The 230,686-nt window shown below is 28.0% G+C and carries 236 protein-coding genes and 12 tRNA genes (1 of these 248 cut by a window edge); 119 read left to right on the top strand and 129 right to left on the bottom strand.

The genetic code is table 11. From position 1 onward, the window contains the following. On the bottom strand, window positions 1-1,018 hold the 5' portion of the coding sequence (locus tag ACRYA_RS08745; protein WP_105916819.1) for a tellurium resistance protein TerC. The gene continues 266 nt to the left of window position 1, outside the view; only the first 1,018 of its 1,284 coding nucleotides appear in the window; its start codon is at window positions 1,016-1,018; the stop codon falls past the left edge of the window. Between the two features lie 68 nt (window positions 1,019-1,086). Here ACRYA_RS08745 and maf point away from each other — a divergent pair, with 68 nt between their 5' ends. Beyond that, window positions 1,087-1,650 (top strand): septum formation inhibitor Maf, encoded by a 564-nt coding sequence (maf, locus tag ACRYA_RS08740; RefSeq protein WP_105916818.1) that lies wholly within the window; start codon window positions 1,087-1,089, stop codon window positions 1,648-1,650. On the opposite strand, the gene ACRYA_RS08735 is transcribed toward maf, so the two are convergent. The 10 genes from ACRYA_RS08735 to gap all read right to left on the bottom strand — a co-directional run bounded on the left by ACRYA_RS08735 (window position 1,633) and on the right by gap (window position 13,096). Beyond that, window positions 1,633-2,775, bottom strand: coding sequence for an MFS transporter (locus ACRYA_RS08735; RefSeq protein WP_228199744.1), 1,143 nt, complete (start codon window positions 2,773-2,775; stop codon window positions 1,633-1,635). The two genes, maf and ACRYA_RS08735, sit on opposite strands and share 18 nt — an antisense overlap. 91 nt (window positions 2,776-2,866) lie before the next feature. After that, window positions 2,867-3,889, bottom strand: a complete 1,023-nt coding sequence (locus ACRYA_RS08730; RefSeq protein WP_105916817.1) for a cytochrome-c peroxidase — start codon at window positions 3,887-3,889, stop codon at window positions 2,867-2,869. A gap of 127 nt (window positions 3,890-4,016) precedes the next feature. Continuing rightward, the gene (dxs, locus tag ACRYA_RS08725; RefSeq protein WP_105916816.1) at window positions 4,017-5,819 is read right to left on the bottom strand and encodes a 1-deoxy-D-xylulose-5-phosphate synthase; all 1,803 of its coding nucleotides are present in this window, start codon (window positions 5,817-5,819) and stop codon (window positions 4,017-4,019) included. Between the two features lie 9 nt (window positions 5,820-5,828). Then, window positions 5,829-6,932: a histidinol-phosphate transaminase gene (gene hisC / locus ACRYA_RS08720; protein ID WP_105916815.1), complete on the bottom strand. Its 1,104-nt coding sequence runs from the start codon at window positions 6,930-6,932 to the stop codon at window positions 5,829-5,831. 12 nt (window positions 6,933-6,944) lie between these two features. Continuing rightward, window positions 6,945-8,024 carry a chorismate mutase gene (gene pheA, locus ACRYA_RS08715; RefSeq protein ID WP_105916814.1) on the bottom strand — a complete coding sequence of 360 codons (1,080 nt, stop codon included), beginning with the start codon at window positions 8,022-8,024 and terminating at the stop codon, window positions 6,945-6,947. 10 nt (window positions 8,025-8,034) lie between these two features. Beyond that, complete coding sequence (gene lysA, locus ACRYA_RS08710) at window positions 8,035-9,243, bottom strand: diaminopimelate decarboxylase (protein ID WP_105916813.1); 1,209 nt, start codon at window positions 9,241-9,243, stop codon at window positions 8,035-8,037. Window positions 9,244-9,345: 102 nt separating this feature from the next. Beyond that, entirely contained in the window at window positions 9,346-10,176 is an 831-nt protein-coding gene (fabI, locus tag ACRYA_RS08705; RefSeq protein ID WP_105916991.1) for an enoyl-ACP reductase FabI, read from the bottom strand. Next, on the bottom strand, window positions 10,173-10,886 hold the full coding sequence (locus tag ACRYA_RS08700; protein WP_105916812.1) for a triose-phosphate isomerase: 714 nt from the start codon (window positions 10,884-10,886) through the stop codon (window positions 10,173-10,175). The genes fabI and ACRYA_RS08700 overlap by 4 nt, the downstream gene beginning before the upstream one ends. Beyond that, window positions 10,887-12,089, bottom strand: a complete 1,203-nt coding sequence (locus tag ACRYA_RS08695) for a phosphoglycerate kinase (RefSeq protein ID WP_105916811.1) — start codon at window positions 12,087-12,089, stop codon at window positions 10,887-10,889. Between the two features lie 8 nt (window positions 12,090-12,097). Beyond that, a complete protein-coding gene (gap, locus tag ACRYA_RS08690; RefSeq protein ID WP_105916810.1) occupies window positions 12,098-13,096 on the bottom strand; it encodes a type I glyceraldehyde-3-phosphate dehydrogenase in 999 nt (332 codons plus the stop codon). Between the two features lie 90 nt (window positions 13,097-13,186). Between gap and nadD the strand changes: the two genes are divergently transcribed. Continuing rightward, on the top strand, window positions 13,187-13,729 hold the full coding sequence (gene nadD / locus ACRYA_RS08685) for a nicotinate (nicotinamide) nucleotide adenylyltransferase (protein ID WP_105916809.1): 543 nt from the start codon (window positions 13,187-13,189) through the stop codon (window positions 13,727-13,729). Continuing rightward, window positions 13,726-14,052, top strand: a complete 327-nt coding sequence (gene rsfS, locus ACRYA_RS08680) for a ribosome silencing factor (RefSeq protein ID WP_105916808.1) — start codon at window positions 13,726-13,728, stop codon at window positions 14,050-14,052. The genes nadD and rsfS overlap by 4 nt, the downstream gene beginning before the upstream one ends. Before the next feature lie 20 nt (window positions 14,053-14,072). Here the strand turns inward: rsfS and argS are convergent, their stop codons facing one another. The 10 genes from argS to ACRYA_RS08630 all read right to left on the bottom strand — a co-directional run bounded on the left by argS (window position 14,073) and on the right by ACRYA_RS08630 (window position 21,616). Beyond that, window positions 14,073-15,662 carry an arginine--tRNA ligase gene (argS, locus tag ACRYA_RS08675; RefSeq protein WP_105916807.1) on the bottom strand — a complete coding sequence of 530 codons (1,590 nt, stop codon included), beginning with the start codon at window positions 15,660-15,662 and terminating at the stop codon, window positions 14,073-14,075. Between the two features lie 35 nt (window positions 15,663-15,697). Then, window positions 15,698-15,922 (bottom strand): twin-arginine translocase TatA/TatE family subunit, encoded by a 225-nt coding sequence (gene tatA, locus ACRYA_RS08670; protein WP_105916806.1) that lies wholly within the window; start codon window positions 15,920-15,922, stop codon window positions 15,698-15,700. Window positions 15,923-15,939: 17 nt separating this feature from the next. After that, entirely contained in the window at window positions 15,940-16,170 is a 231-nt protein-coding gene (gene tatA, locus ACRYA_RS08665) for a twin-arginine translocase TatA/TatE family subunit (protein ID WP_105916805.1), read from the bottom strand. Window positions 16,171-16,235: 65 nt separating this feature from the next. After that, a complete protein-coding gene (crcB, locus tag ACRYA_RS08660) occupies window positions 16,236-16,622 on the bottom strand; it encodes a fluoride efflux transporter CrcB (RefSeq protein ID WP_105916804.1) in 387 nt (128 codons plus the stop codon). Continuing rightward, on the bottom strand, window positions 16,612-17,298 hold the full coding sequence (locus ACRYA_RS08655) for a lysophospholipid acyltransferase family protein (protein ID WP_105916803.1): 687 nt from the start codon (window positions 17,296-17,298) through the stop codon (window positions 16,612-16,614). Before ACRYA_RS08655 ends, crcB begins: the two co-directional genes overlap by 11 nt. Then, window positions 17,285-18,355, bottom strand: coding sequence for a hypothetical protein (locus ACRYA_RS08650; protein WP_105916802.1), 1,071 nt, complete (start codon window positions 18,353-18,355; stop codon window positions 17,285-17,287). Before ACRYA_RS08650 ends, ACRYA_RS08655 begins: the two co-directional genes overlap by 14 nt. Window positions 18,356-18,389: 34 nt before the next feature. After that, the gene (gene purQ / locus ACRYA_RS08645; RefSeq protein ID WP_105916801.1) at window positions 18,390-19,061 is read right to left on the bottom strand and encodes a phosphoribosylformylglycinamidine synthase subunit PurQ; all 672 of its coding nucleotides are present in this window, start codon (window positions 19,059-19,061) and stop codon (window positions 18,390-18,392) included. A 2-nt stretch (window positions 19,062-19,063) separates the two neighbouring features. Continuing rightward, window positions 19,064-19,309 carry a phosphoribosylformylglycinamidine synthase subunit PurS gene (gene purS / locus ACRYA_RS08640; protein ID WP_105908335.1) on the bottom strand — a complete coding sequence of 82 codons (246 nt, stop codon included), beginning with the start codon at window positions 19,307-19,309 and terminating at the stop codon, window positions 19,064-19,066. Window positions 19,310-19,350: 41 nt separating this feature from the next. Beyond that, window positions 19,351-20,304 carry a phosphoribosylaminoimidazolesuccinocarboxamide synthase gene (locus ACRYA_RS08635; RefSeq protein ID WP_105916800.1) on the bottom strand — a complete coding sequence of 318 codons (954 nt, stop codon included), beginning with the start codon at window positions 20,302-20,304 and terminating at the stop codon, window positions 19,351-19,353. A 13-nt stretch (window positions 20,305-20,317) separates the two neighbouring features. Continuing rightward, window positions 20,318-21,616, bottom strand: coding sequence for a S41 family peptidase (locus ACRYA_RS08630; protein ID WP_105916799.1), 1,299 nt, complete (start codon window positions 21,614-21,616; stop codon window positions 20,318-20,320). Between the two features lie 65 nt (window positions 21,617-21,681). Here ACRYA_RS08630 and ACRYA_RS08625 point away from each other — a divergent pair, with 65 nt between their 5' ends. Further along, on the top strand, window positions 21,682-22,308 hold the full coding sequence (locus ACRYA_RS08625; RefSeq protein ID WP_170144480.1) for a hypothetical protein: 627 nt from the start codon (window positions 21,682-21,684) through the stop codon (window positions 22,306-22,308). An 11-nt stretch (window positions 22,309-22,319) separates the two neighbouring features. Then, complete coding sequence (locus ACRYA_RS08620; protein ID WP_105916797.1) at window positions 22,320-23,303, top strand: hypothetical protein; 984 nt, start codon at window positions 22,320-22,322, stop codon at window positions 23,301-23,303. 61 nt (window positions 23,304-23,364) lie between these two features. Here the strand turns inward: ACRYA_RS08620 and ACRYA_RS08615 are convergent, their stop codons facing one another. Beyond that, entirely contained in the window at window positions 23,365-24,363 is a 999-nt protein-coding gene (locus ACRYA_RS08615) for a tRNA pseudouridine(13) synthase TruD (RefSeq protein ID WP_105916796.1), read from the bottom strand. Continuing rightward, complete coding sequence (dksA, locus tag ACRYA_RS08610) at window positions 24,360-24,731, bottom strand: RNA polymerase-binding protein DksA (RefSeq protein ID WP_105916795.1); 372 nt, start codon at window positions 24,729-24,731, stop codon at window positions 24,360-24,362. The genes ACRYA_RS08615 and dksA overlap by 4 nt, the downstream gene beginning before the upstream one ends. Window positions 24,732-24,849: 118 nt before the next feature. Here dksA and ACRYA_RS08605 point away from each other — a divergent pair, with 118 nt between their 5' ends. The 4 genes from ACRYA_RS08605 to ACRYA_RS08590 are packed head-to-tail and all read left to right on the top strand — an operon-like array spanning window position 24,850 to window position 27,847. After that, entirely contained in the window at window positions 24,850-25,074 is a 225-nt protein-coding gene (locus ACRYA_RS08605; RefSeq protein WP_105916794.1) for a hypothetical protein, read from the top strand. Continuing rightward, window positions 25,064-26,221 carry an ABC transporter permease gene (locus ACRYA_RS08600; RefSeq protein WP_105916793.1) on the top strand — a complete coding sequence of 386 codons (1,158 nt, stop codon included), beginning with the start codon at window positions 25,064-25,066 and terminating at the stop codon, window positions 26,219-26,221. The genes ACRYA_RS08605 and ACRYA_RS08600 overlap by 11 nt, the downstream gene beginning before the upstream one ends. After that, window positions 26,218-26,889 carry an ABC transporter ATP-binding protein gene (locus tag ACRYA_RS08595; RefSeq protein WP_105916792.1) on the top strand — a complete coding sequence of 224 codons (672 nt, stop codon included), beginning with the start codon at window positions 26,218-26,220 and terminating at the stop codon, window positions 26,887-26,889. The genes ACRYA_RS08600 and ACRYA_RS08595 overlap by 4 nt, the downstream gene beginning before the upstream one ends. Continuing rightward, window positions 26,882-27,847 carry a hypothetical protein gene (locus ACRYA_RS08590; protein WP_105916791.1) on the top strand — a complete coding sequence of 322 codons (966 nt, stop codon included), beginning with the start codon at window positions 26,882-26,884 and terminating at the stop codon, window positions 27,845-27,847. Before ACRYA_RS08595 ends, ACRYA_RS08590 begins: the two co-directional genes overlap by 8 nt. Before the next feature lie 34 nt (window positions 27,848-27,881). Here the strand turns inward: ACRYA_RS08590 and ACRYA_RS08585 are convergent, their stop codons facing one another. The 4 genes from ACRYA_RS08585 to ACRYA_RS08570 form a co-directional block, all read right to left on the bottom strand. Further along, window positions 27,882-28,163 (bottom strand): hypothetical protein, encoded by a 282-nt coding sequence (locus ACRYA_RS08585; protein WP_105916790.1) that lies wholly within the window; start codon window positions 28,161-28,163, stop codon window positions 27,882-27,884. Between the two features lie 161 nt (window positions 28,164-28,324). Next, window positions 28,325-28,400: transfer RNA gene (locus ACRYA_RS08580), tRNA-Cys, on the bottom strand. A gap of 45 nt (window positions 28,401-28,445) precedes the next feature. After that, window positions 28,446-28,534 (bottom strand) — tRNA-Ser (locus ACRYA_RS08575). A 9-nt stretch (window positions 28,535-28,543) separates the two neighbouring features. Beyond that, window positions 28,544-28,630: transfer RNA gene (locus ACRYA_RS08570), tRNA-Leu, on the bottom strand. A gap of 187 nt (window positions 28,631-28,817) precedes the next feature. Between ACRYA_RS08570 and ilvD the strand changes: the two genes are divergently transcribed. From ilvD to ACRYA_RS08550, 4 genes are all read left to right on the top strand, one after another. Then, window positions 28,818-30,506, top strand: a complete 1,689-nt coding sequence (gene ilvD / locus ACRYA_RS08565; RefSeq protein WP_105916789.1) for a dihydroxy-acid dehydratase — start codon at window positions 28,818-28,820, stop codon at window positions 30,504-30,506. A 106-nt stretch (window positions 30,507-30,612) separates the two neighbouring features. After that, window positions 30,613-32,037: a Do family serine endopeptidase gene (locus ACRYA_RS08560; protein WP_105916788.1), complete on the top strand. Its 1,425-nt coding sequence runs from the start codon at window positions 30,613-30,615 to the stop codon at window positions 32,035-32,037. Window positions 32,038-32,049: 12 nt separating this feature from the next. Then, the gene (locus ACRYA_RS08555; protein WP_228199799.1) at window positions 32,050-32,727 is read left to right on the top strand and encodes a response regulator transcription factor; all 678 of its coding nucleotides are present in this window, start codon (window positions 32,050-32,052) and stop codon (window positions 32,725-32,727) included. After that, window positions 32,724-33,953: an ArsS family sensor histidine kinase gene (locus ACRYA_RS08550; protein WP_105916786.1), complete on the top strand. Its 1,230-nt coding sequence runs from the start codon at window positions 32,724-32,726 to the stop codon at window positions 33,951-33,953. The genes ACRYA_RS08555 and ACRYA_RS08550 overlap by 4 nt, the downstream gene beginning before the upstream one ends. On the opposite strand, the gene ACRYA_RS08545 is transcribed toward ACRYA_RS08550, so the two are convergent. After that, window positions 33,950-34,390 carry a hypothetical protein gene (locus ACRYA_RS08545; RefSeq protein ID WP_105916785.1) on the bottom strand — a complete coding sequence of 147 codons (441 nt, stop codon included), beginning with the start codon at window positions 34,388-34,390 and terminating at the stop codon, window positions 33,950-33,952. The genes ACRYA_RS08550 and ACRYA_RS08545 overlap by 4 nt on opposite strands. Before the next feature lie 79 nt (window positions 34,391-34,469). Here ACRYA_RS08545 and ACRYA_RS08540 point away from each other — a divergent pair, with 79 nt between their 5' ends. Further along, window positions 34,470-35,027, top strand: a complete 558-nt coding sequence (locus ACRYA_RS08540; RefSeq protein WP_105916784.1) for a hypothetical protein — start codon at window positions 34,470-34,472, stop codon at window positions 35,025-35,027. Between the two features lie 2 nt (window positions 35,028-35,029). Next, complete coding sequence (locus ACRYA_RS08535; RefSeq protein WP_105916783.1) at window positions 35,030-35,740, top strand: SIMPL domain-containing protein; 711 nt, start codon at window positions 35,030-35,032, stop codon at window positions 35,738-35,740. A 16-nt stretch (window positions 35,741-35,756) separates the two neighbouring features. Here the strand turns inward: ACRYA_RS08535 and ACRYA_RS08530 are convergent, their stop codons facing one another. Both ACRYA_RS08530 and alaS read right to left on the bottom strand, forming a co-directional pair. Beyond that, window positions 35,757-36,236 carry a hypothetical protein gene (locus ACRYA_RS08530; RefSeq protein ID WP_105916782.1) on the bottom strand — a complete coding sequence of 160 codons (480 nt, stop codon included), beginning with the start codon at window positions 36,234-36,236 and terminating at the stop codon, window positions 35,757-35,759. A 9-nt stretch (window positions 36,237-36,245) separates the two neighbouring features. Next, window positions 36,246-38,924: an alanine--tRNA ligase gene (gene alaS, locus ACRYA_RS08525; RefSeq protein ID WP_105916781.1), complete on the bottom strand. Its 2,679-nt coding sequence runs from the start codon at window positions 38,922-38,924 to the stop codon at window positions 36,246-36,248. 199 nt (window positions 38,925-39,123) lie between these two features. On the opposite strand from alaS, the gene trxA reads away from it, so the two are divergent. The 5 genes from trxA (at window position 39,124) to mnmL (ending at window position 43,688) form a co-directional block, all read left to right on the top strand. After that, entirely contained in the window at window positions 39,124-39,441 is a 318-nt protein-coding gene (trxA, locus tag ACRYA_RS08520) for a thioredoxin (protein ID WP_105916780.1), read from the top strand. A gap of 213 nt (window positions 39,442-39,654) precedes the next feature. Next, complete coding sequence (gene trxB, locus ACRYA_RS08515) at window positions 39,655-40,584, top strand: thioredoxin-disulfide reductase (RefSeq protein WP_105916779.1); 930 nt, start codon at window positions 39,655-39,657, stop codon at window positions 40,582-40,584. Window positions 40,585-40,588: 4 nt separating this feature from the next. Continuing rightward, window positions 40,589-41,362, top strand: coding sequence for a 4-hydroxy-tetrahydrodipicolinate reductase (gene dapB / locus ACRYA_RS08510; RefSeq protein WP_105916778.1), 774 nt, complete (start codon window positions 40,589-40,591; stop codon window positions 41,360-41,362). 14 nt (window positions 41,363-41,376) lie between these two features. After that, entirely contained in the window at window positions 41,377-42,723 is a 1,347-nt protein-coding gene (purF, locus tag ACRYA_RS08505; RefSeq protein WP_105916777.1) for an amidophosphoribosyltransferase, read from the top strand. Beyond that, entirely contained in the window at window positions 42,723-43,688 is a 966-nt protein-coding gene (gene mnmL / locus ACRYA_RS08500; RefSeq protein WP_105916776.1) for a tRNA modification radical SAM protein MnmL/YtqA, read from the top strand. Before purF ends, mnmL begins: the two co-directional genes overlap by 1 nt. A 3-nt stretch (window positions 43,689-43,691) precedes the next feature. On the opposite strand, the gene ACRYA_RS08495 is transcribed toward mnmL, so the two are convergent. Continuing rightward, window positions 43,692-44,588, bottom strand: coding sequence for a LysR substrate-binding domain-containing protein (locus tag ACRYA_RS08495; protein ID WP_105916775.1), 897 nt, complete (start codon window positions 44,586-44,588; stop codon window positions 43,692-43,694). A gap of 115 nt (window positions 44,589-44,703) precedes the next feature. Here ACRYA_RS08495 and ACRYA_RS08490 point away from each other — a divergent pair, with 115 nt between their 5' ends. From ACRYA_RS08490 to ACRYA_RS08435, 12 genes are all read left to right on the top strand, one after another. Beyond that, complete coding sequence (locus ACRYA_RS08490) at window positions 44,704-46,758, top strand: ATP-dependent helicase (protein ID WP_105916774.1); 2,055 nt, start codon at window positions 44,704-44,706, stop codon at window positions 46,756-46,758. 9 nt (window positions 46,759-46,767) lie between these two features. Beyond that, window positions 46,768-47,634: a tRNA pseudouridine(55) synthase TruB gene (gene truB / locus ACRYA_RS08485; protein ID WP_105916773.1), complete on the top strand. Its 867-nt coding sequence runs from the start codon at window positions 46,768-46,770 to the stop codon at window positions 47,632-47,634. Further along, window positions 47,627-48,382 (top strand): 4-(cytidine 5'-diphospho)-2-C-methyl-D-erythritol kinase, encoded by a 756-nt coding sequence (locus ACRYA_RS08480; RefSeq protein WP_105916772.1) that lies wholly within the window; start codon window positions 47,627-47,629, stop codon window positions 48,380-48,382. The genes truB and ACRYA_RS08480 overlap by 8 nt, the downstream gene beginning before the upstream one ends. Window positions 48,383-48,391: 9 nt before the next feature. Continuing rightward, window positions 48,392-48,865, top strand: coding sequence for an SsrA-binding protein SmpB (smpB, locus tag ACRYA_RS08475; RefSeq protein ID WP_105916771.1), 474 nt, complete (start codon window positions 48,392-48,394; stop codon window positions 48,863-48,865). A gap of 152 nt (window positions 48,866-49,017) precedes the next feature. Further along, window positions 49,018-50,484 carry a cytochrome-c oxidase, cbb3-type subunit I gene (ccoN, locus tag ACRYA_RS08470; protein WP_105916770.1) on the top strand — a complete coding sequence of 489 codons (1,467 nt, stop codon included), beginning with the start codon at window positions 49,018-49,020 and terminating at the stop codon, window positions 50,482-50,484. Between the two features lie 13 nt (window positions 50,485-50,497). Beyond that, entirely contained in the window at window positions 50,498-51,163 is a 666-nt protein-coding gene (gene ccoO / locus ACRYA_RS08465; protein ID WP_105916769.1) for a cytochrome-c oxidase, cbb3-type subunit II, read from the top strand. Between the two features lie 9 nt (window positions 51,164-51,172). Continuing rightward, on the top strand, window positions 51,173-51,397 hold the full coding sequence (locus ACRYA_RS08460; RefSeq protein WP_105916768.1) for a CcoQ/FixQ family Cbb3-type cytochrome c oxidase assembly chaperone: 225 nt from the start codon (window positions 51,173-51,175) through the stop codon (window positions 51,395-51,397). 1 nt (window position 51,398) lies between these two features. Next, window positions 51,399-52,292 carry a c-type cytochrome gene (locus ACRYA_RS08455; protein ID WP_105916767.1) on the top strand — a complete coding sequence of 298 codons (894 nt, stop codon included), beginning with the start codon at window positions 51,399-51,401 and terminating at the stop codon, window positions 52,290-52,292. Next, window positions 52,292-52,534 (top strand): DUF4006 family protein, encoded by a 243-nt coding sequence (locus ACRYA_RS08450; RefSeq protein ID WP_105911070.1) that lies wholly within the window; start codon window positions 52,292-52,294, stop codon window positions 52,532-52,534. The genes ACRYA_RS08455 and ACRYA_RS08450 overlap by 1 nt, the downstream gene beginning before the upstream one ends. A 103-nt stretch (window positions 52,535-52,637) precedes the next feature. Beyond that, entirely contained in the window at window positions 52,638-53,264 is a 627-nt protein-coding gene (locus tag ACRYA_RS08445) for a hypothetical protein (RefSeq protein ID WP_105916766.1), read from the top strand. Window position 53,265: 1 nt separating this feature from the next. Next, on the top strand, window positions 53,266-53,826 hold the full coding sequence (locus tag ACRYA_RS08440) for a hypothetical protein (RefSeq protein ID WP_105916765.1): 561 nt from the start codon (window positions 53,266-53,268) through the stop codon (window positions 53,824-53,826). Further along, window positions 53,816-56,161, top strand: coding sequence for a PD-(D/E)XK nuclease family protein (locus ACRYA_RS08435; protein WP_105916764.1), 2,346 nt, complete (start codon window positions 53,816-53,818; stop codon window positions 56,159-56,161). Before ACRYA_RS08440 ends, ACRYA_RS08435 begins: the two co-directional genes overlap by 11 nt. Window positions 56,162-56,194: 33 nt before the next feature. Here ACRYA_RS08435 and ACRYA_RS08430 read toward each other — a convergent pair whose 3' ends face one another. The 8 genes from ACRYA_RS08430 to ACRYA_RS08395 all read right to left on the bottom strand — a co-directional run bounded on the left by ACRYA_RS08430 (window position 56,195) and on the right by ACRYA_RS08395 (window position 64,934). Further along, window positions 56,195-56,737 (bottom strand): hydrolase, encoded by a 543-nt coding sequence (locus ACRYA_RS08430; RefSeq protein ID WP_105916763.1) that lies wholly within the window; start codon window positions 56,735-56,737, stop codon window positions 56,195-56,197. A gap of 67 nt (window positions 56,738-56,804) precedes the next feature. Next, on the bottom strand, window positions 56,805-57,743 hold the full coding sequence (gene hemC / locus ACRYA_RS08425; RefSeq protein ID WP_105916762.1) for a hydroxymethylbilane synthase: 939 nt from the start codon (window positions 57,741-57,743) through the stop codon (window positions 56,805-56,807). Window positions 57,744-57,755: 12 nt separating this feature from the next. Next, on the bottom strand, window positions 57,756-58,589 hold the full coding sequence (locus ACRYA_RS08420; RefSeq protein ID WP_105916761.1) for a DsbA family protein: 834 nt from the start codon (window positions 58,587-58,589) through the stop codon (window positions 57,756-57,758). A 60-nt stretch (window positions 58,590-58,649) separates the two neighbouring features. After that, on the bottom strand, window positions 58,650-60,344 hold the full coding sequence (locus tag ACRYA_RS08415) for a DNA polymerase III subunit gamma/tau (RefSeq protein ID WP_105916760.1): 1,695 nt from the start codon (window positions 60,342-60,344) through the stop codon (window positions 58,650-58,652). Further along, complete coding sequence (gene murI, locus ACRYA_RS08410) at window positions 60,341-61,126, bottom strand: glutamate racemase (protein WP_105916759.1); 786 nt, start codon at window positions 61,124-61,126, stop codon at window positions 60,341-60,343. The genes ACRYA_RS08415 and murI overlap by 4 nt, the downstream gene beginning before the upstream one ends. Before the next feature lie 233 nt (window positions 61,127-61,359). Continuing rightward, complete coding sequence (gdhA, locus tag ACRYA_RS08405; protein ID WP_105916758.1) at window positions 61,360-62,712, bottom strand: NADP-specific glutamate dehydrogenase; 1,353 nt, start codon at window positions 62,710-62,712, stop codon at window positions 61,360-61,362. A gap of 137 nt (window positions 62,713-62,849) precedes the next feature. After that, window positions 62,850-64,172, bottom strand: a complete 1,323-nt coding sequence (gene rho / locus ACRYA_RS08400) for a transcription termination factor Rho (protein WP_105916757.1) — start codon at window positions 64,170-64,172, stop codon at window positions 62,850-62,852. A gap of 165 nt (window positions 64,173-64,337) precedes the next feature. Continuing rightward, window positions 64,338-64,934 carry a peroxiredoxin gene (locus ACRYA_RS08395; RefSeq protein WP_105908378.1) on the bottom strand — a complete coding sequence of 199 codons (597 nt, stop codon included), beginning with the start codon at window positions 64,932-64,934 and terminating at the stop codon, window positions 64,338-64,340. Window positions 64,935-65,100: 166 nt separating this feature from the next. On the opposite strand from ACRYA_RS08395, the gene ACRYA_RS08390 reads away from it, so the two are divergent. The 6 genes from ACRYA_RS08390 (at window position 65,101) to ACRYA_RS08365 (ending at window position 68,444) form a co-directional block, all read left to right on the top strand. Next, window positions 65,101-65,373 (top strand): DUF362 domain-containing protein, encoded by a 273-nt coding sequence (locus tag ACRYA_RS08390; RefSeq protein ID WP_105918229.1) that lies wholly within the window; start codon window positions 65,101-65,103, stop codon window positions 65,371-65,373. 74 nt (window positions 65,374-65,447) lie between these two features. Beyond that, window positions 65,448-65,861 (top strand): nucleoside-diphosphate kinase, encoded by a 414-nt coding sequence (gene ndk / locus ACRYA_RS08385; protein ID WP_105911057.1) that lies wholly within the window; start codon window positions 65,448-65,450, stop codon window positions 65,859-65,861. Between the two features lie 6 nt (window positions 65,862-65,867). After that, window positions 65,868-66,245 (top strand): DUF177 domain-containing protein, encoded by a 378-nt coding sequence (locus tag ACRYA_RS08380; protein WP_105918228.1) that lies wholly within the window; start codon window positions 65,868-65,870, stop codon window positions 66,243-66,245. 15 nt (window positions 66,246-66,260) lie between these two features. Then, on the top strand, window positions 66,261-66,413 hold the full coding sequence (gene rpmF / locus ACRYA_RS08375) for a 50S ribosomal protein L32 (protein ID WP_105911055.1): 153 nt from the start codon (window positions 66,261-66,263) through the stop codon (window positions 66,411-66,413). Continuing rightward, window positions 66,413-67,435, top strand: a complete 1,023-nt coding sequence (gene plsX / locus ACRYA_RS08370; protein WP_105918227.1) for a phosphate acyltransferase PlsX — start codon at window positions 66,413-66,415, stop codon at window positions 67,433-67,435. The genes rpmF and plsX overlap by 1 nt, the downstream gene beginning before the upstream one ends. A gap of 10 nt (window positions 67,436-67,445) precedes the next feature. Continuing rightward, a complete protein-coding gene (locus ACRYA_RS08365; RefSeq protein ID WP_105918226.1) occupies window positions 67,446-68,444 on the top strand; it encodes a beta-ketoacyl-ACP synthase III in 999 nt (332 codons plus the stop codon). 16 nt (window positions 68,445-68,460) lie between these two features. Here the strand turns inward: ACRYA_RS08365 and ACRYA_RS08360 are convergent, their stop codons facing one another. From ACRYA_RS08360 to ACRYA_RS08265, 20 genes are all read right to left on the bottom strand, one after another. Then, window positions 68,461-68,895 (bottom strand): hypothetical protein, encoded by a 435-nt coding sequence (locus tag ACRYA_RS08360; RefSeq protein WP_105918225.1) that lies wholly within the window; start codon window positions 68,893-68,895, stop codon window positions 68,461-68,463. Window positions 68,896-68,906: 11 nt separating this feature from the next. Further along, window positions 68,907-70,931: a dynamin family protein gene (locus ACRYA_RS08355; protein ID WP_105918224.1), complete on the bottom strand. Its 2,025-nt coding sequence runs from the start codon at window positions 70,929-70,931 to the stop codon at window positions 68,907-68,909. Then, on the bottom strand, window positions 70,931-73,273 hold the full coding sequence (locus ACRYA_RS08350; protein WP_105918223.1) for a dynamin family protein: 2,343 nt from the start codon (window positions 73,271-73,273) through the stop codon (window positions 70,931-70,933). The genes ACRYA_RS08355 and ACRYA_RS08350 overlap by 1 nt, the downstream gene beginning before the upstream one ends. Window positions 73,274-73,367: 94 nt before the next feature. After that, on the bottom strand, window positions 73,368-74,099 hold the full coding sequence (locus tag ACRYA_RS08345; protein WP_105918222.1) for a fumarate reductase iron-sulfur subunit: 732 nt from the start codon (window positions 74,097-74,099) through the stop codon (window positions 73,368-73,370). Further along, a complete protein-coding gene (locus tag ACRYA_RS08340; protein WP_105918221.1) occupies window positions 74,099-76,084 on the bottom strand; it encodes a fumarate reductase flavoprotein subunit in 1,986 nt (661 codons plus the stop codon). Before ACRYA_RS08340 ends, ACRYA_RS08345 begins: the two co-directional genes overlap by 1 nt. Continuing rightward, complete coding sequence (locus ACRYA_RS08335; RefSeq protein WP_105918220.1) at window positions 76,084-76,884, bottom strand: fumarate reductase cytochrome b subunit; 801 nt, start codon at window positions 76,882-76,884, stop codon at window positions 76,084-76,086. The genes ACRYA_RS08340 and ACRYA_RS08335 overlap by 1 nt, the downstream gene beginning before the upstream one ends. A 180-nt stretch (window positions 76,885-77,064) precedes the next feature. Then, complete coding sequence (locus ACRYA_RS08330; RefSeq protein ID WP_105918219.1) at window positions 77,065-78,582, bottom strand: NADH-quinone oxidoreductase subunit N; 1,518 nt, start codon at window positions 78,580-78,582, stop codon at window positions 77,065-77,067. Then, window positions 78,579-80,066 carry a complex I subunit 4 family protein gene (locus ACRYA_RS08325; protein WP_105918218.1) on the bottom strand — a complete coding sequence of 496 codons (1,488 nt, stop codon included), beginning with the start codon at window positions 80,064-80,066 and terminating at the stop codon, window positions 78,579-78,581. Before ACRYA_RS08325 ends, ACRYA_RS08330 begins: the two co-directional genes overlap by 4 nt. A 1-nt stretch (window position 80,067) precedes the next feature. After that, on the bottom strand, window positions 80,068-81,954 hold the full coding sequence (nuoL, locus tag ACRYA_RS08320; RefSeq protein ID WP_105918217.1) for an NADH-quinone oxidoreductase subunit L: 1,887 nt from the start codon (window positions 81,952-81,954) through the stop codon (window positions 80,068-80,070). Continuing rightward, the gene (gene nuoK / locus ACRYA_RS08315; protein ID WP_105908392.1) at window positions 81,951-82,265 is read right to left on the bottom strand and encodes an NADH-quinone oxidoreductase subunit NuoK; all 315 of its coding nucleotides are present in this window, start codon (window positions 82,263-82,265) and stop codon (window positions 81,951-81,953) included. Before nuoK ends, nuoL begins: the two co-directional genes overlap by 4 nt. A 4-nt stretch (window positions 82,266-82,269) precedes the next feature. Further along, window positions 82,270-82,791, bottom strand: a complete 522-nt coding sequence (locus tag ACRYA_RS08310) for an NADH-quinone oxidoreductase subunit J family protein (RefSeq protein WP_105914683.1) — start codon at window positions 82,789-82,791, stop codon at window positions 82,270-82,272. Further along, the gene (locus ACRYA_RS08305; protein ID WP_105914682.1) at window positions 82,791-83,291 is read right to left on the bottom strand and encodes a NuoI/complex I 23 kDa subunit family protein; all 501 of its coding nucleotides are present in this window, start codon (window positions 83,289-83,291) and stop codon (window positions 82,791-82,793) included. The genes ACRYA_RS08310 and ACRYA_RS08305 overlap by 1 nt, the downstream gene beginning before the upstream one ends. A 1-nt stretch (window position 83,292) precedes the next feature. Further along, complete coding sequence (locus ACRYA_RS08300; protein ID WP_105918216.1) at window positions 83,293-84,567, bottom strand: complex I subunit 1/NuoH family protein; 1,275 nt, start codon at window positions 84,565-84,567, stop codon at window positions 83,293-83,295. After that, window positions 84,564-86,000: an NADH-quinone oxidoreductase subunit G gene (locus ACRYA_RS08295; protein WP_105918215.1), complete on the bottom strand. Its 1,437-nt coding sequence runs from the start codon at window positions 85,998-86,000 to the stop codon at window positions 84,564-84,566. Before ACRYA_RS08295 ends, ACRYA_RS08300 begins: the two co-directional genes overlap by 4 nt. A gap of 21 nt (window positions 86,001-86,021) precedes the next feature. Beyond that, a complete protein-coding gene (locus ACRYA_RS08290; protein ID WP_105918214.1) occupies window positions 86,022-87,308 on the bottom strand; it encodes a citrate synthase in 1,287 nt (428 codons plus the stop codon). Window positions 87,309-87,340: 32 nt separating this feature from the next. After that, window positions 87,341-88,594, bottom strand: coding sequence for an NADH-quinone oxidoreductase subunit NuoF (gene nuoF, locus ACRYA_RS08285; protein ID WP_105918213.1), 1,254 nt, complete (start codon window positions 88,592-88,594; stop codon window positions 87,341-87,343). Beyond that, window positions 88,584-89,069: an NADH-quinone oxidoreductase subunit NuoE family protein gene (locus ACRYA_RS08280; protein ID WP_105913187.1), complete on the bottom strand. Its 486-nt coding sequence runs from the start codon at window positions 89,067-89,069 to the stop codon at window positions 88,584-88,586. Before ACRYA_RS08280 ends, nuoF begins: the two co-directional genes overlap by 11 nt. Further along, window positions 89,069-90,703 (bottom strand): NADH-quinone oxidoreductase subunit D, encoded by a 1,635-nt coding sequence (locus ACRYA_RS08275; protein ID WP_105918212.1) that lies wholly within the window; start codon window positions 90,701-90,703, stop codon window positions 89,069-89,071. The genes ACRYA_RS08280 and ACRYA_RS08275 overlap by 1 nt, the downstream gene beginning before the upstream one ends. Further along, window positions 90,696-91,211 (bottom strand): NADH-quinone oxidoreductase subunit B, encoded by a 516-nt coding sequence (locus ACRYA_RS08270; protein ID WP_105911034.1) that lies wholly within the window; start codon window positions 91,209-91,211, stop codon window positions 90,696-90,698. The genes ACRYA_RS08275 and ACRYA_RS08270 overlap by 8 nt, the downstream gene beginning before the upstream one ends. Then, a complete protein-coding gene (locus tag ACRYA_RS08265; protein WP_105911033.1) occupies window positions 91,202-91,564 on the bottom strand; it encodes an NADH-quinone oxidoreductase subunit A in 363 nt (120 codons plus the stop codon). The genes ACRYA_RS08270 and ACRYA_RS08265 overlap by 10 nt, the downstream gene beginning before the upstream one ends. A 277-nt stretch (window positions 91,565-91,841) precedes the next feature. Here ACRYA_RS08265 and ACRYA_RS08260 point away from each other — a divergent pair, with 277 nt between their 5' ends. Further along, the gene (locus ACRYA_RS08260) at window positions 91,842-93,656 is read left to right on the top strand and encodes a menaquinone biosynthesis decarboxylase (RefSeq protein ID WP_105918211.1); all 1,815 of its coding nucleotides are present in this window, start codon (window positions 91,842-91,844) and stop codon (window positions 93,654-93,656) included. 62 nt (window positions 93,657-93,718) lie between these two features. On the opposite strand, the gene ACRYA_RS08255 is transcribed toward ACRYA_RS08260, so the two are convergent. From ACRYA_RS08255 to ACRYA_RS08245, 3 genes are all read right to left on the bottom strand, one after another. Continuing rightward, window positions 93,719-95,842 carry a helix-hairpin-helix domain-containing protein gene (locus ACRYA_RS08255; protein ID WP_105918210.1) on the bottom strand — a complete coding sequence of 708 codons (2,124 nt, stop codon included), beginning with the start codon at window positions 95,840-95,842 and terminating at the stop codon, window positions 93,719-93,721. An 88-nt stretch (window positions 95,843-95,930) separates the two neighbouring features. After that, complete coding sequence (locus ACRYA_RS08250; RefSeq protein WP_105918209.1) at window positions 95,931-96,158, bottom strand: hypothetical protein; 228 nt, start codon at window positions 96,156-96,158, stop codon at window positions 95,931-95,933. Window positions 96,159-96,178: 20 nt separating this feature from the next. Beyond that, a complete protein-coding gene (locus ACRYA_RS08245; RefSeq protein WP_105918208.1) occupies window positions 96,179-97,267 on the bottom strand; it encodes a peptidase M42 in 1,089 nt (362 codons plus the stop codon). Between the two features lie 195 nt (window positions 97,268-97,462). On the opposite strand from ACRYA_RS08245, the gene ACRYA_RS08240 reads away from it, so the two are divergent. Next, entirely contained in the window at window positions 97,463-99,046 is a 1,584-nt protein-coding gene (locus ACRYA_RS08240; RefSeq protein ID WP_105918207.1) for a nitrite/sulfite reductase, read from the top strand. 82 nt (window positions 99,047-99,128) lie between these two features. Here ACRYA_RS08240 and ACRYA_RS08235 read toward each other — a convergent pair whose 3' ends face one another. Next, window positions 99,129-100,319, bottom strand: coding sequence for a peptidoglycan DD-metalloendopeptidase family protein (locus ACRYA_RS08235; protein WP_105918206.1), 1,191 nt, complete (start codon window positions 100,317-100,319; stop codon window positions 99,129-99,131). 79 nt (window positions 100,320-100,398) lie between these two features. Between ACRYA_RS08235 and ACRYA_RS08230 the strand changes: the two genes are divergently transcribed. From ACRYA_RS08230 to bioA, 5 genes are all read left to right on the top strand, one after another. Then, on the top strand, window positions 100,399-101,358 hold the full coding sequence (locus tag ACRYA_RS08230) for a L,D-transpeptidase family protein (protein ID WP_228199743.1): 960 nt from the start codon (window positions 100,399-100,401) through the stop codon (window positions 101,356-101,358). A 63-nt stretch (window positions 101,359-101,421) separates the two neighbouring features. Next, a complete protein-coding gene (purL, locus tag ACRYA_RS08225) occupies window positions 101,422-103,635 on the top strand; it encodes a phosphoribosylformylglycinamidine synthase subunit PurL (RefSeq protein WP_105918204.1) in 2,214 nt (737 codons plus the stop codon). A gap of 16 nt (window positions 103,636-103,651) precedes the next feature. Continuing rightward, a complete protein-coding gene (purH, locus tag ACRYA_RS08220) occupies window positions 103,652-105,184 on the top strand; it encodes a bifunctional phosphoribosylaminoimidazolecarboxamide formyltransferase/IMP cyclohydrolase (protein WP_105918203.1) in 1,533 nt (510 codons plus the stop codon). 58 nt (window positions 105,185-105,242) lie between these two features. Continuing rightward, a complete protein-coding gene (locus ACRYA_RS08215) occupies window positions 105,243-107,183 on the top strand; it encodes an ABC transporter substrate-binding protein (protein ID WP_121443302.1) in 1,941 nt (646 codons plus the stop codon). Then, entirely contained in the window at window positions 107,180-108,451 is a 1,272-nt protein-coding gene (bioA, locus tag ACRYA_RS08210; protein ID WP_105916593.1) for an adenosylmethionine--8-amino-7-oxononanoate transaminase, read from the top strand. The genes ACRYA_RS08215 and bioA overlap by 4 nt, the downstream gene beginning before the upstream one ends. Here the strand turns inward: bioA and ACRYA_RS08205 are convergent. Next, the gene (locus ACRYA_RS08205) at window positions 108,448-108,786 is read right to left on the bottom strand and encodes a DsrE family protein (protein ID WP_105916592.1); all 339 of its coding nucleotides are present in this window, start codon (window positions 108,784-108,786) and stop codon (window positions 108,448-108,450) included. The two genes, bioA and ACRYA_RS08205, sit on opposite strands and share 4 nt — an antisense overlap. A gap of 61 nt (window positions 108,787-108,847) precedes the next feature. Between ACRYA_RS08205 and ACRYA_RS08200 the strand changes: the two genes are divergently transcribed. Further along, complete coding sequence (locus tag ACRYA_RS08200; RefSeq protein WP_105916591.1) at window positions 108,848-109,693, top strand: bifunctional methionine sulfoxide reductase B/A protein; 846 nt, start codon at window positions 108,848-108,850, stop codon at window positions 109,691-109,693. 55 nt (window positions 109,694-109,748) lie between these two features. On the opposite strand, the gene ACRYA_RS08195 is transcribed toward ACRYA_RS08200, so the two are convergent. Then, the gene (locus ACRYA_RS08195; protein ID WP_105916590.1) at window positions 109,749-110,090 is read right to left on the bottom strand and encodes a hypothetical protein; all 342 of its coding nucleotides are present in this window, start codon (window positions 110,088-110,090) and stop codon (window positions 109,749-109,751) included. Window positions 110,091-110,162: 72 nt separating this feature from the next. Here ACRYA_RS08195 and ACRYA_RS08190 point away from each other — a divergent pair, with 72 nt between their 5' ends. Together ACRYA_RS08190 and ppk2 are read left to right on the top strand one after the other, a co-directional pair. Beyond that, window positions 110,163-110,477 (top strand): thiamine-binding protein, encoded by a 315-nt coding sequence (locus tag ACRYA_RS08190; RefSeq protein WP_105916589.1) that lies wholly within the window; start codon window positions 110,163-110,165, stop codon window positions 110,475-110,477. A 38-nt stretch (window positions 110,478-110,515) separates the two neighbouring features. Continuing rightward, the gene (gene ppk2 / locus ACRYA_RS08185) at window positions 110,516-111,421 is read left to right on the top strand and encodes a polyphosphate kinase 2 (RefSeq protein ID WP_105916588.1); all 906 of its coding nucleotides are present in this window, start codon (window positions 110,516-110,518) and stop codon (window positions 111,419-111,421) included. Here ppk2 and ACRYA_RS08180 read toward each other — a convergent pair. The 4 genes from ACRYA_RS08180 to ACRYA_RS08165 are packed head-to-tail and all read right to left on the bottom strand — an operon-like array spanning window position 111,413 to window position 115,010. Next, window positions 111,413-112,165, bottom strand: a complete 753-nt coding sequence (locus ACRYA_RS08180) for a M15 family metallopeptidase (RefSeq protein WP_105916587.1) — start codon at window positions 112,163-112,165, stop codon at window positions 111,413-111,415. The genes ppk2 and ACRYA_RS08180 overlap by 9 nt on opposite strands. After that, window positions 112,155-113,231: a chorismate synthase gene (gene aroC, locus ACRYA_RS08175; protein ID WP_105916586.1), complete on the bottom strand. Its 1,077-nt coding sequence runs from the start codon at window positions 113,229-113,231 to the stop codon at window positions 112,155-112,157. The genes ACRYA_RS08180 and aroC overlap by 11 nt, the downstream gene beginning before the upstream one ends. Then, window positions 113,228-113,908: a ribonuclease III gene (gene rnc / locus ACRYA_RS08170; protein WP_105916585.1), complete on the bottom strand. Its 681-nt coding sequence runs from the start codon at window positions 113,906-113,908 to the stop codon at window positions 113,228-113,230. Before rnc ends, aroC begins: the two co-directional genes overlap by 4 nt. Window positions 113,909-113,960: 52 nt before the next feature. Next, a complete protein-coding gene (locus ACRYA_RS08165) occupies window positions 113,961-115,010 on the bottom strand; it encodes a tetratricopeptide repeat protein (protein WP_105916584.1) in 1,050 nt (349 codons plus the stop codon). Between the two features lie 80 nt (window positions 115,011-115,090). Here ACRYA_RS08165 and dnaG point away from each other — a divergent pair, with 80 nt between their 5' ends. From dnaG to ACRYA_RS08130, 7 genes are all read left to right on the top strand, one after another. Then, complete coding sequence (dnaG, locus tag ACRYA_RS08160) at window positions 115,091-116,725, top strand: DNA primase (RefSeq protein WP_105916583.1); 1,635 nt, start codon at window positions 115,091-115,093, stop codon at window positions 116,723-116,725. Between the two features lie 107 nt (window positions 116,726-116,832). Then, window positions 116,833-117,150 (top strand): 50S ribosomal protein L21, encoded by a 318-nt coding sequence (gene rplU / locus ACRYA_RS08155; RefSeq protein ID WP_105916600.1) that lies wholly within the window; start codon window positions 116,833-116,835, stop codon window positions 117,148-117,150. Between the two features lie 28 nt (window positions 117,151-117,178). Further along, window positions 117,179-117,433, top strand: a complete 255-nt coding sequence (rpmA, locus tag ACRYA_RS08150; RefSeq protein ID WP_105910999.1) for a 50S ribosomal protein L27 — start codon at window positions 117,179-117,181, stop codon at window positions 117,431-117,433. A 74-nt stretch (window positions 117,434-117,507) separates the two neighbouring features. Next, window positions 117,508-118,593: a GTPase ObgE gene (gene obgE, locus ACRYA_RS08145; protein ID WP_105916582.1), complete on the top strand. Its 1,086-nt coding sequence runs from the start codon at window positions 117,508-117,510 to the stop codon at window positions 118,591-118,593. Then, window positions 118,594-119,355, top strand: coding sequence for a glutamate 5-kinase (gene proB, locus ACRYA_RS08140; protein ID WP_105916581.1), 762 nt, complete (start codon window positions 118,594-118,596; stop codon window positions 119,353-119,355). Window positions 119,356-119,386: 31 nt separating this feature from the next. Next, on the top strand, window positions 119,387-120,289 hold the full coding sequence (gene fmt, locus ACRYA_RS08135) for a methionyl-tRNA formyltransferase (protein WP_105916599.1): 903 nt from the start codon (window positions 119,387-119,389) through the stop codon (window positions 120,287-120,289). Between the two features lie 138 nt (window positions 120,290-120,427). Continuing rightward, window positions 120,428-120,829, top strand: a complete 402-nt coding sequence (locus ACRYA_RS08130) for a PAS domain-containing protein (protein WP_105916580.1) — start codon at window positions 120,428-120,430, stop codon at window positions 120,827-120,829. A 16-nt stretch (window positions 120,830-120,845) separates the two neighbouring features. Here ACRYA_RS08130 and ACRYA_RS08125 read toward each other — a convergent pair whose 3' ends face one another. Beyond that, complete coding sequence (locus ACRYA_RS08125) at window positions 120,846-121,739, bottom strand: AEC family transporter (protein ID WP_105916579.1); 894 nt, start codon at window positions 121,737-121,739, stop codon at window positions 120,846-120,848. 74 nt (window positions 121,740-121,813) lie between these two features. Between ACRYA_RS08125 and ACRYA_RS08120 the strand changes: the two genes are divergently transcribed. The 21 genes from ACRYA_RS08120 (at window position 121,814) to ACRYA_RS08020 (ending at window position 138,800) form a co-directional block, all read left to right on the top strand. Next, on the top strand, window positions 121,814-122,449 hold the full coding sequence (locus ACRYA_RS08120) for a biotin--[acetyl-CoA-carboxylase] ligase (protein ID WP_105916578.1): 636 nt from the start codon (window positions 121,814-121,816) through the stop codon (window positions 122,447-122,449). Next, entirely contained in the window at window positions 122,446-123,222 is a 777-nt protein-coding gene (locus ACRYA_RS08115) for a ParA family protein (protein WP_105916577.1), read from the top strand. Before ACRYA_RS08120 ends, ACRYA_RS08115 begins: the two co-directional genes overlap by 4 nt. Window positions 123,223-123,243: 21 nt before the next feature. Beyond that, on the top strand, window positions 123,244-124,098 hold the full coding sequence (locus ACRYA_RS08110; protein WP_105916576.1) for a ParB/RepB/Spo0J family partition protein: 855 nt from the start codon (window positions 123,244-123,246) through the stop codon (window positions 124,096-124,098). Between the two features lie 106 nt (window positions 124,099-124,204). Beyond that, window positions 124,205-124,627, top strand: a complete 423-nt coding sequence (locus ACRYA_RS08105) for a F0F1 ATP synthase subunit B family protein (protein ID WP_105916575.1) — start codon at window positions 124,205-124,207, stop codon at window positions 124,625-124,627. A gap of 9 nt (window positions 124,628-124,636) precedes the next feature. Next, a complete protein-coding gene (locus tag ACRYA_RS08100; RefSeq protein ID WP_105916574.1) occupies window positions 124,637-125,155 on the top strand; it encodes a F0F1 ATP synthase subunit B in 519 nt (172 codons plus the stop codon). Then, the gene (locus ACRYA_RS08095; RefSeq protein ID WP_105916573.1) at window positions 125,155-125,685 is read left to right on the top strand and encodes a F0F1 ATP synthase subunit delta; all 531 of its coding nucleotides are present in this window, start codon (window positions 125,155-125,157) and stop codon (window positions 125,683-125,685) included. The genes ACRYA_RS08100 and ACRYA_RS08095 overlap by 1 nt, the downstream gene beginning before the upstream one ends. A 21-nt stretch (window positions 125,686-125,706) precedes the next feature. After that, entirely contained in the window at window positions 125,707-127,224 is a 1,518-nt protein-coding gene (gene atpA, locus ACRYA_RS08090) for a F0F1 ATP synthase subunit alpha (RefSeq protein WP_105916572.1), read from the top strand. A 10-nt stretch (window positions 127,225-127,234) separates the two neighbouring features. Then, window positions 127,235-128,119, top strand: a complete 885-nt coding sequence (gene atpG / locus ACRYA_RS08085) for an ATP synthase F1 subunit gamma (protein WP_105916571.1) — start codon at window positions 127,235-127,237, stop codon at window positions 128,117-128,119. A 21-nt stretch (window positions 128,120-128,140) separates the two neighbouring features. Continuing rightward, window positions 128,141-129,535, top strand: coding sequence for a F0F1 ATP synthase subunit beta (gene atpD / locus ACRYA_RS08080; protein WP_105916570.1), 1,395 nt, complete (start codon window positions 128,141-128,143; stop codon window positions 129,533-129,535). A gap of 18 nt (window positions 129,536-129,553) precedes the next feature. Then, window positions 129,554-129,931, top strand: coding sequence for an ATP synthase F1 subunit epsilon (atpC, locus tag ACRYA_RS08075; protein WP_105914640.1), 378 nt, complete (start codon window positions 129,554-129,556; stop codon window positions 129,929-129,931). Window positions 129,932-129,937: 6 nt separating this feature from the next. Further along, a complete protein-coding gene (locus ACRYA_RS08070) occupies window positions 129,938-130,498 on the top strand; it encodes a MotA/TolQ/ExbB proton channel family protein (protein ID WP_105916569.1) in 561 nt (186 codons plus the stop codon). A gap of 3 nt (window positions 130,499-130,501) precedes the next feature. After that, window positions 130,502-130,891 (top strand): biopolymer transporter ExbD, encoded by a 390-nt coding sequence (locus ACRYA_RS08065; RefSeq protein WP_105914638.1) that lies wholly within the window; start codon window positions 130,502-130,504, stop codon window positions 130,889-130,891. Between the two features lie 2 nt (window positions 130,892-130,893). Then, on the top strand, window positions 130,894-131,622 hold the full coding sequence (locus ACRYA_RS08060; protein WP_105916568.1) for an energy transducer TonB: 729 nt from the start codon (window positions 130,894-130,896) through the stop codon (window positions 131,620-131,622). Between the two features lie 3 nt (window positions 131,623-131,625). Next, entirely contained in the window at window positions 131,626-132,891 is a 1,266-nt protein-coding gene (gene tolB / locus ACRYA_RS08055) for a Tol-Pal system protein TolB (protein ID WP_105916567.1), read from the top strand. A gap of 179 nt (window positions 132,892-133,070) precedes the next feature. Continuing rightward, window positions 133,071-133,592: an OmpA family protein gene (locus ACRYA_RS08050; protein WP_105916566.1), complete on the top strand. Its 522-nt coding sequence runs from the start codon at window positions 133,071-133,073 to the stop codon at window positions 133,590-133,592. 5 nt (window positions 133,593-133,597) lie between these two features. Continuing rightward, window positions 133,598-134,533 carry a tetratricopeptide repeat protein gene (locus ACRYA_RS08045; RefSeq protein WP_105916565.1) on the top strand — a complete coding sequence of 312 codons (936 nt, stop codon included), beginning with the start codon at window positions 133,598-133,600 and terminating at the stop codon, window positions 134,531-134,533. Window positions 134,534-134,544: 11 nt separating this feature from the next. Further along, a complete protein-coding gene (locus tag ACRYA_RS08040) occupies window positions 134,545-135,138 on the top strand; it encodes an FKBP-type peptidyl-prolyl cis-trans isomerase (protein ID WP_105916564.1) in 594 nt (197 codons plus the stop codon). An 86-nt stretch (window positions 135,139-135,224) separates the two neighbouring features. Further along, on the top strand, window positions 135,225-136,154 hold the full coding sequence (gene fabD / locus ACRYA_RS08035) for an ACP S-malonyltransferase (protein ID WP_105916563.1): 930 nt from the start codon (window positions 135,225-135,227) through the stop codon (window positions 136,152-136,154). Then, window positions 136,147-136,845 carry a 5'-methylthioadenosine/adenosylhomocysteine nucleosidase gene (locus ACRYA_RS08030; RefSeq protein ID WP_105916562.1) on the top strand — a complete coding sequence of 233 codons (699 nt, stop codon included), beginning with the start codon at window positions 136,147-136,149 and terminating at the stop codon, window positions 136,843-136,845. The genes fabD and ACRYA_RS08030 overlap by 8 nt, the downstream gene beginning before the upstream one ends. Window positions 136,846-136,906: 61 nt before the next feature. Beyond that, the gene (aspA, locus tag ACRYA_RS08025) at window positions 136,907-138,313 is read left to right on the top strand and encodes an aspartate ammonia-lyase (RefSeq protein ID WP_105916561.1); all 1,407 of its coding nucleotides are present in this window, start codon (window positions 136,907-136,909) and stop codon (window positions 138,311-138,313) included. Beyond that, window positions 138,300-138,800 carry an asparaginase domain-containing protein gene (locus ACRYA_RS08020; protein WP_105916560.1) on the top strand — a complete coding sequence of 167 codons (501 nt, stop codon included), beginning with the start codon at window positions 138,300-138,302 and terminating at the stop codon, window positions 138,798-138,800. The genes aspA and ACRYA_RS08020 overlap by 14 nt, the downstream gene beginning before the upstream one ends. A 16-nt stretch (window positions 138,801-138,816) precedes the next feature. Here ACRYA_RS08020 and ACRYA_RS08015 read toward each other — a convergent pair whose 3' ends face one another. After that, window positions 138,817-139,242, bottom strand: coding sequence for a YchJ family protein (locus ACRYA_RS08015; protein WP_105916559.1), 426 nt, complete (start codon window positions 139,240-139,242; stop codon window positions 138,817-138,819). Between the two features lie 146 nt (window positions 139,243-139,388). Here ACRYA_RS08015 and ACRYA_RS08010 point away from each other — a divergent pair, with 146 nt between their 5' ends. The 3 genes from ACRYA_RS08010 to ACRYA_RS08000 all read left to right on the top strand — a co-directional run bounded on the left by ACRYA_RS08010 (window position 139,389) and on the right by ACRYA_RS08000 (window position 142,224). After that, window positions 139,389-140,309, top strand: a complete 921-nt coding sequence (locus ACRYA_RS08010; RefSeq protein WP_105916558.1) for a manganese-dependent inorganic pyrophosphatase — start codon at window positions 139,389-139,391, stop codon at window positions 140,307-140,309. Between the two features lie 69 nt (window positions 140,310-140,378). Beyond that, on the top strand, window positions 140,379-141,584 hold the full coding sequence (locus ACRYA_RS08005) for a mechanosensitive ion channel family protein (protein WP_105916557.1): 1,206 nt from the start codon (window positions 140,379-140,381) through the stop codon (window positions 141,582-141,584). Between the two features lie 73 nt (window positions 141,585-141,657). Then, on the top strand, window positions 141,658-142,224 hold the full coding sequence (locus ACRYA_RS08000) for a superoxide dismutase (protein WP_105916556.1): 567 nt from the start codon (window positions 141,658-141,660) through the stop codon (window positions 142,222-142,224). A 33-nt stretch (window positions 142,225-142,257) separates the two neighbouring features. On the opposite strand, the gene ACRYA_RS07995 is transcribed toward ACRYA_RS08000, so the two are convergent. The 6 genes from ACRYA_RS07995 to ACRYA_RS07970 all read right to left on the bottom strand — a co-directional run bounded on the left by ACRYA_RS07995 (window position 142,258) and on the right by ACRYA_RS07970 (window position 148,613). Continuing rightward, window positions 142,258-142,695, bottom strand: coding sequence for a DoxX family protein (locus ACRYA_RS07995; protein ID WP_105916555.1), 438 nt, complete (start codon window positions 142,693-142,695; stop codon window positions 142,258-142,260). Window positions 142,696-142,789: 94 nt separating this feature from the next. Further along, window positions 142,790-143,272 (bottom strand): ankyrin repeat domain-containing protein, encoded by a 483-nt coding sequence (locus tag ACRYA_RS07990; protein ID WP_105916554.1) that lies wholly within the window; start codon window positions 143,270-143,272, stop codon window positions 142,790-142,792. Window positions 143,273-143,281: 9 nt separating this feature from the next. After that, the gene (locus ACRYA_RS07985; RefSeq protein WP_105916553.1) at window positions 143,282-144,709 is read right to left on the bottom strand and encodes a catalase; all 1,428 of its coding nucleotides are present in this window, start codon (window positions 144,707-144,709) and stop codon (window positions 143,282-143,284) included. An 84-nt stretch (window positions 144,710-144,793) separates the two neighbouring features. Continuing rightward, a complete protein-coding gene (locus tag ACRYA_RS07980; protein WP_228199742.1) occupies window positions 144,794-147,445 on the bottom strand; it encodes an MlaD family protein in 2,652 nt (883 codons plus the stop codon). Further along, window positions 147,429-148,019 (bottom strand): paraquat-inducible protein A, encoded by a 591-nt coding sequence (locus ACRYA_RS07975; protein WP_105916552.1) that lies wholly within the window; start codon window positions 148,017-148,019, stop codon window positions 147,429-147,431. Before ACRYA_RS07975 ends, ACRYA_RS07980 begins: the two co-directional genes overlap by 17 nt. Next, window positions 148,020-148,613, bottom strand: coding sequence for a paraquat-inducible protein A (locus tag ACRYA_RS07970; protein WP_105916551.1), 594 nt, complete (start codon window positions 148,611-148,613; stop codon window positions 148,020-148,022). Between the two features lie 121 nt (window positions 148,614-148,734). Between ACRYA_RS07970 and ACRYA_RS07965 the strand changes: the two genes are divergently transcribed. From ACRYA_RS07965 to ACRYA_RS07955, 3 genes are all read left to right on the top strand, one after another. Further along, complete coding sequence (locus ACRYA_RS07965; protein WP_105916597.1) at window positions 148,735-149,169, top strand: globin domain-containing protein; 435 nt, start codon at window positions 148,735-148,737, stop codon at window positions 149,167-149,169. Window positions 149,170-149,182: 13 nt separating this feature from the next. After that, on the top strand, window positions 149,183-150,070 hold the full coding sequence (locus tag ACRYA_RS07960) for a DMT family transporter (protein ID WP_105916550.1): 888 nt from the start codon (window positions 149,183-149,185) through the stop codon (window positions 150,068-150,070). Between the two features lie 110 nt (window positions 150,071-150,180). Continuing rightward, complete coding sequence (locus tag ACRYA_RS07955) at window positions 150,181-150,834, top strand: class I SAM-dependent methyltransferase (protein ID WP_105916549.1); 654 nt, start codon at window positions 150,181-150,183, stop codon at window positions 150,832-150,834. Between the two features lie 36 nt (window positions 150,835-150,870). On the opposite strand, the gene ACRYA_RS07950 is transcribed toward ACRYA_RS07955, so the two are convergent. Genes ACRYA_RS07950 through ACRYA_RS07935 form a run of 4 tightly spaced genes read right to left on the bottom strand, consistent with a single transcriptional unit; the run spans window position 150,871 to window position 152,955 of the window. Next, on the bottom strand, window positions 150,871-151,068 hold the full coding sequence (locus tag ACRYA_RS07950; RefSeq protein ID WP_105912449.1) for a hypothetical protein: 198 nt from the start codon (window positions 151,066-151,068) through the stop codon (window positions 150,871-150,873). A gap of 16 nt (window positions 151,069-151,084) precedes the next feature. Further along, window positions 151,085-151,555: a Cys-tRNA(Pro) deacylase gene (gene ybaK / locus ACRYA_RS07945; RefSeq protein ID WP_105916548.1), complete on the bottom strand. Its 471-nt coding sequence runs from the start codon at window positions 151,553-151,555 to the stop codon at window positions 151,085-151,087. After that, entirely contained in the window at window positions 151,552-152,625 is a 1,074-nt protein-coding gene (locus ACRYA_RS07940) for a DNA alkylation repair protein (RefSeq protein ID WP_105916547.1), read from the bottom strand. The genes ybaK and ACRYA_RS07940 overlap by 4 nt, the downstream gene beginning before the upstream one ends. A 9-nt stretch (window positions 152,626-152,634) precedes the next feature. Then, the gene (locus tag ACRYA_RS07935) at window positions 152,635-152,955 is read right to left on the bottom strand and encodes an antibiotic biosynthesis monooxygenase family protein (RefSeq protein ID WP_105916546.1); all 321 of its coding nucleotides are present in this window, start codon (window positions 152,953-152,955) and stop codon (window positions 152,635-152,637) included. Window positions 152,956-153,032: 77 nt separating this feature from the next. Here ACRYA_RS07935 and ACRYA_RS07930 point away from each other — a divergent pair, with 77 nt between their 5' ends. After that, entirely contained in the window at window positions 153,033-154,094 is a 1,062-nt protein-coding gene (locus ACRYA_RS07930; RefSeq protein ID WP_105916545.1) for an agmatinase family protein, read from the top strand. Between the two features lie 92 nt (window positions 154,095-154,186). Here ACRYA_RS07930 and ciaB read toward each other — a convergent pair whose 3' ends face one another. Beyond that, entirely contained in the window at window positions 154,187-156,070 is a 1,884-nt protein-coding gene (gene ciaB / locus ACRYA_RS07925; RefSeq protein ID WP_105916544.1) for an invasion protein CiaB, read from the bottom strand. Window positions 156,071-156,256: 186 nt separating this feature from the next. Here ciaB and htpG point away from each other — a divergent pair, with 186 nt between their 5' ends. Next, window positions 156,257-158,164 (top strand): molecular chaperone HtpG, encoded by a 1,908-nt coding sequence (gene htpG / locus ACRYA_RS07920; protein WP_105916596.1) that lies wholly within the window; start codon window positions 156,257-156,259, stop codon window positions 158,162-158,164. A gap of 111 nt (window positions 158,165-158,275) precedes the next feature. Beyond that, on the top strand, window positions 158,276-158,857 hold the full coding sequence (locus ACRYA_RS07915) for a hypothetical protein (RefSeq protein WP_105916543.1): 582 nt from the start codon (window positions 158,276-158,278) through the stop codon (window positions 158,855-158,857). Between the two features lie 34 nt (window positions 158,858-158,891). On the opposite strand, the gene ACRYA_RS07910 is transcribed toward ACRYA_RS07915, so the two are convergent. After that, entirely contained in the window at window positions 158,892-159,677 is a 786-nt protein-coding gene (locus ACRYA_RS07910) for a DUF4197 domain-containing protein (RefSeq protein ID WP_105916542.1), read from the bottom strand. Window positions 159,678-159,791: 114 nt separating this feature from the next. Here ACRYA_RS07910 and ACRYA_RS07905 point away from each other — a divergent pair, with 114 nt between their 5' ends. From ACRYA_RS07905 to ACRYA_RS07895, 3 genes are read left to right on the top strand one after another with little or no spacing between them, the layout of a single operon-like run. After that, window positions 159,792-160,352: a DedA family protein gene (locus tag ACRYA_RS07905; RefSeq protein ID WP_105916541.1), complete on the top strand. Its 561-nt coding sequence runs from the start codon at window positions 159,792-159,794 to the stop codon at window positions 160,350-160,352. Then, on the top strand, window positions 160,342-161,709 hold the full coding sequence (gene dbpA / locus ACRYA_RS07900; protein WP_105916540.1) for an ATP-dependent RNA helicase DbpA: 1,368 nt from the start codon (window positions 160,342-160,344) through the stop codon (window positions 161,707-161,709). The genes ACRYA_RS07905 and dbpA overlap by 11 nt, the downstream gene beginning before the upstream one ends. Before the next feature lie 52 nt (window positions 161,710-161,761). Next, entirely contained in the window at window positions 161,762-163,897 is a 2,136-nt protein-coding gene (locus ACRYA_RS07895) for a diguanylate cyclase domain-containing protein (RefSeq protein WP_105916539.1), read from the top strand. Window positions 163,898-163,976: 79 nt separating this feature from the next. Here the strand turns inward: ACRYA_RS07895 and ACRYA_RS07890 are convergent, their stop codons facing one another. Together ACRYA_RS07890 and pdxH are read right to left on the bottom strand one after the other, a co-directional pair. Next, complete coding sequence (locus ACRYA_RS07890; RefSeq protein ID WP_105916538.1) at window positions 163,977-164,879, bottom strand: cation diffusion facilitator family transporter; 903 nt, start codon at window positions 164,877-164,879, stop codon at window positions 163,977-163,979. 2 nt (window positions 164,880-164,881) lie between these two features. Beyond that, on the bottom strand, window positions 164,882-165,520 hold the full coding sequence (pdxH, locus tag ACRYA_RS07885) for a pyridoxamine 5'-phosphate oxidase (RefSeq protein ID WP_105916537.1): 639 nt from the start codon (window positions 165,518-165,520) through the stop codon (window positions 164,882-164,884). A 174-nt stretch (window positions 165,521-165,694) separates the two neighbouring features. Here pdxH and ACRYA_RS07880 point away from each other — a divergent pair, with 174 nt between their 5' ends. Next, on the top strand, window positions 165,695-167,401 hold the full coding sequence (locus ACRYA_RS07880) for an EAL domain-containing protein (protein ID WP_105916536.1): 1,707 nt from the start codon (window positions 165,695-165,697) through the stop codon (window positions 167,399-167,401). Window positions 167,402-167,430: 29 nt separating this feature from the next. Here the strand turns inward: ACRYA_RS07880 and ACRYA_RS07875 are convergent, their stop codons facing one another. From ACRYA_RS07875 to folD, 11 genes are all read right to left on the bottom strand, one after another. After that, window positions 167,431-167,940, bottom strand: a complete 510-nt coding sequence (locus tag ACRYA_RS07875) for an NADPH-dependent FMN reductase (protein ID WP_105916535.1) — start codon at window positions 167,938-167,940, stop codon at window positions 167,431-167,433. Window positions 167,941-168,019: 79 nt separating this feature from the next. Beyond that, window positions 168,020-168,095: transfer RNA gene (locus ACRYA_RS07870), tRNA-Phe, on the bottom strand. A gap of 18 nt (window positions 168,096-168,113) precedes the next feature. Continuing rightward, window positions 168,114-168,198 (bottom strand) — tRNA-Tyr (locus ACRYA_RS07865). A gap of 23 nt (window positions 168,199-168,221) precedes the next feature. Continuing rightward, a tRNA-Gln gene (locus ACRYA_RS07860) sits at window positions 168,222-168,296 on the bottom strand. Between the two features lie 71 nt (window positions 168,297-168,367). Then, window positions 168,368-169,117, bottom strand: a complete 750-nt coding sequence (locus tag ACRYA_RS07855; RefSeq protein WP_105916534.1) for a hypothetical protein — start codon at window positions 169,115-169,117, stop codon at window positions 168,368-168,370. Between the two features lie 85 nt (window positions 169,118-169,202). After that, the gene (locus ACRYA_RS07850) at window positions 169,203-170,717 is read right to left on the bottom strand and encodes a UvrD-helicase domain-containing protein (protein WP_105916533.1); all 1,515 of its coding nucleotides are present in this window, start codon (window positions 170,715-170,717) and stop codon (window positions 169,203-169,205) included. A gap of 28 nt (window positions 170,718-170,745) precedes the next feature. Continuing rightward, window positions 170,746-171,975 carry an HD domain-containing protein gene (locus ACRYA_RS07845; protein ID WP_105916532.1) on the bottom strand — a complete coding sequence of 410 codons (1,230 nt, stop codon included), beginning with the start codon at window positions 171,973-171,975 and terminating at the stop codon, window positions 170,746-170,748. Continuing rightward, the gene (locus tag ACRYA_RS10900) at window positions 171,972-172,100 is read right to left on the bottom strand and encodes a hypothetical protein (protein WP_265735130.1); all 129 of its coding nucleotides are present in this window, start codon (window positions 172,098-172,100) and stop codon (window positions 171,972-171,974) included. The genes ACRYA_RS07845 and ACRYA_RS10900 overlap by 4 nt, the downstream gene beginning before the upstream one ends. A 26-nt stretch (window positions 172,101-172,126) precedes the next feature. After that, complete coding sequence (gene rpiB / locus ACRYA_RS07840; protein ID WP_105914596.1) at window positions 172,127-172,582, bottom strand: ribose 5-phosphate isomerase B; 456 nt, start codon at window positions 172,580-172,582, stop codon at window positions 172,127-172,129. Beyond that, on the bottom strand, window positions 172,582-173,364 hold the full coding sequence (gene lepB / locus ACRYA_RS07835; protein ID WP_105916531.1) for a signal peptidase I: 783 nt from the start codon (window positions 173,362-173,364) through the stop codon (window positions 172,582-172,584). The genes rpiB and lepB overlap by 1 nt, the downstream gene beginning before the upstream one ends. After that, window positions 173,365-174,225, bottom strand: coding sequence for a bifunctional methylenetetrahydrofolate dehydrogenase/methenyltetrahydrofolate cyclohydrolase FolD (gene folD, locus ACRYA_RS07830; RefSeq protein ID WP_105916530.1), 861 nt, complete (start codon window positions 174,223-174,225; stop codon window positions 173,365-173,367). A gap of 185 nt (window positions 174,226-174,410) precedes the next feature. Between folD and ACRYA_RS07825 the strand changes: the two genes are divergently transcribed. From ACRYA_RS07825 to ACRYA_RS07810, 4 genes are read left to right on the top strand one after another with little or no spacing between them, the layout of a single operon-like run. Beyond that, window positions 174,411-174,947, top strand: a complete 537-nt coding sequence (locus tag ACRYA_RS07825; protein WP_105916529.1) for a 50S ribosomal protein L25/general stress protein Ctc — start codon at window positions 174,411-174,413, stop codon at window positions 174,945-174,947. Between the two features lie 9 nt (window positions 174,948-174,956). Further along, complete coding sequence (gene pth / locus ACRYA_RS07820; RefSeq protein ID WP_105916528.1) at window positions 174,957-175,520, top strand: aminoacyl-tRNA hydrolase; 564 nt, start codon at window positions 174,957-174,959, stop codon at window positions 175,518-175,520. Next, window positions 175,517-176,584, top strand: a complete 1,068-nt coding sequence (locus ACRYA_RS07815) for an LptF/LptG family permease (RefSeq protein ID WP_105916527.1) — start codon at window positions 175,517-175,519, stop codon at window positions 176,582-176,584. Before pth ends, ACRYA_RS07815 begins: the two co-directional genes overlap by 4 nt. 11 nt (window positions 176,585-176,595) lie before the next feature. Further along, window positions 176,596-177,039: an NUDIX hydrolase gene (locus tag ACRYA_RS07810; RefSeq protein WP_228199741.1), complete on the top strand. Its 444-nt coding sequence runs from the start codon at window positions 176,596-176,598 to the stop codon at window positions 177,037-177,039. Here ACRYA_RS07810 and ACRYA_RS10860 read toward each other — a convergent pair. The 15 genes from ACRYA_RS10860 to ACRYA_RS07735 all read right to left on the bottom strand — a co-directional run bounded on the left by ACRYA_RS10860 (window position 177,002) and on the right by ACRYA_RS07735 (window position 190,459). Next, a complete protein-coding gene (locus ACRYA_RS10860) occupies window positions 177,002-178,744 on the bottom strand; it encodes an N-acetylmuramoyl-L-alanine amidase family protein (protein WP_228199740.1) in 1,743 nt (580 codons plus the stop codon). The genes ACRYA_RS07810 and ACRYA_RS10860 overlap by 38 nt on opposite strands. Before the next feature lie 62 nt (window positions 178,745-178,806). Next, a complete protein-coding gene (locus ACRYA_RS07800) occupies window positions 178,807-179,838 on the bottom strand; it encodes a nitronate monooxygenase (RefSeq protein WP_265936547.1) in 1,032 nt (343 codons plus the stop codon). A 59-nt stretch (window positions 179,839-179,897) separates the two neighbouring features. Further along, the gene (tyrS, locus tag ACRYA_RS07795; RefSeq protein ID WP_105916523.1) at window positions 179,898-181,106 is read right to left on the bottom strand and encodes a tyrosine--tRNA ligase; all 1,209 of its coding nucleotides are present in this window, start codon (window positions 181,104-181,106) and stop codon (window positions 179,898-179,900) included. Between the two features lie 14 nt (window positions 181,107-181,120). Next, window positions 181,121-183,274, bottom strand: coding sequence for a RelA/SpoT family protein (locus ACRYA_RS07790; protein ID WP_105916522.1), 2,154 nt, complete (start codon window positions 183,272-183,274; stop codon window positions 181,121-181,123). 20 nt (window positions 183,275-183,294) lie between these two features. After that, the gene (locus ACRYA_RS07785; RefSeq protein WP_105916521.1) at window positions 183,295-183,513 is read right to left on the bottom strand and encodes a DNA-directed RNA polymerase subunit omega; all 219 of its coding nucleotides are present in this window, start codon (window positions 183,511-183,513) and stop codon (window positions 183,295-183,297) included. Window positions 183,514-183,545: 32 nt separating this feature from the next. Further along, entirely contained in the window at window positions 183,546-184,253 is a 708-nt protein-coding gene (gene pyrH, locus ACRYA_RS07780) for a UMP kinase (protein ID WP_105916520.1), read from the bottom strand. Between the two features lie 60 nt (window positions 184,254-184,313). After that, window positions 184,314-184,583: a hypothetical protein gene (locus tag ACRYA_RS07775; protein ID WP_228199739.1), complete on the bottom strand. Its 270-nt coding sequence runs from the start codon at window positions 184,581-184,583 to the stop codon at window positions 184,314-184,316. A gap of 155 nt (window positions 184,584-184,738) precedes the next feature. Beyond that, on the bottom strand, window positions 184,739-186,856 hold the full coding sequence (locus ACRYA_RS07770; RefSeq protein WP_105916518.1) for a heavy metal translocating P-type ATPase: 2,118 nt from the start codon (window positions 186,854-186,856) through the stop codon (window positions 184,739-184,741). 5 nt (window positions 186,857-186,861) lie between these two features. Beyond that, window positions 186,862-187,230 (bottom strand): hypothetical protein, encoded by a 369-nt coding sequence (locus ACRYA_RS07765; protein WP_105916517.1) that lies wholly within the window; start codon window positions 187,228-187,230, stop codon window positions 186,862-186,864. Continuing rightward, window positions 187,223-187,576, bottom strand: a complete 354-nt coding sequence (locus ACRYA_RS07760) for a magnetosome protein MamC family protein (RefSeq protein WP_105916516.1) — start codon at window positions 187,574-187,576, stop codon at window positions 187,223-187,225. The genes ACRYA_RS07765 and ACRYA_RS07760 overlap by 8 nt, the downstream gene beginning before the upstream one ends. Beyond that, window positions 187,576-187,848, bottom strand: a complete 273-nt coding sequence (locus ACRYA_RS07755; RefSeq protein WP_105916515.1) for a hypothetical protein — start codon at window positions 187,846-187,848, stop codon at window positions 187,576-187,578. Before ACRYA_RS07755 ends, ACRYA_RS07760 begins: the two co-directional genes overlap by 1 nt. Before the next feature lie 3 nt (window positions 187,849-187,851). Beyond that, a complete protein-coding gene (locus tag ACRYA_RS07750; RefSeq protein ID WP_105916514.1) occupies window positions 187,852-188,535 on the bottom strand; it encodes a ferritin-like domain-containing protein in 684 nt (227 codons plus the stop codon). Further along, window positions 188,535-188,849, bottom strand: coding sequence for a hypothetical protein (locus ACRYA_RS07745; protein WP_105916513.1), 315 nt, complete (start codon window positions 188,847-188,849; stop codon window positions 188,535-188,537). Before ACRYA_RS07745 ends, ACRYA_RS07750 begins: the two co-directional genes overlap by 1 nt. Then, window positions 188,839-190,059, bottom strand: a complete 1,221-nt coding sequence (gene nhaA, locus ACRYA_RS07740) for a Na+/H+ antiporter NhaA (protein ID WP_370684711.1) — start codon at window positions 190,057-190,059, stop codon at window positions 188,839-188,841. The genes ACRYA_RS07745 and nhaA overlap by 11 nt, the downstream gene beginning before the upstream one ends. Window positions 190,060-190,096: 37 nt before the next feature. Further along, entirely contained in the window at window positions 190,097-190,459 is a 363-nt protein-coding gene (locus ACRYA_RS07735) for a Fur family transcriptional regulator (protein ID WP_066218868.1), read from the bottom strand. A 120-nt stretch (window positions 190,460-190,579) separates the two neighbouring features. Between ACRYA_RS07735 and ACRYA_RS07730 the strand changes: the two genes are divergently transcribed. Then, window positions 190,580-191,464, top strand: a complete 885-nt coding sequence (locus tag ACRYA_RS07730; protein ID WP_105916511.1) for a metal ABC transporter solute-binding protein, Zn/Mn family — start codon at window positions 190,580-190,582, stop codon at window positions 191,462-191,464. 49 nt (window positions 191,465-191,513) lie between these two features. Here ACRYA_RS07730 and ACRYA_RS07725 read toward each other — a convergent pair whose 3' ends face one another. From ACRYA_RS07725 to ACRYA_RS07710, 4 genes are read right to left on the bottom strand one after another with little or no spacing between them, the layout of a single operon-like run. Then, window positions 191,514-191,834 (bottom strand): putative quinol monooxygenase, encoded by a 321-nt coding sequence (locus ACRYA_RS07725; RefSeq protein ID WP_105914583.1) that lies wholly within the window; start codon window positions 191,832-191,834, stop codon window positions 191,514-191,516. 11 nt (window positions 191,835-191,845) lie between these two features. After that, window positions 191,846-192,406, bottom strand: a complete 561-nt coding sequence (locus tag ACRYA_RS07720; protein ID WP_105916510.1) for a GNAT family N-acetyltransferase — start codon at window positions 192,404-192,406, stop codon at window positions 191,846-191,848. A 14-nt stretch (window positions 192,407-192,420) separates the two neighbouring features. Beyond that, complete coding sequence (locus ACRYA_RS07715; protein ID WP_228199738.1) at window positions 192,421-193,920, bottom strand: PLP-dependent transferase; 1,500 nt, start codon at window positions 193,918-193,920, stop codon at window positions 192,421-192,423. Continuing rightward, entirely contained in the window at window positions 193,917-195,068 is a 1,152-nt protein-coding gene (locus tag ACRYA_RS07710; RefSeq protein ID WP_105916509.1) for a trans-sulfuration enzyme family protein, read from the bottom strand. The genes ACRYA_RS07715 and ACRYA_RS07710 overlap by 4 nt, the downstream gene beginning before the upstream one ends. A gap of 117 nt (window positions 195,069-195,185) precedes the next feature. On the opposite strand from ACRYA_RS07710, the gene ACRYA_RS10775 reads away from it, so the two are divergent. Further along, a complete protein-coding gene (locus ACRYA_RS10775; protein WP_165786071.1) occupies window positions 195,186-195,353 on the top strand; it encodes a hypothetical protein in 168 nt (55 codons plus the stop codon). Between the two features lie 3 nt (window positions 195,354-195,356). On the opposite strand, the gene ACRYA_RS07705 is transcribed toward ACRYA_RS10775, so the two are convergent. Then, on the bottom strand, window positions 195,357-196,196 hold the full coding sequence (locus ACRYA_RS07705) for a DNA ligase (RefSeq protein WP_105916508.1): 840 nt from the start codon (window positions 196,194-196,196) through the stop codon (window positions 195,357-195,359). 50 nt (window positions 196,197-196,246) lie between these two features. Here ACRYA_RS07705 and ACRYA_RS07700 point away from each other — a divergent pair, with 50 nt between their 5' ends. Genes ACRYA_RS07700 through ACRYA_RS07685 form a run of 4 tightly spaced genes read left to right on the top strand, consistent with a single transcriptional unit; the run spans window position 196,247 to window position 200,127 of the window. Next, window positions 196,247-196,801, top strand: coding sequence for an adenine phosphoribosyltransferase (locus ACRYA_RS07700; protein ID WP_176549266.1), 555 nt, complete (start codon window positions 196,247-196,249; stop codon window positions 196,799-196,801). Beyond that, entirely contained in the window at window positions 196,798-198,006 is a 1,209-nt protein-coding gene (gene trpB / locus ACRYA_RS07695) for a tryptophan synthase subunit beta (protein ID WP_105916507.1), read from the top strand. The genes ACRYA_RS07700 and trpB overlap by 4 nt, the downstream gene beginning before the upstream one ends. Window positions 198,007-198,014: 8 nt before the next feature. Then, a complete protein-coding gene (locus ACRYA_RS07690; RefSeq protein ID WP_105916506.1) occupies window positions 198,015-198,716 on the top strand; it encodes a DedA family protein in 702 nt (233 codons plus the stop codon). Then, window positions 198,706-200,127, top strand: a complete 1,422-nt coding sequence (locus ACRYA_RS07685) for a leucyl aminopeptidase (RefSeq protein ID WP_105916505.1) — start codon at window positions 198,706-198,708, stop codon at window positions 200,125-200,127. The genes ACRYA_RS07690 and ACRYA_RS07685 overlap by 11 nt, the downstream gene beginning before the upstream one ends. Before the next feature lie 77 nt (window positions 200,128-200,204). Here the strand turns inward: ACRYA_RS07685 and ACRYA_RS07680 are convergent, their stop codons facing one another. The 7 genes from ACRYA_RS07680 to ACRYA_RS07650 all read right to left on the bottom strand — a co-directional run bounded on the left by ACRYA_RS07680 (window position 200,205) and on the right by ACRYA_RS07650 (window position 201,401). After that, a complete protein-coding gene (locus tag ACRYA_RS07680) occupies window positions 200,205-200,606 on the bottom strand; it encodes a hypothetical protein (protein ID WP_105916504.1) in 402 nt (133 codons plus the stop codon). A gap of 184 nt (window positions 200,607-200,790) precedes the next feature. Next, window positions 200,791-200,867, bottom strand: a tRNA-Met gene (locus ACRYA_RS07675). Between the two features lie 65 nt (window positions 200,868-200,932). After that, window positions 200,933-201,007: transfer RNA gene (locus ACRYA_RS07670), tRNA-Gln, on the bottom strand. Window positions 201,008-201,031: 24 nt separating this feature from the next. Continuing rightward, window positions 201,032-201,108, bottom strand: a tRNA-Thr gene (locus ACRYA_RS07665). A 16-nt stretch (window positions 201,109-201,124) separates the two neighbouring features. Beyond that, window positions 201,125-201,201, bottom strand: a tRNA-Met gene (locus ACRYA_RS07660). Between the two features lie 16 nt (window positions 201,202-201,217). Continuing rightward, window positions 201,218-201,294, bottom strand: a tRNA-Met gene (locus ACRYA_RS07655). Window positions 201,295-201,324: 30 nt separating this feature from the next. Beyond that, window positions 201,325-201,401 (bottom strand) — tRNA-Gly (locus ACRYA_RS07650). Window positions 201,402-201,707: 306 nt separating this feature from the next. On the opposite strand from ACRYA_RS07650, the gene ACRYA_RS10935 reads away from it, so the two are divergent. After that, complete coding sequence (locus ACRYA_RS10935; protein WP_105916503.1) at window positions 201,708-203,636, top strand: methyl-accepting chemotaxis protein; 1,929 nt, start codon at window positions 201,708-201,710, stop codon at window positions 203,634-203,636. 9 nt (window positions 203,637-203,645) lie between these two features. Here the strand turns inward: ACRYA_RS10935 and ACRYA_RS07640 are convergent, their stop codons facing one another. After that, the gene (locus ACRYA_RS07640; protein ID WP_105916502.1) at window positions 203,646-204,209 is read right to left on the bottom strand and encodes a YkgJ family cysteine cluster protein; all 564 of its coding nucleotides are present in this window, start codon (window positions 204,207-204,209) and stop codon (window positions 203,646-203,648) included. 63 nt (window positions 204,210-204,272) lie between these two features. On the opposite strand from ACRYA_RS07640, the gene ACRYA_RS07635 reads away from it, so the two are divergent. The 19 genes from ACRYA_RS07635 to ACRYA_RS07545 all read left to right on the top strand — a co-directional run bounded on the left by ACRYA_RS07635 (window position 204,273) and on the right by ACRYA_RS07545 (window position 224,899). Then, window positions 204,273-205,046: an inositol monophosphatase family protein gene (locus tag ACRYA_RS07635; protein WP_105916501.1), complete on the top strand. Its 774-nt coding sequence runs from the start codon at window positions 204,273-204,275 to the stop codon at window positions 205,044-205,046. 52 nt (window positions 205,047-205,098) lie between these two features. Continuing rightward, window positions 205,099-206,901 carry a glutamine--fructose-6-phosphate transaminase (isomerizing) gene (glmS, locus tag ACRYA_RS07630; RefSeq protein ID WP_105916500.1) on the top strand — a complete coding sequence of 601 codons (1,803 nt, stop codon included), beginning with the start codon at window positions 205,099-205,101 and terminating at the stop codon, window positions 206,899-206,901. A gap of 44 nt (window positions 206,902-206,945) precedes the next feature. Next, the gene (locus ACRYA_RS07625) at window positions 206,946-208,673 is read left to right on the top strand and encodes a Na/Pi cotransporter family protein (protein WP_228199737.1); all 1,728 of its coding nucleotides are present in this window, start codon (window positions 206,946-206,948) and stop codon (window positions 208,671-208,673) included. Further along, window positions 208,651-208,881 carry a hypothetical protein gene (locus ACRYA_RS07620; RefSeq protein ID WP_105916498.1) on the top strand — a complete coding sequence of 77 codons (231 nt, stop codon included), beginning with the start codon at window positions 208,651-208,653 and terminating at the stop codon, window positions 208,879-208,881. Before ACRYA_RS07625 ends, ACRYA_RS07620 begins: the two co-directional genes overlap by 23 nt. Before the next feature lie 159 nt (window positions 208,882-209,040). Then, window positions 209,041-210,249, top strand: a complete 1,209-nt coding sequence (metK, locus tag ACRYA_RS07615) for a methionine adenosyltransferase (protein ID WP_165786072.1) — start codon at window positions 209,041-209,043, stop codon at window positions 210,247-210,249. A 46-nt stretch (window positions 210,250-210,295) separates the two neighbouring features. Beyond that, window positions 210,296-211,162, top strand: coding sequence for an acetyl-CoA carboxylase, carboxyltransferase subunit beta (gene accD / locus ACRYA_RS07610; RefSeq protein WP_105916496.1), 867 nt, complete (start codon window positions 210,296-210,298; stop codon window positions 211,160-211,162). Further along, entirely contained in the window at window positions 211,162-211,773 is a 612-nt protein-coding gene (locus ACRYA_RS07605) for a thiamine phosphate synthase (protein ID WP_105916495.1), read from the top strand. Before accD ends, ACRYA_RS07605 begins: the two co-directional genes overlap by 1 nt. Then, complete coding sequence (locus ACRYA_RS07600; protein ID WP_105916494.1) at window positions 211,763-212,218, top strand: 23S rRNA (pseudouridine(1915)-N(3))-methyltransferase RlmH; 456 nt, start codon at window positions 211,763-211,765, stop codon at window positions 212,216-212,218. Before ACRYA_RS07605 ends, ACRYA_RS07600 begins: the two co-directional genes overlap by 11 nt. Window positions 212,219-212,276: 58 nt before the next feature. Further along, window positions 212,277-213,287 carry a hypothetical protein gene (locus ACRYA_RS07595; protein WP_105916493.1) on the top strand — a complete coding sequence of 337 codons (1,011 nt, stop codon included), beginning with the start codon at window positions 212,277-212,279 and terminating at the stop codon, window positions 213,285-213,287. Window positions 213,288-213,289: 2 nt separating this feature from the next. Beyond that, the gene (locus tag ACRYA_RS07590; RefSeq protein WP_105916492.1) at window positions 213,290-214,222 is read left to right on the top strand and encodes a tRNA dihydrouridine synthase; all 933 of its coding nucleotides are present in this window, start codon (window positions 213,290-213,292) and stop codon (window positions 214,220-214,222) included. 69 nt (window positions 214,223-214,291) lie between these two features. After that, complete coding sequence (locus tag ACRYA_RS07585) at window positions 214,292-215,098, top strand: 50S ribosomal protein L11 methyltransferase (RefSeq protein WP_105916491.1); 807 nt, start codon at window positions 214,292-214,294, stop codon at window positions 215,096-215,098. Between the two features lie 14 nt (window positions 215,099-215,112). Beyond that, window positions 215,113-217,158 (top strand): ATP-dependent zinc metalloprotease FtsH, encoded by a 2,046-nt coding sequence (gene ftsH, locus ACRYA_RS07580; protein WP_105916490.1) that lies wholly within the window; start codon window positions 215,113-215,115, stop codon window positions 217,156-217,158. A 128-nt stretch (window positions 217,159-217,286) separates the two neighbouring features. Next, a complete protein-coding gene (locus ACRYA_RS07575) occupies window positions 217,287-218,033 on the top strand; it encodes a DUF996 domain-containing protein (RefSeq protein ID WP_105916489.1) in 747 nt (248 codons plus the stop codon). Window positions 218,034-218,341: 308 nt separating this feature from the next. Next, window positions 218,342-219,892 carry a 2-isopropylmalate synthase gene (locus ACRYA_RS07570; RefSeq protein WP_105916488.1) on the top strand — a complete coding sequence of 517 codons (1,551 nt, stop codon included), beginning with the start codon at window positions 218,342-218,344 and terminating at the stop codon, window positions 219,890-219,892. Window positions 219,893-219,924: 32 nt separating this feature from the next. Continuing rightward, on the top strand, window positions 219,925-220,251 hold the full coding sequence (locus ACRYA_RS07565; RefSeq protein ID WP_105916487.1) for a thioredoxin family protein: 327 nt from the start codon (window positions 219,925-219,927) through the stop codon (window positions 220,249-220,251). A gap of 2 nt (window positions 220,252-220,253) precedes the next feature. Further along, a complete protein-coding gene (locus tag ACRYA_RS07560; RefSeq protein WP_105916486.1) occupies window positions 220,254-220,673 on the top strand; it encodes a heme-binding domain-containing protein in 420 nt (139 codons plus the stop codon). Next, complete coding sequence (locus ACRYA_RS07555; RefSeq protein WP_105916485.1) at window positions 220,673-223,627, top strand: MutS-related protein; 2,955 nt, start codon at window positions 220,673-220,675, stop codon at window positions 223,625-223,627. Before ACRYA_RS07560 ends, ACRYA_RS07555 begins: the two co-directional genes overlap by 1 nt. A gap of 67 nt (window positions 223,628-223,694) precedes the next feature. Then, complete coding sequence (locus ACRYA_RS07550; RefSeq protein ID WP_105916484.1) at window positions 223,695-224,294, top strand: MarC family protein; 600 nt, start codon at window positions 223,695-223,697, stop codon at window positions 224,292-224,294. Continuing rightward, entirely contained in the window at window positions 224,294-224,899 is a 606-nt protein-coding gene (locus tag ACRYA_RS07545) for a transglutaminase-like domain-containing protein (RefSeq protein WP_105916483.1), read from the top strand. Before ACRYA_RS07550 ends, ACRYA_RS07545 begins: the two co-directional genes overlap by 1 nt. 43 nt (window positions 224,900-224,942) lie before the next feature. Here the strand turns inward: ACRYA_RS07545 and ACRYA_RS07540 are convergent, their stop codons facing one another. Genes ACRYA_RS07540 through lepA form a run of 5 tightly spaced genes read right to left on the bottom strand, consistent with a single transcriptional unit; the run spans window position 224,943 to window position 230,583 of the window. Then, window positions 224,943-226,799 carry a GGDEF domain-containing protein gene (locus ACRYA_RS07540; protein WP_105916482.1) on the bottom strand — a complete coding sequence of 619 codons (1,857 nt, stop codon included), beginning with the start codon at window positions 226,797-226,799 and terminating at the stop codon, window positions 224,943-224,945. Between the two features lie 28 nt (window positions 226,800-226,827). Further along, window positions 226,828-227,535, bottom strand: coding sequence for a 1-(5-phosphoribosyl)-5-[(5-phosphoribosylamino)methylideneamino]imidazole-4-carboxamide isomerase (hisA, locus tag ACRYA_RS07535; RefSeq protein WP_105916481.1), 708 nt, complete (start codon window positions 227,533-227,535; stop codon window positions 226,828-226,830). Between the two features lie 23 nt (window positions 227,536-227,558). Continuing rightward, window positions 227,559-228,164, bottom strand: a complete 606-nt coding sequence (gene hisH / locus ACRYA_RS07530; protein WP_105916480.1) for an imidazole glycerol phosphate synthase subunit HisH — start codon at window positions 228,162-228,164, stop codon at window positions 227,559-227,561. Between the two features lie 47 nt (window positions 228,165-228,211). Then, window positions 228,212-228,784 carry a ComF family protein gene (locus ACRYA_RS07525; RefSeq protein WP_105916479.1) on the bottom strand — a complete coding sequence of 191 codons (573 nt, stop codon included), beginning with the start codon at window positions 228,782-228,784 and terminating at the stop codon, window positions 228,212-228,214. Between the two features lie 11 nt (window positions 228,785-228,795). Then, complete coding sequence (lepA, locus tag ACRYA_RS07520) at window positions 228,796-230,583, bottom strand: translation elongation factor 4 (RefSeq protein WP_105916478.1); 1,788 nt, start codon at window positions 230,581-230,583, stop codon at window positions 228,796-228,798. Window positions 230,584-230,686: the final 103 nt, after the last annotated feature.

Here is a 230,686-nt window from a genome sequence, read left to right as displayed (position 1 = left end):
AAGCTAAGATAATGAATATTAAAAGAGTAATTGATGCAACTTTATAATCAAAAACTTCAAATGGTAGGGTGAACTGAAGTCCTAAAAGTACACTACCTGCCATTATTCCAAATAGTCCTGCAACTAAAAAAAGAGATATTTCGCTTTTCATTTTTGGTAATTCATCTATAATATGAAATTTTAAAATCTTAAGACTATTTTTTAAACCTTTTTTTATTGGTAAAATAAATATTGTAAGTAAAAATGCAAAAGAGGATATTAATAATATTATTTTAAAGTCTTGATAAAAATAGTGAGTTAGTAGAACAAAAAAAGCTAATATAAGAGGTAGATATAATGTTTGTAAAGATAGAGGATAACCATAAAAACTAGCTAAATCAAATTTACTTTTTATTACTTCAAGATATGTAATAAAAAATGCTATTAAAGCTATAATTGTTCCAAAAGAGATTATTGAAAAGGTATTTAGATTTGGAGCATATGTTAAAGCTGCTGCAAAAGCAACAAAAAAAGGTGACCAGTAAGCATCACTTGCAAAAGATCTAGTTAAAACAATAATTTGTAAAGGTGATAAATTTGATTTTTTATACATTTTATCAGCAACTAAAAGTAGTGCAGATAGATTTATAATAGAACCAAATAGATGAACTCCTAAATAAGTCTTAATAAAAGATATTTTACCACTAGGTAACTCTTCTTTGTCTTTTTTAGGGGTAGTTATTAGCTTTAAAAAGCCAACACTAATTAAAAGAGTTAAGAGATACAAATTTACACTAAATGATTTTTCAATGTCTATATAAAAATTATTAAAATAGCTATATAAAAATGAGATAAGTGTAAAAAATAGTAGAGTTAATATAAGTTTTTTTGACTTTATTGTAAAAAATAGTATTAAAGAAGCAAGCCAAATAAAAACAACTGAAATCATTTTTAACTTATTATCAAAAAAATATGAATAAATTGAGAAAATAAAACTCAAGAATATAAAAACTCCACCAAATCTTGAAAAATAAAGCATTTAAAACCTTTTTATTAAAATCGTATTATATAAAAACTTAGTATAATCCAAATAAAAAAGGACTTGCTTTGATACGATTAGGTTCAAACTCTTCTACAAGAGCTAAAATTTTAGAGGCTTTTAATATAGAATTTGTGCAAAATGGTGGAAACTTTGATGAAGATAGCATAAATACTACAAACCCAAAAGAGTTTTGTTTTTTAGCTACAAAAGGTAAATTTGATGAGCTTTATTCTAAATTTGGAGTAGAAGAGATGCCTTTGCTTGTTGCTGATAGTGTTGTAACATGTCAAGAAAAACTTCTTCGAAAACCAAAAGATTATGATGATGCTAAATTAATGTTAGAGCTTCAAAGTGGAAACAAAACAAGTGTAATTTCTTGTATGATTTATAAAAGTAAAAATTTAGAGTTAATTGATATATCTATTACAACTTATGATTTTATGGAATTTAATAAAAAAGATATGGAAGATTATCTAAATAGCAAAGAGTGTTTTGGAAAAGCAGGAGCTATTATGGTTGAAGGCTTTTGTAAACCCTATATAAAAAGTGTAAAAGGTTTGGAAAGTACAGCCATGGGGCTTAGTATAGAAAAATTAATTCCATTTTTAAATTCAAATACTTTTAAATAGTTTTCTATTAAAAAAAACAACTAAAGCTACAATAATAATTAAAAATACAAAAAAAGTAAGCATAATATTCCACCCAAAGGCTTTGTAAATATACGAAGGAATAATTGAACCACTTGCTCCTCCTAAATAGTAAAAAGTAAGATACATTCCAGAAGTTAGTGATTTTTGTGAATTTTTCATTGAATTTGCAAGTTGAGTACTAACAGTATGAGTTGTAAACATTCCTATACAAACTAAAAATAAAAATAAGAATAGATATGAAATATTTTCATTTATTAAAAAAATAATTGAAAAAATATAAAAAATAATAGCAATAAATATTGTATTTATCTCTCCTTTGAAAAATGATACAATTTTTTTTGATGTAAGAGATACCAAAATTCCCATACCATATCCCAAATACAAAAGAGCAATTTGAAACTCCGAAAAGTTGGATGATAATTCTTTTGCACGAAAAGGCAAAACATTTAGAACCCCAGAAAATACAAAAAATACAAAAAACATTACAAAATAAATTACTACAAATCTTTTATCTTTTAATATATTTACAATATCTATAATTTTTGGTTTGATGATTGTTGCTTCACCATTGAAGTTTAATTTTTTAATTAAAATAATAGATAAAAATATAGCAAAAGATAAAGAGTAAAAAACATATTCATATGATAGAGTTGTTGCTATAAATCCAGAAAATAGTCTTCCTATAAGTCCACCAAAAACAGTTCCTGCAACATAAATAGACATATTAAATTTTATATTTTCTTTATCTATATTTGCCAAAATACTCATCAAAGATGTCAAAATAGCTGGAATTACTAAGGCTTCACAAACTCTAAAAAATAAAAAGAGTTCATAATTTTGAGATAATCCTAATAAAATATTTGTAATAAGTAGAACTATTGAAGCATTTATTAACATTTTCTTTGCATTTACTTTTTCTAAAATATATCCATAAATTATTGGTGCAACTGCGAGAAAAAATAGAATAACCGCTGTAAATTGTGAAGCTTCTATAATAGAGATATTAAATTTTGATGCAAGAAGTGGTTGTAGAGGTTGTGTTGCATACATAACAGACATTGTAACAATAAGACCATAAATAATAATTAGCAAATTACTTTTCAAATAAAATCCTTTTAAAAATGGATTTTACTCTTAAAAGTATTTGTTTAGAGTTAAGCAAAAGGTTAAAATTAGGGCTTAAGCCCTAATTTTATTAATCAAATGATGGTTTTGGTGTAGAATTTGTTGATTCTGGAAGTTGTGGATAAGTAATAGTTGGTTTAGTACCTTTTAGTGCTTTTAAAAATGTTACAATTTTAGCCGCATCATTATCTGATATATCAATTCCCAACTGTACAGAACCCATCTCTTTTACTGCATCTGCTAGTGACCAAATTTGTCCATTGTGGAAATATGGAGCAGTTTCAGTAATATTTCTAAGAGTAGGTGTTTTAACCATACCATTTTCATCACCTTTAAAATCACCAACAGTTATAAATTTATATTTGTTAGCAACTTGAAATGGTTGCATTGTACCACCAAGAGCAATTCCTGTGTGACAAGCTGTACAACCTTTGTTTAAAAATGTAGTTAAACCCTCTTGTTCTTCTTTTGTTAAAGCTTTAGTATCACCACTTAAGAATTTATCAAATCTTGATGGAGTAACTAAAGTTCTTTCAAATGTAGCAATTGCACCTGTGATTTTATCAAAATCAACTTTTACATCTTTACCATATGCTTTTTTAAACTCTTCAACATAAGCTGGGATTGAGTTAATTCTTTCAACAACAAGTGCTGGAGGTGCAGCCATTTCTGGACCTGCTTGAATAGGACCAGCAGCTTGATCAGCTAAATGAGGACTTCTTCCATCCCAAAACTGTGCTTTAAAAAATACTGAGTTATAAACTGTTGGAGAGTTTAAATGGTGTGGGTTTGCTGTCCAACCATGACCGATAGCTGCTGGAACTGCATCTGCTCCACCAAGAGCTAAATTATGACAAGTGTTACATGAAATAAGATTACTTCTTGAAAGTCTTGGATCAAAATATAGCTTTTTACCAAGCTCAACTTTTGAATCTGTAATTGGATCTTTTGGATCATTGATTAGTTTCATTAAAACTTGTTTATTTGAAGGAATAGCTTCCAAACCTGAATTTTTTGCTTTTGTAATCAAAGATTCATTTGCAAAAAGTGTACTTGCACCCAAAAGTAGTGCTAAAGAAATTTGTAGTTTCATAATAAAATCCTCCTAAATGATTTAATAAATCATAGGATAAATTTTATTAAATGGAAGTTAAATTTATAGTTTTTTTGAAATATTATTATAAATTTAACTTATAATACAAGATAGATTTTGTCTTGTTTTAAATTAGATTTACGAGTTGTTTTGGTAAAAGTTGCAATGACTCTTCAACTTTTTTTGTGTCACCATGTTCTATAAAATTGTCATCATATTCGAAAGATTTTAAAGATATATTTGTAACACTATTTTCACTTAATGCCTCTAATATAGCACTTAAAACACCGCCTTGTTTGCTTGAGTCACTAAAAATATACCAAGAGTCGTATTTTTTTGATAAATTTATTAAAGTATCAATATCTAGGGGTTTTACAAATCTTAAATCTAAAATAGCAATATCTTCATTATGTAATTTTTCGACTTCAATTGCCTTTCCTACACCACTTCCATATCCAATAAAAAGTTTATTTGAAGTACCATTTTTAAGTAATTCTGACTTTCCTAATTCAAATTTAGAAGATTGAAAATCAAGTTTAGAAAATGCGCCTCTTGGATATCTAATAGCACATGGACTATTTAAAGAGTATGCAAAATCTAAAGAATATTCTAATGTTTCGTTGTCTCTAGGAGCAAATAAAACCATATTTGGAATAAATCTTAAAAAACTAATATCAAAAGCTCCTTGATGAGTTTCACCATCATTTCCAACAATTCCAGCTCTATCCATAGCAAACACAACAGGCAGATTCATAATACAAACATCGTGAATAATTTGATCAAAACCTCTTTGTAAAAATGTAGAGTATATTGTAATAAACGGTTTAAACCCTTCTTTTGCCATAGCAGCCATTGAAGTAATTGCATGTTGTTCAGCAATTGCTACATCCCAAAATCTATTTGGAAATTCTTTTATTAATTTATCCATTCCAGTTCCACTTGGCATTGCAGCAGTTACACCAACAATATTTTCATATTTACAAGCTAGCTTAAGTAGTGCATCTGAAAAAACTGATGTAGCACTTTTTTCTGCACTTTTTTTTATAAATTCACCATCTTCAATATTAAAAGGTCCAACTCCATGCCAATGTTCATGTTGTCCTTCTGCAATTTTATATCCTTTACCTTTTACTGTTCTTGCATGAACAATTACTGGTTTATTCATAGATTTTGCAATTTCTAAAACTTCAATAATTTCCTCAATATCATGTCCATCAATAGGACCAATATAATCGATTCCCATCTCTTCAAATAAAATTCCAGGAGTTATTAATTTAAAAGAGTTTTCAACTCTTTTTGCTAGATATGTTGTTCCTTCTGGCATATTGTTACGTATGAATTTATCAACACTTGTTTTAAAACTTTGATAAAATTTTCCAGCTAAAAGTTTTGATAGATATTTTGATATCGCACCTATTGGTTTTGCTATACTCATTTCGTTGTCATTTAAAATTATTACAACTGGAAGTTTTAAATCTCCTAGCTCATTTAGTGCTTCATATACCATCCCAGCACTCATAGAACCATCACCTATCATAACAACAGGAACTCTATTTTCAGCTTTTAATTTTATAGCTTTAGCAGCTCCAACAGCTAGAGAAATTGAAGTTGAACTATGACCTGCTACGAAATAATCAGCTTTATTTTCATTTGGTTTTGTAAAACCACTTAAACCACCAAATTGTCTAATCGTTTCAAACTCTTCCCATCTTGAAGTAAGAAGTTTATGCGGGTAACATTGATGGGAAACATCAAAAATAAATGGATCATTTTCTACATCAAAAACATAATGCATTGCAATAGTTAATTCAACTGCCCCTAAAGTTGAAGAAAAATGTCCACCTTTTCTTGAAACAACATCAATAATTCGCTCTCGTATTTTAGAAGATAACTCATCTAACTCTTTTAATGATTTTCCTTTTACTTCCATCACTAAACTCTATTTTAACTCTTCTAAAACTTCATCCAAAAGTTTAAATAGTTTTGTATTTTGTTCATTTGTTCCAATAGTTATTCTAATTGCGTTTAATCCATAACCAGTTAAATCTCGAACAATCATACCTTTTTCTAAAAGTTTTTGAGCTACATTTTTTGATATAAAATTTTTCAATAAAATTGTAATAAAATTTGTATATGAAGGAATATATTCAAAACCGTTATCTTGACAATACTTTTCATATCTTTTCATCTCAATAAAGTTTTTTTCTATACAATCTTGTACAAACTCCTCATCTTTTAAAGCTTCAATAGCAGCTGCTAAACTTAAAGTTGTTATATTAAAAGGAGCTCTGATTTTATAAAAAGTTGAAATAATATCCTCTTGCGCCAAACCATAACCAACTCTCATTCCTCCAAGAGCATAAGCTTTTGAAAAAGTTCCTAAATATATTGCATTTGGAAATTTTTCTATTAAATCTTTTGGACAAATTCTTTTTTTCTCATCTTTAAAGCTTGCATACTCTTGATAAGCGCCATCAACTATAACTAAAGTATTTTTATCAATAGTTTCTAAAAATTCATAAATATCTTTTTTATCCAAACACTCTCCAAGTGGATTATTTGGGATACATAAGAAAATAATATCAGCTCCATATTTTTTATAAAGATTACTAAACTCTTTAAGGTTGTGTTGAGATGATTCTGTTTTGATAATTTCAGCTCCAACTTGTTTTGCATAAATTTCATACATAGCAAAAGTTGTTTTTGCCATTAAAACTTTTGACTTTTTTTTGCATTTTGCATGAATTGCAAACTCCAAAATTTGATCACTTCCAGAACCAATAATTACATTTTTACTCTCAAGTTTAAATTTATTTGCTAAAGCTTCTTTTAATTCAAACATAGAGTCATCAGGATATAGGTGCATATTTTTTACTAAATTTTTTATTTTAGTTACAACTTTTGGATTAGTACCATATGGATTCTCATTAGAAGCTAGTTTTACAACCTCTTTTGGGTCTATTCCATACTCTCTTACAACTAATTCTATTGGTTTTCCAGCTTCATAAGTTGATAAATTTTTTAATACTTTATTAAATTTCATTTTATTTTCCTTTTAAATATCTTTTATCTCTTTTACGTAAGAGCCTAAAATTTTAATACTAGATTTATGTTTTTCAAGAACTTTTTTAACATTTGCATCATCTTTGTGTCCATCAAAATCTATAAAAAATATAGAGTTTCCTTCAACTATATGTGATTTTATTTTTGTTAAGTTTATTCCTTCATTATTGAAATCATTTAAAAATCTTACTAATCCACCTTGTTCATCAGGAAGATTTACTAAAATCGAAGTTTTATCATTTCCACTTGGACTATTTTCAAAATCACTTAAGATAAAAAATCTTGTTTTATTGTTGTCTTTATCTTCTATATTTTCAAATAAGATTGGAAGATTATACAATTTTGCAGCAACATGTGCACAAATTGCTGCACTATTTGGTTCATTTGCTGCTAGTTTTGCAGCTTTTGTTGTTGATTCTACAGGAATAAGTTCAACTTCATCAAGTCCAAAATTTGTTAAAAACTTTCTACACTGATCAAATGCTATATCTTTTGAATATATTTTTTTAATATCGGCAATTTTATCACAAGTTGTAGCTAATGTATGATGAATATTTAATATAACTTCAGCAACTATTTTTGAGTTAAAATTTGTAAAACCATTTATTGTATCGTTTACTATACCATTTGAAGAGTTTTCTATTGGAACAACTCCAAATTTTATTTTTTTAGATTGTAACTCTTTGAAAATACCTTTTATAGAACTAATTGAAACATAAGAACTCATAGCTCCAAATCTAGCTTCTGCAGCTTGATGAGTGAAGCTTCCTTGAGGACCTAAATATCCAATATTCTCAGGTAATTCTATATTTCTTGATATTGCAAATATTTCTAAAAAAAGAGCTTCTATAGCACTTCTATTTAAAAGACCATCTTTTTCTTGATTGATTTTTTCAAGTCTATCAATAATAGATTTTTCTCTATCAGGTCGATAAATAGCTCCGCCACTTTTTGCTTTTAAAGTTCCAACTTTATGAACTAATTGCATTCTTTCATTTAAAAGGTCAAGAAGCTTATTGTCTATATTATCCAGTTGTTCTCTTAGCTCTAATAATCCATCTTCATTTGACATAAAATTTACCTTATTTTATAAACTCTTCTTCTAAAGCAATTAAATCTTCAAAAGTTTCTCTTTTTCTAATTAGTCTATCAATTCCATTTTCAACAGCAATTTCTGCTACTCTTCCTCTTGTATTGTAGTTACTTGCCATTGTAAACCCATAAGCTCCAGCGCTATAAATTGCAACTAAGTCATTATGAGCGGTTTTTGGTAATTCTATATTTTTTGCAAAAAAGTCACCACTTTCACATACAGGACCTACTAGATTACAATCACTAAACTCTTTATTGTCATTTAAAACTTCAATTTTATGATAAGCATTGTATAAAGCAGGTCTTATTAAATCATTCATCGCTCCATCAACTATAACAAATCTTTTGTTTCCATTTACTTTTTCATATAAAACTTTTGTTATAAAAACTCCAGAATTTCCAACTATAAATCTTCCTGGTTCACAAATAATTGTCAAATCAAGTCCAAATAGAACATCTAAAATAGATTGAGTATATTCATACGTATCAATTAATACTTCATCTTTGTAAACAATTCCTAATCCTCCACCCACATCCATAAAAGATAGATCTATTTTAATAGCTTTTAAATTTCTAATTAAATCAGCAACTATTTTGATTGCATCTTTAATTGGTTGAAGTTGAGTTAGTTGAGATCCAATATGACAATGAATTCCAGTTGGGTCTAAAGCTTCACTATTTTTACATTGAATATACATTCTTTTTGCTGTATCAATATCTACACCAAATTTATTTTCATGAAGCCCAGTTGATATATATGGATGAGTTTTTGGATCAATATTTGGATTTACTCTTATAGAGATTCTTGCAACTTTATTTAGCTCTTTCGCAATAGTTTCAACTCTATTTAGTTCTTCAGCACTCTCTACATTTATCATTAAAATATCAAGTTCTAAAGCTTCTTTAATTTCATCATCACTTTTTCCAACACCTGAAAATATTATTTTGTATGAAGGAATTCCTACTTTTAAAGCACGTTTAACCTCTCCAATACTAACACAATCTGCACCTGCTCCTAGATTTGCTAAATGTTTTATTACACTTAAATTTGAATTTGCTTTAACTGCATATGCAATTAAAGATTTTCTTGCTCTAAAAGACTCTTTTAATTGTGTATATTGAGCTGTAATATGATCAAAATCATAAACATAATACGGTGTTTGATATTTGTTTGCCAATGCCTTAAAATCTATATTCATATAATAATCCTATTGTTAAAATTTTAAATCTAAACTCTTGAAAGTTTAAATTTAAAATTTTGATATAAAAAAAGATAAGAAAAAATTCTTATCTTTTAAAATTTACTTATCAGTTCCATTCCAAGCAATTTTTGGTTTTCCACCATCTTCATCAAATTCAACTGCTGGCATACCCATTATATTAAATCCACTATCAACATAGTGAATTTCACCAGTTACTGCACTACTTAAATCACTTAATAAGTACATTCCAGAGTTTCCAACTTCATCTATAGATACATTTTTCTTTAAAGGTGAGTGAGCTTCATTCCATTTTAGCATAAATCTAAAATCACCAATTCCAGCAGCTGCCAAAGTTTTAATTGGACCTGCACTAATTGCATTTACTCTAGTCCCATCACGTCCAAGATCTTCAGCTAAATATTTTGTAGTCATCTCTAAAGCAGCTTTTGCTACACCCATTAGATTATAATTTGGAATATATTTTGCTCCACCATAGTAAGTTAGAGTTAAAATTGAAGAGTTATTTGATAAAAGTGGTTTTAATTCACGAGTAACTTCTATTAAAGAGAATACAGAAACATCCATTGCAATATCAAATGCTTCTTTTGTTATATTGTGAAATCTTCCACTAAGACCTTCTTTTGGAGCAAATGCAATCGAGTGAACAATAAAATCAATCTCTCCTAAATCTTTTTTTAAAGACTCTCTTAAAGCAACTATCTCTTCAGGTTTAGATACATCACAAGGATAAACTAGATTAGAACTTCCAAACTCAGCAGCTATTGGTTCAACTCTTTTTTTAAGCGCATCATTTAAATAAGTAAATGCAATTTGTGCACCTTGTGCTGCACATGCTTTTGCAATTCCATAAGCAATTGATTTATCATTTGCAACACCTAAAATAACACCTTTTTTACCCTTCATTATCATCTTATATCCTTTGTATTTTCTAAAATTTTTATAAAATCTTCTATTTTCCATGAAGCTGTTCCAATTAAAGCTCCATCAACATTTTCTATTTCGCAAATCTCTTTTACATTTTCAACTTTTACACTTCCACCATAAAGCAAAGGTTTATTAATTTTAGATTTTATTGCATTATGTACTTGCTTTATATCTTCGTTTGTTGCAGTTACACCTGTTCCAATAGCCCAAACTGGTTCATAAGCAAGAATTAAATTTTCATTATTTGTATCAATTCCAATAAATTGTTCAAAAATATACTCTAAAGTTTTTTCTAAACCATCTTTTTTTACTTCTAAAGGCTCGCCAATACAATAAATAATTTTAAATCCTAAATTTTTATAAAACTCATATTTCTTTGAAATCTCTTCTTGAGTTTCACCTAAAATATGTCTTCTTTCACTGTGACCTATTAAAATAGTTTTTATATCAAACTCTTTAAGTTGCTCAAAACCAATTTCGCCAGTAAAAGATCCATTTTGAGTAGGATATGCATTTTGAGCACCAATAAAAAGTTTAGAATTTAATTCAAATGAATCTAAAGATGTTGAAGTAGGGAATATGTAAACTTCATCTTGAACTTCATTTGATTCTAAATATTCATTTAATTTTTTAACAAATAAACTTGTACTTTTTCTTGTATGATTTGTTTTAAAATTACTTGCAATTATAGGCATTTATTTATCATCCTCAATAACTAATGCTTTAACTCCAGGTAGTATTTTTCCTTCTATTAACTCTAAAGAAGCTCCACCACCAGTAGATATAAATGTCATATCATCTTCATCACCAGTAATTCTTACTAAATCAGCTGTATCCCCACCACCAACAACAGTTGTTGCATATGAACTAGCTACTGCATGAGATATTTTTGTACTTCCTTTTGCAAATTTTTCCATCTCGTAAACACCCATTGGTCCATTCCATAAAATAGTATTTGCATCACTTAAAACTTCACTAAATAAAAGTGCAGTTGCAGGTCCTATATCAAGTCCCATCCAAGCTTTTGGCATCTCTTGAACTGGAACAATTTTTGCTATTGCTTCAGCATCAAAAGCTTCAGCTGCAACAATATCAACTGGTAAATAAAGTTTAACACCTTTTTGTTTTGCTAAATCCATTATTTTTAAAGCTTCAGGAATTAGATCCTCTTCAACAAGTGATTTTCCAATTTCATGACCTTGTGCTTTTAGGAATGTAAATGCCATTCCACCACCAATTACAATTTTGTCAACTTTTGGAACAAGGTTATAAAGAGCTTCAAGTTTTCCAGATACTTTTGAACCACCAACTATTGAAACAAATGGACGTTTAGGATTTTCAACAATATGGTGGAAAAATTTAATCTCTTTTGCTAATAAAAATCCAGCAGCTTTATGATTCATATCAAAATATTTTGCAATTCCTTCAACAGAAGAGTGAGCTCTATGAGAAACTCCAAATGCATCATTTATATAAACATCTGCCATAGAAGCTAATTTTTTACTAAGTTCTTCATCATTTTTTGTCTCACCAGCTTCAAATCTCATATTTTCTAAAAGCATGATTTCGCCAGTTTTTAACTCATTAGCCATTTTTAAAGTTTCACTACAAACTACATTTGGTGCTAGTTTTATCTCTTGTTTTAATAAAATATGTAATCTTTTTGCTATTGGAGAAAGTGAATATTTTTCTTCAAAGCCACCTTTTGGTCTTCCAAAGTGACTAGCTAGTATAACAGAGCAGTCATTATCAATACAATATCTAATTGTGTTTAGAGCACTTCTAATTCTTCTATCATCAGTAATATTATTGTATTCATCAACAGGAACATTAAAATCACATCTTATAAATACTTTTTTACCAGTAATATCTATGTTTTTTATCTCTTGAAGTTTCATATTATTCCTTATTTTTTTGCTACATAAATAGCTAAATCTACAAGTCTAGCAGAATATCCCCACTCATTGTCATACCAGCTCATAATTTTTATCATATTTCCACCAATAACTTGAGTTAGGTCAGAAGCAATAATTGTTGAATTTGTATTTCCTATAAGATCACTTGAAACTAGCATATCATTATCAACTGCTACTATTCCAGAAAGTTCTTTTGATTTTTGAGTAAATAAAGCATTGATTTCTTCTTTTGTAGTATCTTTTTTAATTAAGAAATTTACATCTACCATTGAAACATTTGGAGTTGGGACTCTTACACTTTGACCATGTAATTTACCATCAAGTTGAGGCATTATTAATTTCATAGCTTTTGCAGCACCAGTGCTTGTAGGAATCATGTTAGCAGCACCAGCTCTAGCTCTTCTTTTATCAGATTTATGTTTTACATCTAGGATGTTTTGGTCATTTGTATATGAGTGAATAGTTGTCATTAAACCTTTTTCTATCCCAAAAGCGTCATCAATTATTTTTGCTATTGGTCCAAGACAGTTTGTAGTACAAGAAGCATTTGATACAATTTTTTCTCCATTATAAGTGTGTTCATTTACACCTACAACATAAGTTTTAGTATCATCTTTCGCAGGAGCACTCATAACAACTTTTTTTGCACCATTGTCAATATGAACTTGGCACTTATCTTGAGTTAAATATGCACCAGTACACTCTAAAACAATTTCAGCTCCACAATCTTTTGCAAAAGATAACTCTTTTGCATCTCTTGTTGAATAAAGTTTTGCATTGATTTTCCCCATTTTTAGGTAACCATTATCAACTTTAACATCACCTTCAAAAGTTCCATGAACTGTATCATATTTTGTGATATATTCAAGCATTGAAGCTTCTGCTGTATCATTTATAGCAACTAACTCTATGTCACTTCTTGTAGCAATAATTCTAGCTACACATCTTCCTATTCTCCCAAATCCGTTTATTGCAACTTTAATAGCCATCTAATCCCTTTATTAAAATTCTAAATGGCAAATATTTTATCTAAAAATTGCTATAATATAATTTAATCATAAAACAAAGGTAAGTTTTTTTTGAAAATTGCGATTTTTGGTGGTAGTTTTGACCCAATTCATATTGCTCATAAAAAGATTGTGGAAACAGCTTTAAGAGAACTAGATATTGATAAGTTAATCATCGTTCCCACATATCTTAACCCTTTTAAAAAAGATTTTTTATTTGAACCAAAAGAGAGATTTAAACTCTTGCAAAAAGTTTTTAAAGATGAAAAAAGAGTTGAGATTTGTGATTTTGAGATAAATCAAAAAAAACTAAGCTACACTTATGAAACAATAAGATATATTAAAGCTTCGATAAATCCTAGTAAAATCTACTTTATAATAGGACAAGATAACCTTAAATCTCTTAATAGATGGCACAACATAGATGAGTTAAAAGAGAATTTAGAGTTTGTTGTTGCAAAAAGAGATGGTTATGATTTGGTCTCAAATGAGTTTAAAACTCTTGATATAAGTATAGATATTAGCTCTACAAAGCTAAAAGAAGATCTAGATTTAAACTTTGTGCCACAAGAGATTTGGCAAGATTTAATAAATTTAAAAAAAGGAAAAATTTGAATAGTAGAATAAATAAAATTAGAGATATTTTAGATGATAAAAAAGCCTCTGATATTGAGATTTTTGATTTAACATCAAAAGATTATTTAGTGGATTATGTTGTGATTGCTACAACTTTAAATCCAAAACATGGTTTTGCACTTTTAGACCATTTAAAAACTGAATTAAAACCAAGTGGTGAAGAGTTTTTAAGAGTTGATGAAGATGATAACTGGACTGTTATTGACTTAGGAGATGTTTTTATTCATTTAATGAGCGAAAAATATAGAGAAAAATATAATCTTGAAGATTTTTTAGAGAGTTTTCAAAGACCAAAAGAGTAACATAATAAAAACAAAAGAGATTACATAATCTCTTTTGCTTCAATTCCAAGAAGTTTGAGCCCTGTTTTTAGACTTAATTTTGCCATACTTAAAACTTTTAAGTAACTTCTTTCTTCATTGCTTCCAATAATTTTATGTTCATTATAAAACTTATGTACACTAGAAGCTAAATTGTATAAGTATTCTGTTATTTTTTGCATGTCTCTTTTTGAGAAAGCATCTTCTAAAACAGATTTTAGAAGAAGTGATTCATAAACTAAATTTAAAGCCTCACTATTTAAAGCTTCAAAACTCTCATTTTCAACATCTTCAATATTTAAAGATGATTTTACAAAAACTTGATTTATTCTAGCATGTGCATAGTTTATATAAAAAATTGGATTTGAAGAGTCTTGATTTTTCAACATATCAATATCAAACTCTAAGTGAGTATCACTCTTTTTAGTTAAGAATATAAATCTTAAAGCATCACTTCCAATTTCAGCTGTTATATCAGACATTAAAATCACATTTCCAGCACGTTTACTCATTTTATAAGGTTGCCCACCTTTAAGTAGTTGAACCATTTGAGATAAAATTACTTCTAGCTTAGAAGAGTCATTTCCTAAAAACTCAATAGCAGCTTTTACTCTTGTGATGTATCCGTGATGGTCAGCTCCCCAAATATTTATATATTTATCAAACTCTCTGTCAAATTTATTTTTATGATAGATTATATCACCAGCTAAATATGTTGGAATTCCATTTTCTCTTACAACAACTCTATCGCTATCATCACCAAATTTAGTTGAGTTTAGATAAACTTTTTCATCTTTTGTGTAAAGTGAACCATTTTTTTCTAAAACATTTTTTGTGCTAACCCAAGAGCTATAAAGTGATTTTTCAGATACAAAATTTTGGAAATTTATTCCTAAATCAGCTAAATCTTTTATGATTATTTGCATTACTATATCTTTTGCAAAAATTGCCATCTCTTCAAATCTGCTCTCATCATAGATAATATCTTTTCCGTATTTTTCTATAATTTGTTCAGCAATTTCTACTAGATATTCACCTCTATAGTAACTTTCTGGATATTTTACTTTTTCTTTAAATATAAAATCTCTAGCAGCTAAACTAACACTTATTCCTAAAAGCTGCATTTGAGCACCAGCATCATTTATATAATACTCAGTTGTAATATCATATCCTAAATATTTTCCAACTTTATATAAAGTATCTCCAAAAACAGCACCTCTTGCATGCCCAATATGAAGGGGACCTGTTGGATTTGCACTCACATACTCTAAAAGTATTTTTTCATCTTTTTTGTCACCTTTTGCAAAAGCATCTTTTTTTGATAATGCTTCATTTGCAAGCTTTTCTATAAAACTTTTTGATAAAGTAAAGTTTATAAAACCTTTTACGGCTTCAATTTTTTCAAATAATTCAATATTATGAAGTTTTAAAACCAATTCATCTGCTAAAATCATAGGAGATTTTTTTAGCTCTTTTGCCAAAGAAAAAGCAACAGGAGTTGCAAAATGACCAAGTGAACTATCTTTTGGTTTTTCTAAAACAATACTTTTTTCTAATTTTTTCTCTATAAATTCTTTAACTATATTTTGCAAGTTCTTCTCTTATTATTTATTATAAAATTCATATGTTATGAATTTTTTGTCTCTTCTTTTTGTGTTGGTATTTCAGCTTTTTTATCTGTTTCCGTTGGTTTATTTGCTACTTCTTCATTATCATCTTCTTTGATAGCTTTTTTGAAGTTTCTAATACCACTTCCTAAACCTTTTGCAAGTTCTGGGATTTTTTTCCCACCAAATAAAATCAATATAATTATAACTATAATTACTAGTTCCATTCCGCTTGGCATACTCATAAAAATCCTTTATAAAATTAAGATTGTTTTGTTTCTGTTGAAGAAGTTGATTTTGTATCTGTTTTCTTCTCGTTCTCTTCTATTTTTGAAGCAGTTGCTACTTCTTCATCATCTTCTTTTACAGCTTTTTTGAAGTTTTTAATACCACTTCCTAAACCTTTTGCAAGTTCTGGGATTTTTTTCCCACCAAATAAAATTAACACGATTAAAACAATTACTAATAATTGCATACCACTTGGCATATGCATAGCTATTCCTTTTTTTGATATAAAAAATATTATAACCAAAAAAGCTTAAAGATTTTTAACTATAATCACTTTATTAAAAACATAGCTAGTCTAAAGCCAATTAATACAAAAAATATTGACCCAATAATATTTGACAAAACATTTAATATAGCAAAATTTAGTGAGCTATTAAAAAGTAAATAACTATCTAATGCAAATGTAGAAAATGTTGTAAGACCACCTAAAAATCCAGCTATTAAAAATGCTTTAATTATAGTTGAAACATCATGTGTAGAGAAATAGGCATATAAAATACCTATTATAAAAGAGCCAAAAATATTTACAAGAAGTATTCCATAAGGAAAATTTCCTAACTCCATTTTATGCACATAATCTACAGCATAAAATCTTAAAATAGAACCAAATGCTCCACCAAATCCAACAGCAAGAGTTATTTGCCAATTAAGAGACATAGTTTTTGTACTCTTTTTGAAAAACTTCTTTCATGTTTTTCTCGCAATCTTCATACCAAGATGTATCTTTGCTTGCAATAACAGGATCTAAATATATAACTTTAACAACTCCAGGTGCTGCTTCCATTTTTTGAGAATTCACTATATTTCTAGTATTAAACATAACAACTGGTTGAACTTTTAAGTTAAATTTATTTCCAACCATTTTTGCACCAGCTTTAAAATCACCAATGTAAGTTCCATCACTTCTTGTACCTTCAGGAAACATTGCAATTGGACGACCTTTTGATAATCTATCTTTTGATTCACTTAAAAGATGAATAAGTCCAGCTTTATTCTCTCTATCAATACTTATCATTTTTGGTGCTTTTATAATGTGTCCAAAAAAGAATAGGTCTGTTATCTCTTTTTTTGCAACCCAAGCTATATTTCTATTATGTAGATGCTCCATTACTATAATATCAAGCATAGATTGATGATTTATTAAAATTAAATCACAGTTTTCATCTAATCTTCCTTCAAGTTCAAGCTTTATTCCAAGAAAAAACATCTGGATTTTCATCCATATTTTTATGACTTTATGTGTATGATTTTTAAATAAATACATAAAAAATACAACAATTGCAACACTTATGGAAAACTGTATGAAAACTATTAATCCTCTAATTTTTTTCAAAACTCTCCTCCTTTACCCAACCAATAAAATCACTATCAACTCCTAAAACTTTTACAAAGTTTTCTCTTTTTTCTAAAGCTTCAACTCTTTCATCTTTTTGTGTTTTAAAGAATACCGTTGAGTTTTTTGTTGGTAAAATATATATATATGAGTCTGTTTTTATTACACCTTTTTGATTTGGTAAATTATATAAAATAGCAATAATTAAAGATATAAAAGTTAAAAATAGAACAATTTTCCATCTTTTCCAAATATAAATCAAAAGAAAAATTACAAAAACAACAATAGCAGCTATTTTTTTATATTTTTCAAAAGTTGAATCATTTGGATTTAAATCAGTTTGTGTGCTTACTAACTCATTTTGTAAAATAAGTGGTACTTTTACCTCTTTGAAACTATTTGTCGTAGTGTTAAAATATGTAAATATTAGATTTTTCTGAAAAATTGGAGTCACAAAATAGTAAACTAAATTTTCAATATTCTCCCACTCTTTTATACTTGAAACTCCTTGTTCTTCTATATTTTTTAAAGAAAAATCACTCAAATTTGAGTTTATTGCATCTAAATCAATTATTGTAAGTGCATTGTCATTATTATATTGCTTTGTTTTATATGCTTTTAATATAATATTTTCAGCTACGATATTGGAATATCTATCATCAACTTTTCCAATATTTGAGATTTTTAGCTGTAAAGGTTCTAGTGTACTTTGATCTATTAGTTCATTTGAATTAAAAAGATTAATCTCAAAAAGAGGTAGTGAAAAATTTGTATTTTTTACTTTGAGGTAGTAGCTATTTTCATATTTCTCATTTGATATTTTTTTCCAAGAAGAGTTTGGATTTAAAACTTCAATATTTGAAGAGTTTAAAAATTTTGTACTTATATTTGTAAAATTTGAAGTAGTAATCATAGCTTCAATTTTTATCTCAAATTTTTGATTTTTGTATATATTTGTTGGGGTTTTTGTATATGATAAATATAAGTTTTTTGATGCAAACAAGTTTATTGAGCAAAAAGTTGCAAAAATTAAAAAGAGTATAGATACTTTTTTCATAAATTATTAGCTATATTAAAATAGAAGAACTCTTCTATTTTAATAAACCTTTTAGCATATTTACACCATCAGTTGAACCTAAAATCTCTTCAATAGCTCTTTCTGGATGAGGCATTAGACCAAATACATTTCTCTCTTTATTACAAATTCCAGCAATATTTGAAACACTACCATTCATATTCGTTTCTTCACCATCTTTTGTGCAATATTTTAGAAGTATTTGATTGTTTTTTTCAAGCTCTTTTAATCCAACTTCATCAATAAAATAGTTACCGTCATGATGAGCAACTGGAATATTTACAACATCTCCAACATTTAAAAGTCTTAAAAAATCATTGTTATTATCAATAACTTTAAGAGTATGATATTTTGAAATAAAGTGTAAAGTATCATTTCTTTTCATTGCACCTGGAAGAAGTCCAGCTTCTAAAAGAATTTGAAAACCATTACAAATTCCTAAAACTTTTCCACCATTTGTGGCAAATTTTTTAACATCTTCCATAATATTTGCAAATCTAGCAATTGCACCACTTCTTAAATAGTCACCATAAGAGAAACCACCTGGTACAACAACTAAATCTGTATTTTCTGGAAGTTTACCTTCTTTGTGCCAAATAACTTCAACTTCACAACCAAGTTTACTAAAAGCATATTTTGCATCAAATTCACAGTTTGTTCCTGGAAATTGTAGAACTGCTACTTTCATAATTAACCAACTATATCTATACTATAATCTTCAATTACAGTATTAGCAAGAAGTTTTTCACACATTTTTACAACTTCTTCTTTTGCTTTTTCTTTATCATTTGAGTTTAATTCTATAATAATTTGTTTTCCAACTCTTACATCTGATATTAAATCTTTAAATCCCAAAGTTCCTAAAGCATGGTTTATTGCTTTACCTTGATCATCTAAAACACCTTTTTTTAAACCTACATTTACTATTGCTTTCATCATTTTTCCTCTAAATTTTTTTGCAAATTATATCTAAAGATTTATTTGCTTAGTCTTTCTAAAATTGTTTTATATCCGCTTAATATTTTATCTTCTATCTCTTTTGGAACATTAACTTCTAATTTTTCACCAGATTTTAAAGATTTTGATTGTTCTTTCCAGTTTTCTTTTTTACCAAAATCTCTTAAAATTTGTTTATCCATTGAGATGAAGTTATTATTTTTAAAATCTTCTAAAGCTATAAATCTTGAACTTTCAGGAGTTAAAACTTCATCTCCTAAAACCCATTTCCCATCTTCATCTACAAAAATTTCAAACTTTGTATCAACTACAACTATTCCTCTATCTTCTGCAAAAGTTGTAAAATCTTTAAAAAGTTTTTCTAAATTAGAGATAATTTCAGGGAAAGTATCTCTTACTTTTTTAGAGTTTAGAGGCTCATCTTTTAAGCCTTTTGTTGTTGGTGTAAAAAGTGGAGTTTCAAATTTATGCCACTCTTTTAAATTTGAAGCTAAATCTAATCCATATGGATCTTTTCCATCTTGTAAAGCTTGAAATAAAGAGCCAGTTAAGTAGTTTCTAAAAATTAATTCAAACTGTACGATTTCACCATCAATAGTTGCTTCAAGAGCTTTACATAATTTCATAAGTTGACATCTAGGAGCAACAGATATGTTACTAGATATTTTTTCATCTAAAATTGCAGTTTTTATACCACTATTTGCTGCAAATTTTGCTCCAAAGTTTGATATCTCAGTTTGTATAATTCCTTTTCCTTTAATTTCAAAATTTAAAGGAATATCAAAAACAGATGTTCTATCACTTCTTACAAGTAAAACTTTTGCTTCATCACCTGGACAGCTGTATAAATCTGCATTTTTTCCTATATAAAAAAGATTGTAGCCAATATTTTCTAACTCATCAAAACCTTTTTGTGTAGTTGTTTTTTTATTCTCTGGCCAAAGATTTAAAGATTTTATTTTTTCAATATTCATAAAATTTCCTAAATTATTTATTCATTATAATTAAGCTTTTTAAAACGGCTAAAGATGTATTTAATTGATTATCATTTTGTAAATCATCTTTTGAAATGATTTTTTTACTCTCATCTTTTACTGCTTTTTCTTCAGCTTTTAATTTATCATCAACTTTGTTTAGCTCACCTTCAAGATGTTTTTTAAGGTCAGCTTCTTTTATTTTTAAACCATTATCTTCACTTTGAACAACTTTTCCAGCACTCGCTATAATATCAGGCGTTACACCTTCTGCTTGGATTGTTCTTCCACTTGGTAAATAGTATTTTGCAATAGTTAATTTGATGTTTTCAGTTTTTTCATTGTCTATTGGAAGTACAGCTTGAACTGAACCTTTTCCAAAAGTTTTTTCACCTACTAAAATAGCTCTTTTGTGATCTTGTAAAGAACCACTTACAATTTCAGATGCTGAAGCAGAACCTTCATTTACAAGAACAACCAAAGGTAAATCTGTTTTTGTTCCAAATTTGCTTGCTTCAAATTTTTCTTCATCAGTAACATCTCTTCCTTTTTGTGAAACAATAACTCCATTTTTTACAAATAAATCAACAACACCGATTGCTTGATTTAAAAGACCACCAGGGTTATTTCTTAAATCAAGAACTATTCCTTTTACATCTTTATTCTCTTTGATAGCTTTTTCTAAATCATTTGTAACTTTTGTATCAAAGCTTGAAATTCTAAGGTATAAAAGATTTTCTCCCTCTATTTTTTTTGCAAAAACAGATTGAACTTTTATAATATCTCTTTTCATAGCAATTTCAAGAGGTTTATTATCACCTTTTCTTACAATTGTTAGTTTAATATCTGATTTAGGCTCACCCCTCATCATATTTACAGCTTCATCTAAAGTTATTCCAATAGTTGAAGTATCGTTTATTTTTAGGATTATATCTCCTGATTTTACACCTGCTTTAAATGCAGGAGTATCATCTATTGGAGATATAACAGTTAAAGCACCATCTCTCATACCAACAGTAATTCCTAATCCACCAAATTCTCCAGAAGTTGCAATACTCATCTCTTTACTTGCTTTTTTATCCAAATAGCTTGAATGTGCATCTAATTCTTGCATTAAACCTTTTAATGCTTTGTCAACAATTTGTTGAAGTTTAATATCATCAACATAATACTTTTCAACAGTTCCAATAACTTTTGTAAGCTTTGATAAAGATTCAAATCTTGTTTGTTCGTTTTCAACAGGCGCTTCTTTTGCAAATATATTTTGAGATAATACAAAAGCAATAGATGTTGCTATTAATAGTTTATTCATTTCGCGATAACCTTTAAAATTTATAGGCTAAAATTATACAAAAAAGTTTATAAAAGTAATATTTTATGAAAAATTTTGTAATATATCAACTACTTTTTAAAAAGGCTAGGCATATGAGTATAAAAGATGATGTGAACTACATCAAAAATGAGTTAAGTAGTGAAGAGAAATTCCTTGAAAGTTTTGTAAAAACTGAGAGATTTTTTAAGAAATATAAAAAATTAATATTTGGATTGATTATTTTAGCAATAGTTTTTTCAATAGCGTTTTTAGTTAAAAACAAATTAGATGAAAAAAATCTTTATGAAGCAAATATTGCTCTAAGTAGTTTTCTTGAGAATGGAAATGAAAACTCTTTAAATGAACTTAAAGAGAAAAATAAAGAGTTATATGAAATAGCTTTGTATTTAGATGCTAAAAATGAGTTTAAAAATGCGAATATTGATCTTAAATATTTAAAAGAGTTACTTGATTTTCAGGTTGCACTTTTAAATTCAAACCAATCAGAGCTGGATTTAGTTTCAAAAAAAGCAGATTTTTTACTTAAAGATTATGCTATTTTTAATCAAGCTTTATTACTAGTTAACAGTCAAAAATATGATGAAGCAAGAGAAATTTTAAGTAAAATATCTCAAGATTCAAGAGCTTTTGAACTAGCAACACTTTTAAAACACTATTTAGTTACAAAATAAGGAATAAAAAAATGAAATCTATACTATTGTCAATTGTTGCAATTGCACTTTTTACAGCTTGTTCTGGCAAAAAATATTATGAACCAGAAGAGACAAGTAGTAATATTGAGCTAAACAAAAAGTCTATGTCATCTTCAATAAAATCTATGAATAGAGTTGGTGCAACTTTAAAAGATAATGAAGTTATAACTAAACAAGGAATTTCTAGCTTTAAACTTCCAGAAGGATTTGAGTTTTTAAACTTTACTGATGATGGAAAAGTAATAGCAACAAATTATGTTGATAAAATTTTAATTGGGGAAAGAGAGAGAAGTGTTAAAGATGTAGTTGTTGCTGCTTCAAGAAAAGATGAAAAACTAGCACTGATCTATTCTAACAACAGTATGGAGCTAATAGATATAAATACAGATAAAACTCTTTTTAAAGAGTATTTACCACTATCATTAGCAAATGATACAAGAATTTCAAATCCTTTATTTATGGGAAATTTAATTTTATTTCCTAGCTTAAATGGTAAAGTTCTTATTCTGTCGTCTGCTACAAATGAAGTTGTAAGAAATATATCTGTTGAGACAGATAGTGAATTTAAAAATATTATAAGTCTTGAAATTGAGAAAAAAAGTGAGAGTTTGATTGTTGCAAATCCAAACAAAATTGTATCGATATCTGCTAGAGATGTTATTAGTAAAGATTATGATATTAGAGATATGATTGTAAAAGATGGATATATTTATATTGCAACAGTTGATGGACATATTATAAAACTTACTCCAAACTTAGAAGAAGTTGCAAAAAGAAAATATAAATATGCAAAATTCCATGCTTTGGCATATGGAAGTAGTTTGTATGCTGTTGAATCTCAAGGTTTTCTTATAAATATAAGTGATGATTTTAAAACCGATACTATATATGAATTTAGTTTTGATAATGAGAAAAGATTAATGGCAATAGATAATAAAATCTATTTTAATTCAGATTATATAACTCTTCCATAAAAAAATAGTGGTTAAATCCACTATTTTTTGAACTTACAAAAATATTTTTAAATCTTGTATTTCAGCCAAAGTTTCTATTTGCTAATAGTTCAATTAAGACTGTTGCATATGAACCTTTTGGTAAAATAAAATCTAAACTACAAGATTTATTTGCTTTATCATATTTACAAGATAAAATCTCTGGAAATACAATAGCTTCTCTTCTATACCCTTTTTCATTTATTTCACTATCGTCATACTTTTGTTCAATTTTCAAAGCATCATCTTTGGCTTTAAAAACATCTCTTCCTGGAAGTAAACCAGTTGGAGTTATTAGTTTTTCTTTGAAGTCCTCTATAATTTTTTCATTTATAGATTTTGGAGTAAAAAGTTTTTCATTTTTTATATCATAAAAAATATCTCCATCTAGGAGTTTAAAACCACTATTATCAATTTTTAATCTTTCAACCAACCAAGCATTAAAAAATGTGCTTTGATAAGCACTAAGAAGCATTTTTGCTACTTTTCTATCTTTAATTATTGCATCACCAAATAGTAAATCTTTTGCTTTTTCTAAATTCTCTTTTACATCTTTTCCAAATCTTTGATAACCAAAATAGTTTGGAAAACCATTTTTAGATACAAATTTAAGAAGTTTTTCAATATAAAAAAGTTCTTCTAGTTCAAGGTCATGAAGATTTATTTTAAATCTATTTCCTTTTAAATCACCAATATTTAGTTTTTTATTATGTAAAAAACTATCAAGTATCTCTATTTTTTTTGATTTAAAATTTTTAATCTCTTTTTGATATTTTTTTGGAATAGATATGTATTGAAATGTAGTTGCTCTTTTATCTTTTAGCCCAGCATATCCAATATCACTCGAATAAACACCTAAGAATTTTGATAATCTATCGATTAACTCCCAAGTATCACAGTTTTGTTTTTTTATTTTTAAAATTAAGAAGTTCCCATATGATGAGAATTTTATTGGTTGTTCTTCAACTATAAAATCGACATCGTTTTGGAGAAATTTAAAATTTAGAACTTTATCATTTGCTGGATAAACTCTTTTTATCAATATGCTACTCTTTTTTGTTGTTCTTGCTCATATACTGTTCTGCACTCTGTACAAAATTTTGCAAAAGGTTTTGCTTTTAATCTTCCAATTGGAATATTTATTCCACACATATCACAAATCCCGTAAGTAAGAGCTTTTATCTTTTTTAAAGCTTCTTCAATTTGATTTAACTCATCTAGTTGATGATTTGCAATCATTCCCTCTTTAAATGAGTCACTAACAAAATCAGCATAATCTAAATCATCATTTAAATCTTGATCTTTTAGTTGGTCAATACTATCTCTACTATTTCTAACATTACTTAAAATTGTCTCTCTTCTTTCAAGTAATATTGCTTTTAATTCATCAATTTGATTTTTGTTTGCCATTATCTTCTCCTGTGTAAAGTCGCAATTATATCTATTATTAACAGATATTTAACTTAAAATTGGTAGAATATTCTATCAGCACGAGGAGTAGGGCATTACAACACTAAGCAAAGTCTATTTGATAACTATATTTTTTATAACATTTATTTTATTCTTTTTATTTTTGTATTCAAATACTTTTTATAAAAATAATATAAATTATGATATTTTAGCTATTACAAAATTGTCAAATCTTTCATACTCAAACTATAATTATAGATTTAAAGATTATGAAAATAGTTTTAATAATATGATTTATTTGAACCCAAAAATAAGTAATTTTGGATTTATTTATGAAGATTAGTGTTTTTATAAATCTTATTTTTTTATTGCTTCATAAGCAAAAAATAAAATATATAGCTGTTTTTATATTATCAACTTTAACAATATTTTTACTATCAACAGTTATTTTTATCAAATCTTCTTTGCAAAATGAGATTTTAAAAACTCTAAAAAATCATAATGATTTTATAATCCAAAAAGAGTTTGGAGGAAGAATTTTTGATATAGATAATCAAGTAGAAGATAAAATAAGAACTATTTATGGAGTTCAAAATATCACAAAAAGAGTTTATGGAAGATATAAATTTTTGAGTGAAGATGTTTATTTTACTATTGTTGGAGTTGATTTTTCAAATATAAATAAAGAATTGAAAAATTTGGGTATTGAAAATATATCAAAAGATGAGATGATTATAGGTTTTGAAGTAGCTAATTTACTAAAAAAGTATCAATATAAAGACTATTATGATTTTTTATTTCCAAATAAAGATGTAAAAAGAGTAAAAATATTAAAAGTCTTAGAAAAAGAATCAAACATTATATCAAGTGATATTATTATTTTGGACATAAATCTTGCTAGAGATATTTTGGGTATAAACAAAAATTTTTCTACTAATATTGCTTTTGATGTTCCAAATGAACTTGAAAGAGCAAATATAAAACAAAAACTTCAAAGATTGGATTTAGACTTAAATATTATTCAAAAAGAAGATATTTTAAAGGAATATGAGACAATCTTTAACTATAAAGGTGGAGTTTTTTTGATACTTTATTTGGTGGTTTTATTTGCATTTATAATGATTTTATATCAAAGATATTCTCAAGTAAGTATAAACGAGAGAAAACAAATAGCTATTTTTAAAGCAATTGGATATAGCGTTCAAGATATCATAAAAATAAAAATGAGCGAAAATTTTATTGTAGCTTTTGTATCTTACCTTTTTGGAGTTTTATTGGCATATTTTTTTGTATTTGCTTTGAATGCTCCAATATTAAAAAATATATTTATAGATTTTTCAAATATAAAAAATGATTTTATACTCTATCCATATATTGAATTTTCTACTTTTGTAACACTTTTTTTATTTTTTATAGTTTTATTTTTAAGTTCAGTTTTAATTCCAGTTTGGAAAATTTCAGCAATAAATCCATATGAAAGTTTAAGATGATAGTAGCAAAAAATATAAGTAAAATATATTTTGAAGGTAGTAAAAAAGAGTTTTATGCTCTAAAAAGTATAAATTTTGAGATAAAAAAAGGTTCATTTGTTATATTTAAAGGAGTAAGTGGAAGCGGAAAATCAACACTTCTATCTATAATTGCTACTATTTCAAAACCTAGTTTGGGTGAAATTCTTTTTGAAAATGAATCAGTATCAAAATATCCAGATATTCATGCTAGCAATGTTAGAGCAAAGAATATTGGTTATATATTTCAATCTTTTAATCTTTTTGAAGACTTAACTGTTTTTGAAAATGTTAGTTTTCCTCTTATTCCTTTAGGATTTTCACAAAAAGAGATTAATAAAAAAGTTGAAGAAACACTAATTTTGTCAAATATTTTACATAAAAAAGATGAGATAGTTTCAAATCTTTCAGGAGGAGAAAAACAAAGGTGTGCTATCGCAAGAGCATTGGTAAATAAAGCAGACGCTATCTTATGTGATGAACCAACATCTTCCCTTGATTTTGAAAACTCTTTAAATTTTATAGAAAGTTTAAAAGAGTTAAAAAAAGCTGGAAAAACTATAGTTGTAGCAACTCATGATCCAATATTTTTTGAGCTAGATTTTGTAGATAAATTTTTTGAGTTAAAAAATGGAGTTTTAATTGAGTAGTATTTTTTTATCAAATGAGTTATTAATTTTTCTATTTTTACAAACTACTATTTATATTCTTTTACTAATATCTTTTATATATTCAATAACTATTTTAAAAAATTGGGATTTTAAACAAAGTACAATTTTGCAGTACAAACTTGAAAAAAGATCATATTTAGTGATTTTAATCATTAGTTTTTCTCTTTTTATAAAAATCTTATTATTCTTTTATTTTATATTTTCTATTGATAATTTATCTCATTTTGTAGCAGGTGCAATGTGTGCAGCTGGTATTTTTTCTTTAGAATATGGTGAAATCTCTCTTTTTTTAAAGCTTATAAATCTATTTTTTATTGGTGCTTGGTTTATTTTGAACTCTTTGGATTTAAAGCGAAAAGATTATCAATATACAAAAATAAAATTACTACTTTTTATTTTTATATTTTTTTGTCTTACTTTTGAGTATATTTTGGATTTACAATTTTTATCAAATATTCCATTAAACGAAGCAGTTGAGTGCTGTTCAATTATCTTTGAAACAAGTAGTATATCTAGTAAAATACCTTTTGGATTAGTTAATTCAAGCTTAATACTTATATTTTATATGCTTTTTGTTTTGATTGTTATTTTAAATATTCAAAAAAAATATATTTTACTTCTTTTATTTAATATCTTGTTTGTTTATATATCTTATTTTTGTGTAACTTACTTTTTTTCAACTTATATTTATGAACTTCCAACACATCAATGTCCATTTTGTATGCTTCAATCTGAGTACTATTTTATTGGATATTTTATATGGTCATCACTTTTCTTAGGACTTTTTTTCTCTATTTGTTTAGTAATCTTTTCTAGGATTAATAGTACATATATTTATAAGTTTTATAAGCTATCTTTACTTTTTACAACTATTTTTGTTTTTTTGGTAAGTTTTTTTGTTTTAAAATATTATATAGTAAATGGAGTTTTTTTATAAATCCGTGATTTTACACGGATTTATATGTTTATTATTATTTTTTGTCAGCTTCAGGTGCTGTTTCTTTTGTTTCTTCTTTTACTTCAGCTTCTTCTTTTTTATCTTCTTCTGTAGCTTTTACTTCTTTTTCTCCAGTATTAGCTACTGTTTCTTTTGTTTCTTCTTTTGGTGCAGCTACTTCTTCTTTTTTCTCTTGTGCAGGTGCTATAACTTCAGTTTTAGGAGCTTCAACTTTTGTTTCAGCTGGTTTTTTATCTTCTGTACAACCTACAAATAGTAGAGATGCTGCTGCTAATGATAATAATACTTTTTTCATTTTAAACCTTTTTATGTATATTTTTTGTTTTTAAAAACAAATTGCGGAATGATATCAAAACATTTGTGAAATAATCGTGTAATAAATTAATCTTTTATAATTTTAATCAAATTATAAAATTTACTAACAATATATAAATTATGATATGTGGAAATTGGAAATGGAGGAGCTAGTCGGACTCGAACCAACGCATGTCGGATTTGCAATCCGAGGCATTACCAGCTTTGCTATAGCTCCAAAAAAAATTATAATATTTTTGTGTATTTACTTTTATAAAAAGAGTGGCAGAGGACAAGGGATTCGAACCCTCGGAGGCTTTCACCTCGCCGGTTTTCAAAACCGGTACAATCGACCAACTCTGTCAATCCTCTACAACTTAATGGTGCGAATGGTGAGAATCGAACTCACACTCCGAAACCGGAACGGGATTTTAAGTCCCGCGCGTCTACCTATTCCGCCACACTCGCACAAAATTTAAGAACCTTTTTAAGCTTTCACTTAAAATGGACTGGAATTATAGTAGCTTTTTTTTTATTTGTCAAGGGGTTTTTAAAAAATATTAAAAATTTTAATTTTTATAAGATTTAATACAGATTGAAAATGAATATTTGTATAATCACTAATATTTATTTTTATAAGTTTAAAGGATTAAAATTGAGAAGTGATGAAGTAAAAAAAGGTTATTCAAGAGCACCACATAGATCTCTTTTGAGAGCAACAGGTCTTAAAGATGAGGATTTTAATAAACCATTTATTGGAGTTGCAAACTCTTTTATAGAAATTATACCAGGGCATTTTTTCTTAGATAAAGTTTCAAAAATTATTAAAGATGAGATTAGAAAAAATGGTTGTGTACCTTTTGAATTCAATACTATTGGAGTTGATGATGGAATTGCTATGGGACATGATGGAATGCTTTTTTCACTACCAAGTAGAGAATTAATTGCAAACTCTATTGAAACTGTTATGAATGCACATAAGCTAGATGCTATGATAGCTATTCCAAATTGTGACAAAATTGTACCAGGAATGATTATGGGAGCTTTAAGAGTAAATGTTCCAACTGTTTTTGTAAGTGGTGGAGCTATGCAAAAAGGTTATAAAAAAGATGGAACACCAATAGATTTGGCAACTGCATTCGAAGCTGTTGGAAAGTTTGAAGCTGGAGAAATTACTGAAGAAGAGTTAAAAGATATTGAATGTAATGCATGTCCAGGTGGAGGAAGTTGTTCTGGAATGTTTACAGCAAACTCTATGAATACTCTTATGGAAGCAATGGGAATTGCACTTCCTGGAAATGGAACAATTCTAGCACTTACAAAAGAGAGAGAGGAGTTATATAGAAAAGCAGCTAAAAGAGTTTGTGAATTAGCTCTTGATAAAACAAATAGTGAGAAGTTTAGATTAAAAAATATTTTAAATGAAAAAGCTGTAAGAAATGCTTTTGCTGTTGATATGGCAATGGGTGGAAGTTCAAACACTGTTTTACATATGTTGGCAATTGCAAAAGAGGCAGGAGTAGATTTTGAGCTTGAAGATATCAATGCTATATCAAAAAGAGTTTCACATATTGCAAAAATCTCTCCATCTTTAACAACTGTTCATATGGAAGATATAAACAAAGCTGGTGGAGTAAGTGCTGTTATGCATGAAATGAGTAAAAGAGGAGATGATATTCTTTTAGATAATCTTACAGTTACTGGTGAAACTTTAAAAGAGAGAATAAAAGATTCAAAAATTCTTGATACAACTATTATTCACACTATTGATAATCCTTACTCTGAAGTTGGTGGTCTTGCTATTCTTTATGGAAATTTAGCGGAGCAAGGAGCAGTTATAAAAACAGCTGGAATTACTGGTGCTAGAGCTATGAGTGGAAAAGCTGTTTGTTTTGATGGACAAGCTGAAGCTATAAAAGGAATAGTTGGTGGAAAGGTAAAAGCTGGAGATGTTGTAGTAATTAGATATGAAGGTCCAAAAGGTGGTCCTGGAATGCAAGAGATGCTAGCTCCTACAAGTTTGATTATGGGAATGGGATTGGGTGATAGTGTTGCACTTATTACTGATGGTAGATTTAGTGGAGCTACAAGAGGTGCATCTATTGGACATGTTAGTCCAGAAGCAGCCGAAGGTGGAATGATTGGTTTATTAAAAGATGGAGATATTATAAATATTGACGTTGATAAATATATTTTAAGCGTTGATTTAAGTGCTGATGAAATTGCAAAAAGAAAAGCAGATTTTAAACCAATAAAAAAACCTATTAAATCATCTTGGCTTGGTCAATATAGAGCTTTAGTTACAAATGCAAGTAGTGGAGCTGTATTAAAAACAGATTTATGATCTTTTAGTTATGAAATTTACTCTTGATTAACCTATCATTGTAAAATAGTTTACATTGATAGGTTAAATTTCTAAATATAAATTTTAATTATTAAGGATTTAAAAAGTGAACAAAAAACTTTTCTTTACAACTATACTGTTAGCTAGCTCTTTGCTTGCAAAAAATATTGAATTTGAAGAGATGGAAAAAAATCCTCAAAGAATTAATCCAAATCAGCCTAATCAAATTTTATCTTTTGGAAATAGTATAAAATCTTCTGTTAGTTCTATTGTAAACATTTCTGCAAAAAGAAGTGTAAATCCAAATGTTGATACTTTACCTTTACAGATGTTTGATGACCCATTTTTTAAAAAATTCTTTGGTGAAGAGTTTTCAAATCAGTTTAAACAAAATAGAGTTCAAAGATCTTTGGGTTCTGGAGTTATTATCACAAAAGATGGTTATATTGTAACAAACAACCATGTTATTGAAAATGCTGAAGAGATAAATGTAACTATAGGCGATGACCCAACTGAATATAGTGCGAAACTAATTGGTAAAGATAGTGATATCGATATTGCTGTTGTAAAAATTGAAATAAATAAGCCTTTAGTACCTATTAAATTAGGTGATTCTAGCTCTTTATTAGTTGGTGATGTTACTTTTGCTATTGGAAATCCTTTTGGAGTTGGAAATACTGTAACTATGGGAATTATCTCTGCATTAAATAAAAATAGAGTAGGGATAAATAGATATGAGAATTATATTCAAACAGATGCTTCAATAAATCCTGGAAATAGTGGTGGAGCTTTGGTTGATAGTAGGGGTGCATTAATTGGAATAAATACAGCAATTTTATCAAAAAGCGGTGGAAATGATGGTATTGGATTTGCAATTCCTGTTGAAATGGTAAAAGATGTTGTTGGTAAACTTGTAAGTGATGGAAAAGTTATAAGAGGATATTTAGGTGTTGTAATTGTTGATTTGGATAAAGATAGTCAACAAGTTTATAAAAGAAAAGAGGGAGCTATAATTTTAGATATTTCAAATGATACTCCAGCAGCAAAATATGGTTTAAAACGAGGAGATTTAGTTTACTCGATAAACGGTAAAGAGACTAAAGATAGAAATAGTTTACAAAATGCAATTGCATCTTTTAAGCCAAATGAAAAGGTTAAACTTCAAATAGAAAGAGATAAAAAAGATATAGTTGTTGAGATAGTTTTAGCTGATAGATCAATAATTTCAGGAGTTCAACCAGATAGTGACCACACAATTTTAAGTGGATTAAAAGTAAGTCCAATCAATGCTGAGATTATAAAAAAATATAGATTACCACTTGAGAGTATGGGAATTTTAATTACAGATGTAGAACCAAAATCAAAAGCTGAAAGATCTGGATTTTTAGCAGGAGATATTATTATTCAAATAGAAGATATTGAGATTAAGAATTATTCGAATATAGAAACAGCTTTAAAAAGATATAATAACCAACATAAACGAGTTTACATAAATAGATATGGGCAAACGCTTATGTTTGTAATTCAATAAAAAGGATAAATTATTATTAAAATACTTATGATTGAAGATGATTTAGAGCTAGCTCAAATCATTACAGATTATTTAAAATCATTTGATATAGAAGTAACTACAACAGATAGTCCATATAATGGACTATCTATGTTGAATTTAAGTAAAGAGTATCAACTTTTGATTTTAGATTTGACTTTACCTGAAATTGATGGTTTGGAACTTATTCCAAAAATACGAGAAAAATCTCAAATTCCAATAATAATAAGTTCTGCAAGAGATGATATTTTAGATAAAGTGATGGGATTAGAGCGAGGGGCGGATGATTATTTACCAAAACCATATAATCCAAGAGAGCTACAAGCTAGAATTAAAACAATTTTAAAAAGAGTTGATAATAAACTTGATGAAAAAAAATCACAACAAGATAAAGTTTTTGAACTAAAAGAGAGTGATATGCAAATTCTTTTTAAAGGTGAATCTTTGGTATTGACTCTAGCTGAGTATGATATTTTAAAACTTCTTATCCAAAGAAATCATGGTGTTGTATCAAGAGAAGATTTTATTTATACAAGTGATAATATAGAAGATGAGTCATCTTTAAAAAATATAGATGTAATAATCTCAAGAATAAGAACAAAATTATCAAATATAGATAATACTAAACAGTATATAAAATCAGTAAGAGGTATTGGTTATCAGTTAATATGATAAGAAATATCTCTATATCAACTTTTGTAAATATAATTTTTGCTTTAGCTTTTGTATCTATCTTTTTAACTTTTGTAATGTTTATGAGATATGATAAAGAGAGACATGATTTAAGTTTACAAAATAGATATGAGATGATTGCTGAAAATTTTTTAATACTTTTTCAAGACCATCCAAATGCTCAAAGATTAAATGAACTTTATAAAAAATTTAATGTAAAACCAATAGAAGATAGAGATAGAAAACTAGAGATTATAAATAATGCTCAAGAGCTAAAAATTACACAAAATTATCTTGGAACTTATAGAGTTTATAGGTTTGATGATATGTACTATATATATGTACAAAGATATGGTTACAATATTATTTTAAGAGATACAAAACACAATAACTACAATTTTGCATTTATAATTGCTGGATTTATTCTTTCTTTAATTATATTTATATTTTTGTATGAAATTTTAAATAGAAAATTAAGACCTTTGAAGCTTCTAAACAAACAAATTATTGAATTTTCAAATGGAAATAAAGATATAAAGTTGGAATACAAAAGTAGTGATGAGGTAGGAACAATAGCTAAAAACTTTAATGAAGCTATAAATATTATAAATAATCAATCAAAATCCAAAGATTTATTTATGCGAAATATGATGCATGAGCTTAAAACTCCTATTACAAAAGCTATGTTTATTGCTGAAACACTTGAAGATGATAAAACAAGACAGAACCTTCAAAGAGCATTTAGAAGAATGGATGATATTATAAAAGAGCTAGCAACTGTTGAAAAGCTTACTTCAAAAAATACTATGATTTATAAAGAGAAAATAAATTTTTTAGCAATTTTTAAAAAAACAACTGAGTTAATGCTTATAAATCCAGATAATATTGAGCAAAAAATAGAAGATTTTTGGTTTGAAGCTGATATATATATGATATCAATTGCTTTAAAAAATCTAATAGATAATGCTATTAAATTTTCAACAAATAAAAAAGCAATTATACAAGCCAATAAAAATATTATAAAAGTAATATCACAAGGAGAGCCTTTGAAAAATGAACTCTCTTTTTATACAGATGCTTTTTATCAAGAAGATAAAAGAAGTAGTGGTTTTGGATTAGGACTTTATATTGTTAAAACTATTGTTAATTTACATAAATTTTCTTTAGATTATGAATATATTGATGGTAAAAATTGCTTTATTATAAAGCTATTAAATCATAGTTAATTTAAAGATTTTAAATTAACTACTCTTACATCTTTCATTATTTCCAACCAATCTTTACTGAAATTTTTTTTAATAAATTTTTCTTTGTGAGGAACTGTACAGTTAGAGCAATCATGATGTATAGAGTTCTCAGATACAAATTTAGAACCACTTTTTGAATCAATACTGCAGCAAGAGTACAATATTTTATCATCTACATTTTTTAAGCCTTTGTCATTGAATCTAAAATATGAACAAGCACATAAATAACAGTTTAAATCTTTCATTTCATGGCATTTTTTATTTAGTTTGTATAATGGACAAAAATCTGGCTCATTTTTTTTCATATTCTCATATTTAAAATAGTCAATTATCTGATCTACTGATTTATCTTCAATTTTGCTCATAATAGTTTTGTGTAATTTTGCTTGGTTTAAAAACCACTCTTCATATGTCATAAATACTCTTTTTTATTAGATACTTTATTATATTAAAATCTATTTAAGAGTAAAATTTTAATTGCAAAAGGAGTTTAAAATGTTTAGATTTTTATATATTATTTTGATATCTTTGTTTTTTACATCATGTTCTATTAAATCAAATTTAATTCAAGATGAGTTTACAAATATAAAAAAACAAAATACTTATGATAGATGTGCAAATTTTTCATATATTAGTTTAACTGATGATACAAAATATGGGAAAATATTTACAGAATATATAAGTCTTGATAGCTCTTGTAAGTGGAATGGAATGGCAAGAGGTTATTTTGTATCACTATTTATGGATACAATTAAGGCTAAATCATATAAGATGGTTGAGCAAAAAGAGTTTGAAAATATTGAAATATCTACTTATTTAGTAGATGAGCTATATTATGTAAATATAATAAATAAATATAAGGTTTTTGAAGATAGATTTATGATAGATTATAGTGGAGTTTACTCTACATATTTGATAAAAAATTATGATAAATCTTATGAAAATGTATATTTAAATAAAGCTAGATTAGATACCGATTATTTTAATAGTTTAGTTAGATTCAATTTTTTCTATTCATATTTTTCAAAAGATAGTTCAGATTTCGGGAGGTAAAAATGCAAAGTAGAAGTTCATCATTTATTTTAGGAATATTCCTTTTTTTTGGTTTAATTGGTTTGGGTTCTTTTTTAGCGAATGGAATTGTAAAATTTAAAGAGCTTGATAGAACAGTTACAGTAAAAGGTTTATCAGAAAAAGAAGTTTTAGCAAATGTTGTAATAATGCCAATAAAAATGACACAAACGAGTAATGATTTAGAAGCTTTGATTCAAAAAATTGATTATGATACAAATCAAGTTATAAAATTCTTGAAAGAAAATGGCTTAAAAGATGAAGATATAACTTTAGGTGCGGTTTCAATAGTTGATAAGATGGCAAATGAGTTCTCAAATCAAGATTTTGCTATGAGATATTTGGCTTCAAAGGTTATAAATATTTATAGCACTGAAGTTGATAAAATTAGAGCTTTAAATAGCAATTTATCAGAACTTTCTCAAAGAGGTGTTTTGTTTAAAACAGATGATTATGATAGTAAAATAGAGTATATTTACACAAAATTAAATGAAATAAAACCTAGTATGATTGAAGAAGCAACTTCTAATGCAAGAGCAGTTGCACAAAAATTTGCACAAGATTCAAATAGTAAATTAGGAAAAATTAAAAAGGCTAGTCAAGGGCAGTTTGAAGTTGCAAGTCGTGATAAAAATAGTGATCACATAAAAAATATTAGAATAGTTTCTACTATTGAGTACTATTTAGCAGATTAAAATATTTTTAAGAGGACTAAAACCCTCTTAAAGTAATTCCTAAAATAACAGCAATAATTCCTAAAAAAATATTTATAGGTATAAGGTATTTTGCCAATAGATTTAGTTTATTTTTAGCAGTTGTAAAATCACCAATATCAAAAGCTTTTTGAGCTTTGTTTCTTTTTATATAAATAATCATAAAAATAGCAGTCATAATAAGCCAAATAATCTCTTTAGCAATTACAAATTTATAAAGTGAAGTATCTTTAAAGTTTAAAGCTAAAATCAAAATAATAGCAGTTATTAAAAGAGCAATAATAGAGGGAATAACCATATAAAAAAATCTTTTTAAATTTTCTAAAGTTCTTCCTAATTTTATCTTTGGCTCTTCTATATTTTGCATAGAGTAATGAATTGCAAATCTAATTACAATCATTCCCCCTAGCCAAACTATAGCAGAGATTACATGAAGAAAAATAATTAAAGTTGAAAAATTATTAAATAATTCAATCAATTTTAATCCTTATAAATTCTCTTTTGCATAAGCTAAAGCAGCAATTTTTGCTTCTTCAATTTTTGTTGCATCTTTTCCACCAGCAGTTGCGAAATCGGGTCTTCCACCACCACCACCACCAACGATTGGAGCAATATTTTTAATCCAATCACCAGCTTTAATATTTGTATTTTTACTTCCAGCAACTATTAAAACTTTGTCATCTTTTGCTTGTAAAAGTAAAATTGCTAATTTTTCATTTGCATTTTTAATATCATCAACAATTTTCTTTAAATCACCATTCTCAATAACACAAACTACAACTTTTGTATCACCAATAATCTCTTCGTTTATTGGAGTTTGATTTTGATTTTGAACATTTTGTATTTGATTTTTAAGATCTTTTATCTCTGATTTAAGTTTTTTAACCCCAGCAATTAAATCATTTGATTTTATTTCAGCTTGAAGTTCATTTAGTTTGTTTATCTGCTCTTTTGTATATTTAAATGCACTAGCTCCAACAACAGCCTCTATTCTTCTTATTCCTGCACTTACTCCTGACTCTTTTATGATATAAAAACTTCCAATATCTGCTGTATTTTTTACATGAGTTCCCCCACAAAATTCAACAGAAACATCTCCAAAGCTAATAACTCTTACAACTTCACCATATTTTTCTCCAAACATAGCAATTGCACCCTTTTTCTTTGCTTCTTCAAGTGGTAACTCTTCAATAAAACCAGCTAAAGCTCTATTTATCATAGAGTTTACTAAATCTTCAACTTCATCTATTTGCTCAGTTGTCATAGCTTTTGGATATGTGAAGTCAAATCTTAGTTTATTTGCGTCGTTAAATGATCCAGCTTGAGAAACACTATCTCCTAAAACCATTTTTAAAGCACTTTGTAGCAAGTGAGTTGCACTATGATGTTTTGCTATTTCATATCTATTTACAACAACAGCTTCAACGATTTCATTTTGAGATAGTTTTGTACTCTTTACATCAATTTTTGATAGGTTAAGATTATGGAATTTTGAAGTTTCAATAACCATAATATTATTACCATTTTTCTCTATAGCACCAATATCTCCATTTTGTCCACCGCTTGTTGCATAAAAAGGAGTTTTATCTAAAAGTACCCATCCAATTTGATTTTCTAAAGATTTTACTTCTTTGAAATTCTCATCAAGAAGAGCTAAAACCTTTGAGTTATAAGTAATATTTGTATATCCTACAAACTCATTTAAACCATATTTTTCAAGTAAAGCTTTAAAATCACCATCATTTGAACTATCTCCACTACCTTTCCAAGCAGCTTTTGCCATAGTCTTTTGTTTATTCATAAGCTCTTCAAATTTATCTAAATCTACTTTTAGACCTTTGTCTTTTAGCATATCTTCTGTTAAATCAAGTGGGAATCCATAAGTGTCATATAGTTTAAATGCAACTTCTCCACTAAATAGTGAGTTTGAAAGAAGAGTTAATTTATTTTCATTTAATAAACTTAATTTAACTCCCCATGCAGCAAGTCCATTACCTAAAATTTCACTAATACTTTTAAGTTGAGATAAATTATTATGGTTATTTGAATCAACTAGTTTAAATAACTCTTCATTAAATAGTGTAATTCCAGCTTCAATAGTTTTGAAAAATCTCTCTTCTTCTAATGTCAATTGTTCTTTTATATAGTTTGCATTCTCTTTTAATTCAACATAGTGTCCACCCATAATATCAACCAATGTATTAACAAGTTGTGCCATAAATGGTTTTCTAAGACCTATTAAATATCCATGTCTAATAGCACGTCTTAAAATTCTTCTTAAAACATAAGGTCGTCCTTCATTTCCAAAAAGTATTCCTTGAGATAGCATAAATGATGTTGCTCTTAAGTGGTCTGCAATAACTCTATATGATCCAATATTTTCTTTATTTGCTTTTTTATTTGCAACTTTTTCTAAAGTTTCAATTATTGGTTTAAAGTTTGAAGAGTCAAAATTGTTAAATACTCCCTCTTTTATTGCAATAACTCTTTCTAGTCCCATTCCAGTATCAATAGATGGTTTTGGAAGAGGAATTAACTCACCATTTTTTGTTCTTTCATACTGCATAAATACAAGATTCCAAATCTCTAAGAATCTATCACCATCTCCACCCATTTTATCTTCAGGGCTATTGAAATGTTCTTCTCCTTGGTCATAAAAAATCTCACTACAAGGACCACAAGCGCCTGTATCTCCCATTGACCAGAAATTATCTTTATCACCAAATCTTAAAATTCTTGAAGAATCTATATGTTTTGTCCATATTTCAAATGCTTCATCATCACTTTCATGCACAGTAACCCAAAGTTTATCTTTAGGTAAAGCAATATTTTTAGTAATAAATTCCCAAGCATAAGCAATAGCTTCTTCTTTAAAATAATCACCAAAAGAGAAGTTTCCAAGCATTTCAAAAAGTGTATGATGACGTGCTGTATAACCTACATTTTCTAAATCATTATGCTTTCCACCAGCTCTAACACAAAGTTGACATGATGTTGCTCGAGGGTTTTTTGGAGCTGGTATGCTACCCGTAAAAATATCTTTAAACTGAACCATTCCTGCATTTGTAAACATCAAAGTTGGGTCATCTGGTACTAAAGGCATTGAAGATATTACTTCATGACCTTTACTCTTAAAAAACTCTAAATACTCTTTTCTGATATCCATTATAATATTTTCCATCTATAAAATTTTTCTACATTTTATCAAAAATATTATTTACTCTTGATTAGTAGGATTAGTAAAAAATGTTAATAATAAAACAAAATTTAAGGTTTTTATAGGTAAAATCTTTGAACTTTAATTGTAGATATACAAGAAAAAGTTTATATACGGTTTAAAAAAAATTAATAATAAGGATAAAAAAATGGGTAAATATATTGAATTAACATCAGCAAATTTTGATGCAACAACAAAAGAAGGGGTATCTTTAGTAGATTTTTGGGCTCCTTGGTGTGGTCCTTGTAGAATGATTGCTCCAGTTATTGAAGAGTTAGCAGGAGATTTTGAAGGAAAAGCAAATATTTGTAAAGTAAATACAGATGAGGAGCAAGATTTAGCAGTAAAATATGGAATTAGATCAATTCCTACAATTATTTTTATGAAAAATGGAGAAGTTGTTGATCAGCTAATAGGTGCTACATCAAAACAAGCTTTAACAGATAAAATAAACTCTTTATTATAATTTGAATTAAAATTTCTAAAGAGTTTAAAGGAAGGTGTTTTTCATCTTCCTTTTTTTAATTTTAAACTTATTTAAGATAGATATAAAATATTAAATGATAAAATTTTTCCTTAGTTTTGTTTGCACTTTTATATTAGCTTACAAAATTTTTTAGTACCATTCTATTTTAAAAGAGTTATGGTGAAATATATATTTAGAAAATAAGGACTTAAAATGTTAGATTTAGCAATTATTGGTGGAGGACCAGCTGGACTTACAGCAGGTTTATATGCTACAAGAGGTGGTTTGGCAAATGTTGTAATGTTTGAAATGGGAATGCCAGGTGGTCAAATTACAGGTTCGAGTGAAATAGAAAATTATCCAGGTCAAGGCGAAGTTATGACAGGTATGGATTTAATGGCATCTTGGCCAGAACAGTGTCAAAAATTTGGTTTAAAACATGAAATGGCACAAGTTGAAAATATTACAAAAAATGGCGATACATTTAAAATTTTAACAAACGATAATAGAGAATTTGAAGCAAAAGCTGTTTTAATGGCAACAGGTTCTGTTCCTAGACGTGCTGGATTTAAAGGTGAAGATAAATTTTTTGGTAGAGGAGTTTCTACTTGCGCAACTTGTGATGGATTTTTCTATAGAGGAAAAGAAGTTGCAGTTATTGGTGGTGGAGATTCAGCTTTAGAAGAGGCTTACTATTTATCAAAAATGTGTAAGAAAGTATATTTAGTACATAGAAGAGATACATATAGAGCAGCTCCTAGCACAATTGCTCATATCAAAAATGCTGAAAATATTGAAGAAGTTACAAATGTTTCAGTTGAAGAAGTTTATGGTGATAACAGTGGAGTTTTAGGGCTTAAAGTAAAATGCAATAAATCAGGTGAAATAAGAGATTTACCAACTCCTGGTGTTTTTGTTTTTGTTGGAAGAAATGTATTAAATGCACCACTAAAACAATCTGATGGAACTTTTTTATGTGATGTAATTGAAAGTGGAGAAGTTGTTGTTGATTTAAAAATGAGAACAACTACAAAAGGACTTTGGGCAGCTGGAGATATTAGAATTGATGCAGCAAAACAAGTTGTTTGTGCAGCAGCAGATGGTGCAACAGCAGCAGTTGATATAATTGAATATTTAGGATAAATAGATGATTAAAATAGGTATTTTGGGTAGTTCTGGAAGAGTTGGAAGTTTGCTAATAGATGATTTAAAAAATGACACAGAAGCAAAAGTTTCTTGTGTTCATGTTTTTGATAAAATAGAAAAAGTTTTACCACCAGATACTGTTGTAACAAATGATATAAATGTTTTATTTAATGAAAGTGATGTAATTATTGATTTCTCAAGTCCAGTTGCGACTGAAGAGCTTTTAACTGCAGTTGTTGAAGGTGGAAAAAGAAAAGCACTAGTAATTGCAACTACTGGGTTAAATAAACATCAACAAAACTTACTTCTTGAAGCAAGCAAGCTTGTACCTATTTTATATGCTACAAATATGAGTTTAGGAGTTGCAGTTTTAAATAAACTTGTAGCTCTTGCTTCTAAAGCATTAAGAGATTTTGATATTGAAATTGTTGAACAGCACCATAGACATAAAGTAGATGCACCCTCAGGAACTGCACTAACTTTAGCTGAACATGCTTCTAGTGCTAGAGATTTAGATCTTGATAGCGTAAGAGTTTCAGGTCGTGATGGACAAATTGGAGCTAGAACTAAGGATGAAATTGCAGTTATGGCTTTAAGAGGTGGAGATATAGTTGGAAGACACACAGTTGGTTTATATAACGATGGAGAATTTTTAGAGTTAAATCATACAGCAACTGCTAGAAATACTTTTTCAAAAGGTGCAATAAAAGTTGCAAAATGGATTATAAAAAAAGATGCAAATCTTTATTCAATCAATGATGCTTTAGGGCTATAATAAGGAAATCAACAATGTGTGCAATAGTAGGAATTTATGGAAATGACAATGCAGCAAGATTAGCTTCAATAGCTCTTTTTGCTATGCAACATAGAGGTCAAGAGGCAACTGGAATTTCATCATCATGTGATGGGAAAATATATACAAAAAAAGATAGAGGTTTGGTTTCTGAAGTATTTAATGAAGAGGCGCTAACTTACTTAAAAGGAAATATGGCAATTGGTCATAATCGTTATGCAACAGCTGGAAGTGATTCTGTTTTAGATGCTCAACCTGTTTATGCAAAATATAAATTGGGTCAAATATCAATCGTTCACAATGGTAATCTTATAAACAAAGATGAAGTAAGAAATGATTTGATAGATAAAGGTGCTATTTTCCAAACAGGAATGGATACTGAAAATCTGATTCATCTAATAGCAAAAAATACAAAAGATCATCTAAAAGATAGAATTATTGAAGCTTTAAATAGAACTATTGGAGCATATTGCTTTATTGTTCAAAGTAGAAGTAAACAGTTTGTAATACGAGATAGATATGGAATTAGACCTCTGTCTTTAGGAAAATTAAAAAGTGGTGGATATATAGTTGCTAGTGAAACATGTGCTTTTGATTTAGTTGGAGCAGAGTTTATTAGAGATGTAAGACCTGGTGAGATGTTAATATTTAGTGAAGAAGATGATATTGAATCTGTTCAACTTTTTGAACCAGAATTTAGACCATGTGCTTTTGAATATGTATATTTTGCTAGACCAGATTCTGTAATTGATGGTAAAAATGTATATACAACAAGAGAGAATATGGGTAAAGCTTTGGCTAAAAATGATGCAAATAGCAAAATAAAATATGATATGGTTGTTCCTGTTCCAGATAGTGGAGTTCCAGCAGCTCTTGGTTATGCAGCAGCTAGTGGGATTCCTTTTAAATACGGAATTATTAGAAATCACTATATTGGAAGAACATTTATAGAGCCAACTCAAGAGATGAGAAACTTAAAAGTAAAAATGAAGCTAAGTCCTATGAGTTCAATTATTGCTGGAAAATCTTTACTTGTGATTGATGATTCTATTGTAAGAGGAACAACTTCAAAAAGAATAGTAAAAATGTTAAAAGAAGCAGGTGCAAAAGAGGTTCATTTTAGAGTTGCAAGTCCTGAGATAAAATTCCCTTGTTTTTATGGAATTGATACACCTACAAAAGAGGAATTAATCTCAACTCAAATGACTAAAGATGAAGTTTGTAAATATATTGAAGCTGACAGTTTAGAGTATCTTTCAATAGATGATTTAGTAAGTGCAATAGGAGATGATAGACACTATGCGCTTGAAAGTTTTGATGGAGACTATTTCGTAAAAGCATAATGAATAAAAATTTAAAAGAGGTATTGACTATTGGTCGATACTTCAAAAAAAAGTTTGGTGAAAAAGTTTATAAGATTCCAATATCGATATCAGGTTTTACATGTCCAAATATTGATGGAACAAAAGCAAAAGGAGGTTGTTCTTTTTGTGAAAATGACTCTTTTAGCCCAAATCTACAAGATAAAAAATCTAAGTTCAAATTAAATCCAAATATAGAACATAATCCATTTTTAGAAAACCAGCTAAAACAACTTGAAATGCAGTTTATTGCAACAAAAAAAAGGTTAGAAAATAAATTTAAAGCAAAAAAATTTATAGTATATTTTCAATCTTTTACAAATACTTATGCTCCACTTTCAACTTTAAAATCTTTATATGAAAAAGCTCTTAGTTTTGATGATGTTATAGGACTTAGTATTGGTACAAGAACAGATTGTGTAACAGATGAGATTTTAGATTATTTGTATGAAAAATCTAAAGAAAAAGAGATTTGGATAGAGTATGGAATTCAAAGTTTTTTTCAAACTACATTAGATAAAATAAATCGAGCAGATAATATTGAAAATATGAAATATTGGATAAAAAGAACAAAAGATAAAGGATTAAATGTTTGTGGACATTTAATTTATGGTTTACCAGATGAGAATCAAGAAATGATGTTAGAAACATTTAAACAAACAATTGATTTAAAAGTTGATAGTATTAAATTTCACCCACTTTATGTTGTAAAAAATACACTTCTTACAAATGAGTTTAAAAAGGGAAGGTTTACCCCAATAAGTGAAGAGTTATATATAGATACAGTTGTAAAATCTATTGTTAATTTACCGCAAAATATATCTGTTCAAAGAGTAACAGCAGGAATAGAGGATGACACGCTTTTATCACCTTTTTGGTGTAAAAATAAACACCAACAGATGAAAAGCATAAGAGTTGCACTTGAAGAGAAAGGGTTTATTTATTAATATTTATTTTATTTTTAATAAATAATCCACAACATTTTCTATAAATGCATCATGTTTTCTGTCTTTTCTATAAGCAATGTATAGTTTTCTTATCATTTTTTGATTGCCAATTCTTGATTCAAATAAAGCTCCTGATTTAAGTAGTGATTCAATAGCATTTCTTGATACAATAGAAACAGCTGGAGTTGCATTTTTATCAGAGTGTAAAACAGTTTGAACAATAGTTGTAGCACTTGTAACTTCACTTGTAACTTCAAATGTATCACAATCAGGATAGTTTGCTTTTTCAAGACACTCTTTAAAAATTGACCCTGTATTTGACTCAGGATTTCTACAAATCCATTTATAAGATAACAAATCATCAGGTTTTGCCCTTGCAGGAAGTTTTTGGTTTGAGAATATTACAATCTCATCTTCCATCCATTCTCTATAAATAATCTCATCATTTGAAATATAGTTTTCAACAAGTGCAATATCAATTTTTTTATCTAGTAAGTCTTCTATTGCTTCATGTGAAACAGATACATTTATTGACACATCATTGTGAATATTCTCTTTTAAATTGTTTAAAAATCTAGGAAGAATATAATTTCCTATTATAAAACTAGCACCGAAGATAAAAGTTGTGTTTTTATTCATTATTTTTAAAAGTTCTTTTTCAGCATTGTTAACACACTTTTCGATTTTTAAAGCAATTCCATGAAGAATTTGTCCCTCTTTTGTGAGCTTAATACCATTTTTTTTTCTATCAACAATTTGAACATCTAGGTAATCTTCTATAAACTTCATTTGTTGAGTAACAGCTGGTTGAGAAATACCTAGTTTAGCAGATGCTTTTGAAAAAGACTTCTCTCTTACAACAGTTAAAAAAGTCTCCAGTTTAGCAAAATCATTGAGCATTAAATTCTCCAAAAATAAATTGGCAAAATGATAACATTTATTTATATATAGAATAATTAAGAGATATAATATTTTTATAAATTTTATGATATAATCTAACTTTATTGGAGAAAAAATGTCTGAAAATTTATTAATATCACTAAACGATTCACAAAAAAGTGCTGCTCAACATATAGATGGACCTTTGCTCATTTTAGCAGGTGCTGGAAGCGGAAAAACAAAAACAATTACAACTAGATTAGCATATTTAATTTCTATTGGAATAGATCCGAAAAGTATTTTAACTCTTACATTTACAAATAAAGCTGCAAATGAGATGCGAGATAGAGCTTTTTCTCTTTTAGATACAAATAGTTTAAATACACCTCCACTTTTATGTACATTTCACAAATTTGGACTTCTTTTTTTGAAGTTTTATATAAGTGAATTAAATAGAAAGAATAATTTTATAATAATAGATAGTGATGACAAAAGAAGAGTTTTAAAATCAATAAACAAAGAGATACCAACTGCACTTTTAGGAAGCGAAGTATCAAAATATAAAAACTCTATTATGACTCCAAGTGAGGTAAAATCACAAGCACAAGGAAAGCTTTATAGTGAAATTGCAGATATTTATGAAAAATATGAAGAGCATTTATTAAAAAATAATCTTGTAGATTTTGATGATTTACTTCTTCTGCCTTATAAGATTTTAAAAAATAATCAAAAATTAGCAGAATCTACAAGTCAAAAGTATCAATATATTATGGTAGATGAGTACCAAGATACAAATGAACTTCAATACAGACTTTTAAGGCTTCTTTGCTCAAATCATGATAATCTATGTGTTGTTGGAGATGATGATCAAAGTATTTATGGATGGCGAGGGGCAACAATTAAAAATATTTTGAATTTTAATGAACATTTCAAAAGAGCAACTATTGTTAAACTTGAAGAGAATTATAGATCAACTGATACTATCTTACATCATGCAAATGCTTTAATAGAGCACAACAGAGATAGGTTAGGTAAAAAACTTGTAGGTACAAAAGATAAAGGTAGCTCTATAAAAGTTTATGAGTCTCACGATGAAAATGAAGAGACAAGAAAACTAGTTGATGATATAAAAAGATTGTTACAAACAGATGAAAAAGCTAAAGATATTGCAATTTTATTTAGAGTAAATGCTCTTAGTCGTTCTTTAGAAGAGGGATTTAATAAAGCAGGGCTTAATTATAAACTTGTTGGTGGAATGAAATTTTATGAAAGAACAGAGATAAAAGATTTAATAGCTTATTTTAGAATTTTAACAAATTTAAGTGATAATTTTTCTATAAAAAGAGTTATAAATAAGCCAAAAAGAGGAATAGGGGCAACTACTATTGATAAACTTGAAGAGAAAGCAAATGAGTTAAATAGTTCTATTTTTGATATGATTCAAAAGTTAAATGCTGATGAATTAAGTGCAATTGTTGGTAAGAAAAATGCAAGAACTATAAAAGTTTTTGAAGCATCTATTTTAGATTTGCGAGAACTTATGATTCAGTCAAGAATGAGGCTTTTAGATAGTTTTGAAGAGACTTTTGATTATAGAGCTTCTTATGATAATCTTCCAGATGGTTTTGACAGACAAGCAAATATAGATGAATTTTATGGATATATAAGAGATTTTTTCTTACAAAATCCACACTTAGATTTAAAAGATTTTTTAAATGAAATTGCATTAGAAAATCAAAATGATGAACATAGTAACGATGCTATTTCCATGATGAGTATTCATGCTTCAAAAGGTTTAGAGTTTAAGCATCTTTTTATTATTGGGCTTGAAGAAGGATTTTTCCCAATTATTGGAGATGGTACAGATTTAGAAGAAGAAAGACGATTAGGATATGTTGCATTTACAAGAGCTATGGATAATTTAACTCTATCTTTTGTACATTCAAGATTTTATAAAGGGAAAAGAGCTCAATTAAATAAAAGTAGATTTTTGGTTGAAAGTGGTTTAGTAAAAGGAAGTTTAGTTATTGAAAAAAGCTCTGGATTTAAAAAAGGTGATATGGTAAGTCATAAAATTTTTGGACAAGGAAGAGTTGAAAAAGCTGTAAATGCTGGAAAAGATTATAAGCTTACTATAAATTTTGGTGGACAAAAAAGAGATATTTTGTCATCTTTTGTAGAGAAAAACTAGAGGTAAAATTTGCAAAAAAGAGTTTATGAAAAAGGTGAAATAAATAAGCTTTTTGTGGTAAATAAACCAATGTTTATTAGTTCAAATTTCTATTTAAATAGATTTAAAAGAGCTTATAAAAATAAAAAAGCTGGATTTAGTGGAACTCTTGACCCTTTTGCAAAAGGTTGTTTGATTGTTGCATTTGGACAATATGCAAAGCTTTTTAAATATTTAGAAAAAGCTCCAAAAGTTTATAAAGCTGTTATTTGGCTTGGAGTTAGTTCTGAATCATTAGATATTGAGAGAATCCAAAATATAGGATTTCAAAAAAAACTTGATACTGATTTTATAAAAAAAGAGATTGAAAAATTAAAAGGTGAAATAGAGTATATTCCTCCAAAATTTTCAGCCAAAAGAGTAAATGGACAAAAAGCTTATGAAATTGCTAGAGAAGGATTAGAATTTGAGCTAAAAAGCTCAATTATGAAGGTATTTGATATAAAATTTATTAGATACAATCATCCTTTTATAAGCTTTGAAGTAAAAGTTAGCGAAGGTTCATATATTCGCTCTTTAGCACAAATATTTTTAAAGAATATTGGCTCTATTGGAACTTTGAGTTATCTTGAAAGAGTTAGTGAAGGAAAATTTTATTTCGAAAATCACAAAGAGTTAAATCCACTTGATTTTATAGATTTACCAAAAAATAACTATACTGGAACAAAAGAGTGGTTAGAAGTTGGTAAACGAATTTCAAAAGATTATTTGAGCATAAAAATAGATGGAAAATATATTATAGAGGTTGATACATTTTTTTCTATTATAGAAATAATAGGTGATGAAGTTAAATATTTATTAAATAAAGTTCCAAAAATAGAGGCAAAAAATGACTAAAAAATCATATGCAAAGGTAAATATTTTTTTAAAAATTGTTGGATTAAGAGATAATTATCACCTAATATCTTCAAGATTTGTAAGAGTAAAAAATCTTTTTGATACTATTAGTTTTATAAAAAAAGATGTTGATAATTTTTCGATTGAGGGAAATTTTTCATGTATTTTAGAAAAAAATACAGTTTATAAAGCTTACAAACAACTTGAAAAATTTGATGGTGTAAAAGAGTTTTTTAAACAAAATATTGTGAAAATAGATAAAAATATTCCAGAATTTGCGGGACTTGGTGGTGGAAGTTCAAATTGTGCAACTTTTTTAAACATGGTGAATCAAGCTTGTAATTTGAATTTAACTAAAGAAGAATTAGCAACAATTGGCTCAAATATAGGAGCTGACGTACCATTTTTTGTATATGAATTTGATAGTGCAAATGTTAGTGGAATCGGTGAAATTGTTGAAGAGTTTAAGGAAGAGTCACTTAATATCGAAGTTATTACTCCAAAAATTCCTTGTGATACAACAAAAATATATAAAAATTTTAGGGAAAAGTTTTATAAAGAGTTGAATAAAGATGAAGTTAAAGAGCTTTTTGTTACAAATTCAAAAGATATTTTAAAAAAATTTAGTATAAATGAAGCAAATGATTTGTATTTTTCAGCTTTGGATTTAAACCAAGATTTAAAGAAATTTGAAAAAGATAATTGGTTTTTTAGTGGAAGTGGAAGCTCATTTTTTAAAATTTTATAAGGAAATTATGTGGCAAAAAAAGAATTAAAAAAGAATTTAGTATTTAAAAATAAAAAAGCATTTCATGATTTCACAATTTTAGATAGCCTTGAAGCTGGAATTATGCTTGAAGGAAGTGAAGTAAAAGCTATTCGAGAAGGAAGGGTAAACTTAAAAGATAGTTTTGTGAGAATAATTAAAGGTGAAGTTTTTCTTTTAAATGCACATATATCACATTTAAGCACAACTCATAGTACTTATAGACCGGATGAAAGAAGATCTAGAAAACTACTTTTACACTCAAAACAAATAGCAAAAATGTACTCAAAAGTAACAAAAGATGGGATAACACTTGTTTGTACAAAATTGTATTTTAATGAAAAAAACATGGTAAAAGTTCAAGTTGCAACTGCTGAAGGTAGAAAACTACATGATAAAAGAGAAGTTTTAAAAGAAAAAACTCTAAAAAGAGAGAGTGAACAAGCAGTAAAATCGTATAAATAAGATAATTTTTATCTTGATTTTATTTTAATAAATAGAGCTAATTTGTTAATTTATTGTTAATTTTTTTGTTTAGTTTAAGTTTTTCTTCGATACTATTTTGGCTAATGAGTGACATTTTGTGACTTGTATATAAATTTTGTAGGAGGAAATTGATGCAAAACAGTGCACAAATTGAGTATGACTACTCTGTTGCTAAGTGTTTTACATTTACAACAATCTTGTTTGGTATCATTGGTATGACAATTGGTGTTGTACTTGCTTTTCAATTAGCTTTTCCAGAGCTAAATTACTTAGCAGGAGAGTATGGTACTTTCAGTAGATTAAGACCATTGCACACAAATGGTGTTGCTTTTGGATTTACACTGAGTGGGGTTTTTGCTGGTTGGTATTATATATCGCAAAGGGTTTTAAAAGTTTCATTAAAAGAGTCTCCTTTTTTAATGGTAATTGCAAAACTGCATTTCTGGGTATATTTTATAACAATTCTATTAGCTGTTGTTACTCTTTTTATGGGTATTACAACTTCAAAAGAGTATGCAGAACTTGAGTGGCCACTAGATATTCTAGTTGTTGTTTTCTGGGTTCTATGGGGTATTTCGGTATTTGGTATTATTGGAATTAGAAGAGAAAGAACTTTATATATTTCTATTTGGTATTTTATTGCTACATTTATAGCAGTTGCAATGCTTTATTTATTCAATAATATGGAAGTTCCAACTGCACTTGTAAGTGGGTATGGTTCTTGGATACACTCTGTTTCTATGTATGCTGGTACAAATGATGCTATTATTCAATGGTGGTATGGACACAATGCTGTTGCATTCGTATTTACTACTCCTATTATTGCATTAATTTACTACTTCTTACCAAAAGAATCAGGTCAAAATATTTATTCATATAAACTATCAATCCTAGCATTCTGGGGATTATTATTTGTTTATTTATGGGCTGGTGGACACCACTTGATTTATAGTACTGTTCCAGATTGGATGCAAACTATGGGTTCTGTTATGTCTGTTGTTTTAATTTTACCATCATGGGGATCTGCGATTAATATGCTTTTAACTATGAAAGGTGAGTGGAATCAGTTACAATCTAATACTGTAATTAAATTTATGGTTTTAGCTTCAACATTCTATATGTTAACAACACTTGAAGGACCAATTCAGTCTATTAAATCTGTTAATGCTATTGCACACTTTACAGATTGGATTCCAGGGCATGTTCATGATGCAGTTTTAGGATGGTTAGTATTTATGATTATGGCTGCCTTATTCCATATGGTTCCTAGAATGTTTAAAAGAGAGATATATTCAAAATCATTGATGGAGACACAATTCTGGTTACAAACAGTTGGAATTATTTTGTACTTTACATCTATGTGGATTGCAGGTATTACTCAAGGTATGATGTGGAGAGCTTATGATGAGTATGGTTCATTAGTTTACTCATTTATTGATACAGTTACGGTGTTACATCCATACTATACAATTAGAGCGGTTGGTGGTTTAATGTACTTAATCGGTTTCTTTATGTTTGCTTACAACATCTACAAAACAATTAGATGTGGTAGAGTACTTGATAAAGAACCAGTAAATGCAACTCCAGTAGCTGCTTAAGAAAGGGGAAAAAATGTTTCATTGGTTAGAACAAAGACCGTTTTTCTTTGCGGTAATGGTATTTATATTTGTTTCATTTGCAGGTGTAATTGAAGCAATTCCAGACTTTGCAAAGCAAGCAAGACCAACAGTTGGTACAAAACCATATTCAGTGTTGGAATTAACAGGAAGACATGTTTATATTAAAGATTCTTGTAATGCATGCCACTCTCAGTTGGTAAGACCATTTAAATCAGAGACTGATAGATATGGTATGTACTCTTTAAGTGGTGAGTATGCTTATGATAGACCATTTTTATGGGGATCAAAAAGAACTGGTCCTGATTTAATGAGAGTTGGAAATTATAGAACTACAGATTGGCATGAAAACCATATGAGAGATCCAAAAGCAGTTGTTCCAGGAAGTATTATGCCTGCATATGAGCATCATTTTACTAATATTGCTGATATAGAGACTGCATATGCGGAAGCTTATACTGTAAAAACAGTATTTAATACTCCATATGATCAAGAAGGTATGCCAAAACTAGGAACTTGGGAAGAAGCAAAAGCTGCGGCTCTTTTAGAAGCAAAAGCTATTGCTGCTGACATGAAAGATGAGAAGGTTAAACAAGCTGTTGCAAATGGTGAAGTTCCTGAAATTGTTGCATTAATTGCATATTTAAATTCTTTAAAATAGAGGTTCATTATGGATTATGAAACACTGATGACATTTCAAGGTTATGCAAAGTTCTTTTTAATATTAGTAGTATTTATATTATTCTACTCTTATGCTTTTTCCTTGTATAGAAGGCAGAAAAAAGGTGAAAGAGATTTTGAAAAGTATTCTAAACTTGTACATGATGATTCAAGTGTTTCTGTTCCTCTTGAAGAAAGAGATATTAAAAAAGTTATAGGTAATAAGGAGAAATAAGATGAAATCTATGGTTATAGGTGGAATAATTCTTATCATCGCATTAATGGCAGGAACTTACTTTGTTGCAGGTGATGCTTTTATTAGTGATGATTATATCAATGCATTAACATTTTTGGGAGCAGCTGCTATTATTACTATTAGTACGTTTGTTGTTTTAAAATATATTAATCAGATGAAGAATGATACAGCAAGTGGTGAGCTAGCTGATGAAAAATGGGATGGAATTGGTGAATATAAAAACCCTGTTCCAACAGGTTGGGCTATAGCATTTGTTATTGCAATTGTTTGGATGTTTTGGTATTTCACAGTTGGTTATCCAATTAATGGATTTTCTCAAATTGGTCAATGGAATGAAGAAACAAATGAATATAATGCAAAGTTTGAGCAAAAATGGACAAATCCAAATGAGCAAACTCTAAAAGCAATGGGACAGTCTATATTTTTAGTACAATGTGCTCCTTGTCATGGAGTTGATGCAGAAGGAATTGCAGGAAAAGCTCAAGACTTAACAAAAAGAATGAGTAAAGATCAAGTTGAGTACACAATTAGAAATGGTTCAAATCATTTAACTGAAGCATACCCAGGTGGAATGCCTCCAATGATGCTTAGTGAAGATGCTGATATTAAAGAAGTTTCTGCTTATGTAGCAAATGGATTTAAAGGTGAGCAACCAGTAGCTTATGCAACTTGTGCAGCTTGTCATGGTGATAATGGAGAAGGAATGCCAATGGTAGGTCCAAATATTAAATCTTATGATGATTCTCTTGTAACAGCTGTTTTAAAACAAGGTAAAAAAGGTCTTTTAGGTCATATGCCAAGCTTTAACGAAAGATTAAATGAGACTCAAGAGAAAGCTTTAGCTTCATATATTAGAAGTTTAGGAGATAAGTAATGGCAAATAATACACAAATGAATGAAAATGAAAGAGGAATTTTTAAATTACACGGTATAACAGGAATGTTAATAGCTGTTGTTTTACTTTTAACAATTCTTGCAGTATTAGTTTTTAATGGTGTTTTAGTTCAGCAAAGAGAAGCTTCTAATGCTTATCAAATTAATCAAGACTTAAATGCCTTAAAAGCAAATAGTCCTGATAACCACAAACATTACCAATTAATTGGTAATGGTAAATAAGGAGTGAAGTATGGACAGATTAATTACTATTTTACTTTTGGTTTCGGCTCTTATGACGATTTATTATGCATTTTTTGACCAAGCAAAAGTATTTGTTGGTTAAATGAGAAATTTTAATTCTTTAAAAGTAGGGGTGATTTTTTCACTTCTACTTTTTTTATATACAAACGGTTTTGCACAAAATTTTATATTAAAAGATGATTTAATAGATATAAGAGCAAAAAATAAGATTGTTGAGATTGGTAGTGAAGTTAAAACAAAAACTGGTGTGAATATTTATGTTTATGCAACTTCTAGTTTCAATTTAGATAAAAGTATAACTACAAAAGATAAAATAGATTATATAAAAAATTATGAATTAGATATTTTAAAAAATCTTGAAAACCCTTATGTGATAATAACAATTTCACTTGAAGATACTCATGTGAATTTATACTACAGTGACAGTTTAGAAAAAATAATAGATAAAAACGAAATCCTTGATGATTATGTTGTGCCTTTGTTGGCATCAAAAGATAAAAATACAGTTGGTTCAAAAATAAGTGCTTCTGTATTAAATGGCTATGCAGCAATAGCTGATAAATTGGCAGATTCTAAAAATATTGAACTTGAGAGTAATATTGGGAATCAAGGAAGAGTTGCTAGTACAATCTGGAGAGTTTTTATATATTTTGTATTATTGGCTGCTCTTTTAGCATATATTTATGCAATTTTACGAAAGAGAAAATAGTATGAAAAAAAGAAATTATTGGCCACTATATTTTATAGCAATTTTTGCTTTTACTGTTTATATGATTATTTGGACAATATATAAAGCAATGCAAGCCCCTGTTGTAGAAGATAGAAGTTTTATGCAAAAATACCAATATGTAGATGAAAATTATAACTCTATAATGACATCAAATATAAATTTTTTGGAAAAATATAGTTTAGAATTAGATTTAAATGGAAACATTTTTCCACTTACAACAGAAGATATAAGATATGGTCAAAGAGTTATTGAAAAATATTCAAAACATAAAAATGTTTTAAAAATTGGAGAAAATAGCTTAAAAATTATAGTTTTAAATAAGTTAACAAAAGAGATAGTTCCTTTAAATATTGATTTACTTATTACTAAAACTATGTCAGATGATAGTAATGTGAATCTAAAAGATGAAAACTTTACGAATAATAAAAATATTTATACTACAAATTTTAATCTAAGTGAAGAGACAAATTGGATTATAACAGGAAGTTTTAAAGTAGAAGATGAGTCAGGATTTATCTTTATAAAAACAAATGCTAAGTAAAAAAAAACTCCTAATTTTTCCTACGCAAAGAGCAATTAGAAACTATTTAGAGACAAAAAAGTCTCTAAATACTCTTTTGCCAACTTGCCTTACAATTGATGATTTTTTAAAAAAATCTATATACTTTGAAAATAAAATTTATTGTGATGAAGAGCAAAGAATACTTCTTTTAAGTGAAGCTATAAAAGATATTGACATTAAAAAACTAGGAATTAGTTCTAGTTTTACTAAATTTTTGACTCAAAGCGAATATATATATAGATTTTTTTTAGAAATATCAAGTGAAGGTATTGATATAAATGATATTAAAACAAAAGATACTTATGAGTTTTATAAAGAGCATTTGGAAATATTAGGTGAAATTTTAAAAAATTATAAAGAACTTTTGGATAAGAATTTATTTGTTGATAGATTAAATTTAAAAGATAATTATAAGATAAATCTAGATTATTTAGAACTTTTTGAAGACATTACAATATATTTTGAAGGGTATTTTACAAAACAAGAGTTTGAAATTATTATAAAAATTTCTCAAGCTAAAGATTTAAAAATAAACTTTTTTTCAAATATTTATAATCAAAAATCTCTTCAAGTATTTAAAAATATTGATTTTGAGTTAAAGATTAATCATAAATATATGATTAATCTTTCTCGAAAAGAGATAATAAATGAACTATTATCGGAAGAAGTTAATAGAAACATCGAAATTAAAGGTTTCTCTTCAAGATTAAATCAAATTTCATATATAAAATCATCAATAGCTAATTGTGTTAATTTAGGTATAAATCCAAATAAAATTGCAGTAATATTACCTGATGAGAGTTTTGCTGCAACTTTAGAGCTTTTTGACAAAGAAAACTATTTTAACTTTTCTATGGGAAAGAGTATTTTAAATAAAAATATATATCAAAAAGCAAATGGGATATATAATTTTATATTAGAAAATGAGCAAAAAAATATAGAAAATCTAAAGTTCTTGGATTTGGATTTTGAATTTATAGAAAAAGAGATTAAACATTTTTGGAATAAACCTTGTAAAAAAGAGAAATTTATACAAATAACAGATTTTTTGAAAAATAATGAGCAAAATATTGATCTTTTGGAAAAATATGATGAGATGATATATAAGTTAAATTTTGTACTTTTTTCACAAAATTTTGATTTGAGACTAAAAGATATTTATAAAATTTTTCTTCAAAAATTAGCAAAAATATCTTTAGATGATGCACATTCTGGAAAAATAACAGTTATGGGACTTCTCGAAACAAGACTTATAGATTTTGATGCTATTATTATTTGTGATTTTAATAACTCTTTTATTCCAAAAATTTCATTAAAAGATAAGTTTTTATCTACTAAAGTAAAATATTTAGCAAATTTACCAACAAAAATTGATAGAGAGAATCTTCAAAAATACTATTATAAAAGATTGATTGATTCTTCAAAAAATATATTTATCTCTTATGTTGAATCTAAAGAAGAGGATATTTCTAAGTTTGCTTATGAGTTGTTTAGAGATATAAAAATTTCATCAAATGATAATGAATACAAAGATATTTTATATAATAGTAGAAAGCTTGAATATAAAGATGAAGAGATTTTGTTAAGTATTGATTTAACAAAGCAGTCTTGGTCAGCAAGTGGATTAAAAATGTTTTTAGAGTGCAAAAGAAAGTGGTACTTAAACTATATTTTAAAGCTAAAAGAACATACACTTTCAAAGCTTCCAAAGAGTTTTGAACTGGGTAATATAGTTCATAGTATTCTTGAAGAGTATTATAAAAATGAAAATTCAAATATAGATGAGATTTTTTTAAAGTACAAAAGTGATAACCCTTTTTTAATTCTTGATTTAGAGATTTTTAAACATAATATTAAAAAGCTTCTTGATGATGATAAAAATAGATTGAAAACTAGGCAAATAGTTGATATTGAAAAGAAATTTTCTATAAGTTTTAATGGATTTGAATTAATTGGAGTTATAGATAGAGTTGATAAATTTGAAGATAGTTATGAACTAATAGATTATAAAACTTCTAGAAGTTTAAAAATTGATACTATTAATACTTATAACAAATCATGTGATTTTCAACTAGAATTTTATTTCTTAGCAATAAAAAATTTGTATGAATCTGCAAATATAAAAGCTTTTTATTATGATATCTTTGAAAATTCTTTGAAGCAAGAAGTTGTTTTAAATGAAAAATTAGAACTCTTAAGAACAATTTTTGATGATTTAAAAATTCACAGTAAAGATAAGATTAATTTTTGTAAAACAGAAGATAAAACTATTTGTACTTATTGTTTTTATAAAACTATTTGTAATAGAGATTAGTTTTTAAAATGGGTTTTTCAACCCAATTTTAAACTATTTTATAAGTGAAGATATTGCTTTGAAGTTTGGATTTTTTGCATCTAAAGTTAATTCAAATAAAATCGACTCATAAGTTGTAGGAACTACTCCTGCTTGAACTAGTCTTTTTATAGCAATTTTATGGTCTAGCTTTGTTCTACTTCCACAACAGTTTGTTACTAAAATTACATTAAAACCATTTTCAAGTAAATCTATGCAAGTTTGAAGAACACAAACATGAGTCTCTATTCCAGCAACAACGATATTATTTTTACCAGATTTTTTAAAGGCATTTAAAATTTCATCTGACTGGCATCCTGAAAATGTAGTTTTTTCATAAGCTGTATATTCAGAAACCAACTCTTTTAAAACAGGAATTGTTTCACCTATCCCTTTTTTATACTGCTCATTTACAATAATAGGAATATCTAAAGTTTTCATACCTTTTACAAGTATTGGAAGAGTTCTCTCTAACTCATCTTTATTTCCAATATGCGGAAAAAGTTTTTCTTGAACATCAACTAAACAAAAGAGTGTCTCTTCTAAATTTATTCTCATAGTATCTCCTTAAAATTAAAAGAGATAATATATCATAATTGTGTAGCTAGAAACTAGCTTTTTATTTCTATTTAAAAGCCATAGTTTCAGCTCTTTTTAGAAGCTCAACAGCACCTTTTTTTATAAACTCATTTGCAAACTCTCTTCCAGCATTTTCAAAACTATTTATGTCTACAATTTTTTCATCTTTTATATATTCTGTTCCATCCGGAAGCCCAACTATTGCAGATATTTTTACAGATTTTTCATCTTGTATTGTAGCTTTTACACCAATTGGGACTTGACAACCACCTTGTAGAGCATCAACAAAACCTCTTTCAATTGTTGATTCAATTTGAGCATCTTTGTCATTTAAAACTTTAACTATCTCAATAATTTTTGGATCATTTGTTGTTTCAATTCCTAAAGTTGCTTGCCCCATAGATGGAATCATAACATCTGTTGAAATTGGTGAAAAATATTTTACTTCATTTTGAAGATTTAATTTCTCAATTCCAGTTGCTGCAAGAATTATTGCATCATACTCACCAGCATTTAGTTTTGCTATTCTTGTATTGATATTTCCTCTTAAATCTTTAAGTTCAATATCAGGTCTTAACATCTTAATAGCCATTCTTCTTCTTAAACTTGTAGTTCCAACAACTGCACCTTTTGGTAACTCTTCAATTGATTTGTATTTGTTACTTAAAAGTGCATCTTGAGGATTAAATCTTTTTGAAACAGCAGCAAGAACAAGTCCATCTTCAAACTGTGTTGGCACATCTTTTAAAGAGTGAACAGCTAAATGAGCACTTCCTTCAAGCATTGCAACTTCAAGCTCTTTTGTAAAAAGACCTTTTCCTCCAATCTTTGCCAAAGGAACATCTAGAATCTTGTCTCCTTTTGTAACAAATTCTTGAAGCTCAACTTCCATATTTGGATAGTGTTTTAAAAGCTCTGCTTTTATATACTCACTTTGCCAAAGTGCTAGTTGGCTTCTTCTGGTTGCAATTACAAGTTTATCCATCATTTCCTCTTTTTATTTTTTAATTAAAGATTTATATAACTCTTTAGTTGGGTCAATCTCACCATTAACATATATAGTTGGAGTTCCACCAACTAAAAGATTATCACCAAATGATATCTCTTTTTCAAGATTACTAATAATATCTTTTTTATTTAAATCTTGAATTTTAATATTTGTTTGTAACTCTTTGTTGAATGCTTCTAAAATAGTTTTTTCATCTGTTGTTGATGGTTCAAAATGTTTTGACCAGTCAATTTTATATGCTTTTAAAACAACTTCTTGTCCTAATTTCGTTTTTGCTATATCAATCAATTTAGATAAAGTTGTAGATGCTGGATGTATATGAGTTAGAGGAAAAGCATAGTAATAAAGTGCAATATTATCACTATTTTTATTTACGAATTCAATAACTTCTGGAACATATTGTGCACAAAATGGGCAAAGAGGATCTGAAAAAACAACAATTTTATCTTTTGCTTTTTCACTTCCAGCTATTAGTTTTGATTTTTGGTAGTATTTATCTGTTATACTTGGAACAATAGTAGATTTAAGTGATTTTGATGTTGTTATATCAAATAAATCTGTTGCTACAACTTTTCCATCACTAAATAAAGTATCTTTAACTTTCATATTTTTATCTTGAATTATGGCATCAAAATCCAAAATATAACCATACCAACCTTTTATTTCAAGCTCTTTTTTATAAAAAATCTTTATATTACTCGCTTTAACATTTGGATTTTGTGATAATCTTTTTTTCTCAAAATCAATTACTAAATTGTCATTTGCAAATAAAGATGCACTTGCTATTGAGCTTAAAACTAATAGTTTTGTAAGTTTGTTCATATTTTTTCCTTTTAAATAATTTTATAGTCTATCTTTTTTTGATTAATTGAAAGTTAATTTTCAACTTCTCGATTTTACTTTAATCTTTTTAATATCAAATAACTCTTTTGCTTTATTTAGCATTTTTGAATTTAAAATATCATCAATTTGTAACTCTTTTGAAGATATTGTTTCATTATTACTTTTTGTAATATCTGCAACACATCCACTTCCTAACTCTATATCTTCAATCATTGAACCAGTTTCATTTAAAAAACTATCATTTTCTTTTGTAGGCTCATTTAATAAGGTGGCCTCCTCCTTTTTGAAATTTAACTCAATATTTGAGCCAAAAATATCTTGTGCAAATGTTTTAATGAGCCCAAAATATTTGAATAGTAGTTGCCTCTCTTCATCTTTTGCATAAGAGATAATATTTAAAATATTGTTTGAAAATCCAGCAAAAATAAAATTCTTTTCAAAACATTCTCCTAAAATTGGGTCCCTGTCATAAACTTTTTCTATTAATATTTGATATTTATCACTATCTTTGTTTGTCTCTTCTTCAAAAGGTACATAAGATATATCTTCAAAACTAATATTTTCTATAATATTATTTTCTAAAACAGTTTCTTGATTCTTTGATTCTTTCTTTATTTCAGATTTTGATTCTATATTAATCTCATTTTTAGTTTCAGGTTTTGTAGGAGTTTTTTCTATTTGTTCTATGATTTCATCTATACTTTTTAGATTTGTTGCTTCAATTAACTTAAGTAAAGTTAAAATTAATACAAATCCATCGTCACTATTTAAAACTAAAAGATATTTTGCTTCACTTAAAATTCTAAAAAATCTATCAAATAAAGTAACATCAAATCTAACATCTTTTGAAATCATTTTATCTTTTAAAAAAATTGCAATTTCATCACAAATTTGACCAACTTCATATTCTTGAAGTTCTGGAAGTAAAGGATTTATATCTTCTTTATTCAAGATTACTTTAAAAATTTTTTCCATTAAAGCTGGATTTATTAATCCTAGCATATCAACAACACTAGAAGTTGCAACTCTTCCTTTCGAGAAAATAATAGCTTGGTCAAGTAAAGTCAAAGTATCTCTTAAACTTCCTTGACCACTTCTTGCAAGTATTTCCAAGGCATCTTTTTCAAACTCTATATTCTCTATATTCAAAATATGAGAAAGATGATGAACTACATCATTTTGTGATATTTTATTAAATCTAAAGTGTTGAGTTCTACTAAGAATTGTTGCTGGAAGTTTTAGAGCATCAGTTGTAGCAAGTATAAATTTTACAAAAGATGGAGGTTCTTCTAAAGTTTTAAGCAGAGCATTAAAAGCTTGAGTTGTAAGCATATGAACTTCATCAATGATAAAAACTTTATATCTAGCTATATTTGGTTTATATTTTGTATGCTCTATTAATTCTTTTATATCATCAATTCCTCGATTACTTGCAGCATCCATTTCAATAATATCGAGGTGTTTTCCACTTTTTGCACTAAGGCAATTTTCACAAACTTCACAGGGTTTTGAAGATGGTCCATTTTCGCATAAAAGTGCTTTTGCCATAATTCTAGCTGTTGAAGTTTTTCCACTTCCTCTAAGTCCAGAAAATAAATAAGCATGAGATAATCTTTTACTGTCAAGAGCAAGACTTAGAGTTTGAGAAATAGTATTTTGTCCTATTAAGTCTTCGAATCTTTCAGGTCTATATTTAAGAGCTAAAACCCTATCGTCTTTTATATTTGCACTCATAGTTCACATTTCCTCATTTCAAATTTGTTTTTCCCTAAAATTATTTTTACCATATCAGAATTTATCTTTCCAGTGTATAAAATCTCTATATTTAACTCATCTTTATTATTATTTTGTAAATCTTGGCTTAGAGCTACAACTCTTTTTGCAATTGCATCACCTGTATCAATTAAAAGAACATCTTCTCCAACAATATCAAGAATTGTTCTTTTTACCAAAGGATAATGAGTACAACCTAAAACTATTGTATCAACTTTGTTGTGAAGCATTGGTTTTAGCCAGTTCTCAAGCATAGTATAAGTTTTTAAACTATTTATCTCACCATTTTCAATTTGTTCAACTAAACCAATACATGCTTGTTCGTATAATTTTACTTCACTTTTGGTTGTTAATTCATTTGCTAAAATTTGATATTTTTCACCTTTGAGAGTTGAAGCAGTTGCTAAAATACCAATATTTCGTGTTTTTGTATTATTTATTGCTGGTTTTATTCCAGGTTCGGTACCAATAATTATTAAAGATGGGAAAACTTCTCTTAAATGCTTTATTGCAACTGATGTAGCTGTATTACAAGCAATTACAAGCGCATCTATTTCATAATTTTTTAATAAATAATTTGCAATTTTTTCAGATCTTGAAAATATTTCATCTTTATTCTTATCACCATAAGGCGCATATAAAGTATCAGCTATATAAAATATATCTGCACCTTTTAGATTTTTGACAATTGCATTTAGTACAGTTAACCCGCCAAGACCTGAATCAAAAACTCCTACTTTCAACTTTTTCCTTACTGAAAATTTGCGAAATTATAACTAAAAACATATAACTAAAATGTTAAGCAAGAGCTATTTAAAATCTTTTTTATTGATAATGCGAAAACTTAAAATTTTAATTGAATAAAAGGAAAATAAATTTTAAGTTTTCTAAATGATTATTGTGTATTTTGTGGGTGGTTATATATAAAAGTAAGTTTTTGTAAACTTAAGGAAAAATCCTTAAGTTTTATTTTTTATCAAACAATTCCTTGTTCAATCATAGCATCAGCTACTCTTCTAAATCCAGCAATATTTGCTCCTAAAACAAGGTTTGTTGGTTCTCCAAACTCTTTTGCAGTTGCACTTGCTGTATCAAAAATATGTTTCATAATTTTTTCTAGTTTTGCATCAACTTCTTCAAAAGTCCAAGAAACCATAGAAGCATTTTGAGCCATCTCTAATTGACTTGTAGCAACTCCACCTGCATTTGCTGCTTTTCCTGGTCCATATGCAATTTTTTGTGCAACAAAGAAATCAACAGCTTCATTTGTAGAAGGCATATTTGCACCTTCACTTACACAAACACAACCATTTTTAATTAATTCTTTTGCATCTTCTATGTTTAACTCATTTTGTGTTGCACTTGGGAATGCAGCAAAACAAGGTACAGACCAAACCGCATTTCTTCCTTTAGGATAAGAATCTACTGGAATATATTTTGCATTTTTTCTATATTTTACATATTCAGTTAATCTTGCTCTTTGATTCTCTTTTAAATCTTTTAAAAGGTCTAAATCAATACCTTCTTCATCTAAAATCATTCCAGATGAATCACTACAAGTAATTGGTAATGCACCTAAGTGATATAGTTTTTCAATAGTATAAATAGATACATTTCCAGAACCAGAAACTGTACATTTTTTACCTTTTAAACTTTCTCCTCTAGCTTCAAGCATATTTTTTGCAAAATATACACAACCATAACCAGTTGCTTCAGTTCTAGCTAATGAACCACCCCATTTTAAAGATTTTCCTGTTAAAGTTCCATCATAAGTGTTTGCAAGTTTTTTATACATACCAAACATATATCCGATTTCTCTTCCACCAACACCAATATCTCCAGCTGGAACATCTGTAGTTGCTCCAATATGTCTATATAATTCAGTCATAAAAGCTTGACAAAATGCCATTATTTCATTATCTGATTTACCTTTTGGGTCAAAGTCACTTCCACCTTTTCCCCCACCAATTTGAAGCCCTGTTAAAGCATTTTTGAATATTTGTTCAAACCCTAAGAATTTAATAATTCCAGTGTTTACACTTGGGTGAAATCTTAATCCACCTTTGTATGGCCCTAAAGTCGAACTAAACTGTATTCTATAACCTTTGTTGATTTGGATTTCTCCTTTATCATCAACCCAAGTAACCCTAAACATGATTTGTCTTTCAGGTTCAACTAATCTTTCTAAAACTTTATTCTCTTTATACTTTGGATATTTTTCGAATAGTGGTTCTAGTGAGTGTAAAACCTCTTCAGCAGCTTGATGAAACTCATCTTGTCCAGGACTTGTTCTTTTTAGATATTCTAAAAGTTCGTTTATATTTGCCATTTTCCTTCCTTTTATTCAAATTTCGGGAAAGGAGTTTACCAGAAGAATTATTTGATTTTGTTTAAATTTAGGTAAAATCTTTACAAATTTATAAAAATATTACCTTTTTTTTCATTTTTAAGTAGATTTTAAGTAATTTATTCGTTCATTGAAGCAAAAAAATCATCATTGTTTTTTGTTTTTTGCATTTTTGGATATAAGAATTTTAAAACATCAACTTCATCCATTTCACTCATAGCATTTCTTAAAATCCAAGTTTTTTGTAAAATATCAGGAGTTAAAAGTAGCTCTTCTTTTCTTGTACCTGATTTTACAATATCAATAGCAGGATAAACTCTTTTATTTGATGCATTTCTACTAAGAACTACTTCAGAGTTTCCAGTACCTTTAAACTCTTCAAAAATAACTTCATCCATTTTTGAACCAGTATCAATTAAAGCTGTTGATATAATTGTAAGACTTCCACCCTCTTCAATATTTCTAGCTGCTCCAAAAAATCTTTTTGGTTTATGTAAAGCATTTGCATCAACTCCACCTGAAAGAACCTTTCCAGAAGATGGTGTTACTGTATTGTAAGCTCTTGCTAATCTTGTAATTGAATCAAGAAGTATTACAACATCTTTTTTCATTTCTACAAGTCTTTTTGCTTTTTCAATAACAATTTCTGCAACTCTTACATGATTATGAGCTGGCAAGTCAAAAGTAGAACTATAAACTTCTCCTTTAACGCTTCTTTGCATATCTGTAACCTCTTCAGGTCTTTCATCAATCAATAAAACCATCAAAGTAACTTCGGGGTGATTTTTGCTAATTGCATGAGCTAGTTCTTTTAAAAGTTCTGTTTTACCAGTTTTTGGAGGTGCTACTATTAAGCTTCTTTGACCTTTTCCCATAGGAGCAAATAAGTCAAGTACACGACCTGTTAATTTTTGACTATCAAACTCAAATTTAAATTTTGTTGTAGAGTATAGTGGAGTTAAGTTGTCAAAAAGTGGTCTATTTTTTGAATCTTTTACAGGTAGATAATTTATAGCTTCTATTTTAAGTAAAGCATTATATTTTTCGCTATCTTTGTTTGGGGGTCTTACTTGTCCTGTTACAATATCTCCAGTTCTTAGTGCAAATTTTTTAATTTGTGTGGCACTTACGTATGAGTCATTTGAAGTATCAGAAAAGTTTCCATCAATTGCTCTTAAAAAACCAAATCCACCGTCTTTTATTTCTAAAATACCAGTAAAGAGTATAAAACCACCTGCATCTATTTGAGAAGCAAGTATCATAAACATTAAATCTTGCCTTTTTAATTCTTGTGGGTTTTCAACATCTAAATCATTTGCTATATCGATTAGAGTTTCAATTGGAAGTTCTCTTAGCTGCTCAATTTTATATCCATCTACTGGTATATGAGTTCTTGTTTTTTTACTATTTTTTGATTTTAAATCTTCTTTTGACTCTTCCATGAGTTTTTTTACCTTTGAATTTACATAAAATATATGTATTTTTTTGTAGTTTTTGTAGCTTTTAAAAAAAGTGAAATGTGATTTTAGTTAATATTTATAAATTTGTCAAGAAAAGTAAAAAAGAGAGTAAAAAATCACTCTCTTTTTAATTTGATTTTATATTAATTATAAATCAGAAGAGTGTTTAGCTAAATATTCAGCAACACCAGATTTATCAGCTTTCATTCCTTCGTCACCTTTTGACCATCCAGCTGGACAAACTTCACCATGCTCATTTGTAAATAACATAGTATCAACCATTCTAATCATCTCATCTATGTTTCTTCCTAGTGGTAAATCGTTGATAACTGCATGTCTTACTGTTCCATCTTTATCAATTAAAAAAGAACCTCTTAATGCAACTGAATCACCAAATAAAACATCAAAATCTTTTGAAATTTGTTTTGTAATATCTGCAACTAATGGAAATTTAACTCTTCCAATTCCACCATTTTCAACTGGAGTTTCTCTCCATGCAAAGTGTGAGAATTGAGAATCAACCGAACAACCAATTACTTGAATTCCTCTATCTTCAAAATCTTTGATTCTGTTTGAAAATGCAATTATTTCAGATGGACAAACAAAAGTAAAATCCAATGGGTAGAAAAATAATACTGCACCATTTTTCCCAATATTTTTATATAAGTTAAAATCTTCTGAAATTTGACCATCTGCTAATACAGCTGTTGCTGTAAAATCTGGAGCTTTTTTTGTTACTAACATATTTAATCCTTTTTATTTTTTTAAAATTTAATGTTGAAATTATATCACTATTTTTTTAGAGAAAGCTTAAAAAGAAAAATATTTTTTAAAAGATAATATTTATCTTTAATAATAGATTTATTTTTACTTTGATAGAGTTTTATAAAATTTTTTATGGAGAATAAATATGGCAGTAAAAATTACTGATATTTGTATTAGCTGTGATGCATGTTTAGATGAGTGTCCAGTTGGAGCAATAGTAGATAATGATGATAACCCAACAGGGGAAGATGTATATTTTGTATATAAAGACAAATGTGTTGAGTGTGTTGGGCATAATGATGCACCAGCTTGCGCAGATGCATGTCCTACTGAGGGTTGTATAGTTTGGGATGAAGTTGGTTCTAGTAAGATAGAAAAAGATGATAGAGGAGAGGTTGGAGAACCTGTTGTAGAGTAATAAAGTTCGAAAACTTGCTTTTTTATCTTTTTTTAGATAAAATCCGCGACTAAAAAAACAAAGAGGAATATATTATGGAAAGAACATTATCGATAATAAAACCAGATGCAGTTGCAAAAAATGTAGTTGGTAAAATTTTAGATAGATTTGAAAGTGCTGGATTAAGAATTGCAGCTACAAAAAAACTACAATTAAGTAAAGCGGATGCTGAAGCTTTTTATGCAGTTCATGCTGCTAGACCTTTCTTCAAAGATTTAGTTGAATTTATGATTAGTGGACCTGTTGTAGTTTCTGTTTTAGAAGGAACAAATGCAATGGCAAAAAATAGAGATTTAATGGGTGCAACAAATCCTAAAGAGGCTGCAGCTGGAACAATTAGAGCTGATTTTGCAGATTCAATTGATGCGAATGCAGTACACGGAAGTGACTCTTTAGAAAATGCAGCTATTGAAATTGATTTCTTTTTTGCACAAAGAGAAATTTGTTAATCTAAAATGAAAATAGAGTTTAAAAAAATACCTCAAGAAAAAAAAGAGTTTAATACTTCTTTAAATTCAGTTAAAATTGAAGGTACTTTTTGTAGAATTTCGTCATCGTTAGTAAAAATTGAAGCAAATTTGATAGGTAATATTGAAATAGATTGCTCAAGATGTGGAACTTTAGAGACTTTGGATATAAATGAAGATTTAAAACTTCTTTTAAGTGATGGAGTATTTAAAGGAAACGAAGATGAATTTTTAGTAATAGAGATTGAAAATAGTTTGATCGACTTTGATGAAATAATTCAAAGTGAATTAAACAGCATAAGAAGTGACTACTTACTTTGTAAAGATTGTGATGGAAATAGTAGTATATTTGAACAAGAATTTTAAAATAGGAGAATAATTATGGCAGTACCAAAAAGAAGAGTATCTCATTCAAGATCAGCAATGAGAAGAACTCATTATAAGATTGCATTAAAAAGACCAGTAAAAGATAGTGATGGTTCTTGGAAAATGCCTCATATGGTTAATCCAAACACTGGTGAATACAAAAACTAATGATAAAAATAGCAATAGATGCAATGGGAGGGGACTTTGGTCCCGAACCAATAATAGAAGGGCTTATTCTAGCCATTAGAAACAATAACAATTTTACAGCAATAGCTGTAGGAGATAAAGAACAACTTTCAAAACTTATACCACCTACTTTTAACGACAGAATAGAAATTTTGGATACAAAAGATGTTATTAGTATGCATGATAGTGCAACTGATGCTTTAAAAAGAAAAGAATCAACTATTTATAAAGCAATAGAACTTGTAAAAGATGGTAAGGCAGATGCAGTTGTATCAGCTGGTCACTCTGGAGCTTCTATGTCTTTGGCTACACTGAAAATTGGAAGATTAAAAGGTGTTTCAAGACCTGCTATTGCAACACTTATGCCTACGAGTGAAAATCAAAATACTTTAGTATTAGATGTTGGAGCAAATGTAGATAGTGATGCGAAAAACTTATTTCAATTTGCAATTATGGGTCAAGCTTATGCACAAGTTGTACTAAGGCTGGATGAACCAATAATTGGGCTTTTAAGCAATGGAGAAGAAGAAAGTAAAGGCAATGAAGTAACTAAAGAGGCTTATAAGTTAATTTCAAAAGTTCCAAACTTTGCTGGAAATGTTGAAGGAAATGATATCTTTAAAGGAACAGTAGATGTTGTTGTTTGTGATGGTTTTGTAGGAAATATCCTACTAAAAACAGCCGAGGGTGTTGCTGATACTATTAGTAAAATTATGAAAAAAGATTTAAAAAGATCTCTTATTTCAATAACTGGTGCAGTTTTAATGAGAAAAGTTTTTAAAAATCTAAAATTAAAAGTTGATTATGCTGAATATGGTGGAGCTCCACTTTTAGGAGTAAAAGCACCTGTGATAATATCTCATGGTAAATCAAATCCAAAAGCTATAAAAAATGCAATTTTTCAAGCAATTAATAGTGCTAGCTCAAATTTAGATTCTGTAATTGAGCAAAGATTAGAGAAATATTTAATAAATGAAAGTAGTAGCAAAGAGCCTACTCTTTAAGGAAAATGATATGAAATATGCGGCTTTTAGGTCAATTGGTGCTTATATTCCATCAAAGATAATGACAAATGCAGATTTTGAGAAGATAATTGATACAAATGATGAGTGGATTACAAAAAGAACAGGTATAAAAGAGAGAAGATTAGCTGAAGATAACGAAGCATCTTCTGATTTAGGTGCAAAAGCTGCAGAAGTTGCAATAAAAAGAGCAAATATTTCTAAAGATGAGATAGATTTAATAATTTGTGCAACAGTTACTCCTGATTTTTTATGTATGCCTTCAACTGCTTGTTTAATTGCTTCAAAGCTAGATATAAAAGATGTTATGGCTTTTGATGTAAGTGCTGCATGTACAGGTTTTGTATATATTTTAAATATTGCAAAAGCTTTTATTGAGTCAGGTTTAAAGAAAAATGTTTTAATTATTGGAGCTGAAAAATATAGCTCTATTTTGAATTATGAAGATAGAACAACTTGTTTTATCTTTGGAGATGGAGCTGGAGCTGCAATAATTAGTGCGACAGATGATAAAAACGAAGCAATAATTGATATTAGTTGTTCTAGTGATGGAACTTACGAAGACTTAATCAAAACTACTGGTGGTGGGAGTAAGCATCCGTGTAGCCAAGAAGTTGTAGATGCAAAATTGGCTTGTATTTCAATGAAGGGTAATGAAACATTTAAACTTGCTGTTAAAACATTGACTTCAGATGTTGTAAAAATATTAGAAAAGCATAATCTTTCAAATAAAGATATTACTCATTTTATTCCCCATCAAGCAAACTATAGAATCATAAAAGCTGTTGGTGAAGCTTTAAATATAAGTGATGAGCAAACTGTTGTAACAGTTGACAAGTATGGAAATACATCAGCTGCATCAATTCCTATGGCTATGAATTATGCCTTTGAAGAAGGTAGAATAAAAGCAGGAGATACTATACTTTTTGATGCATTTGGTGGTGGATTAACTTGGGGTTGTGCATTGTTTAAGTTTGCACCTAAAAAATAGTTATTTAAACTATTTTTTAGTTAAATTTACTATTATTTGGATTCTTTTTAAATACATTCATTGACTTATTTTTTGGATTTTTATTGCTATTTTCCAAAGTTGCACTTATATTTATAAAAACAATATTATCATTTTTAATAATTTGAAAAATAGAGTTAAATGGTATTTCAACTAAACTTCCAAAGTTATCTTTTCCAAAACCAGCTTCAAAATACAAGCTTTCATCTTTTATATGTGCCGATTGAAATGTATAACCAGCTAAAGTAAATAGTGAGAATTTACTTAAATTATTTTTTAAGTCATTTGGTAAATCTGGATTAAAAGTTATATTTGAAATATTTGCAATAACACTAAAATCAATACCTTTTGATATAAAAAAATTAATTTGTTCTTTACAATGATTTTGTATCAATTCCTGAAATTCTATATTTTCTGTAATATTTTGTGTCAAATTATATCCTTTTATATCTCATTTTTTATTTTTTCAAGCTCTTCTATTTTTGTTATAAATTGCTCTTTTTTATCTTTTACAAAAAGTATTCTATCTTTATTTATCTCTAAATATTGCTCTTTTGAGTATTTTATAATTTTAAAAAGATAGTTTCTTTTTGAAGTTAAAAAATCTTCTATTTTTTCAAAACCAAAATTTGCTTTTAGTTTTCCAACTATTTCATCTTCTCTTGGACAATTTATAGAAAATCTACTTGGCTCTTTTTTGTATAACTCTTCACTTTCTACTATTTGTTGTTCAAAATGAGCAATAGTTGCTTGAGTAATTTGAATATATGAATAAGATAGTGCACCATTAAAATATCCAAATTTTTTTCTTAAAGCTGAAATATTTTCTAAAATTGCTTTATAGAAGACTCTTATAACATTTTCATAAACTTTTGCAGCAAAGTGTCTTGTATTTGAAAACTCAATATCTGAGGCTATTTCTCTATTTTTTCTTATAAGTTCATAGTTTTCTTGCCATTTTACAATATCATTTTTTACTATTCTAAAAACTTCTCTAAAAGATTCATCAGTATCTAGCTCAACATTTTTAAGAAGTTTCATTGATCTTTTAAACATTTTATCAATAGTTTGGTCATCGTAAAATAAAGCTTTATAAATAGCATCACTATCTACCCAAAAAGTTTCAAAATCGAATTTTTCTATTTTTTCACCAAATAGTGATTTTGAAATCTCAAATCTTGTAGATTTTTTTCTTTTTATATTTTTAAATGTTTCATGTGCAATTTTATCCATGATACTCTCTAGAGAATTGTATATAGTAAATAGTTCATTTGAGTATTGTTTATAAATATTATCAAAGGACTCTAGGACTCTAGGCTCACAAGACTCCAAAATTTCAACTAAAGCATCATAAACTTTTATTATTGTTTCATACTCTTTTATTAAAATATCACAAAAACTTCTTAAATCTTTTTTTATAGCAAACTCTTTTGCTTCAGCAGCTTGTGGTCTAATAGTAGTTTCAATGAAATCTAAAACTTCTTGAATATTTGAGTCCTCTAAAAGTTTTGTATTATGTGTTGTATCAGCTAATTTAATAGATTTTATTCTATTTTTATGCTCAGATAAAAGTTTTTCAATGTTATTGTTATTTTCAATATCACTTGTTAAAAGCTCTTTTTTTAATTCAGATAATAGATTTATATTTTCATCTTCAATTAAAATATCTTTCTCTTTTGCTCTTCCTTCTAATGCTTTTATTGCTGAAATTGGTACAACTTTTGCAAAATATTTACCAAATTTATCTTTTACATAATTTGTAGTTGTATCTACTTGTTCAGGAGTTAATTTATCTTTTTGATTTAAAACACATAAAGATTTATTTTTGAAATGTTGCATATACTCTTCTAAAACTTGAGCTTCTGATAGTTTTCCAGCATTATCAATAAGTGTTAGCCAAATAATTCCACCAACATCTTTTAAAACTCTTTTAGTAACATCTGTATCACTTTGTGACTGAGAGTTAAGTCCTGGAGTATCAACAAACGAGATGTCTTTTAAAATAGGCATTGGAGCATAAAGAGTAAGATATTTTATATTTTGCATCTCATCTTGTCTTTGGTCTGTAAAATCAGCAATGCTTTCTATTGGTGCAAATTCTGTTGCTCCAGAGTAATATGTAATTTTAAGTTTAAAATCTTCACCATAATTTATAAAATTTACTTTAGAAGTAACTGGAGTAATCCCAGTTGGTAAAATATTTCTTGAGAGTAGGGCATTTAAAAATGTAGATTTTCCAGCACTAAATTGTCCAGTAATTGCAACTTCCATAGGATATCTAGCTCTTTTTAATTGTTTATTTAAAATTGTATGAAATTGAATTGATGGATGGAATTTTTCATCTAAAAGTTTATCTACTGTTTTTTGGATTTCACCAACTAGTCCATCTTCATAAATTATCTCTTTTATTGAGTTGTTTTCATGGTATTCATTAGCGAAGCTTTTTAGGATATTATAATTTGCGCTCATTAGTTTAATCCTTTTATATTTAACATAATACTTTCAAGTTTTTTGATATTTTTGTGTAAATTTATAGATAATTCAGCTTTATTTTTTTCATTATCTTCAAATGTTGAGATTTTCTCCTCAAGAGTTTCCTCTTCCTTTTTTAATCTTTGTTCAAACTCTTTTAGTGGAGCATTTAGTGTAGCAAAAAAGTTTTCAATTAAAAGTGAACTAACTTTTTTTGCTTTTATTTTAATATCTTCTTCAATAGCTTTAAATTGACTTTTCACTATATCTTCAATATTTTTATCAAGCTCATTTAGTTTTGTCTCCTTTGCATTTGTTACAGCTAAAATTATTTGATTAACCATAATTTCATTGTTTGAAGTTAAAAAACCACTTTTAAAATCTTCTTGAAAAAATCCTCTAGCATCAAAATTTTCATTTTTGTGTCCAATTAAAAAACCTAAATCATGATATTTTTGTTCACATTGTTCACCTATTGTTTGAGATTTTTTGATAAATTTATATCTATAATCTCTTATAACATCAATAATTCCATCTTTAATTGCAGTTTCAACAATAACTTTTACTCTTGCATTTTCAGGTCGTTTTTTTGTTTTTTCCAAAGAGTATCTAGTATCATTTACAACCCTTTGTTTTATTATATTTTGAAGTTCAAATAGCTCACTTTGTAAAAATGTTTCTAAAGAGTCTATATATGATTTAGCATCATTTTTGTAGTAATTTATATCTTCATTCATAGAAGAAAGAACTCTTTTATTTGTATCTTTTTTCTTATTAAATTCTATTAATTCTAGTTCAAGCTCATCTTTTGATTTATTTAATAAAGTTAGTTCATAGTTATTAAATCCTATTTGTTTCTCTAGAACTCTATTAATTTGAGTTTTTGCTGATTGAATTACTAAATCTCCTTTAGCAGAAGAAGTCCCAAATAAACTCTCCATTAGGTAATTTTCTATCTCTAAAATTCCTGTATCTTCTAAAGTAAATCCAGCTTCTAGTGCTTCTTTTTCTCTTCCTGTTCTATGCAAAAGTGCCATGTAACCTGATATTGGAATAAATTTTATAGTTTTTAAAATATGATCTAACTGCGAGTCTTTATTTTGAGCTTTTAGTTGTCTTTGTATTGAAGTTTTAGTATATTGTATAACTTCATCTAGATTTTTTTTAGTTACAGTATCAGCTCTTGTAATTACAACCAAAAGCTTTGATATATTTTGATATAAAACTGCATCTATAATAAATTCAACATCTTTTAAAGTTGCACTTTGAGATACATTCATAAGATGTATCATCATATCACACTTACTTATGTACTCTTTTGTAATCTCTTCTCTTTGAATAACAGGGTCATCAAGACCTGGAGTATCAACTATTTCTATTCCATCACTTAAAAATTTAAGATTGCTCCCAAGTTCAACATATTTTACAAGGTTACACTTTTTTGCACTATGTTCGGCTGAAGTATAAGATTTTAAATCATTTATATCAACTTCATCAAATCTTGAAGTTTCTCGTACATAATTTTTTAGATTTTCACCAAAAACTCTATTTGTTTCATCTACAAAATCTCTCATACTTTCTAAACTATTTGCACTATCTTCAATTTTTTGCCACTCTTTTTTATTCCAATAAAATACTTTTGCATTATCAGTTGTATTATGTTTTACAATTGTTAAATTTGCAGTTTCAGGAACAACAGCACTTCCTAAAATCTCTTTTCCCATAAGTGCATTTAACATTGTAGATTTCCCAGCATTCATAACACCTGTTATTCCAATAGAGAATTTTTGATTATTCATATAAGAGTTGATATCTTCAAGTTCTAGTAAAATCTCTTTACTTTTGAGCTCTTTTTTTAGTTCATTTAAAGTATTTTCTATAATAACTTTTAAATCTTTAAATGGTTTTTTACTATCATTTTCAATTTTTTTTATATGTTCTAAATCACTGTCTTCTATATTTTTATTTTCAAATAATGATATTAGTTTTTTAAAACCTTCTGTATTTAATATATTTTGATTATTTAAATACTCAAATGACTCAATTAAAGTTGTTATTAAATCTTTAGAACTTTTTTCATATATTAATTCAACAATACTGTTTTGAATATTGTGAAACTCATTTATATTTGATGGAGTTTTAATATTTATTTGTTGGCAAAGTGTTTTAAATGAGTTTAAATTTAAGTATTTATCGTAGTTTTTTCTATTTGCACTAATAATCAATCCAAATATTGTAAAAGAGTTATCATCTAAAATTACATCAAGAGGCTCAAGCTCTAAATTTTTCTGAAAACTAATACCATGGTACAACAAAAAGTAGTCATTTGATAAACTCATCCATTTTCTCCTAAATAAAAAAAGTTAAATATCCCTAATGATATTTAACTTTTTCTATTATTTAGATTTATGAAGGTAAAACCTTCATAAATAACTATCTAAGTGCTACTAATTTTCTTCTTAAGTAAGCAATTTTATTTTGTAATGGTAAATGTTTTGGACAATGGTCTTCGCAAGCCATAAGTGACATACAACCAAATACTCCATCATCATCACCGATTAGTTCATAGAAATCTTCAGCTGTTCTGCTATCGTGTGGATCTATTTCAAATCTTGCAACTCTATTTAGTCCAACAGGTCCAACAAAATTTGGTCTCATCAACATTGTTCCACAAGATGCAACACAAATACCACACTCAATACATCTATCAAGCTCAAAAGTATCATTTGCAACTTTTGGTTCTATTCTATCTTCAAGTTTTGATATATCTACTTGATGATCTGAGTGAACCCAAGATTCAACTCTTTTACTCATACTATCCATCCATTTTCCAGTATTTACTGATAAATCTTTGATTAGTTCAAATGCAGGCATTGGCATTAATTGTAATTTTCCAGTTGGATAGTTTGCGATTAATGTTCTACAACCTAATGCAGGTTTTCCATTTACCATCATTCCACAACTTCCGCAAATTCCAGCTCTACAAACAAAGTCAAAAGATAAATCAGGATCGTGAAACTCTCTTATTTGAGTTAGAGCAATAAAAAGAGTCATACCTGGTGTCTCTTCTAACTTATATTCAACGAAGTGAGGTTTTGAAACCTTACTTCTAGGATTATATTTAAGAACTGAAATTGTAATTTCTCTACCTTTTTGCGTGCTCATTATTTATCTCCTGCTCTTTCATTTTTCTCTTTATAGTTCATTGGTAAATCAAATGGCATTAATGCATCTTGAATTTGATGTCTATCTTTTCCTTCAGATTCCATTTTCTCACTTATACTATCAACTTGCTCTTGTCTAACTGCTGATAATTCATGCTCAATAATCATACCTTTTGCACCATATCCTCTAAATGCAGGAGGCATTTCCATTTTCATAATATCAAGTGGTTCATAAGTAATAGTTGGTTCCATATCATTTGGATTTGCCCAAGATGTAAGAGTTCTATTCAACCAATTTTTATCATCTCTCATTAAGAAATCTTCTCTATAGTGAGCACCTCTTGATTCAGTTCTTTCTCTTGCGCCTTTAGCAACACAAAGTGCTATTTTCAACATTTTAGGAACTCTATAAGCCTCTTCAAGTTCAGGATTTCCAGCTCTCTCTTTTGATTTAATATTGATTTTTTTAGTTTTAGCTAAAAGTTCTTTTAATTCTTCAACAGCTTCTTTTAGTGGTTCTCCACTTCTAAAAATACCAACTTTATCATCCATTAGTTGTTTCATTCTATTTTTTATTTTGAAAATATCTTCATTACCTTCATAAGCTAAAAGTTCATCTAAATATTTATCTTGCGCATCTAAGAATTTTTGTACAGTTGCTGTAGGAATTGTTACATCATTTGATAAGCAATAATCTGCAAAATAGTTACCAATAATCATACCAGCAACAACTGTTTCAGAAACACTATTTCCTCCAAGTCTATTAAATCCATGCATATCCCAACAAGCAGCTTCACCACAAGCAAATAGTCCTGCTAGATTTTGAGATTCTCCTGTTGGTTTTGTTCTAATTCCACCCATTGAGTAGTGTTGCATTGGAAGAACTGGAGCCCAACCTTTTGGACCTTCATCAGCTGGATCAATACCGTTAAAAATTTGACAAATTTCTTGAACATCTCTTAAGTTTTTCTCAATATGCTCTCTTCCCAAAATAGAAATATCTAACCATACGTGATATCCATAAGGAGAAGGAACACCTTTACCATTTCTAATATGCTCAATCATTCTTCTTGAAACAACGTCTCTTGATGCTAATTCTTTTTTCTCAGGTTCATAATCAGGCATAAATCTATGACCATCAACGTCTCTTAAGATTCCACCATCTCCTCTACAACCTTCTGTTAAAAGAATTCCAGAAGGAACGATTGGTGTTGGATGAAACTGAACAGCTTCCATATTTCCTAAAGTTGCAATTCCAGTTTCAAGAGCAATTGCTGCACCTGTACCTTCACAAATAACAGCATTTGTTGTTTGTTTAAATACTCTTCCATATCCACCAGTTGCGATACATGTACCTTTTGCAACATAAGCTTCTAATTCACCAGTAATTAAATCTCGAACAATTGCTCCATAACATCTTCCATTTTCATGAATTATGCTTAAAGCTTCTTTTCTATCTCTAATATCAACATCATGTCTTAAAGCTTCATTTGCAACACCAAATAACATAGTATGTCCAGTTGCATCAGCTGTATAACAAGTTCTCCATTTTTTAGTACCACCAAAGTCTCTTGATGTGATTAATCCATGTCTATCTTCATCTTCAGTTATAGTTGTTTTTTTAGCATTTATAACAGCTTCTCTTGTACCTTTTTCAACTCTACTCCAAGGTACACCCCAGCTTGCAAGTTCTCTAATTGCTTTTGGTGCAGTGTGAACAAACATTCTTGCAACATCTTGATCACATCCCCAGTCAGAACCTTTTACAGTATCTGCAAAGTGTAAATCCTCATTATCTCCATCAGACATCTTAGAGTTTCCTAAAGATGCTTGCATCCCACCTTGAGCAGCAGCACTATGAGATCTTTTAACTGGAACTAAAGATAAAACAATTGTACTTAATCCCTTTTTTTGTGCAGCAACTGCAGCTCTAAGACCTGCTAATCCACCACCAATTACTAATGCATCACAGTAATTAATTTTCATTATGCGATTCCTCCAACACTTTTAGTTTTTAAGTCATAATTCATAATATGTGCAGATGGTTTAAATGAATCTCTAGGAACATTATTTTTAGAGTTTTCGTAACCAATTTTCATATAAGCAGCAAGTGATGCAAATCCTAAAACTAAGAAAAATACTGTTAATGCCCATTTAAGTTTTTTAAGTGCTTTTCTTGTTGCTTTTGGATTTTCACCATCAAACCATCCCCATTTTACACAAAGTCTATAAAGACCAATTGTTCCATGGAATTCAACAGCTAATAATAAAAGAATATACAGTGGCCACATATATTCATCCCAAACTCTTGCACTACTTTCGTAAGGACCTATTTGATCTGGGTGTGTCATAATTACATATAAATGCACTGATCCTAAGAAGAACATTGCAAATCCTGTAAATGCTTGTGTAAACCATAATTTTGTATCATCATGTCCCATACTTTTTGCATGAGCTTTTATTACTTGATACTGTTTAAAGTTACCTGGTAATTTTCTCATTCCTAAAGCTGCATGAACAATAAAAATAACAAAAATAACAAGTGCAGCAATAGATACTAAAAGAGGATTTCCATCTTCAAATATAAAGCTACCTTCTAATAATTTTGTAACTTGGTACATAAAATCATTTGACACCAATATTGATGCAACAAGCATCATATGCGCCCACATAAATAAAGCTAAAAAACCACCTGTAAAACTTTGAATAAAGTCAAGTTTTGCAGGTAATCTACTTTTTTTCCCTTCTTCGGTTTTCCCTAAATAACCCTCTACTAGGTCACTCATTTGCTATCCTTTTCTTTAGATTTAGATTTCACAACATAATATCAAATTATAGGTTTAAAATTAATCAATAAAAAAGCTTTTTGTTAAAAAAATATAAAAGATTGTAGAAAAGTGACATTTAGCCCATTATTACTGGACTAAATGTTAAAATAAAGTTTTATAGTGTTACTAAAATACTCACTATAAAAATAGAGATTTTACAGCTAGTTGCGCAAAGTTTATTAAAGTATCTATATTTAATACAGGAATAAAGAATACAACAGCAGAACCAATACCACCAACAACAGTTAATATTGCAACAAAAAGTATTGCATAAGTAGAAACTCTACTGTCGTTGAAATCTTCGCTTATGCACTCTTCTTTTGGAGGATAAAAATACATAACAGCAATTAATCTTAAATAGTAGTACATTGAAACTATTGTTGCAAAAATTGCAAAAATTGCTAATGCAACATATCCAGCTTTTAATGCTTCTGTAAATACATAAACTTTTCCTATAAAACCAATAGTTCCAGGAATTCCTGCTAGTGATAACATAAATATTGTCATCATTGCAGCTAAAAATGGTCTTTGTTTTGCTAAACCTTTAAAGTCATCAAAAGTAACTTTAATATTTGTCTCTGAAATAATATGAGAAGCTAATCCAAATGCACCTAATGCAGATACCAAATAAGCTATTAAATAAAACATTATAGAGTATGCTGCTTCAATGTTTAATATTGAATTATTTGCATAACTTAAAGATATAAACGCAAGAAGTAAATAACCTGTGTGAACTATTGAAGAAGCTGCTAACATTCTTTTTACAATATCTTGTGTAATAGCAAGCCAAGTTCCAAATAGAAGAGTTAGAATAATTACAACTTGCAAAATAGTGTCCCAGAAATCTATTATTGGAGCTATGTAATCTAAGATTAATCTCATAAAAAATGAGAATATAGCAATTTTAAATGTAGATGCCATATATGCTGTAATAATCATAGGAGCACCTCTATAGATATCTAGTACCCAAGATTGGAAAGGAAATGCTGCAATTTTGAAAAGAAAAGTAAATAAAATTAGAGTTAAACCAACATATAAAAGCTCAAGGTTTGAACCATTACTTGCTTGAATATATGAATAAATATCTGCTAAATTTGTACTTGCAACAGTTCCAAAAACTAAAACAAGCCCTAAAAGGAAAAATGCACCAATAAATGCACCAAGCACTAAATATTTAAAGATAGCTTCAACTCTTTTTGAATCATCACTATTATAACCAACCATGATATATACACTAAATGATGCAATTTCTAATGCAATAAATGCAGTTATTAGTTCATTTGCTTGTGCTAAAACCATCATTCCAAATAGAGCAAAAAGTAAAATACTAAAAAATTCACCTTTGAAATAACTTCTATGTTGTAAATAGTGTTCACCAATTAAAATTGTTAATAAAGTACCTAAAATTAATAAAATATTAAAGAAATTTGAGAAAGTATCAAAAGTTAAAACATTGTTTAAAAAACTATCATAAGGTTGAATAGAATATAGAGTATTTGCATTTAAAAGTGCAAATACTAATGCTACAACTAAAAATAGTGATGATACAAAAATATGACTTTTTACACTAATTTTTTCATACATACTCATAAATAGTAGAGCAATAGCTCCAAATAAAACCAGTAAAGTTGGAATTAAATAAATAAAATTACTCATCTTGTTGCTCCAATTTGTAAAATATCTTGTAAGTAGTGTGTAACTGTTGGTTCAAATTTATCTATAAAAACTTCTGGATAAAATCCCATAATAAACACTAAAACAACCCATGGAACAAGTCCAACAATCTCTTTTATTTTTAAATCTCTCATAGTAAGCTCAGGCGAACCTTCTGGTCTATCTTGCAAAATTGCTCTTTGAAACATCCAAAGCATATAAGAAGCTCCAATAATAACTGATAAAGCAGCAATAGCTCCTAGATAAATATTAAAGTTAAATACACCAAATATTATAAGTAATTCAGAAACAAATCCATTTGTACCTGGAAGCCCAACATTTGCAAAAAGCATAACAGCAAAAACAAATGTAAAAATAGGAGCTTTTTTTGCAATTCCACCTAAATCTTTTATAGTTTTAAATCCAGTTTGCTCTTGCATTAATCCTACAAGTAAAAATAGTGCTCCAGTTGCTATTGCGTGAGCAATAATTAAATATAATGCCCCATTTATACCATAAGAGTTTAGTGAAAAAATACCAGCAGCTATGAAACTTAAGTGAGATGCTGAAGAGTATGCAAACATTCTTTTAATATCATCTTGCATAAGTGCAGCTATTCCAAAGTATACAAGACCGAATAGACCAATAATTACAAACCAAGTTGAAAACTCAATATAAACCTCTGGAAATAGTGGTATCATAAATCTTAAAACAGCATAAACTCCTAGTTTTGCCATAATAGATGATAGTAAAAATACAGCACCAGTTGGAGCATTTTTATATGTTTCCATAATCCAAGTATGAAGAGGGAATAGTGGAATTTTTATTGCAAATGCTACTAAAAATGCTAAAAATAACCAAACTTTTGTATTGTAATCAAGTATTGATATTTGCATTAGTTTATCATAAGCAAAAGACCAAACACCAAACTCACTATGATATGCAACCCCTAGGTATAAAATTGCAACAAGCATTAAAAGTGAACCAGCCATTGTATAAACTGTTACTTTTATTGTTGTAAAAACTTTATCACCAAATCCAAATTGACCAATCATAAGAAAAACTGGTAAAAGCATAATTTCCCAAAAGAAGTAGAAAAGAACAACATCTAATGATAGAAGAGTTCCTGTAACACCACTTTGAACTAAAAGCATATTTATCCAATAGCCTTTAGTTTTACCTTCCCACAAAAGAAGGTATGAAGTTGGAATTAAAATTGCAATCATCATTAAAATTGTTAATGAAATTCCATCTAAACCAATATAGTAATTTATACCATATGTTTCAATCCAAGCAACATTTGTTACAAACTGCATTCCAGAACTTGGTTCAAATTCTAAATAAAGCTTAAGCACAAGTGCTAAAATAACTGTAGTTGTAAGAAATGCAATATTTCTAATAGTATTTACATCTCTAGTTGTTATCATTAAACCTATTGCTACAATAGCAGGTAAAAATATAATAAATGAAAGAATATCTGCACTCATATTATAACCCTAATTTTAAATATAGATATACAAATATACAAGTCATTCCAGCAAGCATAAATACTGCATAGAACCGTACATTTGCATTTTGTATTAATGCTACTTTTCTTCCAATAGCTACAAAATAGATTGAAGATTTCATAATAAATGCATCAATAATTTTTGCATCTAAAACTTTATCAATAAAACAAGATATTGCTTTTGAAGTTTTAACAAATAAAATATCATAAAGCTCATCAACATAAAGTTTTCTTCCAACAAAACCAAGTTCAAGCTCAGGTTTTTCTAAATCAAATCTTGCATATTTTTTGTATGCAATAAATATACCAAAAGAAGCAACTAGAACTGAAAGAGCCATTAAAATATACTCTGTACTGTGAGATAGAGTAATTGTTTTTGAATTTAAGCTTCCAAGCCAAGTATCTACCATATGTGTTCCACCAAATATAGAAGGTAGATTTAAAAACCCAGCTGTAACAGCACCTACTGCTAATACTACAAGTGGAAATGTAATAGTTTTGCTTGTATATACGTACTCTTTTTTATGATGATTTGGTGTAACAAAAACTACAAAATATAGTCTAAACATATAAAATGCAGTTAAAAATGCAGTAAATAAAGCAATACCATAAATTAAGTAGTGACCTTCTTGAAATGCAGCTGCTAGTATTGCATCTTTAGAGAAAAATCCAGAAAACGGTGGAATTCCTGAAATTGCAATAACCCCTATTAAAAATGTTGCAGAAATTATTGGCAATATTGCTCTATGTTTAGCAATATTAAAAATATTTTGTTCATGATGTAGTGCAATTATAACTCCACCAGCACCCATAAACAGCATTGCTTTAAAGAATGCATGAGTGAAAACATGAAATAATCCGCTTGAGTAAAATCCAAGTCCAACAGCTATAAACATATAACCTAATTGACTCATAGTTGAGTATGCAAGGATTTTTTTAATATCTGTTTGTTTTGTTGCAATAATAGCAGCAAGAAGAGCTGAAAATGCTCCAATATATGCTATAAATATTCCAATTTCTTCTATTCCTGTATATAAGAAATGGAATCTTGCAACCATATAAACCCCAGCTGTAACCATTGTTGCTGCGTGGATTAATGCTGAAATCGGTGTTGGACCTGCCATTGCATCTGGAAGCCAAGTATATAGTGGAATTTGAGCTGATTTTCCCATGGCTCCTACAAATAATAATACTCCAGCTAATAAAAGCCAACCATTTGATGCATTTGATAAATTTGCTTCAATTGAAGAAAAAGATAAGTCAACTTGACCTAATGCAAAAAATAGTGTTGCAACTCCTAAAAGGAATCCAAAATCTCCAACTCTATTTACAATAAATGCTTTATTTGCAGCAATAACATTATTTTTTTCACCATAATAAAACTTGATTAAAAGGTATGAACAAACTCCAACACCTTCCCAACCTATAAATAAAATTATTGGATTATCTGCAAGTACAAGAATTAACATTGATGCTAAGAATAGATTAAAGTAAGCGAAAAATTTACCAAAACCTTCATCATCTTTCATATAACCAACAGCATAGATGTGAATTAACCAACCAACAAAAGTTACAAACATTGACATAAAAATAGATAAATTATCACCTAAAAATGCCATGTCAACATTTAAGTTTTCAACATTTAACCATGTAAATATATGTTGTTTAAATATAATTTTTTCTTCAATCATTCTTAAAAAGAGACTAAGAGTTATTAAAAAAGAAATTAAAGGAGTTAAAGTTCCAATTATTGCAAAATAATTTTCTGATATTTTTTGTTTTTTGATATTATAAAAATATAAACCACCATTTAAAATAGCTCCAAGTAAAGGAGCTAAAATTATCCAAACTAAAAGATTTGTACTCATCTTTTTTCTCCTTGAGATAGAGATGTAAATAGATCTGTATCCAAAGATTTTTTAGATCTAAACAGCAATATTACTATTGATAGGAATATTGCAGCTTCAGCCGCAGCAATTGATATAACCATAATTGAAACAATTTGAGGATCAATATTAAAATGATATCTTGCAAACGCCACTAAAAATAGATTTACACCATTTAGCATAAGCTCAAGTGACATATAAATCACAAAAATATTTCTTCTAGCAATTACTCCAATCGCACCAATTGAGAATAAAATCATAGATACAAAAGCATAAGAAGTTAGTGATATCATCTTTTTAATCCTCCTTTGAAGTTATTTTAGTTTTTCTTCTTTTTGCAAGAACAACAGAACCTACTAGTGCAATTAGAAGCAAAATTGATATTAACTCAAATGCTATAATCCAATCATTATAAAGAATAAGTCCAACCGGTTTTATAGTTCCAAAATCACCTTCAATAGGATATAAATCTTTACTAGGCAAATTTGATACAGCTTTTAAAACCAAAAGATTTAGAGGAATCATTAAAATTGCACCAAAACCTATAAGCATAAATTTTTTAGGTTCTTTTGGTAAATCCTCTTCTTTGATATTTAAAAACATTAAAATAAATAGAATTAAAGCCATAATAGCACCAGCATAAACGATAATTTGAACCATAAACAATAAAGTAGCATTTAAAAGTGCAAACATTCCAGCAACACTTAGCATAGTAATCAAAAGTCCCAATGCACTAAACATTGGGCTTTTATAAACTAGCATAGCAATAGCACCAGTAATTGCAAAAAATGCTAAAGCAATAAATAGTATATCAGCCATTATTCAAAATCCTTTGATCTCTCATTTTTCATAAGAGCTTTTTTATCTAATACAAACTCTTCTCTAGTTGAAGCTGTAAAAGAGAAAATTCCAGTATCCATTCTAATTGCATCACATGGACAAGCTTCTACGCAATACCCACAAAATACACATTCAAGAAGGTCTATTTTAAACTCTTTTGGTCTTTTTTCATCAACACCATCAAATCTTTCTTCAGCTTCTATAAATATACATTCAGCAGGACATGCTGTTGCACACATAAAACAAGCAACACATTTTTCTGTTCCATCATCATGTTTTGTAAGTCTATGAACACCTCTATATCTTTCTGTTATATCTGTTGGTTGAACCTCTGGATATTGTAAAGTATTTAATCCTTCTACATCTCTTAGATTTTTAAAGAAGTGCTTAAAAGTTGTTTTCATTCCACCAGCAATAGCAGGAATGTATAGCTTATCTCTAAATGAACTTCCATATCTTGGTACTATTTTTATTGCCATCTTAATTTCCTAACACAACAACAATTGCTGTTATTACAATATTTAATAAAGCTAGAGGTATTAAAACTTTCCATCCTAGCATTTGTAGTTGGTCATATCTAATTCTTAAAACAGTCCATCTAACCCACATATAAACAAAAGCCATCATGAAAAATTTAACCATAAAAGTTCCAACTTGAAGAACTGCAGTTGCAATATTTACTCCATTTGTTCCAAGCCCAGTTACTAAAAATGATATTAAAACTCCCATGATTACTAAACACAATGACCAGAAAATAACAGTTAATATTTTCGTCTCTTTTTCTCTACTTGTATCGTTTCCAACTCTTTTGTTATTTTTCTTCATCCATCTTGTAAATATAAATATTTTAATAGGGAGTAAAATAATTATTGCCAAAATAACATAATTTATATTTGATTGAATAGTTGCTGTATCCATCCAAGGAATTTGATAACCACCAAAAAATAGCGTTACTATTAATGCACTTGAAGCACTCATAGCTGCATATTCACCAACTTGAAAAAGTCCAAATTTCATTGCACTATATTCTGTATGATATCCAGCAACTATTTCACTCTCACCTTCTGCTAAGTCAAATGGAGCTCTATTTGTCTCTGCAAATGAACAAACAATAAATATAATAGCAGCTAAAGGTTGAATAAATATTCCCCACATAGGAATAACTCCCAAATAAGTTCCTGTTTGTGCATTTACAATATCAGTTAGGTGAATTGAACCATAAGATACAATCATAGAAATAATTGCTAATCCCATAGCAGCTTCATAAGATATAACTTGTGCAGAAGCTCTAATTGAACCTAGAAGTCCATATTTACTTTGAGATGAATAACCACCTAAAATAATTCCATAAACACTAAGTCCAGCAAATGCTAAAAACCACATAATTCCAAGTTCATTTGGTATAGCTTGCATTATGTGAGCTTTTCCATCTATTGTTAAAACATCAGCATAGGGAATAACTGCAAAAGTTAAAAAAGAAGCTATAAATACAATAGCAGGAGCAATTGTAAAGAAAAACTTATGTTTTATATGTGAAGGTGTGAAATCCTCTTTAAAGATAAGTTTTAACATATCAGCAACTGCTTGAACAAGACCACCTAGTCTTATAACTCCAATGCTACATCTGTTTGGACCACTTCTATCTTGAATAAATCCAGCAATTCTTCTTTCCCACCAAACCCAAAGTGGTGTTAGCCCAACGGCAAGAACCACTGATAAGGCAATATTTACAATAATTATAATTGTAGTACTCATATAGTTCCTTTTTCAATCATAGATTTAATATTCTCTATAATTGTTGTAATTGTAGGCATAGGACTATTTTTATCTAATTTAGAAACAACTTTTTGTCTTATTCCATCACAGTTTATGTATGAACCACTTTTTTCATAAAAAGATGCAACAGGAATTGCAATATGAGAGTTTCCTACACTTAAACAGTGGTGAGAGAATAAAGAGATAAGTTTTTTATTTTCAAGTAAATTTAACTTATCTTCAAAATAGCTATTTTCTAAAACAAAAATAGTTTTTGCTTCACTTAAAGCTTTGTCAAAAAACTCTTTAGTTTCATCTATTTCAAGTTCTTTAAAAGATGCTCTATTAGCAGTTTTATCAGCTTTTTTTAACCAATCATCTGCAAAAGATTCATCAATATTATTTGGAGAATAACCACTTAATTTGATATTTAATTTACTTGCTAGTGCTTTTACATTTATCATCTCTTCATAAGATAAATTAGGACTTAAAAGTATTAATTTATTTTCATGACTTGATAACTCTTTGAAGATATTAATAATAGCATTTGAAATATTTGTCTCATTTTTATTAATTAATGCAGTTGTAAATCTATTTGTTGCATCATTTTCATAAGATAATCTTCCATAATCACACATAAACCAACCGTTTACTGCTTTATTTGTTCTTGGTCTAAATCTATAAATCATATCATCTTTATATTTCTCTTTTCTATGATCTACATTTATGTTACACCCTTTTGAACAACCATTACAAATAGCCTCAAAACTTTGTAAGAACCAAACTCTTTGTTTAAATCTAAAATCTTTACTCGTTAATGCTCCAACAGGACATAAATCAACAACATTCATAGCATATGGATTATCCAAAGGTCGCCCTGGAAATGTTCCAATAACTGAGTGATCTGTTCTATCTATAACTCCTAGTTCGGCTGTTTTTGTAATATCTTTACAAAATCTTACACATCTAAGACAAAGTACACATCTCTCTTGATCTAACATTACGTTTGAACCTAAATCAACTCTTTTCCTTGCATGATTTTTATCATCAACATTTACTCTTGAAGCATAAAAACCAGATTCCATATAGTAATCTTGTAGTTTACACTCACCAGCTTGGTCACATGTAGGACAATCTATAGGGTGATTTATAAGTTCAAGTTCTAAAATATCTTTTCGAACACTCTCTATTTTCTCACCTTTTGTTCTTACAATCATTCCATCTTTTATAGGTGTGTCACAGGCAATTTGAGGTCTTTTTTGACCTTCAATTTCAACCATACACATTCTACAATTTCCATCTTTTCCCAACGCTTGATGATAACAAAAGTGAGGGATATGGATTTTTTCATCCAATAGTTTATCAATTAACAAGCTACCTTTGGCAGCTTGAAATTGAACTCCATTAATTGTTATACTAACTTGATCAGCCATAAATTCATATCCCCTTATTTTTTATTTACCTGTATATAATTGTCTAGGTCTAGCAATTTTATGTTTTGGATCTCTTTTAAACTCTGCCCATTGAGCAATCCAACCTGGAGTTCTTCCAATAACAAAAATAGGTGTAAACATCTCTACTGGAATTTTAAGAGCTGTTAAAATTACTCCTGAATAGAAATCTATATTTGGATATAAACCTCTTTCTTTAAAGTAATCATCTTTTAATGCAGCTTCTTCAACAGCTGTTGCAATGTCAATTAATTTTGAATCAAGATTTAATTTCTCTTTTAATTTACCTTGTAAATCTCTTAAAGTATCAGCTCTTGGATCTCTATTTTTATAAACTCTATGTCCAAATCCCATAAGTCTAAATGGATCATTTTTATCTTTTGCTTTTGCTATAAAACTAGCAACATTTTTAACATCACCAATCATTCTTAGTTGATCCATAACTTTTTCATTTGCTCCACCATGAGCTGCACCCCATAGTGCTGATATACCAGATGCAATTGCAACATAAGGGTGAGCTTCTGTTGAACCTACATTTCTAACAGTTGTTGTAGAAGCATTTTGTTCGTGATCTGCATGAAGAGTTAAAATAGCATCTAGTGCATCAACTTCGATTTGAGTAATCTCTTGATTTTTTCCATTTCCTAAATATTTCATTTTTCCACCTGGATATGCTCTTAACATATACAAGAAGTTTTCTGTGAAATATCTATCTATATCTGGATAAATCATTGGTGTTCCAATTGAGTTTCTATATGCCATAGCTGCAATAGTTGGCATTTTTGCCATAATTCTATTTTGCATAGTTCTGAACTCTTCTTCATCTTCTAAATGTAAATGATCTTTGTAAAATGCAGATAGTGCCATTGTTGAAGCTGCCATTGTTGCCATAGGGTGAGCTTTATCAGGAAGAGCATCAAATAATCTAATAATTCCCTCATCAACAAAAGATCTATGTCTAATCTCTAAATCTAAATTTTTTGATTCAGTTTCATTTGGTAATCTTCCATTCATAAGTAAGAAAGAAACATCTAAAAATGAGTGTTTACCAGCTAAATCAGCTATATCATAACCTCTATATTTAAGCTCCGAGTTTTCACCATCAATAAACGTAATTTTTGATTCACAAGCAGCAGTTGAAGTATATCCAGGGTCAAATGTAAACATTCCTGAATCTCTATAAAATGTAGAAATATCTACAACAGATGGTCCTCTTGTACCATCAACAATATTGTACTCATAAGTTTTACCATTTCTATTGTCAGTAAAAGTCATTGTATTCTTTGCCATTTTGTTCTCCTTATTTTAATTTTAAAACTAATCTATGCTTTTTTAATATAAGCGTCAAATTCACTTCTAAATTTCTTTACAATACTTGCTATTATATCCTTAACAGCAGGTGCGAAAACACAAACTGTTTTTCCATTCATAGTTTCGCAAACATCAAGTATAGTTTGTAAATCATTTGAAGACCCACAACCTTCTATAATATCTCTTATAATTTTATCAATCCAACCACAACCTTCTCTACAAGGTGTACATTGTCCGCACGACTCATGATGATAAAATTCAATAATGTTTTTTGCAACTTCAACCATACATGCGCTATCATCAATTACAATCATACCTCCTGTACCTAAAGTTGAACCTATATCCCACATAGACTCATAATCCAATACAGCTTTTTCTACTTCATCAGCTGTTAATATTGGACATGAAGTTCCACCTGGAATAATAGCTTTTAGTTTTTTACCTTCAAGCATTCCACCACCAACTTCATTTAAGAAGTCAATCATTTTATTACCATATTGAAGTTCATAAACTCCTGGATTTTTAACAGGTCCTGAAATAGCAAAAAGCATAGTTCCTGGAGATTTTGGCGTACCATATTTTGTATAGCCTTCAGCTCCATTTTCTACAATATTGGGAACCGATGATATAGTTTCAACATTATTTACAGTTGCAGGGTCTCCATAAAACCACTCACACTCTTTTCCATGTGGTTTTAATCTTGGGTGTCCTCTTTTACCTTCGATTGATTCAATAAGTGCAGATTTTTCTCCACAAATATATGCTCCACCACCTCTATGAACTGTAATATCAACTTTAAAATCATATTTATCCATGATTTTATCACCAATAATTTTTGCTTTATAAGCTTCTTGTATTGCTTCATTTAATCTGTCAATAAAGAACTTGTACTCACCTCTTATATAAATATAAGCATGATTTGCTTGAATTGCCCAACAAGTACAGATAATTCCCTCAATTAAAAGGTGTGGATCGTATTGAAAAATTTGTCTATCTTTAAAAGTTCCAGGTTCACTCTCATCCCCATTTACTATTAAGTATCTAGGTCTTTCATCAACAGGAGGCATTAGCTCCCATTTAGGACCACAAGCAGCTCCTCCTCCACCTTTTCCTCGTAGACCTGATTTAGTAACTTCAGCAGTTACATCTTCAGGTTTCATAGTAAAAAGTTTATCTATAGAAGAGTATCTTCCATTTGCAAGAGCAACTTCTAGCTTATGTGAATTTGGGATATCAAAATTTTTACTTACTATTTTAGTTATCATTTTTACACTCCCAGATTATTTTTTCTAACTTCTCTTTTGTTAGTTTTCCGTGATAAACATTGTTTAATGCAATCATTGGAGCATCTCCACAAGCACCTTGGCACTCTACTTCACTAAAAGTAAAAAGTCCATCTGTACTTGTTTGACCTGGTTCTAATCCTAAAGTCTCTTTTATGTAAGCTTTTAACTCTCTTGCACCCATAAGCATACAAGATACTGTTTTACAAAGTTCAATATGGTGTTTCCCAATTGGTTTTAAGTTAAACATAGTATAAAAAGTTGCTACTTCATATACTTGCATTGGACTTTTTTCTACTTTTTGTGCTACATAAACCATAGCTTCTGGGCTTACCCAACCTTCTTGCTCTTGTACTAACCAAAGAGCTGGTAGCATACAAGAGTCAATTTTTGGATATCTAGAAGCATACTCTTGAAATTTCGCTTCATTTTGCGGTGTATATTTAAAACTACTCATTATCTATCAAACTCCCCAGCAATAAAATTCAAGCTTGCCATTGTAACAACAGCATCTGCTAGCATTGTACCTTCAACTATTTTTGAATAAGCAGCTAAAGAATAAAAACAAGGTGGTCTACATTTAACTTTGTATGGTCTTCCGCTTCCATCACTTACGATAAAAAACCCTAATTCACCATTTGTAGCCTCTGTTGAGCTATAGTACTCACCTTTTGGAACTAAAGTTCCTTCAAATGTAAGTTTAAATTGATTCATAAGACCTTCAATATTTCCATAAACATCTTTTTTATTTGGTAATATAAGATTTGGAGCATAAACATTTATAGCACCATCAGGCATATTTTTCATAGCTTGTCTTATAATTTTTATAGATTGAATTGACTCTTCAAATCTACACATCATTCTGTCATAAACATCTCCATGACTTCCTATAACTAAATCAAAATCAAAGTTTTCGTATCCATAATATGGTTTATCTTTTCTTAAATCATGAGCAACTCCAGCTGCTCTTAAGTTTGGTCCAGAAATACCATTTGCAAGTGCAAAATCAGCTTTTATAACTCCAATATCTTGTGTTCTATCATGGAAAAGTTTATTATGAGCTATTAAAGACAGAACATCTTCTATAGCTTTTTCAGATGTTTTTAAAACTTCTTCTAAATCTTTTTCAAAACCATCATATAAATCAAACTCTAAACCACCAATTCTTGTGTAAGTATTTGTAAGTCTAGCACCTGTAAGTTTTGATAACAAATCATAAGCTTGATCTCTTGCTCCAAATAAATACCATAAACTTGTAAGACCACCTAAATCAACCATATTTGCAGCATTACAAACAAAGTGGTCAATTATACGACTTAACTCACCAATAACAACTCTTATCATTTTTGCTCTTGGAGTTATCTCAATTTTCATCATATCTTCAATAGCTTTTGCCCATCCGATATTATTTAAAATAGCACTACAATAATTTAATCTATCTGTATATGGAATTACTTGTGAATAAGTGTGGTGTTCACAAGCTTTTTCAAAACCTCTATGTAAATAACCAATTTCAGTTACACAAGCAGCTATTGTTTCACCCTCAAGTGCAACAAAGTTTCTTATAGTTCCATGACTTGCTGGATGAGAAGGTCCAACATTTAAAAGCATTAAATCAGCTATCTCTTCATCTGTATATCCTTTTGATTTAAGAAGAGGTAACATCTCATCCATTAAATCTTCGGTTTCTGTACAAATTTGTCCTTGAGTTATTTTGTAATCTTTTCTTAAAGGATGTCCAACAAATTGTTTATGATTTAAAACTCTTTTAAGATTTGGATGGTTTAAAAATATAACACCATATTGATCATAAGCTTCTCTTTCAGCCCAATTTGCAGAATCAAAAATATCACAAACTGTATCAATACTTAAACTTTCATCACTTACAAATGCTTTTACAGTAGTCTCTTTTTTGAAATCAGAGCTTCTTAAAACATAAACAACTGCAAATCTTGATGGTGTAGTGTCTGGAAATTTTGAATAATCAACTGCTGTCATATCTAGAAGAATTGTAAAATCTTCATCTTTTTTTAATCTTAAAAGAGTAGCTCTTAAATCTTTTGAATCAACTAATAAATCACACTTAAGCATCTAAAAATCCTTTGTACTCTTTAACTCTATCTTTAATAATTGACTCATTTTTAGCTTTTTCTTGAATTCTCATGATTGCATCAAGAACAGCTTCTGGTCTTGGTGGACAACCAGCAACGTACTCATCAACTGGAATAATCTCATCAATTCCTTGAACAGTCGCATAATTATCATAAAATCCACCGCTGCAAGCACATGCTCCCATAGATATTACCCATTTTGGTTCGCACATTTGCTCATATATTTTTTTCAAAATTGGAGCTTGTTTGTATGAAATAGTTCCAGCAACTATTAATAAATCTGCTTGTCTTGGAGAAAATCTTACAACTTCGGCTCCAAATCTTGAAACATCGTATCTTGAAGCAGCCACTGCCATAAACTCAATACCACAACATGCAGTTCCAAATGCCATAGGCCAAAGAGAATATGACCTTCCCCAGTTAATAGCTGCATCTAACTTTGTAGTAAGTATGCTATCGCCTAAACTTGATTCAACTCCTAATCCCATGATAAAGCCTTTTTCTTATAGATATAAATTAATCCAATAAACAACAGTCCCATAAAGATAAACATCTTAAATAGTCCAGCAACTCCCAGATCAACAACATTTACAGCCCAAGGAAACATAAAAATCACTTCTACATCAAAAAGTAAAAATGAGATAGCAACCAAATAGAATTTTACAGAAAATCTATTGTTTGTTGTTCCAATAGGATTTGTAATTCCACTTTCATAGACATTGTTTTTCATAACAGAGTCTTTATTTTGAGGACCAATAAATTTGGTAAGCATAAAAACAACTGCAAGAATTACCCCAATGGCAATAAATATAGCAGATGCTAAGATTAATTCAGCAGACATCTTTTTTCCTATTTTTATAAAATATAATCAGATTTTGATTGTACACAAATTTTTTAAACTAAACAATTTTAATGCTGTTTTATAATCAATTAAAAATATAAGTGTGAAAAAATGTAATACTTTCTAATCTTGACAAATTAACTATGTATAAAATATCTAAAATATAAGATTTTTCTTAATTAAAACTTAATTTAAATTTGCTACAAAAAGGAACATCAAGAGATATTAAAGAAGATAATGATAGAGTAAAATCTTATTTAAACCTAAAGGAAAAATAATGAAAAGAGCAATAGCCCTTTTAGAAAAACACAATCTTTTAAAAATAATTCCTGATGAATTAGATATAAATCTTGAAATACCACATATTGCATATATAGAGGTTAAAAAGCCTGATTCAAAAGCAATTTTATTTACAAATGTAGTTGATAGAAAAAATGGTAAAAAGTTTAAAGAACCTTTATTAATGAATGTTTTTTGTAATGAAGATGCAGTTAAACTTTTTATTGGAGATGGAGATAAAATTGGAACTGAAATAGAGAGTTTATTAAAATTAAAACCCCCTGTTACTTTTAGTGAAAAATTATCAACTTTGGGTAAATTATTCTCACTTAAAAATACAATCCCAAAAAAATTAAATAAAAAAGGAGAGTGTCAAGAAGTTATAAAAATAGGTAGTGATGCAAAACTTACTGATTTACCTGTTCTTACAACTTGGGAAGATGATGCTGGACCATTTATTACTATGGGGCAAGTTTATACTCAAAGTTTAAATGGAGAGTTGAAAAATCTTGGAATGTATAGACTTCAAGTTTTCCCTGATAATACTCTTGGAATGCATTGGCAAATACATAAAGATAGTAATCATTTTTTCCATGAATACAAAAAAGCTGGTAAAAAGATGCCTGTAAGTATTGGAATTGGTGGAGATCCTATGTATATTTGGTGTGGACAAGCACCTCTTCCAATTGGAGTTTTTGAACTTATGCTTTATGGATTTGTGAAAAATAGTCCCGCAAAACTTGTAAAATCTATAACAAATGATATATGGGTTCCTGAAGATAATGACTATATAATAGAAGGTTTTGTAGATACTAGTAAACTAAAAATTGAAGGTCCTTTTGGAGACCACACAGGTTATTATACTCTTGATGAAGAGTTTCCTTTTATGGAAGTAAGTGCAATAACATCTAAAAAAGATCCAGTATTTCTAGCAACAGTTGTTGGAAAACCACCACTTGAAGATAAGTATATGGGTTATGCAACAGAGAGAATATTTTTACCACTTTTAAAAACAACTGCTCCTGATTTAGTAGATTATTATATGCCTGAAAATGGTGTTTATCATAACCTTATTTTAGCAAAGATAAATAGTTTTTATCCAGGACATGCAAGCCAAATGATGCATGCATTTTGGGGAGTTGGACAAATGAGTTTTGTAAAACATGCAATTTTTGTAAATAATGATGCTCCAAAATTAACTTCACATGATGAGATTGTAAAATATATTTTAAACAGAATAAATATTGAGGACATTTTAGTTTCAAAAGGAGTTTTAGATCATCTTGACCACTCAAGTCAAAAATTTGCAGTTGGTGGAAAACTTGGACTAGATTGTACAGGAAAAGAGATAGATGAGCTAGGAATTACACTTTTAGAAGATAATGAACTGTTAAACAAAATGCAAAATATAAGTAAAGAGATAAAAGGACTTAAGCAATACTATACAGATACAAAAAATCCAATTTGTGTTATAAGTGTAGAAAAAACAAGAAGTCAAAAATATCTTTTTGAAGAGCTAAAACCTCTATTTTCTCATATAAAAATTTTAGTAATTGTTGATGAAAAAGCAAATGATTTAGAAAATCCATATATGCTAATTTGGAGAGTTACAAATAATATTGATTCAAATAGAGATTTATTTGTAGAAGCAAATACGCTTTGTCTGGATGGAACAAATAAAAACTCTTTAGATGGTTTTACAAGAAGATGGCCAGGAGATGTAAACTGCACAAAAGTTGTGATTGATAGCTTAAGGGAGCGAAATATTATTGATATTGATGATGAGTTTATAAAAAAACATCAATTGTATTAGAAATAGAAAAAAGATAAAAAGAGCTAGTAAAATAGCTTTCTTTATCACAAGTAATTAAATATCTATTTTAAGCTAATACCAACTCTTTGTTTTTCAAAATCAACACTTATTACTTTTAGATTTTCAAGGTTTTGATTTATACTTAAAACTTCGCTTGGATGCGAAACTCTTTTTTCACTAATTTGTGAAATATGAAGTAGGGCATCATTTTTTAGTCCAATATCTACAAAAGCACCAAAGTCAGTTATATTACGAACAATTCCATTCAAAATAAATCCCTCTTTTAAGTCGTTTATATCTAAAACATCATTTGAGAATTTGACTTGGTTAAATTCAATTCTTACATCATATCCTGGTTTTAGCAATTCATTTACTATATCTTTTAGTTTTAATATAGAACAATTTAGCTCAAGTGCCATTGTTTCAAAATCTTTTATCTCTTCTAGCTCTTTAATAGTATATTTTTTTTGTAAAATTGAAGTAAGCTCATAATCTTCAGGATGAATTGCTGTATTGTCTAAAATAGACAAACCATTTTTAATTCTTAAGAATCCAACACTTTGAATAAATGCTTTTTCTCCCAAACCTTTTACTTTTAAAAGTTGCTCTTTTGAATTAAACTTTTTAATTTTTTCTCTATGCTCAACTATATTCTGAGCTAATTTTTCACTAATTCCAGATATAAAAGATAGAAGCTTATATGAAGCAGAGTTTAAATCAATCCCAACTTTATTTACTAAATCTATTGTGATATTTTCTAGTTTTTTCTCTAGTTCTTTTTGATTTACATCATGTTGGTATTGACCAATTCCTAGTGATTTTGGGTCAATTTTAACTAAAGCTGCCATCGGGTCTCTTAGTCTTTGTGCTATAGAAATAGCTCCTCTTATTGTTACATCAAGGTTTGGATACTCTTGCGAAGCTATTTTTGAAGCAGAATAAACACTAGCTCCAATTTCACTAACTATTGCATATTTGACTTCAAAATTATCTTTTTTTAACTCTTCATTTTTTAATAAATCATCAATAAAATTTGCAGTTTCTCTTGAAGCAGTACCATTTCCAATAGCAATAGCAGTAATTTTATATTTTTTAATAAGTTCTAGTACCGTTTTTGATGAATTTATTAAATCCTCTTTAGGTTTTGTAGGATATATAACAGAACTATCTAAAAAATGTCCATTTTCATCAATAACTGCAAGTTTACAACCAGTTTTAAATCCAGGGTCAATTCCTAAAATTACTTGATTTACAAGTGGAGCTGTAAGAAGTAGCTCTTTTAGATTTTTTCCAAATAGTTCTATTGCTTCAATTCCAGCTTTCTCTTTTAAGTTTGAAATAGCCTCTCTTTTTAAAGTAGGTAGTAACAATCTTTTTAAACCATCTTTGTAAGCATCAAATACTAACTCTTTTGAACTAGAAGCATTTGTAGGAATTTTGTATTTTTTAATATTTTCTAAAATATGATTTTCATCAATTTCAACTTTAAGTGATAGTTGCTTTTCATTTACAGCTCTTAAAATTGCCAAAACTCTATGAGATTTTATATATTTTATTTTTTCATTTGTATTTGCAAAATTTGAATAAAGACCATTTTTATCAAACTCTTTTGTAGGAGTTACTTCTAAAACACCCCAATTTTGTATTAAATTTCTTAAAACTTCTTTTGACTTAAAATCATCTGCGTATCTTTGAGCTATTATATCTTTCGCTCCACTTATTGCTTCGTTTATAGTTTTGATATTTTCATTTAAAAATTGATTCGCTTTTTGATTACACTCTTCTTTTGTATATTTCATACTTTGAATAATATTTGATAATGGTTCAAGTCCATTTTCTAAAGCAGTTGTAGTTCTTGAAGATTTTTTATCTTTAAATGGTGCATAAATATCTTCCAAAGCTTGTAAAGTTGTAGCTTCATCCAAAAATTTTATTAGTTTTTCATCTAAAAAGTTTTTCTCTTTTAATAGATTTTTTATCTCATCTTTTCTTTGAATTAATTTTTTTGAATATTCAAAAACTTCTTCAAATACTCTAAGCTCAATATCACTTGCACCATTTGTAAACTCTTTTCTATATCTTGCAATAAAAGGAATAGTGCATCCTTCTTCAAGGAGTTTTATTATATTTTCAATAATATTTATAGGTAGATTTGTTTTATCTTTTAGTAGTTCTATTAAATTCATAAATTTTTCTTTTCTTATTTTTTGGAAATTGTAGCTAAATTCATAAGCAAGTAGCTTATGAATTTAAATTCTAAGGTTTTTTATTGATTCAATCTTCTTTTAAACTTGCTTTATTATTCGGTGTAAAGCTATCGTTATAATCAAAGCTATCATATTCACTATAATCAACAGTAAAAATTTTAGGATAGCCCAACTTTACAAGCTCTTTATCGATATTTTCTTCACTTAATCTATTTTTTACTTTATCCATAATTTGCTCAATATGTTCCTCTTGTACATCAGCGGCTCTTAATTCATAAATAATAGCTAAATTCATTTTTCCCTTCTTTTTTAAAATTAAATATTAACAGTTTTTATATAAAAACTACTCAAAATAAAAATAATTGCCTTAATAGATTCAACAGATGCTGTCTCATCAACTGTATGATAACCAGTAGTTGGAATTTGCAAAGTTGAACCTTGAATTTGTCCATTTGATTCCATAACAATTCTTCCTAACTCTGTACTTCCAATACTAATAGGTTTTAATCCCTCTTTTTCTCTTAATTTATTTTTTTCAATTATAAACTTATCTTTACAAGAAAATGATATTTTATTTTTCTTACAAAATTGTTTAAGCTCTTTTAAAAGAGGTGATTTAAACTTTGCATTTACATCCTTATTTCTTAAAACTACAAGTTGCTTATCGGCTTCTTCTCTAGTTTCATAAGGGCTTGTGTCAAGAACAACCAGTTTATCTGTTGATATTTTATTTTTTTTAAACCATTCGTGAACAAATCTCCAACTTTTACCAGCTTCTTCTTGAGCTGTAAAAAATGCAGTTCCAGCAAATCCATGCTGATAAAGATATAAAATAATTGCTGCACTTAAAACATTGTCAAGTTGCGCAGAGATTAAGTTGCCATTTTGTTTGAGTTTATCTACAAAAGCAATTGGAGTACTAGGAAGTAGGTGATTTAAACCTTCTATTTTAAAGACTAAATTATTTATCTCTTCTTTTAAAAAAGCATCCGTAATTTTTCCAATACCTAAATAGCCTCCACTAAATGGCTCGTAAGCATGAACATTTTGATTTATATATCTTTGTGAAATTTGTTGAAAAGTTTGTTCTGAAAGTGAATTTCCTCTTAAATCAGAGCGATTTTTTGCTAAAAAAGCTGCAAATTGGAACTCATTTGGACCTGTGCAAATAACTCCGTGTCTATCTATATGTGCACTTAATATACCATTTGATGGTTCTTTACCACTAGCGACTAAAAGTCCATCATAATGCTCTGTTTTTATACCAATCTCTTCAAGCTCTCTTTTTAAATAAAGTAAAAAAGAGTGCTCAGCTCCTGTAACAGAAGGAACCCGAATAAGCTGTTTTAGTAAATCTAAAAATAGAGTAAAATCTTTTGGCTCATTTGAAAATGAAGCACTCAAACTGTTCTCCTAAAGTTTTATAGAATAAAAGTTTATTCTGTTGTGGAATTATAAACTATATTTTAAATATTAATCTAAAAAGTAGCTTAAATTTAGCCATATTTACTATAGTTATTTAATCAAGATTATTTTAATTTGTATTTAAACTTTTCGAGATATAATTTCATAAAAATTACAATTATAATAAGGAATAGTATGGCACAATTATCAGAACTTGAACTTTTGAAAGCTTCAAGAAATCCGCTTAGAGTAATAGACGATTTATACAAAGAAGCATTAGAAGGGATTCCTTTGAAAGATGAGTATATTGGACTTTTAAAATGGTACGGAATGTATCCTCACATAAATAAAGATGGATTAGAAGATAAAAAATATTTTATGAAAAGAATAAAGTTAGTTGATGCTAGAATGAATTTAGAACAATTAAGAGTTATGGGAGAAATTGGGCAAAAATATGCTCAAGGTTTGGTTGATTTTACAACAAGACAAAATGTTCAGTTCCACTATATTGAAATAAAAGATATTCCAGCTATTTTTGATTTACTAAATAGTGTAAACCTAACTTCAAGAATGGCATCAGGTGATGGTCCAAGACCTATTATGACTTGTCCTGTTACTGGTATTGATGAAGGTGAGATTTATGATGTTCAAAATCTTTTAAAAGAGGTTGATGCATATTTTGATAAGAATGATGATAGATTTTGTAACTTTCCACGAAAATATAAAATAGGAATTAGTGGTTGTAAATGCCACTGTGCAGCACATGAGATTCAAGATGTTGCTTTTACAGCTTTTAAAACAGAAGATGGTGAAGTTTTATTTGATTTAACTATTGGTGGTGGATTATCAAAATCAAAACAAATAGCAACAAGAGCAAATAAATATGTAAAGCCAGATCAAGTTTTAGATGTAGCAGTTGCTTGTGCAGAAATTTTTAGAGATAATGGAAATAGAGATAATAGAAACAAAGCAAGAGTTAGACATCTTTTAAATGATTGGGGAATTGAAAAATTTGTAGAGACAATAGAAAAAGCTATTGGATATAAACTTAAAGATGGTTTTACAGCTCCAGTTGTTGCATCTTTTGAAAATAGAAATCACTTTGGAATAAATAAACAAAAACAATCAGGACTCTCTTATGTTGGATTTGCAACAAATTCAGGAAGAGTTGCTGGAGAGGATTTCGTAAAGTTTTATGAAATTTGTAAAAAATATGGTGCTGGTGGAGTTGCACTTACAGCAACTCAAAACTTCTTAGTTTATGATATAAAAAATGAGGTAGTTCAATCTTTGGCAGAGGAGTTTGAAGCTTTAGGTTACCCATATGCACCAAATCCATTTAGAGCAAGATTACAATCATGTACAGGAAAAGAGTTCTGTAAATTTGGTATAACTGAAACAAAAGAGTTTGCAAAAAAAGTTGTTGTTGAGCTTGAAAATAGATTTCCAGATTTCAAAGAAGATGTAACTATTGCTATTTCTGGTTGTGGAAATACATGTTCTCATCCACAAATTGCTGATATTGGATTTGTTGGAGCTATGATTAGACACGAAGGTGAAAGAGTTGAGGGTTATGATGTACTTCTTGGTGGAAATTTAGAAGGTACAAGCAAAAGTAGAATTGCTAGAAAAATTGGTGTAAAAGTTCCTTCAACTGGTGTTGTTGATTATATAGAGAAGCTTATTAATGACTATAAAAATGATAATTTGGGACAAGTAAGATTTAAAGATTATTTAGCAGTTTTACAGCCAGTTGGTTTTGTAGAAGATAGTGAATAAAAATTATGCTAATAAAGTGAGTTTTCTTCCTGAAAGCTCAACTTTTTAGCAACTATTTTATTATTTGACAAATAAAATAGTTTTAAAATAGGTTAATAATACTTCTATCTGAAATTCTATCTAATCTTGTTGGAGTTGTTCTATTATCATTTTCTATTTGCTTATTAAACTTAGATATAATACCCTTAGTATTTGCCAAAAATGTAGATTTGTCTTTTGGGTCAAGTCCTTCAAATTTTGGTCTTTGTAAAACAGTCATTGGATCAATTGCAACATTATTTCTATACATTCCTAAGTGTAAATGTGGTCCTGAGCTAAGTCCAGTTGAACCAACATATCCAATATGTGTACCTTTTTTTATCATTTGTCCTTGTCTTAGACCTTTTGCAAATCCATTTTGATGTGCATATAAAGTTTTATATCCATTTTGATGATTTATTATAACAGTTTTTCCATATCCACTTTGAGTTCCTACAAACTCAACTCTCCCATCACTTGCTGCATATATATTTCTTCCTGTAGGTGCTGCAAAATCTGTACCTAAATGAGCTCTATATCTTTTTAAAACAGGGTGGTATCTTTTGTTTGTAAATGGACTTGAAACTCTTGTAAATGTAAGGGGTATTTGAAAAAGATAAGTTTTCGTAAACCCAATACCATTTTCATCATAATATTTATCATCCTTGCTATTTCTAAACCTATAAAATGGTTTTCCATTTATTTGAATCATAGCAGCATTTATTTCAGGCATACCATGAAGTTTTCCCATATAAGTTTTTTGATTGTATTCAATAGCTATAAAATCACCTTTTTTCATTTTTTTAAAATCAGCATTTGAGTTACTAAATAGAGAGCTTAAAATAGCTGCTATTGTAACATCTCCTGTTGCTTTTAAAATATCATTTGATATAGATTCTGTTATAGGAATAGCTATTAATTCAGAGTTTTCAGTATAGTTAATAGGTAGAGTTTGAAATTTGTAATCATTTGAACTATCTTTATAAATATGTATTTGCATATCTAGTGAGACAGGAATTAGAGCTTGTGTTAAACTTCCATCATCTTCTGTGTATGAGAAAAATCTATTTCCAGATTGAATTTCACTACAAAGTTCTTGATCTTCTTTATCCAAGTCATAGTATAACTTTAAAGGGATTTTATTTTTTTCTAAAAATGTTAAAAAACTTTCTCCTTTTTGCCAAGAAAGCTCTTCTATTTGAGCCGAAAATAGTGTATTAAATAAAACGCAAATAAGTAAAATAATTTTTTTCACAATCTATAATCCCTTTTTATTAAAAAATTAGGACAAGTATTATACAATCCCAAAACTTAAAAAGAAAATGGAGCATAATTTGTTAAAGTTGGTTATTGTAGTATTTTTATCTGTAAATCTTTTTTCTAAAGATTTTTTAGAGTTGTATAGAACTCAAGGGATAAACGCAGTAGAAAAAGAACTTGAAAAGAGTTTAAGAGATGTTAACTCATGGAAAAAATACCTTGAAAATAAAAATGTAGATTACGGTTTTTATGAGACAAAAGAGTATGTTATTGTTGCGCAAAAAAACAATAAAGAGATGAGTTTGTTTGCAAAAAATGGAGATGATTTTAAAAAAATCTCAAAAGATAATATGATTATTGGTGAAAAAGCTGGTGATAAATATTTAGAAGGTGATAAAAAAACTCCTGAAGGTTCTTATGATTTAGTTCAAAAAAGAACAGGGCTTGACCAATTTTATGGACCTTTAGCACTTGTTACTTCATATCCGAATAATTTTGACCAAAGTTTAAATAAAAAAGGTCATGGAATTTGGATACATGGAATGCCTTTAAATGGAGATAGAGAAAATTATACTCAAGGCTGCTTAGCACTAAATAATGAGAAATTAAAAGAACTAGAAAAAAATATTGATTATAAAAAAACTGTATTAATAACTAGTAGTGATGAGTTTAAAAAAGCAAAAAAAGACGATATAGCTCTTATTCTAAGTTCAATATACAAGTGGAAAGATGCATGGAAAGTATCAAACATAAATGAGTACTTATCTTTTTATTCAAAAGATTTTAAAAGATCGGATAGAAGTGATTTTAATACTTTTGCAAATCAAAAAAAGCAAGTTTTTGCTAAAAATGAGAATAAGGTAATTAATCTTTATAATATGGATATAAGTCCTTATCCAAACTCTTTGGGTAAAAAAATATATAGAGCTGTTATGGATGAGGAATATTATAGTCCATCTGTTAAGTTTGTTGGTAAAAAAGAGCTTTTTATTGAAATTGCAAATAACAAAGTACAAATTTTAGCTGAAGATTAAAAACATTTTTAACTCTTTTTAGATACAATCGCCTTAAAAATTGACAAAGATTTAAGGCGAAAAATGCAAAAAAAAGATATGAATATAGAAGAGATAGCAATAGCGCACTCTTTAACAAAAGATGAGTTTGAGAATATAAAAAAAATCTTAGGAAGAGAACCAAACTATGTTGAAGTTGGTATCTTCTCTGCAATGTGGAGCGAACACTGCTCTTATAAATCAAGTAAAAAATATTTAAGTGGTTTCCCAACAAAAGCACCATGGGTTATTCAAGGTCCTGGTGAAAATGCTGGAGTAATAGACATTGGTGATGGATATGCTGCTGTATTTAAAATGGAATCACACAATCACCCAAGCTTTATTGAGCCTTATCAAGGAGCTGCAACTGGAGTTGGAGGAATTTTAAGAGACGTATTTACAATGGGTGCACGTCCAATTGCTAGTATGAACTCTATTAGATTTGCTTCAATTGAAGGTAATAGTGAAGCTGCAAAAAAACATAGATACTTACTAAAAGGTGTTGTTGCTGGAATTGGTGGATATGGAAACTGTATGGGAGTTCCAACTATTGGTGGAGAGACAAGTTTTGAAGAGTGTTATGCTGGAAATAATCTTGTAAATGCATTTACTTTAGGACTTGCAAAAACTGATGAAATTTTTTATGGACGAGCTGAGGGAATTGGAAATCCAGTTATTTATGTTGGAAGTAAAACAGGACGAGATGGTCTTGGTGGTGCAGTTATGTCAAGTGCTTCTTTTACGGAAGATAGTGAAAGCAAAAGACCAACTGTTCAAGTTGGAGATCCATTTACTGAAAAATTACTTTTAGAGGCTTGTTTAGAACTGTTCAAAGCTGATTTAATTGTTGGTATTCAAGATATGGGTGCTGCTGGACTTACATCTTCTTCATTTGAAATGGCAGGAAGAAGTGGTTCAGGAATGATTATGCATTTAGACAAAGTTCCTGCACGAGAAGAAGGAATGACTCCTTATGACTTTATGTTAAGTGAATCTCAAGAGAGAATGCTAATTTGTGCTAAAAAAGGCTGTGAGCAAAAAATAATTGATATTTTCCAAAAATGGGAACTAGATGTTGCTGTTATTGGTGAAGTTACAAGTAGTGGTCACATGGAGCTATTTTGGTATGGAGAAAAAGTTGCAGATGTTCCAGTTCAACCTGTATCAGAAGAAGCGCCAGTTCTTGATAGACCTATAAAAGAGCCAGAGTATTTAAAAACTATTCAAAATATAAAATTAGATAAACAAATTTCAAATCAAGTTGCTTTTGATGAGCTATTTTCTGATATGGAAGTTGTAGATAAATCTTGGATTTATTCTCAATTTGACTCAATGGTGCAAACAAATACAATTAAAGGTCCAGGAAGTTTAGATGGTTCTACAATTAGAATCAAAGAGACTGGAAAAGCTCTTTCAATGAGTGCAGATTGTAATACAAGATTTTGTTACATAAACCCACAATTAGGAGCAGCAGCAGCTGTTATGGAAAGTGGTAGAAATGTTGCTATGAGTGGAGCAGTTCCAAAAGCAATTACAGATTGTTTGAACTTCGGAAATCCACAAAATCCAGAAGTTATGTGGCAGTTTAAAGAGAGTTGTGAAGGTATTAAAAATGCTTGTAGAGCTTTAAATACTCCTGTTATTGGTGGAAATGTTTCACTATATAATGAAACAAATGGAGTTAGTGTATTTCCTACTCCTTCAATTGCAATGGTTGGAATAAATGAAGATGCACAAAATGTGCTTCCTTCTAAATTTCAAGCAAATGGAAATATATTGTATCTTTTAGGTGATACTTATAGTGAATTTGGTGGAAGTTTATATCTAAAAAAATTTTATGGAAAAGTTGCTGGAACTCATCCTAAGGTTGATTTTGAAAAAGAGTTAGCTTTATGGAATACAGTAATTGAAGCAAACAAAGCCAAACTTTTAAAAAGTGCTAAAGATGTAAATCTTGGTGGAGTTGCTATTTCACTAGCAAAAATGGCAGTTGTTGGAAATATTGGAGTTGAGGCAAATATATCACTTGAAGATTCAAAAGATATTTTTAGTGAATCTTTAAGTAGAGCAATTGTTGAAGTTCAGTTAAATAATTGTGAAGCTTTTGAAAAATTAGCTTCTAAAAATGGAGTTTCTTATGTAGCTATCGGAAAAACAGGTGGAGACAAAGTTATTATAAATGATATTTTTAAAGAGTTAGATAATTTGAGTAAAGTTTACTTTAACAGATTTAAAGAAGTAATAGAACAAGATCAATAAGACAATAAGGTAAAAAATGAGAGCATTAATTAGTGTAAGTGATAAAAGTGGAGTTGTAAATTTTGCAAAAGAGCTTGTAAAATTAGGATATGAGATAATCTCTACAGGTGGGACATATAGTAAATTAAAAGAAGAAGGAATAGCTGTAATTGAAGCAAATGAAGTTACAAAATTTCCTGAGTGTTTTGAAGGGAGAGTAAAAACTTTAAATCCATATATTCATGGTGGAATTCTTCATAGGCGAGATAAACAATCTCATCTTGATGAGGCAAAAGAGTTAGGTGTAGAAGGGATTGATTTAGTTTGTGTAAATTTATATCCATTTAAAGCAACAATTGAAAAAACTACTGATTTTGAAGAGATTATTGAAAATATTGATATTGGTGGACCAGCAATGGTGCGAAGTGCTGCTAAAAACTTTGATTCAGTAATTATTGTAACAGATGTTGCTGATTATGATTTAGTTTTAAATAATATTAAAAATAAGACAAATACAGTTGAATTTAGAAGAGATTTGATGATTAAAGCTTATGAGCACACAGCCTCTTATGACTCTATGATTGCAAATTATATGAATAAAAGATTTAACAATGGTTTTGGAGCAAAACAATTTATTGTAGGTTCTAAAGTATTTGATACAAGATATGGAGAAAATCCACATCAAAAAGGTGCTTTATATGAGTTTGAATCTCAATTTTCAAATAAATTTAAAGTAATTAAAGGAGAGCCAAGTTTTAATAATATGGGTGATATTAGTGGAGCTGCTAGAATTGCGGCATCGTTTGGAACAGATAATGCTGTTTGTATTGTAAAACATGGAAATCCTTGTGGATTTGCTATTAAAGATACATTATTAGACTCATATATTGAAGCTTTAAAATGTGACCCTGTAAGTGCTTTTGGAGGAGTTGTTGCTGTTAATGGAACTGTAGATAAAGAGCTTGCAGTAAAAATGAATGAAATTTTCCTTGAAGTTGTTTTTGCAGCAGATTTCACTGCAGATGCAGTTGAAGTTTTTGAAACTAAAAAAAGAATTAAACTATTCTCTCAAGGAACAAAATATTTAGAACTAGCAAATGATAGTTTTGATTTTAAAAGAGTTGATGGTGGATTTGTATATCAAGAAGCTGATAAAGTTGCAAATGATGAGGTTAGAAACTCTAAGCTTATGTCAAAAAGAGCAGCAAACGAGCAAGAAGTAAAAGATATGGAAATCGCTTATAAAATTGCATCTTTAACAAAATCAAACTGTGTTGTGTATGTTAAAAATTCTGCAATGGTTGCTGTTGGAATGGGAATGACATCTAGAGTTGATGCAAGTAAAGCAGCTTTAAGAAAAGCTCTTGATATGGGAATTGATGTAAATGGAGCTGTATTAGCATCTGAAGCATTTTTCCCATTTAGAGATAGTATTGATGAGGCACAAAAAGCTGGAGTTAAGTGCGTAATTGAGCCAGGTGGAAGTATTAGAGATGATGAAATTATAGAAGCTGCAAATGAGTATGATATGGCTTTATATTTCTCAGGAATTAGACACTTTTTACATTAAGTATTTATATTAAACTTATCTATACCAAAAAATTTGGTATAGATTTTAAAGGCAAAAATTGAGACTTTTTTTAAATCTTAAACTTCTTTTTTTAGTAATCTTTTTAAATATAAACTTATATTCAAAAGATTTAACAAAAGTTACAATTCAACTATCTTGGTTTGATCAGTTCCAATTTGCTGGTTATTATATGGCAAAAGAGCAAGGATTTTACAAAGATGCTGGACTTGATGTTCAGATTTTGCCATTTTCTTTAGGTATGAATATTCCCAAAATGGTAAACGATGGAAATGTAGATTTTGCAATAGGAAGAGAAAATCTAATCCTTGAAAAAGCAAAATATCCAAAAATCATAGCTCTTGCTGCAATTTTTCAAGCGACACCTTTAGTACTTCTTACAACAAAAGATTCAGGAATAGATACCTTTTATGAGTTTGAAAATAAAAAACTTATGAGAACAAAAGATGATGGAAGTGAAGTGTCATTAAAAGCTATGTTAACAGCTAGTAAAATAGATTTAAAAAGTATAACTGAAGTAGAACACTCACACAATATTTATGATTTGATAGATAAAAAAGTTGATATTATCTCTGCTTATACTTCAAAAACGCCATTTATATTACAAAAAGAGGGGATAAAATATAATATTTTTTATCCAAAAGATTATGGTTTTGATATGTACAGTGATTTTTTGATAACGAATATTGATAAATATAACAATGATTATAGTATTGTTGAAAAATTTAAAAAAGCATCTTTAAAAGGATGGGAATATTCTTATAGTAACATACAAAAAAGTGTTGATGTTATTTTTGAAAAATATAATACTCAAAAACTTTCAAAAGATGAACTTCTGTTTGAAGCAAATGAGCTAAAAAAATTATCATATTTAAATGATAATAAATTAGGAGATATTAAACAAGAAAAAGTTCAAAGAATATATGATTTGTATAATGTTATGGGATATATAAATAGTGAATTTAAAATAGACAATTTTATAGGAGTTGATAAAAAAAGTAGACTAGAAAAATGGTTGTATTCTAAGTTTGAAGAGCATTTTAATTTATCATTTTTATGGAAACTTATATTAATTATTTTTGTTATTACAGCAATTTTTGTATATAGACAATATTTTATAATAAAGCTAAACAAAAGATTAAAAAATCTTGTAAATATAAAAACAAATAGATTAAAAATAATGAATAAAAAACTTGCAATAAGGATAAAAAAGGAGTTAGATAAGCATCAAGAAAAAGATAGAATTTTAGCTCAACAACAAAAAATGGTAGCAATGGGTCAAATGATAGAAAATATAGCTCATCAGTGGAGACAGCCACTTTCGGTTATAAGTACAAGTGCTAGTGGATTAAAATTAAAAAAACAGCTAAATATTTTGGAAGATGAAGAGCTTATAAAAAGTATAGAGCAAATTGTAGATACAGCAAAATATCTATCTGATACAATAGATGATTTTAGATATTTTTTTAAACCTCAAAAAGATAAAACAAAGTTTAGCTTGGTAAAAAATATTGAAAAAAGCTTGAGTTTTTTGGAAGCAACTTTAAAAGAGAACTCTATCAAAGTTGAGTTTGATTATGAAGATATTGATATTATTGCATATGAAACAGAGCTTATGCAAGTATTTATAAATATTATAAATAACTCAAAAGATGCTTTTATTGAGAAAAAAATCAAAGATAGGGTTGTTTTTATATCAATAAAAAACTTCCCAAATAGAATTTTAATAGAAATAAAAGATAATGCAGGTGGAGTAGAAGATGATATCTTAGACAAGGTATTTGAACCATACTTTACTACAAAACACCAATATAGTGGAACAGGCATAGGGCTTTATATGTCAAATCAGATTATAAAAACACATCTAAATGGAGATATCTTTATGAAAAATTGTAGCTTTAAGTATAAAAATATCCAGCAAAAAGGTGTTATTACAACTATTGTTTTAGCTAAAAATATATTAGAAGAGATAAAAAATTGAATTATTTAGAAATAGATAAAAATCATCTTTGGCATCCTTATAACTCTTTACCATCAATAAGTCCAATTTTGGGTGTTAAAAAGACAAAAAATTGTAAGATTTTTTTAGAAGAAGGAGATATTCTAATTGATGGAATGAGTTCATGGTGGAGTGCAATTTTAGGTTATAACAATAAAAAAATATATAAATCTTTGAAAAAACAAGCAAAAACTATGCCTCATATTATGTTTGGTGGATTAACTCATTCTCCAGCTTCAATTTTGGCAAAAAAGCTTGTACAGATAACTGGTTTAAACTCTGTATTTCTATGCGATAGTGGTTCAGTTTCAGTAGAAGTTGCATTAAAAACAGCAATTTTATATCAAAAAGCAAAAGGAAAAGAGAAATTTAAATTTTTAGCTTTAAAAAATGCTTATCATGGTGATACATTAGGCGCTATGAGTGTTTGTGATCCTGAAAATTCAATGCATTCATTATATGGGGATTATTTAAGTTCTAATATTTTTGTAGAAGCTCCAAGATTGGGTTTTGAATCAGATTTTAGCGAAGCTTTGAAAGATTTAGAGGAAACTTTACAAATACATCATGAAAAAATTGCAGGGTTCATTCTTGAACCAGTTGTTCAAGGTGCTGGTGGAATGAGAATATATAACCCAAAGTACTTAGAAAAAGTAAGAGCAATTTGTACAAAATATGATATTTTAATGATTTTAGATGAAATTGCAACTGGTTTTGGGCATACAGGAGAGATGTTTGCTTTTTTGCATACAAATATAAAACCAGATATTTTAACTATTGGAAAAGGTCTTACTGGCGGAACTTTAACAATGGCTGCAATGATTACTTCTAAAAATATAAGCGATACTATTTCAAATAGTGATATTAAAGTTCTTATGCATGGACCTACATTTATGGCAAATCCACTAGCATGTAGTGTTGCAAATGCATCTATTGATGAGCTTTTAAACTTTAATTGGAAAAAAAGAGTTTTAAAAATTGAGAAAATCTTTAAAAAAGAGTTAGAAAAAGTAAAAGATAGTTTTTTAGTGCAAGATGTAAGAAATATTGGAGCTATTGGAGTAATAGAGCTAAAAGATAATGTTTATGCTTCCCAACTTCAAGATTTTTGTATAAAAAATGGAGTTTGGCTTCGTCCTTTTGGAAAACTTTTTTACTCTATTGTTGCATACACAATATCAAAAAAAGAGCTAAAAAAAATCACAAGAACCATGATAGAAGCAATAAAATATTTAGAAAAACAAGCTTAAATAGTTAAAACCGAAAAACTTTCATCTTTTAAAGCATTTGTCAAAAATTCACCAGTATGAGTTATTTCAATACCAAGTTTTTCCAATTCATCTCTTGCTCCATAATCTTCTACACAAACAATACAAGCACTCATTGTTACTCCTGTACTTAAGATATATTTTAGTTTTTCTTGAATAAAAGTCTCTTTTACAAGTAAAATAGATGGACCCCAAATCATCAAATGTGCTGTTTTCCAATATTTTCTATCTAAAATTACACTTGAATATAGAAGAGGAAAATTATTTGCAACTTCAATATCTCCATTGGTCCAAACTATAAGTAAATTCTCTTTCATTTTAAATGCCTTTATTATAATCTTTAAATTTGTATAATACTATTTTAAAGGAAATAAATCTATGAAATTTAATAATTTAACACAAGATGAAAAGTATATAATAGAGCAAAAAGGAACAGAATATCCATTTAGTGGTATTTATAATGATTTTTATGAAGAGGGAGTTTTTCTTTGTAAAAAATGTAATGCACCTTTGTATAAAAGTGAAGATAAGTTCAAATCATCTTGCGGATGGCCAAGTTTTGATGATGAGATAGTTGGTGCTATTAAAAAAGTTCCAGATATTGATGGAAGAAGAGTTGAAATTGTTTGTCAAAAATGTGGTGGACATTTGGGACATATTTTTGAAGGAGAGGGTTTGACTTCAAAAAATATAAGACATTGTGTAAACTCTTTATCTTTAAATTTTAAATCACAAAAAGAAAATTTTAAAAAAGCTTATTTTGCTGGAGGATGTTTTTGGGGAGTAGAATTTTTGTTTCAAAAACAATCAGGAGTTTTAGAAGTAGTTTCAGGATATATGGGTGGACATATAGAGAATCCCACATATGAGATAGTTTGTAGTGGTTTTAGTGGTCATTTGGAAGTTATAGAAGTTGTTTTTGATGAAAGTATTGTGAGTTATGAAACTTTAGCAAAACTTTTTTTTGAAATTCACGATTTTACTCAAACAAATGGACAAGGTCCAGATATAGGTTCTCAGTATTTAAGTGCAATTTTTTATTGTGATGAAAATCAAAAAAATATAGCACAAAATCTGATTCAGAATTTAGAGAAAAAAGGTTACAAAGTTGCTACAACTTTATATCCTGAAGTTAAATTTTATAAAGCAGAGAGTTATCATCAAAATTATTATAATAAGATTGGAAAAACTCCATACTGTCATAGTTATAGAAAAGTTTTTTAAAATATAAAAAAGTTAAATTTTTAGAAAAACTATGATATGTTTCAAACTAGAAAATCTAGTTTGAAACTCCTAAAATATAATAAATTGGTTTTTTATCAAGTCTTTCAAGTTCTATATTATATTTTTCTGCCCATTTCCAAATAGTATCATGAAACTCTTCAATTATCTCTTTTGAATCATTTTCATCGCATTTTATTTTAAAGAAATCAGTTTTATTTGATAAACCAACATAGGCATTCATTTTTTTTAGGTGATCGTTTAGAGTTATTATCTGTTTTGCAAATTTTTCATAGCCTTTTGTTACATCTATAGCTCTTTGAGCTTGTTTTAAAGATGAGTCGTTGTTTGAATAACCAAGTTGTGATACTATAACTTCAGCTGTTACATCTAGTTTCATATTTATCCTTTTAATGAAATTTGTATATACTAGCAAAACAAATTTGAAAATATGATTTAAAAGGTATAAAAAATGTCAATTTTAATGAGTTTAGCAATGTTCCCAACGGATACAAAAGGAAGTAAAAGCAAAGAAGTATCGCAGATTTTAGAGATTATAAAAAATAGTGGCTTAGATTATCAGCTAACATCTATGAATACAATCGTTGAAGCAAAAACCTTAAAAGAGCTATTGGATTTGCTAAATCTTTGCTATTTAAAACTTGAGGAGTTAGGATGCAATAGAGTATATGCAATTGCTAATTTTGATATAAGAACAAGTGGTGAAAATAGAATAAAAACAAAAATAAAATCAGTTGAAAACCATATAGGAAAAGTTTCTAAATAGTTTTAGTATAATTTAATTACAAACAAAAAAGGGGCAAAATGAAGTTCGAAAAGTTTTATGAAAAAAGTCGTATAGCAAATGCTAATATGAGTTTAGATGAATTCATTGAAAAATTAAAAGAGGCAAATGGTAGTTTTGTAAGTGATTTGCACTCAAAATTTATATATAGAACAAAAGATGATATATTAAAACCTTATCAAGTAGAGCTTATAAAGCTCCAATCGCATCTTGAAAAGCATAATGAAAAAATGATTATACTTATGGAAGGAAGAGATGCTTCTGGAAAAGGTGGGGCTATTAGAAGAATCACACGATATATGAATGAAAAACATTATAGAGTTGTAGCTCTTGGAAAACCTTCAGATGTTCAAAAAACACAATGGTATTTTCAAAGATATGTAGAGCAATTTCCAAAAGGTGGAGAACTAGTTATATTTGATAGAAGTTGGTATAATAGGGCTATGGTTGAGCCTGTTTTTGGATTTTGTACACAAAAAGAGTATGATGTTTTTATGAGAAGTGTTCAAAGATTTGAAGAGGATTTAATCGATCATGGATTTCATTTTTTAAAAATTTATCTATCTGTATCAAAAGAAGAGCAAGCAAGAAGATTTGAAGAAAGAGAAGAAAATCCTCTAAAACAGTGGAAATTAAGTGAAATTGATATGCAAATGCAAAGCAGGTGGGAAGAGTTTACTCAAAAAAAATATGATATGTTAAAGTACACAAATACTCCAAAATCTCCTTGGACAATTATAAGAAGTGATAGTAAGTTTTTGGCTAGACTTAACTCTATAAAAGTTATTTTAAACTCAATTCCTTATGAAGGTAGAGATGAAAGATTGGATTTTTCAGTTGATAGTGATGTTGTTATTACTGCTGAAAAAGAGCTTGAAATTATGGATTATAAGAAAAATTCAGGAATCACTCAAGGTTTAATCTAAAAGTAACTCTGGTCTATACTCAAAGTGCATGGTATCATAATGGTACCATCGCCCTCCCCAAATAAAACCATATTTCTCAAATATTTTTACAATTTCAAGAGGAATTTGGTTTTTATATACAATATTTTTACCTTTTTTGTCCCAAAGCCAATAGTTTGAATACTCTTTATTTAAATCAATAGCTATTGCAAAACTATGAGTGCTGAGTCTATTTGTTTGGCTAATTTTTCTAAAATTATAAACTCCATCTGGATTTATTATATATTTTTTAAACTCTTTTGGTAGATTTTCTAGTTCATTACTTATTTTTTCTAGTTTTTTATCTATACCGTTTATTTTTGTAACCCATAAAGTTTTATTTTGACTTTTTTCTAGCCACTTTATTTTCACAAGATTTTTTTCTATCTCTTGTTTATTCTTACCATATATTTTTTTGAAAAACTCTTCATTTCTAAATCTTCCAGCATCTTCATTTTTTTTTGGAATATAGTTTATATTTTCATCTATTTTGATATATTTCATACTCATTTGATTTTCCAAAGAACTATTTTGAATAATCTCTTCATAACTTAAGTCTTTGTTATTTGTAGAAAATTGTAGTTTTGAACCATCTTTAAAATAGATAAAATTATCTTCATATTTTTCTAAAAAAAGAGGATAAGCAAGAATTAACCTCTTTGCAATATTTTCATTTGCAAAGAGATTTAAAGATAGTAAAAGTAGAAATAAAACTCTATTTCGCATAAACTTTTTTGATATTTTCTACTTTTGATGACATATTTAATAAAAGCATATCTGCAATTACAAGAGCAATCATAGACTCAGCAACAACACTTCCTCTTATCGCAACACAAGGGTCATGTCTTCCTTTTAGCTTACAAACAACTTCATCTCCAAAGCTATCAATAGTATCTTGCTCTATAAAAATTGATGGAGTTGCTTTGAAATATACTTTTACATTTATATCATCACCATTTGAGATACCACCCAAAATTCCACCACTATGGTTTGTCTTAAATCCAGATTTTCTTATTTGGTCGTTGTTATCAAATCCCAAAACTCTAGATGCTAAGATTCCATCACCAATTTCAACAGCTTTAACAGCATTTATACTCATCATTGCATTTGCAATTTGTGCATCCAATTTATAATAAATTGGTTCTCCCAAACCTATTGGAGTATTTTTTACATTTATAAGTGCAACACCACCAACACTATTGTGAGAGTTTTTGGCCTCTAAGATAGAATTTTTTTGAGCATCTTCAACAGTTGAATCAAGTGCAAAAATTTCTGAATTTCTAGAATTTTCAAAGTCAAAATTATCTGCTTTTATACCATTTATTTCACAAATTCCACTTTTTATATCGATATTTAATTCATTTAATAGAAGTTTTGCAATAGCACCAGCTGCAACTCTTGCTGCTGTTTCACGAGCGGAGCTTCTTCCTCCTCCTCTATAGTCTCTAATTCCATATTTATTAAAATAAGTAAAATCAGCATGACCTGGTCTAAATAAATCTTTTATATTTGAATAATCACTTGATTTTTGATTTTCATTAAAAATAATCATAGCAATTGAAGTTCCTGTTGAATATCCTTCAAAAACACCACTTAAAATTTCAACAATATCACCTTCATTTCTTTTTGTTGCAAACTCATTTTGTCCAGGTTTTCTTCTGTTCATTTCGGCTTGAATAAACTCTTCATCAATTTTTATTCCAGCTGGAACACCATCAACTATACATCCTAGAGCTTTTCCATGAGATTCACCAAATGTTGTAAATCTAAATCTATGTCCAAAACTATTCAATTCTCTTCCTCACTTAGTTTAGCAATAGCAATTTTTGCAGCTGCTTGTTGAGCTAATTTTTTACTTTTTCCATTAGCTTTTCCAAAATTTTTCCCATCAATCCAAATAGATACTTCAAACTCTTTTTTGTGGTCAGGTCCGTATGAACCTTCAACAATATATTCAGGAATTGATGCAAATTTTGCTTGAGTTATCTCTTGTAAAGCTGTTTTGTAGTCGCTAAATAGTACATCAAGATTTATTTTATCATAACAATTTTCAAGTAGATTCAAAATAATCGGTTTTAGTGTTTCTAAGCCACTTTCAAGATATATTGCACCCATAATTGCTTCAAATGCATCTGAAAGTATAGAAGATTTTGTTCTTCCTTTGTTTCTCTCTTCAGCGTTTGATATAAATATATAATCACCTAAATTTATCTCATTTGCTAGTTTTGTAAATCCAGTTTCATTTACCAAACTAGCTCTTATTTTAGATAGTTCACCCTCATTTGATTTTGGAAAATTTGTATATAAATACTCTCCTACAATCAAGTTTAAAACAGCATCACCTAGAAACTCTAGTCTTTCATTATTATATGGTTTTTTGAAACTTTTATGAGTAAGTGCTTCGATTATCAGATTTTTATTTCTAAACTGATAATCCAAACACTTTTCAAGATTTGAATAATCGCTCAATTTTTATCCTTTATTTTAAAATTATAAAAGTATAACACAAATATATTTTATTTTATTGCAGTGATTGATTTGAAAGCTCATAAGCTTTTGTCAAGTGGTGCTTTACTTCCAAGGTTAAAATAGAGTGGCAATTTGGACATCTAGCTTCATAAAAAGGGCTTGAGTGCTTACAAGAGTTACAAATAAATTCAAAAGTTAAATTTGTTTTTATATCTTTTTGATATTTATTTATTAGTATTAAAATATTTAAATCAAAATCATTACTAGTTGAAACACTATTTATATAATCTTTTGCACTATAAAGTTCATTTAAAAACTGATTGTTTTTGATTTTATCAAAATCAATATCCTCTTTTTTTTGATACCATAAAATATCTATTAATTTTTCACATTCAAACTTATCTATGTTTGAGAATAAAAAATCTCTATTGAATTGAATTAAAAAAGTTGCAAAAATTCTTTGAATAATTTTATTTTCTTTAAAAATTTCAAATAAAAGTTCAGTTCTTTTTTCATAAGATAAAATTGGGTCATTTAATATAATTAAAGTATCAAAGTAAACTTTTTCTACACTAACATCAATATTTAACTCTTCTAAAGCTTGAGCAATCTCTTTTGATTTTTTAAAATTTTTCAGTTTTTCATTTACTAGTAAAAGACTCTTTAGAGCATTTTTATTTCTAGGAGAAAATTTTAGAATTCTTAAAAATATCTCATTTGATCTTTGTAAAAAACCACCTTTAAAATATGTGTTTCCAAGAAGTTCAAGAAGCTCTTCTTTTTTAACTCTATCTTTTACATGTTCTAGAAGTGCTAAATATACACTTATAGCTTTATTATTATCTCCTTTGTGTAAAAAAGTAGATGCTAAAAGTAAAATTGAGTCAAATGGTAGATTATAAGTTTTGTAAAGGTTTATATAGTCATTCTCTTTTAAATTTCCTAATTCAAATCTACGAGATAGTTTTCTATAATCTTTTCTTGCAGATTTTTCTTTGTAAATACCATATGAATATGTAAAAAAAGATATTAAAAAAATCATAAAAACTAATAAAAGTATTCCAATAATAGGGTCTCTATACTCTAAAACTAAATTATCCAATTATATAACCTTTTTAAAATAATTAAGCGACACTTTAACATAAAAGTACATATAAAAAAATAAAAGTGTATAATCTCAAAATGATAAGAAAAGAGTCTATAGAGAGTTTAAAAAATTACCTTGATATTGTTGATGTTATTTCACAATTTTTAGAATTAAAAAAATCTGGTGCAAATTTCAAAGCTTGTTGTCCTTTTCATGGTGAAGAGACACCATCTTTTGTTGTTAGCCCATCAAAACAAATATATCACTGTTTTGGTTGTGGAGTTGGTGGAGATAGTATTAAATTTTTGATGGAGTATGAGAAACTTTCATATCCTGAAACTATTGAAAAATTAGCTTCAATGTATAATTATACTTTGGAGTATGATACAAGTAGTGTAAAAAAAACAGATAATAAAGTTCTTGAAGATATAAAGGCTTTTTATCAAAAGCAGTTTTTATTGGATGAAAATATACAAAACTATATAAAAGATAGAGGAGTTTTTCAGCTTTCAATAGAAAAATTTGAAGTAGGTTATGCAAGTAGTTCTAATAGCACAATAGATTTTTTGAAATCAAATCATTACAACTTAAATGATGCAATAGAGCAAGGTGTTATTAGTCAAGGAGAAAATGGACTATATTCAAGATTTATTGATAGATTGATATTTCCAATTTATTCAATAAATGGAAAACTTGTTGGTTTTGGAGGAAGAACTCTTACAAATCACGGAGCAAAATATGTAAACTCTCCACAAACTCCAATTTTTAATAAATCGAAGCTTTTGTATGGTTATAACTTAGCAAAAGAGAAAATATATAAAACAAAAGAGATTATAGTTTGTGAGGGTTATTTGGATGTAATAATGCTTCATCAAGCTGGATTTAATAGTGCAGTTGCAACTTTGGGAACAGCACTTACTAAAGAGCATTTACCACTTTTAAGAAGAGGTGAGCCTAGAATTATTTTATCTTATGATGGAGATAAAGCTGGACAAAATGCAGCTTTTAAAGCTTCAGTAATGCTTAGTCAAAATGGTTTTGATGGAGGGGTTGTTATTTTTGAAAATGGAGCAGACCCAGCTGATATGGTAAAAGATAGAAAAATTAAAGAACTAGAAGAACTTTTTTCAAATCCAACTCCTTTTGCAAATTTTGCAATTAGTTATATTGTTTCAAGTTATAATATAAGTAATCCTGTAGAGAAACAAAAAGCATTAATTGAAGCAAATGAGTATTTAAATAGTTTAAGCCAACTTTACCAAGAAGAGTATAAAAGATTCTTAGCTCAAAAATTAAATATAAAAGAGAGTTTAATTAAAACATCAAATAATATTTATAGAAAAAATAGTGTTGAGCTTTCAAAAGTTGATATTGCAGAGCTTTGTATTATAAAATCAATACTTGATGAGCCTAGAAGATTAGATATAGTTTTAGATAAAATAGATAAATCAATGTTTGAGCATCATCAAGAAGAGTTTGAAGAGTTGTTAAATGATATAAATAGTAGCTCATTAAATAAGATTATATTAAATGATAAGCTAGAAAGCTATGATGAAACACGACTAAATAGAGAGTTATTAGTTCTTTTACATAAGTTTTACTCAAATAAACTTTTAACACTATCTTATGACAATAGCATGAATTTTAAAGAGAAAGTAAACCAAATAAGAAAAGTAAAGGATAATTTATACCAATTAAAACAAGGAAAACTTGTAAGTTATAATTTATGACTTAAAGAAAGTTTAATAAAATCTTAGATATTATTCCCGTTCGAAAAATGCAAATTAGTATAAAAAACAACCCTAGTTATGCTTATAAACAAGAAGAGGACGAAAAGATGTACGCAATTATCAAATGTGGTGGAAAACAGTATAAAGTATCAGAAGGTGATATTATAGATATTGATTACACTGGTAAAGCTGCTAAAGAGACTTTAGAAATTACTGATGTGCTTGCAGTTAATAACGGTGAGTTAAAAACAGGAACAGCTGTAGAAAAAGCTAAAGTTGAAGCAGTTGTTGTTTTAGATGGAACAGGTGTAAATAGAGATAGAAAAGTTATTATTTACAAAAAAAGAAGAAGAAAAGATTCTAAGTTAAAAAGAGGTTTTAGAAAAAGCTTCACAAAAATTAGAATTACAAAAATTGCTGCTTAAGCATTAAAAAAATTTAAGGAGAAATAAAATGGCTCACAAAAAAGGACAGGGTAGTACTCAGAATAATAGAGATTCAGCTGGTAGAAGACTTGGTGTTAAGAAATATGGTGGTGAAGTTGTAACTGCTGGAAATATCATTATTAGACAAAGAGGAACTAAGGTTCACTTAGGAAATAATGTAGGTATGGGAAAAGATCATACAATATACTCTTTAATTGACGGTGTTGTTAAATTTGAAATTAAAGATAAAAAAAGAAAAAAAGTTTCTGTTTACGCTTCGTAAGCAAGAGATTTAGTTTTTTTGAAAAAGGGTGTATGTTTTGCCATACACCCTTTTTTTATTTATAAAGGAAAACTATGTTTATAGATAGTGCAAGATTTAGTGTAAGTAGTGGTAAAGGTGGACAAGGATGTGCATCTTTTAGAAGAGAAAAGTTTGTTGTTCAAGGTGGTCCTGACGGAGGAGATGGAGGAAAAGGTGGTGATGTTTACTTTGTTGTAGATAGCAATACAGATACTTTATCTTTTTATAAAGGAAAAAAAGTTTTTAAAGCTGATAAAGGTCAACCAGGAATGGGAAGACAAAAAACTGGTAAATCTGGAGAACATCTTTTTTTAATAGTACCTCCTGGAACACAAATAATAGATGATAATACGAATGAAGTTTTATATGATTTACTTGAAGATGGTGAGAAATTTTTATTTATTGAAGGTGGAAAAGGTGGACTTGGAAATGTTCATTTTAAAAACTCAAGAAATCAAAGACCTACATATTTTCAACCAGGGCTTCCAGGTAGTACAAAAAATATAAGATTAGAACTTAAGTTAATTGCGGATGTTGGACTTGTTGGTTATCCAAATGTTGGAAAATCTACTTTAATATCTGTAACATCAAATGCAACTCCAGAAATAGCAAATTATGAGTTTACAACATTGACTCCGAAACTAGGAGTTGTAAATGTTGGAGATTATAGCTCATTTGTAATGGCTGATATTCCTGGAATTATTGATGGTGCGAGTGAAGGAAAAGGTCTTGGCTTAGAGTTTTTAAAGCATATTGAAAGAACAAAAACACTTTTGTTTACAATTGATGTTGCGAACCACAGAACTATGATAGATCAATACAATGTGTTAAAAGAAGAGCTTGTTAAGTTTTCACAAGAACTATCACAAAGAGATTTTGCAATAGTTTTGAGTAAAATTGATGCTTATTATGGTGAAGATCTACAAAAAGATATAGAAGAATTTTTAAAAGCTTTAAATCTTGAAGTTTCTAAATCAAACGAGTATAAATTTGATACAAACTTACCATATTTTGTTCAAGATTTAATTTTTGCAAAAAAAGATAGTAGTAAACCATATTTTGTTTTACCAATATCATCTTTGGATAAAACAAACATAAATCCATTAAAATATGCTTTATACACAATGCTAGGAAAGTAAATGAAACGATTAGTTATCAAGGTTGGAACTGCTGTTTTAACTCAAGGTGAAGAGCTAGCTTTACAAAGAATGAAAAATTTAGTGAAGCTAATCTCTATACTGAAAAATGATAAAAATTTAGAAGTAATTTTAGTTAGCTCAGGAGCTGTTGGAGCAGGTTATACAGAGTTAAAACTTGATAAAACTGTTCTAGCAAATAAACAAACTTTAGCAGCTATTGGTCAACCAAAATTAATGAAAACTTACCAAGAGATGTTTGAAGAGTTTGGTATAACAGTTGCTCAAATGCTTTTTATTGCAGATGATTTTGATTCAAGAAAAAGATCTAAAAATGCAAAAAATGTTATGGAAATATTGCTTCAAAATAATGTAATTCCTATTATAAATGAAAATGATGTTATTGCAACTGAAGAGCTAATTGGTGATAATGATCAGTTAGCAGCTTATATAACACACTATTTTAAAGCTGATATGTTAGTTATTTTGACAGATATAGATGGATATTATGATAAAAATCCAAGAGAATTTAACGATGCAAAAATTCAAAAAATAATAAATGAAATATCACAAGATGAACTTGATAAAAAACCTAGTGCAAACTCAAAATTTGCAACAGGTGGAATAGTTACAAAACTAAAAGCTGCTGATTTTTTAATGCAAAAAGAGATTCCAATGTATTTAACTAGTGGTTTTGATTTGACGAATGCTTATGATTTTTTAGTTGATAATAATCATAAAAGTGGAACAATTTTTAAAAAATAAGGAGAATATTTTGAGTAAAAAAGTTTTATTTATGGGAACACCATCTTATGCTACTGAGATTTTAAAAGAGCTTTTAAATAACAAGAATTATGAAGTTATAGGAATTTTTACTCAAGAAGATAAACCAGTTGGTAGAAAACAACTTTTAACACCACCACACATAAAACAGTATTGTCTTGAAAATAATATTAATATTCCAATTTTACAACCAAAAAAACTAAAAGACAATCTTGTGGCTTATATTTCTATAAAAGAGTTAGAACCAGATTTTATAGTTGTTGCTGCATATGGACAGATTTTACCAAAAGAGATTTTGAATTTAGCTCCTTGCATAAATCTTCATGCTTCTATTTTACCAAATTATAGAGGAGCTAGTCCTATTCAAGAAGGTATTTTAAATGATGATGAATATTTAGGAGTTACTTCTATGCTTATGGAAGAGGGGCTTGATTGTGGTAATATATTAGGATATTCATATCTTAAAAATGATAAAAACATATTAGTTGATGAGGCTTTTAAGGAACTTTCAAATTTAGCAGCTAAACTTACAATTACAACTTTAGATAATTTTGAAAATATAAAATCTATAAAACAAAATGACTCAAGTGCTAGTTTTTGCAAAAAGATAAAAAAAGAAGATGGAGAAGTAGATTTTAATAGTTCAAAAAAGCTTTTTTCTAAATACAAAGCTTACTCTTTTTGGCCAGGTGTTTTTTTAAAATCAGAGCTTAAATTAAAAGATATAGAATTTATTGAAGATATTTCACAAAATATTGCTGGAGAGATTTTAGAAATAGCAAAAGATTATATTATAGTTGCTTGTAAAAAAGGTAGTTTAAAAATAAAGACTCTACAGGCTCCTTCTAAAAATTCTATAAGTAGTGTTGAATATATAAAAGGTAAAAGATTAATAATAGGAGATATTTTAAACTAATTTTACTGTTTATTTCAGTTTAAAAGGTTTTGTTATACAATTTCACAAATTTTATAAAATATATATTCTTAAATTTGGAATAAATCAATTAAAAAAAATTAAATTAAATTTTATTAAAGTAATTAAAGGAAAAATATTATGTCAAAAGAGATAGTTTTGGATGATTATGCTTTTTTAGTAAGTGAAACAGATGAAAAAGGAATAATTGTTTTTGCAAATGATGATTTTTGTAAAATCGCAGGATATGGAATTGATGAGTTAATAGGTAAACCACATAATACTGTAAGACATCCAGATATGCCAAAAGCTGCTTTTAAAGATTTATGGGAAACTGTAAAAAAAGGTAATATATGGACGGGATATGTTAAAAATGCTACTAAAGATGGAGACTACTATTGGGTATTTGCAACAGTTTATCCAACAATCACAAGTGAAGGAACAAAAGGTTATTTATCTTGTAGAAGAAAAGCTAGTATTGAAGAGATAAAAGCTCATGAAAATTTATATAAACAATTAAGAATGAGCGAAAAAGCAGCTTAAGATTTATTTTTAAATCTTAAGCTAAATATGAAGTAAACAAAGTAATTGTAAATAGACTTAAAATAACACCTAAAACCAAAGAGTTTATAGCAATTTTTTCATCTAATCCACCTTTTATAGCTAAAACAGCAGCCATAGTCATTGGTGGCATTGCAACTTCTATTATTGTTACTTTTACCCATGTCTCATCGATTCCATAAAAATATTTAAATACAAATAAAACTATAATTGGTACAATAAGCATTTTTAAAACAACTGCAACTGTTACGATATGTAACTTTGTAAAGATATGTTTTAACTCAAGTTTCATTCCAATAGCAATCATAGCAATAGGAACTAGAGTTGCACCTAGATTTGTTGAAGTGTAAATTAAAAATTTTGGAACTTCAAAGTTTTTTGCGAATATTGTAATAAAAAATATAATCATTGGTGGGAATAAAAATATTGATTTTGATATATTTAAAACAGAGTTTTTTCTTCCACTTCCCCAAGTTATAATAATCATTCCGACTGATACTAAAAGTAAAAAAGAACCAAAAATATCATAAATAACTCCGTAAACAATATAATCTTGACCATAAAAAGCATCAATATAAGAAAAGCCTATAAAAGAAGTATTTCCAAAAGTTGCCATAATCATAAAAGTAGCAAGAGTAACTCTGCTTAATCTCATAATTTTTCCAATAGTGTATGATAAAAATAGATTGAAAAATATTATCCCCATAAACATAAGGATAAGCCATAAAATTTTCCCATCTAGTGCTAGTGGATAAATTTTTGAAAAAACTATTGCTGGAAGAGAAAAATATATAATAAAATCTACAAGCTGTTTTGAATTATCTTGAAAAATAATTTTAAATAAATAACCAAAAAGTAGATAAATAGCTATTGGTAAAACTGGGTCTAACATCTTTTGCCTTTATGAAAATAAAGATTTGATTATAATTAATATAATCTTCTACTTTAATTATATATAATTCTCAAATGAAAATTATAAGATTAAATAAAGTTAACTCAACGCAAAGTTATTTAAAAGAGTATATACAAAAAAATGGTTATAACGGTCCACTATGCATAACTTCAAAAATACAAACAGCAGGAGTTGGAAGTAGAGGAAATTCTTGGATTGGAAGAGATGGAAATCTTTTTTTCTCTTTTGTTTTAAGTAAGGATGATTTACCCAAAGATTTACCTCTTCAAAGTGCTAGTATATATTTTACATATATTTTAAAGGATGTTTTGGCGAAAAAAGGTTCTAAAATATTTTTAAAGTGGCCAAATGATTTTTATATTGAAAATGGAAAAATTGGTGGAGCAATAACTACTACAAATAAAGAACTACTTTTTTGCGGTATAGGTTTAAATCTTATTGAAGTAGATGAGAATTTTGGAAAGCTTGATATAAAGGTTGATATTGATGATGTTTTGAATTTATATTTTGTTGATATAGAAAAAAAAATTCCATGGAAGCAAATTTTTAGTCTTTTTAAGATAGAATTTATGCATTCTAAAAATTTTCAAGCAACTGTTGATGGTATTAAAGTTTCACTTGAAAATGCTATTTTAAATAGCGATGGTTCTATACAAATTGAAAACAAAAAGGTATTTAGTTTAAGATGACAGAAATTATTTCAATAGCAAATCAAAAAGGCGGAGTAGGAAAAACTACAACTGCTGTAAATCTTAGTGCCGCATTAGCTCTAGATGGGAAAAAAGTTCTTTTAATAGATGCTGATCCGCAAGCAAATGCTACAACTTCTTTAGGTTTTCATAGAGATACATATGAATATAATATTTATCATGTAATGCTTGGAACAAAAGAGCTTTCAGAGATTATTTTAGATTCTGAAATAGAAAATTTAAAAGTGGCACCTTCAAATATAGGTCTTGTAGGAATAGAAAAAGAGTTTTACAAAAATACTAAAGAGAGAGAACTTGTATTAAAAAGAAAAATTGATACAGTTAAAGCTGATTATGATTATATAATAATTGATTCACCACCAGCTTTAGGACCAATTACAATAAATACTTTAGGTGCTTCAACTTCTGTTTTAATACCAATTCAGTGTGAATTTTTTGCTCTAGAAGGTTTAGCACAACTTTTAAATACAATAAAACTTGTAAAGCAAACTATTAATAAAAACCTTCAAATCAAAGGTTTCTTGCCAACAATGTATTCTGCTCAAAACAACTTATCAAAACAAGTTTTTGCAGATTTAGCACAACACTTTGAAAATAAACTATTTAAAGTAGATGATGACTCGTATGTTGTCATTCCAAGAAATATTAAATTAGCAGAGAGTCCTAGTTTTGGTAAACCAATCATGCTTTATGATACAACATCTATTGGTACAAAAGCATATACAAACTTAGCAAGAGCAATTATTGGTTAAATTTTTTAAGAGGAAAATAATATGGCATTAGGAAGAGGATTAGGAGAACTTTTAGGTGAAGTAGAGACAGCTTATGGTAAATCTGCTGGGAACTCAAATAATGGAGTTAAAAAAATTGAAGTATCTTTGATTAAACCAAATCCAAATCAGCCAAGAAAGATTTTTGATGAAGAGAAGCTTCAAGAGCTAAGTTCATCTATAAAAGAACATGGTCTTTTGCAACCAGTTGTTGTTGTTGAAGATGAAGATGGAACTTATACTTTAATTGCGGGAGAGCGAAGATTAAGAGCTCATAAGCTAGCAAATATAGAAGAGATAAAAGCAATTATTGTTGATGAAGATGAGCTTAAATTAAGAGAATTAGCTTTAATAGAAAATATTCAAAGAGATGACTTAAATATTATAGAGTTAGCATTTTGTTATGCTCAGCTACTAAATGAACACAATATTACTCATGAAGAACTATCAAAAAAAGTCTTTAAAAGTAGAACTTCTATTACAAATACTTTGAGATTATTACAATTAAGTTCATATGTACAACAATTTTTAGCTACAGATAAAATTAGTGCAGGTCATGCAAAAATGATGATAGGGCTAACTGCTGAAGAGCAAAAAAAGATTTGTGATACTATTATGGGACAAAAACTTTCTGTAAGAGAAACAGAAAAATTGATAAAAGATTTAAAAGAGAAAGATTCTCCAAAACCAAAAAAAGAAAAAGTTACAAATAGTTACAATATTACTAATTTAAAATCATTTACTGAGTTTCTAAAGAATGATAAAATCAAAGCTAAAATAGATAAAAACTCAATCAAAATTGAATTTAACTCTCAAGAAGATATAGATAAGATAAGTAGTTACTTTAAGATACAATAAAATAAAAAAATCCATATTCTTAACCATTTTAATATAAATTTATAGATAAATTTGATAAAATAAAAACGTTTTAGTTAAACTAAACTGTAAAAATATGGAGGAATGAATGTTAGACATAAGTCCTGTACTATTGCTTAGTTCTGGTATCATCTTTCTTTTGGTGGTTGCTAGGCTAAACAGTTGTCTTTTCAAGCCTCTACTTCAACATATGGATGAAAGATCTACTCAAATCAAAAAAGATTTGGAAGATTCAAAGTCAAATAGTGCTGACGTAGATGGTTTTTTAGCAGAAGCAAATGATTTGCTTTCAAAAGCTAAAAGAGAAGCAGCTGCTATTAGAGAGCAAGCTTATAAGGAAGCAAAAGATAGTGCTGATGTTAAACTTGCAAGTGCTAAATTAAATTTAGAAGCAAAATCTGCTGAATTTGCTAAAAGTTTACAAGATGAGACGAAAGCATTAAGAGCCTCTTTATTGTCATCAATGCCACAATTTAACGAAAGCTTAAAATCTAAGCTTAGTTCAATATAGGAAGTGATAATGAAAAGAGTACTATTACTATTAGCTATGGCTATGGTTCCAGTTGCATTATTTGCAAGCGAAGGTGCGGAAACGAACTATGATATAGTTCAAAGAACCGTTAATTTTATTATATTTGCTGCGATTTTATGGTATTTACTTGCTGATAAAATTAAAGCATATTTTGCTAATAGAACTTTAGGAATTCAATCTGAGCTAGATAAAGTTCAAGATAGTTTGAAAGCTTCTAAAGATAGAGTTGCTGAAGCTCAAAAAAAATTAGATGATGCAAAAAAGATTTCTGCTGAAATAATCGAAAGTGCAAAATCTGATATTGAAAATATTAAACAAAAAGTTTCAACATCTATTGATACAGATATTGCAAATTTAAGTAAAAATTTAGATGAAATGATAAAAGTTGAAATTTCTAAAGCTAAAAAACAAGTTGTTGCTGAAATACTTGATGAGCTGTTGAATTCAGAAAATATTAAACTATCTCAAGATGAGTTAGTAAATATTGTTCTTAAAAGGGTAGCATAATGAAAGATTTAGTAGCAAAAAGATATGTAAAAGCTTTGGTTGATGGAAGAGATTTAAATAGTGTTACTTTGATTTCTGAGAAACTAAGTGAAGTTTCAAAAGCTTTCAAAAGTGATAAATTTAACTCTATCTTAGCATCTTCTGATGTTAATGAAGTTGAAAAAACTAAATTTGTTTTATCTATGATTGATAAAGCAGATAAAAGTTTAGAAAACTTTATTAAATTACTTGGTGAAAAAAGAAGATTAGATATTATTCCTGAAATAGCTTTTGAGTTAAAAACTCAAATTGCAAAGATGAATAGTAGTTATATTGGAACTGTTTATACAAATAAAGAGTTATCAAATAGTTATATATCTTCTATAGAAGAACAATTTAGTAAAAAATTTAATGTAAAACTTTCATTGTCACAAAATGTGTGCGATTATGATGGTATTAAAGTTGATATAGATGGGCTAGGTGTTGAGATATCTTTTTCTAAAGATAGATTAAAAACTCAGCTAATTAATCATATTTTAAAAGCAGTTTAGAACTTATAAAGGAGAATTTGAATGGGTGCAAAAATTCAAGCAGATGAAATCAGTTCGATTATTAAAGAGAGAATTGATAACTTTGAATTAAATGTAGATGTAAACGAAACTGGTAAGATTATATCTTATGCAGATGGTATTGCTCAAGTTTACGGTCTTAAAAATGTTATGGCTGGTGAGATGGTTGAGTTTGAGAATGGCGAAAAAGGTATGGCTGCAAACTTAGAAGAGTCTTCAGTTGGTATTGTTGTTCTTGGTAAAGGTACTGGTCTTAGAGAAGGAACTTCTTGTAAAAGATTAGGAGAACTTCTTGAGGTACCAGTTGGTGATGCAATGGTTGGAAGAGTTGTAAATGCTCTTGGTGAACCAATTGACGGTAAAGGTGCAATTAATTCAACTGAAACAAGATATGTTGAAGAAAAAGCTCCTGGTATTATGTCAAGAAAATCTGTTCATGAACCACTACAAACTGGTATTAAAGCTATTGATGCACTAGTTCCAATTGGAAGAGGGCAAAGAGAGCTTATTATTGGTGATAGACAAACTGGTAAAACAACAGTTGCAATTGATACAATTCTTAACCAAAAAGGTGAGAATGTTATTTGTATTTATGTTGCAATTGGACAAAAATCATCTTCAGTTGCTTCTGTTGTTAGAACATTAGAAGATGCAGGAGCTATGGATTATACAATTGTTGTAAATGCATCAGCAGCTGATTCTGCAACACTTCAATTCTTAGCACCATATACAGGTGTTACAATTGGTGAGTTTTTCAGAGATAATGGAAAACATGCACTTATTATTTATGATGATTTATCAAAACATGCAGTTGCATATAGAGAGATGTCATTAATTTTAAGAAGACCTCCAGGAAGAGAAGCATATCCAGGAGATGTATTCTATTTACACTCAAGATTACTTGAAAGAGCAGCTAAAATGAGTGATGAAAAAGGTGCTGGTTCAATGACTGCGCTACCAATTATTGAAACTCAAGCTGGAGATGTTGCTGCATATATTCCAACAAACGTAATTTCAATTACAGATGGACAAATTTTCTTAGAAACTAACCTATTTAACTCAGGTATTAGACCTGCAATTAATGTTGGTTTATCAGTATCAAGAGTTGGTGGAGCTGCACAAATTAAAGCTACAAAACAAGTTGCTGGTACACTTAAACTTTCACTTGCACAATATAGAGAGCTTGAGGCGTTTGCACAATTCGCATCAGATCTAGATGAAGCAACAAGAAGAGAGTTAGAGCTTGGACAAAGAATGGTTGAAGTTTTAAAACAAGGTGTTAATAAACCACTTGTTATTGAAAAACAAGTTGTAATTATCTATGCCGGTACTAAAGGGTATTTAAATGATATTGCGGTTAAAGATGTTGTAAGATTTGAAAATGAATTACATGCATTTATTGAGCAAAAATATTCAAATATTTTAGATGCAATTAAGTCAAGTCAAAAAATTGATGATAATACAGAGGCACAATTAAAAGCTGCATTAGAAGAGTTTAAAACTGTATTTAATGCAAACTAAGGACTAGTCTATGGCTAACTTAAAAGAGATAAAAATAAAAATAAATAGTGTTAAAAATACTCAGAAAACTACAAAAGCTATGAAGCTTGTATCTTCTGCAAAACTTACGAGAACTAGACAATTGTCTGAGCAATCAAGAAGCTATGCAAACAAGATAAATGAAGTTCTTTCTGATATTGCAGCACGAGTTAGCAAAGTTCAAGATGATGGAAATATTGGTAGAGCATTTATTCAAAATTCAACTCCAAAAACAGTTGATATTGTTTTTGTAACTGCCGATAAAGGACTTTGTGGTGGTTTTAATGTGGCAACAATTAAAACTGTTAGTAAGTTAATAAATGAATACGAAGCAAAAGGTGTAAAAGTAAGATTAAGAGCTGCTGGGAAAAAAGGAGTTGAATTCTTTTCATTCCAAGGTAAAACTCTTGAGCAAAAAGCTATTGATTTATCATCAGCTCCAACTTATGAAAAAGCATCTAATTATATAAAAATTGCTGTTGAAGATTTTAAAAACGAACTTACTGATAAAGTAATAATTGTTTATAATGGTTTTTTAAATATGCTAACTCAAGAAATTAGAGTAAAAGAGATATTACCAGTTGGTTTAGAAAAAGTTGAAATAAGTGAAACTACTTCTATGCTAAATATTGAACCAGATGATGATGATGAAGTTTTGAAAGAATTAACTGATAAATATATTGATTTCAATATGTATTACGCACTAATAGACTCATTAGCAGCTGAACACAGTGCTAGAATGCAGGCTATGGAATCTGCAAGTAAAAATGCAAAAGAGAAAGTAAATAGTTTAACAGTTGAATACAACAAAGCAAGACAAGCAGCAATTACAACAGAACTAATAGAGATTATTAGTGGTGTTGAAGCATTAAAATAATTTAATAAGGAGAAGCCCTATATGAAAGGTAAAATTATTCAGGTAATGGGTCCAGTCGTTGACGTAGAGTTCGACGGATACTTACCAGAAATTAACGAAGCTATTGATGTATCTGATATTGCATCAGGTAAAGATAGATTAGTATTAGAAGTAGCAGCACATATCGGTGATGGAAGAGTTAGAGCTATTGCTATGGATATGACAGATGGATTAACAAGAGGTCAAGAGTGTATAGCTACAGGAGGTCCTATTAAAGTTCCTGTTGGTGAAGCGGTTTTAGGAAGAATTTTTAATGTTATTGGTGATCCAGTTGATGAAGGTGCTCCTATTCCTGCAGATGTTGAAAGATGGTCTATTCATAGATCTGCTCCTGATTTTGAAGAGCAATCAACAAAAACAGAGATGTTTGAAACAGGTATCAAAGTAGTTGACCTTTTAGCACCATATTCAAAAGGTGGAAAAGTAGGACTATTTGGTGGAGCTGGAGTTGGAAAAACAGTTATTATTATGGAATTAATCCATAATGTTGCATTTAAACACTCAGGTTACTCTGTATTTGCTGGAGTTGGTGAAAGAACAAGAGAAGGAAATGACCTTTATCATGAGATGAAAGATTCAAACGTTCTTGATAAAGTTGCACTGTGCTATGGTCAAATGAGTGAACCACCAGGTGCAAGAAATAGAATTGCACTTACTGGTCTTACAATGGCTGAGTACTTTAGAGATGAAAAAGGACTAGATGTTCTTATGTTCGTTGATAATATTTTTAGATTTGCACAATCAGGTTCTGAAATGTCAGCACTTTTAGGAAGAATTCCTTCAGCTGTTGGATACCAACCAACACTTGCAAGTGAAATGGGTAAATTACAAGAGAGAATTACATCTACTTCTAAAGGTTCTATTACTTCAGTTCAAGCTGTTTACGTTCCAGCGGATGACTTAACGGATCCAGCACCAGCTTCTGTTTTTGCTCACTTAGATGCAACTACAGTTTTAAATAGAAAAATTGCAGAAAAAGGTATTTATCCAGCGGTTGATCCACTAGATTCTACTTCAAGAATTTTAAGTGCTGATATTATTGGACAAGAACATTATAACACTGCAAGAGGTGTTCAATCTGTACTTCAAAAATATAAAGATTTACAAGACATTATTGCAATTCTTGGTATGGATGAGTTATCAGAAGCTGACAAACTTGTAGTTGCTAGAGCTAGAAAAATCGAAAGATTCTTATCTCAACCATTCTTCGTTGCTGAAGTATTTACAGGAAGTCCTGGAAAATATGTTGAGCTTAAAGATACAATAGCAGGATTCCAAGGAATTTTAGATGGTAAATATGACCATATTCCTGAAATGGCATTCTATATGGTTGGTGGAATAGATGAAGTTCTTGCAAAAGCTGAGAAAATGAAATAAACCATAAAGGGTTATAGTATGGATACAATTAAATTATCAATAGTTACTCCAACAGGTAGTATATTTAATGGTGATGTTAAAACTGTAACTCTCCCTGGAAAAGAGGGAGAGTTTGGTGTTTTACCTGGTCACTCATCATTAGTATCAACTCTTAGTGTTGGTGTAATTGTTATTGAAAAAATCGATTCTACTGAAGCTGTTGCTATAAATTGGGGACATGTTAAGGTAGATGAAAAATCGGTTGATGTATTAGTTGATGGAGCTATTGCATTAACAGGTGGAAAAGATTCAGAAATTTCAAAAAATATTGAAGCAGCAAAAGAGTTAGTAAACTCAGTTAAAGATTCAAAAGTATCAATGGCTGCAGTTGAAGCAAAAATTAATTCGTTTGCATAAAAATATATGATTTCTACATTACTAAATTATTTGGCAAATAGTAGCGCTATAACTTACATAGTTTTAGCGCTATTGTCAGTTTATACGATAGTTGTTTTTTGGATTTTCTTTTATAGAAATAATTCATTAAACCGATTAATAGCAAATGAAAAAAGATCTTTAGAAATTTTAACAACAAGTCAGTCAAAATTCTCTCCACTTTCTCTTTTAACTCAGTGTTCAAATGGAGTTGCTTCAAAAGAGATTTTACATGCTTGTGAGATAAATATTATTAAAGATGCAAGTAGTGGGGTATCATGGTTAGCTATTATATCATCAACTTCACCATTTATTGGGCTTTTTGGAACAGTTATTGGAATATTAGAGTCATTTGCAAAATTTGCAAATCAATCAAAAGTTGCATTTTCAATTATAGCTCCAGCTATTAGTGAAGCATTAGTAGCAACAGCTGCAGGTATTTTTGTAGCAATATTTGCTTATACATTCCACCAAATTATTTCAAGAAAAATATATGAATTAAATATCTATTTAAAAGCTCAGGCTGAAATAATAGTAGCAAAAGGGTAAAAATTGTTTGATTTTAATCAAAAACCAGATTTAAATATTACACCTTTGGTTGATATTATGCTTGTGCTTCTTGCAATTTTAATGGTTACAGCACCTGTTATTGAGTTTGAAGAACCCATAAATCTTCCAACAGGAAGTAAATCTCAACAATCTCAAGATGTTGCTAAAATCGATATTATTATTACAAAAGATAGAAGTGTTACTTTAAATAAAAATAAGGTTGAAATATCAAATTTTGCAGATAGCTTTTTGCTCTTTTCAAAAGGAAAAGACCAAAACACTCCAATACATATAAGAGCAGACAAGAGCTTGAAGTATGATGATATTATATATGTTCTAAAATCAGTTAAAGAAGCTGGTTTCTTCAAAGTTGCTTTAGTAACAGATGGATAAAAATGCAAAATAATTCTTCATTTATTATTTCAGGTGTTATTGCATTTTTTATCTATTTTTCAATATGTTTTTTAGTTATGTACTATATATTTTCTCCAATAAAAGAGAGTATAAACATAACTCCTAGCTCAACTACCATAGAACTTGATATGATAGAAGAGATAGCAGAGAAAAAAATGGTTGAAAGAAAAACAGAAAAGATTGTAAAAGAAGAAGTTGTTGAAAAATCTACTTCAGCTTCAAATGAAAAAAAACCAGACCTAAAATCTTTATTTGCAAATGTTAAAGAGACATCAAATAAAGTTGTAAAAGAAGAGGTTAATAATGTTGAAAAATCTATTGACCCAAAAAGATTTAAGTCTAAATTTGAAAAAGAGAAAAAATCATCAAATATAAAAATTGATAAGTTATTAGAAGATGAAAAAACGGCAACAGATTCAAAGCTTAAAAGCTCTGCAAAAGGGGATAAAAGTGATGACTATGCAAGTAAAATTTATGAAATTTTGCAAGCAGGCGCTCCAATATCTCAAGATACAAAAGTTTTATCAAAAGTAATAATAATGGTTGATGAAAATGGAAAGTTTGATTATAAAATACAAAAAGCATCTAGCGATGAGGGTTATAATGAGGCTCTAAAATCATATTTAGATACTCAAAGAGGAGTTCCATATCCAATTCCACCAAATGGAAAAAGTGTTAGATATTCAGTTGATTTTAAATTTGAAGGATAAAAAATGAAAAAAATATTTTTATTAATAGCTATATTTATTAGCTCTGTTTTTGCAGAAGTTGATGGTCACTTAGATATTGTTAAAAAAGGTATGGTTTTACCAAAAGTTGGCGTTTCCATTGCTAGTGATAGCTTAGAAAAAGAGATTTTAAGCAAAATAAAAAAAGCGCTTACAGATGATTTTAATGTAAGTGGGCACTTTGAAGTTGCAAATATATCATCTGTAACAGCTTATGATAATTTACCAGATATTTTGGGTTTATCAAATCAGGGTGTAAATTTATTTGTAAATCTTTCAGCAAAAAAAGATGCAAATGGTAACTATACTTTGATGACAAAATTATATGATATAAATTCAAGAGCCTTAGTTTTAGAAAAAAATTATACAACTTCACTTGAAGAGAGATTTGTTTTTTTAGCTCATAAAGCAGCTATTTCTATAAATGATCATTTTAAAGCTCCTAGTATATCTTGGATGGATAGATTTGTAGTATTCTCAGTTTATGAAGGTCCAGGTAAAGCAGATATTATGATAGGTGATTATACTTTGACTTATAAAAAAAGAGTTGTAAGTGGTGGTCTTAATATATTTCCTAAATGGGCAGATAAAGAACAAAAAACTATATACTATACATCTTATAACTATAAAAAGCCAACTTTGGTTAAGTTAAATATCTATAATAGAAGCAAAGATGTTATTATGGATTCAGATGGAATGTTAGCTTGCTCAGATGTAAATGCAGATGGAACTAAACTTTTAGTAACAGCATCTCCAACAGGACAGCCAGATGTATTTTTATATGATACAAGAACAAGAGCAAAAAAACAGATAACAACTTATAGTGGAATTGATGTTGGTGGTCAGTTTGTTGAAAATGATAATAAAATTGTATTTGTATCAGATAGATTAGGAAATCCAAATATTTTTGCTCAAACTATTGGTTCAAGTGGAGTTGAAAGATTAGTTTTTCATAGTAATAATAATTCATCAGTTACTTCAAGTGGAAATAATGTAATTTTTAGTAGTAAAGATGCAAGTAATGAATTAGGAAAAAGTTTTAATCTATATCTTATCTCAACAAAATCAGATAGTTTAAAAAGATTGACTTCAAGTGGTGTAAATCAGTTTCCAAAATTTTCTACAGATGGTCAAAGTGTTTTATTTATAAAAACTGATGGAACTAGTTCTGTTGGTATAATTAGACTTGAGCATAATAAGTCATTTTTATTCCCATTAGCAGGTAAAAGAATTCAATCAATTGATTGGTAAAATTTCAAAAATATTTTAGGGCTATATGCCCTAAAATATCAAATCTCTCTCAAATTTACTTTTTTTCTTCGAAAAAGATTCAATTCATATAAAATATTAGAAAAAAGACAAAAAATATAAACAATAATTAAGTTTCACTTTAGTACTATTTCTTGAAAATTTTATTTTAAGGAAAAATAATGAAAAAGTTAGGTCTTTATTCAGTTTTAGTTTCGGCTTTACTATTTACTACGGGTTGTAGCGAAAAAAATGCTGATGTAAATGATGTTGTAGCACCAGATAATTCATCTGTTGAAGCACCAATCCAAGATGGTACTCTTCTAGAAAGAGCTGGTAATGGAAACTATTATATGATTAATGGTCAAAGAGTTTTAATAGAGCATGTGTATTTTGATTTTGATAAATACAATTTAACATCTGCTAATAAAGACAAGGCTGTAAGCAATGCTTCTAAACTTTCACAAGTTTCTTCTGATACTACAATTAAAGTATTCGGAAATACTGACGAATGGGGAAGTGATGAGTACAATTATGCTTTAGGTTTAAAAAGAGCAAATTCTGTTAAAGATGTTTTAGTAGCAAATGGTGTAAAAACTAATGTTACAATGGTATCTTTAGGTGAAAGCAATCCAGTTTGTACTGAAAAAACTAAAGAGTGTTGGTCAGAAAACAGAAGAGTTGAGCACGAATTAGAAAAATAATTTTTATGAAAAAAATTATACCTTTATTATTCGTAATAACTTCATTAACCGTAGCCGAAGAGGTTTCGGTTTATGGAGCATCTAACCAAGATGGTTCATATGGACTGTCAGCATCTGAAAAACATATACTAAAAAATCAATCAAATATAAGTAATTTATCTTCTAAACTCGAAGAAATTAATAGTTTAGTAAAATCTATTAATGGACGATTAGAGGGCTTAGAGTCTACATATGAAGGTGATTCAAGAAAATTAAATGATTTATCTTTAAAATTAAATCAATCTTCAGATTTAGCTTCTAACGAGCAAGCTTCAAATGTAAATCAATCAGATTTAAATAGTTTAAAAGCAGCTCTTACAAAATTAACAACTATGGTTAATAAAATAAATGCAGAGTATGTTTCATCAACAGAATTAGAAAAAAATATGCAACAATTTGTTACTAGGGAAGAGTTTGAAGCAGTAAAAAAAGCTATGGGAGTTAAAACTCCACAAGGATCTGCTAAAACAACAGTTGAACCAAAAGAAAAACTAGTTGATACGACTTCAAATATGAGTTCTATTGAACTTAAAACTGCAGATGATAAAATAAAATTTATGGCAGATGCCAAAAAAGATTATGATGCAAAAGTTTATAATAGTGCTATTCCAAAGTTTGAAAAACTAATTGAAATAAACTACAAGCCTGCTGAAAACAACTACTATTTAGGTGATATGTTATTTAAAAGAAAGAAATATGATCAAGCTATTGTTCACTTTAAAAAATCAGCAATGCTTAATGATAAAGCTTCATATATGCCAACATTATTACTAAATAGTGCTGTATCATTTGAAAATACAAAGGATAAAGAAAATGCTAAAAACTTTTATAGTACTTTAATAGAACTTTATCCAAATAGTCAAGAAGCTAAAACCGCTAAAACAAATTTAAATAAATTATAAAAGGAATTAAAATGTCAAATAAAGTAATTGGAATAGAATATACACTAAAAGATGCAAAAACTGGTGAACAGTTAGATACAAATGTAGGACAAACTCCACTAGAGTTTATTTCAGGAAAAGGTCAAATAATAAAAGGTTTAGAAGATAAACTTGTAAATATGTCTGCAAATGAAGAAGCTGATGTTTTAGTTGAAGCTAAAGATGGTTATGGTGAGTATAATGAAGAAGCAGTTCAAACTTTACCAAAAGAGCAATTTGCTGGTATTGAGTTAAGCGAAGGTATGAGTCTTTATGGTCAAGGTGAGCATGGAGAAACTATTCAAGTAGTTGTAAAATCATTTGATGATACAAATGTAACAATAGATTATAATCATCCAATGGCTGGAAAAACTTTAATGTTTTCAGTTGCAATTTTAAGTTTAAGAGATGCAACTGAAGAAGAAGTTCAATCAGGTGTTGTTGGTGGATTTGCTGCTATGGGTGGTGGATGTTGTGGTGGAGGTGGTTGTGGAACTGGACATGACCATGATGACCATGATCATGGAGATAGCCATGGTGGTGGTTGCGGGACTGGTGGTGGACACGGTGGATGTGGTTGTCACTAATTTATTTTTATAAATAAAAAAACTATAAAAATTGCCCAGATGTAGAGATACATTTGGGCAATTTAATTTTAAAATAAGAGGTTAAAATGAAAAAAGTTGCTTTTATATTCCCTGGACAAGGAAGTCAAACTGTTGGAATGGGAAGAGATTTTTTTGAAAATAGTGATATTGCAAAAGATATGGTAAAAAAAGCGAGTGAAAGATTAAATATAGATTTTGAAAAACTTTTATTTGAAGAGAATGAAAATTTAGGAAAAACAGAGTTTACGCAACCAGCTATTTTACTTGTTAGTTCAATTGCTCTTGCAGTTTTTAAAGAGAAGTTTAAAATTGAACCAGAGTTTGTTTTAGGACACTCGCTTGGTGAATTTTCTGCACTTGTTGCTGCTGGTGCTATTGATTATTTAGATGCAATTGAGCTTGTAAATAAAAGAGGTACTTTTATGAATGAAGCTTGTAGTGGTGGTGGTGCTGGAATGATGGCACTATTAGGTTTAAATGATGAAACAGTTGAAACGATTTGTAAAGAGCAAAGAGAAGCTGGAAAAAAAGTTTGGCCAGCTAATTACAATATGGATGGACAGATAGTTCTTGCAGGTCTAAAAGCAGATTTAGAGTCTTTAGTGGATACATTTAAAACAGCTGGTGCAAAAAGAGCATTAGTTTTAGATATGAGTGTTGCAAGTCATTGTGAACTATTACAAAGTGCAGTTGAAAATCTAAAACCTTACTTATTTGAATTTTTAAATGATGAGTTTTTAGATGTTGTTTCAAATGTAAGTGCTGAAGTTTATAACACAAAAGATGAGGCAATCGAGTTTTTATCTTCTCAATTAATTAGTCCTGTAAAATATAAACAATCAATAAAAGCTCACGATAGCAAAGTTGATTTATATATTGAGTTTGGAAATGGTGCAGTTTTAAAAGGTTTAAATAAAAAAAGTTCAGAAAAACCAACACTAAATGTATCTGATATGAAAACATTAAATGAAACAATAGAGGCTTTAAATGACTAAATTAGCAATTATGGGAGCTATGCAAGAGGAGATTGATCCTCTTTTAGAGTTCTTTAAAGATTATAAAACTGTTGAGTATGCTGATAATAGATATTATGAAGTAAATTACAAAGGTCTTAATATTGTAATTGCTCATTCAAAAATAGGAAAAGTTTTTGCAAGTTTAACTGCAAGCACTTTAATTCAAAAATTTTCTTGTGATACTCTACTTTTCTCAGGTGTTGCAGGAGCAATAAATCCAAAACTTAATATTGGTGATTTAATAGTTGCTACAAAACTTTGCCAACATGATTTAGATATTACAGCTTTTGGACATCCTTGCGGTTTTGTTCCAGGTGGAAAAGTTTTTGTTGATACTTCAAAAGAGCTTTTAGAAGTTGCAAAAAATGTTGCAAAGAGTGAAAACCTAAAAGTTATTGAAGGAGTTATTGCAACAGGAGATCAATTTGTTCACTCAAATGAGAGAAAAGATTTCATAGAAAAAACTTTTCAAGCTGATGCTTTAGAGATGGAAGGTGCTAGTGTTGCTGTTGTTTGTGATTCTTTAAATATTCCATTTTTTATATTAAGAGCGATAAGTGATAGTGCTAATGGTGAAGCAAATTTTGATTTTGATGAGTTTTTAAATAGTAGTGCAAAAATATCAAGCAACTATTTAGTAAAAATTGTAGATGAGTTAATTAAAAAATAGTTTAATACTATTTTGTGTAGGATTATTCTATACTTCTTTTAAACTTTTTAAAGGATTTTATATGGAAAAACTACACAGAATTGAGAAAGATTTTTTAGGTGAAAAAGAGATAGAGTTTGATAAATATTATGGAATCCAAACTCTAAGAGCAAAAGAGAATTTTAATATTACTACAATTGGAATAAACCTTTTCCCAAATTTTATTATTTCATTAGCAAAAGTAAAAAAAGCTTGTGCCTTGACTAACTTTGAGCTTGGAGATTTAACACAAATCCAAAAAGATGCTATTGTTCAAGCTTGTGACAAGATTATTGCTGGTGAATTTCATGATCAATTTATAGTTGACCCAATTCAAGGAGGAGCTGGTACATCTACAAATATGAATACGAATGAAGTTATTGCAAATATAGCTTTGGAGATTTTGGGACATCCAAAAGGTTCATACAATATTATTCATCCAAATAACCATGTAAATATGAGCCAATCTACAAATGATGCATATCCAACTGCAATTAAAATTACACTTTATGAATTAATTTTTAAACTACAAGATAGCCTTAAAATATTGAGAGATGCTTTTTATGGAAAAGCAGTAGAGTTTAAAGATATTTTAAAAATGGGTAGAACTCAGCTTCAAGATGCAGTTCCAATGACTTTGGGTCAAGAGTTTAAAACTTATGCAACAATGATTGATGATGATATAAATAGACTTTCAAAAGCTCAAGAACTTCTAAAAGAGGTAAATCTTGGTGCAACAGCCATTGGAACAGGAATAAATACAAAACCTGAATATCAAAAACTTGTAATTAAAAATTTACAAGATGTTACAAAAACAGATTATTTTATGGCAAGAGATATGATTGAGGCTACTCAAGATACAAGTACTTTTGTACATATTTCTGGAAGATTTAAATCAATTGCTATAAAAGTATCAAAAATTTGTAACGATTTAAGACTTTTAAGCAGTGGACCTCGTGCAGGTTTAAATGAGATAAATCTTCCTCCAATGCAACCAGGAAGTTCAATTATGCCTGGAAAAGTAAACCCTGTTATGCCAGAAGTTGTAAATCAAGTTGCATTTGATGTAATTGGAGCTGATGTTACAATTTCAATGGCAAGTGAACATGGACAACTTCAACTAAATGTATTTGAGCCAATTATTGCATATAAACTATTCATCTCTATAAATATGATGAGAAGAGCTTTTGAAAGCCTTGCTGAAAAATGTATCAAAGGAATTACTGCAAATCCTGAAGTTTGTATGAATAATGTTTTAAACTCTGCAACTTTAGTAACTTCTTTAAATCCAATTTTAGGATATGAAAAAAGTTCTGCTGTTGCGAAAGAGGCTTTAAGAACTGGAAAAAGAGTTTATGATATTTTACTTGAAGAGAAGTTATTTACAAAAGAGGAGTTGGACGAATTGCTTCAACCAAAAAATATGGTTCATAATTATGACAAAATCTAAAATCACAGTTATAAATACAGGAGGTACCTTTAATAAAAGGTACAATCCTCTAACTGGAGAGCTTGAAGTGCCAAAAGATAGTTTGGCTTTAGATGAGATTATAAGTTACTGCTATAACATAGATTTTGAAGTTTTAAATATAATTTCAAAAGATAGTTTAGAGATGAAAGATTATGATAGAGAATTAATTGTTCAAACAATAAAAGAGTGTACAAATGATAAAGTAATAATAATACATGGTACAGATACTATTGATTTAACATCAGCATATATAGATGAAAAGATAAAAGATAAAAATATAATTTTAACAGGAGCAATGTTTCCTATTTCTATAGATAAAATAGAAGCCACTTTAAACTTCTCAATGGCTATTGGATTTTTAAACTCAAATTGTGAAAATGGAGTTTATATAGCAATGCACGGAAGTGTAAAAAACTACAAAAAACTTATAAAAAATAGAGAAATAGCGCAGTTTTTAGAGAAATAGATATACTAAAACTTCTCTATTTTATAGTATCCAAAAACTCTCCATCTACATAAAGCCAAATATTATTATTTTTTAAAAATCTACTTTTTTCTATAAATGATACATCTTCTTCATTTTGAAATAAACTTGCTTTAAATGTTACAAAACTTTCAAACTCATTATCAGTAAAATCCAAAATATCTAGTTTTTCAAAAATTGTGTTTTTGGAAAATAGTTCAATATCAGCTTTCCAAGAATAGATATTTGTAGAAAAATCAGAGTTATTTTTATGAGTTGTTTTTATAATATAATCACTTTTTAAAAAAGCAAAAGCACTAAATCTTGATTTCATAAGTTCTAAAGCATTTGAAGGGTTTTTTATGTCATCATGAAAAATCTTACAACATTTTTTATACTTTTTTAAACTTCCACAAGGGCAAATAGAGTTTACACTAAATTTCAAAATAATCCTTTTTATTTTTTATGTAAGAGTAATATTTAAACAAAGCTGTTTAAAATTATTAAGAATCTAATTTTAAAAGAAATTTACCTCTTTTTAGATAAAATCTAGAATTAAAAATTAAAAAATATCAAAAAAGGATACAACCTATGGCTTTATATACATGTGGACATATTATTCCAGATTCAGACTCTGTTTGTTCAGCTATTTCTTTAGCTTATCTACTAAATAAAATTGGAAGACCAGCAACTCCTGCAAGACAAGGTGAGTTAAATCCAGAGACAAAATTTATTTTAGATAAATTTGGTTTTGAAGCACCAATAATTAAAACTTCATTTGCAGGTGATGAGCTTTTTATAACAGATTATTCAGATTTAGCACAAGCTCCTCAAGATATGGATAAAACAACGGTTGTTGGAATTGTAGATCATCATAAACTTGGAGATATAACTACTTCAGCTCCACTAGAGTGTTGGATTAGACCAGTTGGTTGTACAAATACTATTGTAAAAGAGATGTATGATTATCATAAAGTTGAAATTCCAAAAAATATTGCATCTATTATGTTATGTGCAATTTTAAGCGATACTGTTATTTTCAAATCACCAACATCTACAGCTATTGATCTTCAAGTTGTAAGAGAACTAGCAAAAATTGCTGGAATTGAAGATTTTGGTGCTTTAGGAATGGAAATGTTTAAAGTAAAATCGCAAGTTTTAGGAACACCAATAAGAGAGCTTGTGATGAGAGACTATAAAAACTTTGATATGCATGGATTTAAAGTTGGAGTTGGACAACTTGAAGTTGTAGATGGAACAGTTTTTGATACTATAAAAGATGAGCTTATTGCTGATATTAAAAGAGTAAAAGATGAAGAAAAACTTCACACAGTTGCGCTTCTTTTGACTGATATTATGAAAGAGGGAAGTGAAATTTTAGTAAGTAGTGATGATGCTTCAATATTTGAAAAAGCATTTAATTGCAAACTTGAAGATGGAAAAGTTTGGTTAGATGGTTGCCTTTCAAGAAAAAAACAGATTATTCCTTTTTTAGAACCTGCATTTTTATAATTTGACATATACAAAGCTTTTTGCTTTGTATATCTGCTATTTTTAATATAAACACTTTTAGGATAACTAATGAAAAAACATTTAATTGAGTTTCTAAGGGATTTAGGAATTGAACCAACATTTTTAACAATAAGTATCTCAATTTTACTTATTATTGGAATAACTTTTATAGTGATTCATTTAGTTTTACATAAGGTTATTTTAAAATCAATCAATAAAATTGATAAAAAAAAGAGAAATTTTTTAACTTCATCTTTACTTGAAGAAAATTTATTTCAAAGATTGGCTCTTCTTTTTCAAGGATTAATTGTAAATTGGCAAACAACTATTTGGATAGAAAAAGGCTATATTTATGAAACATTAACTGTTATTTCTTTAGTTTGGATATATGTTTTTGGACTTTTAGCTATTTATTCTTTAATTGATAGAATTTTCAAAACACTTCACAGAAAAACTAATACACCTTTTTTTGCAATGCAAAGTGTAATTCAAAGTATAAAACTTATATTTGGAATTATATGTTTTATTTATGTTATATCTATTTTGATGGACAAATCACCAGTTGCAATTTTAAGTGGACTAGGAGCTATGTCCGCTGTTTTAATGTTAGTTTTCAAAGATACAATTTTAGGTTTTACAGCAGGACTTCAACTTTCAACTAATAAAATGGTAGAAATTGGTGATTGGATAGAGATGTCAAAATATGGTGCAGATGGAGATGTTATTGATATTGGATTAAATGTTGTAAAGGTTAGAAATTTTGATAAAACAATTACAACTATTCCAACTTATGCTTTGGTTTCAGATAGCTTTAAAAATTATAGAGGTATGAGAGAAGCAGGTGGAAGAAGAATAAAGAGAGCCATAAAAATTGATATACATAGTATTAAATTTTTAAATGAACAAGATATACAAAGACTTGAAAAAGCAAATTTTTTAGCTCCTTACTTACAAGAGAAAAAAAATGAAATAAAAAATTATAATGAATCAAATAAATTTGATTTAAGTGTTGCAATGAATGGAAGAAGACTTACAAATATTGGAACATTAAGAGCTTATATTTTGACATATCTAAAAAATCATCCAAGTATAAACAAAGATATGACAATAATGGTGCGACAACTAGCTCCAGATGAATATGGAATTCCACTTGAGATATATTGTTTTACTTCTACAACAGTTTGGGCAGATTATGAAAATATACAATCAGATATTTTTGACCATATCTACTCAGTTTTAGGGGAGTTTGATATAAAACCATATCAATATGGTTAATATATTTTAAGTCAAAGCAAATTAAAAAAATTGTATCCTATAAGGTTTTAAAAATTTAAATAAAGGATATTATATGAAACACGAATTAATGAAATTACCATATGCAAGTTTAGCTCCACTTATGTCAGATGAGACTTTAGAGTATCATCACGGAAAGCACCATAACACTTATGTTACAAATTTAAATAACCTAATTGCAGGTACAAAATTTGAAGAAATGAGTCTTGAAGAGATTGTAAAAAATTCTGAAGGTGGATTATTTAATAATTCTGCTCAAGTATTTAACCATGATTTCTTTTTTAATGGATTAACTCCAACTCAAGGTGCAATTCCAGCATCTGTTGAATCAGCTTTAACAAAATCTTTTGGAAGTGTTGATAAATTTAAAGAAGAGTTTACAGCTAAAGCTATCGGACAATTTGGTTCAGGATGGGCTTGGTTAGTTCTTGATAAAGGTGAGTTAAAAATTGTTACAACTTCAAATGCTGGATGTCCAATAACAGATGGTTTAAAACCAGTTTTAACATGTGATGTTTGGGAACATGCATACTATATTGATACAAGAAATGCAAGACCAAAATTTTTAGAAAATTTCTGGAAACTTGTAAACTGGGATGTTGTAGCTAAACATTTAGCATAAAAAAAGTATGGATTTTTCCATACTTTTAATTTATTATTTATTACACTTTTTTGTACATTTAGCATCAAGACTAAATTTACCAGCTCCAATAAACATAATAGAAATAGAAGCCAAAAGATAAATTAAAGCTAGCTCTATAACTGGTCCACCACTCTTTCCTAAAGCAAAAATATCATTACTATGAGCTAAGAATATAGCAAAAACCATAGTTAAAGCAAAAAATAAAGATGAAATTCTAGTAAATAATCCAATGATTATTAAAATAGGAAATATAATCTCTCCTAAATATACACCATAGGCAAAAAATTCTGGTAATCCAGCTTGAGTAACTAAAAATTTAATTCCATCTATTCCATTGAATAACTTAAAAAATCCGTGAAATAGCATAAGTCCTGCTATACTTACTCTTAAAATTAGTTTTCCTATATCTTCGTTTAGCATACAAGATAGTTTATTTTCACAACTGTTCATAATAATCCTTTAAAAAAATTTTAGAATTGTAGCTAGTTTATTCTTAAGCTAATTACTAATTAGTAATAAAAATATAATAAAGAAAAATATAGTTTTATCTATTTTTTCTAAAAACTCTAATAAATTTTGAAAAAAGTAGATATATTTTTGATTTAAAACTTCTATTTTTATCTTGTTTGTTTAAATACTCAACAATTTGTGTATTTCCAAAAATAGTTGCGAACATAAGTGGAGTTGTACCTAAACCATTATTTTCATGAATATTTGCACCAGCTTCAACAAGTATTTTTGCAATATCAAAGTAACCTTTGAAACAAACACCAGCTAGTGGTGTTTGTCCTTTATCATTTTTTTTATCTACTTCCGCCCCAAACTCTAGAAGCATTTTAGTAGTTTCAAAATTTCCATTATATGAAGCTAACATCAAAAGAGTATTTCCTTTATGGTCTTCTAAATTGACACTCATTCCAGCTTCAAGCATTGCTTTTAAATCTTGTGTTTTATTTTGCCTTGCAAAATCAAGAGCAAAAACTTGAAGCTCTTCATATCGTTTTAACTCTTCTTGAGAAACATCCATATAAATGCCTTATATTCCTAAAGCTTTTTTAACACCACTAGCATAATCTGGGTGTACTTTTTCAAAAAGTGCAATTTGTCTATCTATAATATTTCTAGGAACTGTCGCCATTGCATCTTTTATATTTGAAAAGAGTTGCTCTTTTTGGTTTTGGCTCATTAAATTAAACAAAGCTCTTACTTGTGAAAAATCATCATTCCCAACTCTATGATCATATCTAGAAGCTGATCCTTGTAGATCTAAATCTGGCTCTAAATAATTTTTATCTTCAATAGGTCCATCAAAACTATTTGGTTCATAAAATGCTTTTGTAGGCTCTTTTACTTTATAGTTCATACTTCCATCAAGATTGTATGTATTTACCTCTACAATTGGTCTATTTACAGGCAAATCTTCATAGTGAGTTCCAACTCTATATCTTTGAGCATCTGGATATGAGAATATTCTTGCTTGCAACATTTTATCAGGAGAATAAGAGATTCCAGGAACTATATTTGATGGACTAAATGAAGCTTGTTCAACTTGTGCAAAATAGTTTTTATGGTTTTCATTTAAAGTCATTGTTCCAACTTTTATCATTGGATAATCACCATGAGGCCAAACTTTAGTTAAATCAAATGGATTAAATGAACATTTTTTTGCTTGTTCATCACTCATAATTTGAATCTCAAAACTCCATTTTGGGAAATTTCCTTTTTCGATATTTTCAAATAAATCTCTTTGATTTGATTCTCTATCATTTCCAACTATAGTAGCTGCTTCTTTATTTGTAATAGTCTCTATTCCTTGAAGAGTTTTAAAGTGGAACTTAACCCAAAATCTCTCATTTTTAGAGTTAATTAAACTATACGTATGAGAACCATATCCATTTACATTTCTAAATGATTTTGGTAATCCTCTATCTGACATTAAAATTGTAACTTGATGAATACTCTCTGGACTTAAACTCCAAAAATCCCACATTGCAGTGTTACTTCTTAAGTTTGTTTGAGGATCTCTTTTTTGAGTATGTATAAAATCAGGAAATTTATAAGCATCTCTTACAAAAAATACTGGTGTATTATTTCCAACTAAATCCCAATTTCCCTCTTTTGTATAAAATTTAAGAGCAAAACCTCTTACATCTCTTTCAGCATCAGCAGCACCTCTTTCACCTGCAACTGTTGAAAACCTTAAAAGTAATTTTGTTTTTTCACCTTTTTGTAAAACTTTTGCTTTTGTATATTTTGAAATATCTTCAGTAATTTCTAACTCTCCAAAAGCTCCACTTCCTTTTGCATGAACTACTCTTTCAGGAATTCTCTCTCTATTTTGGTGTGCTAATTTTTGAATTAATTGATAATCTTGTAATAATACTGGTCCTCTCTCACCTGCTGTTAGCGAGTTTTGATTATCAGCAATTGGATTTCCACCTGTCGTTGTCATAGTTTTTTTCATGTATAGCCTCCTTAAATTAAAGGAAAAAGATTTTCCTTTGGTTAAGTATTCTATTTTTTTATAACTTAAATCATCTTTAAAATTTTATTTAATACTAGGACTTATAGTTTTCCAATCCTCTCTTAATGTTTTATGTAAAGTAAAAATATCATTTGAATTTGCAACTTCATTGTATTCATAAGGAGTGACAACTACTAAACCACCTTTTATAATACTTGTAAATGTATTAGACTCAACTTTTGAACCTGTAAAAAGAGAAAATTCCATTTCGAAACCACTAATGTCATAAAATTGCGAATTCTTTCTTACAAACTTTATATATTTATCATAGATTAAACAATCAATTACAACTCTTGAAGCATCATTACTTAAATCAACTTTTAAAACTTTTCCTATTTGTACATTTTTATAATAAACAGGAGAATCAACATTTACGCTAGATGCTGTTTTATCTTCTACTTTTATTATCGTGCCAAAATGAGAATTAACAGATGGTTCCTTATCAAAACCATTAAAGCCAGTTTGTGGTAAACCATTTTTAAGATTATTACTTTTTATTACGCCAATATTTACAGCCATAATAGTTGAACCTGCATTTGCAATCTCTTGAAAAGAGATTCTAGGTTTTTTTAGATAAAAAATTGTTCCCTCTTTTGCAAACTCTTTAAAATCTTTTTCAATTATTGCTTGTACTTCAACTTTTTGATTTTTATTAAGAGATATTTTTTTAACTTTTCCAATATTTGCACCTTTATAAATAATTTTTGAGAAATTTTCTTGAAGCCCTTCAACATCATCAAAAATAATAGTTACCATATTAGTTGCTAGTTGCATCTCATCAAAACTTGAATATAAAACTCTATTTCCAAGTGGAGTGTTTGAACTATTATCAAGTTCTATTGAACCATCTATAAGTGATGAAAAGTTATCTAATTCAAAAATAATCCCACTTAAACTAGCATTTAATTCAAGCTTTGGTTTTTTATAAAATCTACTTTTATTTGTTATGAATTTTTTAAAATCTTCATAAATAAAAAGTTCAACTTTTGAATTTTTATCATTAAAATTAATATTTTTTACAAAACCTATCTCTTGATTTTTATATACTATTGCCATATCTTCTTTTAAAACAAAACTATTATCAAACTGGGAATAAACTATAAAACCATTAGTTTTATCTCTTTTTTCTCTTTGAATATCTTTATAACTGCCAAATAGTTCAAACTCTTTTTTAGTAAGTTTTGTATTTACTTCATTTGCTACAAGAGCTATTCCACCATTTAAAGTCTTTTCTACTCCACTATAATTTATATTCATATCAAAATTTTTTATCTCTAAAATTTTTGAACTCATATCATAAAATTTGCTACTATTATTTATCAAATCTTTATATTTATCATCTATTAATATTGAGATTTTTACATTCTTGTAATCATTACTTAATTTGTAAGATTCAACTCTTCCTATTTCTATATTTTTATAATATATTTTTGTTCTTTCATTTATAGAGTTTAAATTATCTGAAATTAAATCAACTTTGATAGCATTTAAACTTTTTTTTAAATCTTTTTTGGAAACACCTAAAAATTTATCAGAAAATTCTCCTTCTTTATAATCCAAAGATAGATAATTTCCCTTTATTATATTTCCTAAATTTTTTATACCATCAAATGATATAGTCGGTTCTTCAATAATAAAACGACTATTTTTTGTAAGAAGATATTTGTATTCTTCGTAAACATAAGCCTTTGTAGCTAATATATCATCTTGTATTTTTACATTTGATACTTTTCCTATTTGAATACCTTTGTATAATATTGAAGTATTTTCATCAATTTTTCCTTCATTAAAATCAATATAGAAATTAACCTTTTTTCTTAAATCATCTTTTGAAGAAAAAAGAGTATAAATCTCATTTTTGTCAATTTTTGAATCATCTTTTATACTTGTTACAACTGTAATTCCACCAACTAAGGCTGAATATAGTGAGCTAACTTCAATATTTAAACCACTAGCACCATAATTTACTTTTAAAGCCTCATTCATTATAAATTTTGAACTTTTATTTACTAAGTAGTTATATTTATCATAAATATATGCACTTGCATAAAGTTGTTCATCTTTAAACTCTTTTGATACAATTTCACCTATTTGGTATTTGTTATAAAAAATAGGAGTTCCTACGTCTACATTATCTTTATCATTCATTAATAAAGATATATAATAACCATTCTCTTCAAATTCATCATCAGGAGCAGAATCAAGACCAGTAAAATACCATTGTGGTTTTGCATTTTCTATTTTAAAATTTGGAGATAACTCTATTTTGTATCCACTTATTAATGTGCTAAGTCCTGAAATTTTTGTCAAAGATACAGTTGGTTTTTTTATCCAAAATTTTGAACCTTCATTTGCTACATATTTTGTGACATCACTATTTACTAAAATATTAACAGCAACATTTTTTAAATCATCATGAATAGATATTTTTGTAACTTTCCCTAATGCCAAACCTTTATACTCCAAAGTTGTAATATTCTCTTTTAAACCCTCAGCACTTTTGAAATATACAACAATATTTGTTCCTTTTTTAGAGTATGTATCATAAGCAATAAATGCAAGAATTCCCAAAATTATAATTGGAAGTATCCAAACAGGAGATATTTTATTACTTTTTTGTTCTTTTGCTAAATACACAACTGGCTCATTTATATTTTCACTAATCTCTTTTTTCATCCCAAATTATCCTTGTATCAAATCTATGTGCTGCAAATATTGTAATTATTACCATTAAAGAAAAAGATGTTGCAGCAACTCCACCTTTTATATTAAATAGCTCATCTAGTTGTACTATTGAAGCCATTAAAGCGACTACATAAATATCTATCATTGACCATTTTCCAATTGCTTCAATGTATTTATATATCAAAATCTTTGTTTTATTTGTCATCTTTACATTTATTTTTAAAGATAAAAATATAAAAAATAGGGCAAATAGTTTTACTATAGGAATAGCAACACTTGCTATAAATATTACAAATGCTATGAAGTAACTTCCACTTTCTAAAAAGCTAATAATCCCTTCAATAATTGTACTTTCTAAATTTACACCAAATTGTGTTACTACCATCATTGGATAAACCATTGCTGGAATATACAAAAGCATTGCACAAATTGTCAAAGCTAGTGATATTTGTAAAGAGTTTTCAACTCTTTTTTTTACTATATGGTTACATCTATTACATAAAAAAGAGTCATAATTCTCTTTTTTATATACTTTTTTACAGTTTTTGCAAGATACTAAAACCATTTAATTATCCAAAATAACAGTTGCATCAAATCTTAAATGAGACATAATAAAACAAAAAATATAGCTAAGTAAAATATAAAAACCTATATCAAACTTTGTATTACTAACCATTCCAATAAGTTTTATATATGTAACAATTAGGCTTACAATAAAAACTTCCATAAAACCCCAATTTTTAAAAAAATAGTAAGAATCATATAGAAGTGATTTTTTAAAAATCTCTTTTTTAAACTTTACTTGAAAAAATACTAAAATTATTATAATTGAGTTTAAAACAGGAGCTAAAATAATTGTAAATAGAACTAAGAAAGATACTATATAAAAATCTTGTTCAAACAAGACATATACAGTTTTTAAAATATTTGCATCTAAGCTTTGGGCATTTAAGTTTAAACTTAAAATAGGATATAAACATAAAATTAAAAATAACATCAAGCTAGATATTGCAAAAAATAGCGAATCAATCGAGTGATTGTTTTCATCTTTTAATCTACTATCACATCTAGGACATCGTTGAGTAAATTTTGATGAATCATTCTTTTGTACAAATAATCCACAGCTATAACACTCAACTATATTTGTTAAATCTTGCATAAAAACCTTTAAAATATAATTTTGTATTTTATCACACTAAATATTTAATAAAGAGTTTAATATGCTATTTATTGTAATATTGCAAACTTTTGAAAACAATTTAATTAAAAAAGGTTATAAAATGGAATTTAAAATATCAGAAGCAATTTTTGGAACAAGACCAGCTGTTGAAAAACCATCATTAAAATTTTTAGAAACTATTAAAGAGGATGGTCTTAGAGAAGTAGTATCAAAACATTATGATTTACTAAGAAAAAGTTCAATAAAAGATCTATTTCCACAAGATGATGAGGAATTTGAACAAGCAAAAGTAAATTCAGCAGATTTTTTTATACAAATTTGTGGAGGTCCTGACTATTTTAATCAACATAGAGGAAATCCTATGATGGTAAAAAGACATGAACCTTTTAAGATAACTCCAAAGGCTAGAAGAGTTTGGCTTGAGTGTTATATTGAAATTTTAAAAGATTTAGATATTGATGAAGATTTAAAACAATCTTTTTGGAACTATTTAGATATCTTCTCTATGTGGATGATAAACTCACCTGAAAATTAATTAAAGGATATTTTTGAGTTTACAAACAAAAGGAGTTATATTAGCTATTATCTCTGCTATTTGCTATGGAATGAACCCATTAGGGGTACTTTTTTTATATGAAGATGGATTAAATGTAAACTCTGTAATTTTTTATAGATTTACTTTTGCCTCTATTTTATTAGCTATTTTTATGCTTATAAAAAAAGATTCTTTTTATTTAAGATTTAAAGAAATTATATTTTTAGCTTTTTTGGGCTTGTTATTTGGAATCTCTGCAATTAGCTTATTTAACTCATTCTTATATATGGATGCAGGACTTGCATCAACTGTTTTATTTGTTTATCCTATATTTGTAGCAATTATAATGGCAATATTTTTTAAAGAGAAAAATTCAATAATAACTATTTTATCTATAATTTTTGCATTTTTAGGAGTTGTTTTACTATATGAAAGTGATGGAGCAAATGTTAGTAATTTTGGGATATTTTTAGTAATAGTTTCATCATTGTGCTATGCTGTTTATATAGTTATTATAAACCAATATCTAAAATTATCTGCACTAAAAGTTACATTTTACTCTATGCTATTTTGTACAATAACTATTTTAATACACTCATTTTTTGATAGTAGTTTAAATATAATGCCTTTGATAAACTTCAATATGTGGTTTTATACAATATTTTTAGCTCTTGTTCCCACAATTATCTCTTTGCTATTTCTAATAAAAGCAATTCAAATAGTAGGATCAACAAGTGCATCTATTTTAGGAGCACTAGAACCTTTAACTGCAGTACTAATTGGAGTCTATGTTTTTAATGAAAAAATAACTTTTTGGTTATTTATAGGAATTGTTTTTATTTTGTTTGGAGTTCTTCTAATAGTTTTAAAAGATTATATTGATAAATTGTTTAAAATTTAAATTTGCTTTTATTCTACTATTGCGATAGTATGAATTGATAATACAAATAAAAGAGGAATTAATATGATAAAAAAGTTTTTTAAAAAGCTATTAGTAATTAGCTCACTATTATGAAACCTCTGAGGTATAAATATCAAACAATTGAGATTGGTGACAATGATATACATTTAAGAACTCTAAAAGACAAACAACAATTTTCTGATCAAGATAACAAAGCAGAAAATATAGGTATATCAAGTGCAACTTGGTCTTTATTTGGAGTTGTTTGGCCATCTAGTGAAGTTTTAGCAAATTTTATATTTGATTATGATTTTAAAAATAAAAGAATTTTAGAAGTTGGATGTGGAATAGGTCTATCCAGTCTTATTTTAAATAGATTAAATGCTGATATTACAGCAACTGATTATCATCCTGAAGCCGAAAAGTTTTTGGATATTAACACAGAATTAAATAAAGATGATGAAATACCATTTGTGAGAACTTGCTGGAGCAATGAATATCAAGAGGATCTTGGTAAATTTGATTTAATTATTGGAAGTGACTTATTATATGAAAGAGACCATGCAGTTCTTCTTTCAAATTTTATAAATGCTCATTCAAACGATAAAGCAAAGGTTATTTTAGTAAATCCAAATAGAGGTTATCAAGCAAAATTTACAAAACAGATGGAAACTTTTGGTTTTGTATGTAGTTTTATTGAACCTCAAAATACAGATTTCTTGCAAGAGCCTTATAAAGGTAAAATATTTAAATATTCAAGATAGTAATAAATATAAAACTCTGATAAAAGCTAAAAGCTTTTATCTAGCTGGAATTGAAGTTTTCTCTTGAATTTCAATCGCACTGTTTTTTGCTGGTTGTTCTAAATATGCGAAAATTGCACCTAAAACAAGAAGTAAAAGAACAATTAATCTTACAGTATTTCTCTTCTGCTTAGATTCATTTCCATTATAATCATCAATTTTTTCTAAACTTGGTTCACCTTTATTTTTACTCATAAATAGCTCCTTTTGGTTATTGTGAAACTATTCTACCAATTTTTGCTTTTAATATATCTTTTAAATCTTTTGGAAAAACTTCAATATCTAATCCTCTTTTTCCACCGCTTATAAAGATAGTTTTAAAATCGTTTACACTCTCATGCAAAACCGTTCTTAAAAGTTTTTTTTGTCCAAGAGGTGAAATACCACCAAGTAAATATCCAGTTACTTTTTGTGCTTCGTCTTTCTGTGCCATTTGTGCTTTTTTTGCTAGAAAAATATCAGCAACTTCTTTTAAGCTAAGTTGATTTGAAACAGGAATTACACAAACAACCAACTCTTTTGGAGTTAATTCAACAAGCAATGTTTTATAAACTTCCTTTGCATCCAAACCCAATTTTAAAACTGCCTCATCTCCAAAATTTGTACAAGCTGGATCATGTTCATATTTATGAATTTTAAAATCGCATTTATGTTTTTTTAAAAGATTTATTGCAGGTGTCATATTAAATAAAACTCTTTTTTTATAAACTCTTCTCCATTTATGACTAAAGATATAAAATGTTTTCCTTTATAATTTTTTCTTGTTGTCATATCTTTGATTATCTGTTTTTTTACAAATATTTTAGAGTTTGATTTTATCTCATTTTGACTTATCATAAAAACTTTTTTAAAATAATTTTGATTTGATTTTAGATAATAAATTGCATATTCAACTCTAATCTTACCAATATTTTTTTCTGAATTTAACTCAAAAGAGAAATTTAAATAATCTTCTAAATTTACATTTTTATTAAAGTTAAAATCTAAAATAGCAATATGATTTGCTTTTTTTAAACCAAACAATTCTAAAGTTTCTTCATTTCCAGCTTTAAGTAAAGTTCTACTTCCATGTTTACAAATCCAATCAAGCTCTTTAGAAATTTTTAAATTGTTTTTTAGAAAATTTATAACTAAATTTGGATTATCTTTGGATATATCATTTAGACTATTTGCTACACTTTTTTGAACATATTTTGAAGAGTCATTTTTTAAAAGCTCGATTATTTTAAAAACTTTTTCTGGATTTTCTTTATATTTTGGCAAAGCAATTGCCCAAGGAAGTCTTGGTCTGCTTCCTTCACTTGCAAGTCGCCTTATATGTTCATTTTGAGATTTTGCCCAAAGTTTCATCCTTTTTATAGTTTCATCTTCATACTTTAAAATAAATTGTCGTATTGCAAACTCACTACTTGAATCTATTGTAAAAACTTCCAAAGCTTCCATAGAAACTTCAAAATCATCAAGCCCATAAACTTCAACAAAATCTTGAAAAATCATTGCTTTCAAACCTTTGAAATCTTGTTTTACTCTTTTTAAAATATCAATTTGCTCTTTATACGAAAATGGCAAAAACTGATACAAAGTTTTTGCGATATGTCGCATTCTTTGTTTTAGCTCAAAATTTTCCCAACTATTTGTAAAAATAGCTTTTTTAAATTCATCTTTTTTAAAATCTTTGTAGTTTGTTTGTAAATTATTTGATAGTTTTTCTATAAACACTTTTGAGTATAAGTTTTTTAATAAAGTAGCCATTAATTATACTTATTTATCAAAATCACTAGTTTCTAAAGTGTAAGATTTTTGAACTAAAGCAATATTTATTTTATAATCTTTAAAAATAGACTCTCTTCCTTTTTTCTGAGCAGACATATGGTCGATATTTTTTTTCCAAGCTAAAATATCCTCTTCATTTTCCCAATATGATAAAGATAGAAGTTTTTTTTCATCTACTAAAGATTGAAATCTTTCAACACTTATAAAACCTTTTTGATTTACTAACTGCTCTTTTAATATGGAAGCAATTTTTAAATATTCATCTTTTCTTTCTTGATTAATTTCAACTTCAAAAATAACTGCATACATAATATATACCCTTTGTTCAATATTAATTCATTTTATCATATAATCATAATATGAAATATTAATTATTAGGAAAAATTATGAAATACAGAAGCTTAAAAGAAGATATAAAAGTTTTAGAACTTGGTCTTCCACCAAAAGAAGATGATGGATTTATTGGTGGAAATTTAGACCCAAAAGAGGCTAGCTTGATTTTAATCCCAGTTCCTTGGGAAGCTACTGTTTCATTTGGAGAAGGAACTTCAAAAGCACCTGATAATATAAGATTGGCAAGTCATCAACTAGATGTTGAAAACTATCACTATATAAAACCATATAAAGCTGGAATTGCTATGCTTGAAGTAGATAAATATTTACTAAAACTTAGTAATAAAACTAGAAAAAAAGCTTTAAAAGTAATGGAAGCAATAGAGTGTGGTGAAAGTTGCAAAAAAGATTTAAAATATGTAAACGAGGTTTCAAAAGCAATAAATTCACATGTGTATGAAGCAGCTTTAAAAAGAATAAAAAAAGATAAATTAGTGGCAGTTGTTGGCGGTGATCACTCTTGTCCACTAGGACTTATAAAAGCTTTAGATGATACTTCTAAAGATAGTTTTGGAATACTTCATGTAGATGCTCATCACGATTTAAGAGAGGCTTATGAAGGATTTACTTATTCTCATGCATCTATTTTTTATAATGTTTTAAATGAGTGTAAAAATGTATCAAAACTTATTCAAATTGGGATTAGAGATTATAGTAAAGAAGAAGCACAAAGAATGATTAAGCTAGCAGATAAAGGAGCTTGTCTTTACGATACAGCTATGCAAAGTCAAATTGCAAGTGGAAAATCTATTGAAGAAGTTTTTACTCCATATATAGAACAGCTTCCAAAAAATGTCTATATCTCTATTGACATAGATGGTCTTGAACCACTAAATTGTCCAAATACAGGAACTCCCGTTCCTGGAGGATTAAGATATGGAGAGTTAGAACATTTAATTTTTATGTTAGTAAAAAGTGGAAGAAAGATTATAGGTTTTGATTTAGTTGAAGTTGGAGATAGTAAAAATGGCTGGGACGCAAATGTTGGAGCTAGAGTTTTATATAATCTTTGTGGAGCTTTATTAGCAAGTCAAGGCAAGATAGAGTTTAGATAATACTTTATTTAATATATTTTTTAAAAACATAGAATAAATTTAAACTATCATCATGCCATCTAGTAATTATGATGGCTATGATAGAAAAATAGTTATTTTATATAATTCTCTTTTTTATCAACATCATCTAACTCTTGACCAATCTCTTGATATCTTTTGAAATAATACTTTACAAAAGATTTTATATTTTCATCATTTGGCATAAAATATTTATCTTTTTTAGTAGCATAAATATTCAAGAACTTTGTAGCATCTAGTTTTTCTAAATAGTGTTTTGCCAAAGTTGTATAATTTTTTATATACCAAACATTTAGTTTTTCAAATTTTTCATCTTCTAAATCAATTTTTAGCTCTTTTTTTTCTTCATTCCAATCTAAAATGCCACTTTCAAAAAGAGCACAAAGATGAATTAACCCTTCACAATAGTATGGTTGAACTTCATCAACTTCCATCCAAGATATAAGTCCAACACTTCTTTTTACTAAATCTATTAAAATAGCTTCTTTTAGATGTTTTTCATCATTTTCTTCATCAAGTAAATATGATATTAATCCACCTGTTGTAGCTTTAAACTCCTCTATATTTTTAAAATTTCCTGTTTTATTCATAAAACTCTCTGTCTCTTCATCGCACCATAAAATATGTCCATATTCATGTCCAATAGTTGTAATATCATAAACACTATGCCACGAAGCTGTTTGTTTAAAAAGAAAGTTTCTATCTTTTGTTAATAACTCTTGTCCAAAAATTTCACGGCTAAGTTTTAAAAATGGTTTAGCTCTACTTGTTTGTAAAATCTCATCAGAAAATGCAAAGATTTTTTTACCCTCTTCAAGACTTACAATTTCATCATTTGGTACAACTTGAGCTGAAAATAGACCATTTAACTCCGCACCAAAAAACAAAGCGGGACGACCTACATAAAGTTGTACTTTATCAAGTGATTTGAAGCTAAAATCATATATTTTTTTGTAACTATTCTTTTGGTCAAAACTGCTAAAAATTTTTGTAAATGCTGATTTTATTTTATTTACTCTATGGTCATTTTGAACAAATTTTGGATTTGTTAATCTTATGTCCCATTCCAGTGCAACAGCTTTTCTAAAGTGGTCTTCATAGTATTCAAGTGGATGACCTATTTGAATAGGAGTTTTAATCTTCATCCAATCTCTATCTACATTTGCCCATTTGTTTACAAGTTCATCTGTTTTATCTTCACTAAATGCCACAATTAAACTTTGAATATATCTTACATAATCCCATTTTTGATTATAAATCTCATCTTCAAGCTCGATTAATTTATCTACAAACTCTTCAAGAGCATCTACAACTTGTGTAACCTCTTTTTTGAAAGCCTTTATGTAGGCTTTTGAAGTATAACTATCACCTTCTTTTATTAAAGCGGAATAACATCTATCAGCAACTATACCACCATGTCCTAAGTCTAGAATTTTTTCATCTTCAAGATATTTCATGATTTTTTCTTCATTGCCATCAAATTTAGCAATTAATTCTTTGTTTATTTCATTTATTATATGTTCCGTCCAAGAGCTTTGCCAAGATGACATAGCAAGACCAACATTGTAAACTCCAATAAAAATTTCTCTATAAAAAGGAGTTAGAAGATTATTTTGTATTATAAAATCTATTAGATTTTTATGTTTTTTATGCCAATACTGTTTTACAAATTGGTATGCTTTTTCTTGTAAAGTTACTATCTCTTTTTCACTCTTTTCAAGTTTTTTTAAAACTTGAACCAAACTATCATCTCTTAAATTTACAAGTCGTGTAACAAGTGCAAATCTTAAATCTTCACTCATTTTCAAATTTAAACTATTTGCAAAATCATCAATGATTATTAGTTTATCAAACTCTTTGTTTTCTAAAAATTTTAATAACTCATTTGTTTTTGCTTTTTCTTCATCTAAATAGTTATATATTTTTTGTAAATCATCTATAAAATTTTGTTTTGTCATAAATTATTCCTTATTTTTAAAAGTTTGTATTCTAACATAAAGATAATTTTATTTCATTATTTAGCACTCAATATATATTAGTGCTAAAAAAATAAAAAACTTTAGCCAAGTTTAATAAAGGTTTGATAAAATTCCTTTTTGAAAAGTAAAAAATTTATAATAAATATAAAAAAAGGAGATTTTTTTATGGCAAAACATCAATTTCAAACAGAAGTAGGGCAACTACTTCATTTAATGACACACTCTTTATACTCAAATAAAGAGATTTTTATAAGAGAGCTTGTATCAAATTCAAGCGATGCTATTGATAAGCTAAACTATCTAAGATTAACAGATGAAAAGTTAAAAGAGAGTTTTGCTTCTTGGAAAGGTGAGATTAATATATCTTTTGATGAGAAAGATAAATCTTTAACTATTGTTGATAATGGTATTGGTATGAATGAGCAAGATATGATAAGCTCTATTGGTACTATTGCAAAATCAGGTACAAAATCTTTTGTTGAAGCATTAACTGGTGATGCAAAAAAAGATTCAAATCTTATTGGTCAATTTGGGGTTGGATTTTATTCTGTATTTATGGTTGCAGATCAAGTAGATGTAATTTCAAAAAAAGCTGGTGAAGAGACTGCTTATAAATGGAGTTCAACTGGAACTGGAGAGTTTGATTTAGCTCCTTGCACAAAAGAGAGTGCTGGAACTGTTATTTATATTAAACTAAAAGATGATGAGGTAAGTGAGTTTGCAAGTAAATATAGAATTAAAAATATAGTTGAAAAATATTCAAATCATATTGCTTATCCAATTTTCTTAAACTATGATGAAGAAGTTACGCAAACTTTAAGTGAAGATGATAAAAAAGCAGGAAAAGAAGCACCTAAAAAAACTGAAAGAAAACATGAGCAAATAAATGAGGCAACAGCACTTTGGACTCAACCAAAAGCTAAATTAAAAGAAGAAGATTATAATAGTTTTTATAAATCAATTTCTCAAGATAGTTCAGATCCAATGCTTACAATTCATACAAAAACAGAAGGTGTAAACGAATATACAACACTATTTTATATTCCTCAAATTGCTCCAATGGATATGTATAGAGCAGATTACCAAAGTGGGATTAAGCTATATGTAAAAAGAGTATTTATAACTGATGATGATAGAGAACTTTTACCTACATATTTAAGATTTGTAAGAGGAATTATTGATAGTGAAGATTTACCATTAAATGTAAGCAGAGAGATTTTACAAGAGAATAGAATTTTAGCAAATATAAAACAAAGTAGTGTTAAAAAGATTTTAAGTGAGATTAAAAAATTATCAAAAGATGAAGAGAAATATTCTAAATTTATTGAGCAATATAATCGTGCTTTAAAAGAGGGTGTTTATCAAGATCACACAAATAAAGAGTCAATTTTAGAACTTTTAAGATACAAATCTACTGCTGATGAGAAAAAATTAACTTCTTTGGAAGATTATAAACAAAGAGCAAGTATTGATCAAAAAGCTATATACTATATTGTTGGAGACAATGAAAAAGTTTTAAGAAACTCTCCACTACTTGAAAGCTATAAGAAAAATAATATTGAAGTTTTAATCTTAGATGATAAAGAGATAGATGATATTATAACTCCAACAATTGGTGCATTTAAAGAGTGGCAATTTACAGATATTACAACAGCACAAGCTCCAAAAGTTGAGGTAAATGAAGAAGAGAAACAAAAGATTGAAGAAGAGTTCAAAGATATAGTTTCAAAAATAAAAGAGAAGTTAGCAAATGAAGTAAAAGATGTAAAAATTACTTCTAGACTTGATAGTTTTGCTTCTTGTATTACAAAAGATGCTCAAGATGCACAAATGGCTGCTATGGTTCATATGTTTAGAGCAATGGGACAAGAAGCTCCAGAAATCAAACCTATTTTAGAGATTAATCCAAATCATGAAATAGTAAAAAAACTTCAAGCTTCAACAAATGATGAATTAATAGAAGATGTATCTTGGATTTTACTTGACCTTGCAAAAATTAGCGAAGGTGTAGATGTAAGTGATAAAGTTGCATTTGCAAAAAGACTTACAAAAATAACATCTCTTGCTATGTAAATAGAAAATCCAGAGTTTTTCTGGATTTTTTATAAAAATATTAAAAAAACAATACTTGCACAATACTCTGTTTTTAGCTAAAGTTAGAAAAAATAATCAGGAGCTAAAAATATGTTTCGTACTATATTTGATGTTTTCAAATTTGTTTTTAAGAAAGTTACAAATCTATCAATTCCATATTTTAGTCTTGAAGAAAATGATTTAAAATTTAAAATTTCAACTGATAGTTTTTATAAACATACACTTTATAATATTGATATAAAAGTAAGGCATGACCCCTATGTTTACGAAGCCTACACGCTAAAAGCAAACAATATTTTTTTAGAATATATTCATACTTTAAATGATGTGATGTGGAATTCACAAGCATTTTCATATTTTTTAAATCTTCTAAAAGATGAATTAAAAGTGAATAGTTTTGAGAATTTAGAGAAAAAACAACATACTCATTATGAGTTTAATATTTATAGAGTAAATAATGAGTTTAATCTATATTTAATCTATATCTATGAAATGAATAAAGAGATTTTTATAGTTGATTCAAAAGGTGAGTTATATGAAAATCTTTTAAGAAATTTTGAAAAATCATATAATTGTAATTTTGAAAAAAATCAAAATAATGACTTTGACCTAAATATTAGTTTAGTGAAAAATAATGCTTTAAATAGCTATTTTAAACTAGCTTCAAGTTAAGTTGAGACTAAACTTTTACTAGTTTAAAAATATTTTATTTTCCAAATACTTGTTTTAAAATTGAACTAGTTTGTTCAATAGGATTTGCTCTAATACCAGCTTCTTTTTCACCTATCATAGTAAAAAGACCATCTATGGCTTTTTGTGTAACAAAATCATCTAAACTCTCACTAGAGCTATCTGTATTTACTCCTAAATTTTTTGCTAAACCTGAAACTGCACTATTATTTAAAAGAGGTTTTGCGCTTGATTGATAAAAATTATTTGCCATATCGTAATATTGTCCAACATTGTTATCTTTCATGCTAGATTGAATAATTGGTTTAATCATTTTTTTCAAAGAGTCTGTTGTATTTTTTTTGAAATAATCTGTTGCTCCATTTTCTCCACCATTTAAAATCTTTTGAGAATCACTTAAACTCATTTTTGAAATAGCATCCATAAAAATATCAGCAGTTTTTGGAGCGGCCTGTGAAGCTGCACTATTCATAGATTTAATTAAATCATCAGCCATTTTATCTCCACCAGCTTTTCTTATAAGTGTTTCTGCATTTGCTAGATTATCAGGAAGAGGAATTCTTACATTTTTGTTGTTTAAATAACCATCTTTTTTTCCTAGTTGTGTTGTAGCAAATGTTACACCACTTTTTAAAGCCTCTTTTAAACCACTAGAAATCGTACTATTGTCTAGATTTGATTTACTTTGAGATTGATTAGTAGTTGAAGGTATATTTTTTCCAACTTCTGTAGCAATATTTTTTAAATCAAAAGCAAAAATAGATGTCAATAAGATTGATGATAGCAAAACTGTTTTTTTCATAAAATCTCCTAAATAAATTTTTTTATTATATGAAACTTATACTAAATTTAGATAATAGCTATAATCAAACAAGATTTAGATAAAATAATAACTTTAATAAAGTATAGGAAAGTTATGGAACAGTTTATTCAAGATTGGGGCTATATAGCTCTTTTTTTATATTCATTTGGTGGTGGTTTTTTAGCTCTTGCAATTGCTGGGGCTTTCTCATTTGATGGTACTTTAAATATTTATATTACAATTATTGTTGCTGCAGTTGCAAATATTGTTGGTAGCCAGTTTCTGTTTTTTATGGCAAAAAACAATAAAAATTATGCACAAAATATGATGAATAATCATAAAAGAAAAGTGGCACTTGTACAACTTTTATTTAGAAAATATGGCTTTTTTGTAATAATTATTCAAAAATATATTTATGGAATTAAAACTTTAGTTCCACTTGTTATGGGTTTATCTGATTATAGTTCATTTAAATTTACGATTATTAACTCAATTGCATCTATTTTATGGGCTTGTGTTATAGGATATGCTAGTTATATTGCAGGTTCATTTTTGCTTGAGTATGCAGATAATTTTAAATATATTGGTTTTGTTACAGTTATTATTGTGCTTACAATTTTGATTATTAGTTTTAGACCAAAAAAGAAAAGAAAGAGTGATAAAAATGGTATTTAGAGATTTAAATTTAGAACAAAATTTAATAGAAAATCTTGAAAGTTTGGGTTATAAAACACTAACTGCGATTCAAGAAAATAGTTTAAAATATAGTTTAGAAAAAAAAGATATTATAGCTCGTGCAAAAACAGGAAGTGGAAAAACTCTATCTTTTTGTTTACCAATTATAAATAATCTAGATAAGAAAAAATATAGAGTTCAATCTTTGATTTTAGCTCCAACAAGAGAGTTAGCAACTCAAATTGCAATAACTTTAAGAGAAGTTTTAAGATCTACACAAAATATAAAAGTATTAACATTGTGTGGAGGAGTTCCTTATAGACCACAAGTTGTTTCACTAGAACACGAAGCTCATATTATTGTAGGAACTGCTGGAAGAGTATTAAAACATATAAATGAAGGAAATTTAAAATTAGAAAATGTAAATACTTTTGTTTTAGATGAAGCTGATAAAATGCTAGATATGGGATTTTTTGATGATATTTCAACTGTATGTTCATTTTTGCCAAAACAAAGACAAACTCTTCTTTTTTCTGCAACATTTCCAAATGAGATTAAAAATTTAGCATTAGAGTTTTTAAACAATCCAGTAAATATTGAAATAGAAAATGAAGAGCAAAATATTATAAAACAAGCTTTTTATGAAGTAAATTCAAGAGATTCAAAAGATAATTTAATAGAAAAATTGATAAAAAAATATCAAGCAAACAGTACAATAATTTTTTGTAATCAAAGAGTAACTTGTGAAGAGTTAGCAGATTCACTTTTTGAAAGAAATATCGATGCAATTACGCTTCATAGTGATTTAGACCAAAAAGAAAGAGATGAAACTCTTACTATATTTTCAAATAAAAGTTATCCAATTTTAATAGCAAGTGATGTTGCAAGCAGAGGAATTGATATAAATGATATAGATTTGGTAATTAACTATGATTTAGCTTTGAACTACAAAATACACACTCATCGTATTGGAAGAACAGCAAGAGCTGGAAAAGGTGGAGTTGCTACTACTTTTGTTTTACCAAATGAAGCCAAAAGTGCATTAGAGATAAAAGAGCATTTTCCTGATATTGTATTTGAAGATGAAAAAGATATTGTTTTTGATAATAGTTTTGAGATAGATTCTATTTTTAGATCAATTTTTATAAATGGTGGGAAAAAACAAAAATTGAGAAAAGGTGATATTTTAGGAGCTCTAACAGCTGGAATTGGTTTAAATAAAGAAGATATTGGAACAATTGATTTATTTGATTTTTGCTCATATGTAGCTATAAAAAAAGAAAAACTACCTTTTGTTTTAGAAAAGTTACAAAATACAAAAATAAAGGGTAAATTGTATAGAGCTTATGAAAAATAATAAAAAAATATGATAATATCTAAAAATATAATACATTTAAAAGGAGAGGTTGGTGTTTAAAAATAGTTTATTTTCAAAAATAGTTCTAATTTTTACTATGCCAGTCCTTGGAATTTTGTATTTTAGCTTTATTACAGTAATGGAAAAGGTAGATATTTTAAATGATTTTAAACAAAATGAAATTAGAATTGATTATTTAAAAGAGAGTCAAAATCTTATTTTATCTTTGGAAAAAGAGAAGATTTTATCTCTTGATTTTATTAGAGACTCTCAAAAATTAGATTCTTTACTTGAACAACAAAATAGCACAAATCAAAAAATAGATAAATTTAATAGTTTAATTGATGCTTTACCATGGAAATCTAAATGGAAAGATTATTTATCACACTTAAAATTGTCTTTTTTTAACCTCGAAGAGTTTAGAAGAAAAGTTTTAAAAGATGAAACAGATGAAGATAGTATAAAAAAACATTATAATGCTGTACATAAGTCTTTGGTAGATACTCTTTTTCTATTGAGATTTAAAATGCAAAGCACAAATTTTCAACAAGAACTTTTAAAATTAGAAGATATTATTGTTGGAAAAAATAGTATTGAAAAACTATCAAATAGTTTTAATTTTACACTTTACTCTTTATCAACAGAGTTAAAAGAGTTTGAAGAAAAAGTTAAATTTGAAAAAAATTTAAGTTATCTTTTCTTTTTCTTTTGTATTTTTACTTTAGTTCCACTATTTTTTATTTTAAGAAGAATAATTTTTGAAGAACAAGACTCATTTTTAAAAATACAAAAACATAAAAATATATATGAACTTTTAAATCATACAAATAAGTTTTTATCAAAAACATTAAAAAAAGATGATTTATATTTTGATATTAGTGAACTTTTAGGAGATAGTAAAAATCTCACTTTTAATTTTATTTATGATTTAGAAAATAAACAAATTATTGCTAAAAATAGTGAGTATAAAGATATTGTAATAAAACACGCAGATAAATTTATAGATTTTTCACAAGAAAATATAATATCAAAAACAATAAAAAGAGAGTCTAATATTGTAATAAATGATTTTAAAGCTGAAAATGTATCAGTTTTTTATAGTAAGGCAAATGAGTTTAATATAAACTCAATGGCAACTTTTCCAATAAAAAAGTTTAATAAAGTTGTTGCTGTATTGATTTTATATTCAAATGAATTAGACTTTTTTGATAGTGAAGCTGAGATACTTTTTGATAAGCTTGTTCTTGATATTACAAACTGTTTAGAAAAAATAGATTATGAAGAGAGAAGAATGAAGCAAGATAATGAATTAAAACTTTCATCTTATGCTTTTGATTCATCTTCACCTATGTTAATCACTGATGATAAAAATAAAATAATAAAAGTAAACCAAGCATTTTGTAAAATTATGTCTTACTCGAAAGAAGAATTATTGGGAGAAAATCCAAGAATCTTTAAAACAGCTCATCAAGATAAAGTTTTAATAGATAGATTGTGGAATGATTTAAAAATAAATGGTACTTGGACAGGTGATTTATATAATAGAAAAGCTGATGGAGAAATTATTGCTTTAAGAGCAACAATATCTGTAATAAGAGATGAGAATGACGATATTACAAATTATCTTGCTCATTATATGGATATTAGTGAACAAAAAGATAAAGAGAAAATTTTAGAGTATCAGGCAACTCATGATAATTTAACAGGACTTCCAAATAGACTTCTTTTAACAGATAGAATAGAAAGAGCAATTACAAAAACAGTAAGACACAATATTTTCGGTGGTCTGATTTTTATAGATTTAGATAATTTTAAAGAGGTAAATGATACTTTAGGACATGATATTGGTGATGTTCTTTTAATTACAGTTGCTAAAAAATTAAAAGAGTGTGTAAGAGATGAAGATACAGTTTCTAGAATTGGTGGAGATGAGTTTATAGTTTTACTAGATAATTTAGGAAATAATATAGCAGATGCTAGAAGAAATATAAATTTTTTAGCTGAGAAGATAAAAGAGGCATTAAATAGTATAACTCATCTACAAGGTCATGTGAATGTTTCAACTCCAAGTATTGGAATAACTTTGTTTAGTGATTCAAGTGTTAGTGTTCAAGATATAATAAAACAAGCTGATACAGCAATGTATAGTGCAAAAAAACAAGGAAAAAATACAATAGAGTTTTTTTAAACTTCTATTGTATCTATTAAACAAGTTATTTTTTTTGCTTTAATTTAAAATAAGAATTTAGAAATATTAAAATTTATTTCTAAATTCTTTCATCTTTTAAATAATCATCGTATGGATCTAGATGAATATTTACAATCCAATTTCTATTTTTATCAATAATTTTTATACTCTCTTCTATATTGTCACATATTTTATGTGCTTCCATAAGAGTAATTTGTTGAGTCTTAAAAACTATATGAGCTTCTACAAATGTTCTATTTGCAGCTTCTCTTGTTTTTAATAAATGGAAATTACTCAAATTTGGATTATTTTTTAGAATATCCTCTATTTTCAAAACTAAATCATCATCAACTGAAGCATCAAGTAAAACTAAAATACCTTTTTTAATAAGAGAAAATGCTGAATAGATAATATAAAAAGCTATTAAAACTCCTATAATTACATCAAATATTTCAAGATTTGTAAAATGAACCAAAATTAACGAGCATAAAACTGCAAGATTACTTAAAACATCTGTTTTATAATGCAATGCATCTGCTTTTATTACCATCGAGTTTGTTTTTCTTGCTACATTATTTAGATAAATAACTAAACATATTGTTATTATCAATGAAATTATCATAACATAAATAGAAATATCAAGATATGAAGAACTCTCTTTATATACAGCTTTTTTTATAGCTTCATAAAGTAAATATAAACCAGAAATTGTAATTACAATACCTTCAATAAATAGAGCTAAAGCTTCTATTTTTCCTCTTCCGTAGTTAAACTTTTTATCTGCTGGTTTTTCTGAGTTTAAAATTGCAAAATAATTGAAAATTGATACAAACATATCTAACACGGAATCAACAGCAGAAGCTAAAACAGCAACTGAGCCACTAAGAATTCCTAAAGCAAGTTTTATTAAAATTAAAATTGCTGCAACACTTGAAGATATTATTGTTGCTTTTTTTTGAGGTGAAATTTTATTTTTTGGCATATTTATGGAGCCAATCTTGATATTGTCCATTCACCATTTTCTTGCAGTTCATACAAAAATCTGTCATGAAGTCTATCTTCTCCACCTTGCCAAAATTCAATTCTTGTAGGTTTTAAAATATAACCACCCCAAAAAGATGGAAATGGTATCTCTTTATTTAAGAATTTTCTTTTCATTTCATCAAATTTTTGCTCCAATAAAGCCCTTGAACTAATAGTTTCACTTTGTCTTGAAACCCAAGCTCCAAGTTGGCTACCTTTTGGACGACTTAAAAAATATTTTAGAGAATCAGCTTTTGATATTTTCTCAATATTTGCCTCTATTTTTATCTGTCTTTCCAACGCTAACCATGTGAAAAGTGCAGCAGCTTTTGGATTTTGTTCTATATGTTTTGCTTTTTTACTCTCATAATTTGTGAAAAATACAAAACCTTCATTATCGAAATATTTTAATAAAACTGTTCTAATACTAGGCATCATATCCGAACCAACAGTTGATAGTGAAAAAGCATTTGGTTCTAAGAGATTTTCATTTATAGCATCATTAAACCAACTCTCAAATTGTTTAAAAGGATTTTTATTTAAATCTTTTATATCAAAATTTTTTGTAGTATATTTTCCTCTTATGCTTGTTAAATCCAAAATTAATCCTTTTTATAAATAGTAAATTCAAAATAGTGCAGTATTTTATATCTTATTTATTTAAAACCTCTTTATCTTTGCTTTTTTATTAACAAATATAAAATAATAATTATTTTAAAAATATTATAGTATAATTTAATTTCAATTTTTGATTAGCTTAAAAGAGGAAATATATTGAGATTTACAGTTTTAGAATACTCACTTTTTCTTACAATCATTTTTTTACTTGTTTATATAATAATAAAATATTTTAGGTTAAGAAAATTAAAAGCAGAACAAAAAGAACTTCAAAGAAAATCAAATATTTTAAGACAATATAATAAAGCTACAAAATCATCAAATATTATTTCAAATAGCGACTTAAAAGGAAATATTACTTATGTAAATGATACATTTTGTGAGGTTTCACAATATAAAAGAGAAGAAATTTTAGGAAAACCTCACAATATTTTAAGAGGTGAAGAAGATCCAGAAGTTTTTAGAAATTTATGGAGTACTATAAAAAGTGGAAATATATGGAGAGGAAATTTAAAAAATAAAAAGAAAGATGGTACATATTACTATATAAACACTACAATATCTCCAATATTTGATGAAAGTGGAGATATTTTTGAGTATGTTGCAATAAGACATGAAATTACAGATTTAGTTCTAAAAACAGAAAAATTAAACAGAATTTTAAGAGAAGATTATTTGACTGAAATAGGAAGCAGATATAAGCTTATCGAAGATATAAGAAAACAAGATAATCTTAGTATATCAATACTAGATATAAAAAATTTTAGTGAGGTAAATGATTTTTTTGGCTACAAAATAGGAGATTATATTTTAAAATTGGTTGCTAAAAGAATAGAAGAATTAGTTATTAAAAAATCAAATTATAGTGTTTATAGACTAACATCTGATGTTTTTGCAATATTAGCTTCAAATCAGCAGAAGATTGATTTTATGAAAAGTATTGAAGAGATTTCAAAAATAATATCTTCAAAAGCAGTTCGAGCAAAAGGAAGAGAAATATTTGTTTCTCTTAATTATAGCTTCTCTTTTGAACCAAAAAGTTCACTTCTTGAAACTGCAAATGTTATTAGAAAATATACAAAATCAAATCCAAATCAGGTTATTTACGATAGAAATTTAGAGATAGAAAAAGATTATGAAAAGAATATATTTTGGACATTAAAGATTAAAAAAGCTTTAGAAAATGAGGATATTATTCCATATTATCAAGCGATATATAATTTACAAACAAATAAAATAGAAAAATATGAATGCTTAATGAGATTAAATGATTCTGGGAAAATTATGTCTCCATTTTTCTTTTTGGATATAGCAAAAAAATCTGGACAATACTTACAGCTAACAAAGAGAATGATAGATTGTAGTTTTGAATATTTCAAAGATAAGGATTTTGAGTTTTCTATAAACTTTACATTTGAAGATATTTCAAATGAAGAGATTTCTAACTATGTTATAGAAAAAATAAAAAAGTTTAATATTGGAAATAGAGTTGTTTTTGAAATTGTTGAGAGTGAAGAGATTGATGATTTTAATCTAATTAATGGCTTCTTTTGTACTATTAGAAAGTTAGGTTGTAAAATTGCAATAGATGATTTTGGAAGTGGATATTCAAATTTTGAGTATTTGATTAAACTAGATGCTGATTACATTAAAATTGATGGCTCTTTGATAAAAGATGTTTTGGTGAGTAAAGGAAATGAAAATATAATTACTATGATTATAAATTTTGCTAAAGATCAAGGGTTTAAAACTATCGCAGAGTTTGTATCTAGTAAAGAAATTTTAGAAAAAGTAAAATATTTGGGCGTTGATTATGTTCAAGGTTATTATATACATGAACCTAGTGATAAAATTGAACATTAAATAGAGATTAGCACAAGGATAAAATACCCTTATGCTCTTGATAATTTTGTAAGATTTTGTAAGATTGCTATTGCACTATTTTTATTTAGAGGTTTATCATAAGTAGTTAAAATCTCTCTTGCTAAAATATTTGCACCTAAGTGTTGAAACATAATTCTCATAGCTTGAAGACCTTTTTGACCACCACCTCCACTGTGTGTTGCTAGAGCTACTATTTTATCATCAAAAGCATCTCTCCAGTTTTTTGTAGCTCTTGATGTCCAAGCCATTGCATTGTTTAAAACAGGTGGCATAACACCATTATATTCAGGAGCTACAATAACAAATGCTTTTAAATCAATTATTCGTGTAGCTAAATCTAAAACAGATTCTGGAATTCCATTTTTTTCCTCTTCAATTGTGCTATAAAGAGGTAGATTGTAATCAACTAAATTTATAATTTCACTATCATAGTTTAGTTCAATCGCTATTTTTTGAAGTTCAATAGCTAGTTTTTGGTTGTTGTTTGAACTAGCAACAATTATTCCAATTTTTGACATAAAAATCCTTAATAATATTTTAAAGAAATATTATAGCAAATGATTATTTTAAATATGATTTTGTGATATTTTTTTAAAGTGGTGGCTCGAGACAGAATCGAACTGTCGACACAAGGATTTTCAATCCTTTGCTCTACCGACTGAGCTATCGAGCCACACATAAATTTTAAAAGTGGTGGTGAGAGAAGGATTTGAACCTTCGAAGCCGTAGGCGGCGGATTTACAGTCCGCAGGATTTGACCACTCTCCAACCTCACCATAATAAAAGTACTTAAATTTTTTGGATGGGGTAGAAGGATTCGAACCTTCGAGTGACGGTACCAAAAACCGTTGCCTTACCGCTTGGCGATACCCCATTAATTTAAGTGGACGGTATTGTATAATCTTAATTATTAAAATTAGCTAAAAAATTAGCTTTTTATGAAGATTATTCATAAAAAGCAGGAAGTGGTGGAAAAGTATCAAAAGACCTTTTAATAGCAAAAGAGATTGAATTTTTATTTTTGTGATTTTGCATAGGATTTGAGAATTGAAGATATTTTATTGATTCATCAACAGTTTTCTCTTTTTTGTAAGCAAATGCTATTTTTTTTCCACTTTTTACACAATTATCATAGATTGTTCTTGCATAATCTGATATATTTGAAAACTCTTTTGCATTTATTTTATCACCCCAACAAAAATATACGAATTTTCCAAAAGGAAGATAGTTTTGAGCATCTAAATACATAATATCTCTATCAAATTCTGTATTCTGATTTGAGTTATATTTTTCTAAATCTTCATTAAATTTTGATAAAAGAGTACTTGAGTCAACATGTCCTTCGATTAGATTAAATAGGTTTTTTATTTCTACTATTTTTCCTTTGCAACTATCTTTCATTGCCTGCTTGAAAACAGTTATATATCCTTCACATTTTATTTCTATTAGTTCATCAAAAACTTTGAAATCTTGTTCTAGTAAAAATTTATTTGAATCAAATCCAATAGGAGTAACGACTGGATTATAGATAAATACAGTTCCTATAATATTTTTTTTTCTATCATCTTTTGTTTTTATTAGATTTTTTAAATCTTTTGCACTAATATTTTCATCTTCATCTTTTTTGAAATACATATAACTTTGTGTTAAAAATACCTCTTCATATTTTGTTTGTATCTCCCCAAAGTACTGCATATTGCTCCTTCTATTTTTTTGCTTTAGATTTTAAGTTGGAAATTATATCATATTTCATTTTCTTTAATTTAAAAAAATACTATTTTTAATCTTTTTCTTCTTTGTAATCAAGTTTTAAATCAGCTAAACTTATGGTAAATTTAGCTCTTGAAGCAGCCACATAATATATATTTAACTCTTCACAAATTGAAGAAAAACTAAGATTTTTTTTTCTATTTAATATATCTTTTTTTGTGATAAAATCATCAGTCATAATTACTTGATTGTACTCCATTCCCTTTGCTTTATGCGTTGTTGTGAAGATAATATCTGCTTCATCTTTATTTGAAACTAAATGCTCTTTTATTTTTTTATTTATCTCAAAAATATTATCACCATAGCTATTTACAAATCTAATAATATTTAGATAATCTTGATTTTTAGTCTCTTTTGCAAATGTCTCAAGCTCAAAAATTGTATCAAAATTTTTTATTTCATCAACAGTTATTTTCTCATTTTTTCTATTTTTTAAATAAAAAATAGAGTAAACAGTTTGATTCATAAAAGAGTAAGAGTTGTAACCACCTTCAAAAAACAGCCTTTTTTTGTTGTGAATATGTTTTATTAATTCTTGAATTAATCCAAAAGTTGTTCTAGATATTATTGTAAATTGTTTGTTAAAATCAAAAAACTCTTTTCCTATTTTTGTAGATAACTTATTCTCATCAACTCCATTTAAAAAAATATTTTTTGAACCATTTAAAGTGTAAAGAGAGTTTAAATAAGATTGTAAAAACTTTGCATAACTATTTGAAAATCTAAAGCTGAAAGTTAATTCAAAAGATGGTAAATCTATTTTATTAAGTGCATTTGAAGCATATCTAAAACTATAAATTTGTTGGAAACTATCTCCAACATATATTTTTCTGCATTTTTGATTTTCAATTATTCCTATCATCACATCGCTTATATCTTGTGCCTCATCAATTAAAATTAAGTCATAATTTAAATTTGAAGATATTTTTTTGTTTAAATAGAACATTTTTAGATAAAAGTCATGAATAGCTTCTATTTTTCCTAATTTCATAGAGCTAAGAGTTAATTTTAAATGCTCTAAGAGTTTTTTTTCTTTTTTATTTAAAATATCTAATATTTTTACTCCAAAATCATTTTGCTTTTTAAACTCTTCAAGAAGTTTTAAATCAAGTTCTATTAGATTTGAATTACAGTAAAAATTTACAAGATTTTTTAGAATTGTTGTATATTCTAAACTAGGGTAGTAGCTCTTTTTGTTATCTTGAAATTCATGATTTACTATTAGTTTTTCTAGAATATTTGTTTTTAATTCAGGTGTTAGCTTATATTTGTAAGCCTCAGTTTTATTGTATGCTAAAGAGTGAATTGTGCTTATATGAAGATTTGGTAAATGATAATCATTTAATTTTTCATTTAGAGCAATTTGTAAAGATTTATTATAAGCTAAATACAAAATTCTTAAATTGGAATTTTTTTTTGCATACTCAAGAAGAGTTGTTGTTTTACCACTTCCAGCAACAGCATTTATTTTAAATGAGCCTAAAGAACTATTTACAATCTTTTCTTGCTCAGCAGTTAATAACACTTATACAAATACTCTATAAAATAAAAGATTATTCAAAATCTAAAGTTGTTTGAATCTGTCCGTTACTTCCAAACTCATTGTCAATATCAAGAGCTATTTGTTTAAAATCAACCCCATTTATCTCTTTTAAACCTTTTAAAATCTCTTTTTTACCACTGATTAGCTCTTTGCTTTTTATTCCATGAGAAATAGATAAAGATGCTTCGACAAAAGCAGATAATTTATCACACTGCTTAAGAGCTAAACCATCTATTGCTTCATATTTATCAAGATTATATTTGCCTATATCTTCAACTTCTGTTATATTTCCATCTATTTTTACTTTATTTGCAAATTCCTCTTTTATCCCTTTTGAAATTCCTAGAATATAAGAAAACTCTTCTTGAATATTTAGAGGGATATTTGGTAAAATATCATCTTCTATTTTTGCAACTTCATATTCAGCAATTATCTCTGAAAGTTCATCTACACTATATTTTACAGGGCTTATAATATCTCTTGTTAGAGCTTCTGGTAAATCATGAAATAGTGCTGTAAAAAAGTTATTTTGTAATCTTTTATCACAAGCTTTTACTTCTAAAGAGTAAAAATATGAAAATAGGGCAACTGTTAGCATATGTCCTAAAACTGAAGTTTCAGGAATTCTTGGAGTTTGAGCCCATCTTTTTTGAAATCTTAATCTTCCGCTTAAATCTACTATTTTTGCTAACTTTTTATTTAGAGCAATTTTTCTAACACCAATTAGTTCATAGTAATCTTCAATTTCAGCATCAACATCTTTTTTTACATCTTCAATATCACTTAAAAATTGACTTGTTTGATAAACTATTGAAAATTCCCATTTTGTAGATAAATATGAAGCAGCTTTTAATATAAATCTCTCTTTTTTATACATATTTGGATCACTTAAAAATTCTTCAAATTTTTGTAAAAAGTTTCCATTATCTATATTTTCAATAGAGCTTTTTAGTTTACCTACAACCCAAGAGTTAATCTCTGTTGATTTTTTCTGTAGAGCTTTTCTAAAAACATCAGGTCTAATATCTGTAACAACAACTCTTCTTAAAAATTCAAAAATCCCAGCTTCTATTAGATGTGTAAAATTTATATCATCTTCAAGTTTTGCTATAAAATATGCAATTATAAATTTATGTGCTTGTTTATCAAGTTCTACTAAATCAACCATTCTTGGATAGTCATTCCATCTTTGAATAGATGCACTTGAAAATATATATTCTATAATCTTTGGATTTATCAATTTTTGTCCTTGTTGATTTTTTCATCATTGTTTTTTTTATTACTATCAAAAAACATAAGTTTTTTTCCAAGCAACATAGCTGCAACAATTGCAGACATCATCAAATAAACTTGCCAATCAGCCATAGTATTTCCTTGTGTATAAAATTAAATTATGCTCTACAGCTTCCAATTTTACTTAAAGAGTTTATTTTTTCAACTCTTTGTGTGTGTCTTCCCTCTTCAAATTCTGCTTTATCCCAGGCTTTTATAATAGCTTCAATCATACCTTCACCACTAACTCTTTCACCTAGACAAATAACATTTGCATCATTGTGTTTTCTAGCCATTCTTGCACTGTATTCATTGTGACAAAGTGCTGCTCTTATTCCATCGAATTTATTTGCAGCCATACTCATTCCAATCCCGCTTCCACAGATTAAAATACCCATTGAACCACTATTTTCTAAAACTTTTTTACAAACTTTTGCTGCAAAATCAGGATAATCAACTCTATCTTTATTATATGGACCTAAATCTTCAACTTCATGTCCTCTTTGCTCAAATAAATCTTTTACAAATGCTTTTATCTCAATTCCAGCATGGTCAGCCCCGATAAAATATTTCATTAATAAATTCCTTCCTCATGCTTAATTTCGACTGTTGTATCAATATCACTTTCTAAACTCTCAACAGTTCTAAAAACTCTATCCCATCTAATTTTATAATCATCATCCCAAGAAAAATATATAAACCAAGGTTTTCCAACAATATATTTGTAATGAACACTTCCCCAAAATCTTGAGTCATTTGAGTGGTCACGATTATCTCCCATCATAAATGTTTCATCTTCTGGTATAACAATTTCTTGCATGTCAAATAACTCTTTTGGAGCAACTAGATTTTTTGTAACATTTGGATCATTATGAATTCCTTTATGCTCTTTTTCGTAAGGACTTACAACAAAAAGTTTTCCATTTAAATCAATAGTTTCATAATCTTTAAATTCAGTTTTTACAAAATCATTTCCCTCTTTAGGATGGAGATATAAAATTTTATTTTTTAAAAATATAGTATCACCACTTGTAGCAACTGCTCTTTTTACATAGTGAATGTCAGGATCATGAGGATATCTAAATACTACAATATCTCCTCTTTTTGGTCGTTCACCTTCTATTAAATGACCATTTCCTTTAAAATCTGGTAAAACTTTTACTTCAATCCAAGGAATTGTAGGAGTTGGAACTCCATATGCAAATTTTTTAACAAAAAGCATATCACCTATTAAAAGAGTATTTTTCATACTCCCACTTGGAATTACAAAAGCTTGAGCCACAAAAAAGATAATTGTAAGTACAATTACTATTGTACCAGTCCAAGAAGATGACCAGTTATAAATTTTTTTTAACATCTATTTTGTTTCTCTTTTTTCTCTTAATTTTGCAGCTTTAATTGTGTTTTTAAGCAACATTGCAATTGTCATAGGTCCAACTCCACCTGGAACTGGAGTTAAGTGTGAACACTTATCTTTTAAGCCTTCAAAATCAGCATCACCAACTAGTTTTCCATTTTCAAGTCTATTTATTCCAACATCAATAACAACAGCACCATCTTTTACCATATCAGCTTTTAATAGAAATGGAACTCCAACAGCAATAATTATAATATCAGCTCTTAAAGTATGAGATTTTAAATCTACAGTTCTGCTATTACAAACAGTTACAGTTGCTTTTTTGTTTATTAAAAGTGATGCCATAGGTTTTCCAACAATATCACTGCTTCCAATAACTACAACATTTTTTCCACTTAAACTAATATTATGCTCTTCGAACATTCTCATAACACCAAATGGAGTTGCACTTAAAAATGAATCAAGATTTGAAACCATTCTTCCTACATTGTATGGGTGGAAACCATCCACATCTTTTAAAGGATTTATACTTTCTAAAACAATAGTTGTATCTATATGTTTTGGAAGTGGAAGTTGTACTAAAATACCATCTAGTTTTGGATTATTGTTCATCATATTTATAGTATCAAGTAACTCTTCTTGAGTTATACTTTCTGGCATTTCATGAACAACTGAGTAAATTCCAGCATCTTTACATGCTTTTGCTTTACTTGCTACATAAGTTGCACTTGCTGCATCGTTTCCTACAAGAATAACGGCAAGTCCTGGAGTTATATTTTTATCTTTTACAATTTGAGTAACTTCAACTTTTACTTCTTCTTTTATCTTTGCTGATAGCATTTTTCCATCTAGTAGTACCATTTTTTTGCCTTATAATTAAGTTATTTAAAATTTTTTAGATTAAATTGTATCTAAAATTGAATTAAAATATTTTTTAGTATATGAGATGATTTATGAGTTGCAAATGTAACTTATAATTTAACCTAATATTTAGTAAATTTAAAATATAATCCGCGTCCAATTTAAAATTAAAACAAAGGACAAAAATGTTAGATGGTATCGTAAGAGATAGTATAACTAAACCAGCTGTAAAAGCTTTAAGAAAAGAAGGATATTTAATTGCAAATATCTACGGAAAAGGGCTTGAGAATATCTCTGCAGCATTCAAAAGAAATGAGTATATTAAGTTTTTAAAAAATAAAACTACACTAGCTTTTGATGTAAAAGTAGATGGAAAAGTTTTAAACGTAGTTGTAAGAGAATATCAAAAATGTCCAATTACTTCTGATTTATTGCATGTTGATTTAATGGTTGCTCAAAAAGGTGTTAGAGCTTCATATTTTATCCCAGTTGTAGCAACAGGAAGTGCAAAAGGTCTTAAAAATAAAGGTCTTTTAATGTTACATACTAGAAGAATTCCAGTTAAATGTACAATTGAAAATTTACCAAACAATATCACTTTAGATGTTACAAATTTGGATACAGGGGATAATATTCTTTTAAGAGATATTACACTTCCAGAAGGTGTTGATTGTTATTTAGACCCACGAGTTCCAATCGTTGGTATAATAAAAGCTAAATAATTAAAGCATATGTATTTGATTGTTGGTCTTGGAAATATTGGTGAAAAATACCAAAATACAAGACACAACATTGGATTTTTAGTCGTAGATTTTATGACTAAAAATCTAAATACAACTTCTATAAATAACTCAAACTTTCAATCAACTCTTTTAAAATCAGGATATAATCTATTTTCTAAACCAACTACATATATGAATAATTCAGGAATTGCTGTAAAAAATATTATGGATTATTACAAAGTTGATTTAGAAAATATTATTATTATTCATGATGATATAGATTTGCCTTTTGGAACTGTTAAGTTTAAAATAGGTGGAGGTCATGGAGGACATAATGGTTTGAAATCTCTTGATAGCCATATTACAAAAGAGTATATAAGAGTTAGAGTTGGTATTGGAAAACCAAAAGATAAAGAGGATGTTGCAAACTATGTTTTAAGCGATTTTAGTAAAACAGAGTTTGAAGAGCTAAATAATAAAATTATTCCACATGTTGCTTCTTGTGTTGAATCTTTGAAACAACTAGGTATTGACGAAGTTAAGGCTAAATTTACATTAAAGCAGACTAAATGAGTATTTTAACAAAATATATAATTGAAAAATATCTTAAAAACTTTATTATAATTTTACTATCTTTAGAGATATTTTTTGTAGGAATTGACTTTTTACAAAATTTTAAATCTATACCACAATCAGCAAACTTACAGTTACTATATATATTTTATAATGCATTTTTTACACTTACTTTAACTCTTCCTTTATCAATAGTTTTTGCTTGGATTTCAACTTTAATAACATTTATCAAAAATAATGAATATGTTGCATTTTACTCTTTAGGAGCTGGAAGAACAAATATATTTTTTCCTATATTATCTTTAGGTTTAATATTTTTAGTAGTTTTAATACTTTTGCAAATGACACCTTTGGCATACTCTTATGAACAAAAAAAGAAGATTTTAGACAATGAGTACTTCTCAAGTACAAAAAGTGATATATTTTTGAAATATAACGATAATTTTGTATATTTTCAAAAGCTTTTTCCACTTGAAAAAAGAGCAGAAAATATACATATTTTTAAAGTAGATGGAAAAGATGTTGTTGAAACTATTGTTGCACAAAAAGCATATTTTCAAAACAATAAATGGTATATTGTAGATGCAAAAATTACTACAAAACCAAAAGAGCTTGATATGAACTCTAAACTCACAATAAAATATGAGAAATTTTTAAATACATTAGATGGTTTTCAGCCAAAAATATTGGACAATGTATATGAAGCAAGAAATGACTCTTCATTGCTAGATGCAATAAATGCTATGTTTTTGTTGGAAAAACAAGGTGTAAACACTTCAAAAATAAGAGGAAATATATATAATCAGCTATTTGTTCCATTTTTTATAATACCACTACTTTTTTTGGTATTTGCATATAGTTCTCTAAATAGTAGATTTTTTAGATTAGGAATTTTTGTATCTTTTGGTATTTTTGGTACTTTAATTGTTTGGGGAGTTTTTTTCTTTTTATTTAAAATTACTAGTTCTGGGGTTTTAAACCCTGAGTTATCTTTATTGCTACCTTTGATTATTTGGTTTGCAATAGCCATGTATGTTTATCAATCTAGAATAAAAACTATATAGGATTTAAAATAATGAGTCATACAAAAACTTATGGAATAGTTCCATATATTGTAACAAAAAAAGGTGTTAAAATTCTTTTGTGTTTAGATGTTGCAAGTGACGATAAATGGGGATGTTTAAAAGGTACAAAAGTAAAAAATGAGACTGCTTTTATGTGTGCAAAAAGAGAGTTTTTTGAAGAGAGTTCAATTTCTATTGATATTGAACTTTTTGAAGAGTATTTTGAACAGATAAATCAAGAAAAAGATATTGGAGTTTGGCTTGTAAATTCTTCAAATATTGAAAATATGGATAGATATTTTAATGGTAATACTTTAAAAAGTGAATATCTCTCTTGGGAAAATTCAAAAGTAAAATTCTTTTCATTAAAAAAACTTCCAAAGATAAAGTCAATGCAAAAAAAAATGGTATCACAAATTAAGGATTTTTTAGAAAGTAAGAATCTATTCCATTAGCAATACCATTTGCAAGTATTTGCTGATAATCTTTTTCATATAATCTTTTGCTTTCAATAGGATGAGATATAAATCCTAATTCAATAAGAATAGATGGCATTTGAGCACCAACTAAAACCCAAAATGGACCCTCTTTAACTCCAGTATCCCTTACATCTTTATATTTTGTTCTAGCAGCTTGTAAAAGTCCTGATTGAACATCTATTGCAAATTTATGAGAAGCTGTAATTCTTGGACGATTTAAGCTCTCTAGAAATACATTTTTTGAACTTTCACTCATCTCTCTAATATCATCTTTATTTTCCAAAGCAGCAACTTTTTTTGCTCTTTCACTTCTTGCGGGGCTTAGGAAAAATGTCTCAATACCACTTGTACTACTAGCTTTCTCTTTTGGCATAGAGTTTGTATGTATTGAGATAAAAAGATCAGCATTTTTTTCATTTGCTAAAATAGTTCTATCCATAACTTTAATAAATCTATCAGTTGATCTAGTTAGATACACTTTGTATCCTCTTTGTTTTAGAATATTTTCAAGATATCTTGTTACTTCTAAATTTATAACTTTTTCATACTGTTTATTTGGTCCAACAGCACCAACATCATCTCCACCATGTCCTGCATCTATAACTATTGTTTTATTTATAGCAATTTTTGGAGTTGTATTTTGAACTTGTTTTGAGCTTTTTGTTGGAAGATTAGTTTTACTATTAGATTCATTATTATTTTGAGCAATTTCTACTTTTTCAGTTTGAGACTCCAAAACTTCGATAGTTATCTCATTTGATTTTAATATATATTTAATTTTAGGATTGTTTTTATTTATTAATCTAATTCTTACACTATTTTCATTTTCTGTAGTAATAACTTTATCTATACTAGTTAAGCTTAGTTTTGTAGGCTCCACATATTTGTATTTTCCAGTAATATCAAAAATATATTCAAAATTTCCATTTTGCTTAATAGTAGAATACTTTAAATCTTTTTTTGATATTTTTTTATTAAATTTTATATTAATACTATCTCCACTAGATGAAATAGAACGAATAGAATTTTTTAAATCAACCATATCTTCACTATTTGAACTCAGTTGAACTTCTGGTTTTGAAATTTCTTTTATTTGTTCATCTTTTTTTGTTGATTGCTTGCTATTTATATCTATTATTAGTTGTCTTTTTGTTATTTTATAAGATGTATCTGGATTATTATTTCCTGAAATTACAATTCTTAAAACATCTGGTTGAAACTGTCCTATTGTAATTTGTTCTTCGCCTTGAATTGATAGCTTTGTAGCAAGAGCATCTTTAAAATAACCTTTTATATCAAAAACATCTCTATATAAAGGAGAAGGTTTTAGCTCAAAAAACTTAATATCATCTTTTTTTATATCAACATTAAAATCGATTATTATTGAGTTATTTGAGGTTGTAACATTTTTTATAGAATATAAAAGATTTGATTGTTTATTTTTTGTTTGTTTATCATTTTGAGTATTTGAAGAAGTTTCTGATGTTTGTATATTTTTACTATTTTTGCTTTTGATAGTTTTATCTAAAACAGCTAATTTTTTTTCATCTGGTCTTATATCTTTGTTTAACTTTTTTCCTAGTTCAATAATTTTTTTTAAATCATCAATTTTTTGATTTTCATCTTTTCTTAGTGAAGATTTTAAAAACTCTATCCTTGCCTCTTTGTACTGCTCTTCCAAGCTAGAGGCAAAAGATATATTGATAATAAGTGTAAGGCATATAAAGAATTTAGTTAAAATAACTACTCTCCTTTAGTTAATTTTTCCATTAACTCTTTAACAGAGATTATCTTATCAATTTTATATCCATTTGAACCAGAGAAAAATAGACCAGTATCTACATCACCTTTGTATGCAGCACCTAGTCTATCAGCAATACAATAACCAACAATTTTTGCTTCAGTCCCACGATTACATGGTGCTACACAGTTTGATATACATTGAACTTTTGGTGCAGTATGGTTTTCTATTGAGAATTGAAGATTTGTTTTAACTCCACGAGCAGGAAGCCCCACAGGAGAACTCATTAAAATAATATCTTCTTCTTTTGCATTTAGTAAAACATCTTTAAATTTAGCATCTGCATCACACTCATTTGTTCCTATAAATCTAGTAGCCATTTGAACTCCAGCACAACCTAAAGATAAAAATTTATCAATATCTTTTTTATCCCAAACTCCACCTGCTGCAATAACAGGAATATTTCCCCAGTTTTTAGCTTCTTCAATTACTGGAGGAATAATATTTTCTAGTTGAAACTCTTCTTTGTAACAATCTTCATATTTAAAACCTTGATGTCCTCCACTTAAAGGTCCTTCAACAATTACAGCATCTGGTATTTTATTGTATCTTTGCCATTTTTTACAAATAAGCTTTAAAGCTCTTGCACTTGATACAATTGGCACAAGTGCAACATCTGGAAAGTTTTTTGTAAATTCTGGCATATTTGTTGGAATTCCAGCACCTGTTATTATAATATTTGCACCTGCTTCACATGCATCACGTACTACTCTTCCATAGTCATTAATAGCATATAAAATATTACAAGCAAGTGGTAAATTGCCACAAATCTTTCTTGCATTGTCGAATATCTCTTTTAATGCATCTTTGCTATAAAAATTTAAAACCTCTTTTGGTTTATCTTTTTTCATAATAATATTTACTTTTGGGCTAAGTTTTTTATAGTATCCTGTACCAACTGCTGAAATTACTCCTAAACCACCTTCAAGACTAACATGTCCTGCTAATTGATCCCAGCTAATTCCTACACCCATACCACCTTGAATTATTGGATGTTTTATCTCATATTTTCCTATTTTCACAAAAGCCCTTTTTATTTTATTACTATCTTAGCGAAATTTTTTTTACCTTTTTGTAATATATATTCGCCAAAAGTTAAGTTTAACTTATCATCGCTTATTTTCTCTTGATTCACTGATACTGCATTTGAATTTATATCTCTTCTTGCTTGTGAAGTTGAATCAACTAATTTTGAATCAACTAAAGCTTGACAAATCCAAATCTCACCTTCAAAAACAAACTCAGGTATATCCGTTGGTATATCTTTTTTTGCAAAAACTTTTTCAAATTCTAATTTTGCTTCAGCTCCAGCACCAACACCATGAAATCTATCAACTATTTCAGCTGCTAAATCCTCTTTTACTTTTTTAGGGTGTAAATTTCCATTTTCTACACTATTTTTAATCTCTTCAATCTCTTTTAAGCTTTTACTTGAAAGAAGTTCAAAGTATCTCCACATAAGTTCATCTGAAATTGACAGAACTTTTCCAAACATATCAAAAGGAAGATCTGTAACACCAATATAATTTCCTAGCGATTTCGACATCTTTTGAATACCATCAAGTCCTTCAAGTATTGGCATCATTAAAACTGCTTGTTGTTTTTTACAGTTATAAGCTTTTTGTAGAGTTCTTCCCATAAGTAGATTAAACTTTTGATCAGTTCCCCCAAGTTCTACATCACTATTTAAAGCAATTGAGTCATAACCTTGAAGTAGGGGATATAAAAACTCATTTACAGCAATTGGAGTGTTTGAACTATATCTTTTTGAAAAATCATCACGTTCTAGCATTCGTGCAACTGTTAAATTTGAAGCTAGATTTATAAGTCCTGCTGTTCCTAATTCATTTAACCAAGTACTATTAAAAACAACTTCTGTTTTATCTGGATCTAAGATTTTAAAAACTTGCTCTTTATAAGTTTCAGCATTTATAAGTACATCATCTCTACTTAAAATTTTTCTAGTTTCACTTTTTCCAGTTGGATCTCCAATAGTTGCAGTGAAATCTCCAATTAAAAATTGAACAATTCCTCCAAATTTTTGAAAAGTTGCTAATTTTTGTATTAAAACTGTATGTCCTAGATGAATATCAGGAGCTGTTGGATCAAATCCTGCTTTTACGTAGAAATTTTCACCTGTTTCAAAATATTTTTTTATTAATTTTGTAATAGCCTCAATATCAATAATTTCAGCTACTCCTCTTTGAATTTCGTTTATTGCTTCTTCTATTTTATTTTCCATATTTTATTAAACCTTTATTTATTATATGCGTCTTTTTTTGACATAAAATCTATAACTTTTATATTTTTCTCAACAATTTGTCTAACTTCATCTACATTTGAATTATTTATTTCAAACTCTATATCACAATATTGAATATAAGAGTGTTTTTGTCTACCAAAAGTACAAGCTAGTATATAAAAATCACTTTTAGAAAGATATGCTAAAACTTTTGCTAATTCCCCTTTTGTATTTGGAATACTTATTAGCATTTTGTATTGAAAAACAGAGTTTTTTGCCCATTCGCAGTATAACATCTGTTCATTTTCTTTGATTTTTATATAAGCCTTATCGCACATTTTATGGTGAATTATTGCATTGTGAGAGTTTCTAAATGCAATAATATCATCTCCAAATTTTGGATGACAACAGTGGTCAAATGATACAGAATTTATATTAAAGTTCGAATAAATAAGCATATTGTCAAACTTAAACTCTTTTATTTTACTTGTGAAGATTTTAAATCTTCCCATAATTCCTTTCTCTTTTAATACTTTTTTTTCCACAATTTGTTTTGCATTTTTTAGAAAGGCTAAATTTGTTGGTACTTTGTATAGAGCTTTTACTGGATAATGTTCTAAAATATCAACATAATACCTTGAAAATATAGTATTTATAATATTTTTTCCAGCAAGGTCATCTATCTCTCTTTGTCTTTGCATACATAAAAATTTTAACTGTTTTTTTGCTCTTGAAGTTTTTACCATATCTATCCAAGAACATCTTATAATTGCTTCATTTCCTAGTTCTATTTGTATAATATCAGTACTTTTTAAAACAGTTAAAAGAGGTTTCTTTATTTTGTTTATATAACAAGAAATTGCTTTTTTTCCGACATTTGTATGAACAGCAAATGCATAATCATAAGCAGTTGAACCAATAGGAAGAATAAAAACTTCACCTTTTGGAGAGTAAACTATTATCTCATCATTAAATAAATTTTCTTTTGTTTCATTATAAAACTCTTCTATATTATCATTAGAAAACTCTAAAGATTTTAACCAATTTAGATTTGAATTTGAAGAACTATTTTTTTCTCCATTTTTATATGCCCAATGTGCTGCTATTCCATACTCTGCAACACTATTCATATCAAAAGAACGAATCTGAATCTCGTATATTTTTGAATTATAAAAAACTGTCGTATGAATAGTTTTGTATCCATTCTCTTTTGGAGTTGCTATATAATCTTTAAATCTTGAAACTAAAGGTTTAAATTCTAAATGAATATGCCCTAAGGCTTTATAGCAATCTATATCACTTGGAACTAATATTCTAATTGCAAAAAGATCAAGAACTTCTTCGATAGTAATACCTTTTCTTTGCATTTTTAAATATATTGAGTAGTGGTGTTTAATTCTTGAGTAGATTTTTATATCATTTTCTTCAAAACCATTTTTTTCTAATAAATTTTTTGTAACAGCAATGAAAGTATTGAAACTAAGCTGCATAGCTTGTTCATTTTCTTTTAAAAAATCATCAATTTTTTTGTACTCATCTGGGTAAATATAGAAAAATGCTAAATCTTCTAACTCATTTTTAAGTGTTGAAATACCAAGTCTATTTGCAATAGGAACATAAACAACTAGAGTTTCTTCAGCTATTCTTCTTTGTTTATGTTGTGGTAAAACAGCAAGAGTAAGCATATTATGAAGTCTATCACAAAGTTTTACTATTAAAACTCGTGGATCATCAATTGATGCTATTAGCATTTTTCTAAATGTAAGTGCTGCTTGAACTATTTTTGTATCACTTGAATCTTTTGAGGTAATAAAATTTTCTTCTCTAATATCTGCTACTTTTGTAAGACCTTTAACCATATTAGAGACATTCTTACCCCATTTTTCTTCAACAAATTCTAATGTAAAAGGTGTATCTTCTACAACATCATGAAGAAGTGCAGTTGCAATAACATCTTCATCTTTTGAAAAAGTACTAGTTATTGTTGCTACTAAAATTGGATGAACCGAATAAGGTTCACCACTTTTTCTAAATTGACCTTCATGAGCTTCGATAATAAAATCAATAATCTCATATAGCTTCGGGCTAATATCAATCTGCTTTTTAAGCTCTTTTATTGCCCCTTCAATTGTATTTACTAGTTGTAGCTCTTTGAAGAATAAATTCATAAAATCTACTAAGTAGAAATCTATTTTTTATCAGTAAAACCGTTGATTTTTAGCAATCCACTTGCTATTTCATCAATTGCAATATCTGTATATTTCATTTTTTGAGTATTTTGGCTTAAAAGTGGTTTTGCACCTTTACTTAATTCATCTGCTCTTTGTCCAACTGCAATTGCTAAAATATATCTATCATTGTCAACTTGTTTTAAAGCTCTTGAAATTCTCTCTTCTAATCTTTCCATTTTTTAATATCCTTTTTAAAATCTATTTTGAACTATTTAACTATCGAACATTTACTATAATCGCCTTGTACAATTCTTAGCAAATTACCTTTTTCATTCATATTTGTAACTGCAATTGGAAGTTTATTATCTTTTGCTAAAGCAATAGCAGTATCATCCATAACTTTTATATGATCTTCTAAAGCTCTATCATAAGTTAGGTTTTCTAGTTTTACTGCATCTGCAAATTTCATTGGGTCTTTATCATAAACTCCATTCACTTTTGTTGCTTTTATAAGTAGATCAGCACCAATTTCAGTCGCTCTTAGTGTTGCCCCTGTATCAGTAGTAAAATATGGATTTCCTGTTCCTGCACCAAATATTACAACTCTTCCTTTTTCAAAATGTCTCATAGCTTTTCTTACAATAAAAGGCTCGGCTATCTCTTCCATTTTTATAGCGGTTTGCAATCTTGCACTTAAACCTTTGTATTCCAAAGCTTCTTGCATAGCAACACCATTTATTACAGTTCCTAGCATTCCCATATAATCTGCACTTGTTCTTTTAATAACACCATCAGCAGCAGCAGTAACACCACGAATAATATTTCCACCACCAATAACAATAGCAACTTCAATACCGTATTCAACTAAAGTTTTTATCTCTTCAGCAATATAATCTAATATTTTTGTATCAATTCCATATCCTTCAGTTCCAGCCAATGCTTCTCCTGAGAACTTTACAAGAACTCTTTTATTCATCTATTTTATCCTTCAACAATTTTTGGATTCTATCTAAAATATAATTAACAAAAACTTAGTCTATTTTATTGAAGAGTTTGTTGCAACAATAATACTTTTTTCATTTTCTTTTTTTGATTTTTTTGTTTGGTAAAGCATATGATGCCATAGTGCAAAGCCACAAAAAGCAACACCTGCAATAATATGAGTATTTTTGGCAATTTTATTTTTCATAAACATTGAAGTTACAACAGTTGCGCCCAAAGTTGCGCTCATTCCAATTTTTGCAACTTCTTTTTGAAGTTCTAAATCAAATTTTAGCTCTTTCATCTCTTTTTTTTCTTCTTCCATAAGTTTTTATAGTTTTATTTACAGTTTTAACTGTCAAAATACCTGTGATTAAAGTCGCTAATGGTAATAAAATTGGCATAAAATATATCCTTTAATAAATTAAAAGAATTGTATTATTTAATTTCTTAAACAAAACTGATAACTATTATTAAAATCTATCTTTTTGCTAATTTTACTCCTTTTATCGAATTTAATAGCAATCCAATTGTTGTTCCGTTATGTAATATAGCTGTTACAATTGGAGAAAATAGACCAAAAGTTGCACCTAAAAGAATTGCACTATTTATTCCAACAGTTGCATTGAAGTTTGTATTTATCAAATTCATAGTTTTATTTGCAAACTCTTTTGCTTCAACAACAGCAACAATATCATCTTTTAATAAGCTAATATCAGCAGTTGCTTTTGCTATATCAGCTCCACGACTCATTGAAATTCCAACATGAGAAGAGATAAGTGCTGGAGCATCATTTATACCATCTCCAATAAAAGCAACTTTTTTACCCTCATTCATTAACTCTTTTACAATATTTGCTTTATCTTGAGGTAAAAGTTCTGCTTTTACTTCATTTATACCCAACTCATCAGCAATTTTTAGAGCTTTTGTTTTTGTATCTCCTGTTAACATTACAATATTTTTTACACCAAGAGATTTTAATCTTTTTATACTCTCTTTTGTATTTTCTCGTAACTCATCACTAAGTCCAATCGTTCCTAAAAGTTTACCATCGTATCCAACATATAGCAAAGTATCACTTTTTTTTAAAGAGTTTTCAATCTCTTTTTTGTATGAAGAAAAATCTATTTTTTCATCATCTTCTAAAAAGTGCCTGCTTCCTATAACTACATTTTTACCTTTTATTTCTGTTTTTACACCGTGAGCTACAATAAATTGCACCTCTTCATGATGCATATGTACAAAACCTCTCTCTTTTGCTGCTTTTACAACAGCTTCAGCTACAGGATGAAAATAGTGTTCTTCTGTTGAAGCTGTAAGATTTAAAAGCTTCTCTTCACTCCAATTTTTATCATAGGAATCAACACTTATAACCTCTAGTTCACCACTTGTAAGAGTTCCTGTTTTGTCAAAAACAAAAGTATCAGCACTACTTAGTGCTTCAATAGATTTTGCACCTTTTATCATAATTCCACTATGACCAGCTTTTGAAATTGTAGATTTAAAAGCAACAGGGGTTGCAAGTTTTAAAGCACAAGAATAATCAGCTTGAAGTACAGATGCAACTCTTTGAAAATCTTTTGTAAAAATATAAGCAGCTGTAGCAAGACCCAAAGTAACAGGAACTAGCTTGTCTGCAAGGCGATTTGCTTTTAGTTGAGCAGATGACTTTTCGTTTAAAGAGTTTTCTATATAGTGTTTTATTCTTTGAGTTGCAGTATTTGCACCAACTTGCTCAGCCCAAATTCTAAATCTTCCTTCTTCAACAATAGTTCCAGATATTACTCTGTCACCTCTATATTTTGCTATTGGTTCAGCTTCTCCAGTCATTGATACTTGATTAATTGTACCTGCTCCATCTATTATATGTCCATCAATTGCAATAGTACTTCCCGCTCCAACAACTACAATATCACCAATAGTTAGTTCAGATGTTTTTACTAAAATATCTATAACTTTTCCATCTATTTTTCTTTCAACCCAAGCTTCTTCAATATTAGGTCGAGCTAGTTCTTTTAGTAAATCATCACTTTTATGAACTGTTGTTTCTTCTATGTATTCACCAAGTTCTAGCATAGCATTTGTTGAGTTTGCAGCAAGATAATCTTTTCTATAAATAGAAATAGCTACGGCTGCTGCTTCAAGTACATGAGAAGTTAAACCATCATTAAATAGCTCTTTTGTACCATCAATTAGAAGAGGAATTGAAGCAACGGTTGTAATAGAAGCTTTTAAACTATTATTTGTAACCAATCTTTCGGCAATTAAAGCAGTAGTTGCAAGTAGAGTTCCTTTTATAGATGGTTCTTTGTTTGTTACACAAGATACACAAACACTAGCTTCATTTTTTGATGCAGATTTTAAAAGGTTTTCCAAAGTAATATTTTTTAAACTCTCTTCTATTTTTTCAAAGATATCTTTTTTTAGTTCAAAAATTATTGAATATGCTTTTTTGTTTACTCTTATACTTTTTATCTCATTAAACTTACTAAAATATCCTTTTAAAATCTCTTCATCTATAAAATTATCTTTTAGTATTTCAAGCTTATATCTAGCTCTAAGTCCTGTTTGATGAACTTTTATAAATTTTTTATCCATTATTTTTAGAACTCTTGCTCATTTACTTTTGAAGCTGCTTTTGCATCTTCAATTCTCTCTTTTAACTCTTCAAATCCAGCAGCTGCTAGATTTTTTGCCTTATTTATTGCTTCAAAAATACTCTCTTGAGCATTTTTATTTGTTAAAATGTAAGTTGCTACTGCTCCAATTAATGCACCTTTTATAAAATCACCATTTAAAAAAGAGTTTGATTGATTTTGTTCTTGAGCATTTGTATTTTGTCCTATAAAATTCTGATTTACACCACTATTTATATATGGATTTTGGTTTATATTTAGTCCATTTTGATTGTTATTTCTTGTGCTAGTTATATCTGTATTGTATTGATTAAAATTTTGATTCTTATTAGTCATTTGAGTTTTCCTCTAATTCTAGATTTTGGTTTATTAAGTATTTTTGCTCTAGTTTTTCTTCAATTATTTCTAATGCATAAACTCCAGCCATTCCAATAGATGCTGATGTTAAAGCTCTAAGATAATTTCCTTCACCAATATAGTTTGTTGTTGCAATGGCACTTCCTGTTACAATAGCACCTTGAGTTGCTTTTTTTGTTGTATCTTTTATTGCTTCACACTTTTTTATTTGACCATTTTGATACTTTTTATAATTTATTGCACCACTAATAACAGCACTCGCTATCGCACCACTTATTACATGACCTAAAATATTTCTAGGTGTTCCTGTATTTATATTTTTCATCAATTTGCCTCTTTATTTTGAGTAGTTTTCGGTTTTCTTGAATATGCTTTTTTTGTACTTTTTGATTTTTCAACTATTTTTTTTGTATCTTCTTTTTCAAACTTCTTTTTTGTTTGTGAAATTTTTGTTTCAATATCTTTTTTTAAAATCTCACCTTTCTCTTTTGCATCATTAAAAAAAATCTCACCCTTTTTTTTAATAATTTCTCTATTTTTATAAGCAACAACTCCCAAAGCTCCAAGAGCTAAACCAGCTATAAATGGTAATGCCATTTTTTACTCCTTGTTTGAATTTTGATTTTCTAAAAACTGATTTAAAAGTGCTATAATTGCAGCTCCGCTAACAGCTCCACCTAAAAATTGAAAACTTATATTTGAAAATAGTTTTGAACTAAGATTTGAAATTGTACTTTCATCTATATTTCCACTCATAAGATTATCTACAATCTCTTGATACTCTTGCATTTTTTTCATAATATCTTCACTATTTGAAGAAGAGTTAAAGGCATTGTAGTGATTTATTACACAAGATCTAAAAGTTGGTAAATGATTGTTAAAAGAAGTAGCTTGAAGTCTAAAAAGTGCATCTGTAATATCACTTTTTGTTGAGTTTGTTAAAAGATTATTATACATAGCAATATTTTCAATCTCTGCTGCAACTCCTAATTCATAACACTCTATTAGATTATTTGGTATTTCTATTTTATCTTTCCAGTCATTCATTGGAACTTCTACACTATATTTTTCTGCCAATTTTATAAGAATACTATAGTGTACTGCTTCAGACTCTTTTATATTTATAAATGGGTTTATATTTCCAAAAGTTTCAATTATTTTGCTATAAGTTTCATAAGCTTTAAACTCATCATAAATAGCAATTTGTAAAATCTGCTCATCAATATTGATATTTGAATTTAAATCAACTCTTTTTTGAATTAAAATATTGTAGTCAAGGGCCATTAAATAGCCTCCTTTGCAAGATTATTTATAATTTGTGTTATTTCATCTATATTCTCATTTTTTATCAAATCTTCCCATAGTTTTGGCTTAAAAATAGTAGGGTTATATATAATTGTAACTGAGGCTATAATTTTATTTATTTTAATCTCTTCTATGCCAGATATCTTTTTTGGGAGATTTGTAATATCATCTAAAGATATATTCTCTCCTTCATTAACTATTTTTGGATCTACTCTAACCCTTAATCTTCCAGGACTATGAGCAATAATAGTAAAATAACTAGAAAGTTTTACTATAGATTCACTATTTATCATTTAGACCTTCTAGAAACTCTTTTTGTGTCTCTTTTTTCCCTAGAATTATAAGTAGAAATACTCCAATAATTGCAGCACTAATTGAACTAGCAAAAATACCAATTTTTACAGCACTTACAATATGTGGATCATCAAAAGCTAGAACTGAAATAAAAATTGACATTGTAAATCCAATTCCTGCTAAGAATCCAACTGCTAAAATTTCACTCCAAGTTACATTTGATGGTTTTTCACTAATTTTAAATTTTGATGCAAGATAAGTTGAAGCTAAAATACCAATAGGTTTACCAATAAGTAAACCTAAAAATACTCCAAGAACAATTGTTTTATTCTCTACAACACTTGCAAAATCTAGCTCAACACCTGCATTTGCAAATGCAAAAACTGGCATTATAATAAATGCACTGAAGTTATGAAGTGCATTTTCAACTCTTAAAAGTGGACTTTGTGAGTTATGTTCTTCTATCTCTTCAACTGTTGTATTTTTTGCTTTTAAAGGAATTACAAAAGCTAGAAGAATTCCAGCTATTGTTGAGTGAATACCAGAACTATGTATAAAAATCCATAGAAAAATACCAACAAATAAGTAAGGCATAACACGAACTAGATTAAAATAGTTAAAAATCATAAGAATAAAATATGTTAAAACTGAATAAAGTAAAAAATCATAATGAAGTTCACTTGTATAAAATATTGCAACTACAACTATTGCACCTAAATCATCTACAACAGCTAAAGTTACTAAAAATACTTTTAAAGATAGACTAACTCTTTTCCCTAAAAGCATTAAAATTCCTAAAGCAAAGGCAATATCTGTAGCCATAGGAATTCCAAATCCTGTTGGATGAGATTGATTTACACTTAGATACAATATTGCTGGAATAATCATTCCTCCAAGTGCTGCAATTATAGGAAAAGATGCTTTTTTAAGGCTTGAAAGCTCACCTACTAGCATATCTCTTTTTATTTCAAGACCAACAACTAAGAAAAATAGTGCCATTAAAACATCATTTATCCAATGCTGAAGGCTCATAGAAAAAGTATGTGACCCAAAAGAGAAACTAAAATGTGTTTTTAAAAGTTCGAAATATTGTGGAGCAAACATAGAGTTTGCTACATAAACAGCTAAAACTGTCACCAAAAAAAGCTGAACTCCACTTAATGTTGCAGTTGAAATAAAGCTTCTTATAAATTTGTATTGATTCTTTATATTTACAATCTTTCTTAAGTAGCTAGCAGAAAGTAATTTACCCATTTTTATTGCACTCCTTACATTTTCCTTTTAGGATAATATTTTCAATTTTATAATCTTGTAAAAGAAAATTTGGTTTTTCAAAAATACACTCAATATTTGAACAGTTGTTGCAAATAAAGTGTGAATGCTCAATATCTTTTATTTCAAAATATCTTTTTTTATCATTTGATTCAAAAGAGTTTATAAGGTTTTCTTCTTCAAAAATTGTGATATTTCGGTAAAAAGTTGCCTTATCCATAGATATTTTATCTTTTATATCTTCATAACTTAATGGTTTACTTGAGTTTATAAGTATATCCAAGATAGATTTTCTGGCACTTGTAAGTTTTATATTTGAAAAATTTTCTTTTATCATAAATTTATTCTAACTAAAATTTAATTAAGTGCTACTAAGTTGCATTAAAGAATAAAAAGTTTAGAATGTCAAAAAAATTTGCAACCTAGTTGCATAATACACTAAACAAAAAGGATAAAAATGAGAAATTATTTAGTAGTTTTTATGTTATTTACAACAATTTTATTTGCTTCAAAGCAAGAGTTAACAGTTACAATTTTACCACAAAAATATTTTGTAGAAAAAATAGTAAAAGATAAATTTGATATTAATGTTATGGTAAAACCAGGGAGTTCTCCTCATAATTTTGAACCAAAAGCATCTCAAATGAAATCTTTGGGTAATTCAAAGGCATATTTTATGATAGGTGATTCTAGTGAAAAAGCTTGGATTAAGAGATTCAAGCAAAATGCAAAAAATACAATTTTTATTGATACAACTGTTGGAGTAGAAAAAATTGCAATGCTTGAGCACACTCACCATGAGGATGAACATAAGCACGATAATCATTCGCATGATAAACACTCTCATGGAGAAGATGGACTTGATCCTCACATTTGGTTAGACCCAATAAGTGTAAAAACTCAAGCAAAAAATATTTATGAAGCAATGGTTAAAATAGATGAACCAAATAGTGATTTTTATAAAGCTAATTATGAAGATTTTTTAAATGAGCTTGATAGTTTAAATAAAGAAATAAAAAATATTTTAGAACCACATAAAGATTCTGCTTTTATGGTTTTTCACCCATCTTGGGGATATTTTGCTGCAAGGTATGATGTTGAACAAATCTCTATTGAGATTGAAGGAAAAGAGCCAAAACCAAATGAGTTACTTGAATTAGTAGAAGAAGCAAAAAAACATAATATAAAAATAGTATTTGTATCACCTCAATTTTCACAAAAAAGTGCAAAAACAATTTCACAAAATATTGGTGCAAATGTAGTTTCTATTGATCCACTTAGTGATGACTGGAAAAATAATTTACTTTTTGTTGCAAAAGAGATATCAAAAAGTTATAAATGATTTTTCAAAATAGAGCTTATAACAGCTCTATTTTTTACTTTTCATATGCTTACTCATCACTATAAACACAAACATTAAAATCCTTTACAAATCCATCTTCCAAAACACAATGTTTATGAAAAAACTCTTTTATATAAGGTTTATTGCAGTGAAGCTCAAAAGCCTCTTTTGATTCCCAAATTTCATTAAATACTATTGGAAAACTTTTCCCAGTTGCATTTGGATGACTTATATGTTTTGTGACAATATATTGAATACAACCATCTTCTCTTATAGTTTGTGGTTCTAAAGATTGTAATACTTTAAATAACTCTTCGTTTAAACCTTCTTTTGCTTCAAATGAAGCTATACAATATATTTTTTTTGACATAATTTTTCCTTTTAAAAATCTAATTTTTTTATCATATGATAGAAATTGCTTCCTGAAACTTTAAGTATCTCATTTTTTTCAAAGCCTAATTTTTCATATAAAGCCAATGCTTTTAAATTTTCAAAATCAACCAAAAGTGAAATTTTTTTAAATCCTAGCTCTTTTGCTTTATCTTCAATAAATATAAATAACTCTTTTGCTATTCCATTACCTTGAAAATCTTTTAGAACACTAACTGTATCTATATAAAACTCATCTTTAAAGCACTCTTTTTCAAAAGAGTCTAAAAAAATATTTTTTGTTTTTAAGTGTTCAAGTATTGGAGAATCTAGCTTTTTTATATCATTTGAATTATAGGCAATTATTAACGCAATATTGTTATTATCTAGCTCATAAACCCAAATATTTTTGTAACTCAATCTATTTATATCCATTTTTACATATAAATCTAAAGTCTCAAGGATTTTTTTCTCTTCGTTTTCACCTGTTAATGTATTTGCAATGTCGTGAATTGCATCATAAATTAGTCTTGAAATATTATTAATATTGTTTTTATCTGCTTGTTTTATCATCTCTTTTCTAAACCTTAAATAGTATTTAATTTATCAAACTCTTTTTTTATCTCTTCTATATTTTCAACTCCAACAGAGATTCTAAGAAGATTTATAGGAAGATTTATCTTTTCTAAAAACTCTTTACCTTCTTTACTTCCTATTAAATCATAATGTGCCAAATAAGTGTATGGCATTAAAAGTGTAAACTCAGTTCCAAGGCTTGGACCTTTTGGAAAGTTTAAACTATCATAAACTTTTTGAAAATCTTTTTTAAATGTAAGTGATATTATTCCACATAGACTATTTTCATCAATCATAAGTTTTTCATAATTCTTTTTATAATTTGGACTTAAACAGTAAAAAATCTTGTCAATATATGATGATTTTTGAAAATATTCAACTAACTTTTTTGTATTTGAAGATATTTTTTTAACTCTTGATTTATAATCTTTTATCTCTAAAGCCAATCTTTGAATATCTTTTATATATGGCTCATCACAATGTTTAAAAAATTCTTGAGAAATATGGGATATTTTTGAATTTTCATTTAAAATAATAGCACCCATTAAAACATCTGCATTTCCACAAGCAAATTTTGTTAAAGACTCCACATAAATATCAGCATATGAGTCTAAATTTAGATTATATGGAGTTGCAAAAGTAGAGTCTATAACCAAAGGAATATTATACTTTTTGCATAAATTTTTAAGTTTTTCTAAATCAACTGTTTGTATAAGTGGATTTGTAGGAATTTCTGTAACTATTGCTGAAACTTTTAATCCATTTTCTTTTAAAAACTCTTCAAAACTATCAAGATTTGTAATATCATGAAAAATTTTACTCTCTTCAAAATAGTGATTTATAATGTTCATGGTATCAAGATATAACCATCCTAGTTGAACTAAAATAGTTCTTCCATTTTTTGCTTGAATATTTTTAATTCCTTTTAAAACACAATACATTGCATTCATTCCTGAAGGGCTTAAGCATATATTTTTAAGGGGTTGATTATAGGCGTTTGATAAAGTTGAAATTAGAATATCTTTTGCTTTTGTTTCATCTGCAAGCTCTTCTTGATGAATACTTGAAATTATTCCTATATTATACAAATAATTTTCAGCTAATCTTGAAGATAAATTGTAACCAACATGTTGAATAAATTTTAAAACTTTTTTGTACTGTCTTCCTTTTAAAACCATAATTACACCAAAATCTTCATCAATATCTATGGGATTATTTATATAAAATCTCGAACTTACAACGTTTACTGCCTTTTTACTACTAAGAAGAATAAGTTCATATTTATCACTAACTTTATATTTTGTTTTTAAATAAATTGCTAGTTTTTTAAGATATGGATGAACTATAAATCTAGGATATGCAACTGTAATTTTTTCTAAAATTTCTGGTGTTTGTTCTTCATAATCTATTACATCTTGAAGTGTTGGCATACTTGTGGAAACAGCATGAATATTATTTTCTGGTAAAGTTTTTCCACAATAAATTGGCTTAAAAATAGAGTTTATTATCATTTTATAGCTTCTAACAAATCCTCTTTTAAATCTTTTAAATTCTCAAATCCAATAGAGAATCTAACTGTACTATCAGATATTCCAATTGCTTTTAACTCATCTTTTGAAAAAGAAGCATGAGATATTTTAGAAGGTATTTCAACTCTACTATCAGCACTTCCAAAAGAGCATTTTTCTCCAAATATTTTTGCATTTTCTATAAATTTTTCTGCTAGTTCAATGCTTTTAAAATCAGCACAAAAAACACTAGGGATTATCTTCATCTGTTTTTTTGCCAAAGCTCTTTGGGGATGTGATTTTAAAGCAGGAAATGTTACTTTTTCTATAAAATCTTGTTCTTCAAGCCATTTAGCAAATTTTTTTGCTAATTTCTCACTAGCTTTCATTCTAACTTTTAAGCTACTAATTCCAAGTGATATTAGATGTACATCAAGAGGATTTTGGTTTCTTCCTAAAGCATTTGAGTAATAGTGAAGTTTATCTGCCCACTCTTTATCTTTTGCAACAATTGCACCTGCAATTACACTTCCATGACCACTAATAAATTTAGTTGTAGAAAACAGTGAAAAATCAGCTCCTAAATCAAGAGGTTTTTGGCTAATAAAAGTTGCAAGTGAGTTATCAACCGCAAAAAGAGAGTTATGTGCTTTACAAAGTTTTGATATCTCTTTTAAATCTATTATTTTTAAGCCTGGATTTGTAGGACTTTCACAAAGAACTAAATCTATATTATTTGTTTTTAAAATATGTTCAAGCATATTTAAGTCTGTAAAATCTGTAAAGTTTACATTAATATTATATTTTTCTTTAAAAACTTTTAAAAGCCTAAAAGTTCCGCCATAACAATCAGCTTCAACCAAAATAGATGAGTTTGCTTTTAAAAGAGTTTCAAATAATAAAGATACAGCTCCTATTCCTGTATGAGTACAAACAGCTCCATAGCCATTTTCTGCAAAAGTAAAAAAGTTTTCTAAAGTAGCTCTTGTTGGATTATCACTTCTTGTATAGTCATATGTTTTATCGCCATTTTGGTTTTTTAAATCAAAAGTTGCTGTGTTATATATTGGAAAGTGTGAAGAGTTTGTAGGCTCTTTAAAAGGTGCAAAATCTTTTAAATGGCAAAGCATAGTTTCTAAACTTTTATTCATAAAAATCCTTAAATTGGCTAATTTTTGGGAAATTGTACCAAAATAAATTTAATCTTATTTGATACAAAATTTTGCTATAAATTTATTTGAAAGTTTATTTATATAAAAGGATAAGAGATGCTTAAAAGTATATTATTATTAATATTTATAATATTTTTTCAAGCTTGTGCAACTTGGAGTGGAGTAAAACAAGATAGCAAAACAGCTTGGAAAGCTACAAAAGAGACAACAACTGAAGTTGTAAAAGATGTAAAAAAATCAATTCACGAAGCAACTGATGATTAAATGCTATTCAATTTCTCTAACTCTTAAAAATGAAGCAAATTTTGGTTTACCATTTTTTGTAAAACCATAGTATTTAAAAGTTACAAACTCTCCAATCTTTGGTGGATTTAATCTATCTTTTTGTGTAAATCCACCACCTAAGTTAAAAGTAGTTTTGTTTTTTAATTCTATTTTTAAACTTTTAAATGAACCATCTTTATTAAAATTATGTGAAATAACTTTTCCTTCATCATCAAAAAACTCTTTTACTTTTAAAGAGTTTGTAGTTCTTCCAGTTTCATAAGCTAAATTTGGATTTTTTATAATCACACCTTCTGCGCCATTTTTTAAGAGTTCTTGCAAAAAGCTATCTAAATGATTTTTATCTTTACTAACTATTTGAGGAATAATTTTTATATATATACTTGGATTTGTATCTAAATAGCTTTGTAAAAAATCTAATCTATTTTTAAAATTTCCATTTGCATTTGGAATTTCAAAAATATTGTAAGTTATCTTTTCCCAATTTTGTGACTCTTGTTGGCTTAAAACTATGCTTTGAATATTTTCAAAATCACCTCTTTTTGTCCATAACTCACCATCAAGAGCAAATGGTGGAAAATCTTTTGTAAACCAAGAGGGAGCAAATATTTTATTTCTGTTTTTTGTAAATAACTCTTTTCCATCCCAATATGCTCTAATACCATCTAGTTTTTCACTCATATACCAATTTGAAATATCAATAGAATCTTTATAATTTGAAGGTTTTTGTAAATTTAATGCAAAAGCAAAATTTACAAAAAGAAAAAGTGTTAATAAAATTTTTATAAAATTCTTAAATAGTTTGATTTTAAACTGTAACATAATTTTATTTTAGCTAAAATAATTCGATTTTCAATATAAAAGGGAAAACTTTGAATAAAGATATTTTAACAGATGGCGAAAAAAAGGTTTTATTAGACTCTATAAGAACAGTTGAGGATTTTCCAAAACTTGGTATTAGCTTTAAAGATATTACAACACTTTTAAACAATAAAGATGCATTTGAACTACTTATGAACCATCTTGAAGATAGATATAAAAAATATAATTTAGATTTTATAGCAGGAATTGAAGCAAGAGGATTTTTATTTGGAGCAGCTCTTGCTTCAAGACTAAAAATTGGTTTTGTACCAATACGAAAAAAAGGAAAACTTCCAAGTACAACTTTATGTGAAAAGTATGAACTTGAGTATGGATTTGATGAGGTTGAAGTTCATTTTGATGCTTTTAGAGATATTAAGAAATCAAAAGTTCTTTTAATAGATGATTTGGTTGTAAGTGGTGGAACAGCAGTAGCAGCAGCTAATTTAATAGAGAAATTAGATGCTACTTTAGTAGAGGCTTGTTTTATTTTAAATTTCTCTATTTTACCTGGAAAAGCAAAAATGCAAGAGAAAACTTCTGTGTATGCGGTGTTAGAAATATGAGTAACTATATTCCTAAAAAAAGTAAATTTGATCCTAATTCAAATGGTGAATTTGGAATTTTTGGTGGACAGTATGTTCCTGAAACATTGATGCCAATTTTAGAAGAGCTTGAATCTACTTATACAAAATATAGATTTGATAAAGAGTTTTGGGCTGAAGTTAACTACTATTTAAAAGATTATGTTGGACGTGAAAATCCACTATATTTTGCAAAAAACATAAGCGATGAAATTGGTGCAAAAATCTATTTAAAAAGAGAAGATTTAAATCATACTGGTGCGCATAAAGTTAATAATGTAATAGCCCAAGGCTTGTTGGCTAAAAAAATGGGTAAAAAAAAGGTTATAGCTGAAACAGGAGCAGGGCAACACGGTGTTGCAACTGCTACAATTGCAGCACTTATGGGTTTAGAATGTACTGTTTTTATGGGTGCAAAAGATGTTGAAAGACAAGAGTTAAATGTATTTAGAATGAAACTTTTAGGTGCTAAGGTTGTTGCAGTTGAAAGTGGAAGTAAAACTTTAAAAGATGCAATGAATGAAGCAATTAGATATTGGGTAACAAATGCACGTGATACTTTTTATATAATAGGAACAGTTGCAGGTCCTCATCCTTATCCTATGATGGTGAGAGATTTTCAAGCAATTATTGGTTATGAGTCAAGAAAACAAATTTTAGAAAAAGAGAATAGGCTACCTGATTATGTAGTTGCATGTATTGGTGGTGGATCAAACTCTATTGGTATGTTTTCTCACTTTTTAGAAGATGTTAATGTTACTTGTGTTGGAATAGAAGCTGGTGGTTTAGGACTTGATACACCTAAACATGGTTCTTGTTTAGCATTAGGAACTCCTGGAATTTTACATGGACAGTGTTCATATTTGCTCCAAGATGAAGATGGACAAGTTTTAGAAGCTCATAGTATTAGTGCAGGTCTTGATTATCCTGGAGTTGGACCAGAACATAGTTTTCACAAAGATAATAAAACAGTAACTTATGACAATATAACTGATAAAGAAGCTCTTGATGCTTTTGTTTGGCTAAGTCAAAAAGAGGGAATTATTCCAGCATTTGAATCAGCTCATGCAATTGCATATTTGAAAAAAGCAAAAGAGAAATTAAAAAATAAATTAGTAATAATTTGTCTATCTGGTCGAGGAGATAAAGACATGGTACAGGCAAAAAGCTTATTAAATTTTGACTAAGGATAAAAATGAGAGAACTTTTTAGGAAAATTCAGCCATATACAGGAAAGATTTTTGCAGTAGGATTGATAACATTTTTGTCTTTTCTTTTTTATAATTTATACAATGCTCCTGTTGATGGATTTGAAGAGAAATTTATATATTTACTCAAACAATATGGATATGTGATACTTTTTGTATGGAGTATGTTAGAGGGTGAAATGGGGCTAATTATGGCTGGACTTATGACTCATGATGGCTCTATGAACCTATTTTTAGCTATTTTTGTTGCAGGTCTTGGTGGATTTGCTGGTGATCAAGTATATTTTTATATTGGTAGATTTAACAAAGAAGGTGTTTTAAAAAGATTAAGAGGTCAAAGAAGAAAGTTTGCATTTGCTCATTTACTTTTAAAGAAACATGGTTGGCCAATAATTTTTACTCAAAGATACATGTATGGAATGAGAACAATTATACCAATTTCTATCGGTCTTACAAGATATGATGCTAAAAAATTTGCATTTATAAATTTGATAAGTGCATGGTGCTGGGCTTCTATTACAATTATTCCTGTTTGGTATTTTGGAAATGAGATTATGGTTGTACTTCACTGGGCAAAAGAGCACTGGTATTTAGCAATTCCAATAGCAGCAATTTTTGGTGGAGGAATTATATATTATTTTAATAAGGCAACAAAAAAAATTGAAAAAAGGGTAATGGATGAAAATTAATATTGTAGAAATATCAAAAAATAAAGAGTTTGATTTAGAGATTATTTTAATAAATAATATAAATGAAATAGAGTCTGAACAAGATAAAGAGATTTTAGAAAATCTTGAATTTAAAGTAAAAGATGAAACAGCTATTTTATTAGCACAAAGTAAAAAAATCTATGTTGCTTTTGAAGAGTTTTCATACGATAGTTTAGCAATTGCTATGGCAACTGCAATTAAGAGATTTAACTCAACAAAGTATAAAAGCGTAAATTTCTTATTAAATAATATTTTAAAAGATAATTTTAAAGCTCTAGTAGAAGGTGCAATTTTAGGTTCATATTCATTTGATAATTATAAGAGTGAAAAAGAGAGCAAAAAACAAGAGTTAACTTTTGTAGTTGAAGATAAGGATTCTGAATTAATTTCTATTTTAAAAGAGTCGCAAATTATTTGTGAAGCAGTAAATAGTGCAAGAGATATGGTAAACACTGCACCTGCTGATTTTACACCAAAAAGTTTTGTAAAAGAGGCACAAAGTATTGCAAAAGAGTTTGAACTTGATTGTGAAGTTTTAGGTGAAAAAGATTTAGAAAAACAAAAAATGATGTCAATGCATAGTGTTGGACGTGCTTCAATTCATGAATCACAACTGATACATATTAAATATAAACCTAAAAAATCAATAAAAAAAGTTGTACTTGTAGGAAAAGGTTTGACTTATGATAGTGGTGGGTTATCTTTAAAACCAGCTGATTTTATGGTTACTATGAAAGCTGATAAATCAGGAGCAGTTGCTGTCTTAAATACTATAAAAGTTATTGCAAAATTAAAATTACCTATTGAAGTGCATGCTATTATTGGTGCAGTTGAAAATATGATTGGTGGAAATGCTTATAAACCAGATGATATTTTAAGAGCTAAAAATGGGAAAACAATTGAGGTGCGAAACACAGATGCTGAAGGAAGACTAGTTCTTGCTGATTGTTTATGTTATGCTCAAGATGAGATTAAAAATATAGATTATATTTTAGATTTTGCAACACTTACAGGTGCTTGTGTTGTTGGGCTTGGAGAATATACAACAGGAATTATGGGAAATAGTGAAGAGCTTAAACATCAAGCTTTAATTTCAGCACAAAATTCTGGAGAGTATGTTACAAAACTTGATTTTAATAGATATCTAAAAAAATGTATTAAATCTGAGATAGCGGATGTTTGTAATATATCAAATACTAGATATGGTGGTGCAATAACGGCTGGAATGTTTTTGGATAACTTTATTTATGATGAAAATAAAAATAAATGGATACATTTTGATATAGCTGGACCTGCTTTTGTAGAAAAAGCTTGGGGATATAACCCTTATGGTGCTAGTGGAACAGGTGTTAGAATGGCTGTTCAATTTATAAAAGATTTAACAAAATAGTAAATTTAATATATTTATATAACTATATTATTAATTTTCAAATCAAACTAAAGTTGGTATTTTTATACCAACTTTTACTATTTTAATATATCTAAAATCTCTTTTGTATCTTTATAAATCCTAAAAACTTTATTTTCAACTTCATAAACTTCAGTATTTTTTATTCTTGGATATTTACTTGTAACAATTCTTCCATTGCTCAAAATATTGCTATTTGCAAATTGTCCTTTTTCTATTTTTTTCTCCCAACCAGGAGGAAGAGTTCCTCCATTGTTTAATTTTTTTTGTAAACCAGGAGGAATATCTTTTTGTTTTTCATTTTTCATTTTTTTATCATTATAGTCTTTATCTTTTTGATAATTATTAGCTTTATGTTCTCTTTTTTTACTTCCTTTTTCATCATCAACTTGCTTTGCATAAATAGATGAACTTAATAAACAAATTGTTAAAAATGAAATAATAACTCTTTTATTTAACATAATAATCCTTTTTTTGTATTTTAAAAATTTTACTATAATATATTGAAATGTGATAACTTATATTTTAAAATTTATTAAAAAAGTACAAAAACTTATATTTGTTAAATGATTATAATTGAGTCTGTAAATAGATTGATTTTCATTAGTGATTATATTAATTTTTATAAAATGAGATACTAAAAATTGGTTGCGGAAACAGGATTTGAACCTGTGACCTTCGGGTTATGAGCCCGACGAGCTACCTAGCTGCTCTATTCCGCGATAATAAAGAAAAAACATTTATAAATTAAATTCTTTATAAAATTAATATAAGAAAATTATTTTAGTGGATGGGGTAGAAGGATTCGAACCTTCGAGTGACGGTACCAAAAACCGTTGCCTTACCGCTTGGCGATACCCCAGAAGGACTGTAAACAAAATAAAAGTGGAGCTGGTGAAGGGAGTCGAACCCCCGACCTGCTGATTACAAATCAGCTGCTCTAGCCAACTGAGCTACACCAGCACTTTTAATTATATTATGGTGTCAAAAGAGAGACTTGAACTCTCGACCTCCGGCTTATGAGACCAGCGCTCTAGCCAGCTGAGCTACTTTGACCTATAAATTAAATAATTGGTTGCGGAAACAGGATTTGAACCTGTGACCTTCGGGTTATGAGCCCGACGAGCTACCTAGCTGCTCTATTCCGCGATAAAAAAACAAAGAACACACTTATAAAAGTGGAGCGGGAGACGAGACTCGAACTCGCGACAGTCTGCTTGGAAGGCAGAAGCTCTAGCCAACTGAGCTACTCCCGCATAACCTCTTCTTAAAAAAGGATTGAAATTATACTTTAAAATAATTAAAAGAAACTTAATATTTAAATTGTATTTTAATAACAAAACATTTCTTAAATTGGAGTGGAATTATAATAGATTAAATATTAATAAACACTTAATTTAAATAAGTAATTTACAAAAAATATAGTTAATATTTATTTTTAGTATGCAAAAATGTGTAAATATAGAGAAATAGAGATTTCTTATAACAAATATTAGATTAATTAATCTATCTTTAAAGTTTATTTTATAGAATGTAAACTCGTTATAAAAAAGGGGATAATAATGAATATAAATTCACTAAAAATAAAATTACTTCTAATAACAATAGTTCCTTTTACTATAGGAATTTTTGTTCTTTCAGGAATTAACTTTGAAAAGACACAAAATACTTTAAATAATACATTAAAAAAGTTTGAAACTACTATTACAAAAGAGAAAGAGTCATTAATACAGCATCAATTTGAAGTTGCTCAAACACTTATTAAAACAATTATTGATAAAGAACAAAATATAGATTTAGCAAAACAAAAAGTTATAGAACTTTTAACAGGTGTTAGATATTTAGATGATAAGAGTGGATATTTTTTTGCTTATGAGCAAAGAGGTGCTGACTATTATTTTGCTTTTCATCCAGCAAATCCAAAATTAAATAATACAAAAACAAATATAAAATCTCCAGATGCAAAAGGTTATGCTTTTAGAGAAGATTTAATTAAATTTTCAAAAGAGCAAAAATATATAACTTACCATTATGAAAATCCAGCAACAAAAGATGTTGTATTAAAAATGGCTTCATCTATTTTTATTCCAGAATTTAACTGGGTTTTAGTAACTGGAATATATGCAGATGATATTCAAAAAGATATAAATGAATTACAAGAAGAGATGAATTCAGATATAAATACACTTTTTTGGATAGCTATTTTTGTTACAGTTTTGTTGAATATTGTTTTAATTTCTATAATTGTTCCATCTATAAATAAAATTATTTTAAAACCACTAAATATATTTCAAACAACTTTAGAGTCATTTTTTAAATATTTAAATAATGAAAGTAATAAAGTTGATAGAATCAAAAATTATTCAAAAGATGAAATAGGTCATATGTCAAAAATACTTGATCAAAATATTGAGATTGCTAGAAAAGAGATAGACGATAATAATCTGTTTATTGAAACTACAATAGATATTTTAGAAAAATTCCAAAAAGGAGATTTATCTCAAAGATTAAATATAGAAGTTGATGATATTAATTTATCAAAATTAAAATCTGTTATGAATCAAATGGCGCAGGAATTAGAAAAAAATATTGTGAATGTTTTAAAAGTAATAGATGAATATAGTAAATATGATTATGTAAATAGAGTTGATACAACAAAAATTTCAAATCATATATTACAACTTGCAAATGGTGTTAATATTTTGGGAGATTCAATAACAAAAATGTTGATTGAAAATAAAAATAATGGAGAAACTTTATCGGAGAGTTCAAATATACTTCTAAGTAATGTTGAAAAACTAAATGAAAGTTCTACTAGTACAGCTGCAAATCTTGAAGAAACAGCTGCGTCTTTAGAAGAGATGACTTCAAATTTAAGAAATAGTACTCAAAATGTAGAGAAAATGACAAATATATCTTCAAGCGTAACTTCTAGAGCAAAAAATGGAGAAAAACTAGCAAATCAAACTGTTTTATCTATGGAAGAGATAAATACAAAAATTTTGTCTATAAATGAGGCAATAAGCGTAATAGACCAAATAGCATTTCAAACAAATATTCTAAGTCTAAATGCTGCAGTAGAAGCTGCAACTGCGGGAGAAGCTGGTAAAGGTTTTGCAGTTGTTGCTGGTGAGGTTCGAAATCTTGCAAATAGAAGTGCCCAAGCAGCAAAAGAGATAAAAAATATAGTTGAGATTGCAACACAAAAAGCAGATGAAGGAAAACATATTGCAAATAGTATGATAAATGGTTATAGTGAATTAAATAGTGATATTTTGCAGACAATAGAGCTTATAAAAGAGTTTGAAAATTCAAGTAAAGAACAACTTTTAGGAATAGAGCAGATAAACAATGCAGTTGCTATTTTGGATCAAAAAACACAGCAAAATGCGAATGTTACGTCACAAACAAAAGATATTGCAATATCTACCAATAGTATTTCAAAACTTATTATTGAAGATGTAAATAAAAAGAGATTTAAAGATAAATAGTTCTCTTTTCTATATTTTTAAGTTTTCCAATAGCTTAATTGAGAGTTTATGAAAATCTAAATATTTAGATTTTTCATCTCCAATAAATTTATAAAAATCAACTCCTTTTATAGATAAAATTTGTTCAAAATCTTCTTTTTTTAGTTTTTCAAACTCAAAGTGAGTATTTATATATTTTTCTTGATAATTTTTAAATATCTCATCTTCAAAGTTTAAGATATTATCTGCTTTGTTTAATTCAGGGCATGCCTTATCAATATAGATAAAATTATTAATATTTGGGCTTAGAGGGTAAGTTTTACATACTTTTGGTCTATTTTCATAAATTGTACATTTAAAATCTTTTAGGTGTGGACAAAAATCAAAACCATTTGATAGTAAAATTACAGGTTTTACAAAACCTAAAGAGCCAAAAATAAATAAAATAGGAAAGTTTTGATAAACATCTTCAAACTCCTCTTTTAGAATTTGTGAAAAAATAGAACCAAAAGTTCCACTACAACAATGAGCAGAGCAATTCTTACAATCTCCAAATTTAATATTTTTGTTTTCAAGTTTTACAAAGTTTTTCATAGATGCAATTTTACATACATTTTAAAAGAATTAGATAAAATATGAAAAAATTTAAGGAAAATTATGCAAAAGAAACTTATTCAAATTATAAAAAAAGCTGGAAAAATTTTAAAAAAAGGTTACTACTCAAATAAAGAGATAAATTTTAAAGCAAAAAAAGATTTAGTTACAAAATATGATTTGGCAGTTGAAAATTATCTAAAAAAAGAGTTTTCTAAATATTTCAAAGAGTTTAACCTTATAGCAGAAGAGTCAGATAATACTCTTGTAGAGTTTGGAAATTCAATAATAATTGATCCAATAGATGGCACAACAAATTTTGTAAATGGTGTACCTCATACTGCTATTTCAGTTGGAGTTTATAAAGATAAAAAGCCATATATTGGTGTAGTATATAATCCTATTTTAGATGAGTTATATTTTGCAAAACATAAAAAAGGTACATTTTTAAATGGTAAAAAAATTAAAGTAAGTTTACAAAATGATTTACAAAAATCACTTCTAGCTACAGGTTTTCCATATAGTAGTGCGGAAAATACAAAAGATTTAAAAGATGTTATAAAAAAGATTGAGAATATTTTGCCTGAGTGTCAAGATTTAAGAAGACTTGGAAGTGCATCTATTGATTTATGTATGGTTGCAAGAGGGGTATTTGAAGGCTATTATGAGATGAATTTAAAACCTTGGGATGTTAGTGCCGGAATTATAATTTTAAGCGAAGCTGGTGGAAGAATTACAAATATTAGAGGTACAACTTTTGATATGTTTAAAGATAAATACATAGTTGCTTCAAATAGTAAAATTCATGATAAATTATTAAGCAAACTAGATATTTAGTTAGTTTTTGATAAAATCTTATATTTTTTAAAATGATATTTAAGGACTTTTTATGTGTGGAATAGTTGGTTACATAGGAAAATACGATACAACAAAGATTTTATTGGATGGTTTAAAAGAACTTGAATATAGAGGTTATGATAGTGCAGGAATTGCTGTTTTAAATGGAAATGAAATTGATGTATTTAAGGCAGTTGGGAAGCTTGTAAATCTTGAAGAAAAAGTTAACCAAAGTAATAAAGATAGATATAATCTAGGAATTGGACACACAAGATGGGCAACTCATGGAAAACCAACAGAAGTTAATGCTCATCCACACTTAGGTGAATACTCTTATGTTGTTCATAATGGAATAATTGAAAATTATAAAGAGCTAAAAGATGAATTAACATCTTTGGGTCATAATTTTGTTTCTCAAACAGATACAGAAGTTATTGTTCATCTTTTTGAACACTATAATAACAAATTAAATGATGCAAAAAAAGCATTTCAAGAGACTATAAAAAGACTTGAAGGTGCTTATGCTATTTTATTAATTACAAAAAAAGAACCAGAAAAAATATTTTTCTATAAACTTGGAAGTCCTATGATTGTAGGGCATGGTATAGAAAAAGATGAAGTTCTTTTTGCATCTTCTGATTCAGCACTAATTGGACTTGCAAACGATGTTGTATATCTGGATGATAAAATTGGTGGAGTAGCTTCTAGAGATGGTATTGAGTTTTTTAGTAAAAATATTGTTTGGTCAAAACTTCCAACATCAAAACAATTTGCTCAAAAAGATGGTTTTAGATACTTTATGGAAAAAGAGATTTATGAACAAAGTGTTGTTGTAAGTGATTGTATGTTAGGTCGTGTAAAAGATAGTGAGATAAATTTTGATGAGATTGATTCAAAAATATTAGATGGAATAAATGAGATTAAAATTTGTGCATGTGGAACTTCATATCATGCAGGGCTGGCATCTTCATATTTATTTGAAAGATTATCAAAAATAAAATGTAGTATTGAAGTTGCAAGTGAGTTTAGATATAAAGAGCCACTATTGACAAAAGATACACTGTTTGTTGTTATCTCTCAAAGTGGAGAAACAGCTGATACTTTGGAAGCTTTAAAAATGGCAAAGAATGCAGGTCTTAGAACTTTGGTAATTTGTAATGTTGATAACTCTTCTATGACAAGGGTTGCAGATTTTACAATTCTAACACGTGCTGGAATTGAAAAAGGAGTTGCTTCTACAAAAGCATTTTCTACTCAAACTGCTGTTTTGTGGATGTTAAGTCTATATTTTGCACAAATTAGAAAAACTATTTCTAAAGATAAGCTTGAAAATGAGGTTAATACCTTAAGAGAGGTTCCAAAAGCTTTAAAAGTCCATGAAAATATTCATGAAAAAGCAAAAAGATTATCAAAAAGATATTTACATGGTCATGGATTTTTCTTTATTGGAAGAGATGTATTCTATCCACTTGCTCTTGAAGGTGCTTTAAAACTTAAAGAGATTTCATATTTACATGCAGAAGGTTATCCAGCTGGTGAGATGAAACATGGACCAATTGCTCTTGCAGACCCAGAACTTTTTACTATTGCACTTATGCCAAAAAATATGTTGTATGATAAAATTAAATCAAATGTAGAAGAGTTAAGCGCACGTGATAGTACAATTTGTGCAATATCTTCTGCTGATTTTGAACTAGCAGATGATTTTATAAAAATAAATAAGTGTGATCACTATATGCTTGAATTTTTTGAAATGCTAGTAGCTCTTCAAATTTTATCTATGGAGATATCAATAAGACTTAAAAATGATGTAGATATGCCAAGAAACTTAGCAAAATCAGTAACAGTTGAGTGATGAAAAAATATCTATCCTACATACTTTTAATCTCCTTAGCCTATTTGCTTTATGTAAATGAGGATTCTAAATATATAGTTGCAGGAGTTGCTGTTTTTATAATTGGAATGCAATTTATGGAGGATGGATTTAAATTTTTTAGTGGTGGGATTTTAGAAAAATTAATCGCTAATAGTAAAAATACAAATTCAAAATCTATATTTTTGGGAATAACTGCAACCGCAATTTTACAAAGTTCATCTTTAATTGCAATTATTGTAATCTCATTTTTATCCGCAAAAATAATCTCACTTGCAGGTGCACTTGGAGTTGTATTTGGATCAGCAGTTGGAACAACTGCTACAACTTGGATTGTCTCAACTCTTGGTGTTAAGATTGATATAGCAGCTTTTGCTCTTCCTATGATAATTTTTGGTGTAATTTTTAGATTTTATAAAAATAGAAATTTTCAAGGAGTTGGGAATATTCTTTTAGGTCTTGGATTTGTCTTTTTAGGTATTGGATATATGAAAGATGGATTTGAAGATTTAAAGCAAGGAATAGATTTAGCTCAATTTGCAATTGATGGATATGCTGGAATTATAGTTTATACTCTTATTGGAGCTCTTGCAACAGTGATTATTCAATCAAGTAGTGCAACAATGGCTTTAACTGTAACAGCTTTGGTAACAGGTCAAATTGTATATATAAATGCTATGGCAATAGCAGTTGGAGCAAATATAGGAACAGCAACAACTGCAGCTTTAGGAGCTATAGTTTCAAATGCAAATAGCAAAAGAATGGCAGTTGGATTATTTATTTTTAAAGGAATAACAGCTGTTATCACATTAGCCTCTTTATATCTTATGATTGATTTTGTTGATTATATATCAAAATATTTGGGAATTAAAAGTGATGATTGGGCTATGAAATTGGCTGTTTTTCATACACTGTTTAATCTTGTTGGACTTATAATTTTCTCATTTTTTATTCCAAAACTGGTAATTTTTCTGAAAAAACTATTTGTTGAAGATAAAGATAGTTATATTTCTAAACCAAAATTTATAGATATGGAAGTTATTGCAGTTCCATTTGCAGCTTTAAAAGCAACAAGAAAAGAGACTATCCACTTATATGATAATGCAACTGAAGTTTTGAGTCATGCAATTATGCTTCATAGGCACAGATATATTGGAAAGAGTAATATTTCTAAAATTGTAAAAGAGTCATCGGATATTATAGATTTAAATATAGATGAGTTTTATGAAAGTAGAATTAAATCTTTATATAGCGATATTATTGATTATTCAACATATTTTATAAGTGAACTTGATGATGAGAAAAGGGCATATTTAAATGATTTAAGAAATGCTTGTAGAAATATAGCTGAATCTGTAAAAAATACAAAAGAGCTTCAAAAAAATATAAAAAAATATATATCGAGCAATAATGGTTATATAAAAGATGAGTACAACTTTATAAGAGAAGCTATTGCAAAAACTACAAACACTATAAATGAGATAAAAAATAGTAAAGACGAGATAGATGTTTTATCAAAATCTGAGCTATTAAAAGAGTATTTAAAAGGATTAGATGTAATTGCAACTAGAAGAATAGATATATTAATACGAGAGAAAAGAATTGATAAAAAAATGGCAACAAGTCTATTAAATGATAGTTACCATGCAAATTTAATAATTAGTAAACTAATAAATGTATCAAAAGTTTTATGGATTCAGGATTTAAGTATAAAAGAGTTAGGAGAAGATTATGAAGCTAAAAAAAATTCTTGAAAAAGTAAAAAATTATCTATTTTTAATACAAAACAATGAAGATATTAAAAAAAGAAAGATTGAAAAATTAAGAGATAAAATAGAAGATAAGATTTTAAAACTTGATAAAAAAATAAGAGATGAAAAAGATGAAGAGGAGAATTTAAAGCTAAAAGATGAGAGAACTATGCTTAAAAATTTTAGAAAACAACTAAAACAAAAAAAGTAAATAAAAGAAATCTTTAGCTAAAATACAAAACTTTTTGCTTTTAAAGCAAATTGAATTCTTTAAATTTTTATTTTAATTCTTATAAAAAGACTAAATGGAAAACAAAAGATGGAAAACAATGCAAGCAAAGCTTGTGGAAAACAAAGGATGGAAAACAAAATGAAAAAAAAATCTCAATATCTGTTTACAAGTGAAGTTGTAAGCCCTGGTCACCCTGATAAATGTGCTGATATTATTGCTGATAGTATAGTTGATAGACTTATTATTGAAGATAGTAATAGTAGAGTTGCAAGTGAAGTATTTGTTGCTGGTAAACATGTTGTTATTGGTGGTGAAGTAAAATCTAATGCTAAATTATCACAAAATGATTATGAAAAAATAGTAAAAGATGCATTAGCAAAAATTGGATACGATGGTAAAAGTGCTTTTACAAAAGAGCAAGCTTTACATCCTGATGATGTAAAAGTTCAAGTTTTATTAAACCAACAAAGTCCAGATATTTCTCAAGGAGTTGATCAAACAACAGGAGAAATTGGAGCTGGTGATCAAGGAATTATGTTTGGATTTGCTTCAAATGAAGCAGCTGAATTTATGCCTGCAGCGATAGTTTATGCTAGAAGACTTTGTGATACAGTATATAATTATGCTTTAAAAAATAATGATAAGTTTGGTGTTGATATTAAAACTCAAGTTACAGTTGATTATGTAACAAAAGAGAATTTTGAAAATGGACTTCCTCAAAAAATACATACAATTGTAGTTTCAGCACCTTGTGTTGAAGGAATGAAAATAGAAGAAGTAAGAACTATAATTCAAGAATTAATTGATAATTCTGGACTTCCAAGTAAACTTTATGATAAAAATAGCACAATTATTCATATTAATCCAACAGGAAGATATGTAAATCACTCATCTTTACATGATAGTGGATTAACGGGAAGAAAATTAATTGTTGATAGTTTTGGTGGATATGCACCAATTGGTGGTGGTGCTCAATCTTCAAAAGATTACACAAAAGTTGATAGAAGTGGACTTTATGCAGCAAGATGGATTGCAAAACATATAGTTGCTTCAGGACTTTCAAAAAAAGCAATTGTACAAATATCTTATGCTATTGGAGTTGCACGTCCAACTTCAGTTTCTGTTGATACTATGGGAACATACACAAAACATAATGATGATGTTTTATCTGCATTTGTAATGGAAAATTTCCCTTTAACTCCAAGATGGATTACGCAAAAATTTAACTTAGATAAACCAAGTGCTACAACTTTCCTTTATGCGGATGTAGCTGCTCGTGGTCAAGTTGGACAACCTGATTATCCATGGGAAAAACTAGATGAATTGGATAAATTTAAAAATATTTAGTTAGATTTAACTATAATATTGCTTTAGAAAAAAAGGAGAAAAGGTAGTGGATTTAAAAAATCTATTTAGCAAAATTTCATTTGATAACAAAAATAAAGAGCAAGCTACAAAAAAAGATGCTCCAAGCCACTGGATAAAATGTCCTAGTTGTAGCTCTTTGATGTTTTTCAAAGAGGTTGAAAATCAAGATAATGTTTGTCCAAAATGTGAATTCCATATGAGAATAGGGGCAAAAAGAAGAGTAGAAATCCTTGCAGATGAAAATAGCTTTGTAGAGTTTGATACAAATTTAAAACCAAATGACCCTTTGAAGTTTGTAGATAAACTCTCTTATAAAAAAAGAGTTGAAGATGGATTTGAAAAAACTGGAAGAGTATCAAGTGTAATTAGTGGTGAGTGCACAATTAACTCAATTGGTGTTCAACTTATAGTTTTTGACTTTGCATTTATGGGTGGAAGTTTAGGTAGTGTTGAGGGAGAAAAAATAGTACGAGCAGTTAATCGAGCAATCGAGAAAAAACAAGCAGTTATTATAGTTTCAGCATCAGGAGGCGCAAGAATGCAAGAATCAACTTTTTCTTTGATGCAAATGGCAAAAACATCTGCAGCTTTGAAAAAACTTGATAGCTATAAACTTCCATATATATCTATATTAACAGATCCTACTATGGGTGGAGTTTCTGCTTCTTTTGCATTTTTAGGAGATATTATTATGGCAGAGCCAGGTGCTTTAATAGGTTTTGCTGGACAAAGAGTAATTAAGCAAACTATTGGAACTGATCTTCCTGAGGGTTTCCAAAGAGCTGAATTTTTACTAGAAAAAGGTTCTATTGATATGGTTGTAAATAGAAGAGAGATGAAAAAAACTCTTACAGATTTATTAACTATTTTTGGACAAGAAAAAATTAGCTAATGCCTTCGAATTTAGAAAAAGCTTTGGGATTTAATCTTGAAGCTTTTAACTATCTTTATGTTTTGTGTGATTACGAAACTCTTTTAAAAAAAAATATAACTCTTGAGAATTTTTTAGAAATTTTAAAAAAATATGATGTAAAACTTCTACAATATAGAGATAAAGTTTCAGATTTAGAAATACAAAAACAAAATCTTATTTTTCTTAGACAAAATCTAAATATTCCAATTATTATAAATGATAAACTAGAGTTGATTGATTATGCAGATGGTTTCCATTTAGGTCAAGAAGATGTTTTAAAAATACATAAAGATAAAAATTTAGCAATAAAACTTTTACGAAAAAAGCTAAAAAATAAACTTTTAGGACTTTCAACTCACAATGAATTAGAAATTCTTGAAGCAAATAGTTTTGAGCTTGATATGATAGGTTTAGGAGCTTATAAATCAACAAATACAAAAGATATTTCAAATATTTTGGGTGAAAAACTGCAATATTTAGCAAAAATATCTAAACATCCTGTTTGTGCTATTGGCGGAGTAAAAGTTGATGATGTTATAAAAAATACAAAATTTAACTGTGTTGGAAGTGCTATTTTAAATGAAAATTAATATTTACTCAATAGTAAAACCTAGTAGTGATGATTTTGATAAACTTATTAAAGAATTTATAAAAATGTCCAGTAAATATGCAAAAGTTGAAATTTTTTATATCTTTAATAAAGATATAGCAAAAGCTCAAACTATCGGAGAAAATGAATCAAAAAAGATATATACAAAAAGTTATTTGCCATATTTAAAAGGATATAACATAGCCCTTGATGTTTTGGGTAAAAGTGTTGATAGTTTTGCTTTTTCTAAGCTTTTAGAAGATAAAAATGAGATAAACTTTTTTATTGGTGGAGCTTTTGGTTTTGAAAATGAGTTTTTATCTCTTTGTGATAGTGTAATTTCTCTAAGTAAGCTTACATTTGCACATAAAATTGCTACTTTGATACTATCAGAACAGATATTTAGGTCTTTAAGTATTATAAATAATCATCCATATCATAAGTAATTTATAAACTTTTTTGTATAATAAAACACAATTAACTCTTCAAAAAGGAAAAAAGAAGATGGGTCTTAAAAGTTATATAATTTCAACAATACTGTTAATAATCGTATTGTTCGGTTTTGTTCATAGTTTAGAGTTTGGAGAATACACTCTTAGTTTGTTTGGTTTTAGTGAAACATTGCCTGTATCTGTTTGGTTTGTTTTACCTATAATTTTTTTAAGTCTTTTAACTTATATTCATATTATTTTCTACGGGCTTGTTAACTATTTTAAACTTAGATTAGTAGATAGTGATTTGGATAATATGGTTGAATTAATCAAATTGAAGCTATTAAACAAAGAGAATAAAATTGGTTTTAGAACAAAAAAACAAAAAGAGTTGTCAAATATTTTAACTCAATTAAATCTTGAAGTTCCAAAAGAGATATTTAGCTCTACAAATGAAGAATTAAACAAAACTGTTGCTTCTATACAAAATGTGAATAATGGTGTTTATGTTGACAAAAATCTAAAAGTTGATGAAAAATCATCTTTAGGAAAACAAAACCTAATCAATAAAATAAATGAACAAGTTGATTTTGCTGTTGATATTGTAAAAAAAGCAGAAAAATATGATAGCGATATTGTAAAAGTAGCATTTTTGAAATCTTTAAGTGAAAAAAGTATGACAACAATTAAAAAAATTTACAAAAATGTAAATCTTGATAAAGAGCTTACAATTAAACTTTTAGAAAAAAATATTGAAAATAGTGAGTTTGGATTTGAAAATAGTGAGATTTTTGAACTTGTGAAAAATATAAAACTTTCAAAAGATGATTATATTGAACTTGCTAAAAAATATAAAAATAGTCTAAATCCAGATGTTTTAATAGAACTTTTTGAAAAAATTTCACAAGAACAAGAAGAAGCTACAGCTGCATATTTGTATATTTTGAGTGAATTTGAAATGAAAGATAAACTAAGAGAAAATTTAGCAAATAGACAAGGTAATGATTTTGCACCTTTTAAAGCACTAATTGAACTAAAAGATGCTGGGAAACATTATAGTTTGGAAAGCTTGTCGTATAAATAAGAATGAAAAAAAAATTAGATTTTAGCAAGCCTCTTGTAGTGCTTGCACCACTTGCTGGTTATACAGATTTACCTTTTAGAAGTGTTGTTAAAAAGTTTGGAGCTGATCTTACAATTTCAGAGATGATAAGTTCAAATGCTTTGGTTTATAAAAGTGCAAGAACACTTAAAATGGTAGAAAAGTCTCCTACAGAAGACCCATATTTTGTACAAATTGCTGGAAATAGTGTTGATTTAGTAAAAGCAGCAGTTGAGATTTTAAATGATGTTGATGGAATTGATGGAATTGATTTAAACTGTGGTTGTCCAGCTCCTAAAGTTTTTAATCATGGAAGCGGTTCAAATTTACTTGGTGATTTAAAAAAGCTTGAAGAGATTTTAAGTACTATTAAAAAATACTCTAAAAAAGAGTATACAAGTGCAAAGGTTAGACTTGGTGTAAATGAGAAAATTCCAGTTGAAATTGGAAAAGTGGTTGAAGCTTGTGGAGTTGATTTTGTATCAGTTCATGGAAGAACAAGAGCTGGAAAATATAAAGCTCCTGTAGATTATGATGCAATTAAGCAGATGAAAGAGGCTATTTCAATTCCTGTTATTGCAAATGGAGATATAAAAGATTATAAAAAAGCAAAAGAAGTTTTAGAATACACAAAAGCAAATGGTGTTATGATAGGTCGAGGTGCTATTGGTAAACCTTGGGTTTTTTATCAATTAAAACATGAGCTTGAAGATATTGATAATTCTATAAAAAAAGAGATTATTTTAGAACATTATGACAAAATGCTTGAATTTCACGGAGATTATGGAGCTATAATTTTTAGAAAATTGCTACACGCTTATTCAAAAGGCTACACGGGAGCAAATGAGTTTAGAGATTTAGTAAACCAAATTAGTGATAAAAATATAATGAGAGATTTAATTGATAGCTTTTTTTAGATTTAATTTGATTAAAAAGTTATTTAGATAGAATATTGAGTTTTTAAAAATATATAAAGGAATTTTTATTTGTCAAAAGAGTATTTTGAATTACTAATAAAGCCAGAAGATAATTATGAGCTGTTTTTAAATCTAATTTTATCACTTACAGATGATGCAATTGAAGAAAATGATGGCGAAATAATTGTTAGAAGTGAAGAGAGCCTTGAAGATTTCAAGGAACCACTTGAGAAATTTGCAAAAGCATTAGATACCAAATGTTATATTAAATGTGAGAAAAAAGAGAGTATTGATTGGATAAAAAAATATCAAGACTCTATACAAGCCGTTGAAGTTGGAAGTTTTTATGTAAGACCATCTTGGAGTGAAGCAAAAGAGGGTAAAATTGATATTTTGATAGACCCCGCATTGGCTTTTGGTTCAGGACATCATGAAACAACTTCTTCTTGTTTATTAGCAATTGATGAGTTTGTAAAAAAAGATGATAGCTTACTAGATGTTGGAACAGGAAGTGGTATTTTAGCAATTGCAGCAGCAAAAAAAGGTGCAGTTGTTGATGTTTGTGATACAGATGAAATTTGTATAGAAAGTACACAATCAAATTTTACTTTAAATAATCAAAAGATAAATAAATCTTGGATTGGTTCTGTAAATTTTGCCAAAGAAAAATATGATGTAGTTCTAGCAAATATTATTGCAGATGTTCTTGTTATGATTTCAGATGATTTGATAAATTATACAAAAGATGGTGGAATTATAATAGTTTCTGGTATTTTAGATAAGCATGAAAAGAGAGTTTTAAGTAAATTTTCTAGTTTAAAAGAGCTAAAAATTATTCACAAAAATGAGTGGGTAACAATGGTATTTAAAAAATAAGAGGGATATAAATAATGATGAATAAACAACAAAATAACAATCCAAACAATAATCAAAATAATAACAATAATTTTTTTAACAATAATCCACTTTTGATTTTTGTTGCATTTTCGCTTGTAACAATTTTTGCATTTAAAGCAATTTTTCCTGATAGTGAAACAACAAATGCTACAAACTCAAATATTCAAGCTTATGGAAGTAATGTAAATAAAACAATTACATATTCTGAGTTAAAAAAACTTATTTTAAGTGGTAAAATCGAGTATGTTGGTATTGGAAATACACAAATTAGAGCTGTTAGTAAAAATGATGGAATGCAAAGAGTTACTTATACTGCAAGAAGAGTTGTTCCAGATGAGACATTGGTTCCTGAGTTAGAAAAAAGTGGTATTTCTTATGGTGGAATAAGTGAAGAGAATGTTTTGTCTGATATCCTTTTTGGTTGGGTACTTCCTATTTTCTTATTTTTCGCTATTTGGATGTTTTTGGTTAAAAGAATGCAAAAATCTATGGGTGGTGGAAGTGGTGGAATTTTAGGAATTGGTTCATCTAAAAAGATGATAAATTCTGAAAAACCAAATGTAAAATTTGAAGATATGGCTGGAAATAAAGAGGCTAAAGAAGAGGTTAGTGAAGTTGTAGATTTCTTAAAAGCACCAGATAGATATGTAAGACTTGGTGCTCAAATTCCAAAAGGTGTTTTACTAGTAGGACCTCCAGGAACTGGGAAAACTCTTTTAGCAAAAGCGGTTGCTGGAGAAGCAGATGTTCCGTTTTTATCTGTTTCAGGTTCTGCATTTATTGAGATGTTTGTAGGAGTTGGAGCAAGTAGAGTTCGAGATTTATTTGAACAAGCAAAAAAAGTTGCACCTGCTATTATTTTTATAGATGAAATTGATGCTATTGGAAAAAGCAGGGCTAGTGGTGGTCCTATGGGTGGAAATGATGAGCGAGAACAGACTTTAAATCAGCTTTTAGCTGAAATGGATGGATTTTCTACTGAAACAGCTCCCGTAATAGTATTAGCAGCTACAAATAGACCTGAAGTTTTAGATCCAGCTCTTTTAAGACCAGGAAGATTTGATAGACAAGTTTTAGTTGATAAACCTGATTATGAAGGAAGAATTGAGATTTTAAATGTACATATTAAAGATGTAAAAATAGCAAAAGATGTAGATTTAAAAGAAGTTGCAAAGATGACAGCAGGTCTAGCTGGTGCTGATTTAGCAAATATTATAAATGAAGCTGCTCTTTTAGCTGGGCGTGCAAACAAAGATGAAGTTCAGTCAACTGATTTTAAAGAGGCTGTTGAGAGACAAATTGCAGGTTTAGAGAAAAAATCTAGAAGAATATCTCCAAAAGAGAGAAAAATAGTTGCTTATCATGAAAGTGGGCATGCTTTAATAGCTGAGATTACAAAAGGTGCTAAAAAAGTAAATAAAGTATCTATTGTTCCAAGAGGTTTGGCTGCACTTGGATATACTTTAAATACTCCTGAAGAGAATAAATATTTAATGCAAAAACATGAGCTTATAGCTGAAGTTGATGTTCTTCTAGGTGGAAGGGCTGCTGAAGAGGTATTTATAGGAGAAATTTCAACTGGTGCAGGAAATGACCTTGAGCGAGCTACAAATATTATAAAATCTATGGCAACAATTTATGGTATGAGTGATATCGCTGGACTTATGGTGCTAGAAAGAAGAACAAATCAATTTTTAGGTGGGCAAACTCAAAAAGATTTCTCTGATGCTATGGCAAAAGATTTAGATGATCATGTTAAAAACAGTTTAAATGAAAGATATAAAATAGTTCTTGAATCTTTAAAGGATAATAAAGATGCAATAGAACAGATGACTTCTGAACTTCTTGAAATTGAAGTAATAAGTGGTGAGAGAGTAAGAGAAATTATAAAAGAGCATGGTGGAACAGTTTTTGAGGGAGAAGATTTACACAGTGATAGTTTGGATAAAAGTGATTTAAAAGAAGATATTAAAGAAGATTCTAAATCTAATGAAATTTTAGAAAATAACAAAGATGATAATAAAGCTACAAAAGATTAATTTTTAGAAGCAATTTTGCTTCTAAAAAAAATTATCTAATAAAATACTAAATTAATCAAAGCTATTAATTATATTGTTTAAGGTTTTTTATTTAGTAAACATTAAAAAATTACATAATGGGGCATAAGATGAAAGGCAAGATTTTAGATTATAATATTCAAGAAAGTTCAGGAATAATATCTGCTGATGATGGACAAAGATATAGTTTTTCAAACAGTCAGTGGAAAGCAAGTGAAAGTCCAAAAATAAATCAAACTGTTGATTTTGAAATAGATGGACAAAGTGCAAAAGCAATTTATTTGTTAAAAAGTCAAGTTTCAGATTTTGCAAGTTCTTTAAATATAGATGGAAGTGAAGCTAGAAAAGGTGCAGTTTTTGCTGCTATTGGTTCTGGATTAACTTTTTTGAGTATTATTCCTTTTCTTGGAATTTTATTTTTAATAGTTGGTATTGTTTTAGAATTTATAGGTGTTAAAAAACTATCTGATAATGCACCAAAACAAAGAGATATTTTTATAAATTTTATTTGGGGTTATGGTGCTATTATTGTTGGTACTGTTATTATGACTATGATTCTTGGTGCTAGTATGCTAGGTAGTGCTATGAGTATGCATAGTGGAGATGGTCCTAGTATTGGAATGGGTGGTATGTTTTTTGGAATTTTTATTTACTTAGGATTTGCTATTTATGGTGTTATAAAAATGTATAAAGCTATCAACTCTATTGGAATTGAATACAACGTACCTTTGATGAAACTAGTTGCAAAAGGTTATGTAATTGGAATTGTGCTTGTTCCTTTGTTCGGAATTGGTTATCTTGTATTATTTATTACATTTATTTTAAAAATCTTTGCTTATTTAAAAATAGAGAAGTAAAAAATAACTATTAAATCAGGATTTACTCCTGGTTAATAAAATGAATAATAAATTTTTAAATAATAAAAATTATCCTTGACAAATAAACTAAATTAAATTATACTTCTAGCCTAATTAAAAAAGGAGAGTAAAAATGAAAATATTTAGTATTTCAAAAAGCAATTTTCTAAAAAGTGTAAACTCTCTGCTCCTTCTTAAATATTCACTCTAAATTATAAATTTTATAGTTTAAGTTTCCAAAAAAATCTGTTTTTCTTTTTTTATTTAAAAAAAGATATAATCAAATGTTAAATTAAAAGGTAAATATTATGGATAAAAATAAAATTATTGTATTTGATACTACTTTAAGAGATGGAGAACAAAGCCCAGGTTGTTCTATGAATACAGAAGAGAAATTAAGAGTTGCTTTGCAGTTAGAAAAATTAGGAGTTGATGTTATTGAAGCTGGATTTGCAGCTGCTAGCCCTGGAGATTTTGATGCAGTTAGTCAAATAGCCAAAACTATAAAAAATGCTAGCATTTGTTCATTAAGCCGTGCTATCGAAAATGATATAAAACAAGCAGGACTTGCGGTTTCTCATGCTTTAAAACATAGAATTCATACATTTATAGCTACAAGTCCTATTCATATGAAATATAAATTAAAAATGTCTCCAGATGAAGTTATAAAAAGAGCAATTCATGCAGTTCAATATGCTAGAACTTTTGTAGATGATGTTGAGTTTTCTTTAGAAGATGCAGGAAGAAGTGAAATACCTTTTATGAAAGAAGTTATGGATGCAGTTATAAGTGCAGGTGCTAGAACAATTAATTTACCAGATACTGTTGGATATAGATTACCTACAGAGTTGGGTGCCATGGTTAAAGAGTTAAGTGAATTTGCAGGAGATAGAGCAATTATCTCTGTTCATAATCACAACGATTTAGGACTTGCAACTGCAAATACATTAGCTGCCGTAGTAAATGGAGCTAGACAAATTGAAGTTACAATAAATGGTTTAGGTGAACGTGCTGGAAACTCTGCTTTAGAAGAGGCTGTTATGGCTATAAAAGTGCGAAAAGATGTATTTGGAGATTTATATACAAATATAAATACACCTGAAATTTATGCAACTTCAAGATTAGTTGCTACAATTACAGGTGTTGAGCCACAACAAAATAAAGCAATAGTTGGAAAAAATGCTTTTGCACATGAAAGTGGAATTCACCAAGATGGTGTTTTAAAACATCAAGAGACTTATGAAATTATGAGACCTGAGGATGTTGGAGTTATAAAAGATAGTACATTGATTTTAGGAAAACACTCAGGTCGTGCTGCATTTAAAGATAAGATTACACAATTAGGTTTTGATAGTGTTAGTGATGATGAGTTAAATGCCGCATTTGAAAGATTTAAAACTTTAGCTGATAAGAAAAAAGATATAACAGATGATGATGTTAGAATGTTAATCACTGATGAGGCTTTAAACCATGATAGAATATATGAGTTAGTTGGATTACAAATAAGTGATTGTTCAAATGGTATGCCAATGGCTGCTGTATCTATAAAATATAAAGAAGAGATTATAAAAGATGCAGGTTTGGGTGATGGAACTATGGATGCTATTTTTAAAACAATAGATAGAATCACAGGTTATTCTGGTGAATTAAAAGATTATAAAGTTATTTCTGTAAGCGAAGGAAAAGATTCTCTAGCAAAAGTAACAACTAGAGTTTGCTTTGAAAACAGTACATCTTTTGTTGGTCATGGTTTGAGTATTGATACAATGCAAGCAACAGCAAATGCATATTTGGGTGCTTTAAATTCATATTTATCTCAAAAAAATAGACTTACTAAAAATTGTGGTCATCAGGTATAAAGAGATAGGATTACTCCTATGTCTTTAAATTTATGATAGAAATAAATAATAAAGAAAAAATTTTAGAAATTTTAGAAAAATCAAATTGTGTGTTACTCTATTTTGGAGCTACAAATTGTAGTGTTTGTGAAGTTTTAAGACCAAAAATACAGATGAATAGTTCTGTTAATTTTTCTAAAATGAAGCAATATTATATTAATAGTAATCAAAATTTAGATATTACTTCTTTCTTCAATATTTTTTCAAGTCCAACTATTTTGGTTTTTTTTGAAGGCAAAGAGTTTAAAAGATATGGTAGAAATATTAGTTTAGATATTTTTAATATTGAAATAAAAAGATTATATGAGATGGTATTTTAAAAATGAATAGAGCTTTGATAATTTGTTTTGTAGTTTTTATATTGATGCAGTTTATAAGACCACAAAAAGTTAAATATAATGATGATAAAACATATGAAATAGTTTTACCTGAAGATATAAAAGAGATATTTGTACGAGCTTGTTATGATTGTCATTCAAATAAGATTAACTATCCTTGGTACTCAAATGTTGCACCTTTTTCTTGGGTTGTTGCAAATCATACAAATGAAGGTGTAAATGCTTTAAATTTTTCAAATTGGGAAAAATATACAAAAACACAAAAAGATGAAAAATTAAAAGCAATTTATAGAACAGCTCACTCATCAATGCCACTTCCTGCTTATACATGGGCTCACATTGAAGCAGAACTTTCAAAAGAAGAGAGAGAAAAAATTAGAGATTGGACAGGAGTGCGAAAATAGTGCGAGAAGAAGTAACTGCTCTTTTACAAAATAGAAATGAACTTCTAACTATTACATATTTTAAGATTCAAGAGTTATTTGATAAAAAGTATGGAGAAAATGCTTTAGTTCTTATGGAAATTGGAACTTTTTTTGAAGTTTATGAAGTAAACAATGAAAAAGAGAAAATAGGAAAAGCAAAAGAGATAGCAGAACTTTTAAATATTCAATTAACAAGAAAAAATAAATCAATACTTGAAAACTCAAAAGAGAATCCAATTATGGCTGGAGTTCCAGCAATTTCATTTGAAAAACATCTAGCACGAATTATTGCGGAGCAAAAATATACAATAGCAATAATAAGACAAAAAGGAACTCCGCCAAATGTGAGTAGATATTTGGATGTTGTTGTAAGTCCTGGTACAAACTTTGATTTTGTAGTAGAACAAGATGATAATTTTATAACTTCAATTGTAATTGATCAAATAAGAGGAAATTATTTAATAGGATATAGTGCTATTGATGTAACAACAGCAAAGTGTTATTACAACGAAGTTTTTGGAACTCACGAAGATAAGTTTTTTGCACTTGACGAAGTCTTTAATTATATGAATATGCACAAAACTAGTGAAATAATAGTTACCCTTATAGATAAAAATATTAATCAAAAAGAGATAATAGACTATTTAGAGTTGAACTTAAAAAGTTTTCATTTAAGAAATTTTAGACCAAAAATTACATATCAAAATGAACTTTTTAAAAATGTTTTTAGTATTGAGTCACTTTTAACTCCAATAGAGCATTTAGATATGGAAAGATGTCCACTTTCTAGTGAAGCATTGGCAGTTTTAATAGACTTTGTAATAGCTCATGATAGCTCAATTATTCAAAAACTCTCAAACCCTATAAAATTAGATGTGAGTAGATACATATATATTGGAAATAATGCTTTAGAGCAGTTAAATATTATAGATACTACTCATAATTTAAGTCTAATAAGATTAATAAATAACACTTCAACTGCTATGGGGAAAAGACTTTTAAAAGAGAGAATTACAAATCCAATAAAAGATTCAAAAGAGCTTTTACGCAGATACAATCTCTCTAAAGAGCTATATGATTTTCACTCTCCTATGGAGAATGAACTAGCCAGTATTTACGATATAGAAAGGCTTACAAGAAGAATAAAGTTATCAAGACTACACCCTTTTGAGTTGAACTATTTGTATGACTCTTTAGTAAGCATAAAAGAGATTGTTAAATTTATGGAGAGTTATAAATTTATAACTCCTCCTTGTAGTAGTGATGAGATAAACTCTTTTTTGACATCTATTAATTCGACTTTTGATTTAAGTATAAGTGGAAGATTTATGCTTAAAGATGTAGATGAAAACATGATAACAAGTGGAGTAAATTTTCAAATTGATGATTTAAATAGACAAAATAAACTACTTTTAGATAAATTGGAAATTTTGAAAAATCATATTTTATCTTTTTTTAAATCAGATGAAAAAAGCTTTGTTACTGTAAATAGACTGGATAAAGAGGGATTTTATATCTCAATAACAAAAAATAGATATAACCTTATAAAAGAGGAACTTTTAAAGTCACATCTAATAATTGATGATAAACTTCTACTTTTTAAAGATTTTTCTATAAAAACTCAAACAAATAGTGTAAAAATATCTTGTTCTTTAACTGATGATATTTCAGATAAATATGTTCATAATCTTAAAAAAATAGTTGAGATAAATAAACTTGTATTTAAAGAAAAACTTCTTGAATTTGAGAAAAATTTTTCAACACTTTTAAGTGAATTAGTAATGTTTATAGCTGAAGTTGATTTAACTGTTTCAAATATAAAAACTAGTAAAAAATATAACTACACTTGCCCAAAAATTGTAAAAACAAAAGATGATGAGAATTTTTTAGAACTCATAGATTTACGACACCCAATAATTGAAGCAAATGAGGATAGAGGAGTTTATGTTACAAATGACATTGTTCTAGGAGAACTAAGCTTAGTTAGTAAAGAGTATGAAGAAAATATTATAGTAAAAAACTCAAATCCTACAAATCTTGAAAGTAATAAAATGCATGGAGTATTACTTTTTGGAATAAATAGTTCTGGAAAATCATCTTTAATGAAAGCGATTGGAATAAGTGTAATTTTGGCACAAGCAGGTTTTTTTGTTCCTTGTAAATCTATGAGATTTTCAATATTTGATTCTATTTTTACAAGAATTAGTGGAGCTGATAATATTGCAAAAGGATTATCAAGTTTCGCAGTTGAAATGATGGATTTAAAAAATATCTTCAATCGAGCTAGTAAAAAATCTCTTATTTTAGGAGATGAAATATCTCATAGTACTGAAACTTTAAGTGGCCTTAGTATTGTTGCAAGTGCTATTTTGAAACTTGCACGTCTTGAGGCTATTTTTGTTTTTGCTACGCATTTACATCAACTACCACAGATTGATGAGATTGAGAAATTAAAAAACATTATTTGTCTTCATTTATCTGTTATGTATTGTAATGATGAAGATAAATTAATCTTTGATAGAAAATTAGCTTTTGGGAGTGGTTCATCTATATATGGTTTGGAATTTGCAAAATCTCTTCATATTGATAAAGAGTTTTTAAATATTGCAAATGATATTAGAAAAAGATTAGCAGATGATTATACAAAAGTTGAGAGAATTTCACAAAAAAATAGTTCAAAATATAATACAAATTTGTACACAAGTACTTGTATAATATGCGGTCGTGCTTGTGATGAAGTTCATCATATACAAGAGCAGAAAAAAGCAAACAAAGATGGATTTATAGGACACATAAATGCAAATCATAAATATAATCTAATCCCACTTTGTAAACTTCATCATAAAATGGTACATGATGGTAAAATAAATATAAATGGCTTTGTTGCAACTTCAAAAGGATTAGAACTTCACTACACTATGATTGAAGAGTAAAATTTAAACTCTATTTTAATCTAGAAAAGCTAGAATAAGCCAAAATTAGCTTACTTTAGGAAAAATTATGGATTTTTTTATTTCAACTTTTATTAAAATATTTTTTATTATGACACCATTTTTTGTACTTACAGTTTTTTTGACTATCACAAATGATGCTACAATTATTGAAAAAAGAAAGTTAGCAATAAAAGTTACACTATCAGTTGTTGTTATCTCTTTAGTTTTGTTATTTTTTGGACAATATATTTTTAAAGTTTTTGGTATTACACTTGATGCTTTTAAAATAGGTGCTGGAGCACTTTTATTTTTAACAGCTGTTGGGTTAATTTATGGAAATAAAGATGGTCAAAAACCAACAGATAAAAATTTATCTGATTTAGCAGTTGTTCCTTTGGCTTTGCCTATTACTATTGGACCTGGAACTATTGGAGTTTTGTTGGTAATGGGAGTTGAATTTAATAGTTTTTCAAAATTAATTATTGGAAGTTTAGCACTTCTTTGTGCAATTCTTTTAATAGGTTCTATGCTTTATCTATCTAGCCTAATAGAAAGATTTATTGGAAAAAATGGGCTTTTGATTTTATCAAAAATTACAGGACTTTTTTTAGCTGCATTATCTGCTCAACTAATATTTGATGGAATAAAAAGTTTCTTAGGTTTATAGTGTTTATAAAAAGCAAAAGTTTAAGAAATTTATCTTTTTTAATATCTATAATATTTTTAATAAATCTTTTTTATATGATTTATAGCTCTTTTTTTATAGTTAAAAACCAGTTTACAGATATTGGAAAATCAACTTATGTAAATCAAGTAAGAATTGATGAATATACAAAAAAGTTAGCAGATTTTTTAACAAAAAATTGTAAAAAAGATCCTAAGTGTGAAGTTCAAAATATGTTAGATTTTGTTACACAAATTCCATATAAGATAAATGAAAGTATTGCTAAAAGTCCAAAAAAAGTAGTTGAACAAAACTTTGGTGATTGTGATGATAAATCAAATTTACTTATTTCACTTTTGAAAGTTAAAGATTATGAAGCATATTTTGTACTAGTTCCCAATCATATTTTTGTGATAATAAATTTTGAAGAAATAAATTTAAATAAAAAAGCACTATATGTGAATAATAAAAGATACTATATTTTGGAAACAACTGCAACAAATTCACAAATAGCTTTTCCTTTAAAGTATAAAATCGAAGAGATTGAAGCCGTTATAGATCCATTTAAAAATAAAAAATTGGTTATAGAGAAACTAGAGTATAAATAATTTTTTATACTCTAGTTTAGATTATTTCTATGAATTAAGAAATTTAGTAGTCAATTTTATCACCATTTTTCAAAATGTCTTTTGAAAATTTAACAACCTTGTTTCTCCCTGTTGATTTTGCTTCATATAAAGATATATCAGCATATTTAATACATTTCCAGAACTGGTCTGTATCTGTCGGGAAGAAAGAGTAACCAATACTTACAGTTTTTGAAAAGCTATCTCCTCCATAGTTAAATATGATTTTTGAGAAATCAGAATTTATTTTGTTTGCTAACTCTTTTGCACTCTCTTGAGTTGCATTTTTCATTAAAATTAAAAACTCTTCACCACCATATCTAATTAAAGTCTCATTTGAAGAGATTGATTTTTTCATAGTAATAGCAAGTTTTCTTAAAATATCATCTCCAACATCATGACCATAGCTATCATTTACCATTTTAAAGTAATCAATATCTAAAAACATAATTGCATAAACAACACCATTTTTCATGTCAAGTGATAGTTGTTTTTCTACAATCTCATCTAGATATTTTCTATTGTATAACCCTGTTAGAGAATCTGTAAGATTTTTTTGTCTTAACGCTTCCATTAAAATCTTACTTTCTAAAATTGGTTTCGTCTCTTCAAGATATTTTTTAATAATTCCAATTTTATATTTTAAATTATTTAGTTCATCTTGGGATTTTGAAATAATATGAATTACAATATTTTTTTGTTCATTTACATAAAATGGAATACAAATATAGTTTTCATCGACTTTACATTTTGCAACTCTACAAATTTCTGGGAAGTTTTCAGAAGCTACAATACTATTTATTCTTTCCGCTCTACAAACTTCTTTAATATTTTGTTTTAAATCACAACAAGCTATAGCACCATCTGTTGCAAAGATAGTTTTTCTTTCATCTTTTACCAAATCAGTCTCAAAAATTACAAAACAATCTATTTCTAATTTATCTTTTAAAACTAGAATTAACCTATGATAAATATCATCAATAGTTAAATCATTTTCAATAGTTTTCTTATAGTGATAAATTTCACTAATATCTTCAATAATCTCTTTTGCAGTAATTAATTTATCATGATTTACATTTGATACACGATTATGAACAAAAGATGTTAAGTTTCTTTCAATTCCAGTTAGTACGGTTTCAAGTTTTTCTATTAGTTCATTTAACCAATTTGAAACTTCTTTATCTTCTTTTAGAACACCTGTATTTGCTCTAATTGAATAATCTCCTTCATGAACTCTTTTTAATACATAAGATAGTGAATCAAAAGAGTTTGTATATGGAGTTATTCTTTTTCTAATAAAAATTAAGAAAACTATTAAGAAAATAGATATAGTTCCAATAATATAAAGTAAAACCATAACATTTGAACCTCTATCTTCACTTATATCAAAGCTTAAAGATATAGCTCCTAAAACTTGTCCTTCTTTTGCATTGTGACAATTAAGACAGTTTGGTTTATCTAAAGATGATGCTACATATGGAATTGTAATTCTAAGATTTGCAGTGTATAAAGACTCTTCTATTACTATTTTTTCAACTCCACTTCTTAGAACTTCTAAATCAATGTCATCTTTTGGATTTTCATTTGCTAAGTTAGAATTTCCAAACTGTTCACTAACACTTTTTGCCCTAACAAGCCATAAAGATTGTACATTTTTTAGTTGACTCATACTGTCTAAAAATACATCTCTTTGTGACATGTTTCCATTTACCATATGAGATGTAAGAGAATTTTTAACTATATCAGCTGTTAAATATGCTTTCTTTTTAACACCATCATATCCTATTTGTCTAGAACCAATTGCAACTAAAACAACAATAATTGAAGTTAAAAGTACAACCATCGAAAAAATAATAAGTGTTATTTTTGTATTCGACTTCATTTTTTTCCTTTTGTAATATTTTATTAAATTATAAGATTTTAAAAGCTTCTTCTAAATCTAAAGTACCTTCATAAAAAGCCTTACCAACAATAACTCCACCAATATTTCCATTTTCTTTGCATTTTTTAATATCTTCAATATCTTTTACACCACCACTTGCAATTGTATAAACTTTACTTGCTAATGCAATATCTTCAGTAAATTCAACATTTACACCACAAAGCATTCCATCTTTGCTTATATCTGTACAAATAATAGCTTCAACTCCTGCATTTGCAAACTCAAGTGCCAAAGTAGTTGCTTTAATAGTTGAAACTTCTGCCCAACCTTCAACTGCAACCATTCCATTCATCGCATCAATTCCAACAGCTATTGGATACTTTTTCGCCATATCTTTAACAAATTGAGGATTTTTTACAGCAATTGAACCAAGAATTAGTCTATCAACTCCAAGCTCTAAATACATTTGAATAGTTTTTTCATCTCTAATACCACCACCAAGCTCAATTTTTAAATTACAGTTTTTTCTAATTTTTTTAATCTGCTCTAAGTTTGCTGGTTTTCCTTCAAATGCTCCATTTAAATCAACAATATGAACCCACTTGCTTCCAAGCTCTTCAAATCTTTTTGCAACCATCCAAGGCTCATCAGAATAGATTTTTGCACTATTCATAAGCCCTTTGCTAAGTCTTACAGCTTTTCCATCTTTTAAATCAATCGCCGGTAATATATCCATTGCTTTTCCCTTTTAATATCTAGTTATAAATTTATAAAGTTTTCTAAAATTTTAAGTCCGTTGTTATGAGACTTTTCTGGATGTGGTTGAAATCCAAAAATATTATCTTTGTTTACAGCACTTGCAAACTCATATCCATAATTTGTTTTTCCAATAATATTTTTATCATCTGTAATAATATGATAAGAGTGTACAAAGTATAAATAAGGGTTTTGTAAATTTTTAAAAAGTGGATTGTCTATATTTTCTACTTTATTCCATCCCATATGTGGAATTTTCAAATCTTCACTCATTTTTGTTTTATCAAATTTTACGACTTTTCCATCAATTAGTCCTAACCCTTTTGTATGCCCAAACTCTTCTGAGCTTTCAAACAAAAGTTGCATTCCAAGGCAAATTCCAAGAAGTGGTTTTTTGCTATTTGCAAAATCTAAAATAGCATCTTTTAAGCCATCACTATTTAGGTGTTCCATAGCATCTTTATATGCTCCAACTCCTGGAAGAATAACTCTTGATAGATTTTTTATATCGCTTGCATTTTTGATAATTTTTACATCTTTTGTAAACTTTGAACAAGCATTATAAACACTTGCTAAGTTTCCCATTTTATAGTCAATAATTCCTAGCATTAAATATCCTTAATAAAGCTAGGATTATATCTTTTTTGAATTTTATATTAGTTTAAAAATGAACATAAAGTAATAGCAAATAACACATTTACTTTATATTTTTTTAAAGTCTTTCTAGCTTCTAGAATTGTTGAGCCAGTTGTAAGAACATCATCAACTAAAATAACATCACAATTTTTTTTGCCACTATAGATAAATTTTCTTGGATTTTTTTGTCTAAACTCTAAGTTTTTTCCAGCATATTTAACAATATTGGTAGCTTTAAGAGTATTGAAAACTGGTCTTATAAAAGCACTTTTTAAATATTTTGCCAAAATCGCAGTTTGTGAAAAATCATGTCTTGTATGGTCGTCTATTGGTAAGGCTAAAATAGGGTGGGTAAATTCAAAATTTGAAGCAAATTTAGCAAAACTAAGTTTTCCTAAAATATTAAAAACTCTATCTCCATAAAAGTGATATTTACTTTGAATTAAATCTTCTAAATCTTTATAATCATAAAAAGAGTAGACAAAGAAATCTTTATCCAACTCTTTTTCATAAAAGTTCGGCTCAAGAAGTTGTTTTTGACAAGTTTTACAAATGATAGAAAAAGATAACTTATCACAACATGTACACTTCAAGATAAACCTTTTTAGATTTTTAAAACTGCCATAAAAGCCTCTTGAGGAACATTTACTTTTCCTATAGATTTCATTCTTTTTTTACCAGCTTTTTGTTTTTCAAGAAGTTTTCTTTTTCTTGTAATATCTCCACCATAACACTTTGCAGTTACATTTTTACCCATAGATTTTACAGTCTCTCTAGCAATAATTGTGCTTCCAACACTAGCTTGTATTGCAACTTCAAAAAGTTGTCTAGGAATTAGTTCTTTTAGAGCTTTTACAAACTCTCTTCCTCTTGAAACAGCCTTATCTTCAGGAACAATAATTGATAAAGCATCAACAATATCTCCAGCAACTTTTACATCAAGTTTTTTCAAAATCCCAGGTCTAAAGCCAACTGGTTCATAATCAAAAGAGGCATAACCTTTTGTAGTTGATTTTAATTTATCATAAAAATCCATAACAATTTCATTCATAGGTAAGTCGTACTCAAGAAGAACTCTTTTCCCTATATAATCCATTTTTAGCTGAATTCCTCTTTTATCATTTAAAAGTTTTATAACATTTCCTAAAAATTCATCAGGAACTAAAATTGTAGCTTTTACATAAGGTTCTAAAATTGACTCAATATAGTTTGGTTCAGGAAGTTCAGATGGATTTTGAATTAAAATTTTTTCTCCATCTTTTTTTAAAACTTCATAAATAACTGTTGGAGCAGTTGCTATTAAATCTAAATCAAACTCTCGCTCGAGTCTCTCTTTAATTACTTCCATATGAAGCATTCCTAAAAATCCAGTTCTAAACCCACTTCCAAGAGCGGCTGAGCTTTCAGGTTCAAAAGATATTGAAGAGTCATTTAATTTTAATTTATTTAAAGCCTCTCTTAAATCTTCAAACTTATCAGTCTCTATTGGATAAAGTCCAGCAAAAACAAATGGTTTAGCAGGTTCAAAACCGTCAATTATATCTTTTGTAGGATTTTTTGCATCAGTCATTGTATCACCAACAGCAATTCCATCTAAAGTTTTAAGTCCAAGCACAACAATACCAATCTCACCTGTTTTAATCTCTAAAGTATCTTCTCTTTTTAAAGGGTGCGGATACATCAAACTTAAAACTTGATGCTCAACTTTTGTATTCATCATTTTTAAAGTTTGACCTTTTTTGATACTTCCATCATAAACTCGAACAAGTGCCAAAGCTCCTAAGTAGTTATCAAACCATGAGTCATAAATAAGTGCTTTTGTAGGTGCACTATCATCTCCAATTGGAGATGGAACTCTTTTAATAATAGCTTCAATAAGCTCTTTTACTCCAAGTCCTGTTTTTGCACTTATTAAATTATGCTCTGTACAATCAACTCCAATAGCCTCTTCAACTTCAGCTAAAACTCTCATAGGGTCAGCACTTGGTAAATCTATTTTATTAACAACAGGAAGAAGTTCTAAATCATTATCCATCGCAATATATACATTTGCTATTGTTTGTGCTTCAACACCTTGAGTTGAATCAACAATAAGCAATGCCCCTTCAGATGATGCTAAAGAACGGCTAACTTCATAAGAGAAATCAACGTGACCTGGAGTGTCAATAAGATTTAAAATATATTTTTCTCCATTTAAAGTGTAGTTTAATCTTACACTTTGAGCCTTTATTGTAATTCCTCTTTCTTTTTCTATATCCATATTGTCCATAACTTGAGAAGTCATTTCACGATCACTTATTCCACCACATTCTTGAATAATTCTATCTGCAAGTGTTGATTTACCGTGGTCAATGTGAGCTATGATACTAAAGTTTCTAATATTTTTTTGCAATTTTTTTCCTATAAATTTAAAAGATAATTTGTAAAGTGGTAAGATTATATCTAAAAAGCGGTAAGTTTTTTGTTAAATAATTTTTAGAATAAAAAAAAGGGGC

The sequence above is a fragment of the Aliarcobacter cryaerophilus ATCC 43158 genome, assembly GCF_003660105.1.
GTDB classification, from domain to species: domain Bacteria; phylum Campylobacterota; class Campylobacteria; order Campylobacterales; family Arcobacteraceae; genus Aliarcobacter; species Aliarcobacter cryaerophilus.
This window is presented reverse-complemented; position numbering and strand designations above follow the sequence as displayed.

What these genes read in the sequence shown, in the direction of transcription:
- ACRYA_RS08730 (WP_105916817.1), bottom strand. Translation starts at nt 3,889, where the DNA reads ATGAAACTACAAATTTCTTTAGCACTACTTTTGGGTGCAAGTACACTT.
- dxs (WP_105916816.1), bottom strand. Translation starts at nt 5,819, where the DNA reads ATGGAAGTAAAAGGAAAATCATTAAAAGAGTTAGATGAGTTATCTTCT.
- hisC (WP_105916815.1), bottom strand. Translation starts at nt 6,932, where the DNA reads ATGAAATTTAATAAAGTATTAAAAAATTTATCAACTTATGAAGCTGGA.
- pheA (WP_105916814.1), bottom strand. Translation starts at nt 8,024, where the DNA reads ATGTCAAATGAAGATGGATTATTAGAGCTAAGAGAACAACTGGATAAT.
- lysA (WP_105916813.1), bottom strand. Translation starts at nt 9,243, where the DNA reads ATGAATATAGATTTTAAGGCATTGGCAAACAAATATCAAACACCGTAT.
- fabI (WP_105916991.1), bottom strand. Translation starts at nt 10,176, where the DNA reads ATGATAATGAAGGGTAAAAAAGGTGTTATTTTAGGTGTTGCAAATGAT.
- ACRYA_RS08700 (WP_105916812.1), bottom strand. Translation starts at nt 10,886, where the DNA reads ATGCCTATAATTGCAAGTAATTTTAAAACAAATCATACAAGAAAAAGT.
- ACRYA_RS08695 (WP_105916811.1), bottom strand. Translation starts at nt 12,089, where the DNA reads ATGAAACTTCAAGAGATAAAAAACATAGATATTACTGGTAAAAAAGTA.
- gap (WP_105916810.1), bottom strand. Translation starts at nt 13,096, where the DNA reads ATGGCTATTAAAGTTGCAATAAACGGATTTGGGAGAATAGGAAGATGT.
- tatA (WP_105916806.1), bottom strand. Translation starts at nt 15,922, where the DNA reads ATGAGTATGCCAAGCGGAATGGAACTAGTAATTATAGTTATAATTATA.
- tatA (WP_105916805.1), bottom strand. Translation starts at nt 16,170, where the DNA reads ATGCATATGCCAAGTGGTATGCAATTATTAGTAATTGTTTTAATCGTG.
- crcB (WP_105916804.1), bottom strand. Translation starts at nt 16,622, where the DNA reads ATGTCTCTTAATTGGCAAATAACTCTTGCTGTTGGATTTGGTGGAGCA.
- ACRYA_RS08650 (WP_105916802.1), bottom strand. Translation starts at nt 18,355, where the DNA reads ATGAAAAAAGTATCTATACTCTTTTTAATTTTTGCAACTTTTTGCTCA.
- purQ (WP_105916801.1), bottom strand. Translation starts at nt 19,061, where the DNA reads ATGAAAGTAGCAGTTCTACAATTTCCAGGAACAAACTGTGAATTTGAT.
- purS (WP_105908335.1), bottom strand. Translation starts at nt 19,309, where the DNA reads ATGAAAGCAATAGTAAATGTAGGTTTAAAAAAAGGTGTTTTAGATGAT.
- ACRYA_RS08635 (WP_105916800.1), bottom strand. Translation starts at nt 20,304, where the DNA reads ATGAATATTGAAAAAATAAAATCTTTAAATCTTTGGCCAGAGAATAAA.
- ACRYA_RS08630 (WP_105916799.1), bottom strand. Translation starts at nt 21,616, where the DNA reads ATGAATAAACTATTAATAGCAACATCTATTGCTTTTGTATTATCTCAA.
- ACRYA_RS08625 (WP_170144480.1), top strand. Translation starts at nt 21,682, where the DNA reads ATGAAAAATTTTGTAATATATCAACTACTTTTTAAAAAGGCTAGGCAT.
- ACRYA_RS08620 (WP_105916797.1), top strand. Translation starts at nt 22,320, where the DNA reads ATGAAATCTATACTATTGTCAATTGTTGCAATTGCACTTTTTACAGCT.
- dksA (WP_105916795.1), bottom strand. Translation starts at nt 24,731, where the DNA reads ATGGCAAACAAAAATCAAATTGATGAATTAAAAGCAATATTACTTGAA.
- ACRYA_RS08600 (WP_105916793.1), top strand. Translation starts at nt 25,064, where the DNA reads ATGAAGATTAGTGTTTTTATAAATCTTATTTTTTTATTGCTTCATAAG.
- ACRYA_RS08595 (WP_105916792.1), top strand. Translation starts at nt 26,218, where the DNA reads ATGATAGTAGCAAAAAATATAAGTAAAATATATTTTGAAGGTAGTAAA.
- ACRYA_RS08585 (WP_105916790.1), bottom strand. Translation starts at nt 28,163, where the DNA reads ATGAAAAAAGTATTATTATCATTAGCAGCAGCATCTCTACTATTTGTA.
- ACRYA_RS08550 (WP_105916786.1), top strand. Translation starts at nt 32,724, where the DNA reads ATGATAAGAAATATCTCTATATCAACTTTTGTAAATATAATTTTTGCT.
- ACRYA_RS08545 (WP_105916785.1), bottom strand. Translation starts at nt 34,390, where the DNA reads ATGACATATGAAGAGTGGTTTTTAAACCAAGCAAAATTACACAAAACT.
- ACRYA_RS08540 (WP_105916784.1), top strand. Translation starts at nt 34,470, where the DNA reads ATGTTTAGATTTTTATATATTATTTTGATATCTTTGTTTTTTACATCA.
- ACRYA_RS08535 (WP_105916783.1), top strand. Translation starts at nt 35,030, where the DNA reads ATGCAAAGTAGAAGTTCATCATTTATTTTAGGAATATTCCTTTTTTTT.
- alaS (WP_105916781.1), bottom strand. Translation starts at nt 38,924, where the DNA reads ATGGATATCAGAAAAGAGTATTTAGAGTTTTTTAAGAGTAAAGGTCAT.
- trxA (WP_105916780.1), top strand. Translation starts at nt 39,124, where the DNA reads ATGGGTAAATATATTGAATTAACATCAGCAAATTTTGATGCAACAACA.
- trxB (WP_105916779.1), top strand. Translation starts at nt 39,655, where the DNA reads ATGTTAGATTTAGCAATTATTGGTGGAGGACCAGCTGGACTTACAGCA.
- dapB (WP_105916778.1), top strand. Translation starts at nt 40,589, where the DNA reads ATGATTAAAATAGGTATTTTGGGTAGTTCTGGAAGAGTTGGAAGTTTG.
- purF (WP_105916777.1), top strand. Translation starts at nt 41,377, where the DNA reads ATGTGTGCAATAGTAGGAATTTATGGAAATGACAATGCAGCAAGATTA.
- mnmL (WP_105916776.1), top strand. Translation starts at nt 42,723, where the DNA reads ATGAATAAAAATTTAAAAGAGGTATTGACTATTGGTCGATACTTCAAA.
- ACRYA_RS08495 (WP_105916775.1), bottom strand. Translation starts at nt 44,588, where the DNA reads ATGCTCAATGATTTTGCTAAACTGGAGACTTTTTTAACTGTTGTAAGA.
- ACRYA_RS08490 (WP_105916774.1), top strand. Translation starts at nt 44,704, where the DNA reads ATGTCTGAAAATTTATTAATATCACTAAACGATTCACAAAAAAGTGCT.
- ACRYA_RS08480 (WP_105916772.1), top strand. Translation starts at nt 47,627, where the DNA reads ATGACTAAAAAATCATATGCAAAGGTAAATATTTTTTTAAAAATTGTT.
- ccoN (WP_105916770.1), top strand. Translation starts at nt 49,018, where the DNA reads ATGCAAAACAGTGCACAAATTGAGTATGACTACTCTGTTGCTAAGTGT.
- ccoO (WP_105916769.1), top strand. Translation starts at nt 50,498, where the DNA reads ATGTTTCATTGGTTAGAACAAAGACCGTTTTTCTTTGCGGTAATGGTA.
- ACRYA_RS08460 (WP_105916768.1), top strand. Translation starts at nt 51,173, where the DNA reads ATGGATTATGAAACACTGATGACATTTCAAGGTTATGCAAAGTTCTTT.
- ACRYA_RS08455 (WP_105916767.1), top strand. Translation starts at nt 51,399, where the DNA reads ATGAAATCTATGGTTATAGGTGGAATAATTCTTATCATCGCATTAATG.
- ACRYA_RS08450 (WP_105911070.1), top strand. Translation starts at nt 52,292, where the DNA reads ATGGCAAATAATACACAAATGAATGAAAATGAAAGAGGAATTTTTAAA.
- ACRYA_RS08445 (WP_105916766.1), top strand. Translation starts at nt 52,638, where the DNA reads ATGAGAAATTTTAATTCTTTAAAAGTAGGGGTGATTTTTTCACTTCTA.
- ACRYA_RS08440 (WP_105916765.1), top strand. Translation starts at nt 53,266, where the DNA reads ATGAAAAAAAGAAATTATTGGCCACTATATTTTATAGCAATTTTTGCT.
- ACRYA_RS08435 (WP_105916764.1), top strand. Translation starts at nt 53,816, where the DNA reads ATGCTAAGTAAAAAAAAACTCCTAATTTTTCCTACGCAAAGAGCAATT.
- ACRYA_RS08430 (WP_105916763.1), bottom strand. Translation starts at nt 56,737, where the DNA reads ATGAGAATAAATTTAGAAGAGACACTCTTTTGTTTAGTTGATGTTCAA.
- hemC (WP_105916762.1), bottom strand. Translation starts at nt 57,743, where the DNA reads ATGGATAAACTTGTAATTGCAACCAGAAGAAGCCAACTAGCACTTTGG.
- ACRYA_RS08420 (WP_105916761.1), bottom strand. Translation starts at nt 58,589, where the DNA reads ATGAACAAACTTACAAAACTATTAGTTTTAAGCTCAATAGCAAGTGCA.
- ACRYA_RS08415 (WP_105916760.1), bottom strand. Translation starts at nt 60,344, where the DNA reads ATGAGTGCAAATATAAAAGACGATAGGGTTTTAGCTCTTAAATATAGA.
- gdhA (WP_105916758.1), bottom strand. Translation starts at nt 62,712, where the DNA reads ATGGCAAATATAAACGAACTTTTAGAATATCTAAAAAGAACAAGTCCT.
- rho (WP_105916757.1), bottom strand. Translation starts at nt 64,172, where the DNA reads ATGGAAGAGTCAAAAGAAGATTTAAAATCAAAAAATAGTAAAAAAACA.
- ACRYA_RS08395 (WP_105908378.1), bottom strand. Translation starts at nt 64,934, where the DNA reads ATGTTAGTAACAAAAAAAGCTCCAGATTTTACAGCAACAGCTGTATTA.
- ACRYA_RS08390 (WP_105918229.1), top strand. Translation starts at nt 65,101, where the DNA reads ATGGCAGTAAAAATTACTGATATTTGTATTAGCTGTGATGCATGTTTA.
- ndk (WP_105911057.1), top strand. Translation starts at nt 65,448, where the DNA reads ATGGAAAGAACATTATCGATAATAAAACCAGATGCAGTTGCAAAAAAT.
- ACRYA_RS08380 (WP_105918228.1), top strand. Translation starts at nt 65,868, where the DNA reads ATGAAAATAGAGTTTAAAAAAATACCTCAAGAAAAAAAAGAGTTTAAT.
- rpmF (WP_105911055.1), top strand. Translation starts at nt 66,261, where the DNA reads ATGGCAGTACCAAAAAGAAGAGTATCTCATTCAAGATCAGCAATGAGA.
- plsX (WP_105918227.1), top strand. Translation starts at nt 66,413, where the DNA reads ATGATAAAAATAGCAATAGATGCAATGGGAGGGGACTTTGGTCCCGAA.
- ACRYA_RS08365 (WP_105918226.1), top strand. Translation starts at nt 67,446, where the DNA reads ATGAAATATGCGGCTTTTAGGTCAATTGGTGCTTATATTCCATCAAAG.
- ACRYA_RS08355 (WP_105918224.1), bottom strand. Translation starts at nt 70,931, where the DNA reads ATGAGCGCAAATTATAATATCCTAAAAAGCTTCGCTAATGAATACCAT.
- ACRYA_RS08350 (WP_105918223.1), bottom strand. Translation starts at nt 73,273, where the DNA reads ATGAGTTTATCAAATGACTACTTTTTGTTGTACCATGGTATTAGTTTT.
- ACRYA_RS08345 (WP_105918222.1), bottom strand. Translation starts at nt 74,099, where the DNA reads ATGAGCACGCAAAAAGGTAGAGAAATTACAATTTCAGTTCTTAAATAT.
- ACRYA_RS08340 (WP_105918221.1), bottom strand. Translation starts at nt 76,084, where the DNA reads ATGAAAATTAATTACTGTGATGCATTAGTAATTGGTGGTGGATTAGCA.
- ACRYA_RS08335 (WP_105918220.1), bottom strand. Translation starts at nt 76,884, where the DNA reads ATGAGTGACCTAGTAGAGGGTTATTTAGGGAAAACCGAAGAAGGGAAA.
- ACRYA_RS08330 (WP_105918219.1), bottom strand. Translation starts at nt 78,582, where the DNA reads ATGAGTAATTTTATTTATTTAATTCCAACTTTACTGGTTTTATTTGGA.
- ACRYA_RS08325 (WP_105918218.1), bottom strand. Translation starts at nt 80,066, where the DNA reads ATGAGTGCAGATATTCTTTCATTTATTATATTTTTACCTGCTATTGTA.
- nuoL (WP_105918217.1), bottom strand. Translation starts at nt 81,954, where the DNA reads ATGAGTACAAATCTTTTAGTTTGGATAATTTTAGCTCCTTTACTTGGA.
- nuoK (WP_105908392.1), bottom strand. Translation starts at nt 82,265, where the DNA reads ATGATATCACTAACTTCTTATGCTTTTGTATCTATGATTTTATTCTCA.
- ACRYA_RS08310 (WP_105914683.1), bottom strand. Translation starts at nt 82,791, where the DNA reads ATGGCTGATATACTATTTATTGCTTTAGCATTTTTTGCAATTACTGGT.
- ACRYA_RS08305 (WP_105914682.1), bottom strand. Translation starts at nt 83,291, where the DNA reads ATGGCAATAAAAATAGTACCAAGATATGGAAGTTCATTTAGAGATAAG.
- ACRYA_RS08300 (WP_105918216.1), bottom strand. Translation starts at nt 84,567, where the DNA reads ATGAGTACTACAATTATAATTATTGTAAATATTGCCTTATCAGTGGTT.
- ACRYA_RS08295 (WP_105918215.1), bottom strand. Translation starts at nt 86,000, where the DNA reads ATGGCTGATCAAGTTAGTATAACAATTAATGGAGTTCAATTTCAAGCT.
- ACRYA_RS08290 (WP_105918214.1), bottom strand. Translation starts at nt 87,308, where the DNA reads ATGGCAAAGAATACAATGACTTTTACTGACAATAGAAATGGTAAAACT.
- nuoF (WP_105918213.1), bottom strand. Translation starts at nt 88,594, where the DNA reads ATGATAACTAAAATAGTAAGTAAAAATTTTGATATCCCAAATTCACAT.
- ACRYA_RS08280 (WP_105913187.1), bottom strand. Translation starts at nt 89,069, where the DNA reads ATGAGTAGTTTTAAATATACACCGCAAAATGAAGCGAAATTTCAAGAG.
- ACRYA_RS08275 (WP_105918212.1), bottom strand. Translation starts at nt 90,703, where the DNA reads ATGCTTAAGTGTGATTTATTAGTTGATTCAAAAGATTTAAGAGCTACT.
- ACRYA_RS08270 (WP_105911034.1), bottom strand. Translation starts at nt 91,211, where the DNA reads ATGGGATTAGGAGTTGAATCAAGTTTAGGCGATAGCATACTTACTACA.
- ACRYA_RS08265 (WP_105911033.1), bottom strand. Translation starts at nt 91,564, where the DNA reads ATGTCTGCTGAATTAATCTTAGCATCTGCTATATTTATTGCCATTGGG.
- ACRYA_RS08260 (WP_105918211.1), top strand. Translation starts at nt 91,842, where the DNA reads ATGAAAAGAGCAATAGCCCTTTTAGAAAAACACAATCTTTTAAAAATA.
- ACRYA_RS08255 (WP_105918210.1), bottom strand. Translation starts at nt 95,842, where the DNA reads ATGAATTTAATAGAACTACTAAAAGATAAAACAAATCTACCTATAAAT.
- ACRYA_RS08250 (WP_105918209.1), bottom strand. Translation starts at nt 96,158, where the DNA reads ATGAATTTAGCTATTATTTATGAATTAAGAGCCGCTGATGTACAAGAG.
- ACRYA_RS08240 (WP_105918207.1), top strand. Translation starts at nt 97,463, where the DNA reads ATGGCACAATTATCAGAACTTGAACTTTTGAAAGCTTCAAGAAATCCG.
- purL (WP_105918204.1), top strand. Translation starts at nt 101,422, where the DNA reads ATGCAAAAAAAAGATATGAATATAGAAGAGATAGCAATAGCGCACTCT.
- purH (WP_105918203.1), top strand. Translation starts at nt 103,652, where the DNA reads ATGAGAGCATTAATTAGTGTAAGTGATAAAAGTGGAGTTGTAAATTTT.
- ACRYA_RS08205 (WP_105916592.1), bottom strand. Translation starts at nt 108,786, where the DNA reads ATGAAAGAGAATTTACTTATAGTTTGGACCAATGGAGATATTGAAGTT.
- ACRYA_RS08200 (WP_105916591.1), top strand. Translation starts at nt 108,848, where the DNA reads ATGAAATTTAATAATTTAACACAAGATGAAAAGTATATAATAGAGCAA.
- ACRYA_RS08195 (WP_105916590.1), bottom strand. Translation starts at nt 110,090, where the DNA reads ATGAAACTAGATGTAACAGCTGAAGTTATAGTATCACAACTTGGTTAT.
- ACRYA_RS08190 (WP_105916589.1), top strand. Translation starts at nt 110,163, where the DNA reads ATGTCAATTTTAATGAGTTTAGCAATGTTCCCAACGGATACAAAAGGA.
- ppk2 (WP_105916588.1), top strand. Translation starts at nt 110,516, where the DNA reads ATGAAGTTCGAAAAGTTTTATGAAAAAAGTCGTATAGCAAATGCTAAT.
- ACRYA_RS08180 (WP_105916587.1), bottom strand. Translation starts at nt 112,165, where the DNA reads ATGCGAAATAGAGTTTTATTTCTACTTTTACTATCTTTAAATCTCTTT.
- dnaG (WP_105916583.1), top strand. Translation starts at nt 115,091, where the DNA reads ATGATAAGAAAAGAGTCTATAGAGAGTTTAAAAAATTACCTTGATATT.
- rplU (WP_105916600.1), top strand. Translation starts at nt 116,833, where the DNA reads ATGTACGCAATTATCAAATGTGGTGGAAAACAGTATAAAGTATCAGAA.
- rpmA (WP_105910999.1), top strand. Translation starts at nt 117,179, where the DNA reads ATGGCTCACAAAAAAGGACAGGGTAGTACTCAGAATAATAGAGATTCA.
- obgE (WP_105916582.1), top strand. Translation starts at nt 117,508, where the DNA reads ATGTTTATAGATAGTGCAAGATTTAGTGTAAGTAGTGGTAAAGGTGGA.
- proB (WP_105916581.1), top strand. Translation starts at nt 118,594, where the DNA reads ATGAAACGATTAGTTATCAAGGTTGGAACTGCTGTTTTAACTCAAGGT.
- fmt (WP_105916599.1), top strand. Translation starts at nt 119,387, where the DNA reads ATGGGAACACCATCTTATGCTACTGAGATTTTAAAAGAGCTTTTAAAT.
- ACRYA_RS08130 (WP_105916580.1), top strand. Translation starts at nt 120,428, where the DNA reads ATGTCAAAAGAGATAGTTTTGGATGATTATGCTTTTTTAGTAAGTGAA.
- ACRYA_RS08125 (WP_105916579.1), bottom strand. Translation starts at nt 121,739, where the DNA reads ATGTTAGACCCAGTTTTACCAATAGCTATTTATCTACTTTTTGGTTAT.
- ACRYA_RS08120 (WP_105916578.1), top strand. Translation starts at nt 121,814, where the DNA reads ATGAAAATTATAAGATTAAATAAAGTTAACTCAACGCAAAGTTATTTA.
- ACRYA_RS08115 (WP_105916577.1), top strand. Translation starts at nt 122,446, where the DNA reads ATGACAGAAATTATTTCAATAGCAAATCAAAAAGGCGGAGTAGGAAAA.
- ACRYA_RS08110 (WP_105916576.1), top strand. Translation starts at nt 123,244, where the DNA reads ATGGCATTAGGAAGAGGATTAGGAGAACTTTTAGGTGAAGTAGAGACA.
- ACRYA_RS08105 (WP_105916575.1), top strand. Translation starts at nt 124,205, where the DNA reads ATGTTAGACATAAGTCCTGTACTATTGCTTAGTTCTGGTATCATCTTT.
- ACRYA_RS08100 (WP_105916574.1), top strand. Translation starts at nt 124,637, where the DNA reads ATGAAAAGAGTACTATTACTATTAGCTATGGCTATGGTTCCAGTTGCA.
- ACRYA_RS08095 (WP_105916573.1), top strand. Translation starts at nt 125,155, where the DNA reads ATGAAAGATTTAGTAGCAAAAAGATATGTAAAAGCTTTGGTTGATGGA.
- atpA (WP_105916572.1), top strand. Translation starts at nt 125,707, where the DNA reads ATGGGTGCAAAAATTCAAGCAGATGAAATCAGTTCGATTATTAAAGAG.
- atpG (WP_105916571.1), top strand. Translation starts at nt 127,235, where the DNA reads ATGGCTAACTTAAAAGAGATAAAAATAAAAATAAATAGTGTTAAAAAT.
- atpD (WP_105916570.1), top strand. Translation starts at nt 128,141, where the DNA reads ATGAAAGGTAAAATTATTCAGGTAATGGGTCCAGTCGTTGACGTAGAG.
- atpC (WP_105914640.1), top strand. Translation starts at nt 129,554, where the DNA reads ATGGATACAATTAAATTATCAATAGTTACTCCAACAGGTAGTATATTT.
- ACRYA_RS08070 (WP_105916569.1), top strand. Translation starts at nt 129,938, where the DNA reads ATGATTTCTACATTACTAAATTATTTGGCAAATAGTAGCGCTATAACT.
- ACRYA_RS08060 (WP_105916568.1), top strand. Translation starts at nt 130,894, where the DNA reads ATGCAAAATAATTCTTCATTTATTATTTCAGGTGTTATTGCATTTTTT.
- tolB (WP_105916567.1), top strand. Translation starts at nt 131,626, where the DNA reads ATGAAAAAAATATTTTTATTAATAGCTATATTTATTAGCTCTGTTTTT.
- ACRYA_RS08050 (WP_105916566.1), top strand. Translation starts at nt 133,071, where the DNA reads ATGAAAAAGTTAGGTCTTTATTCAGTTTTAGTTTCGGCTTTACTATTT.
- ACRYA_RS08045 (WP_105916565.1), top strand. Translation starts at nt 133,598, where the DNA reads ATGAAAAAAATTATACCTTTATTATTCGTAATAACTTCATTAACCGTA.
- ACRYA_RS08040 (WP_105916564.1), top strand. Translation starts at nt 134,545, where the DNA reads ATGTCAAATAAAGTAATTGGAATAGAATATACACTAAAAGATGCAAAA.
- fabD (WP_105916563.1), top strand. Translation starts at nt 135,225, where the DNA reads ATGAAAAAAGTTGCTTTTATATTCCCTGGACAAGGAAGTCAAACTGTT.
- ACRYA_RS08030 (WP_105916562.1), top strand. Translation starts at nt 136,147, where the DNA reads ATGACTAAATTAGCAATTATGGGAGCTATGCAAGAGGAGATTGATCCT.
- aspA (WP_105916561.1), top strand. Translation starts at nt 136,907, where the DNA reads ATGGAAAAACTACACAGAATTGAGAAAGATTTTTTAGGTGAAAAAGAG.
- ACRYA_RS08020 (WP_105916560.1), top strand. Translation starts at nt 138,300, where the DNA reads ATGACAAAATCTAAAATCACAGTTATAAATACAGGAGGTACCTTTAAT.
- ACRYA_RS08010 (WP_105916558.1), top strand. Translation starts at nt 139,389, where the DNA reads ATGGCTTTATATACATGTGGACATATTATTCCAGATTCAGACTCTGTT.
- ACRYA_RS08005 (WP_105916557.1), top strand. Translation starts at nt 140,379, where the DNA reads ATGAAAAAACATTTAATTGAGTTTCTAAGGGATTTAGGAATTGAACCA.
- ACRYA_RS08000 (WP_105916556.1), top strand. Translation starts at nt 141,658, where the DNA reads ATGAAACACGAATTAATGAAATTACCATATGCAAGTTTAGCTCCACTT.
- ACRYA_RS07995 (WP_105916555.1), bottom strand. Translation starts at nt 142,695, where the DNA reads ATGAACAGTTGTGAAAATAAACTATCTTGTATGCTAAACGAAGATATA.
- ACRYA_RS07990 (WP_105916554.1), bottom strand. Translation starts at nt 143,272, where the DNA reads ATGGATGTTTCTCAAGAAGAGTTAAAACGATATGAAGAGCTTCAAGTT.
- ACRYA_RS07985 (WP_105916553.1), bottom strand. Translation starts at nt 144,709, where the DNA reads ATGAAAAAAACTATGACAACGACAGGTGGAAATCCAATTGCTGATAAT.
- ACRYA_RS07980 (WP_228199742.1), bottom strand. Translation starts at nt 147,445, where the DNA reads ATGAAAAAAGAGATTAGTGAAAATATAAATGAGCCAGTTGTGTATTTA.
- ACRYA_RS07975 (WP_105916552.1), bottom strand. Translation starts at nt 148,019, where the DNA reads ATGGTTTTAGTATCTTGCAAAAACTGTAAAAAAGTATATAAAAAAGAG.
- ACRYA_RS07970 (WP_105916551.1), bottom strand. Translation starts at nt 148,613, where the DNA reads ATGCAAGATTTAACAAATATAGTTGAGTGTTATAGCTGTGGATTATTT.
- ACRYA_RS07965 (WP_105916597.1), top strand. Translation starts at nt 148,735, where the DNA reads ATGGAATTTAAAATATCAGAAGCAATTTTTGGAACAAGACCAGCTGTT.
- ACRYA_RS07955 (WP_105916549.1), top strand. Translation starts at nt 150,181, where the DNA reads ATGAAACCTCTGAGGTATAAATATCAAACAATTGAGATTGGTGACAAT.
- ACRYA_RS07950 (WP_105912449.1), bottom strand. Translation starts at nt 151,068, where the DNA reads ATGAGTAAAAATAAAGGTGAACCAAGTTTAGAAAAAATTGATGATTAT.
- ybaK (WP_105916548.1), bottom strand. Translation starts at nt 151,555, where the DNA reads ATGACACCTGCAATAAATCTTTTAAAAAAACATAAATGCGATTTTAAA.
- ACRYA_RS07940 (WP_105916547.1), bottom strand. Translation starts at nt 152,625, where the DNA reads ATGGCTACTTTATTAAAAAACTTATACTCAAAAGTGTTTATAGAAAAA.
- ACRYA_RS07935 (WP_105916546.1), bottom strand. Translation starts at nt 152,955, where the DNA reads ATGTATGCAGTTATTTTTGAAGTTGAAATTAATCAAGAAAGAAAAGAT.
- ACRYA_RS07930 (WP_105916545.1), top strand. Translation starts at nt 153,033, where the DNA reads ATGAAATACAGAAGCTTAAAAGAAGATATAAAAGTTTTAGAACTTGGT.
- ciaB (WP_105916544.1), bottom strand. Translation starts at nt 156,070, where the DNA reads ATGACAAAACAAAATTTTATAGATGATTTACAAAAAATATATAACTAT.
- htpG (WP_105916596.1), top strand. Translation starts at nt 156,257, where the DNA reads ATGGCAAAACATCAATTTCAAACAGAAGTAGGGCAACTACTTCATTTA.
- ACRYA_RS07915 (WP_105916543.1), top strand. Translation starts at nt 158,276, where the DNA reads ATGTTTCGTACTATATTTGATGTTTTCAAATTTGTTTTTAAGAAAGTT.
- ACRYA_RS07910 (WP_105916542.1), bottom strand. Translation starts at nt 159,677, where the DNA reads ATGAAAAAAACAGTTTTGCTATCATCAATCTTATTGACATCTATTTTT.
- ACRYA_RS07905 (WP_105916541.1), top strand. Translation starts at nt 159,792, where the DNA reads ATGGAACAGTTTATTCAAGATTGGGGCTATATAGCTCTTTTTTTATAT.
- dbpA (WP_105916540.1), top strand. Translation starts at nt 160,342, where the DNA reads ATGGTATTTAGAGATTTAAATTTAGAACAAAATTTAATAGAAAATCTT.
- ACRYA_RS07890 (WP_105916538.1), bottom strand. Translation starts at nt 164,879, where the DNA reads ATGCCAAAAAATAAAATTTCACCTCAAAAAAAAGCAACAATAATATCT.
- ACRYA_RS07875 (WP_105916535.1), bottom strand. Translation starts at nt 167,940, where the DNA reads ATGTCAAAAATTGGAATAATTGTTGCTAGTTCAAACAACAACCAAAAA.
- ACRYA_RS07855 (WP_105916534.1), bottom strand. Translation starts at nt 169,117, where the DNA reads ATGCAGTACTTTGGGGAGATACAAACAAAATATGAAGAGGTATTTTTA.
- ACRYA_RS10900 (WP_265735130.1), bottom strand. Translation starts at nt 172,100, where the DNA reads ATGGCTGATTGGCAAGTTTATTTGATGATGTCTGCAATTGTTGCAGCT.
- rpiB (WP_105914596.1), bottom strand. Translation starts at nt 172,582, where the DNA reads ATGAAATATTTTATCGGGGCTGACCATGCTGGAATTGAGATAAAAGCA.
- lepB (WP_105916531.1), bottom strand. Translation starts at nt 173,364, where the DNA reads ATGTTAAAAAAAATTTATAACTGGTCATCTTCTTGGACTGGTACAATA.
- folD (WP_105916530.1), bottom strand. Translation starts at nt 174,225, where the DNA reads ATGGTACTACTAGATGGAAAAATGCTATCAGCAAAGATAAAAGAAGAA.
- ACRYA_RS07825 (WP_105916529.1), top strand. Translation starts at nt 174,411, where the DNA reads ATGTTAGATGGTATCGTAAGAGATAGTATAACTAAACCAGCTGTAAAA.
- pth (WP_105916528.1), top strand. Translation starts at nt 174,957, where the DNA reads ATGTATTTGATTGTTGGTCTTGGAAATATTGGTGAAAAATACCAAAAT.
- ACRYA_RS07815 (WP_105916527.1), top strand. Translation starts at nt 175,517, where the DNA reads ATGAGTATTTTAACAAAATATATAATTGAAAAATATCTTAAAAACTTT.
- ACRYA_RS07810 (WP_228199741.1), top strand. Translation starts at nt 176,596, where the DNA reads ATGAGTCATACAAAAACTTATGGAATAGTTCCATATATTGTAACAAAA.
- ACRYA_RS07800 (WP_265936547.1), bottom strand. Translation starts at nt 179,838, where the DNA reads ATGGGTGTAGGAATTAGCTGGGATCAATTAGCAGGACATGTTAGTCTT.
- tyrS (WP_105916523.1), bottom strand. Translation starts at nt 181,106, where the DNA reads ATGGAAAATAAAATAGAAGAAGCAATAAACGAAATTCAAAGAGGAGTA.
- ACRYA_RS07790 (WP_105916522.1), bottom strand. Translation starts at nt 183,274, where the DNA reads ATGAATTTATTCTTCAAAGAGCTACAACTAGTAAATACAATTGAAGGG.
- ACRYA_RS07785 (WP_105916521.1), bottom strand. Translation starts at nt 183,513, where the DNA reads ATGGAAAGATTAGAAGAGAGAATTTCAAGAGCTTTAAAACAAGTTGAC.
- pyrH (WP_105916520.1), bottom strand. Translation starts at nt 184,253, where the DNA reads ATGAATAAAAGAGTTCTTGTAAAGTTCTCAGGAGAAGCATTGGCTGGA.
- ACRYA_RS07775 (WP_228199739.1), bottom strand. Translation starts at nt 184,583, where the DNA reads ATGGAAGAAGAAAAAAAAGAGATGAAAGAGCTAAAATTTGATTTAGAA.
- ACRYA_RS07770 (WP_105916518.1), bottom strand. Translation starts at nt 186,856, where the DNA reads ATGGATAAAAAATTTATAAAAGTTCATCAAACAGGACTTAGAGCTAGA.
- ACRYA_RS07765 (WP_105916517.1), bottom strand. Translation starts at nt 187,230, where the DNA reads ATGACTAATAAGAATCAAAATTTTAATCAATACAATACAGATATAACT.
- ACRYA_RS07760 (WP_105916516.1), bottom strand. Translation starts at nt 187,576, where the DNA reads ATGAAAAATATAAATACAGGAACACCTAGAAATATTTTAGGTCATGTA.
- ACRYA_RS07755 (WP_105916515.1), bottom strand. Translation starts at nt 187,848, where the DNA reads ATGGCATTACCATTTATAGCTGGTTTAGCTCTTGGAGCTTTGGGAGTT.
- ACRYA_RS07750 (WP_105916514.1), bottom strand. Translation starts at nt 188,535, where the DNA reads ATGGCCCTTGACTACAATATTTTAATTCAAAAAAGAGTTGATTTAAAT.
- ACRYA_RS07745 (WP_105916513.1), bottom strand. Translation starts at nt 188,849, where the DNA reads ATGATAAATAGTGAATCTATAGTAAAACTTTCTAGTTATTTTACTATT.
- ACRYA_RS07735 (WP_066218868.1), bottom strand. Translation starts at nt 190,459, where the DNA reads ATGATAAAAGAAAATTTTTCAAATATAAAACTTACAAGTGCCAGAAAA.
- ACRYA_RS07730 (WP_105916511.1), top strand. Translation starts at nt 190,580, where the DNA reads ATGAGAAATTATTTAGTAGTTTTTATGTTATTTACAACAATTTTATTT.
- ACRYA_RS07725 (WP_105914583.1), bottom strand. Translation starts at nt 191,834, where the DNA reads ATGTCAAAAAAAATATATTGTATAGCTTCATTTGAAGCAAAAGAAGGT.
- ACRYA_RS07720 (WP_105916510.1), bottom strand. Translation starts at nt 192,406, where the DNA reads ATGATAAAACAAGCAGATAAAAACAATATTAATAATATTTCAAGACTA.
- ACRYA_RS07715 (WP_228199738.1), bottom strand. Translation starts at nt 193,920, where the DNA reads ATGATAATAAACTCTATTTTTAAGCCAATTTATTGTGGAAAAACTTTA.
- ACRYA_RS07710 (WP_105916509.1), bottom strand. Translation starts at nt 195,068, where the DNA reads ATGAATAAAAGTTTAGAAACTATGCTTTGCCATTTAAAAGATTTTGCA.
- ACRYA_RS10775 (WP_165786071.1), top strand. Translation starts at nt 195,186, where the DNA reads ATGCTTAAAAGTATATTATTATTAATATTTATAATATTTTTTCAAGCT.
- ACRYA_RS07705 (WP_105916508.1), bottom strand. Translation starts at nt 196,196, where the DNA reads ATGTTACAGTTTAAAATCAAACTATTTAAGAATTTTATAAAAATTTTA.
- trpB (WP_105916507.1), top strand. Translation starts at nt 196,798, where the DNA reads ATGAGTAACTATATTCCTAAAAAAAGTAAATTTGATCCTAATTCAAAT.
- ACRYA_RS07690 (WP_105916506.1), top strand. Translation starts at nt 198,015, where the DNA reads ATGAGAGAACTTTTTAGGAAAATTCAGCCATATACAGGAAAGATTTTT.
- ACRYA_RS07685 (WP_105916505.1), top strand. Translation starts at nt 198,706, where the DNA reads ATGAAAATTAATATTGTAGAAATATCAAAAAATAAAGAGTTTGATTTA.
- ACRYA_RS07680 (WP_105916504.1), bottom strand. Translation starts at nt 200,606, where the DNA reads ATGTTAAATAAAAGAGTTATTATTTCATTTTTAACAATTTGTTTATTA.
- ACRYA_RS10935 (WP_105916503.1), top strand. Translation starts at nt 201,708, where the DNA reads ATGAATATAAATTCACTAAAAATAAAATTACTTCTAATAACAATAGTT.
- ACRYA_RS07640 (WP_105916502.1), bottom strand. Translation starts at nt 204,209, where the DNA reads ATGAAAAACTTTGTAAAACTTGAAAACAAAAATATTAAATTTGGAGAT.
- ACRYA_RS07635 (WP_105916501.1), top strand. Translation starts at nt 204,273, where the DNA reads ATGCAAAAGAAACTTATTCAAATTATAAAAAAAGCTGGAAAAATTTTA.
- glmS (WP_105916500.1), top strand. Translation starts at nt 205,099, where the DNA reads ATGTGTGGAATAGTTGGTTACATAGGAAAATACGATACAACAAAGATT.
- ACRYA_RS07620 (WP_105916498.1), top strand. Translation starts at nt 208,651, where the DNA reads ATGAAGCTAAAAAAAATTCTTGAAAAAGTAAAAAATTATCTATTTTTA.
- metK (WP_165786072.1), top strand. Translation starts at nt 209,041, where the DNA reads ATGAAAAAAAAATCTCAATATCTGTTTACAAGTGAAGTTGTAAGCCCT.
- ACRYA_RS07605 (WP_105916495.1), top strand. Translation starts at nt 211,162, where the DNA reads ATGCCTTCGAATTTAGAAAAAGCTTTGGGATTTAATCTTGAAGCTTTT.
- ACRYA_RS07600 (WP_105916494.1), top strand. Translation starts at nt 211,763, where the DNA reads ATGAAAATTAATATTTACTCAATAGTAAAACCTAGTAGTGATGATTTT.
- ACRYA_RS07595 (WP_105916493.1), top strand. Translation starts at nt 212,277, where the DNA reads ATGGGTCTTAAAAGTTATATAATTTCAACAATACTGTTAATAATCGTA.
- ACRYA_RS07590 (WP_105916492.1), top strand. Translation starts at nt 213,290, where the DNA reads ATGAAAAAAAAATTAGATTTTAGCAAGCCTCTTGTAGTGCTTGCACCA.
- ftsH (WP_105916490.1), top strand. Translation starts at nt 215,113, where the DNA reads ATGATGAATAAACAACAAAATAACAATCCAAACAATAATCAAAATAAT.
- ACRYA_RS07575 (WP_105916489.1), top strand. Translation starts at nt 217,287, where the DNA reads ATGAAAGGCAAGATTTTAGATTATAATATTCAAGAAAGTTCAGGAATA.
- ACRYA_RS07570 (WP_105916488.1), top strand. Translation starts at nt 218,342, where the DNA reads ATGGATAAAAATAAAATTATTGTATTTGATACTACTTTAAGAGATGGA.
- ACRYA_RS07565 (WP_105916487.1), top strand. Translation starts at nt 219,925, where the DNA reads ATGATAGAAATAAATAATAAAGAAAAAATTTTAGAAATTTTAGAAAAA.
- ACRYA_RS07560 (WP_105916486.1), top strand. Translation starts at nt 220,254, where the DNA reads ATGAATAGAGCTTTGATAATTTGTTTTGTAGTTTTTATATTGATGCAG.
- ACRYA_RS07550 (WP_105916484.1), top strand. Translation starts at nt 223,695, where the DNA reads ATGGATTTTTTTATTTCAACTTTTATTAAAATATTTTTTATTATGACA.
- ACRYA_RS07540 (WP_105916482.1), bottom strand. Translation starts at nt 226,799, where the DNA reads ATGAAGTCGAATACAAAAATAACACTTATTATTTTTTCGATGGTTGTA.
- hisA (WP_105916481.1), bottom strand. Translation starts at nt 227,535, where the DNA reads ATGGATATATTACCGGCGATTGATTTAAAAGATGGAAAAGCTGTAAGA.
- hisH (WP_105916480.1), bottom strand. Translation starts at nt 228,164, where the DNA reads ATGCTAGGAATTATTGACTATAAAATGGGAAACTTAGCAAGTGTTTAT.